Annotated in this window: 208 protein-coding genes, 2 tRNA genes, 1 other RNA gene and 1 pseudogene (1 of these 212 running past the window's edge); 78 read left to right on the forward strand and 134 right to left on the reverse strand. The window is 71.5% G+C overall.

Annotated elements, in window-relative coordinates; genetic code table 11:
- On the forward strand, window positions 1–33 hold the 3' portion of the coding sequence (locus ASE20_RS18510) for a thioesterase family protein (RefSeq protein WP_056896389.1). 735 nt of this gene lie to the left of the window's left edge; 33 of the gene's 768 nt are visible here — the last part of the coding sequence; its start codon lies beyond the left edge, outside the window; it ends in the stop codon at window positions 31–33.
- A gap of 9 nt (window positions 34–42) precedes the next feature.
- Complete coding sequence (locus ASE20_RS18515; protein WP_056896036.1) at window positions 43–702, forward strand: SDR family oxidoreductase; 660 nt, start codon at window positions 43–45, stop codon at window positions 700–702.
- Window positions 703–722: 20 nt separating this feature from the next.
- Here the strand turns inward: ASE20_RS18515 and ASE20_RS25195 are convergent, their stop codons facing one another.
- The 7 genes from ASE20_RS25195 to ASE20_RS18545 all read right to left on the reverse strand — a co-directional run bounded on the left by ASE20_RS25195 (window position 723) and on the right by ASE20_RS18545 (window position 6071).
- Window positions 723–887 carry a GPGG-motif small membrane protein gene (locus ASE20_RS25195; protein ID WP_164483681.1) on the reverse strand — a complete coding sequence of 55 codons (165 nt, stop codon included), beginning with the start codon at window positions 885–887 and terminating at the stop codon, window positions 723–725.
- 87 nt (window positions 888–974) lie between these two features.
- Entirely contained in the window at window positions 975–1952 is a 978-nt protein-coding gene (locus ASE20_RS18520) for a DUF808 domain-containing protein (RefSeq protein WP_056896037.1), read from the reverse strand.
- A 10-nt stretch (window positions 1953–1962) separates the two neighbouring features.
- Window positions 1963–3033: an acyltransferase family protein gene (locus ASE20_RS18525; protein ID WP_056896038.1), complete on the reverse strand. Its 1071-nt coding sequence runs from the start codon at window positions 3031–3033 to the stop codon at window positions 1963–1965.
- Between the two features lie 56 nt (window positions 3034–3089).
- A complete protein-coding gene (locus ASE20_RS18530) occupies window positions 3090–4115 on the reverse strand; it encodes an SIS domain-containing protein (protein ID WP_056896039.1) in 1026 nt (341 codons plus the stop codon).
- Window positions 4116–4140: 25 nt separating this feature from the next.
- Window positions 4141–4311, reverse strand: a complete 171-nt coding sequence (locus ASE20_RS18535; RefSeq protein WP_200952887.1) for a Trm112 family protein — start codon at window positions 4309–4311, stop codon at window positions 4141–4143.
- 8 nt (window positions 4312–4319) lie between these two features.
- Entirely contained in the window at window positions 4320–5699 is a 1380-nt protein-coding gene (locus ASE20_RS18540) for a phosphomannomutase/phosphoglucomutase (RefSeq protein ID WP_056896041.1), read from the reverse strand.
- A gap of 21 nt (window positions 5700–5720) precedes the next feature.
- The gene (locus ASE20_RS18545) at window positions 5721–6071 is read right to left on the reverse strand and encodes a DUF3499 domain-containing protein (protein ID WP_056896042.1); all 351 of its coding nucleotides are present in this window, start codon (window positions 6069–6071) and stop codon (window positions 5721–5723) included.
- A 78-nt stretch (window positions 6072–6149) separates the two neighbouring features.
- On the opposite strand from ASE20_RS18545, the gene ASE20_RS18550 reads away from it, so the two are divergent.
- Window positions 6150–6617 carry a metallopeptidase family protein gene (locus ASE20_RS18550; protein ID WP_225869241.1) on the forward strand — a complete coding sequence of 156 codons (468 nt, stop codon included), beginning with the start codon at window positions 6150–6152 and terminating at the stop codon, window positions 6615–6617.
- A 267-nt stretch (window positions 6618–6884) separates the two neighbouring features.
- On the opposite strand, the gene ASE20_RS18555 is transcribed toward ASE20_RS18550, so the two are convergent.
- From ASE20_RS18555 to ASE20_RS18565, 3 genes are all read right to left on the reverse strand, one after another.
- Window positions 6885–8336 carry a DUF5719 family protein gene (locus ASE20_RS18555; RefSeq protein WP_056896043.1) on the reverse strand — a complete coding sequence of 484 codons (1452 nt, stop codon included), beginning with the start codon at window positions 8334–8336 and terminating at the stop codon, window positions 6885–6887.
- Window positions 8329–11220, reverse strand: a complete 2892-nt coding sequence (locus tag ASE20_RS18560) for a glycosyltransferase (RefSeq protein ID WP_056896044.1) — start codon at window positions 11218–11220, stop codon at window positions 8329–8331. Before ASE20_RS18560 ends, ASE20_RS18555 begins: the two co-directional genes overlap by 8 nt.
- 63 nt (window positions 11221–11283) lie before the next feature.
- On the reverse strand, window positions 11284–11538 hold the full coding sequence (locus ASE20_RS18565) for a WhiB family transcriptional regulator (RefSeq protein WP_056896045.1): 255 nt from the start codon (window positions 11536–11538) through the stop codon (window positions 11284–11286).
- Between the two features lie 176 nt (window positions 11539–11714).
- Between ASE20_RS18565 and cofD the strand changes: the two genes are divergently transcribed.
- Genes cofD through ASE20_RS18580 form a run of 3 tightly spaced genes read left to right on the forward strand, consistent with a single transcriptional unit; the run spans window position 11715 to window position 14488 of the window.
- On the forward strand, window positions 11715–12728 hold the full coding sequence (cofD, locus tag ASE20_RS18570; RefSeq protein ID WP_082612665.1) for a 2-phospho-L-lactate transferase: 1014 nt from the start codon (window positions 11715–11717) through the stop codon (window positions 12726–12728).
- Window positions 12728–13681, forward strand: coding sequence for a coenzyme F420-0:L-glutamate ligase (locus ASE20_RS18575; protein ID WP_056896046.1), 954 nt, complete (start codon window positions 12728–12730; stop codon window positions 13679–13681). The genes cofD and ASE20_RS18575 overlap by 1 nt, the downstream gene beginning before the upstream one ends.
- Window positions 13682–13726: 45 nt before the next feature.
- Window positions 13727–14488: a DUF3105 domain-containing protein gene (locus ASE20_RS18580; protein ID WP_056896047.1), complete on the forward strand. Its 762-nt coding sequence runs from the start codon at window positions 13727–13729 to the stop codon at window positions 14486–14488.
- A 204-nt stretch (window positions 14489–14692) separates the two neighbouring features.
- Here the strand turns inward: ASE20_RS18580 and ASE20_RS18585 are convergent, their stop codons facing one another.
- The gene (locus tag ASE20_RS18585) at window positions 14693–15772 is read right to left on the reverse strand and encodes a mannose-1-phosphate guanylyltransferase (RefSeq protein ID WP_056896048.1); all 1080 of its coding nucleotides are present in this window, start codon (window positions 15770–15772) and stop codon (window positions 14693–14695) included.
- A gap of 23 nt (window positions 15773–15795) precedes the next feature.
- On the opposite strand from ASE20_RS18585, the gene ASE20_RS18590 reads away from it, so the two are divergent.
- Window positions 15796–16527, forward strand: coding sequence for a TIGR03089 family protein (locus ASE20_RS18590; protein ID WP_056896049.1), 732 nt, complete (start codon window positions 15796–15798; stop codon window positions 16525–16527).
- Between the two features lie 22 nt (window positions 16528–16549).
- On the opposite strand, the gene ASE20_RS18595 is transcribed toward ASE20_RS18590, so the two are convergent.
- The 5 genes from ASE20_RS18595 to glf all read right to left on the reverse strand — a co-directional run bounded on the left by ASE20_RS18595 (window position 16550) and on the right by glf (window position 24100).
- A complete protein-coding gene (locus ASE20_RS18595; protein WP_056896050.1) occupies window positions 16550–18703 on the reverse strand; it encodes an FG-GAP-like repeat-containing protein in 2154 nt (717 codons plus the stop codon).
- A 533-nt stretch (window positions 18704–19236) separates the two neighbouring features.
- Entirely contained in the window at window positions 19237–20010 is a 774-nt protein-coding gene (locus ASE20_RS18600; protein ID WP_056896051.1) for an ABC transporter ATP-binding protein, read from the reverse strand.
- A gap of 1 nt (window position 20011) precedes the next feature.
- Window positions 20012–20914, reverse strand: a complete 903-nt coding sequence (locus ASE20_RS18605; RefSeq protein ID WP_056896052.1) for an ABC transporter permease — start codon at window positions 20912–20914, stop codon at window positions 20012–20014.
- Window positions 20907–22901, reverse strand: coding sequence for a glycosyltransferase (locus tag ASE20_RS18610; RefSeq protein ID WP_056896053.1), 1995 nt, complete (start codon window positions 22899–22901; stop codon window positions 20907–20909). Before ASE20_RS18610 ends, ASE20_RS18605 begins: the two co-directional genes overlap by 8 nt.
- Complete coding sequence (gene glf, locus ASE20_RS18615) at window positions 22898–24100, reverse strand: UDP-galactopyranose mutase (protein WP_056896054.1); 1203 nt, start codon at window positions 24098–24100, stop codon at window positions 22898–22900. The genes ASE20_RS18610 and glf overlap by 4 nt, the downstream gene beginning before the upstream one ends.
- A 99-nt stretch (window positions 24101–24199) precedes the next feature.
- Here glf and ASE20_RS18620 point away from each other — a divergent pair, with 99 nt between their 5' ends.
- Window positions 24200–25342, forward strand: a complete 1143-nt coding sequence (locus ASE20_RS18620; protein ID WP_056896055.1) for a phosphatase PAP2 family protein — start codon at window positions 24200–24202, stop codon at window positions 25340–25342.
- Here ASE20_RS18620 and ASE20_RS24420 read toward each other — a convergent pair.
- Genes ASE20_RS24420 through ASE20_RS18635 form a run of 3 tightly spaced genes read right to left on the reverse strand, consistent with a single transcriptional unit; the run spans window position 25251 to window position 27473 of the window.
- Entirely contained in the window at window positions 25251–26144 is an 894-nt protein-coding gene (locus ASE20_RS24420) for a glycosyltransferase family 2 protein (RefSeq protein WP_082612567.1), read from the reverse strand. The genes ASE20_RS18620 and ASE20_RS24420 overlap by 92 nt on opposite strands.
- The gene (locus ASE20_RS18630; protein ID WP_225869243.1) at window positions 26141–27049 is read right to left on the reverse strand and encodes a glycosyltransferase family 2 protein; all 909 of its coding nucleotides are present in this window, start codon (window positions 27047–27049) and stop codon (window positions 26141–26143) included. The genes ASE20_RS24420 and ASE20_RS18630 overlap by 4 nt, the downstream gene beginning before the upstream one ends.
- Before the next feature lie 31 nt (window positions 27050–27080).
- On the reverse strand, window positions 27081–27473 hold the full coding sequence (locus ASE20_RS18635; protein WP_164483682.1) for a hypothetical protein: 393 nt from the start codon (window positions 27471–27473) through the stop codon (window positions 27081–27083).
- Window positions 27474–27527: 54 nt separating this feature from the next.
- Between ASE20_RS18635 and ASE20_RS18640 the strand changes: the two genes are divergently transcribed.
- On the forward strand, window positions 27528–28292 hold the full coding sequence (locus tag ASE20_RS18640; RefSeq protein WP_056896058.1) for an inositol monophosphatase family protein: 765 nt from the start codon (window positions 27528–27530) through the stop codon (window positions 28290–28292).
- Between the two features lie 22 nt (window positions 28293–28314).
- Here the strand turns inward: ASE20_RS18640 and ASE20_RS18645 are convergent, their stop codons facing one another.
- On the reverse strand, window positions 28315–29727 hold the full coding sequence (locus tag ASE20_RS18645) for an LCP family protein (RefSeq protein WP_056896059.1): 1413 nt from the start codon (window positions 29725–29727) through the stop codon (window positions 28315–28317).
- Between the two features lie 82 nt (window positions 29728–29809).
- On the reverse strand, window positions 29810–30814 hold the full coding sequence (locus tag ASE20_RS18650) for a threonine/serine dehydratase (RefSeq protein WP_056896060.1): 1005 nt from the start codon (window positions 30812–30814) through the stop codon (window positions 29810–29812).
- 87 nt (window positions 30815–30901) lie between these two features.
- On the opposite strand from ASE20_RS18650, the gene ASE20_RS18655 reads away from it, so the two are divergent.
- The gene (locus ASE20_RS18655) at window positions 30902–31774 is read left to right on the forward strand and encodes a LysR family transcriptional regulator (protein ID WP_056896061.1); all 873 of its coding nucleotides are present in this window, start codon (window positions 30902–30904) and stop codon (window positions 31772–31774) included.
- Window positions 31775–31807: 33 nt separating this feature from the next.
- Here the strand turns inward: ASE20_RS18655 and ASE20_RS18660 are convergent, their stop codons facing one another.
- Complete coding sequence (locus ASE20_RS18660; RefSeq protein WP_056896062.1) at window positions 31808–32311, reverse strand: acyl-CoA thioesterase; 504 nt, start codon at window positions 32309–32311, stop codon at window positions 31808–31810.
- Between the two features lie 23 nt (window positions 32312–32334).
- Here ASE20_RS18660 and ASE20_RS18665 point away from each other — a divergent pair, with 23 nt between their 5' ends.
- Window positions 32335–33504: an LCP family protein gene (locus tag ASE20_RS18665; RefSeq protein WP_056896063.1), complete on the forward strand. Its 1170-nt coding sequence runs from the start codon at window positions 32335–32337 to the stop codon at window positions 33502–33504.
- A 48-nt stretch (window positions 33505–33552) separates the two neighbouring features.
- Entirely contained in the window at window positions 33553–34416 is an 864-nt protein-coding gene (locus ASE20_RS18670; RefSeq protein WP_056896064.1) for a crotonase/enoyl-CoA hydratase family protein, read from the forward strand.
- 21 nt (window positions 34417–34437) lie between these two features.
- Here the strand turns inward: ASE20_RS18670 and ASE20_RS24425 are convergent, their stop codons facing one another.
- The 5 genes from ASE20_RS24425 to ASE20_RS18690 form a co-directional block, all read right to left on the reverse strand.
- Window positions 34438–34581 carry a DUF1059 domain-containing protein gene (locus ASE20_RS24425; protein WP_082612571.1) on the reverse strand — a complete coding sequence of 48 codons (144 nt, stop codon included), beginning with the start codon at window positions 34579–34581 and terminating at the stop codon, window positions 34438–34440.
- Window positions 34582–34786: 205 nt separating this feature from the next.
- Window positions 34787–35362, reverse strand: coding sequence for an LPXTG cell wall anchor domain-containing protein (locus ASE20_RS18675; protein WP_056896065.1), 576 nt, complete (start codon window positions 35360–35362; stop codon window positions 34787–34789).
- A gap of 85 nt (window positions 35363–35447) precedes the next feature.
- The gene (locus tag ASE20_RS18680; protein ID WP_056896066.1) at window positions 35448–36248 is read right to left on the reverse strand and encodes a class E sortase; all 801 of its coding nucleotides are present in this window, start codon (window positions 36246–36248) and stop codon (window positions 35448–35450) included.
- 68 nt (window positions 36249–36316) lie between these two features.
- A complete protein-coding gene (locus ASE20_RS18685) occupies window positions 36317–36904 on the reverse strand; it encodes an LPXTG cell wall anchor domain-containing protein (protein ID WP_162261050.1) in 588 nt (195 codons plus the stop codon).
- A gap of 165 nt (window positions 36905–37069) precedes the next feature.
- Complete coding sequence (locus ASE20_RS18690; protein ID WP_157538719.1) at window positions 37070–38224, reverse strand: acyl-CoA dehydrogenase family protein; 1155 nt, start codon at window positions 38222–38224, stop codon at window positions 37070–37072.
- 97 nt (window positions 38225–38321) lie between these two features.
- On the opposite strand from ASE20_RS18690, the gene ASE20_RS18695 reads away from it, so the two are divergent.
- Complete coding sequence (locus tag ASE20_RS18695; RefSeq protein ID WP_056896069.1) at window positions 38322–39011, forward strand: TetR/AcrR family transcriptional regulator; 690 nt, start codon at window positions 38322–38324, stop codon at window positions 39009–39011.
- Window positions 39008–39427 carry a CoA-binding protein gene (locus ASE20_RS18700; protein ID WP_056896070.1) on the forward strand — a complete coding sequence of 140 codons (420 nt, stop codon included), beginning with the start codon at window positions 39008–39010 and terminating at the stop codon, window positions 39425–39427. The genes ASE20_RS18695 and ASE20_RS18700 overlap by 4 nt, the downstream gene beginning before the upstream one ends.
- On the opposite strand, the gene ASE20_RS18705 is transcribed toward ASE20_RS18700, so the two are convergent.
- From ASE20_RS18705 to ASE20_RS18735, 7 genes are all read right to left on the reverse strand, one after another.
- Window positions 39415–40584, reverse strand: a complete 1170-nt coding sequence (locus ASE20_RS18705; protein WP_056896071.1) for a heparan-alpha-glucosaminide N-acetyltransferase domain-containing protein — start codon at window positions 40582–40584, stop codon at window positions 39415–39417. The genes ASE20_RS18700 and ASE20_RS18705 overlap by 13 nt on opposite strands.
- Complete coding sequence (gene purE / locus ASE20_RS18710) at window positions 40581–41069, reverse strand: 5-(carboxyamino)imidazole ribonucleotide mutase (RefSeq protein ID WP_056896072.1); 489 nt, start codon at window positions 41067–41069, stop codon at window positions 40581–40583. The genes ASE20_RS18705 and purE overlap by 4 nt, the downstream gene beginning before the upstream one ends.
- 144 nt (window positions 41070–41213) lie before the next feature.
- Window positions 41214–42386, reverse strand: a complete 1173-nt coding sequence (locus ASE20_RS18715) for a 5-(carboxyamino)imidazole ribonucleotide synthase (RefSeq protein WP_082612573.1) — start codon at window positions 42384–42386, stop codon at window positions 41214–41216.
- Window positions 42387–42570: 184 nt separating this feature from the next.
- Window positions 42571–42897 carry a winged helix-turn-helix domain-containing protein gene (locus tag ASE20_RS18720; RefSeq protein WP_056896073.1) on the reverse strand — a complete coding sequence of 109 codons (327 nt, stop codon included), beginning with the start codon at window positions 42895–42897 and terminating at the stop codon, window positions 42571–42573.
- 73 nt (window positions 42898–42970) lie between these two features.
- Window positions 42971–43930, reverse strand: coding sequence for an adenylate/guanylate cyclase domain-containing protein (locus ASE20_RS18725; RefSeq protein ID WP_056896394.1), 960 nt, complete (start codon window positions 43928–43930; stop codon window positions 42971–42973).
- Entirely contained in the window at window positions 43923–44450 is a 528-nt protein-coding gene (locus ASE20_RS18730) for a PH domain-containing protein (RefSeq protein ID WP_056896074.1), read from the reverse strand. The genes ASE20_RS18725 and ASE20_RS18730 overlap by 8 nt, the downstream gene beginning before the upstream one ends.
- Window positions 44451–44485: 35 nt before the next feature.
- On the reverse strand, window positions 44486–45319 hold the full coding sequence (locus ASE20_RS18735) for a biotin--[acetyl-CoA-carboxylase] ligase (RefSeq protein ID WP_056896075.1): 834 nt from the start codon (window positions 45317–45319) through the stop codon (window positions 44486–44488).
- A gap of 107 nt (window positions 45320–45426) precedes the next feature.
- On the opposite strand from ASE20_RS18735, the gene ASE20_RS18740 reads away from it, so the two are divergent.
- On the forward strand, window positions 45427–45780 hold the full coding sequence (locus tag ASE20_RS18740) for a DUF4345 family protein (protein ID WP_056896076.1): 354 nt from the start codon (window positions 45427–45429) through the stop codon (window positions 45778–45780).
- 35 nt (window positions 45781–45815) lie between these two features.
- On the opposite strand, the gene ASE20_RS18745 is transcribed toward ASE20_RS18740, so the two are convergent.
- On the reverse strand, window positions 45816–46928 hold the full coding sequence (locus ASE20_RS18745; protein WP_056896077.1) for an epoxide hydrolase family protein: 1113 nt from the start codon (window positions 46926–46928) through the stop codon (window positions 45816–45818).
- 54 nt (window positions 46929–46982) lie between these two features.
- Between ASE20_RS18745 and ASE20_RS18750 the strand changes: the two genes are divergently transcribed.
- Genes ASE20_RS18750 through ASE20_RS18770 form a run of 5 tightly spaced genes read left to right on the forward strand, consistent with a single transcriptional unit; the run spans window position 46983 to window position 52675 of the window.
- Window positions 46983–47960 carry a helix-turn-helix transcriptional regulator gene (locus tag ASE20_RS18750; protein ID WP_056896078.1) on the forward strand — a complete coding sequence of 326 codons (978 nt, stop codon included), beginning with the start codon at window positions 46983–46985 and terminating at the stop codon, window positions 47958–47960.
- A gap of 10 nt (window positions 47961–47970) precedes the next feature.
- Window positions 47971–49641 (forward strand): DUF885 domain-containing protein, encoded by a 1671-nt coding sequence (locus ASE20_RS18755; protein WP_056896079.1) that lies wholly within the window; start codon window positions 47971–47973, stop codon window positions 49639–49641.
- Window positions 49638–50756 carry a DNA glycosylase AlkZ-like family protein gene (locus ASE20_RS18760; protein ID WP_056896080.1) on the forward strand — a complete coding sequence of 373 codons (1119 nt, stop codon included), beginning with the start codon at window positions 49638–49640 and terminating at the stop codon, window positions 50754–50756. The genes ASE20_RS18755 and ASE20_RS18760 overlap by 4 nt, the downstream gene beginning before the upstream one ends.
- Before the next feature lie 9 nt (window positions 50757–50765).
- Complete coding sequence (locus tag ASE20_RS18765; RefSeq protein ID WP_056896081.1) at window positions 50766–51365, forward strand: Maf family protein; 600 nt, start codon at window positions 50766–50768, stop codon at window positions 51363–51365.
- The gene (locus ASE20_RS18770; protein ID WP_056896082.1) at window positions 51341–52675 is read left to right on the forward strand and encodes a hypothetical protein; all 1335 of its coding nucleotides are present in this window, start codon (window positions 51341–51343) and stop codon (window positions 52673–52675) included. The genes ASE20_RS18765 and ASE20_RS18770 overlap by 25 nt, the downstream gene beginning before the upstream one ends.
- Before the next feature lie 118 nt (window positions 52676–52793).
- Here the strand turns inward: ASE20_RS18770 and ASE20_RS18775 are convergent, their stop codons facing one another.
- From ASE20_RS18775 to ASE20_RS18790, 4 genes are all read right to left on the reverse strand, one after another.
- On the reverse strand, window positions 52794–54149 hold the full coding sequence (locus tag ASE20_RS18775; RefSeq protein WP_056896083.1) for a helix-turn-helix domain-containing protein: 1356 nt from the start codon (window positions 54147–54149) through the stop codon (window positions 52794–52796).
- A gap of 25 nt (window positions 54150–54174) precedes the next feature.
- Window positions 54175–55374: an acyl-CoA dehydrogenase family protein gene (locus ASE20_RS18780; protein WP_056896084.1), complete on the reverse strand. Its 1200-nt coding sequence runs from the start codon at window positions 55372–55374 to the stop codon at window positions 54175–54177.
- A 57-nt stretch (window positions 55375–55431) separates the two neighbouring features.
- Window positions 55432–56598 (reverse strand): GGDEF domain-containing protein, encoded by a 1167-nt coding sequence (locus ASE20_RS18785; RefSeq protein ID WP_056896085.1) that lies wholly within the window; start codon window positions 56596–56598, stop codon window positions 55432–55434.
- Window positions 56599–56745: 147 nt separating this feature from the next.
- Complete coding sequence (locus tag ASE20_RS18790) at window positions 56746–57000, reverse strand: helix-turn-helix domain-containing protein (RefSeq protein WP_056896086.1); 255 nt, start codon at window positions 56998–57000, stop codon at window positions 56746–56748.
- A gap of 110 nt (window positions 57001–57110) precedes the next feature.
- Between ASE20_RS18790 and ASE20_RS18795 the strand changes: the two genes are divergently transcribed.
- From ASE20_RS18795 to ASE20_RS18810, 4 genes are all read left to right on the forward strand, one after another.
- Complete coding sequence (locus tag ASE20_RS18795; RefSeq protein ID WP_056896087.1) at window positions 57111–57761, forward strand: OB-fold protein; 651 nt, start codon at window positions 57111–57113, stop codon at window positions 57759–57761.
- Between the two features lie 86 nt (window positions 57762–57847).
- Window positions 57848–58330 carry a PH domain-containing protein gene (locus ASE20_RS18800; protein ID WP_056896088.1) on the forward strand — a complete coding sequence of 161 codons (483 nt, stop codon included), beginning with the start codon at window positions 57848–57850 and terminating at the stop codon, window positions 58328–58330.
- Window positions 58327–59790: a PH domain-containing protein gene (locus ASE20_RS18805; protein WP_056896089.1), complete on the forward strand. Its 1464-nt coding sequence runs from the start codon at window positions 58327–58329 to the stop codon at window positions 59788–59790. Before ASE20_RS18800 ends, ASE20_RS18805 begins: the two co-directional genes overlap by 4 nt.
- Window positions 59787–60191, forward strand: coding sequence for a type II toxin-antitoxin system PemK/MazF family toxin (locus ASE20_RS18810; RefSeq protein ID WP_056896090.1), 405 nt, complete (start codon window positions 59787–59789; stop codon window positions 60189–60191). The genes ASE20_RS18805 and ASE20_RS18810 overlap by 4 nt, the downstream gene beginning before the upstream one ends.
- An 18-nt stretch (window positions 60192–60209) precedes the next feature.
- Here the strand turns inward: ASE20_RS18810 and ASE20_RS18815 are convergent, their stop codons facing one another.
- The gene (locus ASE20_RS18815; RefSeq protein WP_056896091.1) at window positions 60210–61115 is read right to left on the reverse strand and encodes an AurF N-oxygenase family protein; all 906 of its coding nucleotides are present in this window, start codon (window positions 61113–61115) and stop codon (window positions 60210–60212) included.
- 56 nt (window positions 61116–61171) lie between these two features.
- On the opposite strand from ASE20_RS18815, the gene ASE20_RS18820 reads away from it, so the two are divergent.
- The gene (locus ASE20_RS18820; protein ID WP_056896092.1) at window positions 61172–61882 is read left to right on the forward strand and encodes a TetR/AcrR family transcriptional regulator; all 711 of its coding nucleotides are present in this window, start codon (window positions 61172–61174) and stop codon (window positions 61880–61882) included.
- Window positions 61879–62163: a DUF4873 domain-containing protein gene (locus ASE20_RS18825; protein WP_200952868.1), complete on the forward strand. Its 285-nt coding sequence runs from the start codon at window positions 61879–61881 to the stop codon at window positions 62161–62163. Before ASE20_RS18820 ends, ASE20_RS18825 begins: the two co-directional genes overlap by 4 nt.
- Window positions 62164–62346: 183 nt before the next feature.
- Here ASE20_RS18825 and ASE20_RS18830 read toward each other — a convergent pair whose 3' ends face one another.
- Window positions 62347–62874, reverse strand: a complete 528-nt coding sequence (locus ASE20_RS18830) for a helix-turn-helix domain-containing protein (protein WP_056896093.1) — start codon at window positions 62872–62874, stop codon at window positions 62347–62349.
- 65 nt (window positions 62875–62939) lie between these two features.
- On the opposite strand from ASE20_RS18830, the gene ASE20_RS18835 reads away from it, so the two are divergent.
- Entirely contained in the window at window positions 62940–64136 is a 1197-nt protein-coding gene (locus ASE20_RS18835) for a benzoate/H(+) symporter BenE family transporter (protein ID WP_056896094.1), read from the forward strand.
- Here the strand turns inward: ASE20_RS18835 and ASE20_RS18840 are convergent.
- Complete coding sequence (locus ASE20_RS18840) at window positions 64075–65232, reverse strand: SpoIID/LytB domain-containing protein (RefSeq protein WP_056896095.1); 1158 nt, start codon at window positions 65230–65232, stop codon at window positions 64075–64077. The two genes, ASE20_RS18835 and ASE20_RS18840, sit on opposite strands and share 62 nt — an antisense overlap.
- Window positions 65233–65291: 59 nt before the next feature.
- On the opposite strand from ASE20_RS18840, the gene valS reads away from it, so the two are divergent.
- Both valS and ASE20_RS18850 read left to right on the forward strand, forming a co-directional pair.
- Entirely contained in the window at window positions 65292–67910 is a 2619-nt protein-coding gene (gene valS / locus ASE20_RS18845; protein WP_056896396.1) for a valine--tRNA ligase, read from the forward strand.
- Window positions 67910–68191, forward strand: coding sequence for a hypothetical protein (locus ASE20_RS18850; protein WP_056896096.1), 282 nt, complete (start codon window positions 67910–67912; stop codon window positions 68189–68191). The genes valS and ASE20_RS18850 overlap by 1 nt, the downstream gene beginning before the upstream one ends.
- Window positions 68192–68246: 55 nt before the next feature.
- Here ASE20_RS18850 and clpX read toward each other — a convergent pair whose 3' ends face one another.
- From clpX to ligA, 13 genes are all read right to left on the reverse strand, one after another.
- Window positions 68247–69527, reverse strand: coding sequence for an ATP-dependent Clp protease ATP-binding subunit ClpX (gene clpX / locus ASE20_RS18855; protein WP_056896097.1), 1281 nt, complete (start codon window positions 69525–69527; stop codon window positions 68247–68249).
- Between the two features lie 136 nt (window positions 69528–69663).
- Window positions 69664–70269, reverse strand: a complete 606-nt coding sequence (locus ASE20_RS18860) for an ATP-dependent Clp protease proteolytic subunit (RefSeq protein WP_056896098.1) — start codon at window positions 70267–70269, stop codon at window positions 69664–69666.
- A gap of 2 nt (window positions 70270–70271) precedes the next feature.
- Window positions 70272–70877 carry an ATP-dependent Clp protease proteolytic subunit gene (locus ASE20_RS18865; protein WP_056896099.1) on the reverse strand — a complete coding sequence of 202 codons (606 nt, stop codon included), beginning with the start codon at window positions 70875–70877 and terminating at the stop codon, window positions 70272–70274.
- A gap of 140 nt (window positions 70878–71017) precedes the next feature.
- A complete protein-coding gene (locus ASE20_RS18870) occupies window positions 71018–71491 on the reverse strand; it encodes an SRPBCC family protein (RefSeq protein WP_056896100.1) in 474 nt (157 codons plus the stop codon).
- Between the two features lie 38 nt (window positions 71492–71529).
- Window positions 71530–71874: a hypothetical protein gene (locus ASE20_RS18875; protein WP_056896101.1), complete on the reverse strand. Its 345-nt coding sequence runs from the start codon at window positions 71872–71874 to the stop codon at window positions 71530–71532.
- 47 nt (window positions 71875–71921) lie between these two features.
- Window positions 71922–73106 (reverse strand): esterase/lipase family protein, encoded by a 1185-nt coding sequence (locus ASE20_RS18880; RefSeq protein ID WP_056918002.1) that lies wholly within the window; start codon window positions 73104–73106, stop codon window positions 71922–71924.
- Window positions 73107–73168: 62 nt separating this feature from the next.
- Window positions 73169–74572, reverse strand: a complete 1404-nt coding sequence (gene tig / locus ASE20_RS18885; protein WP_056896103.1) for a trigger factor — start codon at window positions 74570–74572, stop codon at window positions 73169–73171.
- Window positions 74573–74642: 70 nt separating this feature from the next.
- Window positions 74643–74715 (reverse strand) — tRNA-Pro (locus ASE20_RS18890).
- Between the two features lie 37 nt (window positions 74716–74752).
- A tRNA-Gly gene (locus tag ASE20_RS18895) sits at window positions 74753–74823 on the reverse strand.
- A gap of 76 nt (window positions 74824–74899) precedes the next feature.
- On the reverse strand, window positions 74900–75940 hold the full coding sequence (locus ASE20_RS18900; protein ID WP_056896104.1) for a PP2C family protein-serine/threonine phosphatase: 1041 nt from the start codon (window positions 75938–75940) through the stop codon (window positions 74900–74902).
- Window positions 75940–76794 (reverse strand): Fpg/Nei family DNA glycosylase, encoded by an 855-nt coding sequence (locus ASE20_RS18905; protein ID WP_056896105.1) that lies wholly within the window; start codon window positions 76792–76794, stop codon window positions 75940–75942. The genes ASE20_RS18900 and ASE20_RS18905 overlap by 1 nt, the downstream gene beginning before the upstream one ends.
- Window positions 76794–77297, reverse strand: coding sequence for a ribose-5-phosphate isomerase (locus ASE20_RS18910; protein ID WP_056896397.1), 504 nt, complete (start codon window positions 77295–77297; stop codon window positions 76794–76796). The genes ASE20_RS18905 and ASE20_RS18910 overlap by 1 nt, the downstream gene beginning before the upstream one ends.
- Before the next feature lie 25 nt (window positions 77298–77322).
- Complete coding sequence (ligA, locus tag ASE20_RS18915; protein ID WP_056896106.1) at window positions 77323–79416, reverse strand: NAD-dependent DNA ligase LigA; 2094 nt, start codon at window positions 79414–79416, stop codon at window positions 77323–77325.
- 134 nt (window positions 79417–79550) lie between these two features.
- On the opposite strand from ligA, the gene ASE20_RS18920 reads away from it, so the two are divergent.
- Window positions 79551–80153 carry a TetR/AcrR family transcriptional regulator gene (locus tag ASE20_RS18920; protein WP_056896107.1) on the forward strand — a complete coding sequence of 201 codons (603 nt, stop codon included), beginning with the start codon at window positions 79551–79553 and terminating at the stop codon, window positions 80151–80153.
- A 35-nt stretch (window positions 80154–80188) separates the two neighbouring features.
- Window positions 80189–81841, forward strand: a complete 1653-nt coding sequence (locus tag ASE20_RS18925; RefSeq protein WP_056896108.1) for an MFS transporter — start codon at window positions 80189–80191, stop codon at window positions 81839–81841.
- Window positions 81842–81863: 22 nt separating this feature from the next.
- Here the strand turns inward: ASE20_RS18925 and ASE20_RS18930 are convergent, their stop codons facing one another.
- The 3 genes from ASE20_RS18930 to ASE20_RS18940 are packed head-to-tail and all read right to left on the reverse strand — an operon-like array spanning window position 81864 to window position 85174.
- On the reverse strand, window positions 81864–82868 hold the full coding sequence (locus ASE20_RS18930) for a methionine synthase (RefSeq protein ID WP_056896109.1): 1005 nt from the start codon (window positions 82866–82868) through the stop codon (window positions 81864–81866).
- The gene (mnmA, locus tag ASE20_RS18935) at window positions 82865–83980 is read right to left on the reverse strand and encodes a tRNA 2-thiouridine(34) synthase MnmA (protein ID WP_056896110.1); all 1116 of its coding nucleotides are present in this window, start codon (window positions 83978–83980) and stop codon (window positions 82865–82867) included. The genes ASE20_RS18930 and mnmA overlap by 4 nt, the downstream gene beginning before the upstream one ends.
- 18 nt (window positions 83981–83998) lie before the next feature.
- The gene (locus tag ASE20_RS18940) at window positions 83999–85174 is read right to left on the reverse strand and encodes a cysteine desulfurase family protein (RefSeq protein WP_056896111.1); all 1176 of its coding nucleotides are present in this window, start codon (window positions 85172–85174) and stop codon (window positions 83999–84001) included.
- A 98-nt stretch (window positions 85175–85272) separates the two neighbouring features.
- Here ASE20_RS18940 and ppk2 point away from each other — a divergent pair, with 98 nt between their 5' ends.
- A complete protein-coding gene (ppk2, locus tag ASE20_RS18945; protein ID WP_056896112.1) occupies window positions 85273–86163 on the forward strand; it encodes a polyphosphate kinase 2 in 891 nt (296 codons plus the stop codon).
- A 27-nt stretch (window positions 86164–86190) separates the two neighbouring features.
- Window positions 86191–87279 carry an FAD-dependent monooxygenase gene (locus ASE20_RS18950; RefSeq protein ID WP_056896113.1) on the forward strand — a complete coding sequence of 363 codons (1089 nt, stop codon included), beginning with the start codon at window positions 86191–86193 and terminating at the stop codon, window positions 87277–87279.
- Here the strand turns inward: ASE20_RS18950 and proB are convergent.
- From proB to ASE20_RS18985, 7 genes are all read right to left on the reverse strand, one after another.
- Complete coding sequence (gene proB / locus ASE20_RS18955) at window positions 87276–88391, reverse strand: glutamate 5-kinase (protein ID WP_056896114.1); 1116 nt, start codon at window positions 88389–88391, stop codon at window positions 87276–87278. The two genes, ASE20_RS18950 and proB, sit on opposite strands and share 4 nt — an antisense overlap.
- A complete protein-coding gene (gene obgE, locus ASE20_RS18960; RefSeq protein WP_056896115.1) occupies window positions 88384–89943 on the reverse strand; it encodes a GTPase ObgE in 1560 nt (519 codons plus the stop codon). The genes proB and obgE overlap by 8 nt, the downstream gene beginning before the upstream one ends.
- A gap of 118 nt (window positions 89944–90061) precedes the next feature.
- Entirely contained in the window at window positions 90062–90316 is a 255-nt protein-coding gene (gene rpmA / locus ASE20_RS18965) for a 50S ribosomal protein L27 (protein WP_056896116.1), read from the reverse strand.
- Between the two features lie 35 nt (window positions 90317–90351).
- On the reverse strand, window positions 90352–90654 hold the full coding sequence (gene rplU, locus ASE20_RS18970; RefSeq protein ID WP_082612674.1) for a 50S ribosomal protein L21: 303 nt from the start codon (window positions 90652–90654) through the stop codon (window positions 90352–90354).
- Window positions 90655–90858: 204 nt separating this feature from the next.
- Entirely contained in the window at window positions 90859–94134 is a 3276-nt protein-coding gene (locus tag ASE20_RS18975; protein ID WP_056896118.1) for an Rne/Rng family ribonuclease, read from the reverse strand.
- Between the two features lie 298 nt (window positions 94135–94432).
- Window positions 94433–95152 (reverse strand): TIGR03936 family radical SAM-associated protein, encoded by a 720-nt coding sequence (locus ASE20_RS18980; protein WP_056896119.1) that lies wholly within the window; start codon window positions 95150–95152, stop codon window positions 94433–94435.
- Window positions 95153–95168: 16 nt separating this feature from the next.
- Window positions 95169–96356, reverse strand: coding sequence for a winged helix DNA-binding domain-containing protein (locus ASE20_RS18985; protein ID WP_056896398.1), 1188 nt, complete (start codon window positions 96354–96356; stop codon window positions 95169–95171).
- Between the two features lie 31 nt (window positions 96357–96387).
- Between ASE20_RS18985 and ASE20_RS18990 the strand changes: the two genes are divergently transcribed.
- From ASE20_RS18990 to ASE20_RS19005, 3 genes are all read left to right on the forward strand, one after another.
- Window positions 96388–97107, forward strand: coding sequence for a DUF4190 domain-containing protein (locus ASE20_RS18990; RefSeq protein ID WP_056896120.1), 720 nt, complete (start codon window positions 96388–96390; stop codon window positions 97105–97107).
- A gap of 179 nt (window positions 97108–97286) precedes the next feature.
- On the forward strand, window positions 97287–97772 hold the full coding sequence (locus tag ASE20_RS19000) for a hypothetical protein (protein WP_157538701.1): 486 nt from the start codon (window positions 97287–97289) through the stop codon (window positions 97770–97772).
- Window positions 97769–98842 (forward strand): septum formation family protein, encoded by a 1074-nt coding sequence (locus ASE20_RS19005; RefSeq protein ID WP_056896123.1) that lies wholly within the window; start codon window positions 97769–97771, stop codon window positions 98840–98842. Before ASE20_RS19000 ends, ASE20_RS19005 begins: the two co-directional genes overlap by 4 nt.
- A 64-nt stretch (window positions 98843–98906) precedes the next feature.
- Here ASE20_RS19005 and ASE20_RS19010 read toward each other — a convergent pair whose 3' ends face one another.
- The 3 genes from ASE20_RS19010 to ASE20_RS19020 form a co-directional block, all read right to left on the reverse strand.
- Window positions 98907–100220 carry a glycoside hydrolase family 16 protein gene (locus ASE20_RS19010; RefSeq protein WP_056896124.1) on the reverse strand — a complete coding sequence of 438 codons (1314 nt, stop codon included), beginning with the start codon at window positions 100218–100220 and terminating at the stop codon, window positions 98907–98909.
- Window positions 100221–100296: 76 nt separating this feature from the next.
- Complete coding sequence (locus ASE20_RS19015; RefSeq protein ID WP_056896125.1) at window positions 100297–101232, reverse strand: methylenetetrahydrofolate reductase; 936 nt, start codon at window positions 101230–101232, stop codon at window positions 100297–100299.
- A 6-nt stretch (window positions 101233–101238) separates the two neighbouring features.
- Window positions 101239–103179 carry a TIGR03960 family B12-binding radical SAM protein gene (locus ASE20_RS19020; protein ID WP_056896399.1) on the reverse strand — a complete coding sequence of 647 codons (1941 nt, stop codon included), beginning with the start codon at window positions 103177–103179 and terminating at the stop codon, window positions 101239–101241.
- Between the two features lie 127 nt (window positions 103180–103306).
- On the opposite strand from ASE20_RS19020, the gene ASE20_RS19025 reads away from it, so the two are divergent.
- From ASE20_RS19025 to ASE20_RS19035, 3 genes are read left to right on the forward strand one after another with little or no spacing between them, the layout of a single operon-like run.
- Window positions 103307–104425: a calcium:proton antiporter gene (locus ASE20_RS19025; protein ID WP_056896126.1), complete on the forward strand. Its 1119-nt coding sequence runs from the start codon at window positions 103307–103309 to the stop codon at window positions 104423–104425.
- Window positions 104422–105282 carry a hypothetical protein gene (locus ASE20_RS19030; protein ID WP_056896127.1) on the forward strand — a complete coding sequence of 287 codons (861 nt, stop codon included), beginning with the start codon at window positions 104422–104424 and terminating at the stop codon, window positions 105280–105282. The genes ASE20_RS19025 and ASE20_RS19030 overlap by 4 nt, the downstream gene beginning before the upstream one ends.
- A gap of 10 nt (window positions 105283–105292) precedes the next feature.
- A complete protein-coding gene (locus tag ASE20_RS19035; protein ID WP_056896128.1) occupies window positions 105293–106168 on the forward strand; it encodes an LppX_LprAFG lipoprotein in 876 nt (291 codons plus the stop codon).
- 17 nt (window positions 106169–106185) lie between these two features.
- Here ASE20_RS19035 and ASE20_RS19040 read toward each other — a convergent pair whose 3' ends face one another.
- The 3 genes from ASE20_RS19040 to ASE20_RS19050 all read right to left on the reverse strand — a co-directional run bounded on the left by ASE20_RS19040 (window position 106186) and on the right by ASE20_RS19050 (window position 109215).
- Complete coding sequence (locus ASE20_RS19040) at window positions 106186–107835, reverse strand: copper resistance CopC/CopD family protein (RefSeq protein WP_056896129.1); 1650 nt, start codon at window positions 107833–107835, stop codon at window positions 106186–106188.
- Between the two features lie 7 nt (window positions 107836–107842).
- Window positions 107843–108598, reverse strand: a complete 756-nt coding sequence (locus ASE20_RS19045) for a YcnI family protein (protein ID WP_056896130.1) — start codon at window positions 108596–108598, stop codon at window positions 107843–107845.
- Window positions 108599–108663: 65 nt separating this feature from the next.
- Window positions 108664–109215, reverse strand: a complete 552-nt coding sequence (locus ASE20_RS19050; RefSeq protein WP_056896131.1) for a hypothetical protein — start codon at window positions 109213–109215, stop codon at window positions 108664–108666.
- Window positions 109216–109383: 168 nt separating this feature from the next.
- Between ASE20_RS19050 and ASE20_RS19055 the strand changes: the two genes are divergently transcribed.
- From ASE20_RS19055 to ASE20_RS19065, 3 genes are all read left to right on the forward strand, one after another.
- Complete coding sequence (locus tag ASE20_RS19055; protein WP_056896132.1) at window positions 109384–111465, forward strand: carboxypeptidase regulatory-like domain-containing protein; 2082 nt, start codon at window positions 109384–109386, stop codon at window positions 111463–111465.
- A gap of 98 nt (window positions 111466–111563) precedes the next feature.
- Window positions 111564–113378 (forward strand): TIGR03032 family protein, encoded by a 1815-nt coding sequence (locus ASE20_RS24435; RefSeq protein WP_082612583.1) that lies wholly within the window; start codon window positions 111564–111566, stop codon window positions 113376–113378.
- Window positions 113379–113398: 20 nt separating this feature from the next.
- Window positions 113399–113941 (forward strand): GrpB family protein, encoded by a 543-nt coding sequence (locus ASE20_RS19065; RefSeq protein WP_056896133.1) that lies wholly within the window; start codon window positions 113399–113401, stop codon window positions 113939–113941.
- Here ASE20_RS19065 and ASE20_RS19070 read toward each other — a convergent pair.
- The 10 genes from ASE20_RS19070 to ASE20_RS25330 all read right to left on the reverse strand — a co-directional run bounded on the left by ASE20_RS19070 (window position 113922) and on the right by ASE20_RS25330 (window position 123416).
- Entirely contained in the window at window positions 113922–114428 is a 507-nt protein-coding gene (locus tag ASE20_RS19070) for a hypothetical protein (RefSeq protein WP_056896134.1), read from the reverse strand. The genes ASE20_RS19065 and ASE20_RS19070 overlap by 20 nt on opposite strands.
- The gene (rodA, locus tag ASE20_RS19075) at window positions 114425–115657 is read right to left on the reverse strand and encodes a rod shape-determining protein RodA (RefSeq protein WP_056896135.1); all 1233 of its coding nucleotides are present in this window, start codon (window positions 115655–115657) and stop codon (window positions 114425–114427) included. The genes ASE20_RS19070 and rodA overlap by 4 nt, the downstream gene beginning before the upstream one ends.
- Window positions 115658–115666: 9 nt before the next feature.
- Window positions 115667–117781, reverse strand: a complete 2115-nt coding sequence (mrdA, locus tag ASE20_RS19080; protein WP_056896136.1) for a penicillin-binding protein 2 — start codon at window positions 117779–117781, stop codon at window positions 115667–115669.
- Window positions 117778–118362 carry a rod shape-determining protein MreD gene (gene mreD / locus ASE20_RS19085; RefSeq protein WP_056896137.1) on the reverse strand — a complete coding sequence of 195 codons (585 nt, stop codon included), beginning with the start codon at window positions 118360–118362 and terminating at the stop codon, window positions 117778–117780. The genes mrdA and mreD overlap by 4 nt, the downstream gene beginning before the upstream one ends.
- Window positions 118359–119315, reverse strand: a complete 957-nt coding sequence (gene mreC, locus ASE20_RS19090) for a rod shape-determining protein MreC (protein WP_082612585.1) — start codon at window positions 119313–119315, stop codon at window positions 118359–118361. The genes mreD and mreC overlap by 4 nt, the downstream gene beginning before the upstream one ends.
- Before the next feature lie 6 nt (window positions 119316–119321).
- Window positions 119322–120353: a rod shape-determining protein gene (locus tag ASE20_RS19095; RefSeq protein ID WP_318655583.1), complete on the reverse strand. Its 1032-nt coding sequence runs from the start codon at window positions 120351–120353 to the stop codon at window positions 119322–119324.
- 209 nt (window positions 120354–120562) lie between these two features.
- A complete protein-coding gene (locus ASE20_RS19100) occupies window positions 120563–121291 on the reverse strand; it encodes a septum formation family protein (RefSeq protein ID WP_056896138.1) in 729 nt (242 codons plus the stop codon).
- Window positions 121288–121881: a hypothetical protein gene (locus ASE20_RS19105; RefSeq protein WP_056896139.1), complete on the reverse strand. Its 594-nt coding sequence runs from the start codon at window positions 121879–121881 to the stop codon at window positions 121288–121290. The genes ASE20_RS19100 and ASE20_RS19105 overlap by 4 nt, the downstream gene beginning before the upstream one ends.
- A gap of 221 nt (window positions 121882–122102) precedes the next feature.
- The gene (gene ndk / locus ASE20_RS19110; RefSeq protein WP_056896140.1) at window positions 122103–122513 is read right to left on the reverse strand and encodes a nucleoside-diphosphate kinase; all 411 of its coding nucleotides are present in this window, start codon (window positions 122511–122513) and stop codon (window positions 122103–122105) included.
- Window positions 122514–122582: 69 nt separating this feature from the next.
- Window positions 122583–123416, reverse strand: a complete 834-nt coding sequence (locus tag ASE20_RS25330) for a MerR family transcriptional regulator (protein ID WP_056896141.1) — start codon at window positions 123414–123416, stop codon at window positions 122583–122585.
- 161 nt (window positions 123417–123577) lie between these two features.
- Between ASE20_RS25330 and ASE20_RS19120 the strand changes: the two genes are divergently transcribed.
- Genes ASE20_RS19120 through ASE20_RS19165 form a run of 10 tightly spaced genes read left to right on the forward strand, consistent with a single transcriptional unit; the run spans window position 123578 to window position 135133 of the window.
- Window positions 123578–124387, forward strand: coding sequence for an MlaE family ABC transporter permease (locus tag ASE20_RS19120; protein WP_082612587.1), 810 nt, complete (start codon window positions 123578–123580; stop codon window positions 124385–124387).
- Entirely contained in the window at window positions 124384–125214 is an 831-nt protein-coding gene (locus ASE20_RS19125; protein WP_056896142.1) for an MlaE family ABC transporter permease, read from the forward strand. The genes ASE20_RS19120 and ASE20_RS19125 overlap by 4 nt, the downstream gene beginning before the upstream one ends.
- Window positions 125215–125223: 9 nt before the next feature.
- Window positions 125224–126327 (forward strand): MCE family protein, encoded by a 1104-nt coding sequence (locus tag ASE20_RS19130; protein WP_056896143.1) that lies wholly within the window; start codon window positions 125224–125226, stop codon window positions 126325–126327.
- Window positions 126324–127379: an MCE family protein gene (locus tag ASE20_RS19135; protein ID WP_157538702.1), complete on the forward strand. Its 1056-nt coding sequence runs from the start codon at window positions 126324–126326 to the stop codon at window positions 127377–127379. The genes ASE20_RS19130 and ASE20_RS19135 overlap by 4 nt, the downstream gene beginning before the upstream one ends.
- On the forward strand, window positions 127379–128371 hold the full coding sequence (locus ASE20_RS19140; RefSeq protein WP_157538703.1) for an MCE family protein: 993 nt from the start codon (window positions 127379–127381) through the stop codon (window positions 128369–128371). Before ASE20_RS19135 ends, ASE20_RS19140 begins: the two co-directional genes overlap by 1 nt.
- A complete protein-coding gene (locus ASE20_RS19145) occupies window positions 128368–129501 on the forward strand; it encodes an MCE family protein (protein ID WP_056896146.1) in 1134 nt (377 codons plus the stop codon). The genes ASE20_RS19140 and ASE20_RS19145 overlap by 4 nt, the downstream gene beginning before the upstream one ends.
- On the forward strand, window positions 129498–130478 hold the full coding sequence (locus tag ASE20_RS19150; protein ID WP_056896147.1) for an MCE family protein: 981 nt from the start codon (window positions 129498–129500) through the stop codon (window positions 130476–130478). Before ASE20_RS19145 ends, ASE20_RS19150 begins: the two co-directional genes overlap by 4 nt.
- Window positions 130475–131611, forward strand: coding sequence for an MlaD family protein (locus ASE20_RS19155; RefSeq protein ID WP_056896148.1), 1137 nt, complete (start codon window positions 130475–130477; stop codon window positions 131609–131611). Before ASE20_RS19150 ends, ASE20_RS19155 begins: the two co-directional genes overlap by 4 nt.
- A gap of 37 nt (window positions 131612–131648) precedes the next feature.
- Window positions 131649–133532 (forward strand): AMP-dependent synthetase/ligase, encoded by a 1884-nt coding sequence (locus ASE20_RS19160; protein WP_056896149.1) that lies wholly within the window; start codon window positions 131649–131651, stop codon window positions 133530–133532.
- Window positions 133529–135133 (forward strand): succinic semialdehyde dehydrogenase, encoded by a 1605-nt coding sequence (locus ASE20_RS19165; protein ID WP_056896150.1) that lies wholly within the window; start codon window positions 133529–133531, stop codon window positions 135131–135133. The genes ASE20_RS19160 and ASE20_RS19165 overlap by 4 nt, the downstream gene beginning before the upstream one ends.
- Here the strand turns inward: ASE20_RS19165 and ASE20_RS19170 are convergent.
- The 20 genes and pseudogenes from ASE20_RS19170 to ftsE form a co-directional block, all read right to left on the reverse strand.
- Window positions 135102–136307: a winged helix-turn-helix domain-containing protein gene (locus ASE20_RS19170; protein WP_056896151.1), complete on the reverse strand. Its 1206-nt coding sequence runs from the start codon at window positions 136305–136307 to the stop codon at window positions 135102–135104. The two genes, ASE20_RS19165 and ASE20_RS19170, sit on opposite strands and share 32 nt — an antisense overlap.
- Window positions 136308–136339: 32 nt before the next feature.
- Window positions 136340–136999, reverse strand: coding sequence for a response regulator (locus ASE20_RS19175; protein WP_225869244.1), 660 nt, complete (start codon window positions 136997–136999; stop codon window positions 136340–136342).
- A gap of 141 nt (window positions 137000–137140) precedes the next feature.
- Window positions 137141–137770 carry a ribosome hibernation-promoting factor, HPF/YfiA family gene (gene hpf, locus ASE20_RS19180; RefSeq protein ID WP_056896153.1) on the reverse strand — a complete coding sequence of 210 codons (630 nt, stop codon included), beginning with the start codon at window positions 137768–137770 and terminating at the stop codon, window positions 137141–137143.
- A gap of 404 nt (window positions 137771–138174) precedes the next feature.
- Entirely contained in the window at window positions 138175–138897 is a 723-nt protein-coding gene (locus tag ASE20_RS19185; protein ID WP_056896154.1) for a ComF family protein, read from the reverse strand.
- A gap of 62 nt (window positions 138898–138959) precedes the next feature.
- Entirely contained in the window at window positions 138960–140699 is a 1740-nt protein-coding gene (locus ASE20_RS19190; RefSeq protein ID WP_056896155.1) for an LpqB family beta-propeller domain-containing protein, read from the reverse strand.
- Window positions 140696–142381 carry an MtrAB system histidine kinase MtrB gene (gene mtrB, locus ASE20_RS19195; RefSeq protein ID WP_056896156.1) on the reverse strand — a complete coding sequence of 562 codons (1686 nt, stop codon included), beginning with the start codon at window positions 142379–142381 and terminating at the stop codon, window positions 140696–140698. The genes ASE20_RS19190 and mtrB overlap by 4 nt, the downstream gene beginning before the upstream one ends.
- A gap of 13 nt (window positions 142382–142394) precedes the next feature.
- Window positions 142395–143102, reverse strand: coding sequence for an MtrAB system response regulator MtrA (gene mtrA / locus ASE20_RS19200; protein ID WP_056896157.1), 708 nt, complete (start codon window positions 143100–143102; stop codon window positions 142395–142397).
- Between the two features lie 42 nt (window positions 143103–143144).
- Complete coding sequence (locus tag ASE20_RS19205; RefSeq protein WP_056896158.1) at window positions 143145–143735, reverse strand: hypothetical protein; 591 nt, start codon at window positions 143733–143735, stop codon at window positions 143145–143147.
- An 18-nt stretch (window positions 143736–143753) separates the two neighbouring features.
- On the reverse strand, window positions 143754–145019 hold the full coding sequence (locus tag ASE20_RS19210; protein WP_056896159.1) for an SPFH domain-containing protein: 1266 nt from the start codon (window positions 145017–145019) through the stop codon (window positions 143754–143756).
- 138 nt (window positions 145020–145157) lie between these two features.
- Window positions 145158–146600, reverse strand: coding sequence for an adenosylhomocysteinase (gene ahcY / locus ASE20_RS19215; RefSeq protein ID WP_056896160.1), 1443 nt, complete (start codon window positions 146598–146600; stop codon window positions 145158–145160).
- Between the two features lie 289 nt (window positions 146601–146889).
- Window positions 146890–147135 carry a hypothetical protein gene (locus ASE20_RS19220; protein ID WP_056896161.1) on the reverse strand — a complete coding sequence of 82 codons (246 nt, stop codon included), beginning with the start codon at window positions 147133–147135 and terminating at the stop codon, window positions 146890–146892.
- Between the two features lie 16 nt (window positions 147136–147151).
- A complete protein-coding gene (locus tag ASE20_RS26070) occupies window positions 147152–147883 on the reverse strand; it encodes a DNA adenine methylase (RefSeq protein ID WP_200952869.1) in 732 nt (243 codons plus the stop codon).
- A gap of 29 nt (window positions 147884–147912) precedes the next feature.
- Window positions 147913–148188: pseudogene (locus tag ASE20_RS26075) on the reverse strand (DNA adenine methylase); the annotation flags it as partial.
- Between the two features lie 160 nt (window positions 148189–148348).
- Window positions 148349–148718: a transfer-messenger RNA gene (gene ssrA, locus ASE20_RS24445) on the reverse strand.
- 101 nt (window positions 148719–148819) lie between these two features.
- Window positions 148820–149662 carry a S1 family peptidase gene (locus ASE20_RS19230; RefSeq protein WP_056896162.1) on the reverse strand — a complete coding sequence of 281 codons (843 nt, stop codon included), beginning with the start codon at window positions 149660–149662 and terminating at the stop codon, window positions 148820–148822.
- A gap of 86 nt (window positions 149663–149748) precedes the next feature.
- Window positions 149749–150624 (reverse strand): amidohydrolase family protein, encoded by an 876-nt coding sequence (locus ASE20_RS19235; protein ID WP_056896163.1) that lies wholly within the window; start codon window positions 150622–150624, stop codon window positions 149749–149751.
- Complete coding sequence (gene smpB / locus ASE20_RS19240) at window positions 150617–151129, reverse strand: SsrA-binding protein SmpB (protein ID WP_056896164.1); 513 nt, start codon at window positions 151127–151129, stop codon at window positions 150617–150619. The genes ASE20_RS19235 and smpB overlap by 8 nt, the downstream gene beginning before the upstream one ends.
- A gap of 43 nt (window positions 151130–151172) precedes the next feature.
- On the reverse strand, window positions 151173–152471 hold the full coding sequence (locus ASE20_RS19245; protein WP_056896165.1) for a M23 family metallopeptidase: 1299 nt from the start codon (window positions 152469–152471) through the stop codon (window positions 151173–151175).
- Window positions 152472–152527: 56 nt separating this feature from the next.
- Window positions 152528–153469 (reverse strand): permease-like cell division protein FtsX, encoded by a 942-nt coding sequence (ftsX, locus tag ASE20_RS19250; protein WP_056896166.1) that lies wholly within the window; start codon window positions 153467–153469, stop codon window positions 152528–152530.
- 3 nt (window positions 153470–153472) lie between these two features.
- Window positions 153473–154192 (reverse strand): cell division ATP-binding protein FtsE, encoded by a 720-nt coding sequence (gene ftsE, locus ASE20_RS19255; RefSeq protein ID WP_056896167.1) that lies wholly within the window; start codon window positions 154190–154192, stop codon window positions 153473–153475.
- A gap of 91 nt (window positions 154193–154283) precedes the next feature.
- Here ftsE and ASE20_RS19260 point away from each other — a divergent pair, with 91 nt between their 5' ends.
- From ASE20_RS19260 to ASE20_RS24840, 3 genes are read left to right on the forward strand one after another with little or no spacing between them, the layout of a single operon-like run.
- Window positions 154284–154910 (forward strand): hypothetical protein, encoded by a 627-nt coding sequence (locus tag ASE20_RS19260; RefSeq protein ID WP_157538704.1) that lies wholly within the window; start codon window positions 154284–154286, stop codon window positions 154908–154910.
- Window positions 154911–154964: 54 nt separating this feature from the next.
- Window positions 154965–156674 carry a hypothetical protein gene (locus ASE20_RS19265; protein ID WP_056896169.1) on the forward strand — a complete coding sequence of 570 codons (1710 nt, stop codon included), beginning with the start codon at window positions 154965–154967 and terminating at the stop codon, window positions 156672–156674.
- A gap of 48 nt (window positions 156675–156722) precedes the next feature.
- The gene (locus ASE20_RS24840; protein WP_157538705.1) at window positions 156723–156893 is read left to right on the forward strand and encodes a hypothetical protein; all 171 of its coding nucleotides are present in this window, start codon (window positions 156723–156725) and stop codon (window positions 156891–156893) included.
- 10 nt (window positions 156894–156903) lie between these two features.
- On the opposite strand, the gene prfB is transcribed toward ASE20_RS24840, so the two are convergent.
- Complete coding sequence (prfB, locus tag ASE20_RS19270; protein ID WP_056896170.1) at window positions 156904–158022, reverse strand: peptide chain release factor 2; 1119 nt, start codon at window positions 158020–158022, stop codon at window positions 156904–156906.
- A gap of 279 nt (window positions 158023–158301) precedes the next feature.
- Here prfB and ASE20_RS19275 point away from each other — a divergent pair, with 279 nt between their 5' ends.
- The 3 genes from ASE20_RS19275 (at window position 158302) to ASE20_RS19285 (ending at window position 166905) form a co-directional block, all read left to right on the forward strand.
- Window positions 158302–162096: a beta strand repeat-containing protein gene (locus ASE20_RS19275; protein ID WP_056896171.1), complete on the forward strand. Its 3795-nt coding sequence runs from the start codon at window positions 158302–158304 to the stop codon at window positions 162094–162096.
- A gap of 26 nt (window positions 162097–162122) precedes the next feature.
- A complete protein-coding gene (locus tag ASE20_RS19280; protein WP_056896172.1) occupies window positions 162123–165488 on the forward strand; it encodes a beta strand repeat-containing protein in 3366 nt (1121 codons plus the stop codon).
- 124 nt (window positions 165489–165612) lie between these two features.
- Window positions 165613–166905, forward strand: coding sequence for an Ig-like domain-containing protein (locus tag ASE20_RS19285; protein ID WP_056896173.1), 1293 nt, complete (start codon window positions 165613–165615; stop codon window positions 166903–166905).
- Between the two features lie 2 nt (window positions 166906–166907).
- On the opposite strand, the gene ASE20_RS19290 is transcribed toward ASE20_RS19285, so the two are convergent.
- Genes ASE20_RS19290 through ASE20_RS19320 form a run of 7 tightly spaced genes read right to left on the reverse strand, consistent with a single transcriptional unit; the run spans window position 166908 to window position 171459 of the window.
- Window positions 166908–167342: a pilus assembly protein TadG-related protein gene (locus ASE20_RS19290; protein WP_056896174.1), complete on the reverse strand. Its 435-nt coding sequence runs from the start codon at window positions 167340–167342 to the stop codon at window positions 166908–166910.
- A complete protein-coding gene (locus ASE20_RS19295; RefSeq protein WP_056896175.1) occupies window positions 167339–167791 on the reverse strand; it encodes a hypothetical protein in 453 nt (150 codons plus the stop codon). Before ASE20_RS19295 ends, ASE20_RS19290 begins: the two co-directional genes overlap by 4 nt.
- Window positions 167788–168177 carry a TadE/TadG family type IV pilus assembly protein gene (locus ASE20_RS19300; protein ID WP_056896176.1) on the reverse strand — a complete coding sequence of 130 codons (390 nt, stop codon included), beginning with the start codon at window positions 168175–168177 and terminating at the stop codon, window positions 167788–167790. Before ASE20_RS19300 ends, ASE20_RS19295 begins: the two co-directional genes overlap by 4 nt.
- A gap of 8 nt (window positions 168178–168185) precedes the next feature.
- Window positions 168186–168371, reverse strand: coding sequence for a hypothetical protein (locus tag ASE20_RS19305; RefSeq protein WP_056896177.1), 186 nt, complete (start codon window positions 168369–168371; stop codon window positions 168186–168188).
- Window positions 168372–168398: 27 nt separating this feature from the next.
- Window positions 168399–169325 (reverse strand): type II secretion system F family protein, encoded by a 927-nt coding sequence (locus ASE20_RS19310; RefSeq protein ID WP_056896178.1) that lies wholly within the window; start codon window positions 169323–169325, stop codon window positions 168399–168401.
- Window positions 169322–170176: a type II secretion system F family protein gene (locus ASE20_RS19315; RefSeq protein WP_056896179.1), complete on the reverse strand. Its 855-nt coding sequence runs from the start codon at window positions 170174–170176 to the stop codon at window positions 169322–169324. The genes ASE20_RS19310 and ASE20_RS19315 overlap by 4 nt, the downstream gene beginning before the upstream one ends.
- Before the next feature lie 2 nt (window positions 170177–170178).
- Complete coding sequence (locus ASE20_RS19320; protein ID WP_082612597.1) at window positions 170179–171459, reverse strand: CpaF family protein; 1281 nt, start codon at window positions 171457–171459, stop codon at window positions 170179–170181.
- A 188-nt stretch (window positions 171460–171647) separates the two neighbouring features.
- Between ASE20_RS19320 and ASE20_RS19325 the strand changes: the two genes are divergently transcribed.
- The gene (locus ASE20_RS19325) at window positions 171648–172280 is read left to right on the forward strand and encodes a hypothetical protein (RefSeq protein ID WP_056896180.1); all 633 of its coding nucleotides are present in this window, start codon (window positions 171648–171650) and stop codon (window positions 172278–172280) included.
- 7 nt (window positions 172281–172287) lie between these two features.
- Here the strand turns inward: ASE20_RS19325 and ASE20_RS19330 are convergent, their stop codons facing one another.
- Entirely contained in the window at window positions 172288–173271 is a 984-nt protein-coding gene (locus ASE20_RS19330; protein WP_056896181.1) for an AraC family transcriptional regulator, read from the reverse strand.
- Window positions 173272–173356: 85 nt separating this feature from the next.
- Here ASE20_RS19330 and ASE20_RS19335 point away from each other — a divergent pair, with 85 nt between their 5' ends.
- From ASE20_RS19335 to ASE20_RS19360, 6 genes are all read left to right on the forward strand, one after another.
- Window positions 173357–173611 carry a DUF4242 domain-containing protein gene (locus ASE20_RS19335; protein WP_056896182.1) on the forward strand — a complete coding sequence of 85 codons (255 nt, stop codon included), beginning with the start codon at window positions 173357–173359 and terminating at the stop codon, window positions 173609–173611.
- A gap of 25 nt (window positions 173612–173636) precedes the next feature.
- Window positions 173637–173834 (forward strand): hypothetical protein, encoded by a 198-nt coding sequence (locus ASE20_RS19340; RefSeq protein ID WP_056896183.1) that lies wholly within the window; start codon window positions 173637–173639, stop codon window positions 173832–173834.
- A 28-nt stretch (window positions 173835–173862) separates the two neighbouring features.
- The gene (locus ASE20_RS19345; RefSeq protein ID WP_056896184.1) at window positions 173863–176691 is read left to right on the forward strand and encodes a BTAD domain-containing putative transcriptional regulator; all 2829 of its coding nucleotides are present in this window, start codon (window positions 173863–173865) and stop codon (window positions 176689–176691) included.
- Window positions 176692–176788: 97 nt separating this feature from the next.
- Entirely contained in the window at window positions 176789–177310 is a 522-nt protein-coding gene (locus ASE20_RS19350) for a GNAT family N-acetyltransferase (RefSeq protein WP_056896185.1), read from the forward strand.
- The gene (locus tag ASE20_RS19355) at window positions 177307–179091 is read left to right on the forward strand and encodes a hypothetical protein (protein ID WP_056896186.1); all 1785 of its coding nucleotides are present in this window, start codon (window positions 177307–177309) and stop codon (window positions 179089–179091) included. Before ASE20_RS19350 ends, ASE20_RS19355 begins: the two co-directional genes overlap by 4 nt.
- A 33-nt stretch (window positions 179092–179124) precedes the next feature.
- On the forward strand, window positions 179125–180450 hold the full coding sequence (locus tag ASE20_RS19360; protein ID WP_056896187.1) for a hypothetical protein: 1326 nt from the start codon (window positions 179125–179127) through the stop codon (window positions 180448–180450).
- 11 nt (window positions 180451–180461) lie between these two features.
- On the opposite strand, the gene ASE20_RS19365 is transcribed toward ASE20_RS19360, so the two are convergent.
- The 7 genes from ASE20_RS19365 to ASE20_RS19395 all read right to left on the reverse strand — a co-directional run bounded on the left by ASE20_RS19365 (window position 180462) and on the right by ASE20_RS19395 (window position 188882).
- The gene (locus tag ASE20_RS19365) at window positions 180462–181079 is read right to left on the reverse strand and encodes a MazG nucleotide pyrophosphohydrolase domain-containing protein (RefSeq protein ID WP_056896188.1); all 618 of its coding nucleotides are present in this window, start codon (window positions 181077–181079) and stop codon (window positions 180462–180464) included.
- Window positions 181079–181816, reverse strand: coding sequence for a hypothetical protein (locus ASE20_RS19370; RefSeq protein WP_056896189.1), 738 nt, complete (start codon window positions 181814–181816; stop codon window positions 181079–181081). Before ASE20_RS19370 ends, ASE20_RS19365 begins: the two co-directional genes overlap by 1 nt.
- A 5-nt stretch (window positions 181817–181821) precedes the next feature.
- Window positions 181822–185349 carry a transcription-repair coupling factor gene (gene mfd / locus ASE20_RS19375; RefSeq protein ID WP_056896190.1) on the reverse strand — a complete coding sequence of 1176 codons (3528 nt, stop codon included), beginning with the start codon at window positions 185347–185349 and terminating at the stop codon, window positions 181822–181824.
- 105 nt (window positions 185350–185454) lie between these two features.
- On the reverse strand, window positions 185455–186783 hold the full coding sequence (locus ASE20_RS19380) for a serpin family protein (RefSeq protein ID WP_056896191.1): 1329 nt from the start codon (window positions 186781–186783) through the stop codon (window positions 185455–185457).
- 46 nt (window positions 186784–186829) lie between these two features.
- Window positions 186830–187279 (reverse strand): DUF3817 domain-containing protein, encoded by a 450-nt coding sequence (locus ASE20_RS19385; protein ID WP_082612601.1) that lies wholly within the window; start codon window positions 187277–187279, stop codon window positions 186830–186832.
- Window positions 187276–188064, reverse strand: a complete 789-nt coding sequence (locus ASE20_RS19390; RefSeq protein WP_225869245.1) for a siderophore-interacting protein — start codon at window positions 188062–188064, stop codon at window positions 187276–187278. Before ASE20_RS19390 ends, ASE20_RS19385 begins: the two co-directional genes overlap by 4 nt.
- Before the next feature lie 44 nt (window positions 188065–188108).
- Window positions 188109–188882 carry an isoprenyl transferase gene (locus ASE20_RS19395; protein WP_082612603.1) on the reverse strand — a complete coding sequence of 258 codons (774 nt, stop codon included), beginning with the start codon at window positions 188880–188882 and terminating at the stop codon, window positions 188109–188111.
- A 110-nt stretch (window positions 188883–188992) separates the two neighbouring features.
- Here ASE20_RS19395 and ASE20_RS19400 point away from each other — a divergent pair, with 110 nt between their 5' ends.
- Window positions 188993–190027, forward strand: coding sequence for an AIM24 family protein (locus ASE20_RS19400; protein ID WP_056896194.1), 1035 nt, complete (start codon window positions 188993–188995; stop codon window positions 190025–190027).
- A gap of 100 nt (window positions 190028–190127) precedes the next feature.
- On the forward strand, window positions 190128–190868 hold the full coding sequence (gene trhA / locus ASE20_RS19405) for a PAQR family membrane homeostasis protein TrhA (protein ID WP_082612605.1): 741 nt from the start codon (window positions 190128–190130) through the stop codon (window positions 190866–190868).
- On the opposite strand, the gene ASE20_RS19410 is transcribed toward trhA, so the two are convergent.
- The gene (locus ASE20_RS19410; protein WP_056896406.1) at window positions 190853–192040 is read right to left on the reverse strand and encodes a methyltransferase domain-containing protein; all 1188 of its coding nucleotides are present in this window, start codon (window positions 192038–192040) and stop codon (window positions 190853–190855) included. The genes trhA and ASE20_RS19410 overlap by 16 nt on opposite strands.
- Before the next feature lie 24 nt (window positions 192041–192064).
- Between ASE20_RS19410 and ASE20_RS19415 the strand changes: the two genes are divergently transcribed.
- From ASE20_RS19415 to ASE20_RS19425, 3 genes are all read left to right on the forward strand, one after another.
- Window positions 192065–192619 (forward strand): hypothetical protein, encoded by a 555-nt coding sequence (locus ASE20_RS19415; RefSeq protein WP_056896195.1) that lies wholly within the window; start codon window positions 192065–192067, stop codon window positions 192617–192619.
- Between the two features lie 226 nt (window positions 192620–192845).
- The gene (locus ASE20_RS19420) at window positions 192846–196364 is read left to right on the forward strand and encodes a DUF4020 domain-containing protein (protein WP_056896196.1); all 3519 of its coding nucleotides are present in this window, start codon (window positions 192846–192848) and stop codon (window positions 196362–196364) included.
- 359 nt (window positions 196365–196723) lie between these two features.
- Complete coding sequence (locus ASE20_RS19425) at window positions 196724–198874, forward strand: nuclease-related domain-containing protein (protein WP_056896197.1); 2151 nt, start codon at window positions 196724–196726, stop codon at window positions 198872–198874.
- On the opposite strand, the gene ASE20_RS19430 is transcribed toward ASE20_RS19425, so the two are convergent.
- The 10 genes from ASE20_RS19430 to paaA are packed head-to-tail and all read right to left on the reverse strand — an operon-like array spanning window position 198871 to window position 206698.
- A complete protein-coding gene (locus tag ASE20_RS19430; protein WP_056896198.1) occupies window positions 198871–199650 on the reverse strand; it encodes an enoyl-CoA hydratase/isomerase family protein in 780 nt (259 codons plus the stop codon). The genes ASE20_RS19425 and ASE20_RS19430 overlap by 4 nt on opposite strands.
- The gene (gene paaI, locus ASE20_RS19435) at window positions 199647–200090 is read right to left on the reverse strand and encodes a hydroxyphenylacetyl-CoA thioesterase PaaI (protein WP_056896199.1); all 444 of its coding nucleotides are present in this window, start codon (window positions 200088–200090) and stop codon (window positions 199647–199649) included. The genes ASE20_RS19430 and paaI overlap by 4 nt, the downstream gene beginning before the upstream one ends.
- Window positions 200084–200929, reverse strand: coding sequence for a 3-hydroxyacyl-CoA dehydrogenase family protein (locus ASE20_RS19440; protein WP_056896200.1), 846 nt, complete (start codon window positions 200927–200929; stop codon window positions 200084–200086). Before ASE20_RS19440 ends, paaI begins: the two co-directional genes overlap by 7 nt.
- On the reverse strand, window positions 200926–201681 hold the full coding sequence (locus ASE20_RS19445; RefSeq protein ID WP_056896201.1) for an enoyl-CoA hydratase/isomerase family protein: 756 nt from the start codon (window positions 201679–201681) through the stop codon (window positions 200926–200928). The genes ASE20_RS19440 and ASE20_RS19445 overlap by 4 nt, the downstream gene beginning before the upstream one ends.
- Complete coding sequence (locus ASE20_RS19450; protein WP_056896202.1) at window positions 201678–202844, reverse strand: thiolase family protein; 1167 nt, start codon at window positions 202842–202844, stop codon at window positions 201678–201680. Before ASE20_RS19450 ends, ASE20_RS19445 begins: the two co-directional genes overlap by 4 nt.
- 23 nt (window positions 202845–202867) lie before the next feature.
- Complete coding sequence (gene paaE, locus ASE20_RS19455; protein ID WP_225869246.1) at window positions 202868–203965, reverse strand: 1,2-phenylacetyl-CoA epoxidase subunit PaaE; 1098 nt, start codon at window positions 203963–203965, stop codon at window positions 202868–202870.
- Between the two features lies 1 nt (window position 203966).
- The gene (paaD, locus tag ASE20_RS19460) at window positions 203967–204479 is read right to left on the reverse strand and encodes a 1,2-phenylacetyl-CoA epoxidase subunit PaaD (RefSeq protein WP_056896408.1); all 513 of its coding nucleotides are present in this window, start codon (window positions 204477–204479) and stop codon (window positions 203967–203969) included.
- 5 nt (window positions 204480–204484) lie between these two features.
- Window positions 204485–205420 (reverse strand): 1,2-phenylacetyl-CoA epoxidase subunit PaaC, encoded by a 936-nt coding sequence (gene paaC / locus ASE20_RS19465; RefSeq protein WP_056896203.1) that lies wholly within the window; start codon window positions 205418–205420, stop codon window positions 204485–204487.
- Window positions 205421–205436: 16 nt separating this feature from the next.
- Window positions 205437–205733 (reverse strand): 1,2-phenylacetyl-CoA epoxidase subunit PaaB, encoded by a 297-nt coding sequence (gene paaB / locus ASE20_RS19470; protein WP_056896204.1) that lies wholly within the window; start codon window positions 205731–205733, stop codon window positions 205437–205439.
- The gene (gene paaA, locus ASE20_RS19475) at window positions 205730–206698 is read right to left on the reverse strand and encodes a 1,2-phenylacetyl-CoA epoxidase subunit PaaA (protein WP_056896205.1); all 969 of its coding nucleotides are present in this window, start codon (window positions 206696–206698) and stop codon (window positions 205730–205732) included. Before paaA ends, paaB begins: the two co-directional genes overlap by 4 nt.
- Before the next feature lie 134 nt (window positions 206699–206832).
- Here paaA and paaZ point away from each other — a divergent pair, with 134 nt between their 5' ends.
- From paaZ to ASE20_RS19490, 3 genes are all read left to right on the forward strand, one after another.
- Complete coding sequence (gene paaZ / locus ASE20_RS19480; protein WP_056896206.1) at window positions 206833–208878, forward strand: phenylacetic acid degradation bifunctional protein PaaZ; 2046 nt, start codon at window positions 206833–206835, stop codon at window positions 208876–208878.
- 15 nt (window positions 208879–208893) lie between these two features.
- Window positions 208894–209193: an EthD family reductase gene (locus tag ASE20_RS19485; protein WP_056896207.1), complete on the forward strand. Its 300-nt coding sequence runs from the start codon at window positions 208894–208896 to the stop codon at window positions 209191–209193.
- A 90-nt stretch (window positions 209194–209283) separates the two neighbouring features.
- A complete protein-coding gene (locus ASE20_RS19490) occupies window positions 209284–209904 on the forward strand; it encodes a TetR/AcrR family transcriptional regulator (protein WP_056896208.1) in 621 nt (206 codons plus the stop codon).
- Window positions 209905–210122: 218 nt separating this feature from the next.
- Here ASE20_RS19490 and ASE20_RS19495 read toward each other — a convergent pair whose 3' ends face one another.
- Entirely contained in the window at window positions 210123–213146 is a 3024-nt protein-coding gene (locus tag ASE20_RS19495) for an AAA family ATPase (RefSeq protein WP_412778609.1), read from the reverse strand.
- A 317-nt stretch (window positions 213147–213463) separates the two neighbouring features.
- A complete protein-coding gene (gene paaK, locus ASE20_RS19500) occupies window positions 213464–214771 on the reverse strand; it encodes a phenylacetate--CoA ligase PaaK (protein WP_056896210.1) in 1308 nt (435 codons plus the stop codon).
- A 67-nt stretch (window positions 214772–214838) separates the two neighbouring features.
- Here paaK and ASE20_RS19505 point away from each other — a divergent pair, with 67 nt between their 5' ends.
- Complete coding sequence (locus ASE20_RS19505; RefSeq protein ID WP_162261051.1) at window positions 214839–215876, forward strand: helix-turn-helix domain-containing protein; 1038 nt, start codon at window positions 214839–214841, stop codon at window positions 215874–215876.
- Window positions 215877–215926: 50 nt separating this feature from the next.
- On the opposite strand, the gene styD is transcribed toward ASE20_RS19505, so the two are convergent.
- From styD to ASE20_RS19520, 3 genes are all read right to left on the reverse strand, one after another.
- Complete coding sequence (gene styD, locus ASE20_RS19510) at window positions 215927–217393, reverse strand: phenylacetaldehyde dehydrogenase StyD (RefSeq protein ID WP_056896212.1); 1467 nt, start codon at window positions 217391–217393, stop codon at window positions 215927–215929.
- Window positions 217394–217515: 122 nt separating this feature from the next.
- The gene (locus ASE20_RS19515) at window positions 217516–219030 is read right to left on the reverse strand and encodes an ATP-binding protein (protein WP_056896213.1); all 1515 of its coding nucleotides are present in this window, start codon (window positions 219028–219030) and stop codon (window positions 217516–217518) included.
- 48 nt (window positions 219031–219078) lie between these two features.
- Window positions 219079–219792 carry an ATP-binding protein gene (locus ASE20_RS19520; RefSeq protein WP_056896214.1) on the reverse strand — a complete coding sequence of 238 codons (714 nt, stop codon included), beginning with the start codon at window positions 219790–219792 and terminating at the stop codon, window positions 219079–219081.
- A 165-nt stretch (window positions 219793–219957) separates the two neighbouring features.
- On the opposite strand from ASE20_RS19520, the gene ASE20_RS19525 reads away from it, so the two are divergent.
- From ASE20_RS19525 to ASE20_RS24450, 4 genes are all read left to right on the forward strand, one after another.
- Window positions 219958–221220: a flavin-containing monooxygenase gene (locus ASE20_RS19525; RefSeq protein WP_200952870.1), complete on the forward strand. Its 1263-nt coding sequence runs from the start codon at window positions 219958–219960 to the stop codon at window positions 221218–221220.
- Window positions 221221–221257: 37 nt separating this feature from the next.
- Window positions 221258–222643: an alpha/beta hydrolase gene (locus tag ASE20_RS25335; RefSeq protein WP_200952871.1), complete on the forward strand. Its 1386-nt coding sequence runs from the start codon at window positions 221258–221260 to the stop codon at window positions 222641–222643.
- 67 nt (window positions 222644–222710) lie between these two features.
- Window positions 222711–222953: a hypothetical protein gene (locus tag ASE20_RS19530; RefSeq protein WP_056896215.1), complete on the forward strand. Its 243-nt coding sequence runs from the start codon at window positions 222711–222713 to the stop codon at window positions 222951–222953.
- 119 nt (window positions 222954–223072) lie between these two features.
- Window positions 223073–223309 carry an MGMT family protein gene (locus ASE20_RS24450; protein WP_082612608.1) on the forward strand — a complete coding sequence of 79 codons (237 nt, stop codon included), beginning with the start codon at window positions 223073–223075 and terminating at the stop codon, window positions 223307–223309.
- 262 nt (window positions 223310–223571) lie between these two features.
- Here the strand turns inward: ASE20_RS24450 and ASE20_RS19535 are convergent, their stop codons facing one another.
- Window positions 223572–223997 (reverse strand): PAS domain-containing protein, encoded by a 426-nt coding sequence (locus ASE20_RS19535; RefSeq protein ID WP_056896216.1) that lies wholly within the window; start codon window positions 223995–223997, stop codon window positions 223572–223574.
- Window positions 223998–224203: the final 206 nt, after the last annotated feature.

Genomic DNA, 224203 nt, shown 5'->3' on the forward strand with positions numbered 1-224203 from the left:
ACCATCGCGCAGACGCTCACCGTGCGCCCGTAGATTGGCAGCATGCTCGTCGCCATCGTCGGGGGCCACGGCCAGATCGCCCGGCTGCTGCACCCCCTCGTCGTCGCCCAGGGCCACACGCCCGTCGCCCTGGTACGCCGCGAGGACCAGCGCGCCGTCTTGGAGGAGCTCGGCGCCGAGGTGCGCCTGCTCGACATCGAGTCGGCCGGGGTCGAGGACTTCGAGGCGGCCTTCGACGGTTGCTCCGCGGTGGTGTTCGCCGCGGGCGGTGGACCCGACGGCAACCTCGAGCGCAAGCGCACCGTCGACCTCGAGGGCTCGCTGAAGTCGATCGAGGCCGCGTCCCGCAAGGGGATCCGCCGGTTCGTGCAGGTCTCAGCGATCGACGTCGACGAGCCGGTCGCTGCCGACGCGGGCGAGGTGTGGGCGGCCTACGTCGCCGCGAAGCGCGACTCCGACCGTGCTCTGCGCGAGAGCCGGCTGGCCTGGACCATCCTGCGCCCGGGCCGGCTGACCGACGACCCGGCCACCGGACGGGTGGCGCTCGGCCCGGACGTCCCGCGCGGCCCGGTCACCCGGGCCGACGTGGCGGCGGTGCTCGCCGCGGTGCTGGACCGGCCCGACACGGTCGGGCAGCAGTGGAACCTGGTGGGCGGCGACGTCCCGGTCGATGAGGCCGTGGACGCCGCCGCCCGAGCCTGAGGCTCGTCGGCTCCCCCGGGTCAGACGGTACGTCCGCCGCGCCCGTTGAAGATCGACACGCCTCCGGGCCCCACCAGGAGTCCGACGACGATCAGCACGATCCCCAGGATGATGCCGCCCTGGATCAGGGTGACGATTCCGGCGATGACCAGGACGACTGCTGCCAGCCACAAGAGCGTGCCCATCTGAACTCTCCTCTGCCTTGCCCACCGGGAGGTGGGGTGTGCTCGGGAGGTACCCCGCGGAGCCGGGTCCAGCCCCAGGAAAGTCCGTCAGACAGCGGGCTCGTCGGTGTCGTAGCGCTCGATCGGGTCCTTGTCGCCGGTGAACGGCAGCAGCTGCACGACCACGACCACCACCGCACCGACGACGAGGCCGACCACGGCGGAGATGCCGGTGTTGGCGAGCCACGCGAGGACGCTGCCCAGGACGCCGTGGACGGCGTGCTCGATGTCGTGCTCGATGTCGTGGACCCACTCGTAGGGGGCGTGCCACCAGCCGACCTCGTCGAGGTTGGCGAGCAGGATGTGGCCGCCGACCCAGAGCATGGCGACGGTCCCGACGACCGAGATGATCGACAGCAGGCGCGGCATGAAGGCGACCAGGCCGCGGCCGACCTTCTGCGCCACGGCCGACGGGCGCTGGGCGAGGTGGAGCCCGACGTCGTCCATCTTCACGATCAGCGCGACCACGCCGTAGACCGCGACGGTGATGACGAGCGCGACGACCACCAGGATCGCGAGCCGGGCCCAGAAGGACTCGTCCTCGACCGAGGCCAGGGCGATCACCATGATCTCGGCGGACAGGATCAGGTCGGTGCGGATGGCGCCGGCGATCATCGTCTTCTCGGCCTCGGGACCGACCTCGGCGACGGGGGTGTCGTGCTCCTCGTGGTGCGAGAGCAGGTGCCACACCTTGTGGGCACCCTCGTAGGCCAGGAAGGTGCCGCCGATCATCAGGATGACGGGCAGCAGGTCCGGCAGCAGCTCGCTGAGCAGGAGCGCCGCCGGGAGGATGATCAGCAGCTTGTTGCGGATCGAGCCGATCGCGATCTGCTTGACGATCGGGAGCTCGCGCGCGGCGGCCACGCCCTGCACGTACTGCGGCGTCACCGCCGTGTCGTCGACGACGACGCCGGCGGCCTTGGCGGTCGCCTTGCCGGCGGCAGCGCCGACGTCGTCGACAGATGCGGCGGCCATCTTCGCGATGGCGGCGACGTCGTCGAGGAGTCCGAACAGGCCTGCGCTCATGGCGCGAAGGCTACCGGGCGGCCGGCACCGGCTCCGCTTCGACGGCTTCCTCACCCTCGCGTACGACGGCCGCGAGCTCCACCGCTGCACCGACCCGCTGCTCGGCCGTGGCGAACGGGTCCACCACGTGCCGCAGGGTCCGCTGCACCGGAGGTGCCGCCAGGCCAAGGGCGACAGCGACGCCGAAGCCGGTCGCGGCGGCGAGCGCGAGGACGGGGTGCTCGGCGGCCCAGGCCGGGAAGCCGGCGTACTCCAGGCCCTTCACGGCGAAGCCGTGGAACAGGTAGACGGTCATCGTGGCCGCGCCCATCCGGGTGAACCAGCCGCCCCGGCGCGGGACGACCGCCAGCCACGCGAACGTGCCGACCAGGCCGACCCCCATCACCAGCAGGCGGGTGAGGATCGCGGTCGTGTCCGGGACGCCGAGGAGCTCGTAGGGCTTCTGGTAGAGGTAGGCCGTCCCGGCCCACCGGTCCAGGTCGATCGCGAGCACGGCGAGCACCGCGAAGGCCACGACGCCGAGCAGCGCCGGGAACCGGCCCCGCAGCCACTCCAGCGACTCGGGCGTGGTCTTGAGGCCGAGCACGAAGAACGGCAGGAAGCCGAGGATCCGCGGCAGGTCCAGCCACGCGGTCCACTCCCCCGTCAGGTAGCCGCTGCCGACCGCGAGCCCGACCGCGACGAGGAAGGCACCCGGCACCGGCCGGAACAGCGGGGTCAGCAGTCGCCACACCACGAGCGCGAGCAGGTACCACATCGGGAAGTGCGGATCGAGCCACAGGTCGCCGAGCTGCTCGCCACCGACGTGCAGCCGGAACCACGCCAGCGCGCCCTCGAAGAGCACGTACGGCACGAGCAGCCCGGTGACGAGGTTCCACAGTCGGGCGGGGCTGTAACCGAACCCGCGCGAGAGGTAGCCGGACAGGAACACGAACGCCGGCATGTGCCACAGGTAGACGAAGTCGTAGAGGTGTCCCGCAACGACGTCGTCGGGCAGCAGTGCCCAGGTGTGGCCGAGGACGACGAGGACGATCAGCCCTATCTTCGCGTTGTCGAGCCAGGGGTCACGGGTCGCGGGCATCACCCCGTGGTACCCGACGAACCTGGGAGAAGACCGTGAGGAATCCCTCAGCGAGCTCAGTCGGCGACGAGACCCAGGCGCAGGTACTCCGCGGCGTAGGTGCCGTGGAGCAGCAGCGAGGCGTAGCGCGCGACCTCACCGACCGCCTCGGAGGAGACGTGCTCGACGCGGACGTCGTGGCCGAGCGCGGCCTCCTCGAGCCGGATCCGCTGGTCGCGGACGACCGGGTCGTCGACGCCGTCGTCGAGGATCACCAGGGCGGGCCGGCGGTCCCCCGTCTCGTCGGCGAACGGGTCGGCGAAGACGTTGCGGGGGCGCGCGGCCTCGACGACCGGGAGCAGGTGCTCGGCGTCGCCGGCGAGCGCCGTGCGTCCGGACGTACGACGGATCGACTCGGCCACGCGGCGGGCAGCGCGCGCCGCGAGCACCGACCCGCCCCAGATCAGCGGGCTGGCGTCGGCGAGCGAGATGGCCAGCATCTTGGCGGGGTTGATCGAGATGTCGCGGTGCGGCGAGCAGGCGATGGCGACCGCGTCGAGCGCCTCCGCGACCGCGTCGGGCTCGGCCGACGGGCCGAGCTGCACCTGGTCGAGGAAGGACAGCATCGCGACCGCGGTGGCGAGCTGGTCACCGGTGCTGGTGGGCAGCAGCGTCGTCCAGCGGCCGGTGGCATGCTCCGCGACGAGCGAGTCGCGCGGCGTCGCGACGACCAGCTGGCACCCGCGGCGCGCCGCCTCGGCGACCGCGAGCGCGGTGCCGGGGTCGCCGCCCTCGGGAGCGAGCACGACGACCAGGTCGAGGCCTCCGGCCCAGCCGGGCAGGGCCGGTGAGGGCCACGCCACGAAGGGCACCGGGCAGAACGGCTCGAGGACGGCCCGCAGCAAGCGCGAGTCCGGACCGGCGGCGATCACCGCCCGCGGGCGGGTCTCGCTCGCCCGCGACACGGCCTCCGCGATCGCGTCGGCGGAGTCACCGACCTCGCGTCGTACCCGCGAGCCGGACTCGGCCAGCGTGCGCAGCCGGAGGTCCGCCGAGGCGAGCGCGCCCTCGTCGTCCAGCCGGGACTCGTCGAACCAGACCATGGCGCGTCCTCCGATGCCGTCAGTCTCAGGCGGGCTTGCGGGCCTCGTCGACGAGCAGCACCGGGATGCCGTCGCGCACCGGGTAGGCCAGGCCGCAGCCGCCGCAGACCAGCTCGGTCGCGTCGCCAGCGGGGGTCACGGCGAGCTCGCCGTGGCAGGCGGGGCACACGATGATCGCCAGCAGCTCGGGCGAGATCTCGGCGTTCATCGCTCGCCCCGGATGGTGGCGAGGACCTCGTCGCGGACTCGGGCCATGGTGGGCTCGTCCTTTCCTTCGGCGTTGAGCCGCAGCAGTGGCTCGGTGTTGGAGGCGCGGACGTTGAACGCCCAGTCCGCGTGCGTGACGCTGAGGCCGTCGAGCTTGTCGATGCTCACGCCCTCGCGCGCACCCCAGGTCGACTCGAGCTCGGCCAGCACGGCCGCCTGGTCGGCGACGGTGCTGTTGATCTCGCCGCTCAGCGGGTAGCGCTCGTAGGAGGCGAGCAGGTCCGACAGCGGGACGTCGGCCTCGGCCAGGGCCGCCATCGCGTGCAGGGCCGCGAGCATGCCGGAGTCGGCGCGCCAGAAGTCGCGGAAGTAGAAGTGACCGGAGTGCTCGCCGCCGAAGATCGCGTCGGTCTCGGCCATGGTGGCCTTGATGTAGGAGTGGCCGACGCGGGTGCGGACCGGCGTACCACCGAGCTCCTCGACGATCTCGGGCACCGCCCGCGAGGTGATCAGGTTGTGGATCACCGTGGCGCCGGGCTCCTTCGCGAGCTCGCGGGCCGCGATCAGCGCGGTCAGCGTCGACGGCGAGACCAGCTCGCCGCGCTCGTCGACCAGGAAGCAGCGGTCGGCGTCGCCGTCGAACGCCAGGCCGATGTCGGCCCGCTCGGAGATGACCCGCTTCTGCAGGTCGACCAGGTTGGCGGGCTCGATCGGGTTGGCCTCGTGGTTGGGGAAGGTGCCGTCGAGCTCGAAGTACATCGGCACCATCTCGACCTGGCCGGCGAGCCGGTCGAAGACGGCGGGCGCGGTGTGACCGGCCATGCCGTTGCCGGCGTCGACGACGACCTTCAGCGTGCGGCCCTTGACGGGCGCCAGCGCGAGCAGGTGCGCGGCGTAGGCCTGCAGCACGTCGTGCGAGCCGATCGAGCCGACCCGGCCGCCGCTGGCGACGGGGGTGCCGGCCGCGACCCGGTCACGGATCTCGGCCAGGCCGCTCTCCATGCCGACCGGCTGCGCGAAGGACCGGCACAGCTTGATGCCGTTGTAGGCCGCCGGGTTGTGGCTGGCGGTGAACATCGCGCCGGGCAGCTCGAGGTGGCCCGAGGCGAAGTAGAGCTGGTCGGTCGAGGCGAGCCCGATCATCGTGACGTCCGCACCGGCGTTGGTGGCGCCGTCGGCGAAGGCCCCCGCGAGGGACGGCGAGCTCGGCCGCATGTCGAAGCCGACGACGATCGCGTCGGCGCCGAGCACCTCGACGTAGGCCGCACCGGCCGCACGGGCGAGGTCCTCGTCGAGCTGTTCGCCGACGATGCCGCGCACGTCGTAGGCCTTGAAGACCTTGCTGAGGTTCTCGGGGGAGGTCGTGGCGTGGGCCATGCCCCGAACCCTAGTGGACGGTCAGTCGGTCGTGAGCATGCGGAGGTGCCCCTTGCGGGCGACCTCGCGACCGCTCTCGCGGGGCTGCTCGACCGTCCGCGGCGGCACCGGCCGCGCCGCCTCGCGGACGGCGTTGGCGAGGGCGAGCAGGTCGTCGCCGCTGGGACCGGGCTGCTGGGTGCCGAGCTGGAGCCGGACCACCTCCCAGCCGCGGGGAGCCGAGAGCCGCTCGCTGTGCTGGTCGCACAGGTCGTAGGCGTGGGGCTCGGCGAAGGTGGCGAGCGGGCCGAGGACGGCGGTCGAGTCGGCGTACACGTAGGTGAGGGTCGCGACCGCGCGGCGCGAGCAGGCCGTACGGGAGCAGGTCCGCATGCCCTGCTGTGCCGGAATCGCGCTCACGCGGCAGACGGTACCGCCCGCGGCCGCATCTGCTGGATAGGCTCGCTGATCGTGGAGCAGGACGACGTCAGCACGCGCGTGGGACGGCCGCGGCGCGACCGCCGGGGACGCGGGATGCGGGGACCTGCCGTGCTCCCCCTGACCTGGCCCTCGTCCGAGCACCGCCCGCCGAAGCCCTACAGCCGGCGCGAGCTCTTCGACCGGATCCTGCTCGACGTCGTCTCCGAGATCGACGCGCGCTGGTCGGACCACCTCGGGCTGCTGGAGTACGCCGTCGAGGAGACCCCGCAGCTGCCCGACGACTGGGACTCCGCCCGGGTCCCGCTGTCGTCGCTCGTGCGCGGGTCAGGCGCCACGCCGACCCGGCTGGTCGTCTTCCGGCGTCCGCTCGAGCACCGTGCCCACGACCGCGCCGACCTCGAGGCGATCATCCTGACCGTCGTGGTCGAGCAGGTCGCCGAGCTGCTCGGCATCGAGCCGGCCGACGTGGACCCGCGCTACCCGGGCGACGACGACTGAGTTGATTGGGCGCTCGCTTCGCTCGCGCATGTCGCGCCGCCTGCCCACGCCGTTTCTTCCTCCCCCGCTCGCTCCTTCCTCGCTCGCTCCTCCGTCCAGAAACGGCGGGCGGCGCGGGGGTGACCCCCTCGAGTGGGCACGAACCGCAGAGATCCGGCCGTTTTTTCTGCGGTCTGTGACCAAACGAGGGGTCACCAACACGCAACGGATCGACACGCGCCGCGCGGCCGCCCCAGGAGCCACCGACCCAAGAGCCAGTGACGAACGTCAGCCCGCCGGAATCACGACCGGGATCTGCGCCTCCAGCTCGGCCGGCCGCACCCGCAGGGTCGCCAGGCCGGCGTTGCGGCCCCCGGCCGGCAGCAGCACGACGGCGCCGATCGGCGTGGCGCGGGAGAGCACGGTCACCGAGGTGGCCTGTGCGGGCAGCGCGAGGGTCACGGCGCGGTCGGCGCCGATCTCGACCTGCTTCTTCGCGAGCTCGCGTCCCCGGGCGTCGTACGACGTCACGTGGACCACGGCCGTCTTGCGGGCCCCGCCCAGGACGAGTGTCTTCGCACCCGTCGGCACCACGACCGCCGCCGGCTCGCTGACCTCGGGCGCCGGTGCGAGCAGGACGAGGTCGTCGTCGACCAGGCCGAGGAAGGAGGACGCGACCGGGCCGGTCGACTCCAGTTCGAGGCCGACGACTCCCTTGGCCACGGCACCGCGCAGCAGCTTGGACAGGTCCACGGTCTCCATCGCGCCTGCCGCGACGGTGATGTCCGGGGCGTTGGTCGGCGTGAAGGTGGCCTGCTCGGTCACCATCCGCAGCGACACGCGGACCTCGTCGTCGCCGGGGTTGGCGACGTACAGCGTGGCCTGCGCGGGCTTGTCGGGGATGCCGAGGAGCAGGCTGCTGGTCGCCGGGTCGGCGTCGGACGGAAGGAAGTCGGTGGTCACACGGCCACGGCCGAGCGGGTCCCAGGTGGTGCGCGCGGTCGCGGTCACCCGGCCGCGGACGACGGTCAGGTGCGCGGCGGTGGCCTCCTCGCGGGGCGCGACGCGTGCCAGGTCGAGACGCTTCACGCCGTGGGCCGGGACCTCGATCCCGCGCAGCGCCGGTTCCTCGACCGGGCCGGTGGCCCCGTGGAGGGCGAGGTCGACGACGGCGTCGCCGTCGTCGGGGTTCACGAGCTCCACGACCGTTGAGTGACGGGCGGAGGCGCCGATGCCGACGAACCACTCGTCGTACGACGGGGCACGGCACTCCGGCACGGCGAGCCTGCCCTCGCGTCCGGCCACGATGCCGGGAGCGGCCCTGCCGCGGCCGTCGACGACGGTCGGGCCGTTGCTCACGGGCACCACGACGCTGCTCCCCTGGGCGACCGTGATCGCCTTGCCCTGGCGGGTGGTGACGCTGGCGGAGTTGCCCCGGACGCGGGGCGCGGTGGCGACGGCGAGCTTGCCGCCGGGAACGTCGGGGGTCCGCGTGACCCGGACCGTGCCGGCGTCGTCGAGTCCGCTGGGGCACACGACCGTCGCCGAGGTGAGGGCCGACGTGGTGGGCGCCTGGGGTCCGCCGACGGGGTTGTCCTCGCGGCCGATCAGGCCGACGCTGATCGCGACGACCGCGGGCGCGAGGATCGCGAGCGCGACGAGCAGGTCGATCCGGCGCTCGCGCCCGGTGGAGGCGCGACGTCCGGTGGCCTTCGGGGACTGCCCGGACTGGTCAGTCATCACGACTCCTTCGGAGCGGAGGCAGGGCGAGCACGACGAGGACGGGGATCGCAGCGGCCTGGACGACCAGCAGCAGGACGCGGATCCACGCGTGGTGGCTCGGCAGCGGGCCGGGGGCCGGGTCGACCTGCCAGGCGCGGGTGCCGCGGCTGGAGCTGGCCTGGTCGAGACCGGTGGTGGCGTCGAGGCTGGCGGCGACGGCTCCGTCGGCGGGCGCGGCCTGGACGACGTAGAGGATGCCGCGCTCCGACAGCTCCTGCACGGCGTCGGGGTCGGGGGCGGTGACGAGGCTGCGGATGATCGCGGTGACCTCGTCGTCCTCGGGCGTGAGTGCGGCGATCTCGTCCTCGCCGACGGTGCTGCCGTCGCCGCGGTGCACCTCGTAGGACAGGCCGTCGGCGATGCTGCCCCGCAGCACCAGCACGCCGAACTGGTCGGCGTCCTCGGCTCGCTGCGCCATGTAGACGGGTACGTCGGACGGCGGGTCGTCGGTCAGGTCCTCGCCACCCCAGCCGGCGAACCAGACCAGGCCCACCAGCGGGGCGACCAGGCCGACGAGGCCGGCCGCGGCCAGCCCGGCCTGGACCGGGCGGAGCTGGTCGCCGAGGTGGTGCAAAGAGAAACCGCCGAGCAGCGCGGCCGTGAGCCAGGCGCCCTGCAGCAGGAGGAGCACGATGCCGAGGCCCGGCTGCTGGCCGCCGCCACCGGCGATGTCGACCGACAGCAGGGCGAGCGGGAGGCCGACGAGGGCGGCGACCGCGGCCATCACCCAGCAGACCACGACGGGGATGCGGGTCGCGGCGGGGATGAGGGAGAGCAGGGCGAGCACCGGGAGCACGAGGCCGACCGCGGCGGGCGCCCCGAGGTCGCCGAACCGGCCGGTCAGCAGGTCCCAGCCGGACGAGGCCGCCGTCGGCCAGCGACCGACATCGAGCAGCAGCCCGCCGGCGCCACCCTCGAACACGGCCGGCAGCCACCACGGGACCAGCACGAGCAGCGGGACGACGAGTGCGGCGACGGGCGGTCCCCACACCGAGCGCTCGCGGACCTCGTTCGGGATCAGGCGCACGGCGGAAGCCAGCAGCACGCCGATGAGCACCGCGAACACCAGCCACGACGGCGGGGCCACCGCGGTCAGCAGTGCCAGCGCCAGGCCGGTGCGCCAACCCGCGCGCCAGCGGTGGGCGGCATCGGGGTCGGCGAAGCCGAGGGCGGCGTGCGCCAGCCACGGCAGCACCGCGGCCGCGACCACGACGCCCCAGCGGCCGCCGCCCCACGCACCGGAGGCGAGCGGGACCAGCGCCCAGGTGACCGAGCCCCAGAGCAGCAGCCACCGCGGGGCGCCGTACGGGGAGACGAGGCGACCCGCGACGCGCAGGAAGCGCCACGCCCCCCACAGCGCGATCGGTGCGGCGAGGGCCATCAGCAGGCTGATCAGCAGCGACGGCCCGACGGGGAGCGCGAGGACCGCCAGCGGCAGGACGTACGCCGGCGCGGGCAGGCCGGAGCCGAAGCCGATCGGGTGCCAGCCCTCGAGGTGCAGCCGCCACCAGTCGCCGGCGCCGGCCGGCGTCGGGGACAGCGCTCCCCCGCTGACACCGCCGACGACGTCGCGCACACCGATCAGCAGCGCCAGCACGACCACCGCGGTGGCCAGGGCGTAGGGATTGGTGAAGAAGCGGACGACCCAGCCGGTGTCCGCGAAGTCCTCGTCCTCGTCGCGGTGGCGCGCGGCGGGCGGCGCCGTCGCGGCATCCCGCTCGGCGGCCGCGGCCCGGCGCCGGTCGGCGACGTCGGCAGCCTGGTTGGTCGCGGCGGCGACGAGGTCGCCGAAGAAGTCGAGGCCGTGGCGGTAGGGCAGCCACCACGGGGCCAGCAGGCGTCGTACCCGCTCCCGGTCGGGGCCGTCGGCCCCCCGCAGTGCCTGCACCGCCTCGGCGCGGGTGCGGCGGGCGGCCATCACCTTGCCGGGATGGCGCAGCACGCTGACCAGCGCGGCGAGCTCGTCGAGCGCCTCGCCGACCGCGCGGACGCAGAGCAGGCCCAGCGCGCGCAGCGCGGTGCCGAGCACCAGCCGCAGCACCTGGAAGGGCAGTGCCACGGAGCGCACGTTGGCGAGCAGGGTGAACAGGGCGGCGCGCCGCTCCTGGAAGTGGGTGTGCCGACCGGTCAGCGGCGTGCGACGGATCCCGCGGTGCGCGGCCTCGGCGTGGAACACGACGGCCCTCGGTACGACGAGCGTCGTCCGCCCGGCCGCGGCGGCTCGCCAGCCGAGGTCCAGGTCGTTGCCGAAGATGGGCAGCGCCGCGTCGAAGCCCCCCAGCTCCTCGAGCACGCTGCGCCGGACCAGCATGCCGGCGGTGTTGACCGCGAAGACCTCGTGGACGTCGTCGTGCTGCCCCTGGTCGTACTCGCCACGCTCCAGGCCGGTCTCGCGCCGGCCGGTGCCGCTGATCGTGACGCCGAGCTCGAGCAGGCGGCGCAGCGAGGGCCACTCGCGCAGCTTGGGGCCGAGGATGTCGGCGTCGGGACGCTGCTCCGCGACGGCGAGCAGCTCGGCGAGGGCGGTCGGCGACGGGTTCGAGTCGTCGTGCAGCAGCCAGACCCACTCGGGATCGCGACGGGCCTCGGCCAGCGCCTGCAGCCCGTCGGCCACGGCGTCCGGGAACCCGGCGGTGGCCGGCAGCCGGCGGATCGCGAGCGGGACGTGCTTCTCGAGCGCGTCCTTCACCAGCTCGGCGCTGTCGTCCTTGCTGCCGGTGTCGATCGCGACGACCGAGTCGAGGGGGGCGCTCTGCGCACGGAGGCCGGCCAGGACGTTCGGCAGCCACGAGGCACCGTCGTGACTCACGAGGAGGACGGCGACCCGGGCTTCGTGTGACACGAGGTCAGACCCTACGTCGCACGGTCCGAAGGGGGCGAACCGTGGCGCGGGGCCTGACCGATGTCACACGGCGCGCTTCTTGAGCTTCCTCCGCTCGCGCTCCGAGAGCCCACCCCAGATGCCGAAACGCTCGTCGTTGCCGAGCGCCGCCTCCAGGCAGTCCATGCGTACCTCACAGGTCTGGCAGACCTTCTTGGCCTCGCGCGTCGATCCCCCCTTCTCGGGGAAGAACGCCTCGGGGTCGGTCTGCGCGCACAGCGCGCGCTCCTGCCACCCCAGCTCTTCGGTCTCTGCCTCGACCAGGAACAGTTCCCTCACGATTTCGCCCCTTACGACTCGACCCGTGCCCGAACGACACACGTGGAATTACATACGTGTCATACCCAAAGAGTCAAGGCCGAGTCTGCTATACACCGCCCCGCAGGACGATCGTCCCTGCCTTCAGGGCAGAGTTCTCCCCCGTGGACTCCAGCACGACGTCATCGGATGTGACACTGCGCAACATCACCGTCCTGTCGGGCGGCATGGGCGGTGCGAAGTTCCTGCAGGGACTCCTGCACGGGATCTCGGCGGGCCTGCTGCCCGGGGTCGCCCCGGACGCCAAGGTCACCGTCATCGCCAACACCTGCGACGACTGGTGGGTCCACGGGCTCAAGGTCTGTCCCGACCTCGACACCGTGATGTACACCCTCGGCGACGGCATCGACCTCGAGCGCGGGTGGGGCCGGCGCGAGGAGACGTGGAGCGCCAAGGACGAGCTGGCGGCGTACGGCGTCGAGCCGACCTGGTTCGGCCTCGGCGACCGCGACATCGCGACCCACCTGGTCCGCACCCAGATGCTCGACGCCGGCTACCCGCTCTCGGCCGTGACGGCAGCGCTGTGCAAGCGGTGGCTCGAGCCGGTGTACGGCGACCGGCTGGAGCTGCTGCCGATGACCGACGACCGCGCCGAGACCCACGTGGCCGTCGCCGACGCGGAGGCGGCCAGCGGCCGGCGCGTCGTGCACTTCCAGGAGTACTGGGTCCGGCTGCGCGCCGGGGTGCCCGCCGAGACGCTCGTCTTCGTCGGCCTCGACCAGGCCACGCCGGCACCCGGCGTCCTCGAGGCGATCGCCGGCGCCGACGTCGTCTTCCTGCCGCCGTCGAACCCCGTCGTGTCCGTCGGCACCATCCTCGGCGTGCCCGGGCTGCGCGACGCCATCCGCGCGACCGGGGCCCGGGTCGTCGGCCTGTCCCCCATCGTCGGCTCCTCGCACGTGCGGGGCATGGCCGAGCAGATGCTCACCTCGATCGGCGTGGAGGTCAGCGCCGCCGGCGTCGGCCTCAACTACGGCGCCCGGTCGGCCGGCGGCGTCCTCGACGGCTGGCTGGTCGACGAGCGCGACGCCGACCAGGTGGCCCGGCTGGAGGCGGCGGGGATCGCCGCGGCCGCCGTGCCGCTGATGATGACCGACCACGACGCGACCGCTGCGATGGCCGCGGCCGCGCTGGCGCTCGTGGCCGGCTGATGGGCGGCACGCTCAGCGTCCTCGCGCCCGACGGGGTCCCTGAGATCGGCGCGGGCGACGACCTCGCCGATCTCCTGGTCGCCGCGCTCGCGCCCGAGCAGGTCCTCGACGGCGACGTCCTCGTCGTCACCAGCAAGGTCGTCAGCAAGGCCGAGGGCCGGGTCGTCAGCGGCGAGCGCGAGGCGTGGATCACCCGCGAGACGCTGCGCCTGGTCGCCGTCCGCGGCGCGACCCGGATCGTGCGCAACCGGCTCGGGCTGACCATGGCCGCTGCCGGGATCGACGCCTCGAACGTGGCCGCCGGGTCCGTCGTCCTGCTGCCGGAGGACCCCGACGCCTCGGCCCGCGCGCTGCGCGCCGCCGTCCGCGAGCGCACCGGCGCCAACGTCGGCGTGATCGTGACCGACACCGCCGGGCGCGCGTGGCGGGAGGGCCAGACCGACATCGCGATCGGCGCCGCCGGCCTCGTCGTGCTCGAGTCGTTCGCCGGCCGCGTCGACGCCCACGGCAACGAGCTCGCGGTCACGGCCCCCGCCGTCGCCGACGAGATCGCTGCCGCCGTCGAGCTCGCCCAGGGCAAGCTCGGCGCCCGCCCCTGCGCACTGGTCCGCGGCCGTGCCGACCTGGTCCTGCCCGTGGGCGAGGACGGGCCCGGTGCCGCCGCCCTGATCCGCCCCGAGGGCACCGACCTGTTCGGGTACGGCGCCCGGGAGGCCGTGCTGCGCGCGATCGGCGGAGCCGCCGAGGACCGCGCCCCGTTCGGAGCCCCGGTCGGCCACGGAGAGCTGCTCGACGCCCTCGCGCGGGCCGGCATCGCCGCCCAGGCCGGGCCCGACGGCACGGTCCTGTGCCCGGCCGACCGCAGGGCCGCGGTCGACATCCTGGCCTTCGCGCACGGCTGGTCGGTGGCGGAGTTCGACACCGGCCTGCGGTTGCAGCCACTCAGTCCGTAGACTCACCGCGTTCCGCGCACCCACCAAGACGAGGTACCCCGCACCGTGGCCAAGTCCAGCAAGTCCGAGAAGTCGGACCGTCGCCAAGTCATCGAAGAGATCCGGCGCAAGCAGAAGAGCGCCGACAAGCGTCAGGGCAGGGCGATCATCGGTGTGTGCGTGCTCGTCGCACTGCTCATCGTCGGCGCCGCTGCGTGGAGCCCGGTCAAGACCGCCATCGAGAAGGCGCGCTACTCCGGCAAGGACCTCGCCGACATCGGCGCGCCCGCGTCCACGTGCGGCAAGGTGACCGAGGAGGAGGCCACCGGCAGCGGTGACCACGTCGACAAGTCGGAGCAGGTCAAGTACGACCACGCCCCGCCGGCGTACGGCAAGCACTGGAACGAGGCCGGCCTCGCCCCGGCGCCGATCACCGACCGCTACTACACCGAGGGCACCCGTCCCGAGCTCGAGTCGCTCGTGCACAACCTCGAGCACGGCTACACGATCCTCTGGTACGACGACACCGCCGCCGACGACTCCGGCGAGATCGCCGCGATCAAGGCGATGGCCGCGACCCTCGACGCCAACGACACCAACCAGCGGCTGAAGTTCAAGGCCGCCCCGTGGACCAAGGCGGACAGCAAGGAGACCGGCAAGGGCTTCCCGAAGGGCATGCACGTCGCCTTCACGCACTGGCGCAACGACGCGGCCGCCAACAAGTCCTACGGCGTGTGGCAGTACTGCTCCGAGGCCAGCGGCGCCGCCCTCAAGCAGTTCATGACGGACTACCCGTTCACCGACGCCCCGGAGCCCTTCGTCTACTGAGGCCGCCGCGCGTGAGCCTGCGAACGCGCGGATGAAGGCCGAAGGTCGAGGAGCGTCGGCTCAGACCCGAAGCGAAGCGAGGGACTGAGCGACGCGTCACGAGACCAGGTGAGCCGGTGCCGGGACTGTGGGACACAGTTCCAGCACCGGCTCACGGCGTCTCGTGACGGTTGCTGCGCAACCTCCTCGACGAACGAGGACGGCTTAGGTCAGCTCGCTCCTGCCCTGGTCCTTCAGCGCCGCGACGACGTTCTTGACCTCCTGCGCGCGGGCGCGGGTGGTGACGAGCAGCGCGTCGGGGGTGTCGACCACGACGATGTCGTCGAGCCCGATCACGGCGACGGTGCGGCCGGAGCCGGGGACGACGATGCCGCTGCTCCCGATCACCTGGGCGAGGGCGGGGTCGCCGAGCACGGTGAGGGCCTCCTGCTCGCCGAGCAGGGTGGCGAGGGAGTCGAAGTCGCCGATGTCGTCCCAGCCGAAGGCGCCGGGGACCGTGGCGACCTTGCCGGCGGCCGCGGCGGGCTCGGCGATCGCGTGGTCGATGGCGATCCGCGGCAGCTTCTCCCACAGCTCCCCGAGCCGCTCGGGCTCGGCGGCGATGGCGCGCAGGTTCGCGGCGAACGCGGCGTCCTGCTCGGCCAGCAGGTCGAGCAGCACGGTCGGGCGCACGACGAACATGCCGGCGTTCCAGCGGTAGCGACCGGTGGCGAGGTACTCCTCGGCGACCGAGACCGACGGCTTCTCGACGAACTCGACGACCCGGCGCACCGACGGGTGGCCCTCGAGCACGTCGCCCTGGTGGACGTAGCCGAAGGCGGAGGAGGCGAAGGTGGGCTCGATGCCGATCGTGACCAGCCAGCCGTCGCGGGCAGCGGCCGCCGCGTCGGCGACCGTCGCGTGGAAGCGGGCGTCGTCGACGATCACGTGGTCGGCCGCGAACGAGCCCATCACCTCCGCCCCGCGCCGCTCGAGGACGGCGGCGGCGAGGCCGATCGCGGCCATCGAGTCGCGGGCCGAGGGCTCGGCGATGACGTTGTCGTCGGGCAGCTGGTCCAGCTGGCGGCGTACGGCGTCACGGTGGGCGGCGCCGGTGACGACCATCAGACGGTCCCCCACCACCGGCGCGAGCCGGTCGTGGGTCTGCTCGAGCAGCGACCGACCGGAACCGGTGAGGTCGTGCAGGAACTTCGGGGAACCCGAGCGGGACAGCGGCCAGAGCCGGGTGCCGGCCCCGCCGGCGGGGACCACCGCCCAGAAGCCGGGGATCTCGTCAGCGACCATGCGCGGCACCCTATCTTTGACGGGTGACCACTGGGACGCCGACCACTTTCCACGACGTCCTCAGCCGACGGCTGCGCCAGGACCCGGGCCGCCCGCTGGTGACCTTCTACGACCACGAGACCGGCGAGCGCGTCGAGCTCTCGGTCACGACGTGGGCGAACTGGGTCGCCAAGGCCGGCTCGCTGCTGGTCGACGAGCTCGGTCTCGAGCGCGGCGACCGGATCGGGATCGACCTGCCGCCGCACTGGCTGGGCACGGTCTTCCTCGGTGCCGCGTGGAGCGCCGGGCTGGTCGTCGTACCGGAGCCGGAGGTGGGCAGCGACCTGGCCGCCGTCGTGTGCGGGCCCGACAGGGTCGAGGGCTGGGCCGGTGAGGCACCCGACACCGCCGTGCTCGCCTGCGCGCTGCTGCCGCTGGGCGTCCGGTTCAAGGACCCGCTCCCCGCGGGCGTCAACGACGTCGGCGTGGAGATCTGGTCGCAGCCGGACGCCTTCACCCCGTGGGACCCGCCGACCGGCGACGACCTCGCCATCGCACCCGGCACGTCCCAGGCCGAGCTCTGGAGGGAGGCAGCCGCCGGCACGTTGGTCGGCGGCGGCCGCCTCCTCTCGGTGGCGAACCCCGTCACGGAGCCCGCCTCCTTCTGCGAACCGCTCACCCAGGGCGGTTCGCTCGTCCTGGTCGCCCGGGCCGTGCAGCAGCTGCTCGAGGCGGCGTACACCGCCGAGCGCGCCACTGCCCGCTTCCCTGCCTGAGCGACCAGGACGGGCTTGCCCCCTACCCCATGAGGTCGTACGTCGTCGTCGTGGCCAGCGGGACGGGCGCGGCGAGGCTGGTGGCCGTGCCCTTGAGCAGGTAGTACTTGCCGGCAGTCGTGCGGGCGACGAGGTCGCTGTGCCAGTCGCCGTTGACGCTGGGCACGCCGACCAACCGGTCGTAGCCGTCGGCGGTCTGCGGCAGCAGCCGCGTCGAGGTCCATCCACCCGGGCCGTTGCCGAAGTAGACCGTCAGCTTCGAGCCGTTGCGCACGATGCTGTCGGGCGCCCCGTCCTCCTTGTTCCAACGACCGGCGGCGATGTGGGCGCTGCCCGTCACCGCGGAGTACGCCGGGTAGCTGTTGCCGAACCCTCGCAGGCCCCGTCCCGGGATGATGCGCATCGCCGCGCCGCTCTTCGCCTCGGCCATCAGGTCCGGCCAGCCGTCGCCCGTCATGTCCCCGACCGGCGCGATCAACCGCCACGCCGACGTACCGGTCCGGATCACGGTCGGTGCGGCCAGCTTGCCGTCGCCGAGACCGCGGAAGAGCACGAGTGCCCCGTCGCTGGTCCGCTGGCCCAGCACGTCGGCCTTGCCGTCGCGGTCCCAGTCCCCGGCCCGCCAGACCTGCTTGAGGCCCGCGAAGCTGCGCCCGGTGTCGACGACCGGCGCCAGCTTGTAGCGGCCGTCGACGTTGACGACCGGCGCGATCACGCCGCGCCCGTCGCCCTTGCGCCGCAGCACCAGGTCGGGCAGCGCGCTGCCGGTGAAGTTCGACTCGACGTCGCGTCCCCTCCACGACTTCTGCAGGGCCTGTGCCTTCGTGCGGATCGTCGGGATCATCGCGTAGAGGTACTTGCCGGGACAGGCCGTCTGGCCGGCGTCACGGTGGCCGTTGATCGCCTGGAAGGTCTTGGAGCCCACCCGCTGCGCGGTCGAACCGGCCGAGACGCCGTGCAGCGACAGCTTCCACGCGAACAGCTGGGCGTACGCGGTGACCATCGCGCTGCTCGGCCTCGCGACGTCGTAGTTGCCGATCGCCGACATGGCGAAGGAGTACTGGTTGTAGCCCTGGGTGTGGGCACCGACGACCGGGCGGTCGACGCCGCCGTACCGGCCCTCCCAGATGCGGCCGAACTTGTCGACGAGGAAGTTGTAGCCGATGTCGCTCCAGCCCCGCGTCCGCACGTGGTAGCTGTAGATGCCGCGGATGATGCCGGGCACCTGGTCGGCCGTGTAGTTGTTGGCGTTGACCGTGTGGTGGACGAAGCCCGCGTGCACCTCGTAGTAGCTCAGCGACGGCTTGTCGCGCAGGCTCTCGTCGGCACCCCACTGGGCGCGGGAGTAGATCTTCGGCTTCGGGGTGAACACGCCCGCCTGGAGGGAGAGGTCGTCGGTCGTGGTCGGCGGCTGCTCGACGGAGTCGTCGGTGCCCGGGTCGGTCGGGGTGACGGGGTCCGTGCCGTCCGTGCCGTCCGCGGCGGACGTCGCGAGCTTCGCGGTGTCGATCGCGGGCTGCTCCGTGGCGGTCCTGTCGGCCTTGCCGGGGTCGATGACGGCGAGCTTCATGTCGGCCGGAGCGCCGTCGTCGGTGGTCACCTTGACCTGGACCGCGTCGACCTCGCCGACCAGCAGCGCGTCGGTGCCGGGGCGGGCGTTGCGGCCCTCCGCCGTGCGCGGGTCCGGGCCGTGCTCGTCGTGGTACTCCGCGTCGGTCCAGCCCGACCAGGCGTTCCCCGTCCTCGTCCGGACCTTCACGTCGATGGCGTCGTCGGCGACGTGGGAGCCGGGCGCCCAGGTGACGCCGACGGTGCCGTACCCCTCGACCGGCACGACGTCGCTGTCGATCACCTCGCCGCCACCGGCCGTCGCCCGCTCGCTCCCCCGCACCGTCGTCCGGGCGTGCGAGGCACTCGCGCCCTTCGACGTGGTGAGCGCGTACTGGTCGACCTCCGCGTCGACCGGCGCCGTCGGCACCTCGACCGGCGCCGCCTGCAGCGCGACCTGGCTGGGAACGACGTCGACCGGCTGCGCCGGCCGGACGTCCATCGTCACCGTGCGCGCCGCCGGCGTCAGCACCGCGACCACGACGGCGAGCGCCAGCAGCTGCTGGCTGAGGGTGACGAATCGCAGCCGGCGCGACCGCTCGGGACGCTCGGTGAGGTACGACGACATGGGCCTGCTCCAGACGTTTGTGTGCCGGGGAAGTTGTCACACGAGTAGCAACTTTCACATGCGTCACACGCGTCAGGGAAGAGGTCGTGAGTAACTACAAACGTGTAATTTCCAGTCGACACGCCGACGACATGCAGAAAGTCAGATCGGACGTCGCAGCGGCGTGCTGAGGGGTCGACACAGGGCGGTGAGACACCTGAGGCTCGGGTTCGGGATCGTCCGTCGGGTGGTGGGTCGGGTCCGGCGGCCGGGTTGCGGCCGGCTTGGGGGTGGTGGCGCGTGGTGACCCCCTCGAGTGGGCACGAACCGCAGATTCCGGGCCGGTTTTTCTGCGGTCTGTGACCAAACGAGGGGTCACCAACGCCCAACAGGCCAGAACGGGCCGGGCGGCCGCGTCAGCGGCGCCCTTCGGGCGTCCTTGACGCCGGGGGTCGGTCGGCTACCGCGCGGCCGCCCGCAGGAGCCACCGAACGACCAGACGGCAGCACGAGCCCGTCCCAGCACCACGGCCAGAGGCCTCGGCACGGGATCCCTCAGATGTCGTTGCCCATCTGCTCGTCGGTGAGCTCCTCGCCGTCCTCGGGAGTGTCGTACTCGAGGTAGTGGATGGCGGCCTTCGGGTCTCCGTCGAACCCGAGCCTGCCCTGCTCCAGGACGATCACGCGGCTGCACATCCGCTCGACCGATGCCGGCGAGTGGCTGACGTAGACGAGCGTCCGGCCCGAGTCGCGGATCTGCATCATCTTCTTCATGCACTTGCTGCGGAAGGGCTTGTCACCGACCGCGAGGACCTCGTCGGCGAGGAAGATGTCGGAGTCGACGTGGACGGCGACGGCGAAGCCGAGGCGCGCCTTCTGGCCCGACGAGTAGTGGCCGACGGGGGCGTCGAGGAGGCGGCCGAGGCCGGCGAACTCGACGATGTCGTCGTACTTCCGCTTGAGCTCGCGCTCGGTCATCCCGAGGATCGCGGCGTTGAGGACGAGGTTCTCGGAGCCGCTGAGCTGGGGGTGGAAGCCGGCACCGGTGGCGATCAGGCCGGCGATCCGGCCGCGGGTCAGCAGGCTGCCCTGGTCGGGGCGCATGACACCGTTGATCATCTTGAGCAGCGTGCTCTTGCCGGAGCCGTTGAGGCCCATCAGGCCGATGGACTCGCCCTCCTCGACGGTGAAGGAGAGGTCGTCGATGGCGTTGAACCGGTCGCTGGTCTTGTGTCCGCGAGCCTTGGCGACCGTGACCTCCTTGAAGGTCCGGTGGTAGCGGAGCGTGAACTCCTTGGTCACGTTCTCCGCGACGATCGACGTGGCCATGTCAGAGACGCTCCGGGATCTTGTTCTCCAGACGGGTGAAGACCCACTGGGAGAAGGCCAGGATCACCAGGCAGCCGAGCAGGGCGAGCACGCCGTGGGTGATCAGGTGGTCGGGCATCATCGGCCCGCCGTAGTGCTGCTCGATGCGCACCCGGTCGGCGTCCGGCACGGTCCCGACCCAGAACGCCCGTTGGAACAGCACGACGGCGTCCGCGAGCGGGTTGAGCAGGTAGAGGTCGGCGAACCGGCCGAAGCGGTCGTGGACGATGACGTACGGGTACATCATCGGCACGCCGAAGCGGACGAAGTTCGTCAGCACGTTGACGATGTTGCCGAAGTCGCGGAAGAAGACGTTGGCAGCGCTGAACAGGAGCGCGCCGGACAGGCCGATCGCGGCGATGATCAGCAGCGCGAGGGCCAGGCAGAGCATCCCGACGGGGTCGGGGGTCCAGCCGCTCAGCACGCAGACGACGACCAGGATCACCATCTGCGGGCCGACGTGGTAGAGCGAGACCAGCATGGTCGCGACCGGGAACATCTCCCGGGGCATCGCCATCTTCACGACCAGCGCCTTGTTCCGCATGATCGAGCGGGTGCCGGCGACGAAGGTCTCGGTGAAGAAGTGGACGATGATCAGCGCCGCGAACAGGTGGATCGGGTAGTGCGGGACGTCCTTGTGCATCTGGAACAGGAACCCGATGACGAACCAGTAGATGAAGAACTGGGTCAGCGGGTTGATGTAGGACCAGAGCAGGCCCAGGAACGAGCCCTGGTAGCGGGCGCTGATCTCGCGCTGGACGAGCAGCCTGAGCAGGTAGCGCTGGCGCAGGACGGAGAGCAGGCCGCTCGCGGGCGCGGGCGACCGGAGCGGCTTCTCCGCCACCGGTACGGCGACGTCAGTCATCGGCGGCCCCCTCGGTCCACGGGGCGAAGGTCCGCTCCCACGCCTCCGGCGAGGTGATCTCGTCGAGGGCGTCGCGATACTGCTGCGCCAGCTGGGGCCACTGCCGGGTGAACCGGGCGTGCAGCTCGAGCGTGCGCTTGAGGAGCGCCTTGTAGGTCTCGGGGTCGCGGCGGTAGAGCGCGGCCGCCGTACCGTCGTTCATGGAGACGATCGCGGAGTCGAAGCCGGCGAGGCGGTACCACTTGGCGTCGACCGCGGGGATCGTCGCCTCGGGGTTGGTGCGCGAGAGCGCCCGCGGCGGCCGCAGCTGGCGCAGCGGCGCGAGGCCGGCACTGATCAGCTGGGACTTGCGGGTGGGGACCTCGGTGAGGTCCTTCTTGAGCGGCTTCTCCATGCGCGGCGGCGGCAGCGTGTCGACGTCGGCGACCAGCTGCGCGTCGCTGAACTCCTTGCGCGTGGCATTGACCTCGGCGAGGCGGGTCGGGAGCATCTCGTGGAGCGCCTGCGGGCCGCGCAGCACGTCCTCCATGGCCTGCAGCCGCAGCTCCGCGGTGGAGTACTGCATCGCGACCAGGTGGGCGAGCTGGTTGTTGAAGACCTCGCGGATCACCCGGCCACCGCGCGGGAAGGTCGAGTGCAGCAGCGCCGCGACCAGCCGGTTGCGCAGGTGGAAGTAGGACTGCCAGTCCAGCGCGTCGTTCTTGTCGGTCCACGGCACGTGCCACACGGCGGCACCCGGGAAGGTGACCGTCGGGAAGCCGTGGGCCCGGGCACGGATGCCGTACTCGGCGTCGTCCCACTTGATGAAGAGCGGCAGCGACAGGCCGATCCGGTCGATGACCTCGCGCGGGATCAGGCAGGAGAACCAGCCGTTGAAGTCGACGTCGACGCGCTTGTGCAGCCACCGCGCGGAGCGGATGTTGCGGGTGCCGAAGTCCCACTGCATGTAGCCGTCCTCGGGCGTCTTCCACCAGAAGCGCCACGGGTGCACGATCTCGCCGAAGCTGTGGAGGCGCGAGCGCGCGTAGAGGCTGAACATGTGCCCGCCCACGATCGTGGGACGGCGGGCGAGGTCGCCGAAGGTGACCTGGCGGATGATGCCCTCGGGCTCGCAGACGACGTCGTCGTCCATCATCAGGGCGTACGTCGCCGTGCCCTTGCGCAGCGACTCGAGCTGGCCGCGGGCGTAGCCGCCGGAGCCGCCGAGGTTGCCCTGCTTGACGATGCGCAGCTTGTCACCGAGCGCCTTCTCGACGTCGGGGAACAGCTCGGCGTCCTCGACCAGCTGGGTGCCCTGCTCCATCACGAAGACCGTGTCGAGGTAGGGAGCCAGGTCCTCGTCGGCGAACTGCAGCAGCAGCTCGGAGCAGAACTCCGGGCGGTTCATCGTGGTGATCGCGACGTCGACCGAGCCGTGGGCGGCGCGATCGGCCGGGACCTCGGCGGTCCACTCGGCGGAGACCACCACCGGCTGCTCGCCGGCGAGCACGTCGTACCAGTACCAGCCGCCGTCGATGAACGGCTTGAGGCTGAGGTCGAAGACGAAGGTCTGGGTGCCGGTCTCGGTGGACTCGGCGGACTCGACGCGCTGGCTGTTGCCGTTGGCGAGCGACTTGTTGACGATGATCGTCGCGCCGGCGCCCTCGACGGTCACGGTGAGCCGGACCTGGTCGACGATGGTCCAGCGCCGCCAGTAGCTGGCCGGGAAGGCGTTGAAGTACGACGCCAGGCTGATCGTCTGGCCGGCATCGACCCGCAGCCGGGTCCGGTCGAGGACCTGCTCGGGACGCAGCTTCTCCCCGCCGACGGTGGCCTGGCGGACCTTCGTGTTGTTGAGGTCCTTGGCCGCGCGGCTGCCGCCGACGACGTACTTGTCCTCGTCGAGGTCGGGCTCGGCGAGGTCGACGTAGAGCGGGAAGACCTCGCTGTCACGGTCGAGCGGGAGGATCTGGCGCTGCAGCAGGCGGGTGACGGTCTCGTCGCTCATGCGTCCACCCCGCCGCTCTTCAGCTCCGCACCGTCGGCGAAGTGCGGACGCAGGGTGTTGTCGTACATCGACAACGCCGAGGCGATCGCCATGTGCATGTCGAGGTACTTGTAGGTGCCCAGGCGGCCTCCGAAGAGCACCATCGGTTCGCGCTCGGCGAGGTCGCGGTACTTCAGCAGCTTCTCGCGGTCCTCGGCCGTGTTGACCGGGTAGTACGGCTCGTCGGTGTCCTCCGCGAAGCGGCTGTACTCCCGCACGATGACGGTCTTGCCCTCGGGGTAGGTGCGCTCCGGGTGGAAGTGCTTGAACTCGTGGATCCGGGTGAAGTCGACGTCCGGGTCGGGGTAGTTCATCACCGAGCAGCCCTGGAAGTCGTCGACGTCGAGGACCTCGGGCACCAGGTCGACGGTGCGCCAGGACAGGCGTCCCTCGCAGTTGGCGAAGTACTCGTCGACGGGGCCCGTGTAGACGATCGGGACCTTGCCCTTGTAGGCGTCGGCGACGCCGTCGGCGAGGAAGTCGGTCTCGAGGACGACCTCGATGTTCGGGTGGTCCGCCATCCTCGCCAGCCACGCGGCGTACCCGTCGGTGGGCAGGCCCTCGTACTTGTCGTTGAAGTAGCGGTTGTCGTAGTTGTAGCGGACCGGGAGGCGGCTGATGATGTCGGCCGACAGCTCCTCCGGGGAGGTCTGCCACTGCTTGGCGGTGTAGTGGGCGATGAACGCCTCGTAGAGCGGGCGGCCGATGAGCGAGACGCCCTTCTCGACGAAGTTCTCCGGCTCCTTGCCGCCCAGCTCGCTCGCCTGCTCCTTGATCAGCGCCCGCGCCTGGTCGGGGGTGTAGGCGGCGTCGAAGAACTGGTTGATCGTGCCGAGGTTGATCGGCAGCGGGTACACCTGCTGGTTGTGCGTGCTGTAGACGCGGTGCTGGTAGCCGGTGAAGCTCGTGAAGCGGTTGACGTACTCCCAGACCCGCTCGTTGCTGGTGTGGAACAGGTGGGCGCCGTACTTGTGCACCTCGATCCCGGTCTCCGGCTCGGGCTCGCTGTAGGCGTTGCCGCCCAGGTGCGAGCGCCGCTCGATGACGAGAACCTTGAGCCCGAGGTCGTTGGCACAGCGCTCGGCGATGGTCAGGCCGAAGAAGCCGGAGCCGACGACGACCAGGTCAGGGAGGCCGGGGCTCGACGAAGTGAGGGTCACGGAGGGTGAGTTTACGGACGAGGACCCCGCCGGACACATCTGGCGCGCGTCGCGCCCGCGGTGAACGTGATGAATCTCCTGTGTGAATATCCTGTCTTGGTGAGCAACCACCAGACCGGGCGGCGCGGCGCTCCCCCGTTCGCACTGGCATGGGTCGCCGGCCTGGGCCTGGCCGCACTGACCGTCCTCTTCTCCACGCTCGAGGACATCCCGATCCAGGACCCCGACAGCCTGATCCCCGGCTACATCCGTTTCCCGGCGATCGTGCTCGGGGCGATCGCCATCGACGTGGTCCCCCGGATCCTCGCCGCGGCCGGCCGGCCCGGCGGCGGCTGGGCGGGCCGGCTGCGGACCTCGGCGCGCACCGTGATGCGGGAGCGCTGGCCCCTGTCGCACTGGAGGTTCGCGCTCAACGGCGTGATCGCCTGGTACCTCTGCTACGCCGCCTTCCGCAACGTGAAGTCGATGGCGCCCTTCGTCCACGACAAGATCTACGACGCCCCGCTGGCCGACGTCGACCGGTTCCTGTTCGCCGGACACGACCCCGCCGCCACCCTGCACGCGTGGTTCGGCACCGGCCTGGCCGCCCACTTCTTCTCCGCCGTCTACATCGTGTGGATCGCGCTCGTGCCGGTCTCCATCGCGATCGCGCTGGTCTGGACCCGGCACGCCCGCGCCGGCGAGTGGTACGTCACCGCGGTCGCGGTCGACTGGGCCCTCGGCGCCGTGCTGTACGTCGTGCTGCCGACCGTCGGCCCGGTCTACTCCGACCCCGGCGCCTTCGCGACACTGCCCGACACCTACGTCAGCGACCTGCAGCGGAGCATGTGGTCCGACCGGCTCGCCACGCTCGCCGACCCGGCGCACGCCGGGCTGCAGACGATCGCCGCCTTCGCCTCGCTGCACGTCGGGATCATGGTGACGATCTGCCTGATCGTGCAGCTGGTCGGCCTGCACCGCTGGGTGCGCATCGCCTCGTGGGTCTTCCTCGGCCTGACCGCGCTCGCGACCGTCTACCTCGGGTGGCACTTCGTGGTCGACGTCGTGGCCGGGGCCGCGCTGGGCGCCTTCGCGGTGTGGATCGCGGGCCTCGCGACCGGCAACCGGATCGGGTGGCGGGCACGCCTGGTCGTCGACCGCGACGAGCAGGTCAGCCCTGCTGCAGGACCTTCATCCGCCGCGCATCCCGGAGCGCTCGCGTCACGTTCCGCGCCTCTGCCCGACCACCCCGCAACGGACTGAGCACGACGACCACCAGCGCGACCAGCCACGGCTTGAGGCGCACCAGCGCGTTCTCGCCGTAGCGGAAGTGGACGACGAACAGGTTGCGGTACATGAAGTACCCCTTCCAACCCGCCAGGTCGTGCTGCTGGTCGAAGTCGAGCTGTCGCACCAGCACGGCGTCGCGCACCGCGCGGATCGGGAAGCCGGCCCGACGCGCACGGATCGCGAAGTCCACGTCGTCGTAGAAGATGAAGTACGACGGGTCGGGCAGCCCGATCCGCTCCACGACCTCGCGCCGGACCAGGAAGCCCTCGAAGGCGACGTTCTCGACCTCGACGGTCGCCGGCATGTCCTCGCGCCCGGCGTACGTCGAGTCGATGCTCGCCGTCTTGGGCCGGATGGCCAGCGGGTTGCGCAGGTCGAAGCGGAGCGCGGCCTTCTCGACCAGAGCACCGGTGCGGTCCTCGCGGACGGCGATCAGGCAGGAGCCCTCGACCTCGAGCAGGCGGGTGAGGCAGTCGGGCGCCGGGATGACGTCGTCGTCCATCAGCCACATGGCGTCGTAGCCGCGGTCGTAGGCGGTCTTCAGCCCGAGGTGGAAGCCCCCGGCGCCGCCGAGGTTCTCGGTCGTGTGGATCGCGACCAGGCCGGGCAGCACGCTGCGCTCCAGCACCGCGCGGGTGTGGTCGGTGCTGGCATTGTCGACCACGAACACCGCGTCCGGCGCGCGGTCGAGCCCGGCCAGGCCCGCGAGCATCCGCTCCAGCAGGTCGGCGCGGTTGAACGTGACGACGACGACCGCGACCTTCTCGGCGCTCACCTCAAGAACCTCTCGTGGCCCGTGAAGTCACCGCGCAGGCCGGCCGCCGCGGCGCGGGCGCTCAGCGGGATCCGGGCCGGCTGCGGCTTGGTGAACAGGTAGAACCACACGGTCTTGAGCCAGAAGAGCAGCACGTGCACCCAGCCGCGGTAGGCACGCAGGTTGAGCGTGTTGTTGCGGGCCATGCAGTAGTGCTTGAGGTCGCTCGGCGTGTGGTTGTACGTCGTGCGCCCGAACATCATCGGCGTCCCGAGGTCGTCGGTGGCCGGGTGCAGGAAGTGGGCGTCGACGACCGTGGCGATCCGGGCGCCGGCGCGCTCGGCACGCCAGAGGTACTCCACGTCGTCGCCCCAGATGAAGAACTCCTCGCGGGGCAGGCCGATCCGCTCGACGAGGTCGCGCGTCACCAGCACGCCGTTGAAGGGGATCACCACGTCGTCGATCAGGCCGTCCTCGGCCGCCGCCTCGACGGCCGCCATCTCGTGCACCACACGAGTGCCGCCCGGCAGCCGGATCGGGAAGCACAACCGCGACGGGTCCTGCTCGGCCAGCACCGCCGGACCGCAGAACTCCAGCCCGTCGCGCTCGACCCGCTCCAGCAGGAGGGGCAGGCAGTCGGGCGCGGGCATGCCGTCGTCGTCCATCAGCCAGACCAGGTCGGCGCCCTCGCGCACGGCCCACGCCAGCCCGTGGTGGAAGCCCCCCGCGCCGCCGGTGTTGGTCGCCAGCGTCTCGTGCTGCAGCAGGGGCTCGTCGAGACCGGCGAGCCACTCCCCCGTGCCGTCGGTCGAGGCATTGTCGACGACCAGGACGCGCTCCAGACCGGGCGTCTCGAGCAGCCGCGGGACGAGTCGCTGCAGCATCGCTAACCGGTTGAAGGTCACGACGACTGCCTGCACTCGCACGGAGCAGACCCTACTGTCCGGGGCCGGACGTTCAGGATTCGTCGGTCAGCAGCGCGTCGGGGTCCAGCCGCGGCGGCACGTGGGCGAGCGCGACCTGCACCAGGGCGGTGCGCGCCTTGACCTCGACCGCGCGCCGCACCCGGCCCCGGTCCTCGCCGACCAGGCCGGAGACCACGTCGGCGACGACCTGGTCGTCGTACGACGGGCGGGTGCCGGGCTCGACGGGTGCGTCGGGCAGCGCGACGAGCACCGGCAGCACCTGCTCGCCGAGCGCGTCGAGCATCACGAACCGCTGGTAGCGGTCCATCTCGGCCCAGGCGGTCTCGACGTCGACGCCCTTGCGACGCTGCTTCCTGTCGGAGGCCAGCAGCGCCTTGGCGGTCCCGGTGAGGGCGGCCGTCAGCTCGTGCTCGGTGAAGCGCATGGGGCCAGTCTTCCGGATGCGGTCCCCGTCGGGGCCATGGCCTAGCGTTGAGGTGTGGACACCGCCGCCGTGCTGACCCTGCTCCAGGACGTCGCCGCGGAGGTGATCAACCCCCGGTTCCGCGCCCTCTCCGACGAGCAGGTCTCGGAGAAGAACCCGGGCGACCTGGTCACCGTGGCCGACCACGAGTCGGAGGCGCTGATCACCGCGGCCCTCACGGCGGCGTACCCGGACGCGGTCGTGCTGGGCGAGGAGGCAATGGCCGCCGACGCATCGTTGCTCGACCGGTTCGCGGCGGCCGACCACGCGTTCACCGTCGACCCGGTCGACGGCACCAAGAACTTCGTCAACGGCTCCCCCGACCACGCCGTGATGGTGGCCGAGGTCCTGGGCGGTGAGATCGTCCGCGGCTGGATCTGGCAGCCCCAGCACGAGCGGTCCTACGTCGCGGAGCGCGGCGCGGGCGCCTGGCTGAACGGCGAGCCGCTCACGGTCGCGACCGGGTCGGCGGCGCCGTACCGGACCGCGCGACGGCACTGGGTCGGTCGCGAGCTCGGCGACCTCGGCACCCTCGAGCTGACCTGGGCCTGCTGCGGGGTCGACTACCCGCACCTGATCGGGGGCGACGCGGCGGCGCTCGTCTACAGCCGCAGCATGCCGTGGGACCACCTGCCCGGCGCCCTGATCCTGACCGAGGCCGGTGGCACGATCGGCCGTCACGACGGCGGCCCGGTCGAGCCCCAGCGGCTCGAGGGCGGCCTGGTCGCGGCGCCCGACAAGGCGACGTACGACGCCGTGGTCGCCGCGCTGCCCGTCTGAGTCGCGACGCCGGACCGAGCGGTCAGCAGGCGGCCGCGACGTCGTCGGTCTCGTTGGCGACGTAGCCGTCGTTGCGCGAGCCGAGCGAGGCGCCGGTGACCTTGGCGCTGCGCTTCTTCCTGGTCGACTTCGGCTGCTCGCGCGACTCCGCGCGGTCGATCGCCGTCTCGACCATCGTGCGGATCTTGTCGAGGTCCGGGTGCGCGGTGTCGATCTGCGGCGGCACGAGGGACACCGTCGCGACCTTCTGGTCCCGCGCCAGCAGAGCCAGCTTGGCGAAGTCGGCGAGCGCGCCGCCGGGGATGTCGGTGGAGATCATGTCGGTCGACGCCTGGGCGATCTCGTTGAAGTTGGTGAGTGCCTTGCGCGGGCTGATCTGGGTCAGCAGCGCGGTCATCACGCACTTCTGGCGCGCCATGCGGGAGTAGTCGTCGCTGCCCTCGCGGGAACGGGCGAACCACAGCGCCTCGCGGCCGTTGAGCTTGCGCTTGCCGGGCTCGATGTAGCCGGTGACGTCGTCACCCAGGCCGCCGACCGGGATCCGGTCACGCACGTTGAGCGTGACGCCACCGAAGGCGTCGACCAGCCGGCGGAAGCCCTTCATGTTGACCATCGCCCAGTAGTTCATCTTCAGCCCGGTGATGCCCTCGATGGCCATCACGGTGGCCTCGATGCCCGGGTGGTCGGAGTCGAAGAGGTCGGTGTGGTCACCGGCCCAGGTGCTGACGCCGTTGAGGTAGCAGCCGTCGCAGTCGAAGCCCTGGGGGAACTGCTTGTCCATGACCGAGCCCTCGCGGAACTTGAAGTTCTGCATGTTGCGGGGCAGCCCGATCATCACGGTCTTGCCGGTCTTGGCGTCGATCGAGGCGACCGTCATCGAGTCGGGGCGCAGTCCCCACCGGTCGGCGCCGGAGTCGCCGCCGAGGAGCAGCACGTTGTACCGGCCGTCGTGGGACGCGCCCAGCTCGCCGTCGACGAACTGCAGCAGCAGGTGTCGCTGGGCGCCGGCGAGGTGGGCGCCGAAGAGCATGGTGCCGGCGATCGAGAAGCAGAGGATGCCGTTGACGCCGACGATCGCTCGGCGGTGCTGCAGGCGCAGGCTGAGCGGCTGGCCGATCCGCCAGGCGTCGACGAACAGACCGGCCCAGCCGATCGCGCCGGCGATCAGGTAGAGCCGCAGCACGAGCATGAAGGTGGGGCTGAGGGACAGGTCGACCGCGTAGTACGGGTCGATCGCCAGCCGGATGCCGAGGTAGGCCAGCACCCCGAGGGTCAGCAGCCAGATCCGGACCGCCACGCGGCCGACGTCGCGGTTGCCCGCGATGAGCTGGGCGGACCCGGGAACGACGAGGGTGAACCCCATCAGGGTCAGTGCCCGGCGGAACCGCACCCGTGCGGCCCGCTCGGCGACAGCGATCCGATCAGCCCCAGGCACCCGCCCAGTATCACCAGTCCCACAGGTCCCACGCGTGCCGACGCGCCGCACGGCGCCGGCCCGACGCCGGAAGCAGGAGGGATCAGGCCGCGGAGGACGTGGCGCCGAGCCGGGCGATCTCGTCGGCCGAGGCGTTCGCGCCCGTGCAGACCACCGCGACCGGGCCGTCGGCGGACCGTCCCGGCCGGCCGGGGCCCTGGGGGGTGAGCAGGCCGGCCAGGGCGGCGGCACCGGCCCCCTCGGCGAGGGTGTGCGCCCGGGTGGCGAGCAGCCGGGCGGCATCGTCGATGGCGTCGTCGGAGACCAGCACGAAGTCGTCGAGCCGGCCCTGCAGGATCCGCTGCGTCAGCGGGTAGCCCGTGGTGGTCGCCAGGCCGGAGGCGCGGGTCTGCGACGGGGCGGTCTCGATGGCGCCGTGGCGCCAGGACCGCCAGCCGGCGGGCGCGGCCTCGGACTGCACGCCGACCACGCGGGTGGCCGGCGACAGCTCGTCACGGACCAGGCAGGCGCCGGCCGCTCCGGTGCCGCTGCCGATCGGCACGTAGAGCGCGGCGAGCGTGACGCCCTGCTCGGCGGCCTGCCGGAACAGCTCGAGGTACGCCGTGGCGTGGCCCAGCACGATGCGGCGGTCCGTCGGGCAGATGAAGGAGCCGCCCGTCTCGGCGGCGAGGGCTCGGGCAGCCGCGGCGGACTCGCCGAGGGTCGCGCCCCGCACGACCACCTCGGCGCCGAGCGCGGCGACCGCGTCGCGCTTGACCGCCGGCGCGGAGGACGGCATCACGATCGTGGCGCGCACGCCGGCCAGGCGGGCGCCGTACGCGACGGACTGGGCGTGGTTGCCGGTCGAGCAGGTGACCAGGCCGTGCTGCTGCTCGGCCTCGGTGAGCGTGGCGGCGAGGTGGACCCCACCGCGGACCTTGAACGACCCGGTCGGCAGCACGTGCTCGTGCTTGACCAGCACGGCCGAGCCCGTCGCCGCGTCGAGCAGCGGGTGCGACTGGAGCGGCGTCGGCGCGAGGGACGCGGCGACCACCTCCGCGGCGCGCAGCACCTCGGCGAAGGTCGGGTCGGTCGTCGTGTCGGCCATGTGTCCATGGTCCCGGTCCGACCACTCATCGGTCCAATAGTTCTTGTCGCTCGAATCGATCGACGGCATCGATCTATCATCGGGTCCATGATCGACCTCCGCCGGCTCGAGGCCCTCGTCGCCGTGCACCGGACCGGCTCCGTGTCCGCCGCCGCCACCGAGCTGCACTACGGGCAACCGACCATCTCCCACCACCTGCGCCGCCTCGAGGCGGAGACAGGAGCGGTCCTGCTGCAGCGGGCCGGCCGCGGGGTCCGACTGACGGCCGAGGGCCTTCTGCTCGCCCGCCGGGGCGAGGAGATCCTCGGCCTGCTCGCCCGCGCCGAGGCCGAGCTGGCCGCTGCGACCAGCCTGCAGGCCGGCCGGGTCCGGCTGGCCTCGTTCCCGTCCGGTGCCGCCACCCTGGTGCCCGAGGCGCTGGCCCTGCTCGCGACCCGCCACCCCGGCATCGAGCTCGAGCTCACCGAGGCCGAGCCCCCGGAGGCCTTCGAGCTGCTCCGCGCCGGCGCGGTCGACCTGGCGCTGACCTTCGCGTACCCGGACCAGCCCGAGCCTGATCAGATCACCTCCGTCCCGGTGCTCGACGACCCGCTGCACCTGGTCGTCCCCACCGGCGAGGAGCCTGCGCCGGACCTCGGCGGGTACGCCGGCCGCGCGTGGGTCACCGGGTGCGAGCGCTGCCGCCGCGAGCTGCTCGCACTGTGCGCCGACGCCGGCTTCACGCCGGCGATCGCGTTCGCCAGCGACGACTACGTCGCGGTGCAGTCGCTGGTGGCCGCCGGGCTCGGCGTCACCGTGCTGCCCGGCCTGGCCCTGCGCGCCCACCAGCACCCGGGCGTGGTCCCTCGCCGGCTCGACGCCCACCGGCGGATCCAGCTGTCGACGTACGGCGCCCCGCCCCGGCCGGCCGCGGTCGACGCCGTGGCGGCGGCCCTGACCGAGGTCAGCGCCGCGCGGTAGCGAGCGCCATGCGCGAGCGGAGCGAGCGCCCAATCAACTCAGGCGGACCGCCTCGATCTCCTGGCGCTTCGCGAGCCGGTGGGCGCGGCGGATCTCCGCCTCCTGCATCCGGCGGCGGTCGTCCTCGCTCTCGGGATCGAGGGCCGGCACCGGCCGGGCGGCGCCCGCGGTGTCGATCGCCACGAACACGAAGTACGCCGACCCGACGTGCCGCAGCTCGGTCGTCGCGTCCCACGGCTGGGTCTCGATCCGGACGCCGATCTCCATCGACGAGCTGCCGACCCAGTTGATCTGGCCGAAGGTCCGCACGATGTCGCCGACGCGCACCGGCTCGAGGAAGGCCATCTCGTCGAGCGCCGCCGTGACGGCAGGCCCGCCGCTGTGCCGCTGGGCGACGACACCGGCCGTCGAGTCGGCCAGCTTGAGGACCTCGCCGCCGTGGATGTTGCCCAGCAGGTTGGCCTGCGCGCGCGACGTCACGGTGGCCAGCTCGATCCGGGAGTACGACGGCGTGCGTGCCGCAACGATCTCGCTCACGGCCAAACGGTAGCGTCCCTGTCATGGCTGGGCGTGGCGACGACGACGGGGACTTCGACTGGATGTACGGGTCGGGTCCGCAAGGGGGCTCGGGCGACCCCGAGCCGACCCGTCGGATCCCGGTCCAGCCGCGTCCGGGCGTGTCCCCGCCGCGCTCGCCCGACCGGCTGCCGCCGGCCCAGCAGTACGGCGCGCAGCCCGAGCCCAGCTCGTCGCCGCCCCCGCCCGCCTGGTCGGCGCGTCCGAGCCGCTGGCGCCGTCCGCGCACCTGGTTCCGCCTGGTCATCCTGCTGCTGGCGACCTGGCTCGCGTTCCTCGTCGCGGTGCCGCTGTTCACGTGGAGCAAGGTGGACAAGGTGGCCTACGAGCCGAGCGGTGACCGGCCGAGCGAGCAGCCCGGCACGACGTACCTCCTCGTGGGCAGCGACTCCCGCGCCGGCCTCACCAAGGAGGAGCGGCGCAAGCTGCACACCGGCAACGAGACCAGCGAGCTGACCGACACGATCATGCTGCTGCACACCGGTGACGGCCCGACGACGCTGATCTCGATCCCGCGCGACTCGCCCCTGGAGATCCCCGGCCACGGCGTCTCCAAGATCAACTCCGCCTTCAGCAAGGGCGGCACCCCGCTGCTCGTGCAGACCCTCGAGAAGGCCACCGGCGTCCGCATCGACGGGTACGTCGAGATCGGCTTCGGCGGCCTCGTCGGGGTCGTGGACGCCGTCGGCGGCATCGAGGTCTGCCCCAAGAAGCGGATCCGCGACAAGCCGTCCGGCCTGAACATCAAGAAGGGCTGCCAGAGTGTCGACGGCGCCACCGCGCTGGCCTACGCCCGCGCGCGCAAGTACAGCCCGATCTCCGACCTGGCCCGCGTCCAGCAGCAGCGCGAGGTCGTCGCGGCCGTCGGCAAGAAGGTGCTCTCGCCGTGGTCGGTCATCAACCCGGTGCGGTACTGGAAGCTCAACGGTGCGGTCCCCGACTTCTTCCGCTTCGGCGAGGGCATGGGGCCCTATGCCGCCTCGCAGTGGGCGCTCGCGATGACCGACGCCCCCAAGTCGTGCACCGTGCCACTCGCCAGCGCCGACGCCACCTGGGACCGCAAGCGGGCGGCGAAGCTCTTCGACACCATCGCCGAGGACCGCACCGACGACATCACCGCCCAGCTGTGCACGGCCACCGGCCTCGCCCAGTGAGCACCGCCGTGAGCACCACCCTCCACGCCCGCACCACGAAGGACTGACGTGTACGAGACCCTGACCTGGGACGTCGACGCCGACGGCGTCGCCACCTTGACCCTCAGCCGCCCCGACGCGCTCAACGCGTTCGACCTGACCATGGCCCGCGAGCTCGAGCAGGTCTTCCTCACCGACGCCCGCGACGACGCCGTCCGCGCCGTCGTGGTGACGGGGTCGGGCCGTGCGTTCTGCGCCGGGATGGACCTGAGCGCCGAGGGCAACGTGTTCGGCCTCGACGAGACGGTCCGGCCCACGCCGCAGGAGTTCCGGGCGTCGTACGACGAGGAGCCGTACGCCAGCGGCGTCCGCGACACCGGCGGCAAGGTCACCCTCGCGATCCACGCCCTGCCGAAGCCGGTGATCGCCGCCATCAACGGTCCCGCCGTCGGCATCGGCGCCACGATGACCCTCGCCATGGACATCCGGATGGCGTCCGAGAAGGCGCGCATCGGCTTCGTCTTCGGCCGCCTCGGCATCGTGCCCGAGGCCTGCTCCAGCTGGTTCCTGCCGCGCATCGTCGGCATCCAGCAGGCGCTCGAGTGGGTCTACTCCGCCGAGATCCTCACCGCCGAGCAGGCCCTCGCCGGCCGCCTCCTGCGCAGCGTGCACGCTCCCGACGACCTGCTCCCCGCCGCCCAGGAGCTGGCGCGCTCGTTCGTCAAGGACCGCTCCCCCGTGGCCCTCGGCCTCGCCAAGCAGATGCTCTACCGCAACGGCGCCGCCGAGCACCCGCTCGAGGCGCACCTCACCGACTCGCTCGCGATGTACTGGACGTCCATCGGGGACGGCAAGGAGGGCGTCGCTGCCTTCCTCGAGAAGCGCGCGCCCCAGTTCAGCGGCAAGGCGTCGGAGCTGCCGCCGATCGTCTGATCGTCGATGTGGGCCGGTGGCTCACATCGCCATGAACAGGATCTCCTCGCGCGAGTACTCGCGCCCGGGGTGCTCGGCCGCCAGGTGCTCCTGCACCTTCTCGACGAGCTCGTCGTCGTTCTCGCCACGGAGCGTGGTGGAGCAAGGGCAACGCAGGGTGGGCATGACTACCTCCGGCTGGGGTGACGAATCCCACCCACTCTAGTGGCACCACGAACCGTGGCTCGTGGCACCACGAACCCTGGCTCCTGGCACCACGAACCCTGGCTCCTGGCACCACGAACCCTGGCTCGTGGTGCCATCGCCCGGAGTTCGTGGAAAAACGGCTCCGGCCGCCCGAAGGCGGCCGGAGCTGTGGTTCAGGTGCCGATCAGGCAGGCACGGCCTGCGTGCGGCGACGGCCGTAGGTGACGCCACCGGCGCCGGCGGCCACCAGGGCACCGCCCAGGAGCAGCCACATCATGTCGGGACCACCGGTGTTCGGCAGGTTGTCGCCGTCGTCGTCCTTGCCACCGGTGTCGCCGCCGACCGCGATGCGGAAGGTGGTGGCGGTGTCGGAGGGCAGGAAGATCGCGTCGTCGGGGTCGAGAGCCGCCGTGGCGAGGTAGCGACCGCGGGGCAGGGTCGGGCCGGTGACCCGGACCGGCTCGTCGACGAAGTGCACCGTGGTGGTGAACAGCGGCGCGGCCGCCACGGCGCGGGCGCCACGGGCGGTGCCGGCGGCCGTGGAGATCGCCACGTCGATGTCGCCCTCCGGCGGGACCGGGTAGTTGGCGGTGGCGCTCACGTCGAGCAGGACCGGCTTGCCGGGAACGGCACGCACGATCTCGATGATCGTCCGGGTCGGGATCGACTCAGGTTCGGTCGGGTCAGCCTGGGCAGCGCCAGCAGGCACCGCCACCACAGCAACGGACAGCACCGCGAGCGCGGCCAGCTTCCTCAGCACAACATCCTCCTAGAGAGCCTTACCCCATGCAACGACCCGGCTCGTCATCGGTGACGGGAAGTGCGTTACGCGTGATCCTAGTGGGTCAGTCTTGATTCGTGCGAGCCGTCTCGACCAGGTGCCCGAACACGACCGAGCGGTTGTCGGTGTGGAAGATCTCCGAGCAGGTCAGCAGCGTGATGATGTGGTCGTTCGGCTGTCCGTCGATCTCGGCCGGCGGCTCGACCCCTCCCTCACGCGGGTTGTCGGGCTTCTCGTCCAGGACCCAGGTCTGGGTGAACGGGATGATCAGGTCCTCGCCCCCGCTGTCGAGCACGTAGGTGTACGTCGCCGCACGGGTCTCGACGAAGACCTTGTCGCCCGCCTCGAGGGACGGGAACTCCGCGAACGGCTCGCCGTGGGTGACCCGGTGGCCGGCGAGGACGTAGTTGCCGGCGGCGCCGGCCTCGGCGGTGTCCTCCATGTGGCCCACGCCGGCGGCCAGCACCTCGGGGGTCGAGCCCTCGAGGACCGGGATGGCGTAGCTCTTGCCGAACTTCGGGATGCGCAGGATCGCGCTGGCGTTGCCGAAGTCGGTGCGGACGACGTCCTGGCCGTCGGCCCAGCCGTCGGACAGCGCGTCGCGGACCTCGCCCTGCTTGCGCTCGGACTGCCAGTTGGTGCCCCAGAACTGCCACGCCACCCAGGCCAGGATGGCCAGGCCGGCGGCGATCAGCCCGACGCCGATCCAGAACGAGACCCGGCGCTTCTTCGACGGCGCCTCGGGAGCACCGCTGCCCTTGCCCGGTCGGCTCCGGCGCCGGCGTACGACGACGCCGCCGCCGTCCGCCTCGACGCTGTCGGTCCCCGACGGGTCGGGTGTCGGGGTCTGGTCGTTCTCAGCCACAGGTGTCCCTCCTCGGCCGACCCCTCAGTCAGCCAGCACACCCATCCAACGTCATGCCGGGCCAGGCGTCACGGGAGGGCTGTGCGGTGAGACCCGGTCACGTGGGCCGCGCCGCGGAACCGACGGCTGCCGCCGACCAGTCCGCTGCCGGCGACCAACAGGGCCAGCCCGACGAAGAGGGGCCACCGCTCGGGTCCACCGGTGTTCGGCAGGTTCGGGTTGTCGTCGTCCTCGCCACCGGTGTCGCCACCGGCGCCCACGCGGAACCGGGCCGCGTTGTGGCACGGGATGAAGGCCTCGTTGTCGGGCTCGAAGGCCATCGTCACGCGGTACTGGCCGCGCGGCAGCTTGGGCCCGACAACCACGACGGGGGTGCCCTCGTAGCGGATCGTCTTGGTCCACACCACGCCGCGGGCGGCCAGTCGCGCCGACTGGCGCGCCGAAGCCGTCGAGATGGCCAGCTCGACCGTCCCGACCTCGGGGATGTTGCTGTTGGAGGAGACCTCGATGCGCAGCCGCACCCGGTCGCCGACGGTCACGTTCGGCGCGCCGATGTGGCACGACGTCGGGATGGACTCGGGCTCGACGATGGGATCGGCCCCCGCGGGCGCGACCGGCATCACGAGCAGGCCGAGCAACCCGAGAAGGAAAACCACCGTGCAAAGTCGACGCATCTGGCCCTCATCTCCCGAAATGATGAAAAAGGCCGGGCTCCCGGTTGGGGGTCCGGACACCTAACACAACCACACAGGGGGCAGGTGGGTTACGTCACAGCGCCGAAGTTTCATATTCAGATCTGATATTCACCCCCGAAAGGGGGCTCAGAGCTCGCTCTGGACCCCCGCGAGGAGCTGGCGGGCCATGACGATCCGCTGCACCTGGTTGGTGCCCTCGTAGATCTGGGTGATCTTGGCGTCGCGCATCATCCGCTCGACCGGGTAGTCGCGGGTGTAGCCGTAGCCGCCGAGGACCTGCACCGCATTGGTGGTGACCTCCATCGCCACGTCGGAGGCGAAGCACTTGGCCGCGGCACCGAAGAACGTGAGGTCGGCGTCGCCGCGCTGGGAGCGGCCGGCGGCGGCGTAGGTGAGCTGGCGGGCCGCCTCGACCTTCATGCCCATCTCGGCGAGCAGGAACTGCAGGCCCTGGAAGTCGGCGATGGCCTTGCCGAACTGCTGGCGCTCCTTGGCGTAGCCGAGGGCGTAGTCGAGCGCGCCCTGGGCGACGCCGACGGCCTGGGCCGCGATCGTGATGCGGGTGTGGTCGAGGGTCTTCATGGCGTACTCGAAGCCCTTGCCCTCCTCGCCGATGATCCGGTCACCGGGGATCCGGACGTTGTCGAAGTAGACCTCGCGGGTCGGGGAGCCCTTGATGCCGAGCTTCTTCTCCGGGGCACCGAAGGACACGCCCTCGTCGGACTTCTCCACGACGAAAGCGGAGATGCCCTTGGTGCGGGCGTCGGGGTCGGTCGTGGCGAGGACGGTGTAGAACTCCGACTCCCCCGCGTTGGAGATCCAGCGCTTGGTGCCGTTGAGGATCCAGCCGTCGCCGTCGCGGACCGCGCGGGTCTTCTGGTTGGCGGCGTCGGAGCCGGCATCGGGCTCGGAGAGGCAGTACGAGAAGCCGCCCTCGCCGGCCGCGAGCTTGGTGAGGTACTTCTTCTTGATCTCCTCACCGCCGCCGATCATCACCGGCAGCGAGCCGAGCTTGTTGACCGCCGGGATCAGCGAGGCGGAGACGTCGGCCCGGGCGACCTCCTCGATCACGATCACGGTCGCGAGCGCGTCGGCACCGGCGCCGCCGTACTGCTCCGGGACGTGCGGGGCGTGGAAGTCGGCGGCCAGCAGGGCGTCGTGGGCCTCCTGCGGGTACCGCGCGTCCTCGTCGACCTCGGCCGCGAACGGCGCGACCTTCGCGTCGCACACGGCGCGGACGGCCTCACGGATGGCCTGCTGCTCCTCGGAGAGGGCGTACATCGGGTAGTCGCTCACGACGTGCTCCTGCGGGTCGATCGGTTTCGGTACTCAGTATCGTAACTGTGATACTCCGTCCCGTCGAGCTAGGCTGACGGACGTGTCGACCTCCGCTCGCGACCGCCTGGTCGCCGCCGCCTTCGAGCTCTTCGAGGGCCAGGGCTACGACGCCACCACCGTCGACGAGATCGCGACCCTGGCCGGCACCGGACGGAGCACCTTCTTCCGTCACTTCCGCGGCAAGGAGGAGGTGGTCCTCCCCGACCACGAGGCTCTCCTCGCCCGGCTCGCGGACCGGCTCACCGTCGCGTCCCCCGGCGGCAGCGAGACCGCGCTGCGCGAGGCCACCGCCATGGTGCTGACCCAGTACCTCGCCGAGGGCGAGACGGCCCGCGCGCGCTACCGCCTGGCGAGCAGCGTCCCGGCGATCCGGGACCGCGAGGTGGCCAGCGTGCAGCGCTACGTGCGGCTGTTCTCGCAGCACGTCCACGGGTGGCTGGACCAGGAGCCGGACGGTCCGCTGCGGGCCGAGCTGGTCGCCTCCTCGGTCGTGATCGCCCACAACCACGTGCTGCGACGCTGGCTGCGCGGCGAGACCGACGACCCGCACGCGGAGCTCGACGGGGCGCTGACCCTCGCCCTCGACCTGCTGCGCGGTCCGGTCGCCCCCGAGCAGCCGACGATCGTGATCACCGGCGGTGCCGAGGACGTCGACGAGGTGGTCCGTCGGGTGCGCGAGGCACTCGGGCCCGGGAAGAACCAGGGCCGTTCGGGCCTTGGACCTGCATGACCTCCGCGCCCGCGCACCTGTCCCCCACCGCGATCGACTTCATGCTCGACGAGGCCAAGACCTGGGCGGTCGTCGGTCTGTCGGGCAACCCCGGCCGTACGGCGTACCGGATCGCCGAGCTGCTGCAGCAGCACGGCAAGCGGATCGTGCCCATCCACCCCTCGGCGCCGACCGTGCTCGGCGAGCAGGGCTACGCCACCCTCGCCGACGTGCCCTTCCCGATCGACGTCGTCGACGTGTTCCGGCGCTCCGAGGAGGCGGGCCGGTTCGCGGACGAGGCCGTCGCCGTCGGCGCGAAGGGCGTGTGGTTCCAGCTGGGTGTGGTGGACGAGGCGGCGTTCGAGCGGACGACCGCGGCCGGCGTACCCATGGTGATGGACACCTGCCCGGCCATCGAGTGGCGTCAGCGGGGTTGAGCCTGCGGCGTAGGACGCCGTAGCGCCCGGCTCGGCCAGCCGACCACCGCCTCGAGCGGACCCCGCCGGCCCAGCAGGGCGAACACCGCCCCGACGCCGAGGACCACGGCCACGTGCCAGCCGAAGGTGTCCGGCTCCTCCGCGGGCCACACCTCGGGCGTGCGCATCACGAGGTGCAGCGTGTAGAGCGTGAGCGGGATCGCGCCCGCTCCGGCGAGGACCGCGAGGGCGACCCGGCCGGGCCGCGGCAGCACGTGGACCAGCGCCAGCGACAGCCCGATGACGACGAGCGCGCTGCCGATGGTCTGGGCGAGGTCGAAGGGCGTCGCGGAGTGCGGGGAGACCACCAGGAGCCACTGCCACGGTCCACCGGTGGGCGTCGTGCCGTGCTGGCTCCCGGCCAGCACCTGCAGCAGCTCGTCGTGGGTCGTGACCCGTAACGGCATCAGCGCGTCGCGGACCTCGAGGCTGCTGGTGCACAGCCGCGAGACCGCCGTGGCCACGACGGCCAGGCCCAGGCCGGACGCCGCCAGCCCGAGCGGCACGCGCCAGCCGCGCAGGTCCATGCGGCCCAGCGCCATCCCGGCGAGGAGGTAGGCCAGCCACGGCACGGCCGGGTAGTAGCCGGTGAGCAGCAGGTCGGCGAGCAGCGGGCCCGGGGCCGAGAGCCGGTCGAGGTCGGGGCTGCCGAGCTCGCGCACGGGGAGCTCGGGGCGCAGCAGGTGCGACGCGATCGGCGCCACCACGACCCAGACCGCCGCGAGCGCCGCGAGCGCCGGGGCCCGCAGGCCGAGGAACGGGAGTCCGAGCAGGAACAGCACGCCGTAGTAGGCGAGGATCACGGCCAGCCCGGTCTCGAGACCGCCGAGCGCGAGTCCGAGGAGGGCCACCAGGACGGCCCGCGCGGCGAGGCCCAGGGTCGTCCGGCCGAGCTCGCGACCGTGCTGCGGGTCGGCTCCCCCGCTCATCAACGCCATGCTCACGCCGGCGAGCACGGCGAACAGCGCCGAGGCCCGGCCGCCCGCCAGCCACTGGACGGTCGTGAGCTCGCCGGTCGCCGTACGCCCCTCGAGGACGTGGGTGGCGATCATGCCGAGGAGCGCCACCGTGCGGGCCACGTCGATGCCGACGAGGCGCCCGGGGCGCAGGACCGTCATCGGCCGCGGACCACGGCGCCCTTCGCCTCGGCGGCGAGCTTCAGCTCGGCCTGGAAGTCGGTCATCCTCTGCTGGAGCGCGGGGTCGGTCGCCGCCAGGATCCGTACGGCGAGCAGGCCGGCGTTGCGCGCACCGCCGATCGCGACCGTGGCCACCGGCACCCCGGCCGGCATCTGCACGATCGAGAGCAGCGAGTCCATGCCGTCGAGGTACTTCAGCGGCACCGGGACCCCGATGACGGGGAGCGGCGTGACCGCGGCGAGCATGCCGGGCAGGTGCGCGGCGCCACCGGCACCCGCGATGATCACCGACAGGCCGCGACCGGCGGCCTCCTTGCCGTAGGCGATCATCTCCTCCGGCATCCGGTGGGCGGAGACGACGTCGGCCTCGTGCTCGATGCCGAACTCCTGCAGGGCCTCCGCTGCCAGCTGCATCACCGGCCAGTCCGAGTCCGAACCCATCACGATGCCCACACGCGCGCTCATGGGCGGCAGCCTAGTGAGGCGCCGCGCCCGCATGTAACTCGGTGTTCGGATGCACTGCCACGGTGTCGTGACCGGTCACGAGTCCGTGATGGTGCACCCGAACACCGAGTTACAAGCTGAGGCGCGCGACAAGGAAAGGCGAAGTCACTCGCTCTCGTTGCCGAGGTCGCCCCGGAACCACGCCGCCGCGTGCCGCGCGCGCTCGAGGCAGTCCTCGAGGTCGTCGCCGAAGGTGTTGACGTGGCCCACCTTGCGGCCGGGGCGCAGGTCCTTGCCGTAGAGGTGCACCCGCAGCCGCGGGTCGCGGGCCAGTGCGTGCGGGTAGCCGTCGTAGAGCCGGCCGACCGCCGGGTCGTCGCCGCCGAGGATGTTGACCATCACGGTCCAGCGGGCGCGCGGCTCCGGGGAGCCCAGCGGCAGGTCGAGGGCGGCACGGAGGTGGTTCTCGAACTGGCTGGTGACGGCGCCGTCCTGGGTCCAGTGCCCGGTGTTGTGGGGGCGCATGGCCAGCTCGTTGATGGCGATGCCGGGCTTGCCCGCGGCGTCCACCGTCTCGAACAGCTCCACGGCGAGGATGCCGGTGACGCCGAGCTCGCCGGCGATCCGCAGGGCCAGCTCCTGGGCGGAGGTGGCGAGGGCGGGATCGAGGTCGGGCGCCGGGGCGACGACCTCGCTGCAGATGCCGTCGACCTGCAGCGTCGCCACGACCGGGTACGCCGCCGCCTGGCCGCTCGGCGAGCGGGCGACGAGCGCGGAGAGCTCGCGCCGGAACTCCACGAGCTCCTCGGCCAGCAGCCGCACGCCGGTCCGCTCGGCGACATCGAGGGCCTCGGTCACGTCGTCGGTGGTGCGGGCGAACCAGACGCCCTTGCCGTCGTACCCGCCCCGGGAGGTCTTGAGGACGCACGGCAGCCCGAACTCCTCGACCTCGGCGACCGACGTGACGACGGCCCAGCGCGGCTGCGGCGCGCCCAGGCGGGTCATCGCCTCGCGCATGACGACCTTGTCCTGCGCGTGCACCAGCGCCTCGGGACCGGGGTGCGCGACGACACCGTCGGCGGCCAGCGCGCGCAGGTGCTCGGTCGGGACGTGCTCGTGGTCGAAGGTGACGACCGAGCAGCCCGCGGTGACCTCGCGCAGCGTCGCGAGGTCGCGGTAGTCGCCGACCTGCTGGTCCGGGATGACCTGGGCGGCCGAGACGCCCTCGGCCTCGGCGAGCAGGCGAAGCGGTACGCCGAGCGCGATCGCGGGCTGGGCCATCATCCGGGCGAGCTGGCCGCCACCGATCACGGCGATGCGGGGAGAGCGTTCGGTCACGGGCCGAACTTTAGGCGGGTCAGAGGTCGCGCTGGCAGGGGGCTGTCGAGTCGAGCGTCGCTCCAGTGCGTGCAGGTGTGCCGCCGACGAGGGAGCCGTGCCGGAGGCACGGCGACCGAGGAGAAGGTGCACCGGCGCGTGCTGGGGCGGCGCTCGGCCGGCATGCCCCTGCCAGCGCGACCTCTCAGGCGGTGTCGGTCAGATCGGCCGGCTCGCCGGACTCGAAGCGCAGGCCCTGGCCACGGATCGTGGTGATCAGGCGCGGCTGGCGCGTGTCGTCGCCGAGCTTGCGCCGTACCCAGCCCAGGTGGACGTCGATCGTCTTCGACGACGTCCAGAAGGTCACACCCCACACGTCGCGCATGAGCTCCTCGCGGCTGACCACCGTGCCGGCCCTGGCGATCAGGGCATGCACGAGATCGAACTCCTTGCGCGAAAGCAGGATCTCGCGGTCCCCCCGCCATGCACGCCGGGTCGAGGGATCGACCCGTACGTCCTGCACCTCGATCACAGAGGTCAAGGTAAGGACGCGAACGGGTTGCCGGAGGGGAAACGGCGAGAATTTTGCCCAGCGATTCCGCGGGTCAGGCGCGGCGCACGGCGACCGGCTCGACCACGCCGAAGCCCCGGACCGGCCGCGGGGGCAGTGGCCGGGACTCGATCTGGTCGGCCGGGAGGAGGTCCGCGGTGGCGTGGTCGACGATGATCCGGTTGCGGCGGGCGACCTGCGTGAGGCGGGCGGCGAGGTTGACCGGAGGGCCGAAGACGTCGCCCAGGCGCAGCACGACGCCGCCGCTGGCGAGGCCCACCCGGACGTCGGGCATCCGCGGGTCGCGGCCGATCACGTTGATGATCCCCTCGGCCGTGGTGAACGCCGCCATGGGGTCGTCGTTCACGAAGAGCACCGCGTCGCCCATGCTCTTGATCAGGCGGCCACGCTCGCGGGTGATCACGTCACCGCACCGGGCCTCGAAGATCTCGACCAGCTCACCGATCCGCTCGCGGCTGACCTCGTTGGACAGCGCAGTGAAGCCGACGATGTCGGCGAAGCCGACGCTGAGGTCGGTGGTGTGCGGGTCCGCGTCGATGGCACGCACGGACTGCATCCGCGACACCGCGGCGGTCAGGTGGCGGCGCCAGGCGTAGATCAGCAGGTCCTCGAAGCGGGAGCCGAAGCGCTCGACCACCCAGGCCGACGCGTCGCCGTCGCCTCCGTGCTGCTCGACGTACGCCTCGTCGACGTGGTGGACGAGCTCGCCGACCTCCCAGTCGGCGAGGCGGGCCATGCTCAGGCCCACCCCGCGGGCGACGTTGAGGGCGACGTCGAAGTCGATGATGCCCTCGCCGAGCAGGTCGACCATGAGCTGGAGGGCGTGCACGTCGGCGTCGGTGTAGGCGCGCGCGTCGCCGCGCTCCGGGAAGCCGAGGGTGCGCCAGAGCCGGCGCGCCCGCTCGAGCGGGATGCCCGCGCGTTCGGCGACGTCGGCGGCCGTGAGCTGGGGCTCATCCCCGAGGAAGGTCAGCTCGGGGTCGTTCTCAGACACCTTCGTCGCGGCCGTCACGGCGGCCGCCGCCCTGGTGGAGCTCGTGGAGCAGCTCGTTGAGCTGGCGCTGCGCGGCCTCCACGTGCGGGATGTCGTTGAGGCGGGCCGGCTGGTTGGCCGACGCGTCGGCGATCAGCAGGCTGCCGCAGCCGAAGGGCCGGTCGATCAGGTTGATCTCGATCGAGATGTCGCTGACCCGGGCCAGCGGGATGTCGTGGCCGCGGCGGGTGACGATGCCCCAGCGCGTGATCAGGCGGCGGTCGGTGAAGGCGTGCACCGTGGTCGCCCACACCAGGAACGGGCGCACCGAGAACCACGCGATGCCGAGGATCACCAGCACCCACACGATGTAGCCGAGCACCTGCTGGAAGCCGTCGTCGTCGAGGTTGGCCTCGGCGGCGACCCCGATCGCGAGCAGCACGACCAGCGCCAGGATCGGCACGAACAGCGCCTTCGGGTGCTGGCGCGTGCTGAGGATCAGGCGCTCGCCCGGGTTGAGCAGCTTCTTCGAGATGGCCACGGGGAGATCATTCCACCTTCGCGGTCGGCGCGCGCTCAGTCCGTGGCACGCACGTGCACGACGTCGCCGGCACCCACCCGCTCGGGACCGCCGGCCGTCTCGACCACGAGGCGGCCGTCGTCGTCGACGTCGACCGCGCGGCCGGTCAGCTCGCCCCCTCCGGGGAGGTCGACGCGGACGTCGCGACCGAGGGTCGCGCACTGGGCCCGGTACGACGACGCGAGCCGCGCGGTGCCGAGCTCGCCGCCGGCCTGCCAGACGTCGTACCCCTCGCGGATGGCGGCGACGGCGTCGATCAGCACCTGCGTGCGGTCGGGCACGTCGGCCCCGTCGGGCGAGGCGATCGACAGGCTGGTCGCGGTCTCGACCGGGAGCTCGTCGGCGTCCATCGCGACGTTGATGCCGACGCCGACGATCGCGGCCGGCCCGTCGGGGGTCTCGACGCGCTCGACCAGGATCCCGGCGACCTTGCGGTCACCGTCGAGGAGCACGTCGTTGGGCCACTTCACGCGGGCGTCGTAGCCGTGAGCGGTGAGCGCCTTCGCCACGTTGTGGCCGACCAGGAGCGGGAGCCAGGGCCAGGAGGCCGGCGGGACGCTCGGACGCAGCACCAGCGAGAAGGTGACCGCCGTACCGGCGGGCGTCTCCCAGGTGCGGTCGAGCCGGCCGCGGCCGGCGACCTGGTGGTCGGCGGCGACGACGAGTCCCTCGGTCGCGCCGGCCCGGGCCCGCTCGCCCGCGAGCTGGTTGGTCGAGGGGGCCTCGGGCAGCAGCTCCACGCCGGCGCCCGGGGTCAGGGCGAAGGCGGCAGCGAGACGGTCGCCGTCGAGCGGGGCGCGGTCCGGGTTCGGGGAGGAGCCGAGAGTCACGGTGCCTACCCTGTCGCAGCCGGCGCGTTGAGGAAACCCCGGGGTCCGGGCCGACGTGACCTGCCAGGTCATGGCCGCGCGCACCCCGGGTCGGTCACGATGGCGTGATGAACCCGCTCATCGCGACCGGCGCCGCGGCGTACGCCGGACTCGGCCTCGTGTCCTTCCTCAAGCCCGGTGTCGTCCCGGCGATCATCGGGAGCACCGCCCCGAACGCCGACTCCCGCACCGAGATCCGGGCCGTGTACGGCGGCCTGCCGCTCGCCTTCGCCGCGACCCTCGCCGCCAGCCCCGCCTCCGGGACGGCCATCGGGGTGGCCACGGCCGGCATGGCGGCGGGCCGGGCAGGCTCGGCCCTCTTCGAGGGACGGCCGAGCGCGAAGATGGCCGGCTTCGTGCTGCTGGAGGCAGCGGTCGCGGGCGCACTGCTGCTCGGAGCCCGGCAGGCCCGCAGCGCCTGACCGTCGTCGGCCGGGCGCTGCGGGACGGAGGGGACTCAGCCGAAGAACGTCCGCAGGTCGCCGACCACGTCCATCGGGACCTCCATCGCCGCGAAGTGACCACCCCGCGGGAACTCCGACCAGTGCGCGATGTTCGCGTTGTCGCGCTCGGCGAGCGAGCGGATCGTCTGGAAGTCGTCCTTGAAGACCGCGACCCCGATCCGGCCGGTGCTGACGACCGGCTCCGCGCCGGCGTGCTGCTCCTCGTAGTGGTACCGCGCGGCCGAGCCGTAGGTGTTCGTCAGCCAGTAGAGCGTCGCCTGCGCGAGCACCTGCTCGGGCGCGACCAGGCTGGTGCCGTTGCCGAAGCTCTCGAAGAGCTCGCTGTAGGCGAGCACCGCCACGGGCGAGTCGGCCAGGCCGGCGGCGACCGTCTGCGGGCGGGTGCCGTTCATCTGGTTGTAGCCGCCGACCGACTGGAACCACTGCATGTGCTCGAGCGCGGCGTACTCCTTCGGGCCGAAGTCCGCGAACTCGGCCGGGTCGCCGCTCGGGAACGAGAACAGGTGCAGCACGTGCGCTCCGAGGAAGCCGTCCGGGTTCGCGACGGCGAGCTCACGGCCGACCATCGCCCCGCCGTCGCTGCCGTGGACGCCGTAGGCGTCGTAGCCGAGCCGGCGCATCAGCACGTCGTACGCCGCCGCGACCCGCCTCATCGTCCAGCCGGTGTCGACGACCGGCGTCGACCAGCCGAAGCCCGGCATCGAGGGGATCACCAGGTGGAAGGCGTCCTCGGCGCGGCCGCCGTGGGCCTCGGGGTCGACCAGCGGGTCGATCATGTCGAGGAAGTCGAGCACCGATCCCGGGTAGGTGTGGGCCAGGAGCAGCGGGGTCGCGCCGGCGTGCTGCGAGCGGACGTGCAGGAAGTGGATCCGCTGGCCGTCGACCTCGGTGACGAAGTTGTCGTAGGAGTTCAGGCGCTCGTCGACCGCACGCCAGTCGAACGCCTTCCACTGCTCGACCATGGAGCGCAGGTACGACGACGGGGTGCCGTACTCCCAGGAGTCGCCGGGGACGGCGGGGGCGAAGCGGGTGTGCTCGAGGCGGGCGCGGAGGTCGTCGAGGTCGGTCTGGGCGATGTCGATGACGAAGGGGGTGATCTGGTTCATGACACGCACGCTACGAGCCATACCGGAACGGTTGTTTCCTGTTAGAACGGTCGGGTGAAAGGAACTTCCGGACGCCTGCTGGAGCTGCTCGGCCTGCTCCAGGCACGGGTCGAGTGGACCGCCCCCGAGCTCGCCGCGCGGCTCGGCGTCACCGACCGCACCGTCCGCAACGACGTCACCCGGCTGCGCGAGCTGGGCTACCCCGTCGACGGCGTGCGCGGTCGGGCCGGCCACTACCGGCTGGGCGCCGGCGCCAAGCTGCCCCCGCTGCTGCTGGACGACGAGGAGGCCGTCGCGGTCGCCGTCGGGCTGCGCACGCTGACCGGCGTCTCCGGCTTCGAGGAGAGCGGGAGCCGGGCGCTGACCAAGCTCGAGCACGTGCTGCCCGACCGCCTGCGCCGCCGGGTCACCGCACTGCGCGACGCCACCGAGGCCGGGCCGGTCAACACCGACTCGAACGTCGAGGATCCCGAGGTCGACGCCGGCGTGCTGGCGGAGATCGCCGACGCGATCCGCGACCACCGCGGGCTACGGGCGTTCTTCGGCGACGGCGCGGACGACGAGCGCGAGCGGATCGAGATCGAGCCCTACCGGCTGGTCGCCTGGCAGCGGCGGTGGTTCGTGGTCGGCCGCTCCCCCGCCACGGGCGAGTGGGCGCCGTACCGGGTGGACTGGCTGACCCTGCGCCTGCCGGGCGGGCGCGGCTTCACCCCCGCGCCGCTGCCGGGCGACCTGACCGAGCTCGTCGTCCGCGAGGTGGCGCGCACCGGCTGGTCGGTGCACGCCCGGCTGGTCATCGACGCCCCGGCCGAGGAGGTGCTGTCGCGGATCAACCCGGCCGTCGGTGTCGTCGAGTCCCGACCCGACGGGCGCAGCGTGCTGGTCACGGGCGGCGACAGCCTCGAGATCGTCGCGGTGTGGATCGGCATGCTCGGCCTGGACTTCACCGTCGAGTCACCGGCGGCGCTCGTCGACCGTCTCCGGGTGCTGGCGCAGCGTTATGCCGGTGCGGTTGTCGGGAGCGCTGGCTAGGGTCGGCGCCATGACGCGACTCGTGGACGCCCGCACCGAGCAGCTCGTCGAGGACCTGGCCGCGCTGGACCCGTTGACCGCGACCTTCGCGGGCATCGCGGGTCACGACGGCGAGCTCCCCGACCTCTCCCCCGACGGCTTCGCCGCGCGCGAGGAGCTGCACCGCCGCGCCCTGGCCGACGTGGCCGCCCTCGACGTCACCGACGAGCGCGAGCAGGTCGCCAAGGATGCCTTCCTCGAGCGGGTCGGGCTCACCGTCGAGCGGGCCGACGCGGGCGTCGAGCGCAGCGAGTTCTCCGTGATCAGCAGCGCGATCCACGCCGTGCGCGAGGTCTTCGACCTGATGCCGACCGAGACCCCCGAGCACTGGGAGGCGATCGGCTCCCGCCTCGCCGCCGTCCCGCAGGCCCTCGACGGCTACCGCACGACCCTGCTCGAGGAGGCCGCCGCCGGCCGGGTCTCGGCCCGCCGGCAGTACGCCGAGGTGGCCGGCCAGGTGCGCGGCTGGACCGGGCAGGAGGGCGCCGCGGGCGACTACTTCCAGCGCGCCGTGAGCTCCGCCCCCGCGGAGGTCCGGGACCAGCTGAGCAGGGCGGCCCAGCAGGCCTCGGCGGCGTACGCCGAGTTCGGGCGGTTCATCGAGACCGACCTGCAGCCGCGCGGCCGCGAGGTCGACGGCGTCGGCCGCGAGGCCTACGCCCTCAACTCCCGCTACTTCCTCGGAGCGGCCGTGGACCTCGAGGAGACCTACGCGTGGGGCTGGGAGGAGCTCAAGCGCATCGAGGACGACATGGCCGCGACCGCGCAGCGCATCGTGCGCGGCGGCTCGGTGGCCGACGCCGTGGCTGCCCTCGACGCCGACCCGGCCCGCGACTGCGGCAGCCGCGAGGCCTTCCAGGAGTGGATGCAGGCCACGTCCGACGAGATCCTGCGGACCTTCGACGGCGTCCACTTCGACATCGCCGAGCCGATCCGCACCCTGCAGTGCAAGGTCGCGCCCGTCAACGACGGCGGTGCCTGGTACTCCCCACCCTCCGAGGACTTCTCGCGTCCCGGCACGATGTGGTTCTCGTTCACCGACGACCACGAGCGCTACTCCACCTGGCGCGAGACGACGACCGTCTTCCACGAGGGCGTGCCCGGCCACCACCTCCAGTGCGCCCAGGTCGTCCACCAGGCCGAGCTGCTCAACCGCTGGCAGCGGCTGCTGTGCTGGGTCAGCGGCCACGGCGAGGGCTGGGCGCTGTACGCCGAGCGGCTGATGGACGAGCTCGGCTACTTCGAGGACCCGGGCGACCGGCTCGGCTTCCTCGACATGCAGGGCTTCCGGGCCGCGCGGGTGATCGTCGACATCGGCGTCCACCTCGGCCTCGAGGTGCCCGAGGACAACCCCTTCGGCTGGCGCCCGGGCGAGGTCTGGGACGCCGACCGGGTCCTCGAGTTCATGCGGGCGCACTCGCGGATGGACGACGGCTCGCTGAGGTTCGAGGTCAACCGCTACCTCGGCTGGCCGGGCCAGGCGCCGTCGTACAAGGTCGGGGAGCGGATCTGGCTCGACGCCCGCGCCGACGCGCAGGCCCGCCACGGCAGTGCCTTCGACCTCAAGGCCTTCCACACCGCGGCCCTCGACCTCGGCTCGATCGGGCTCGACCCGCTCAAGGCGGCGCTCGCGCGGCTGTGACCGTCCTCGACGTCGAGCAGGCGCGCCGGATCGCGGTCCGGGCGCAGCTGCTCGACGCCCCGGCGACCCGCGCGGGTCGGTCGGTCGCGGAGGTCGTCGACGAGCTCACGTTGCTGCAGGTCGACCCGACCGCAGCGGTCGCGCCGAACGTGGACCTGGTCCTGTGGTCGCGCCTCGGCGGCGACTACGAGCACTCGGACCTGACCTTCGCGCTGGAGACGGAGCGCTCGCTGGTGGAGCACTCGTCGTACGTCCGCCCGGTCGACGACATCGGGCTGGTCCTCGCCACGATGCGCCACGAGCTGCACCCGCGGGTGCTCGAGTGGGTCGAGGCCAACGCGCGGTTCCGTACCGACGTGCTCGCGCAGCTGGCCGCGGAGGGCCCGCGGACGGCGGCGGAGGTGCCCGACACCTGCCAGGTGCCGTGGGAGTCGAGCGGCTGGAACCACGACAAGAACGTCAACCGGCTGCTGGAGATGCTCACCCTCCTCGGCGACGTCGCGATCAGCAGCCGCCACGGCAAGCTCCGGGTCTACGACCTCGCCGAGCGGGTCTACCCGGCGGACCTCACCGTCCCGTCGTACGACGACGCCAAGGCCGCCCTCGACCGACGCCGCCTCGCCTCCCTCGGCATCGCCCGCGGCTCCGCCAGGGGCAACGGCGGCGAGCAGATCGGTGCCGGCAGCGGAGGCGTCCCCGTGACCGTGGCCGGCGTCGCCGGCGAGTGGCGCGCCGACCCCGACGCGCTGGCCGCGGCCGACGACGACTTCGAGGGCCGCTGCGCCTTCCTCTCCCCCTTCGACCGCCTCGTCTACGACCGCGACCGCGCCCTCGACCTGTTCGACTTCGAGTACGTCCTGGAGATGTACAAGCCCGCCGCGAAGCGGCGCTGGGGCTACTTCGCCCTCCCCGTCCTGCACGACGACCGGCTGGTCGGCAAGCTCGACGCGAAGGCCGACCGCAGGGCGGGGGTGCTGCGGGTGCACGCCGTCCACGAGGACGTCCCGTGGTCGCCGGCGACGGGCGATGCGGTCGACGCCGAGATCGACGCGCTGGCGTCGTGGCTGGGCCTGGCCGTCGTGCGCGACGAGGGGATCCGAGCGCGACCTCGTTAGGGTGGCCGGGTGCCGCAGCTCGTCCTCGCCTCCGCGTCCCCCGCCCGGCTCGCGACCCTTCGCAGCGCGGGCTTCGACCCGCAGGTCGTGGTGTCCGGCGTCGACGAGTCGCAGGTGACCGGCGTACCTCCTGCCGAGCTGGCGCTGCGCCTCGCGGAGCTGAAGTGCGCGGCCGTCGCCGACGGCGGCGAGGTCCCGGCCGACGCCCTGGTGCTCGGGTGCGACTCGGTCCTCGAGCTCGACGGCGAGGCCCTCGGCAAGCCGGACGACGCCGACGAGGCGGTCCGTCGCTGGGAGGCGATGCGGGGCCGGTCCGGCGTCCTGCACTCGGGCCACTGCCTGCGCGACGTCGCCGCGGGCCGGCAGGCGGCAGCGACCGCCTCGACCCGGGTGCACTTCGCGGACGTGACCGACGAGGAGATCGCGGCCTACGTCGCGACCGGGGAGCCGCTCCACGTCGCGGGCGCCTTCACGGTCGACGGCCTCGGCGGCGGCTTCGTCACCGGCATCGAGGGCGACCACCACAACGTCGTCGGCGTGAGCCTGCCCCTGCTCCGCGGCCTGGTCAGGGAGCTCGGCCACTCGTGGACCGACCTCTGGGCACGCTAGGGACGTCGGCCGTCGTCGCGGTCCTCCTGCTGGGCGGGCCTCCTGCGACGGCAGCCCCGGACGACGACCCCGGCCCCGCCCTGGCCGGTACGCCGGTCGCCGGCGCCTCCGGGTCGGCCACGCCGCCGGCGCTGACCGTCGGCCGCTACCTCGACCACCTGCCCGCGCGCGGGTCACTCGGCTACCGGCTGCCCCGCACCGCCGCGGGCAGCACCTTCCACGTCGCCGCGCTGTTCGTGGGTGCGGGCGACTCGGTCGGCGAGGGCGTCCGCATCGAGGTCGGTACGACGCCCGGCGACGAGGGCTGCGGCAGTGGCGGCGTGTTCCGGCCGACGCTCGGTGAGCAGGCGCCCGTGCTCTTCACGACCGTCACCACCTGGACCGACGTCGACGACCACGAGTGCGCGGTCGCCGACGACCTCTTCCTCACCCTCCACGCCCCCGACGACCCGGCCGACGCAGGCCGCGAGGTGGAGCTGCTCGTCTTCGAGGAGCCGCCGCTGTCGGACTACGGCATGGGCCTGCTGCCCGACCCGGCGCCGCCGGCGTGGACTCCGCTGGCACCCGCCGCCTCCCCGCGGGAGGTGCCGCCCGGGACCACGCCGACCAGCGCACCGGTCGTGCGCGACGGCAGCTACCGCCTCACCCTGCGGCCGGGCCGCACCCAGGTCCTGGCGGTCCCGCTCGACTGGGACCAGACCGTGCAGGCCCAGCTCGACGCCCGGCTCCCCGTGGGCGCCCCTGGCCCCGGCGAGATCGCGATCGACGTGGTCGGACCGATGCTCGGCACCAGCGAGGTCTCCTTCACGATGACCCGGCCCGACGACTGGACCGTCCCGACGACCGCGCCCGGACGGCTCCGGATCGGCGCCCAGTCGCAGGTCGTCTCGTACGCCCACCGCGACTCCTACGACGCCGCCGTCAGCACCGAGGCCCTCGCCGGGATCCACTACGTCGTCGTCCGCTGGCCCGGCACCGACCAGGCCGGACCGGCCGCCGCCGCGCTGGAGGTGCCGGCGACCGTGACCCTGCGGACGACCGGCGAGGCGACGGACGGGGTGCCGTCGTACACGCCGGTCGAGGGGCTGCTCGGGCCCCAGGCGGGATCACGCCTGGTCGACGGCACGCTGCAGGCGCCCCCGGTCGACGCGCCCGCGGCAGCACCGGTCGACGAGCCCGAGGACGGGCCACAGCCGTGGCTGGTCGCCGTGGCGGGACTCGCGGGGATCGGCGTGGTCGGGGGCCTGGTGCGAGCCCGGCGGCGGGCCGTCGTGAGCCGGGAAGGCACGTACCCCCGCCACCGCGACTGACCGCGGGAGCGGGGGTACGACCGATGCGGTGCCCCACGCACCGCAACCGGCCCTGCCATGTCCCGGGGGCCAGCCTGCCTCGTCAGGCAGATTCAGGCAAGTCCTTGTCCGGCGGTGCTCAGGCGCGCAGGTGGGCGGTCGGGGACTCCCCCACCCGCAGACCGGTCGACGCGCCAGCGTTGCGAAAGGCCTGCAGCGCGCCGTCCGTGTCGCCCACGTCGGTCAGCAACGTGCCCAGGTCGAACCAGAGCTGGGCAGCCTCGCGGTCGGCGCCCGCGGCGGTCAGCGCGTGGATCGCGCGGCCGTAGTGCTCGCGCGCGTCGGACGGACGCGCGTCCAGCGCCGCGGCCTGGCCGAGGACGACGTGGGCCCAGGCATCGAGGAGCGAGGCCTTGGCCGGCGACTCCGCGAGCGCACGCTCGGCCGAGGCGACCGCCTCGTCGAGCCGGCCGAGCAGCACGAGCGCCCGCCCCCGGTTGACGTGGACCAGCGCCTGGTCCCACGCCGAACCGCCGACCGCGAGCTCGCGCTCGGCGACGGCCATGATGTCGAGCGCGGCCTGCGGCTCGGGCGGCGTCGTCGACAGGTGCAGCCGCGCGACCAGGCCCCGCAGCTTGGCGAGGTTGCGGTTGTCGTCGCCGAGCTCGAAGAGCGCGAGCGCCTTGCGGGCCAGGTCGAGCGACTGCGGGGTGGCGCCGTGGGTGGCGGCGTCGATGAGGCTGGCGTTCCAGTACGCCGACGCCTTGCCGATCGGTGAGTCGTACTTCTCGGCCTCGGCGAGCGCGCGCTTGCACACCCGCATCGCCTCCCCGAGGTCACCGCGCACGTGGTACGCCGCCGCGACGGTCACGCTGAGCTGGATCGCCTCGGTCAGCCCCTCCAGGCCGAGCTCGACGATCAGCGCCCGAGCCCGGTCGCCTACCTCGATCGCCCGCGCCGGCTCGCCGCCGTCGCGGTAGCAGCGCGAGAGCGAGATCAGGTCCTTGAGCCAGACCGCGTCGGCGATCGGCTCGCCGACCAGGTCCTCGAACGCCATGATCGCGCCGTCGAGGTCGCCGGTCATCTCGAGGGCGCTCGCGCGGATGCGTCGCGCCCGTCGTACCAGCTCGGTGTCGGCGGTCCGCTCCAGCCGGGCGAGCAGCTGCTCGGCCCGGGTCAGCGCCTGCGGCGCGTCGCCGCCCGCCAGGGCCAGCTCGGCGTGGTCGAGCCCGAGCTGCAGCTCGGCCCGCTCGTCGTGGCTCACCCCGATGAGGAGCTCCTCGAGCGTGGTGCCCATCCGGACGGCGAGGCGGCCCAGGAGCAGCGCCTCGGGCCGGCGCTGGCCGTCCTCGATCCGGGAGAGGTACGCCGCCGTGATGTCCTCGCCGGCCACCTGGACCTGGGTCATCCCGGCGGCGACGCGCGCCACGCGGATCCGTCGACCGAGCTCGGCGGGGTCGATCGTCCTGCTCAGCTCGGCAAGCCTGGTGTCCACCGGACCATTCTGCCCGTCCGAGCCACTATTCGACGGGAAGTCCGAGCCCTCGTGCGATCAGCATCCGCTGCACCTCCGACGTACCCTCGCCGATCTCGAGGATCTTGGCGTCGCGGTAGAACCGGGCGACCGGGTACTCCTCCATGAATCCGTAGCCGCCGAAGACCTGCGTGGCGATCCTGGTCGCGGTGACCGCGGACTCGCTGGCGTAGAGCTTGGCGACCGAGGCGGCCTGCTTGAACTCCTTCATCGACGGCCCACGGCCGTCGACCATGGCGTCCTTCATCGCGGCTGCGCGGTAGGTCAGCATCCGCGAGGCGTGCAGCATCACCTCGAGGTCGGCGATCTGGAAGGCCACGCCCTGCTTGCGTCCGATCGGGCCGCCCATCGTCTGGCGGTCGAGGGAGTACTCCACGCACAGGTCGACGCAAGCCTGGATCAGGCCGACGGCGAGCGCGGCGATGGCGACCCGCCCGTCGTCGAGGATCGCGAGGAACTGCGCGTAGCCGCGACCACGCTCGCCGAGCAGGTGGGCCTCCGGCACGCGGCAGTCGGTGAACGTCAGCGGGTGGGTGTCGGAGATGTGCCAGCCGAGCTTGTCGTAGGCCGGCTCGGCGACGAAGCCGGGCGTGCCCGCCGGGACGAGGATCGCGGAGATCTCCGGCTTGCCCTCGGCCGAGATGCCGGTGCGCGCGGTGACCGTCACCAGCGAGGTGATCGACGAGCCCGAGTTGGTGATGAACTGCTTGCCGCCGTTGACGACCCACTCGCCGTTGTCGAGCTCGGCGCGGGTCTTCGTCGCGCCCGCGTCGGAGCCGGCGCCCGGCTCGGTCAGGCCGAAGCCGGCGAGGCGGCGGCCGGCGACGAGGTCGGGCAGCCACTGCGCCTTCTGCTCGTCGGAGCCGAAGGTCTGGATCGGGTTGATGCCGAGGCCGACGCCGGCCTCCAGGGTCACGCCCATCGACTGGTCGACCCGGCCGAGCTCCTCGATCGCCAGGCACAGCGAGGTGAACGGGCCATCGGCGGCCTCGAGGCCCGCGCCGCCGTACTCCTCCGGGGCGGTGAGCCCGAACAGCCCGAGGTCGCCCATCTTCTGCACGACGTCCACGGGGAAGTAGTGGGACTTGTCCCACTCCGCCACGTGGGGGCGGATGGTGGACTCAGCGAAGTCCCGGACGGTGCGCCGGAACTCCTCGTGCTCGCGGGACAGGTCGAACTGGGTCATGCCGGCATCCTACGTCCCGAGGTTAACGTTTGTTAACCCCCCGGAAGAGGGATGGCGTCACGCGGTACGACGACCGGGCCGCTCCGCCTCGCCGTCACGCCAGTGCACCGCACGGTCCCGGCCGTCGGCCTTCGCCCGGTAGAGCGCGGCGTCGGCGTGCTCGAGGGCGTCGGTGATCGCGTCGTGCGGCGGCGCGGGCGCGATGCCGATGCTGACCGTGGTGCCGACGCCGGCGTACCCGCGGCACACAGCGGTGGCGACCCGCTCGGCGTCCTCCTCCGGGACGAGCATCACGAACTCGTCCCCGCCCAGCCGGCCGGCGATGCCGTGGGCGCCGAGGACCGTCTCGCACACCTCGGCGAAGCGGCGCAGCGCCGCGTCTCCGGCGGCGTGCCCGCCGCGGTCGTTGAGCGTCTTGAAGTCGTCGAGGTCGGCGAGCAGCACCGACATCGGGGCCGGCGACCAGCCCCGGTCCACCTCGCGCTGCGCCGCGCGCAGGAACTCCGAGCGGTTGAGCAGCCCGGTCAGGCCATCACGCGTGGCCCGCACCCGCAGCTCGGTGGTCTGCTGCGCGTGGCCGAGCGTGGCCATGCTGAAGGTCACCACGACGAGCAGCAGCAACGTCATCAGGGTCGTCGCCGCCGGTCCGAAGCCGACCACGAACACCGGGTTCTCCGCACCGACCACGACGAACACGACCGCGCGCAGCAGGTAGAAGGCCGCGATGACCCCGGACGCGACGGCCATCGCCCGCACCGCGAACACGACCGGCGCCTGCCCCGGCTCCTCGTCGCGCTCACGCAGGACACACCGCAGCTCCCACGACGAACGGCCGACCTGGCCCGCCATCCCGAGCAGGTACGCCGCCCCACCGGTCCACACGTCGTGCGCCGGGTCGTCGAGCAGCGCGACCGCCAGCACCAGCACCGGCGGGACGACCAGCTGGGCCACCGGCACCGCCCGCCCCCGCAGCGAGCGCGCAGCCGCCCACACGCCCCCGGCACCGAGTACGCCGGCCGTGTTGCCCATCGGGTTGGCCACGACCTGCAACGGCGTCCCGTTGCACAGGTAGAGCAGCGCGCCCGTCACGAAGCAGGCCAGCGAGACGCACCACCAGCCGCTGTACGCCGAGCGGGTCGGCCGGTAGGTCGCGGCGTAGAAGAGCACGAGCACGCACGCCGCGATCAGCCCGAAGGCGACGCGGAGGGTGAACGTGTCGAGCACGCCCTCAGGCTAGGGACGCCTCGCCGCCGTCGCGGCCGTTCGCGAAGGCACGGGCCGGACGTGGTGCCGGACCTGCTCCGGACGGGCCATCGGGGTGGCCGATCCGGGCCAGCACGGGGGGACGAAGGTCCCCGGCGACCCGAGGGCTCACTCCTCGGCAGCGTCCGCCAAGGTGATCTCGACACCGAAGAACAGATCCGCCGGACTCATCCCGATGGCCACCGCCACCCGCAGGTACTTCGAGATGCCCGAGTCGGTCTCCCCGCGCTCCATGCGGGCGATCTGCGTGGTCGCCAGGCCCGCGCGCCGCGCGACCCCCTCCTGGGTGAGGTCGCGGCGCGATCGCTCGGCGCGGATGTTGCGCCCGATCTGGACCAGAGTCGCGGCCTCGAGGTGTTCCATCGCGACCAAGCCTTTCGGTCACGAGTTCGTCCATCCAGCGCCAATTGGTGCATCTTCTGCACAGATATGCGCTTCAATCACCCAGAACAGTTCGATTGAAGGAGAATCTCGTGACCCAGATCCCCCCGCCGCCGCCGGGACCGCAGCAGCCGGGCAGCTACGGCGACGCCAAGGCCCAGGCCAAGGCCGCCAAGGCGTACGCCAAGGCTCAGCGCCCCTGGTACAAGAAGAAGCGGTGGATCGGCCTGATCGTCCTCGTCGTGATCATCGCCATCTCCGCCGCATCCGGCGGCGGGTCGGACGACAAGGGTGACAAGGACGCCGAGGACAAGACGCCCACGTCCTCGGAATCCCCCACCGAGACCGCGAAGCCGGACGACAAGAAGTCGGACGAGCCGAAGGCCGGGGAGACGAAGGCCGAGGAGCCCGAGCCCGAGACCAAGAAGTTCGACGTGAAGACCCAGGCCGTCGCGATGGTCTCGGAGTTCTCGGAGAACGAGCTCGCGGCCGACGCGAAGTACAAGGACAAGGTCATCAAGGTGACCGGCATCATCAGCAAGATCGACACCGAGATCTTCGACGACAAGGACTACGTCCTCAAGCTCAAGGGCGACGCCTACGACCTCCTCACGGTCGACTGCTTCGACATCTCCAACGACGAGCTGTCGAAGCTGGCGCCGGGCCAGAAGGTGTCGATGATCGGCGACTTCAAGGACGGCGGGGACCTCGGCGTGGAGCTGAACCACTGCAGCCTCGCCTGATCCGCGCGTGATCGCCTCGACCCCGGGCCGCTGCGGCCCGGGGTCGACGTGCGTCCGGCCGGGGATCCGGCCCGTAGGCTCGCCGCGTGAACCAGCTGCGCGACCCCGCCCACCGCGTGAGCCCGCGGGCCCGCACGATGTGGCAGCTCGAGGCCGCGGTCGAGGCCGCGGTCGCGGTGCTCGCCGGCGGGATCGCCAGCGTGGTGTGGGTCCCCGGGCCATGGCGGTGGCTGCTCCTCGGGGTGCTGGTGGTCGTCAGCGTCGCGTCGGCGCTCGTCGTACCGCGGTGGCGGTACCAGGTGCACCGCTGGGAGGTGTCGCCCACCGCGGTCTACACCCAGCGTGGCTGGTGGGCCCGCGAGCGGCGGATCGCGCCGATGTCGCGGGTGCAGACCGTCGACTTCGCGCAGGGACCGCTGGCGCGGCTGTTCGGCCTGGCGACGGTCACGGTGACCACCGCGTCGGCCGCGGGACCACTCCAGATCGAGGGCCTCGACCGCGACGTCGCGCTCGGGCTGGTCGACGAGCTGACCCGCAAGGCCGACCTCGTCGAGGGCGACGCGACGTGACCGCGGGGCCGGTGCCCGAGGCGCCGTGGCAGCGCCTCGACCCACGGATGCTGCTGGTCCACCCGATCACCGAGCTGGTGAAGTTCCTGCCCGTCCTGATCGGCCTGGTCGTCGCGGGTGGTGCGTCCGGCACGGGGCCGTGGGCGCTGCTCGGCGTGGGCGTTCCGGTGGGCCTCGGCGTGGTCCGCTACGTCACGACGACCTACCGCGTGACGACCGCGCGGGTCGAGCTGCGCCGCGGCCTGCTGCAGCGGCACAACCTCTCCACGCCCCTCGACCGCGTCCGCACCGTCGACCTCACCGCGTCGCCGATCCACCGCGTCCTCGGCCTCGCGACCCTCGTCATCGGCACGGGCAGCGTCGTCACCGACGACGACGACCGGCTGCTGCTCGACGCCCTTCCGCGCGAGCAGGCGGCAGCCCTGCGCACGCACCTGCTGAGCGTCCTGCACCCGGTCGGCGAGGCCGGCTCCGACGCCCCGGCGGTGCTGGCGCCGGAGCACGTCGTGGCCCGCTTCTCGCCGCAGTGGCTCTGGTACGCCCCCTTCAGCGGGGCCGTCCTGGTGGCGGCCGGTGCTGTGCTCGGTGCAGGAGCGCCGCTGCTGGAGTCGGTCGACCTCCGGGTCAGTGAGGACGACCTCGCGATCTTCTCCCCCGCCGTGATCCTGGGCCTCGGGCTGGCCGTGCTGCTGGTGACCGTCGCCCTGTTCGTGGTCGGCTACCTCGTCGTCAACGGCGGCTTCGTGCTCGCGCGACAGGGCGCGGCGTGGCACGTACGACGCGGGCTGCTCACCCACCGAGAGACGAGCATCGACGTCGCCCGCCTGGCCGGGGCGACGATCAGCGAGCCGGCCGCACTGCGTCTCGCACGAGGACGGCGCGTGAACGCGATCGTCACCGGCCTGCGCGGCAGCCAGGAGAGCTCGACCGTGCTGCTGCCCCCCGCACCGCAGGCCACCGCGATCGCCACCACGACGGCGGTCCTCGGCTCCGCGGAGCCGGTCACCGGACCGCTGCGCAGCCACGGCCGGAAGGCCGCCACCCGCCGCTGGACCCGCGCGCTGCTCGGCTGCTCGCCGGTCGTCGTCGCCGTGGTCGTGGCCGTTGCCGCCGGTGCGCCGCCCGCGCTCCTCGGGCTCGCGGTCGCCGCCGTCGCCGTGGCGCTCGCCCTCGCGGCCGACCGGGTCCGCGCCCTCGGCCACGGCCACCTCGCCGGGCACGTCGTCGCGCGCTCGGGCTCGGTCCTGCGCCGCCGCGAGGCCCTCGCCGACGCCCACGTGATCGGCTGGAACCTGCGCGCGACCTGGTTCCAGCGCCGGGCCGGCCTGGCGACGCTCGCCGCCACGACAGCCGGGGGCGACGGGCAGGTGGCGGTGCTCGACGTACCGGAACCGGAGGCGGTCGCGCTCGCACTGGCCGCGACGCCGGGACTGCTCGACGACTTCCTGGAGCCACGATGAGCGACGCGCCCGACGGCAGCTACGCACCCGTCCCCGATGGCCACCCCGACCCGGGCGAGGTGGTCTGGGCGTGGGTGCCCTACGAGGACGACCCGAGCCAGGGCAAGGACCGGCCGGTGCTCGTCATCGGCACCGCCGTCGGCGCGGCCGGTGAGCCGCTGCTGCACTGCCTGGTCATGACCAGCAAGGACCACGACCGGGACGCCGAGCAGGAGGCGGCCGCCGGCCGGTACTGGACCGACGTCGGCACCGGCGCCTGGGACCCCCGCGGGCGGCCCAGCGAGGTGCGCCTGAACCGGCTGCTCGTCATCCCCGCCGACTCGGTACGACGCGAGGGCGCCGCCCTCCCGCCGCAGACCTACGCCGCGGTGATCGCCGAGCGCCAGCGCTTCCTGCGCTGACCTCTTGGCGGGACCGGGTCAGCGCACCAGCAACGACGCGCGCCACACCTTGCGGTCGCGCTCGCTGACCATGCCGTTCTCCTCCAGCACCGGCATCACCTTCTCGCCCATCCAGGCGACCGTCTCGCGGTAGTGCTCGTTCCCGAGCGCCTCACGGCGGGCCTCCTGCGGGTCGAGGCCCACGGCGGCGTACACGTCGGGGTGGACCAGCGAGCGCATGGTGACGTAGGCGACCTGGGCAGTCAGCGCCTGGTGCCAGCGCAGCTTCGTGCGACCCAGGCCGCGCACGGACTTCGCCAGCTCGTCGCGGGCGAAGGTCACGTGGCGGGCCTCCTCGGTCACGTGGATCCGCGCGACCATGCGGGTCAACGGCTGGACCCGCTCGTCGCGCATCATCTCCCGCTGCCAGCGGTCGACGGGCTCCTCGCCGATCAGGATGCCGGCGTACGCGCTGGCGCCGTGGAGGGCGAGCGGACCCAGCCTGGCCAGCTTGAGAGGGGTCGGTCGTGGTCCGTAGGCCGGCAGCCCCATCGCGGCGATCGCCCGGCCGAACATCACCGTGTGCCGGGTCTCGTCGCCCACCTCGGTGAGCGCGAACTGCGTGCGGGCCGAGCGCGGGTCGGCCTTGTAGGCGTCGCGCAGCAGGATCTGCATGAGCACGATCTCGAACCAGATGCCGACGCTGGCGATGCTCGCGACCTCGTGCGCGGAGAGCGTGATCCGCTGCTCCTCGCTCAGCCGGTCCCACGTCCGCGTGCCGTAGAGCGACATCCGCTCCGGCTGCATCCACCACAGGCCCGGCACCGGCGGTGCGTCCCAGTCGATGTCGACGTCGTGGTCGTACGACTGACGGGCGGTGGAGCGCAGCAGTCGCTCGGAGAGTGCCTCCGGGGCGACCCCGGCGGCCGGGTCGAGCAGCGTCATCGAAATCTCCGAACTAGATGTGACCATCGGTAACGTCTAACTGTACTCTTGTGCCCATGGCCCCCAACGTCAAGAGCGACGGACGCACGACCCGCTGGGAGAACCACCGCGCCACCCGGCGCGCGGAGTTCGTCCAGGCCGCCGTCCGCGCCATCGACACCCTCGGACCCGACGCCTCCGTCGCCGACATCGCCGCCGAGGCGGGCGTCAGCAAGCCGGTGCTCTACCGCTACTTCGCGGACAAGTCCGAGCTGCACGCCGCGGTCGGCGCGTGGGGCACCGACCTCGTGCTCGAGCGGGTCATCGCCGCCGTCCTGGTGCCGGCATCGGCGCGCGACCGGGTCACGGCAGGCGTCGAGGCGTACCTCACCACGATCGCCGAGCACCCCCAGGCCTTCCTCCTGCTCACCCGCCAGCACGCCGGCGGCGACCCGCTCGCTGCAGGCAAGGACCTGATCGCCACCAAGCTCTCGCGGATGCTCGGCGACGCGCTCCGCCTGCTGGGCGGCGACACCGGCGCCGCCGAGCCGTGGGCGCACGCGGTCGTCGGCCTCGGCAGCTCCGTGGGCCAGTGGTGGCTCGAGCGCCGCACCATGTCCCGCGCGGCCGCCGCCGGCTACCTCGGCGAGTTCATCTGGCACGCGCTCTCGGGCGCCGCCGCCGAGCACGGCGTCGACCTCTCCGCCCTCGACCCGGAGGTCGGCAACGTCCGCCCGCTGCGCACGGAGCGCACCGAGCGCGCGGGCAGCAAGGATGCCGAGCAGTGACGCTCACCCATGAGCCCCAGGAGGCCTACGACGGCCCGGCCATGGTCCTCGTCGACGGCACCGCGCACCCGGTCACCGTGCACCTCCGCGGCGCCTTCCAGCCCCTCGACGGCCACTTCCACTGGTACGGCCGCGTCGCCGTCGGCACCCCCGTCGACGCCGTCCGCAGCGGCTCCGACGTCACCCTCCGCACCGAGGCCGGCGAGGCCGCCGCCAAGCTCTCCGACAAGGACCCCTGGGGCCGGTTCCGCATCACCGGCACCGGCACTCCCCCCTTCTGACCCACGAACCGTGGGCAATGGCACCACGAACCGTCTCTCGTGGCACCACGAACCGTGACGAATGGTCGTTCGAGGCGTGGACAGGGGCAACCAACATCCACGGCTCGAGGTGCCATTGCCCACGGTTCGTGGTGCCATTGCCCACGGTTCGTGGTGCCCTTGCCCACGGTTCGTCGGGGGGGGTCAAGTGGGGGTGACGATGACGTTGACGGCCTCGAAGCCCTCCGGGCCGCCGCGGTAGGCGTGGGGGCGGTCGGCGGCGAAGCGCACGTGGTCCCCGGGGCCGAAGGCGTCGACGCCGCCGCCGTGCTCGACCTCGCCGGTGCCGGACAGCACGACCAGCTGCTCCTCGACGCCGGCCACGTGCGCGCCCGAGCGGCGTTCCGCGCCGGGAGCGAGCCGGAGGAGGTAGGCCTCGGTCGTCCGCCCCGGCTCGCGCACCACGCGCACCCGCGTCGCCAGGATGCCGTCACCGGCGATCACGGCACCGTCGCGGTCGTCCATCAACGCCGCCATCGGTACGCCGAGCGGGGTGGCGACGGCGTACAGCGTGTCGAGCGTCGGGTTGCGTTGACCGGTCTCGAGCTCCGAGAGCGTGCCCTTGCCGATGCCGGCCTGCGAGGCCAAGCCCGAGAGGGAGAGGCCGCGCGCCTCGCGCAGCGCGCGGATCCGCGCGCCGACGTCGGCGCCGGCTCCGGTCGCTCGCGCCATCGGCCCTCCTGACCTAGAGTGTTCCGTATACAGAACGCCGGACCGGCACAGGAGCAGGAGGCGGCGTGTCCGAGGAGAGTACCCACGGCCCGGTGCTGGCCGGTGTCGTCACCGCCGTCGTCGGGTTCAGCAGCTCGTTCGTCGTCGTGCTGGCCGGCCTCACCGCGGTCGGCGCGACGCCCACCCAGGCCGCGTCCGGCCTGCTGACCCTGCTCGTCACCCAGGCCCTCGGGATGCTCTGGCTCTCGGTGCGCCACCGCACGCCGATCATCCTCGCGTGGTCGACGCCGGGCGCGGCCCTGCTCGCTGCCAGCACCGGCGTCACCGGCGGCTGGCCGGCGGCCGTCGGCGCCTTCGTCGCGACCGGCGTCCTCATCCTGCTCACCGCGCTGGTCCCGCGCCTCGGCGACCTGGTCGCCGCGATCCCCCAGAGCCTGGCCCGGGCGATGCTCGCCGGCGTGCTGCTGCCGCTGTGCATCGCCCCGGTGACCGCCGTGGTCGACGCCCCCGCGGCGGTCGCGCCGGTCATCGTCACCTGGCTGGTGCTGCTCCGCCTCGCCCCGCGCTGGGCCGTCCCGGCGGCCCTCGGCGTCGCACTGGTGACCGTCCTGGTCACCGCCGACGTGGACGCCGGCGCGCTCGCGCCGAGCCTGACCTGGACCACGCCGCACTGGACGGCGTCGGCCCTGGTCGGCATCGCCCTCCCGCTCTACGTCGTCACGATGGCCTCGCAGAACGTGCCCGGCGTCGCGGTGACCAGCAGCTTCGGCTACCGCGTCCCGTGGCGCGAGTCGCTCGCCGTCACCGGCCTCGGGACGGTCGCCGGCGCCCCGACCGGCGGGCACGCGATCAACCTCGCGGCCATCAGCGCGGCCCTGGCGGCCGGTCCGGCAGCCGGTCCCGACCGGAGCCGGCGCTGGATCGCCGCCGTCAGCGCCTCGGCGACCTACCTCGTGCTGGCCGCCGCCAGCAGCGCGCTCGCCGCCATGGTGGCCGCGGCCGAGGACGGCCTCATGCAGGCGGCCGCCGGGCTCGCGCTGCTCGGCACCCTCGGCGCCTCGCTGGCCGGGGCGCTCGCGGACCCGAAGGAGCGCGAGGCCGCGGCAGCGACCCTCGTCGTGGCCGCGTCCGGCGTCACCGTGCTCGGGATCGGCGCCGCGTTCTGGGCGCTGGTCGTCGGGCTCGGCTGCCGGGCCGTGCTCACTGGATCCAGAAGTACGTCGACAACAGCCCGATCGCCGAGCGCAGGTCCGAGCCGGTGATCGTCCGGGTCCCGCCGGTCCCGGTGACCTTGAGCAGGGTCACTCGGCCGCCACCGGCGCCGTTCCCGTCACGCTCGGTGACCGTGACCGCACTGACCGTCCCGATCCCGGGCAACGCCTTGTTGAGCTCGGCCTGGGTCAGCGTCCAGTGCCAGGTCCGGATCGGGTCGTAGGGGTCGGCCTGTGCCTTCAGGTAGGGCAGGTCCGCGTTGGACGACGCCACCGTCCAGCCGCCGTTGCTCGACGAGAACTGCGTGAAGGCGGGCTTGCCGGCGTAGAGACGGACCTCGCCGGCCGTGTCGGACACCGCAGCGGTCGACCGTGCGTCCTCGGCGCTCAGGCCGCCGTAGACCTGTGACCGGGTGGTGTCGTAGACGTCGAAGTACGACGACGTCCGCGAGGCTCGCTCGAACGCGGCGTAGGTCCGCGCGGCCACGGCCTGGGAGCGCACCGCCTGGCGGTGCCAGGACGCCGGCATCTCCAGCGGTACGACGCCACGGACGTAGTACTCCAGCGGCAGGATGTTGACGACGTCACGCTGGCCGTTGACGATCACCGAGCGCAGCCGGCCGCGCAGCACCTTCGACCCGGTCGGAAGGTAGAGCCGCAGCGACGGCGCGATGAACTCGGCCCCGCCCCGGATCTGCCGCACCAGGACCCATCGGCCCGAGACGAGCACGTAGACCCGGCTGGTCGCGTTGTCGGCCGACGGCAGGATCCGCCAGCGGGTCGCACCCGCCCGCTTCAACGCGTACGACGTCCCCGTGGTCGTCGAGCGCACGGTCAGCCCGGTGCGGTTCGCCACCGTGAGCGTGTTCCGCTTCTCCGCGGTCACCAGGACCCGGATGCTGCCCTTCGCGGTGCCGACCGTGGTGCCCGGGTAGTAGAAGCCGAGGATCCGCCGGTAGCCCAGGCCCTTGTTGGCCGCGCCGAGCGCGCCGTACTGCGACATCCCGATGCCGTGGCCCCAGCCGCGCCCCTGGAGCTCCCACGAGGTGGCCGCTGCGGCGGGTGAGGGGGTCGAGACACCGGGGACGACGGTGAGGCCGGCCACGGTGGCCAGGGCGGTCAGGAGGGTCCGAGACAGGAGACGCATCGTCCGACGGTAACCCGCGGTTCAAGTCCTGACCGGCGATCGAACTAGGATTCATGACCATGAGCGAGCTCGAGAGCCAGCAGATCCCGGACCCGACCAGCGCCGGGACCGGCGCGGTCGTCGTACCGGACAAGCCGGCTCTGGAGGGCCTCGAGGCCAAGTGGGCCGAGCGGTGGAAGGCCGAGGACACCTACGGCTTCGACCGTACCCAGCCGCGGGAGAACGTCTACGCCATCGACACCCCGCCTCCGACGGTCAGCGGCAGCCTCCACGTCGGGCACGTCTTCTCCTACACCCACACCGACCTGATCGCCCGTTTCCAGCGGATGCAGGGCAAGTCGGTCTTCTACCCGATGGGCTGGGACGACAACGGCCTCCCGACCGAGCGCCGCGTCCAGAACTACTTCGGCGTGCGCTGCGACCCGTCGCTGCCCTACGACGCCGACTTCACCCCGCCGGAGAAGCCGGACCCGAAGCGGCAGGTCCCGATCAGCCGGCCCAACTTCATCGCGCTGTGCGAGCAGCTCGTCGAGGAGGACGAGAAGGTCTTCGAGGCGCTCTGGCGCACCCTCGGCCTGAGCGTCGACTGGAAGATCACCTACACGACGATCGGCCACCACGCGCAGACCGTCAGCCAGCGCGCGTTCCTGCGCAACCTCGGTCGCGGCGAGGCCTACCTGCAGGAGGCGCCGACCCTCTGGGACGTCACCTTCCAGACCGCCGTCGCGCAGGCCGAGCTGGAGGCCCGCGACTACGCCGGCGCCTACCACCGCGTCGCCTTCCACAAGCCCGACGGCTCGCCGGTCCACATCGAGACGACCCGTCCCGAGCTGATCCCGTCGGTCGTCGCGCTGATCGCGCACCCCGACGACGAGCGGTACGCCGACCTGTTCGGCACGACCGTCACCTCGCCCGTCTTCGGTGTCGAGATCCCCGTCCTGGCCCACGCCGCCGCCGAGAAGGACAAGGGCGCCGGCATCGCGATGTGCTGCACCTTCGGCGACCTCACCGACGTCCAGTGGTGGCGCGAGCTGCAGCTGCCGGTCCGCACCGTCATCGGCCGCGACGGCCGGTTCACCCGCGAGACGCCGGAGTGGCTCGCCTCCGAGCAGGCCTCGGCGGCCTACGAGGACCTCAAGGGCAAGACCGTCCACTCCGCGCGCGAGGCGGTCGTCGCCAAGCTCAAGGAGACCGGCGACCTCGACGGCGACCCGAAGCCCACGCAGCGGATGGCGAACTTCTACGAGAAGGGCGACAAGCCGCTCGAGATCGTGTCGACCCGCCAGTGGTACATCCGCAACGGCGGGCGTGACGCCGGCGTCCGCGACCAGATGCTCGCGCGCGGCGCCGAGATCCAGTGGCTGCCGCCGCACATGAAGCACCGCTTCGACAACTGGGTCGGCGGCCTGAACGGCGACTGGCTGATCTCGCGCCAGCGCTTCTTCGGCATCCCGTTCCCGGTCTGGTACCCCCTCGACGCCGAGGGCGAGCCCGACTACACCCGCCTGCTGCTCCCGACCGAGGCCGAGCTGCCCGTCGACCCGTCGACGCAGGCGCCGGCCGGCTTCACCGAGGACCAGCGCGGCAAGCCGGGTGGCTTCGTCGGCGACCCCGACGTCATGGACACCTGGGCGACCTCCTCGCTCACCCCGCAGATCGCGGGCGGCTGGGAGTCCGACCCCGACCTGTGGTCGCGCGTCTTCCCGATGGACCTGGCCACCCAGGCCCACGACATCATCCGGACCTGGCTGTTCTCGCGCGTGGTCCGCGCGCACTTCGAGAACGGCGCCGCGCCGTGGTCGCACGCCATGATCTCCGGCTTCATCGTCGACCCCGACCGCAAGAAGATGTCGAAGTCGAAGGGCAATGTCGTCGTCCCCGACGAGATCCTCGACAAGTACGGCGCCGACGCGGTCCGCTGGCGTGCGGCCATCGCCCGCCCGGGCCTCGACTCGCCGTTCGACGAGACGCAGATGAAGGTCGGCCGACGCCTGGCGATGAAGGTCCTCAACGCGTCGAAGTTCGTCCTCGGCAGCGTCGGCGCGACCGAGTTCAGCCCGTCGCGGGTCAGCCAGCCGGTCGACACCGCCCTGCTCGGCCGCCTCGGGGGCGTCATCCGCAAGGCCACCGAGGCGTTCGAGGCCTACGACTACACCACCGCGCTCGAGGTCACCGAGAAGTTCTTCTGGGAGTTCTGCGACGACTACCTCGAGCTGGTCAAGGAGCGCGCCTACTCCCAGGACGGCGAGGCCGCCGACTCGGCCCGGGCCACCCTCGCGGGCGCGCTGCAGGCGCAGCTGCGCCTGCTCGCCCCCTTCCTCCCGTACGTCACCGAGGAGGTCTGGTCCTGGTGGCAGGAGGGCTCGGTGCACACCGCCGCCTGGCCGACCGTCACCGAGCTCGGCTCCCCCGCCGCGTCCGACGGTACGGCGATCGACGCCGTCGCCGCCGCCCTCGCCGGCATCCGCGGCGCCAAGTCGCAGGCCAAGGTCAACATGAAGACCCCGCTCGCCCGGGTCGAGGTCACCGGCCCCCAGAAGGCCGTCCACGACGCCGAGCTGGCCTCCAGCGACCTCGTCGCCGCCGGCAAGATCGTGGGCGACCTCGTCTTCACCGTCGACGCCGACGCGTCGGAGCTGAAGGTGAGCGCCGAGATCGCCGAGCAGCCCGCGGAGTGATGCGGGTCCGGATGACGGCGGCCGCGGCCGCCGTCCTGGTGCTGGCAGCGGGGTGCCGCGACACGCAGTGGCCGTCGAACGCGGACCAGGAGGCCTTCTGCGACACGGTCGCGAGCGCGCAGCTCACCGAGGGCGGGGTCGACCAGGACCTCCGCCAGCTCGGCACGCCGGCGAACCTGCCCTTCGAGGCCCGCCGCTACCTGCTCGACCTCGCCGACGGCCATGACCCGGTGCCGGCGGAGAAGCAGGTCTTCGACACCTACCTCGCCGACCACTGCTGAGCCCGAGGACTCCCCGACCACAGGCCGGCGACCTCGTTCCTCGCGCAGTCGCTGCTCAGGCGGACTTCTTCTTCGGCTTCGCCTCGCGGAGGACCAGGGTCGGTGCCTGCTCGTCGTCGACGACCTCGCGCGTCACGACGACCTTCTCCACGTCGCCACGGCTCGGCACGTCGTACATGACGTAGAGGAGGACCTCCTCGATGATCGCGCGCAGGCCACGGGCACCCGTGCCCCGCTCGAGCGCCTTGTCGGCGATCGCGGCGATGGCGTCGTCGGTGAACTCGAGCTCGACACCGTCGAGGTCGAAGAGCTTCTTGTACTGCTTGGTCAGCGCGTTGCGCGGCTCGGTGAGGATCTGGACGAGAGCGGCCTGGTCCAGCGGCGTGACGCTCGCGATGAGCGGCAGGCGACCGATGAACTCGGGGATCAGGCCGAACTTCGTGAGGTCCTCGGGACGGACCTGGGAGAGCAGGTCGTCGGCGGCGCGCTCGGCCTCGCCGCGCGGCTCGGCGGTGAAGCCCAGGGACTTCTTGCCGACGCGCTGCTCGATGATGTGCTCGAGGCCGGCGAAGGCACCGCCCACCACGAACAGGATGTTCGTGGTGTCGATCTGGATGAACTCCTGGTGGGGGTGCTTGCGGCCGCCCTGCGGGGGCACGGACGCGGTGGTGCCCTCGATGATCTTCAGCAGGGCCTGCTGGACGCCCTCACCGGACACGTCGCGCGTGATCGACGGGTTCTCGGCCTTGCGGGCCACCTTGTCGATCTCGTCGATGTAGATGATGCCGGTCTCGGCCTTCTTGACGTCGTAGTCGGCGGCCTGGATCAGCTTGAGGAGGATGTTCTCGACGTCCTCACCGACGTAGCCGGCCTCGGTCAGCGCCGTGGCGTCCGCGATCGCGAACGGCACGTTGAGCATCCGGGCCAGGGTCTGGGCGAGGTAGGTCTTGCCGCAGCCGGTCGGGCCGATGACGAGGATGTTGGACTTGGCGACCTCGACGACCTCGTCCTTGCTGTGCTTGCCCGACACGGGCTGCACGCCGGCCTGGACCCGCTTGTAGTGGTTGTAGACCGCGACCGCGAGGGACTTCTTCGCCTGCTCCTGGCCGATGACGTAGGAGTTGAGGAACTCGAAGATCTCCTTGGGCTTCGGCAGCTCCGCGAGGTCGACGTCGGAGCCCTCGGCGAGCTCCTCCTCGATGATCTCGTTGCAGAGGTCGATGCACTCGTCGCAGATGTAGACACCCGGACCAGCGATGAGCTTCTTGACCTGCTTCTGGCTCTTTCCGCAGAAAGAGCACTTCAACAGGTCGCCACCGTCACCGATGCGTGCCACGGGTCCTCCTCAAGTCCGAACTCCCCGACGGTACTCCCTGCCACGCCCCAAGGGGAGCGTGACACGAGGAGGACCGCGTCGGGATCGAGGAGCTCATTTCGTCGTACGTCGTACTGTTCGGCAGCCCTGGTCCGGATCAGACCAGTGCGGGGGTCTTCAGCGACTCGAGCACCGAGTCGATCAGGCCGTACTCGATGGCGCCCTGGGCCGTGAGGATCTTGTCGCGCTCGATGTCGCGGCTGACCTCGTCGATGGACCGGCCCGAGTGGTCGCTGATCATCTTCTCGAGCAGCTCGCGCATCCGGAGGATCTCGTTGGCCTGGATCTCGATGTCCGAGGTCTGGCCGAACGTGCCCTCGGTGTAGGGCTGGTGGATCAGGATCCGGCTGTTGGGCAGCGCCAGACGCTTGCCCTTGGCACCCGCGGCGAGCAGGATCGCTGCGGCCGAGGCGGCCTGGCCGATGCACACCGTCTGCACGTCCGGCTTGATGAACTGGATCGTGTCGTAGATCGCGGTCAGCGCCGTGAACGAGCCGCCGGGCGAGTTGATGTAGATGCTGATGTCCTGGTCGGGGTTCATCGACTGCAGGCACAGCAGCTGGGCGATGACCGCGTTGGCCACCTCGTCCGAGATCGGCGTGCCGAGGTAGATGATGCGGTCCTCGAACAGCTTGGTGTAGGGATCGATCCGACGGATGCCGTAGGACGTCCGCTCTTCCCACTGCGGGATGTAGTAGTTCATGCTCAGTCCTTCTTGTGGGCCGGACGACCCTCGTCGACGGCTTCCTTGGCGCTCTTGACGACCTTGTCGACCAGGCCGTACTCCAGCGCCTCCTGGGCGGTGAACCAGCGGTCGCGGTCGGCGTCCTCGGTCACCTGCTCGACCGTCTGGCCGGTGTGCTCGGCGATCAGGTCCAGCAGGACCTTCTTGATGTGCAGCGACTGCTGGGCCTGGATCTTGATGTCGGAGGCCGATCCGCCCATGCCGGACGACGGCTGGTGCATCATGATCCGCGCGTGGGGCAGGGCGTAGCGCTTGCCCTTCGCGCCGGCGCACAGCAGGAACTGGCCCATCGACGCGGCCAGGCCCATGCCCACGGTGGCGACGTCGTTGGGGATGTAGTTCATCGTGTCGTAGATCGCCATGCCGGCGTCCACGGAGCCACCGGGGCTGTTGATGTGGAGGAAGATGTCGGCCTCGGGGTCCTCCGCCGACAGCAGCAGCAGCTGGGCGCAGATCGCGTTGGCGTTCTGGTCGCGCACCTCGGAGCCGAGGAACACGATCCGCTCACGGAGCAGCCGGCTGTAGATGTTGTCGTCGAGGAAGCTGATCCCCGCGCCGCCGTTCATCTCATGGCCACCCGCGTGGCCACCGGGAAGAGTCTGAGTCACGTCAGTGACACTAGCCGTCTCCCGCGGCAGATCCACGCGTTGCACGCCGCTGTTCGCCGACAGCGGAAGAGCTCAGGTTCGACCCCGCCGCCCGCGGCTCAGCCCTCGGCCGCGGCCTTGAGCCCGGCCACGGTCGTGGCCATGCCCTGCTCGAGCTCGTCGGCGTGCTCCTCGTTGCCGCCGAGGGCGAGCGGGGCGACGATCCGGCTGCCGAGGCTGAGCCGGCCCGGCACCGGGCGGCGGTGGACGACGCGAGAGCGAGCAGCGTCGACGGGCTCGATCTCCCAGACCCACCGGGCTCCACTGGAGGGCGTGTCCCAGACCAGGCGGCGGGCGGGGACGACCTCGGCGACGACCGAGCGGGTCGGCCACACGAAGCCCTTGCGGCGGTTGATGCCGAGGTACCACTGACCGACACGGAGGCCGCCGCGCTTGAGCGGCACCATGGTGACCGTCTCGGGGCTCCAGCCGGCCATCTGGGAGAGGTCGGTCAGCAGGGCCCAGACGTGGTCGGCGGGCGCCGCGACCTCGGTCTCGGCGCGGAGCTCGCGGGCTGCGTTCGGGGTCGCCATGGGCTCATCTTGGCAACATCCGCGCCCGGCGTCACCCGTCAGAAGCCCGGGAGCGAGAACGGTGCGACGACCAGCACCGGAAGGGCGACGACGACAGCCGCCAGGATGGCGAGGACCAGGCCCGCGGTGCGATCGGCGAGGAGCCAGCCGAGGCCGCCCAGGAGCAGGCCCACGACGCCGGGCGCGGCGACCACGATCGCGAGGACGTAGCCCACCGCGACCAGCGGGTCGTCGGACGGGTCGATGTCGGTGAGGTACCAGCAGTAGGCGCCGAAGCCGGCCTCCGCCAGCCCCAGGACGATCGCGACGATGCTGGTGACGACCGCGGCCTTGCGGGTGGAGGCGGGCGTGGACGAGGAGGCGGGGACGCGGAGGTCGGTCATGTCCCCAGCGTCGTACGACGGGCGCCGGGCCGGATGAGTAGGGCGACTCAGTCTGCCGTGGTCTCGACGAGCCAGCGGACCAGTGCCGCGTGCACGTCGGGGTGGTTGAGCAGCCCGAAGTGGTCGGTCCGCCCCAGGTGCAGCACCTCGGCGCCCGGGAACAGCTCGGTGCCGCGCCGGTCGCGCCCGACGGCGGAGCGCGGCGTGACGAGGAGGTCGCCGACAGCACTGGCCACCGGGTGGCGCGGCGAGCGGGTGAGCGTCGCCGAGACCAGCCGGTAGCGCGCGTGCGGCAGGGGCGGCACGTCGTGGGCGAGCCCCTCGATGAGGTCGTGGATGCCCGGTGCCTGGCGGTCGATGACCTTGCCGAAGGCGGCGACCTCCGGCAGGCGAGCGAGCGTCCGGCTCGCGTGGTCGGCGCTGACGGCGAACCACGAGCCGAGGTGCGGCGTGCCGAGGGTGACCACGTCGCTCACCAGGTCCGTCCACGCAGCGGGAGCGTCGCCCTCGGCCACCACTGCCGAGGAGGCGCGGATGATGAGGCCGCCCAGGGAGTGCCCGACGAGGGCGATCCGGGTGACCTCGGCCGGCCAGGCATCGACCAGGCGCTGGATCAGCGAGGCGAGGATGACGCCGTTCTCGCGCAGCGGGAGGCCGGTGTTGGCGCGCAGGTAGACGGGCGTCCAGCCGCGTCGGGCCATCGTCTCGCCGTACGTCGAGCCGAGCCGGTCGCGGTGGCGGCGCCAGTAGTCCTCGGTCTCGCACAGGCCGTGCAGGAAGACGACCAGCTGACCGGTCGCCTCGGGGAACGCCGCCGCGACACCCTCGGGGGTCAGCACCACGTCCCGTCCCTGGTGGCGCACGCCCATCTCGATCGCGAGCCGGGGACGCTCGCGACGCAGCTCCTCGCCGATCAGGCCGTTGACCGCGGAGCTGACGAAACGGCCCCGCGGGCCGTCCTCGAGCCCAGGCCCCACCCCGGCCTCGGCAAGGCGGGTGAGCCCGGCCGTGGCGCCGCGCAGCGAGAGACCGAGGGCACCGTAGACGACGGACGCGATGCCGCGGTGCACGACCTCGGCCGGGGCCGCGACCGGACCGGCGCCGACGCGGGCGAGCCCGTGCGCACGGCGCGAGATGGCGTCGTGGGTCTCGCGGGCGGTGGCGACGACGAGGTCGTCCAGCACGGAGGTGGCCAGGGCCGCCGCCTCGACGAGAGTTGCTTCCTGCCTCATGAAAACGAGGCTACCCCGTTGAGTGCACAGTCGTACACTCAACGGGGTAGTGAGTTTCAGGCTCAGGCCTCGGTGGTCTCCTCGGCCGCGGGGGCCTCGGTCTCCTCAGCAGCCTCGGCCGCCTCGTCCTGCGGCTCGCCGATGCTGCCGTCACCGAGCAGGTTCTTCAGCTCGACGACATTGCCGGACGCGTCCTTGACCTCGGCGCCCTCGACGAGGAGCTGGAGGGCCTTGCCGCGGCGGATCTCCTGGACCATCTCGGGCACGTGGTTGTGCTCGAACATGTGGTTCACGAACTCCTGCGGGTCCTGACCGGACTGCTGCGCGCGGCGGATCATGTGCTGCGTCAGCTCGGCCTGGTCGATGCCCATCTCCTCCTTGTCGGCGATCTCGTCGAGGATGAACTGGGCGGCGACGGCGTCCCGGACCCGGCGCTCGAGGTCGGCCTCGAACTCGTCCTGGGTCTGGTTCTCGTCCTCGAGGTACTTCTCGAGGGTCATGCCGGCGTACTGCAGCTGCTGCTCGAGGTTCGCGCGACGGGCGTTGAGCTCCTCGGTGACCATGCTCTCGGGGAGCGGGATCTCGACCTGCTCCAGCAGGGCCTCGAGGACGGCGTCACGGGCGGCCGCGGCCTGCTCGAGACGCTTGCCGCGGATGAGCCGCTCGCGCACGTCCGCGCGGAGCTCGTCGAGGGTGTCGAACTCCGACGCCTCCTGTGCGAAGTCGTCGTCGAGCTCGGGGAGCTCCTGCTCCTGGACCTGGGTGACCTTGACCTTGACCTCGACGTCCTGGCCGACGAGGTCGCCGCTGACGAGCTGGGTCGTGAAGGTCTTCTCCTCGTCGATCGCCATGCCGGTGAGCGCCTCGTCGAGGCCGTCGATCATGCCGCCGTTGCCGACCTTGTAGGAGAAGCCCGCGATCTCGGCACCGTCGACGACCTCGCCGTCGTTGGTGGCGACCAGGTCGATGACGACGAAGTCGCCGTCCTGCGCGGCGCGCTCGACGTCGATCAGGGTGCCGAAGCGCTCACGCAGCGCGTCGACCTGCTCGGCGACGTCCTCGTCGGTGACCTCGAGGTCCTCGACCGAGGCGGACAGGCCGTCGTAGGCCGGGAGGGTGATCTCGGGCTTGACGTCGACCTCGGCGGTGAACTCCAGGCCGTCGTTGTCCTCGAACTTGGTGACCTCGATGTCCGGCTGCGCCAGCGGGGTCAGGTTGTTCTCCTGGAGAGCCTCGACGTAGGCCTTCGGCAGCACGTCGTTGACGGCCTCGTCGAGGACGACGCCGCGGCCGACCTGGCGGTCGATGACCTGCGGCGGGACCTTGCCGCGGCGGAAGCCGGGGACGTTGATCTGCTTCGCGATCTTCTGGTACGCCGCGTCGAGGCTCGGCTTGAGCTCCTCGAAGGGCACCTCGACGGTCAGCTTGGCCCGGGTCGGGCTCAAGGTCTCGACGGCGCTCTTCACAGGTGTTCTCCTACTGTTCTGATGATGGGGCGCGGACCGTGAGGTCCACTGGTTCGATCGGGCTGATCTGTCGGGGCGACAGGACTCGAACCTGCGGTCTCCTGCTCCCAAAGCAGGCGCGCTAGCCACTACGCTACGCCCCGTCGAGCGGTCCACCGACCTGCGGCCGACCGCACTTCGAGGGGATGACGGGAATCGAACCCGCGTAATCAGTTTGGAAGACTGAGGCTCTACCATTGAGCTACATCCCCGGATGTCTCACGGCACGCTCGCGCGGGCCGCAAAGGCACGGGCAATCGTGCCACACGGCACCTCCCCCGCCCCAACTCAGGGGCGTCGGTGGACGAGCAGCAGTGCCCGGTCGTCGTCCGGCGATCCGACGACGCCGACGAGGCGCTGGGCCAGGCCGTCCCACGAGCCACGCAACAGGGACTCCGCCGCGCCCATCATGTGGTCGATGCCGAGCTCGATGTCGCGGCGCGGCTCCTCGACCATGCCGTCGGTGTAGAGCAGCAGGCTGTCGCCCGGGTCGAGCCGGCCGCGGTAGGCGTCGTACGCGACGTCGTCGACGATGCCGAGCACCGGCCCCTCGGCCTGGAGCACCTCCCACCGGCCCGAGCCGGCGTGGCGCTGGACGGCCGGCGGGTGGCCGGCACTGCGCAGCTCGAAGACGCCCGTCCCGAGGTCGACCGAGACGTGGACCGCAGTCGCGAAGCCCTCCTCCCAGGCCCGCTGGAGGAGGTACTCGTTGGCGGCGGGGAGGAAGCGGTCGGGCGTGAGCGCGCCGACCAGGCCACCCATCGCGCCGGAGAGCTGGAGGGCCCGCGTGCCGGCCGCCTCGCCCTTGCCGGACACGTCGACGACGACCAGCTCGATGCGCCGGCCGTGCTCGCTCGGCGTCGCGACGAAGAAGTCACCGGCGAAGCCCGATCCCCCGGCCGACGACAGCGCCGACTCGACGAGCCAGGGCTCCGGAAGGGTCGGGATCTCGCCCTGGGCGAGGATCCGGTCGCGGAGGTCGACCAGCATGGACTCGCCCCGCATGCGGGCCACGTTGAGCCCGCCGGTGCGGCGGCGGGTGACGACCAGCACCGCGAGCGTGAGCAGGTACATCACCGTCACCGACACCACGGTCCGGGGCATCCACGAGTCCTGCAGCAGCACGGCGACGGTCAGGACGCCGAGCATGTAGGTCGCGAACCACGGCAACGCCCGGTTGCCCAGCATCAGGATCGCGACGACGAGCGGCAGGAAGGCCCCGTTGATCGGGATGTCGTCGGGACGCACTGCGATCCCCACGAGGACCAGCGCCGACACGAGCCCCAGGACCAGGGTCGTCGCCCGGTCACCGTGGAGCCAGCGCCGCATCACCGGGCCGCCCGGGTGCGGAAGACCGGCTGGCAACGGGCGCACCAGAACGAGTTGCGCGCACCGAGGACCTCGGTGCGCACGGGCCGCTCGCAGACGTGGCACGGCTGGCCGGTCCGCCGGTAGACGTAGACCTCGCCGCCGTGGTCGTCGACGCGCGGCGCACGCCCCATGGCCTCGGGCAGGTGCTCGGGCCGGACGGTGTCGATCCGCCCGGTCCGCACGCCGTCGGCCATCAGCACCACCAGATCGTCCCAGATCGCGCGGAACTGTGAGACCCGAAGCGTGCGACCCGGCCGCAAGGGATGGATCCCGTGCCGGAAGAGGACCTCGGCGCGGTAGACGTTGCCGACGCCCGCGAGGACCGTCTGGTCCATCAGCAGGGTGCCGATCGGCGCCGTGCTGCGGCTGATCCGCTGCCACGCCAGGTCGGGATCGGCGTCCTCGCGCAACGGGTCCGGTCCGAGCCGGGCGACGACGGCCGCCCTCTCCTCCGCGGTGACGAGCTCACACCGCGTGGCGCCGCGCAGGTCGGCGTACGCCGCCGGCCGGCTCGCGCCGGCGGGACGGACCAGGCGCAGCCGCACCTGGCCGACCGGCTGCGGCACCGCGTCGACGTCGTCGTACAGGTCGAAGGTGCCGTAGAGGCCGAGGTGCACGTGCACGAAGCGCTCGCCCTCGAACCGGACGAAGAGCTGCTTCCCCCACGCGTCGGCGTCGAGCAGGCGGGTGCCGTCGACCTGCGCGGCACCGTCGGCGAACCGCCCCTGCGGGCTGCCTGCCCGGACGACGTGGCCGCCGAAGAGGCCCGTCAGCTCCCGGGCGAGGCGGTGGAGGGTGTGGCCCTCGGGCATCAGGCTCCGTGGCCCTGGGCGGACTCGGGAAGCGGCGGGAGCTCCCCCGTCACCTCGTAGGACGCCATCTGGCCGATGCGGCGCACGTGCCGCTCGTCGCCGGGGAACGGCGTGGACAGGAAGACCTCGACCAGGCGGGTCATCTCCTCGAGGGAGTGCATCCGGCCGCCGACAGCGACCACCCACGCGTCGTTGTGCTCGCGAGCCAGGCTGGCGGTCTCCTCGGACCAGGCGAGCGCGGCCCGGACGCCCTTCACCTTGTTGGCGGCGATCTGCTCCCCGTTGCCCGAGCCGCCGATCACGACGCCGAGGCTGTCGAGGCCGGCCTCGCGGTCCGCGCGCACGCCCTCGGCCGCCCGCAGGCAGAAGACCGGGTAGTCGTCGAGGGCGTCGTAGACGAACGGACCGTGGTCGACCGGCTCGTAGCCGTGCTCCGTGAGCCAGCCGGTGAGGTGGGACTTCAGCTCCAGGCCGGCGTGGTCGCAGCCGAGGTGAACGCGCATGACCCCCATTCTCTCAGGACCTGCGTCACGCGACGCCCGCGGGGCCGCCCTCGAGCAGCCGCTTGAACCCGTCCTCGTCGAGCACCGGCACACCGAGCTGCTCGGCCTTCTCCGCCTTGGAGCCGGCGTTGTCGCCGACCACGACGTAGTCGGTCTTCTTCGACACCGACCCCGCGGCCTTGCCACCGCGGGAGAGGATCGCCTCCTTGGCGGAGTCGCGGGAGAAGTCGACCAGCGAGCCGGTGACCACGACGGTCAGGCCCTCGAGGGTGCGGGCGACGGACTCGTCGCGCGCGTCCTCCATCGAGACCCCGGCGGCGGCCCACTTGTCGACGATGGCGACGTGCCACGGGACCTCGAACCACTCGATGACCGCGCGGGCGATGGTCGGGCCGACGCCCTCGGCTGCGGCGAGCTGCTCCTCGGTGGCGGCGCGGATGGCGGCCATCGAGCCGAACTCCTGCGCGAGCGCACGCGACGCGCTCGGGCCGGTGTGGCGGATGGAGAGGGCGACGATGACGCGCCAGAGCGGCACGTCCTTGCGGGCGTCGAGGTTGGCGAGCAGCTTGGCGCCGTTGGCGGTGAGCTGGGGGCCGTCCTCGTCCTTCCTGGGCGCGCGGGTGAACAGCTCGGTGGCGCGGAGCTTGTCGGTGTCGAGGTCGAACACGTCGCCCTCGTTGGTGATCGCGCCCGACTCCAGCAGCGCGACAGCGGCTTCGTAGCCCAGGCCCTCGATGTCGAAGGCGCTGCGGCCGGCGACGAAGAAGACGCGCTCGCGCACCTGGCCCGGGCACTTCTCGTGATTGGGGCAGCGGCGGTCCTTGTCGCCCTCCTTCTGCTCGACCAGCTCGGTCGAACAGGCCGGACAGGTCGTCGGCGGCACCCACGGCGCCAGACCCTCGGGACGCAGCGGCAGCACCGGGCCGACGATCTCGGGGATCACGTCGCCCGCCTTGCGCAGGACGACGGTGTCGCCGGGGCGCACGTCCTTGCGCTCGACCTCGTGGAAGTTGTGCAGGGTGGCGTTCTCGACCGTGGAGCCCGCGACCTTGGTGGGCTCCATGACGCCGTAGGGCGTCACACGACCGGTGCGGCCGACGTTGACCGCGATGTCGAGGAGCACCGTGTTGACCTCCTCGGGCGGGTACTTGTAGGCGATCGCCCACCGCGGCGCGCGGCTCGTGGACCCGAGCCGGCGCTGCAGGGTGACGTCGTCGACCTTCACCACGACACCGTCGATCTCGTAGGGCACGATCGTGTGCCGGTGCTCGCCGGCGTTCTCGATGTAGCCCTGGACGTCGGCCAGGCTCGGCAGGACGCGGACCTGCTCGGAGATCGGGAGGCCCCACGCGGCCAGCGCCTCGTAGGCCTGGGACTGGGCCTGCGGGTCGAAGCCCTCGCGGGCGCCGACGCCGTGGCAGACCATGCCGAGCGCTCGGGACGCGGTGACCCGCGGGTCCTTCTGGCGCAGCGATCCGGCAGCGGCGTTGCGGGGGTTGGCGAAGGCGGGCCGGCCAGCCTCGGTCATCGCGACGTTGAGGGCCTCGAAGGCCGCGACCGGCAGGAACACCTCGCCACGCACCTCGACGAGCGCCGGGACCGGGAACTCGTCGGTGCCGCTGAGCCGGTGCGGGACGGCGGCGATGGTCTTCACGTTGGGCGTGACGTCCTCGCCCGTGCGGCCGTCACCGCGGGTGAGCGCCCGGACCAGGCGGCCGTTCTCGTAGAGCAGGTTGATCGCCAGGCCGTCGACCTTGAGCTCGCACAGCAGCGCGGGCTCACCGACGTCCTCGCGGGCCAGCCGTGCGTACCAGGCGCCGAGCTCGTCGAAGGAGAAGGCGTTGTCGAGGCTCTCCATCCGCTGCAGGTGGTCGACGGCGGTGAAGTCGGTCGAGACCGCCCCTCCGACCTTCTGGGTCGGCGAGTCGGGGGTGCGCAGCTCGGGGAACTCGTCCTCGAGCGCCTCGAGCCGGCGCAGCCGCTGGTCGAAGTCCGCGTCGGAGAGCGTCGGCTCGTCGAGGACGTAGTAGCGGTAGCGCGCGTCCTCGACCTCCTCGCTGATCGTCGCGTGCTCGTCACGCGCCTCGGGCGGGACGACGGGAAGGGCGGCGTCGCTCATGGGGACATCCTGCCGGGTCCTTCCGACAGGGCCGGGAATGGCCTCGGCGGAAACAGGGTTGACAGAACGAAACCGTTCCGTACTATCTACTTGGAACGAAACCGTTCCGTTCCATCGAACCACCCGGAGTCACCATGGTCCCCCGCATCAGCCGCCGTGAGGCGCCGAGCCGACCCCGCGTCGAGGGCGACCGCGAGCAGGAGATCCTCGACGCCGCGATCGCGGTCCTCGTCGACGTCGGCTACGACCGGCTCACCATGGACGCGGTCGCGACGAAGGCCAAGGCGTCCAAGGCCACGCTCTACCGCAAGTGGGAGGGCAAGGCCGCTCTGGTCATCGACGCACTCATGTCGGAGAAGGCACCCCTCGAGGCGCCCGCGGACACCGGCAGCCTGCGCGGCGACCTGCTCGCCATGTTCTGCGGCCACGGCGGCCTGACCGACCAGCACCAGACCGCGCTGCTCGGCAGCGTCGTGACGGCCATCGGTCGCGACCCCGAGTTCGCCAAGGCGTTCCGGGAGCGGTTCATCGCCCCGAAGGTCGCCGTCGGACGCGAGGTCTACGAGCGGGCCCGCCAGCGCGGCGAGCTCCGCGACGACATCGACCTCGACATCCTCACCGCGGCGCTGCCCGGCATCGTGCTGCACCGCGGCTTCCTGCTCGGAGATCCCCCGACCCAGGACCTGATCGCCCGCGTGGTCGACCAGGTCATCCTCCCGGCCGCGACCCGCGGCTGACCTCCTCTCACCCATCTCCTCACGAAGGAACGTTCATGACCGACGTCGAATCACTCGACCCCGCGGGGACGACCTCCTCTGCGGAAGCCGAGGTCAAGCCCGCGAAGCACGCCGGCCTGGCTCTCGTGCTGATCCTCACCGCCCAGCTGATGGTGGTGCTCGACTCCACCATCGCCAACATCGCGCTGCCCTACATCGGCCGCGACCTCGACATCTCCCAGGCCAACCTGACCTGGATCGTGACGGGCTACGCGCTCGCCTTCGGCGGCCTGCTGCTGCTGGGCGGTCGCCTCGGTGACCTCTACGGCCGCCGGCGCCTGTTCATGATCGGCCTGTCGACCTTCTCGGTCGCCTCACTGCTCGGTGGCCTCGCTGCCAACGAGGGCCTGCTGCTCGCGTCCCGGGCGCTCCAGGGCGTCGGTGCGGCCATGGCCGCTCCGGCCGCGCTCGCGCTGATCACCACCACCTTCGCCGCGGGCCCGGCCCGCAACCGCGCCATGGCTGCCTACGCGACCATGTCCGGCGTCGGTGCCGCGATCGGCCTGATCCTCGGTGGCTGGCTCACCGGCCTCGACTCGTTCGTCGGCCTCGACGTCGAGGGCTGGCGGATGACCTTCCTGATCAACGTCCCGATCGGCCTGGTCGCTGCCTTCGCCGTACCGCGCGTGCTCGCCGAGTCCGAGCAGCACCCCGGCGAGATGGACATCCCTGGCGCCATCACCGGCACCCTGGGCCTGCTCGGCATCGTCTTCGGCCTGTCCCGTGCGGGCGAGGAGGCCTACGGCTGGGACCACGCCCAGACCATCACCTCGCTCGTCGCCGGCGTCGTCCTCCTCGTGGCCTTCGCCGTCATCGAGTCGCGCGTCGCCCACCCGCTGCTGCCGGTCCGCATCTTCGCCAGCCGCACCCGGGCCACGAGCTTCGTCGCGATGATGATCGCTCCGGCCGCGATGTTCGCGATGTTCTACTTCCTCAGCCTGTTCATCCAGCAGATCATGGGCTTCAGCCCGCTGGAGGCCGGCTTCGCGTTCCTGCCGTTCTCGTTCGGCATCGTGATCGGCGCGGGCCTCGCGTCGAACCTGGTCGCCCGGATCGACGCCCGCTTCCTCGCCGGCACCGGCACCCTGCTCGCCGCCACCGCGCTGTTCATGTTCTCGCGGATCCCGGTCGACGAGTCGCCGACGGCGGTCCTGAAGGCCATGACCGACGGCGGCGCAGACATCAACTACTGGACCCACGTCTTCCCGTTCATCATCCTGATGGCGATCGGCATGGGCCTGGTCTTCGTGCCGATGACGCTCACCGCGGTGCACCACGTGCGCGCCGAGGACTCGGGCATCGGCTCCGGCGTGCTGAACACCATGCAGCAGGTCGGTGGCGCGCTGGGCCTGGCCACGCTGAGCACGGTCGCCCTGCACTTCACGAACGGTCAGGCCAGCGACGTCGCCAAGCCGATGGCCGACGCGATCGTCGCCGGCGGCGGCGACCCGGCTGCCGTCGTACCGGGCTCCGACCTGACGTTCCTCGAGGCGGCCATCTTCAACTCGAGCTTCCCCGAGGGTGCGGTCCACGCGTTCCTCGTGGCCTCGATCCTGATGCTGACGGCCTCCGCGGTGATCTGGGCGTTCCTCAACGTCAAGCACACCGAGCTGGCCACCGACGCACCCGAGGGCGTCCACGTCGGCTGATCCCGACGACTCCCTCGTCCGGTCAGCCGGACAACGAACGGGCCACCGAGCGCACCAGCTCGGTGGCCCTTCGTGCGTCTGCCGGCGTCGCGCCAGCGAGCCCGCAGGTCGGCGTGACGAGCAGCTGGGCGCCCACGGTCCCGGGGTCGAGGCCGAGCATGTCGAGCCAGCGCAGCACCCGCTCGACGACGGCCTTGTCGGTGGGCAGCTCCCCCGAGGTCGGTACGACGCCGAGGGCGACCGTCGCGCCGGCCTCCAGCGCCTCGGCGGCCGCGTCGTGGCCGTCGGCGCCGAGCAGCCCGAGGTCGAGCAGCACGCCCTGCGCACCGGCGCCGCGGAGCAGGCCGACCGGGACGTCGGGCGCGCAGCAGTGCACCCACGGGACCGCGCCCGCGCCGACGGCGGCCGACAGCACCCCTTCGAGGGCGGCGCTGGCCTCGGGCGGGTGCACCGTGCGGTGCCTCCCGAAGCCCGAGGCGGTGGGGACGGCCGCGGCGAGGACGGCCGGGAGCGCCGGCTCGTCGAGCTGGAGCACCAGCTCGGTGGCGCCCGGCACCCGACGGCGGACGTCGCAGACGTGGTCGGCGACGGCGACCGCCAGTGCCTGCGCGAGCTCGCGGCGGGCGCCGTGGTCGGCGAGCAGCTTGTCGCCGCGGGGCCGCTCGACGGTGGCGGCGAGGGTCCACGGGCCGGTGACCTGCACCTTGAACGGACCGGTGTAGTCGGCCGCGCGCTCCTCGAGCGCGTCGAGGTCCTGGGCGAGCAGGCTGCGGGCCCGGCGCTGGTCGAGCGACGGGGCGCCGGAGGTGCCGGTGAGACGCCAGCCTGCCGGCTGGAGGTCGGCGTCGAGCTCCGCGACCAGGCCGAGGGTGCGGCCGGTCATCGCGGCGATCGCTCCCCTGCCGGGGACCTCGGGGACGTACGGGAGCCCGCCGTCGACGGCGACCTCGCCGAGCACGAGGGCCAGCGCGTCGTCGTAGGCGTGCTGGGAGTCGCCGGGGAACGAGCCGATCCCGGTGGCCCTCACGTCGGCACCCGCTGGGCGACGGTGATGGTGGCCGACCCGACGACCCGGGTGCCGTCGTACACCACGACGGCCTGGCCGGGTGCGATGCCGGACGCGTGGTCGATCAGCTCGACCTCCAGGCGATCGGTGCCCACCCGGACGACGGCGCGGTGCTCCGCTCCGTGGGCGCGCAGCTGGACGGTGACGTCCGGGCCGTCGAGGACCGTGCCCGGGGCGAGCGGCGTCCCGCACCAGCGCAGCCGGTCGCCCGCGAGCCGCTCGACGGCGAGCCGCTCGCGCGGGCCGACGGTGACCGTGCCGCTGACCGGCTCGATGTCGAGGACGTAGCGGGGACGGCCGTCGGGCGCGGGGTGGCCCAGGCGCAGGCCCTTGCGCTGTCCGATGGTGAAGCCGTAGGTGCCGGTGTGCTGGCCGAGGACGGTGCCGGTGGCCTCGTCGACGATCTCGCCACCCTGGTTGGGGGCGCGGTCGCCGAGCTTCTCGCGCAGCCAACCGGTGTTGTCGCCGTCGGCGACGAAGCAGATGTCGTGGCTGTCGGGCTTGTCGGCGACGAGCAGGCCGCGTGCGGCCGCCTCCTCGCGGACCTGCGGCTTGGGGGTGTCACCGAGCGGGAACAGCGAGTGGCGCAGCTGCTGCTCGTCGAGCACGCCCAGCACGTAGGACTGGTCCTTGGCGCCGTCGACCGCACGGTGCAGCTCGACGTCGCCGGTGGGCGAGGTGACCACGGTGGCGTAGTGGCCGGTCGCGACCGCGTCGAAGCCCAGCGCCAGCGCCCTGTCGAGGACCGCGGCGAACTTGATCTTCTCGTTGCACCGCAGGCACGGGTTCGGCGTCTGCCCGGCGGCGTAGGTGTCCATGAAGTCCTCGACCACGTCGGTGTGGAAGCGGTCGGAGAGGTCCCAGACGTAGAACGGGATGCCGATGACGTCGGCGGCCCGGCGGGCGTCGTTGGCGTCCTCGATGGTGCAGCAGCCTCGCGCCCCGGTGCGGTACGACTTCGGGTTGCGTGACAGCGCGAGGTGGATGCCGGTGACGTCGTGGCCGGCCTCCTTGGCGCGCGCGGCAGCGACGGCGGAGTCCACTCCCCCGGACATGGCGGCGACGACCTTCATCCGTTGCTCCCCGGCAGCTCAGGCGCGGGCCGCGCGGGCCCGCTCCACGCAGGGGGCGATCGCCGCGACGACGGCGTCGACGTCGGCCGCGGTGCTCGTGTGGCCGAGGCTGAACCGCAGCGAGCTGCGCGCGGCAGCGGCGTCGCGGCCCATGGCCAGCAGCACGTGCGAGGGCTGGGGTACGCCGGCCGAGCACGCCGACCCGGTGGAGCACTCGATGCCGCGGGCGTCCAGCAGCATCAGCAGGGAGTCGCCCTCGCAGCCCGGGAAGGAGAGGTGGACGTTGCCGGGCAGCCGGTCGACCGGGTCGCCGTTGAGCACCACGTCGGGGACCGCGCTCCGCACGCCCTCGATGAGGCGGTCGCGCAGCACCACGAGCCGCGCGGCGAGCTCGGCCTGCTGCTTCACCGCGACCTCCACGGCCGCGGCGAAGCCGGCGATCGCGGGGACGTCGAGCGTCCCGCTGCGCACGTCGCGCTCCTGGCCACCGCCGTGCAGCAGCGCGGTCAGGTCGACCTCCCGTCGTACGACGAGAGCCCCGACGCCCTGCGGCCCGCCGACCTTGTGGCCCGATATCGACAGCGCGTCGACATCGCTCGCGGCGAAGTCGACCGGCACCGAGCCGACAGCCTGGACCGCGTCGGTGTGGACCGGGATGCCGTGCGCGGACGCGAGCCGGACCACCTCGTCGATCGGCTGCAGCGTGCCGACCTCGTTGTTGGCCCACATCACGGTGATCATCGCGACCGAGGCCGGGTCGCGCTCGATCGCAGCCTGCAGCGACTCGACCCGCAGCCGGCCCGCGGCGTCGACGGGGAGCAGCTCGACCGTGGCCGCCTCGTGCTCCTCGAGCCACTCCAGCGGGTCGAGGACGGCATGGTGCTCGACCGCGGTGCCCAGCACGCGGGTGCGCGCGGCATCGACCTCGCGGCGCGACCAGAACAGGCCCTTGACCGCGAGGTTGTCGGCCTCGGTGCCGCCGGAGGTGAACACGACCTCGCCCGGACGGCAGCCCAGCGCCTGTGCGACCGTCTCGCGGGACTCCTCGACGATCCGCCGTGCGCGGCGGCCGGAGGCGTGCAGGGAGCTCGCGTTGCCGACCTCGCGCAGCCGTGCCGTCATGGCGTCGACGGCGACGTCGGTGATCGGCGTCGTCGCGGCGTGGTCGAGGTAGACCGTCGGCACAGCTTCCATGGCACCCCAAGGTTACGGCGCCGCCGTACCAGCGACCCAACCCGGCAGGGAACCTGACGTACACCTCCGGTTCACGGGCCTCTCCTAGCGTCCGCCGCATGCTCGAAGACGTCCGCCAGTACATCGACCGCCTCGGGATCGACGGCCACCGCATCGGCGACGACCACGACGACGACCCGGTCCTGATCGACCCGTTCGGCAAGGCGGTCGACACGTGGCGGGAGAACTACCCGTACGACGAGCGGATGCCCCGCGAGGAGTACGACGAGCAGAAGTACCTGCTGCAGGTCGAGCTGCTGAAGTTCCAGGCCTGGTCCAAGGCCACCGGCTCCAAGCACGTCATCGTCTTCGAGGGCCGCGACGCCGCCGGCAAGGGCGGCACGATCAAGCGGTTCATGGAGCACCTCAACCCCCGCTACGCCCGCGTCGTCGCCCTCACCAAGCCGAGCGACCGCGAGTCCGGCCAGTGGTACTTCCAGCGCTACGTCCAGCACCTGCCGACCGCCGGCGAGATCTCGCTGTTCGACCGCAGCTGGTACAACCGCGCCGTCGTCGAGCGGGTGATGGGCTTCGTCGGTGACGAGGACTACGAGACGTTCATGCGGCACGTGCCGTACTTCGAGGAGATGCTCGTCGAGTCCGGCATCACGCTCACCAAGTTCTGGTTCTCGGTCACCCAGGCCGAGCAGCGCACCCGCTTCATCATCCGGCAGGTCGACCCGGTCCGGCAGTGGAAGCTCTCCCCCATGGACCTGGAGTCCCTCGACAAGTGGCAGGCCTACACCGAGGCCAAGGAGGCGATGATCCGCCGTACCGACACCGAGGTGGTGCCGTGGACGACGGTGAAGTCCAACGACAAGAAGCGCGCGCGGATCAACGCGATGCGGGCCTTCCTCGCCAACTTCGAGTACGACGGCAAGGACGCCTCCGTCGTCGGTGCGCCGGACCCGCTGATCGTGCAGCGCGGGATCGACGCGGTCGGCGACTGAGGGCCCACCGACGGCTACGGTGACGCCGTGGCCGACGAGCAGCTGGTGATCGCAGGCGCCGGCATCGCCGGGCTCGCGCTCGCAGCCGGGCTGCGGAACGCCGGCTCGTCGTGGTCGTGCGTGCTGCTCGACGAGCGGCCGGCGCTGGGCAGCACGGGCGGCGCGATCACCCTGTGGCCCGCGGCGCTGGCGGCCCTCGACAGGATCGGCGTCGGCGCGGACCTGCGGGCCGCTGGGCACGCGGTCGGGCCGGGCTCGATCCGGGCGCGGGACGGGCGGGTGCTGCGCAGGCTCGACGTGCCGCTGCTCGCCGTACGACGGGGCGAGCTGGTCGAGATCCTCCACGGTCGGGTCGCACCGGGAACGGTGAGCTTCGGGACCGCGGTCACCGGCCACGAACGGACCTCCGGCGGGGTGCGGGTGCTGACCGCGGCGGGGCCGCTCGACGCCGCCGCGCTGGTCGGCGCCGACGGCTACCGGTCGCAGGTCGCGCGCACGCTGCAGCCCGGGCTCGGCGAGCGGTACGCCGGCTACCCGGCCTGGCGCGGCCTGACCCGGGCCGACGGGCTCGAGCCGTTCCAGGTCTGGGGCGAGGGCCGCGAGTTCGGCGTGGTGCCCCTCGACCGCGGCGAGAGCTACTGGTTCGCGACCCTTCCCGAGCCGGCCGGCGGTACGGCGCCCGACGAGCTCGCGCACCTGCGGACCGCCTTCGCGGACTGGCCCGAGCCCGTGCGGCGGGCCCTCGCCGCGGCCGAGCCCGGGACGGTCAGCCGCAACGACGTGATGGACCGCGACCGGTTGCGACGGTGGACCGACGGGCCGGTCGTGGTGATCGGCGACGCGGCCCATCCGATGCGACCGAACCTCGGCCAGGGTGGCTGCCAGGCGCTGGTCGACGCGGCGCTGCTGGCGTCGCTGCTGGCCGCGACCGGAGCGTCACCGGCGGTGGCGTTCGCGGCGTTCGAGGCGCGCCGCCGGCGTACCGTCGGGCGGGTGGCGCGCGCCTCGCGGGCCGCCGGACGCGCGGTCGAGGCGCCGGAGGTGCTGCACCGGCTCTCGGCGCTGGTGCCGGACCCGGTGTTCCGGCGGGTGCTGATGCGGGTCGTGGGGAGCTAGAGGACGACGAGGTCGTCGCGGTGGATGACCTCGCGCTCGTAGCCCGCGCCGAGCTCGCGCTTGAGCTCCTTCGACGACCGACCCAGCAGGTTCGGGATCTCGGTCGCGTCGAAGTTCACGAGGCCACGACCGACGACGACGCCGTCGGGGTCGACCAGGTCGACGGGGTCGCCGGCCGAGAACTCGCCCTGGACCCCGGTGATGCCGGCGGCGAGCAGCGAGGCCCGGCGCTCGACGACGGCGCGCACGGCACCCGGGTCGAGCACCAGCGCGCCCTTGCCCTCGGTGGCGTGGCGCAGCCAGAGCAGGCGGGTGGGGCGGCGCTTGCCGGTCGCGTGGAAGAGCGTGCCGACCTCGTCACCGGCGACCGCGGCGGCGGCGTTGTCGGCGGAGGTGAGCACGACCGGGATCCCGGCGCCGGTGGCGATCGAGGCCGCCTCCACCTTGGTGACCATGCCGCCGGTGCCCACGCCCGCGGCGCCGGCCGACCCGATGGTCACCTCGGCGAGGTCCCCCGCATCCCGGACGTCGGCGATGAGGCGGGTCCCGGGACGCGACGGCGGGCCGTCGTACAACCCGTCGACGTCGGAGAGCAGCACCAGCAGGTCGGCGTGGACCAGGTGCGCGACCAGGGCCGCGAGGCGGTCGTTGTCGCCGAACCGGATCTCGGTGGTCGCGACCGTGTCGTTCTCGTTGACGATCGGGATGACGCCCAGCTCGAGCAGCTTGGTGAAGGTCTGCGACGCGTTGCGGTAGTGCGAGCGCCGGGTGACGTCGTCGAGGGTGAGCAGCACCTGCCCGGCGGTGAGGCCGTGGCGGGCGAGCTCCTCGGTGTAGCGGTGCACGAGCAGGCCCTGGCCCACCGAGGCCGCGGCCTGCTGGGCGGCGAGCCCGCGCGGACGCTTCCTCAGCCCGAGCGGCGCCAGCCCCGCGGCGATGGCCCCGGACGACACCAGCACCACCTCGGCCCCGCGCGCACGCGCGGCCGCGAGGACGTCGACGAGCGTGCTGATCCGGTCGGGGTCGATGCCGCCCTCGGCGGTCGTCAGGGAGGACGAGCCGACCTTGACGACGATCCGCCGGGCGCCGGTGACGACCGCCCGCTCACTCACCGGGGTCGTCCTCGGCCCAATCCGTCTCGTCGGTGGCCGCGACGACGTCCGGGTCCTCCTCCGAGCCGATCTCGTAGGCCAACGGGCCGTACTCGTCGGGACGGTCGAGACGGCGGGCGACGTCGGCGCGGGTCTCGGTCTCGCCGCGGTCGTCCATGTTCTCCTGGATCTCGCGACGGCGGGAGGCAGCGGGACGCTGCTCGTGGAAGCGGTCGTCCTCGCCGCGCCGGGAGAGGTTCTCCGCGCCCGCGTCGATGCCGGGCTTGAAGTCGAACACGACCGAGTTGTCGGTGGGACCGATGAGGACGGCGTCGCCCTCCTCCGCACCGAGCTGGAGCAGCTTGGCCTCGACGCCGAGCCGGTTGAGCCGGTCGGCGAGGTAGCCGACGGCCTCGTCGTTGCTGAAGTCGGTCTGGCGCACCCAGCGCTCGGGCTTGGTGCCGACCACGCGCCAGCCGGCGCCGGTGCGCTTGACCGTGAAGCCGTCGTCGTCGACGGCCTTGGGCCGGACCACGATGCGGGCCGGGATGTCGGCGGCGCGGGCACGGCGTGCCTCGGTGACCAGCTCGGCCATCGCGTAGATGAGCTCGCGGGTGCCCTCACCGGACACGGCGGAGATCTCGAAGACGCGCAGGCCGCGCTCGCGCAGCTCGTCGGTGACCAGCTCCGCGATGCCCCGGCCGTCGGGGACGTCGACCTTGTTGAGGGCCACCAGGCGCGGGCGGTCCTCGAGGCCGCCGTACCGGCTGAGCTCGTCCTCGATGACGTCGAGGTCGTCGGCGGGGTTGCGGCCCGGCTCGAGGGTGGCCGTGTCGAGGACGTGGACCAGTGCGGCGCAGCGCTCGATGTGGCGCAGGAAGTCGTGGCCGAGGCCGCGGCCCTCGGCCGCACCCTCGATCAGGCCGGGGACGTCGGCGACGGTGAAGGTCGTCTCGCCCGCGGTCACCACGCCGAGGTTCGGGACCAGGGTGGTGAAGGGGTAGTCGGCGATCTTGGGCCGGGCCCGCGAGATCGCCGCGATCAGGCTGGACTTGCCCGCGCTCGGGAAGCCGACCAGGCCGATGTCGGCGACGACCTTGAGCTCGAGCACGACGTCGAGCTCGTCGCCGGGCTCGCCGAGCAGCGCGAAGCCGGGGGCCTTGCGCGACTTGGACGCCAGCGCGGCGTTGCCGAGGCCACCACGGCCGCCCTGGGCGACGACGATCTCGGTGCCGGGGATCACCAGGTCGGCGATCACCTCGCCGTTGCGCTGCTTGACGACCGTGCCGGCGGGGACGGCGAGGACCAGGTCGGCGCCGTGGGCGCCGTTGCGCCGGTCGCCGGCGCCGTGGCCGCCGTGCTCGGCCTTGCGGCGCGGGCTGTGGTGGTAGTCGAGCAGCGTGGTCACGTCGGGGTCGACGCGCAGGATGATCGAGCCGCCGGGGCCGCCGTTGCCGCCGTCGGGGCCGCCGAGCGGCTTGAACTTCTCGCGGTGGACCGACGCGACGCCGTTGCCGCCTCGACCGGCTGACACGGAGAGGGTCACGCGGTCGACGAAGGTGGGCACGGCCATGAGTTCATCTTTTCAAAATCGGTGGTTGAGGTGCGAGCTCGCGAGCCTCGAAACCAAATGGACGAAGGGCGCCCCACACGGGGACGCCCTTCGATGCCGGAGCAGGGTGAGCGTCAGCTCACTCGCCCGGGAGGATGTTGACGACCCGACGGCCGCGCTTCTTGCCGAAGTCGACCGAGCCGGGGATCAGCGCGAACAGCGTGTCGTCCTTGCCACGACCGACACCCGAACCGGGGTGGAAGTGGGTGCCGCGCTGGCGAACGATGATCTCGCCGGCGTTGACCAGCTGGCCGCCGAAGCGCTTGACGCCGAGGCGCTGGGCATTGGAGTCGCGACCGTTCTTGGTGGACGCTGCGCCCTTCTTGTGTGCCATGTTTCAGTCCTTCGGAGTGTGCCGAGCTGGAGGGCTCAGAGCGAGATGTCGGTGACCTTGACCTGGGTGTACTTCTGGCGGTGACCCTGGCGCTTCTTGTAGCCGGTCTTGTTCTTGTACTTCTGGATGATGATCTTCGGGCCCTTCGTGGCACCGAGGACCTCGACCGTGACGGTCGCCTTGTCCAGGCCGGTGGCGGTGACGGTCTCGCCGTCCACCGCGAGCACGACCGGCAGGGTCAGGGTGTCGCCGACCGGCGTGGAGACCTTGTCGATCTCGATGACGTCGCCGACAGCGACCTTCTCCTGCTTCGCGCCTGCGCGCACGATCGCGTACACCACCGCGGGCTCCTTAATCATCAACGTCTGTCCGAAAGTCTCGGGCCTGCGGCACACACAGCAATCCGGTTGGGGTGCCGGGTGCCAGCAGAAACGGCGCGCCTCGGCGGCGCACCGACGACCAATAGTACGGGTGGCGCCGGGATTCCGCCAAAACAGCGGGGCCCGGCGCCGCCCAGGGTCGCACTGGGGGTCGAGCTGGGCTCAGCGCTTGCGCGCTCCGCCCTTCTTCTTGATGGGCACGTGCTCGACGTGCGGCTCGTCGGTCGCGGCCGGCTCGTCCGCGTCGGCCGACCCGTCGGACGTCTCGGCGGGCGTCTCGGCCGGCGTCTCCTCGGCAGCCTCCACCGCGGGCGGGGGTCCGGCCGGTCGGGAGGCGGCACTGCGGCGGGTGCGGGTCCGGGTGACGACCGTGGTGGTCGCGACCGGCTCCGGCGTCGGCTCGACCTCCGGCTCGGGTACGACGGCCTCGGGCTCCTCGAGCGGGGCGGCCGCCTCGACGACCTCCTCCGCGGGAGCGTCCTCGACCGGAGCGTCCTCGACCGCAGCGTCCTCGACCGGAGCGTCCTCGACCGGGGCCTCCTCGACCGGAGCGTCCTCGACGACGACCTCCACCTCCGCGGCCGCCTCGACGACCTCGGGCACGGGGACCGCGGCCACCTCACCCTCGGCAGGAGCCTCGTCGTCGTGGTGCTTGGCCATCGCGGCGACGTCCTTCGGGGTCGGCACCGGCTTCGGGGCGGCGTCGCTGCCCTCGGACGTGCTGTCCGCGGCGTTCTCGCCGCCCTGGCCCCGGCCCTTGCGGCGGCGGTTGTTGCGGCGCGGCTCGTCGCCGTCACCACCGCTGTTGCCAGCGTTGCCAGCGTTGCCGCCGTTGCCACCGCCGTTGCCACCGGCACTGCGCTTGGGCTCGACCGGGAGGTCGTGGACCACGATGCCGCGGCCCTGGCAGTGCGAGCAGTTCTCGCTGAAGGCCTCGAGCAGGCCGGTGCCGATCCGCTTGCGCGTCATCTGCACCAGGCCGAGCGAGGTCACCTCGGCGACCTGGTGGCGGGTCCGGTCACGGCCGAGGCACTCGACCATCCGGCGCAGCACGAGGTCGCGGTTGGACTCGAGCACCATGTCGATGAAGTCGACGACGATGATGCCGCCGATGTCGCGCAGCCGGAGCTGGCGGACGATCTCCTCCGCGGCCTCGAGGTTGTTCTTGGTGACCGTCTCCTCGAGGTTGCCCCCGGAGCCGGTGAACTTGCCGGTGTTGACGTCGACGACGGTCATCGCCTCGGTGCGGTCGATGACCAGCGAGCCGCCGGAGGGCAGCCACACCTTGCGGTCGAGGCCCTTGGCGATCTGCTCGTCGATCCGGTACTGCGAGAACAGGTCGGGCGCGCCGCCGGACGGGTCGTGGCGCTCCAGTCGTTCAGCGAGGTCGGGCGCGACCTGGTCGACGTAGTCGCTCACCGTCTTCCACGCCTCGTCACCCTGGACGACGAGCTTGGCGAAGTCCTCGGTGAACAGGTCGCGGACCACCTTGAGCGTGAGGTCCGGCTCTCCGTAGAGCAGCTGCGGGGCGTTGCCCTTGGCGACCTTGGCCTCGATGTCCTCCCAGCGCGCCTTGAGGCGCTCGACGTCGCGGGTCAGCTCGTCCTCGGACGCGCCCTCCGCGGCCGTGCGGACGATGACGCCCGCGGTGTCGGGGACGATCTCCTTGAGGAGGTTCTTCAGCCGCGAGCGCTCGGTGTCGGGCAGCTTGCGGGAGATGCCGGAGGTGGTGCCGTCGGGCACGTAGACCAGGAACCGGCCGGCGAGGCTGACCTGGCTGGTGAGCCGGGCGCCCTTGTGGCCGACCGGGTCCTTGGAGACCTGCACCAGGACGGTCTGGCCGGACTGCAGGACCGACTCGATCTTGCGCGGCGCGCCTTCCTTGTGGCCGAGCGCGGCCCAGTTGACCTCGCCGGCGTACAGGACGGCGTTGCGGCCCTTGCCGATGTCGATGAAGGCGGCCTCCATCGAGGGCAGGACGTTCTGGACCCGGCCGAGGTAGACGTTGCCGATCAGCGAGGTCTGCGACTCGCGGGCGACGTAGTGCTCGACGAGGACCTTGTCCTCGAGGACCGCGATCTGGGTGAGGTCCTTGCGCTGGCGGACCGCCATCACGCGCTCGACGGACTCGCGGCGCGCGAGGAACTCGGCCTCGCTGACGATCGGTACGCGCCGGCGGCCGGCCTCGCGACCCTCGCGACGGCGCTGCTTCTTCGCCTCGAGGCGGGTCGAGCCGGCGATCGAGGTGATCTCGTCGTCGGCCGAGCGCGGCTTGCGGACCCGGGTGACGGTGTTCTCCGGATCGTCGCCGGAGTCGTCTCCCCCGCCGCCCTCACCGGCGCGACGACGGCGGCGCCGGCGGCGCGACGAGCTGCTGCCCTGGCCACCCTGGCCGCCCTCGTTGTCCTCGGCGTCGTCGCCGGACTCGGCGGACTCGCCCTCGCCGTCGGACTTGGCGGCGGCCTTGTCACCGGCCTTGTCACCGGGCTTGTCACCGGCGGCGTTGCCGGACTTGGGGCCGTTCCGGTTGCCGTTCCGGTTGCTGTTCGCGTTGCCCGACCGGTTGCCCGACCTGTTGCCGGCCTGGCCCTCGGCGGGTGCGTCGGCGGCGGCCTCAGTGGACTCGTCGTCCTCGTCCTCGTCGCCCTCGGCGTCGTCGCCGTCCTGGCCACCCTGGCCGGCACCGGCCGGCTTGCGGCGGCGACGGCCGCCACGGCGGCGACGGCGGCGCGCAGGACCGTTGGGGCCGTCGGCGCCCTCGGTCTCGTCGTCCTCGTCGTCGTCCTCGTCGGACTCCTCGCCGTCGGCGTCCGCCTCCGGGGTCTCGAGGGTCTCGGGGGTCTCGGGGGTCTCGGCGTCGGCGACCTCAGGCGTCTCGACGGCCTCGACAGCCTCGGCGGCCTCGTCGTCGACGGGGTCCTCGGCCGGCTCCTCCGTGGGCTCCTCGACCTTGGGCTTCGGCTTGGCCTGGGAGCGCTTGCGGGTGGTCACCTTCGGCGGCGCCTGGAACAGCACGGCGGCCGACGGCGCCTCGGTGGCCCCGGACGTCTCAGCGGCGGCCGCGGCCTCGGCGGGCGCCTCCACCTCGGGGGTGAGCACGAGCTGCTCGGAGTCGGCGGGCTTGGCCTTCGCCGTCGCCTTCGCGGTGGTCTTCTTCGCGGCGGCCTTCTTGGCCGGGGCCTTCCTGGCCGGCTTGGCCGGGGCCTCGCCGTCGGCGCCCTCGGCGGGGGCGGCCTTCGCGGTGGTCTTCTTCGCCGCCGCCTTCTTGGCCGGGGCCTTCTTCGCCGGTGCCTTCTTCGCAGCAGCCTTCTTGGCCGGCTTCGCGGGCGCCTCGGCGGCGGGCGCCTCGGCTGCAGGGGCGGGGGTCTCGGTGGCGGTCGCGGACGCGGGAACGGACTCGGGAGTCTCGTTCAGGGCGTCGGTGGGCGCGTCGGTCATTGCGCTACTCCTCCACCCGGCTGCTCGGCAGCCGGGGTGTCATCGGCACTCGCGCGACGCGCGGTGTCGTAAGCCTTCGTGGGACGACACCCTCCGCGGAGCGTCACTGGATCTCGGGCCCTCGCCTGCCGCGGTCGCCGTGTGCGTCGCGTCTGGCGGGTGTCCGATCTCCACCGTGCCGTCTGGTCAGTTGCCTGCCGGGCGGCGAGAACGTCGTCAGATCGTCGGGCGCTGTCCGGTGGGACGCGCGCGGGGTGATCTGTGGCGAGTATCGCACACGGCTCTCAGGGCGCGGACATCACCGCAGGGCCAGCGGGTCGCCGATCGACTCGTCGGTGCGGTCGAGCACGCCCTGCGCGAGACGGGTCAGCAGCGCGGTCAGGGGTACGTCGAGACCGCCCACCTCGCGGAGCCCGGTGAGCACGTCGTCGGGCCGGACCGCGGGCACCGTGTGCTCCAGGAGCAGGTCGAGGGCGCCGTCCGCGGTGACGGCGAGGCGGACCACGGCCGCGCGGCAGTCGAAGCTGCGCAGGCCCTTCTTCGTCATCCGCTCCACCGTGACCGACTCGGTCCCGAGGAAGGCGGCGACGGCCGCGGCCACCTGCTCCGTCGGCGTGTCGCCGAGGTCGATGAGCCAGTGGCTGGCGGTCAGCAGGTCGGACAGCGAGCCGGCCGTGGATGCGGCCGCGTCGACCGTCGCGACGACGTCGAGCCCGTCGGGCAGCACGGCGTCCAGCGCGGCGCCGATCTCGGCGGGGTCGCGCACCTCGGCGAGCCCGAGCTCGACGTACTCCGCCTCGCTGGCGGCGCCCGTCGGCGAGGCGCCGGCGTACGAGATGCGCGGGTGCGGGTGGAAGCCGGACGAGTAGGCCATCGGGATCGCGGCGCGGACCACGCCGCGCTCGATGGCGCGGCTGACGTCGCGGTGGCTGGTGAAGCGGAGCCGGCCGCGCTTGGCGTACCGGATCCGGAGCTTCTGGACCGGCGGTGCCTGCTGCTCGGGCTGCTGACGACTCACGGGAGCGAATCGTAGGTCAGGGCAGCCGGGCACCGCGCATCTGCGGCGAGGCGTACACGTTGGTGATCCGCGTGCCGTCGAGCCAGGCGGTGAGGCGAGCGGCCTGCTCCTCGAGCAAGGAGCGGCCGGCGGCGGGGACGTCGTCGCTGAGCACGAGGTGCACCCGGGCGTCGTCGTCCTGGACCCAGCAGCCGACGATCCGGCCGTCGTACCAAGCGGTGTTGCCGGCGTTGCCGTTGCTGTCGAAGAGGTACGGCGTGTCGGCGGCGTCGAGGTAGAAGGACCTCTCCTTCCAGCCCATCACCGTCGGGTCCAGCGTGGGCAGCAGCGCGGCCCACGGCTCGACCGCGGCCTCCGCCGGCGAGAGCGGCGTGGTGTCGTCGGGCAGCACCCAGCCGGAGCCGTCCGCCAGCTCGACCTCGACCGCTCCGACGTCCGCGAGCGCCCGGCGCACCGCGGTCTTGGTCGCGCCCAGCCACCAGACGACGTCGGCCTCGGTGCCGGGGCCGAAGGTGGCGAGCCAGCGGCGGACCAGCTCGGCGTACCCGGCGGCCTCGTCGAGGGGCTCGGGCACCTCGCCCAACCACTGCTCCGTGGTGGTCCAGGCCGGCTTGTTGAGGCGCCAGTGCCCGGCGTTCGCGGCGCGCACGATGCGTCCCTCGGCCCCGAGGAGGGTCATCACCCGCGGCGCGAGGGGCACCTCGGCGGCCCACCTCGACCCGGGGGTCCCGCGCTGGACCGTCCCGGCGAGCGACGCCACCTGCTGGCGGACCTCCGCCGTCGTCCGCGGCGTCCCGTCGCCGAGCAGCCCGAGCACGTCGGCCTCCGCGGTCGCGAGCCACGCCTCCGGGTCCGCGACCCCGCCGGCCACGAGGTCCTTGACCATCAGCGCCCGCTGCTGGACCGCGACCCGGCGGGCCGCGCTCCCCCACGCCGCGGGCAGCAGGTCGCGCGGCAGCACGAAGAGGGTCCGGCGCACCGCGAGCTGCTTGACCAGGCTGCGCTCGTCGTACAACGCCCGGTCGACGTCGGCCACCGTCACGCCCTCGACCCGCGCCCGGAGCGCCAGGTGGACGGTGGCGGCCTCGGTCGCGTGCAGCACCGTCATCGCCCGCGTCGCGGCCTCCACGCCGTCGTGCGGGCGGGCGAGGCCGTGGCGCACGGCAAGCCGGCGCCGTCGTACGTCGTCGGAGAACTCCACCACGTCCACGATCCTCTCCCACTAGGGTTGCGGCGTGAGCGATCCCTACGGCAGCAACTCGGGCAGCAACCCGTACGGCCCCCCGTCCGGCCAGACCCCGCCTCCCCCGCCCCCGGCGGGTGGCTACGGCGGCGGTGCAGGTGGCGGCTACGGCGGCGGGTTCGGCCCGCCTCCGGGCGGCTTCCCGGGCGGCGGCGACAGCATGCCCCCGAAGACCGACGGCCTGTCGATCGCGGCGCTGGTCCTCAGCTTCCTGTGCTGCCTGGCGCCGATCGGCGTGATCCTCGGCATCGTCGGCATCCGGCGCACCAAGGGCGGCCAGCGCAAGGGCCGCGGCCTCGCGATCGCGGCGATCATCATCGGCGTCATCATGAGCATCGCGACCGCGAGCCTGATCGCCGTCGGCGTCTTCTTCGCCGACAAGGTCGTCACCCCGGGCAACGCCGAGGTCGGCCAGTGCGTCGACGTCGACGAGAACGACGACACGATCTTCCTCTACAAGAAGGAATGCACCGAGAAGCACGACGCCGAGATCGTCGGCATCGCGAAGGTCGACAGCAGCAACATCGAGGAGATCAAGTCGAGCATGGCCGGCTACTGCGCCACGGCCATCGCCGCCGAGGACCTCGCCAAGCTGTCCGCCCACCTCCAGGACGTCAAGGCCGTCATCGAGGACCCGAAGAAGGTCGAGAAGGGTGACCACCTGGTCTGCTATGTCGAGCCCTCCGACCAGCTGACGGAGCCTCTGCTCTGAGCCAGTGGGAGCCGCCCGGCGGCCCGCCGCCCCCGAACCCGTACGGCGGCTACCACGTCTACGGGTCCGGGGCCGGCAAGCCCGGCGGCGGCACTGACGGCATCTCGATCGCGGCCTTCGTCTGCTCGCTGACCTGCTGCGCCGCACCGATCGGCGTCGGGCTCGGCATCGCCGGGATCGTGCGCACGAAGGGCGGCCGGCGCAGCGGGCGCTGGGCGGCGGTGGCGGGCCTGGTCATCGGCACCGTGGTGACGCTCGCGATGATCGCCTTCGCCGTGCTCGCCGTCGTGATGGGCAGCCGCACGCTCTGGGAGGACGAGGCGAAGGTCGGCGACTGCCTGAACCTCGACTTCCTCGACGACCAGCTCGAGGCCAGCTGCTCGGAGCCGCACGACGGCGAGGTGATCTGGGTCGGGACGTTCGACTCCGACCTCGCCGAGCTCTACGACCTGGTCAGCGACGAGGAGTTCTGCGGCGGGCTGCCCGGCCTCGCGCCGGCGTACCGCAGCGCGATCGAGAGCGGCGACTACAGCGCCGACCTGTCGATCGACGCCTTCGACGAGGACGACCCGGAGAGCGGCGACCGCTTCTACTGCTACCTCGAGCCCAACAGCGGACAGCTGGACGGCCCGATCGACGACGCCGGCGAGCGCGACACCGCGTGACCGGCCACCCGGCTCCCCCACCGCCGGCGTACACGCCGCCACCGCCCCCGCCGCCCGGCAACGACACCGCGCTCGGGTGGACGGGCCTCGGCCTCAGCGTGCTGCTCTGCATCCCGCTGGCGCCGCTCGCGGGGGCCGTGGTCGCCGTCGTGGCGTTGGTACGGCGCAGGTTCCGCCCGCGCTGGGTCGCCGTCGTGAGCGCCGCGGTCGGTGTCCTCCTCACCGCGCTCCAGGGCCTCGCCGTCCCGAGCATCGTCGCCGGCGTCCGTGACGGCATCGAGGACGCGCAGGAGAAGGCCTCGCGCGACCTGGTCGACCACGACGAGCTCGACAAGGGCGACTGCGTCGACGACCCCGACCTCCGCACGCTCGACGGTGACGGCGAGATGCTGACGGCCGAGATCGAGCGCGTCCCCTGCGGCGAGCCGCACGACGCCGAGATCTTCGCGGTCCTCCGCGTCCCGGGCGAGGAGTTCCCGGGCAAGGCGGCCATCGACCGGCGTACCCGCGAGTGCGTGCTGCTGTTCGCGGACTTCGCCGGCGTGCGGTACTCCGCGTCGCCGTACGACGTCTTCTTCTACTACCCGACGAGGACGACCTGGCAGTTCGGGGGCGACCGGGAGATCCAGTGCGCCGTCGGCGACCCCGAGGGCCGCGTCACCGGGACGCTGGCCGGGTCGGGACGCGCCCACGCCCCGGAGCCGGGCAAGGTGATCTCCATCGACCGCCTGCTCGTCGGCGACTGCTACGACGCGCGCCGCAAGGAGGACCTGCCCGGCGTCATCCTGCGCCGGTGCGCCGGACCGCACACGGGCGAGGTCTTCGCCGTCGTCGACGTGAACGCCCGCCGTTTCCCGGGCAACGACACGCTCTGGGAGCGCGCCCAGCCCAAGTGCGAGCGCGCCTTCCGGCGCTACGTCGGCACGGCGTACGACGACTCGCGGTACACCTACGAGGGCTGGACGCCGACCCGCGAGTCCTGGCCGCTCGGTGACCGCGTGACGGTCTGCGCGCTCAACGAGGAGGACGGCCGGGCGATGAAGGGGTCGGCGAAGGGGACACGCCGCTAGCGAGGTGCAGCGCCGGTGGGGCCGAGCCGTTCGAGCCCCACCGACGCTGTTCCTGCGCGCCGGGCTACTGCCAGACGCGGACGTAGTCGATCTCGGTGGTGCCGACGTCCGGGAAGTCACCCGGTGCCAGCGTGTACTCGTTGAGGGTGTCGGCGTTGCCGAAAGCCTGCATGAGGATCAGGTAGAAGCCCTTGTTGAAGGGACCTCCCGAGATCGCCAGGTCGCTGCAGGGCGTCGGGTTGTCGTTGACCCACGTCGTGAGCCGGGTCGACGTCCACTGGAACTTGTAGGTGTTGAAGCCGCCGACGCTGCCTCCGGTGGTCGGGTCGATGTTGCACCCCGGGCTCTTCCAGCCCCCGCCCGTCGTTCCCGAGAGCTGGTGCATCGCGGGAGCGTTCAGGTTTCCGGCCGCGCTGTAGAACTCGGCGAAGTCCATCTCGCCCGAGAGCGGCCAGAACCCGTAGCGGTCGGTCGTCGGCCACAGGTAGAAGGTCTCCTGCAGGCCCTTGGCGGTGTCGGTCGGGTAGTTCGGCGTCGCCGGCGGGAGCACCGCACGGCCCTCGGTGCCGCCGTGCAGCGACGGCAGCTTGGCGCGCACCTCGTAGTAGCCGTAGGTCTGCTGCAGGGTCGGCCTCGTGCCGTCCGGCGTGTTGTGCCACACCGTCGCACCGAACTTGCGCGAGGACTTCGTCGGGCGCGCCGGGCAGGCGGTCGCGGCCGCCTTGACGCTGGCGGTCAGGTGCAGGCTGCCGTTCTCGACCTTCACGTTGCCCGTGCTCTGGTCACCGAAGCAAGCCTTCTCCGTCTTCGGCTGGGTCATCAGGCCCTGGGTCGCGACGTGCCAGTACGTCGTGTCGAGCGCGGTCCCGGAGAACTCGTCGCTGAACGTGCACTGCCAGGCTCCACCACCCGGCCGCACGATGGACGCAGCGGGCGAGACACCGGCGCACGGGTAGGAGCCCGGCACGGCGACCGGCGTACCGAGCGTCTGGACCTCGAGCGTGGTGACGGCGGAGGTGCCGGCCGTGTGGTTGGCGTTGGCGGCGACCTTCACGCGGTACTGGTAGTTGCCGACGAGGGACTGCTGCACGGCGAACTGCGCGGTCGCGTCACCGTCGAGCGTGGTCGAGTCGACCAGGCTCCACAGCAGGCCGAGCGCCTTCTGCTCGAGCTGGACCGTCTCGCCCGTGAGACCGGGGTCGACGGTGACGGTGAGGGTGGCGGTGTCGTTCTGGCCGACCGGGTTGGGGGCCGCCACGACGGTGATCGTGGGGGCCGGAGGTGTCGCCTCGGCGACCAGGGGTGCGACGACGGCCGCGGCGCCGAGGACCAGCGTGAGCGCGGCAAGGCTGAACAGCCTTCGGGGGTGGGGGGTCATGAGCAGCCAATGTGCAGCGTTCCGGTCCCGCCCGCCATGACCCGTTGGCACTATGGTGCCAAGGGATCACCAAATGCTATGGGGTCGCGGCGTCGGCCCTGAGGTGGCCGATCAGCTGCGACGCCAGCTCCACCGACGCCTCGATCTCCTCACGCCGGATCGAGACGCTCTCCACGTTGACCCCGAAGGGCACGCCGAGCCGGCGGCAGAAGTCGACGAGCTCGACAGCTGTCGCGACCGCCTGGTCGAGCGAGGCCGCCAGCGGGTTCTTCGCGTGGCGCAGGTCGTTCTCGATCCACCGCGGCACGTCGACGCCGAGCCAGCGCAGGAACTCCAGGGTCTTCATCGAGCCGCAGACCGAGAAGGTGAACACGATCGGCACGGGCTCCAGTCCGCGCTCCTCGCACGCGTAGCGGTAGTCCGACACGAGGTTCTTGGCGGCGTTCAGGTCGTAGACGACCTGGGTGACGAAGAAGCGACAACCCGCCTCCTGCTTGGCGATCAGCCGCAGGTGCTCGTTGTCGCGGCGGCTGTGCCGCTCGGGGATCGCGACACCGCCGAGCAGCAGGTCCGGGTTGAGGTCGGCGCGCATCGCCTGGGCCTCGGAGAGCGTCACCGGCGCCGAGGTGCCGCTGGACGCGGCGCCCACCATCACCGTCAGCGTGCGGTCGGCGTCCTGCTCGCGGATCCAGTCCTGCAGGCCCTCGCGCGGGTACTTGCCGACCGCGCGGTAGACGACCACCGGCGTCGGCCACGCCGGCAGGTGAGCCGCCCGGTAGTCCGACGGGTCGACCGTCGGGCTGAACGGGAACGGCCGCTCGACCGGGTTGCGCGAGCTCTCGTCGTCGATGTCGTAGAGGATCAGCCCGTCGAGGTCGAGGTGCTGGAGCCGCTCGATCGTGGCCCGGGCGATCTCCGGCAGCCGCTCGGCCGGCGTCGACCGACGCGGCGGCGTGATCGCGAAGAGGACGACGTCGCCCTGCCCCGAACGGAGCCTCGTGGTGATGTCCACGCGGGCTCAGACGACGCTGAGCGGGAGCAGCTTGTGCCCCGTCGGCCCGATCTGGATCTCCGTGCCCATCTCCGGGCACACGCCGCAGTCGTAGCAGGGCGTCCAGCGGCAGTCCTCGACCTCGACGTCGGAGGACCCGTCGCCGACGGCGAGGGCGTCCTCCCAGTCGGACCAGAGCCAGTCCTTGTCGAGGCCCGAGTCGAGGTGGTCCCAGGGGAGCACCTCGTCGTAGCCGCGCTCGCGGGTGGTGAACCAGTCGAGGTCGACGCCGGTGCCCTCGAGGGCGGCCTCGGCGGAGGAGACCCAGCGCTCGTAGGAGAAGTGCTCGCTCCAGCCGTCGAAACGGCCGCCGTCGCGCCAGACCTGCTCGATGACCCGGCCGACGCGGCGGTCGCCGCGGGACAGCAGTCCCTCGATGATGCCGGGCTGGCCGTCGTGGTAGCGGAAGCCGATCGCGCGGCCGTACTTCTTGTCGGCGCGGACGTTGTCGCGCAGCTTGCGCAGCCGCTCGTCGGTCGTCTCGACGTCGAGCTGGGAGGCCCACTGGAAGGGGGTGTGCGGCTTGGGGACGAAGCCGCCGATGGAGACGGTGCAGCGGATGTCGTTGCGGCCGGAGACCTCGCGGCCGGTCGCGATCACCCGCTTGGCGAGCTCGGCGATCTGGAGGACGTCCTCGTCGGTCTCGGTCGGCAGGCCGCACATGAAGTAGAGCTTCACCTGCCGCCAGCCGTGGGAGTAGGCCGTGGCGACCGTACGGATCAGGTCGTCCTCGGTGACCATCTTGTTGATCACCTTGCGCATCCGCTCGCTGCCGCCCTCGGGCGCGAAGGTCAGGCCGGAGCGCCGACCGTTGCGGGAGAACTCGTTGGCGAGGGTGATGTTGAAGGCGTCGACGCGCGTGGAGGGCAGCGAGAGCGAGATGTTCGAGCCCTCGTAGCGGTCGGCGAGGCCGGTGGCGACGTCACCGATCTCGGTGTGGTCGGCGGAGGACAGCGAGAGGAGTCCGACCTCCTCGAAGCCGGTCTTGCGGATGCCGTTCTCGACCATGTCGCCGATGGTCTCGATCGAGCGCTCGCGCACCGGTCGCGTGATCATGCCGGCCTGGCAGAAGCGGCAGCCGCGGGTGCAGCCGCGGAAGATCTCGACGGAGAAGCGCTCGTGGACGGTCTCGGCGAGCGGCACCAGCGGGTTGCGCGGGTAGGGCCACTGGTCGAGGTCCATCAGCGTGTGCTTGCGCACGCGGTCGGGGGCCTCGGGGTGGTTGGGGACGACGGCCGCGATCTCGCCGGTCGGGGCGTAGCTCACGTCGTAGAACCGGGGCACGTAGACCGTGCCGGACACGGCGAGGCGCCGCAGCAGCTCGGTACGACCGCCGGGACGGCCCTCGCCCTTCCACTCCCGCACCAGCTCGGAGATCTTGAGGACGACCTCCTCGCCGTCACCGAGCACGGCGGCGTCGACGAAGTCGGAGATGGGCTCGGGGTTGAACGCCGCGTGGCCGCCGGCGATCACCACGGGGTGCGTCTCGTCGCGGTCGACGGCGTGCAGCGGGATGCCCGCCAGGTCGAGGGCGTTGAGCAGGTTGGTGTAGCCGAGCTCGGTCGAGAAGCTCACGCCGAACAGGTCGAACGCACCGACGGGTCGGTGGTTGTCGACGGTGAACTGCGGGATCTGCTGCTCGCGCAGCAGCTTCTCCATGTCCGGCCACACGGCGTAGGTGCGCTCGGCCAGGATCCACTCACGCTCGTTGAGCACCTCGTAGAGGATCTGGACGCCCTGGTTGGGCAGGCCGACCTCGTAGGCGTCGGGGTACATCAGCACCCAGCGGACCTCGGCGGCGTCCCAGTCCTTCGTGACCATGTTGAGCTCGCCGCCGACGTACTGGATCGGCTTGGAGACCGACAGCAGGTGCGGCTCCAGCCGGGGGAAGACGGACTCGACGGACATGGCCACGATTCTACGAGGGTGATCGGGTACGCCGAGCATCGTCGCTGGTCCGCACCCTCATGGCGTGTCACCCACCTCGCGACTACTGCGCGCCGCGAGTTGGGCGACACACCATAGGATCCGCACCATGAGTGCCTCCACCTCGGGACGTCTGGGGTGGACGGTCTACACACCGCCCGTCGCCGCCGTCGTGCTCGGCGTCAGCTGGGGAACCCATCCCGGCCCCCTCGCTGCCAGCCTCATCGGCGTCGCCCTGATCGGGGCCGTGCTCGCCGCGGTCCACCACGCCGAGGTCGTCGCGCACAAGGTCGGCGAGCCGTTCGGCTCCCTCCTGCTGGCGGTCGCGGTGACGGTCATCGAGGTCGGCCTGATCGTGATGCTCATGGTCTCCGGCAACGGGGAGACGTCCACCCTGGCGCGCGACACCGTGTTCGCGGCGGTGATGATCACGGTCAACGGCATCGTCGGCATCGCCCTGGTCGTCGGGGCGCTGCGCCACCACCTCGCGGTGTTCAACCCCGAGGGCACCGGCTCGGCGCTGGCCACGGTGATCACCCTCGCCGGCCTGACCCTCGTGGTGCCGACCTTCACCACGAGCGAGGAGGGCCCGGTGCTCACCGGCGACCAGCTCACCTTCGCGGCGCTCGCCTCGCTCGTGCTCTACGGCTCGTTCGTCTTCACCCAGACCGTGCGCCACCGCGACTTCTTCCTGCCCGGTACGACGTCCACGCCCGGCGGGTGGACCACCGAGAACGACCTGGACGGCGACGACCACGCCGACCCGCCGACCACCCGTGAGACGCAGCGCAGCCTCGCCCTGCTGGTCCTCTCGCTCGTGACCGTGGTCGGCCTGGCGAAGGTCGAGTCGTACTCGATCGAGGACGCCGTCGACTGGTTCGGATTCCCGCACGCGGTGGTCGGCGTCGTGATCGCCATGCTCGTGCTGCTCCCCGAGACGATCGCCGCCGTCCGCGCCGCGTCCCGGGAGCGGGTCCAGATCAGCCTGAACCTGGCCTACGGGTCGGCGATGGCGTCGATCGGCCTCACCATCCCGGCCATCGCGGTCGCCTCCATCTGGCTCGAGGGCGACCTCGCGCTCGGGCTCGAGCCGATGCAGCTGGTGCTGCTCGCCCTGTCCGCGACCGTCGGCATCCTGACGGTCGTCCCCGGACGGGCCAAGCCCCTCAACGGCATCGTGCACCTGGTGCTGCTCGCGGCCTTCCTCCTGCTGACGGTCTCGCCATGACCCGCCGTACGACGGCCGCGCTGGCCTGCCTGGCCCTGGCCGCCGGCCTCACCGCCTGCTCCAGCGACGAGCCCTCCGGCCCCGAGCGGATCAGCATCACGCCGGTCAAGGACGGCGCCACCTCCGGCCTCAACCCGCTCGGCGACGGCACCCGCGCCACGGTCGCCGGCTACACGATGGACGCGGTCCGGCTGCCGGGCGCGACCGCGACCGGCGAGGTCTCCTTCCGGATCCTCGACAGGTCCGGCACGCCGCTGACCGACTACACGCCCGAGCAGACCAAGCTGCTCCACCTCTACGTCGTGCGCGACGACCTGGCCCAGTTCCGCCACGTCCACCCCGAGCTCGGGTCCGACGGCACCTGGCGTGGCCGGGTCGACCTCGGCGTACCCGGCCGGTGGCGCGTGGTCGCGGAGTTCATCCCGGAGGGCGCCGAGCGCCCCGTCGTGCTCGGTACGACGCTGCGGGTCGCGGGAGCCTGGAAGCCGGAGCCGGTGCCGGAGGGCGACGCCGCGGGCACGTCCGACGACGGCGTGGTGCAGGTCGGGCTGCTCGGCGCGGGTGAGGTCGGCACGAACGGCCGGCTGCGCGTCGCGATCACGTCGACCGACGGCGAGCCGCTGGCGCTCGGCAGCTACCTCGGCGCGACCGCGCACCTGACCGGCTTCGCCGTCGGCACCCGCGGCTTCGTCCACGTCCACCCGCTCGGCGCGCCCGAGGTGACCGACGACGGGACCGTCCTGACCTTCCACACCACGTTCGAGCAGCCCGGCCCCTACCGGATGTTTGTGCAGGTACGGGTGGACGGCATGCTGCACCAGGTCGCTGTCACCGCGACCGTCAACTCCCACGCGTGAGGACCCATCGATGAAGCGCTCCACCGCCCGTATCTCCGTCGCCGCCTTCCTGGCCGCCGCGACCCTGCTCACCGGTTGCAACAGCGACGACTCCGGCTCCGGCGGCTCCGCCGGCAAGCAGACGTCCGACGCGACGTCCGCCGGCACCGACGCTGGTACGACGGACGCCACCGGGAGCAGCGACGACACCGGCAGCACCGGCGAGGAGCTCGACAAGGCCAGCTTCTACAAGGCCGTCATCGACGCCCAGGTCGAGGCCGGCTCCTACCGCTCGCGCTCCAGCTCGACCACCGCGGGCATGTCCGCGGTGATGGAGGGCGAGGCGACCTACCGCGACGGCAAGCTGTTCGGCCACGTGAAGAGCAGCGCCGACAGCCCGCAGCAGATCGAGGGCGTCGTGGCCGCCGGTGTGCTCTACCTCAAGGGCACCTCGCTCGGCCTCCCGTCCGGCAAGTGGCTCAAGCTCGACCCCAACGACCCCGACAACGCCGACAGCCCGCTGGCCGCACTCGCCGCGGTCGCCGACCCGGAGGCCGCACTGCGCGCGATGGGCGACCTGACCGCGCTGTCGAAGGTCGGCGAGGAGAGCATCGAGGGCGTCGCGACCACCCACTACAAGGCGACGATGAGCACGAAGAACTACGCCGACGTGCTCGGTCTGCCGGCCGAGGCGGCCAAGCTGATGCCCGCCACCATGCCCTTCGACATGTGGATCGACGAGGAGAACCGGCCGGTCAAGATGACCCTCGAGTTCGACATCGCGGGCCAGAAGTCCTCGACCGAGCAGACCTACTTCGACTACGGCGCCGACATCGACGTCACGGTCCCGGAGGACGCCGACACCGTCACCCCGAAGCAGGCCGGACTCGGCGGCCTCGGCGGCTGATCATCGGCAGCTGGTCGTCAGCGGCTGACGTCCAGGTCGAGCGTGGTCACCGGACTGGTGAACGCGTCGACCCGGACGCTCACCTGCAGCTGCCACCGGCCGGCGGTCGGGAACACCACGTCGGCGACGAAGGTGCCCGCGCCGCTGGGCACCACGGTGACGGCACCGAGGTCGACCGTGTCGTTGCGCAGCGCGACCGCGGGGGCGTCGTAGAGGTCGAGGGGGTCGCCGGCCAGGTCCTGCACCTGCACGATCAGCCGGCGCTGCAGGCCGGTGCCGCTGTCGAGGACCGCGAGCACCTTGAGGTCGTCGGAGGCGATGCCGGAGACGACCCCGGTGTCGGCGGTGGCGGGCTGGGCCGGCGCCTCTCCGCCCGGCGGCTTCTGGGTGAGGAAGCCGGTGACGCCGAGGACGGCGACCAGCAGCGCCGCCTCGGCCACGACGGTACGACGCACCAGTCCGCTCGCCCGCCGGCGGTCGTCGTGCCCGACCCCGTCGGTGACGCGCGGCACCAGCCGGAAGCGGTTCCACGCGGCGATCGCGACGACCACCAGGACCAGGGCGACCTTCACCAGCAGCAGTCGGCCGTAGGTCTCCTCGACCAAGCGCGACCACGAGCCGATGATGCGCCACCCCAGCAGGACGCCGGTCAGGGCGAGCGCGGCAAGCAGCCCCCCGGCGAGCGTCGAGAACCGGCTGAGCAGCAGCGCCGCGTCGCGGGCGCGGCCGGAGATCGCGGGCAGGGTGAGCGCGAGCCCGACCAGGCCCCCTAGCCAGACCGCGCCGGCGGTGAGGTGGAGCGCGTCGGTGACGACGAGCAGCGTGGTGGGCTCGTAGGCACGGGTGTGGCCGACCAGTGCGGGTGACCAGACCGCGAGCGCGGTGACGAGGTCGACGACCAGCGACGAGCGCGCGAGGCCGGCGGCCCACACCGCGACGCCGAGCCCGGCCACCTGGAGTGCGAGCACCTGCAGGTCGTCCTGCACCAGCGCCGGGTCCAGGGCGTCCAGGGTGAGGATCCCGCCGGCGCCGGTGCCCAGCTGGTAGGCCCCCGCCAGCGGTACGGCGGCCGCCGCGGCGAGCACGGCCACCAGCGCGCTCGCGCGGAGCGTGCGGAGCAGCCGGCGTCGTACCGGGTCGGGGAGACGGACGCCGCGGGCCGTCCACGCGAGGAAGACCGCGAGCCCGCCGGCGAGGAGCAGCGCGGCGTAGTCCAGGCCGTGCACGACGGCCTGGATGGTGGGCACGGCACCGGGATCGGTGGGGCCGAGCTTCGGTGCCTCGACCTTCGGGCTGGGTGCGCCGATGTGGAAGGTCAGCGAGCCCGCGATGGGGTGGCCGTCGGAGGAGACGACGCGCCAGGTGACGACGTAGGTGCCGTCGTCGAGGTCGCCGGGCAGCTCGGCGACCACCTCGGTGTCCTTGGCCGAGGCGTCCACGTCGACCTGGTCGCCGGCAGCGTCGAAGGCCAGCACGCCCTTCGGGACCAGCTGGACCGGCTCGTCGAAGGTGAAGGTGACCTGGTCCGGGGCGCTCGCCAGGACCGCGCCCTCCGCCGGGTCCGTCGAGACCAGCGTGGCGTGCGCCGACGCCGGCGCCGCCAGCCCGAGCACCGCGACCGCGGCGAGCAGGAGGGCGGCGACGAGCGCCGGCGCACGCTTCAGCATCGCCGGATCAGGCCTTCTTGCCCGAGCGGGCCAGGGCGAGGCCGCCCAGCGCGAGACCGCCGACACCGGCGACCAGGCCGCCGATCGCCAGGCCCTTGCCGTCCGAGCCGTCAGAGTCGTCGCCGGCGTCGCTCGCCTCGGCGTGCCCGTCCGCCTCGTCCGCCTCGTCCGCCTCGTCGTCCGACGCCGCCCCGTGGTGGCCCTCACCCGTCGCCGCGGTGATGGTGAACGCCGGCGCGGGGTGCTCCAGCGTCTCCGGGTCCTGGCCGTCGGCCGCGGTCTCGTTCCATGCCGTCTGGCCCTTCACGCAGGTCTGGATCACCGGGAAGGAAAGGCTCTTGCCCTCCTCGTCGGGCAGCTGGAGCGAGAGCTCCATCGTGTCGCGGTAGCCGTCCTCGAGCGGGGTCTTGGCGGTGTAGACGACCTGGCTGGTCCGCTCGGTGATCTCGTTGCCGTCGTCGTCCTTGATCGGGTCGGCGAGCTGCTCGGTGACCTTCTTGATCGTCCAGCCCGGGTTCACCGTCGGCGTGACCGAGACGATGTCGTCGGGCAGCGCGATCGCGACCTCCTTGGTCGGGGATCCCTCGCAGCCGTGCGGGACGCTGAAGGTCAGCACGGCGTACCCGCCCGCAGCGGTCGTGTTCGGGGAGACCGACACGTGCGCGCTGGCAGCGCCGGCGCTGAGGGCGACGATGCCCAGCGCGGCGGTGCCGGCACCGAGGACGCGGACGGGGGTGGGCAGGGTGAAGCGTCGGTTCTGCATGGTTCTTCTCTCTGTCTGAGGCGGTGTGGGCAGGCAGCAGCGACCCGCCCGGCACCCGACAGAGGTCAGGCCCGGGCGGTCGCCGGCACGACCACCGGCGGTCCGCGCGTCGGCGTCGCCGCGACGAGCCACGCCGAGCGGGGTACGACGAGCCGGGTCCGCGCGGGCAGGCGCGGGGCCGAGGGAACCGGCAGCACGCCGGTCCGGGCCCAGCCGAGCAGCACCTCGGTCGCCCGGCGGCGCAGCGACCACATCACTCCGGTGACCACCGCCGCGACGCCGTGGGCGGCGAGCATCGACGGGCTCAGGCCGAGCAGCATCGCGCCGTCGTGGCCGTGACCGGCGTGCGTGGCCGGGCTGAGCGCGACCAGCCAGGCGTGGCCCAGCACCTGCACCACGACGAGGGCCGGCAGCACCACGCGGATGCCGGCCCGGCGGCGCAGCACGGGGCCGCTGGCGGCGTACACGAGGGCGCCGAAGGCGGCGAGCCACAGCGGCTGGGGAACCTCTCCCCCGGCCGCCACGTGGGCGAGCACGAGGGCGGCCACGCTCTCGAGGCTGCCGAGCACCGCCGGGACCGCGACACGCTGGCGCGGGGTACGGCGGACGGTCAGCACGGCCCCATCATGCCGGAGCGGTCCAGACCACGGCGCGCGGATCCCGGGGCACCGTCCTCGGTTCCGCTGTGCACGGTGAAAAGTTCCGCGTTCTCACCCGGCTGCCGGCCCCCGTCCCTAGCCTCGTCCCGCCCCCACGCCCCATCCGTACGACCCCAAAGGACTCCGATGGACAACAAGTTCACCCTCCTGTCACGGCAGCGGTGCCGGTGGGCGGCAGGGACCACCCTCGCCGTCGTGGCCGCCGGCAGCCCGCTGATGGTCGCCAACGCGGCCTACGCCGCCGGTACCGGCATCGTCAACGTCCACGTCACGGCGGGCACGGGCGCGCCCCTGTCCGGGCAGAGCGTCACGCTGTACAGCACGGCGACCGGCAGCCCGGTCCAGACGGCGCACACCACGGACGGCTCCGGCGACACCAGCTTCACCGGGCTCGACGCAGGCGGCTACACCGCCAAGGTCGCGGCCAGCGCGAGCTTCCGCGAGGAGTACACCCCGGTCGTCGTGATCGACGGCGACGGCGACGTCGAGTACGCATCGGCCAGCCTGCTCGCCGTCGGGATCACCCAGGGACGGCTCACCGGCACCGTGGCCAAGCCCGGGAACCGGCTCGACGCGGAGGTCCGCATCTTCCCGTCCACGGCCACCAACGCCAGCATCGCCAGCGGGGAGGTCGGCCCGGTGGCGTACGCCGGGGCGTACGACTACGACTACGACTACAACGACGTGGCCGAGGACGACTGGTCCACCAAGCTCCCCGCGGGCAGCTACAAGGTCCTGGTCGGCGACGACCGCTCCGGCGACACGGTCTGCCACGGCGACTTCTACGACGGCTACTGCGACGGCTGGGAGGAGCACACCCAGCAGGTCTGGGTCGGCTCCGGCGCCTCCAACGACGCCGACCACGCCGGTGTCGTGACCGTGACCGCCGGCCAGTCGACCGGCACGGCGAAGGTCACCTTCCCCGGGACGGTGACCCCGACGGCGCCCACCCGCGTCGGCGGCACCGTGACCGGTGCGGGCGGCGCCACGCTGGCCGACGTCCGGGTGCGCCTCTTCCAGCAGCAGGAGGACCTGAGCTGGAACCAGATCACCAGCGACTGGACCGGCTCGGACGGCACGTTCTCCTTCAGCACGATCTACGACTACGCCACCGAGACCGAGACCCCGCTCCCCGCCGGCGTCTACACGGTCTCCTTCGACGACAGCCGCGACGAGTACGGCGACGAGTTCTACGACGACAAGGCCACCGACTACCCGTACTCGCCTCCCGAGGGCGTCACGACGCTCACCCTGGGAGCGACCGGTTCGCAGACCGCCAACGCCGCGCTCGCCCAGGTCGCGCTGGACAAGTCGAGCGGCCTGAACGGCAAGGTCACCGACGACATCGGCGTCGGGCACGCCGGTGAGATCTCGGTCTACGACACCTACGGCAACCGCGTCCTCGACTGGTCGACCCGTCGCGACGGCACCTGGTCGATCCCGGCCACCCAGCTCGCGCCCGGCAGCTACAAGGTCCGGGCGTACGACGACGTCGACATCAGCAGCTGGCTCGGCAGCACGGCGTACAGCCTGGCGACGACGTTCAAGGTCCCGGTGAAGGGGACGGCCACCACCGGCAACAGCAACCTGAAGCGCTGGGGCTCGATCGGCGGCACCCTGTCCTTCGCCGCCACGGCCGGCACCGACACGAGCGAGTCGTGGATCACGCTGTACGACGCGGACGGCGAGCGGGTCGACAGCACCGAGGCCACCAGCAACGGCAGCTACACCTTCGGCCACCAGCGCCCGGGCACCTACTACGTCGGCGCGACCGGTTGGCGCTACAGCTCCTTCGACGAGAGCGACCTCCAGGTCAGCCGGGTGGAGTACATCAAGCAGTTCTGGAAGGCGAAGTTCACCCTCGCGACGGCCACGCCGATCGCTGTCGGCTCGGGCGGCAAGGTCACGGGCGTCAACATCGCGCTCGGACGCACGCTCAAGGCGATCGCGCTGCCCAGCATCGTCAAGCCCAGCTCGGTCGTGGTGGGCACGATCCTGAAGTCGAAGGTCGGCACGTGGAACGTGCGGACGGGCGTCACCTACAAGTACGAGTGGCGGCGCGGCACGGTCGTCGTCGGTCGCGCGTCGAGCTACAAGACGGTCAAGGCCGACAAGGGCAAGACGCTGACCCTGCGGGTCATCGCGTCGGACTCGAGCGGCCGGTTCCTGACCGGGAACGCCACCAGCGCGGGCGTCAAGGTCTCCTGACCGCCTCCGCCGCCCGCTGATCGAGGGACCTCCCGCCGGACCGGCGGGAGGTCCCTCTCCCCTTCCTGCCCTTCACCGACTGCTGGGAGAGTCGTCCCGTGACCACACCGCCCCGCCTGCGCCACCCGGTCTTCGTGGTCGCCGCGCCGCACTCCGGCGCCGAGACGCTGGTCGCCGCCCTCAGCGGGTACGACGGCACGTCCGCCCTGGCGCTCGCGGAGCCGCTGGCCGCCGTACCGCGGCTGTTGCCGGCGGAGCGGGGGTGGGACACGGCGCGGCTCGGCATCCAGGACGCCCGCCCCGCGGTCGTGGCCCAGCTCGAGGAGGCCTGGCAGGTCGCCCCGGACACGCGGCTGGTGGCCTCCTGGCCGGACGCTGCCCTGCAGGTGCGCTTCCTGCGCGCGGCCTGGCCCGACGCCCGCTTCGTCTTCGTGCAGCGCGACCCGCTCGAGGCCCTCGCCGGGTCGCTCGCCGCCTGGGAGTCCGGTACGACGGGCGCGACTCCCCTGCCCGGCTGGACCGGCCCGGCATGGACCGGCCCGCTCACCCCCGAGTGGCGCGGCCTCGCCGGCGCCGACGCCGCCACGGTCGTGGCGGACCAGTGGCGGCGCGTGGTCGACCTGGCCCTCGACGACCTCGAGCGCCTGCCGCCGGGCGCGTGGACAGCGATCTCGCACCACGACCTGCGCGCCGAGCCCGAGCGGGTGCTCGCCGGCCTGGCCGAGTTCCTGCGCCTGCCCGCGCCGGAGGCGCCCCCCACCCTGCCACCCGACACGCCGGTGGCAGCCGTCGACGACCGGCTCCGGCCGGTGCTGCCCGCGGTCGCCGCAGCGGCACAGCGCGCCCGGGAGGCCCTCGACCGGCGCCCCGTCGGACGCCACCGGGAAGCACCCGACGCGGCGTACGCCAGCACCTCCACGCCCAACTTCGCCGAGCTGCTCCGGCTCACCGGGAGCAGCCTGGTCGTGAGCACCTACCAGACCGGCCGGGTGGTGGTGATGCGCGAGCAGGACGGCGGGCTCAACACCCACTTCAAGCACTTCGAGAAGCCGATGGGCATCGCCCACCACGGCCCCGTCCTCGCCCTCGGGACCCGCAGCGAGGTGATCACCTTCCGCAACGTGCCCGGCCTCGCCGACCGGGTCGGTGCGCAGCACGACGCGGTGTTCGTGCCACGCACCCGGCTGCACACCGGCGACATCCGGGTCCACGACCTCGCCTGGGCAGGCAACGAGCTGTGGGCCGTCAACACCCGGTTCTCCTGCCTGGTCACCCTCGACGGTGTGCACAGCTTCGTACCCCGCTGGCGCCCGCCGTTCATCTCGGCCCTGGCGCCCGAGGACCGTTGCCACCTCAACGGACTGGCGGTCGTCGACGAGCGCCCCCGCTACGTGACGGCCCTCGGGACCACCGACGCCGCCGGCGGCTGGCGCCCGGGGAAGGCCGACGGCGGCGTGGTGATGGACGTGACCACCGACGAGATCGTGTCGTCCGGGCTGTCGATGCCGCACTCCCCGCGCTGGTACCGCGACCGGCTCTGGGTCCTCGAGTCCGGGCAGGGCAGCCTGGTGACCGTCGACGTGACGACCGGCGAGCGGACCACGGTCGCCCAGCTCCCCGGCTTCACCCGCGGCCTGGCGTTCGCCGGGCGCTACGCGTTCATCGGCCTCTCGCAGGTCCGCGAGGCCGTCACCTTCGGCGGCATTCCCCTCACCGCCCGGCTCGAGGACCGGCAGAGCGGCGTGTGGATCGTCGACATCGAGACCGGCGAGACGATGGGCTTCGTCCGCTTCGAGGACCGGGTCGAGGAGGTCTTCGACGTCGCGCTGCTGCCGGGCATGCGCTACCCCGAGCTCCTCGGCACCGACGACGAGCGGCTGGTCGACAGCTTCATGGTGCCGCCCGGCCACTGAGGGTCGGACACAATGGTCCGGTGCGCGTGACCGTCCTGCCCCACGACCCGGCCTGGCGCGCTGCGTTCGAGACCGTCCGGGCCGACCTCGCCGGCGCGCTGGCCGGCGTACCGGTGGCGGCGATCGAGCACGTCGGCAGCACGTCCGTGCCCGGGCTGGCGGCGAAGCCGATCCTCGACATCGACGTGGTGGTCGAGCGCGCGCACCTGGCCGCCGCGATCGCCGCCCTCGAGGCGGCCGGCTACACCCACGAGGGCGACAAGGGGGTGCCGGACCGGCACTTCCTGCGGGCGCACGAGGGTCCGGACCGGCACGTGTACGTGTGCGTGGCCGGCGCCCTGTCGCTGCGCAACCACCTCGCCGTGCGCGACACGCTGCGCGCGGACGACGAGCTGCGGGACGCCTACGGCGCGGTGAAGCTCGCGCTCGCCGCGCAGGAGCTCGACGGCATCGAGGACTACATCGACGGCAAGAACGACATCGTCCAGCGGATCCTCACCGCTGCCGGGATCACGACCGACGACCGCGGCGCGATCCTCGCGGTCAACCGGAAGCCGTCGTAGCGGCCAGCTCCGCGTCGATCGCGGCGACCAGCTCGGCGCGCAGCTCGTCGTGCTGCGGCCCCAGCCCGTGCCGGGCGACGTCGACCCGCTGCTCCCAGTGGTGCAGGGCGGCGGGCCAGCGCACGAGGTCCTCGGGCTCCCACTGGTAGCGCGGGGTGACGTGGGCGTGCAGGAAGGCGTCGGTGTTGCCCTGGATCTCGAGGTTGATCCGCCGGAACGCCGGGTCGCGCCGCGCGCAGACGGCGGCGACCGCCCGGCCGAGCAGCGCCATGTCGGCGAGGAAGGCCAGCTGGTCCTCGACCGCGAGGTCGGTGAGCTGGTCGGCCTCGGGGTCGTCGGTGATCAGCACGCAGTAGCCGGGCAGGTGCTGCACGTCGCCGATCACCGCGAAGCCCGCGGTGAGCCGGCGCAGCACGGTCGGGTTCGTCCCGGCGAGCGCCGAGCCGACCCGGTCGACGCGGAAGTCCGTCATGCCCTGGTCGGTCATGCCCGGACCAGCACCCGCTTCTGCGGTGCGAGCCGCGAGGCGGGCGCGGTGAGCGTGCGCAGGTGGATGTTCTGCAGCAGGCCGACGGCCAGCATGCCGGCGAACATCGACGAGCCGCCGTAGGAGACGAACGGGAGGGGGACGCCGGTCACGGGCATGATCCCGAGGCACATGCCGATGTTCTGGAAGGCCTGGAAGCCGAACCAGCAGGCGATGCCCGCGGCGGCGATCCGGCCGAAGACGTCGTCGGTGCGGGTCGCGATCCGCAGCGACCGCCACAGCACGATGCCCAGCAGCGCCACGATCACGGCGGCGCCGACCAGGCCGAGCTCCTCGCCGGCGACCGTGAACACGAAGTCGGTGTGCTGCTCGGGCACGAAGCCCGACTGGGTCTGCGAGCCGTCGAAGAGGCCCTGCCCGAACAGGCCGCCGTTGCCGACCGCGATCCGTGCCTGCTCGACGTTGTAGCCGGCACCCTTCGGGTCGAGGTCGGGGTTGGTGAAGGCCAGGAAGCGGTCGACCTGGTACTGCTTCAGGAAGCCGCTGACGACCGCGAACACCGCGATGCCGATGCCACCGGCGCCCAGCAGCCCGAGCCAGCGCCGGTCCGCGCCGGACGCCGCGATGACGCCGAAGACCGTGGCCGTCAGCACGAGCATCGTGCCGAGGTCGGGCTGGGCGAGGATCAGGACGGCGGGGACGCCGGCCACGACGAGCATGAGGAGCACGTCCGTCGTACCGACCCGGTCGCGCCAGCGGCCCTCGCTGCGCTCGGCGACGACGAGCGCCATGCCCACGACGACCGCGAGCTTGGCCAGCTCGGAGGGCTGGAAGGACATCCCGCCGATGATCAGCCAGGAGCGTGAGCCGTTGATGGTCGAGCCCATCGCGAGCACGAGCACCAGGCCGGCGATCGCGACGAGGTAGGCGATCGGCGCGAGGATGCGGACCCACCGGTGGTCGGTCATCACGACCGTCGCCATCAGGCCGAGGCCGATCACCACGTTGATGAGCTGCTTGACCAGGAAGGCGCGCGAGTCGCCGCCGGTGAGGTCGTCGCGCTCGAGGGTGGCCGACCAGATGAGCACGCAGCCGATCAGGGACAGCGCCAGCACGGCGGCGAGAAGGATGCGGTCGACGTCGCCCCACATCGGGAAGGCGACCCGGCGCGACGCGGTCGTGCGGCGCGTGCGCGCCGTCGCGCGCGAGGACTGGATGCGGTTGCTCATTAGGCCGTGTCAGTCCTTCCGGGCGGGCGGCAGGATCGAGCCGTCGTCGCCGAACAGCGGCAGCGCGGCGGGCGCCGTGACCCCGGGGATCGCGGCCTTGTTCTCGTTGACGTCCTCGCCGTCGACGCCGTAGAGCGCCTCCCAGATCGCCCGGACGCCCTCACCGGTCGAGCCGGAGCCGGTGCCGGCCTGGCTGATCATCATCACGACGACGTAGTCCTTGGTGTACGACGCCACCCAGCCGGTCGACTGCTTGCCGTAGACCTCGGCGGAGCCGGTCTTGGCGCGGATCGTCACCTTGTCGAGCGGGAAGCCGCCGAGCTTCCACGCCATCGTGCCGCGCGAGGCGACGCCCTGGAGGGCCTCGTCGAGGTAGCGCAGCACGCTCCTGGGGATCTTGAGCTTGCGCTCCTTCTTCGGCTTGATCTCGCGGATCACCTTGCCGTCGGGCGAGACGACCGCCTTGCCGACGCGCGGCTCCCACAGCGTGCCGCCGTTGGAGATCGCGGCGTACCCGCGGGCGAGCTGGAGCGGCGTCACGATGGTGTCGCCCTGGCCGATCGCGAAGTTCGCGGCGTCGGTGATCTTGTACTTCCAGCCCTCGATGCAGAACTCGCGCGAGAACTTGTAGACGAAGTCGGAGGTCTTCGCGTCCTGCGGCTTGTCGGCGATGCCGCAGTAGTAGTCCTTCATCGAGTCGTAGTAGGCCTTCTTCCACTTCCGGTCGGCGACCCGGCCCGACGCCTCGCCCGGCAGGTCGACGCCGGTGCGCGAGCCGAAGCCGAACTTCTCGGCCTGGCTGACGAGCGGGTCCCGGGCCGAGATGTCGTCGGGGTCGGAGCCGAGCTTCTGCCAGAAGTGCATGCCGACCTGGAAGAAGAAGGTGTTGCAGGAGACCTCGAGCGCGCGGGCGAAGGAGATCGCGCCGTAGGCGGCGGACTCGTGGTTGTGGAAGGCACGGTTGCCGATCTGCACCGCCGAGGAGCAGTTGAGCGTCGTGTCGGGCGTGTAGCCGTGGGTCAGCGCGCCGACCGTCATGAACGGCTTCCACGTCGAGCCCGGCGCGAACTGGCCCTGGAAGGCACGGGAGAGCAGCGGCGTGCCCGCGGCCTCGGAGTAGAGCCGGCTGAGCTGCTTGTCGGTGATGCCGCCGACCCACACCGAGGGGTCGTACGTCGGCTGGCTGGCCAGCGCGACGATGCGGCCGGTCTTCGCCTCCATCACCACGGCGGCGCCGGAGTCGGCCTCGAAGTTGCGCTTCGTGACCGGATCGAGGGTGGCCCGCTGGGTCTGGATCATCTTGTGGAGCTGGGCCTCGACGACCGACTGCACCTTGGCGTCGATCGAGGTGACGAGGGTGTCGCCCGGCTGGGCGGCGAGGTCGGAGACGTCCTGGCGGACCCGGCCCTTGGAGTCGACGGCGACCTGCTGGTAGCCGGGCTGGCCGCGCAGGAACTCGTCGTACTCCTTCTCGACGCCGGCACGCCCGACGACCGAGGCGCCGTTGACGGAGCTGTCGCCGTCGTCCTCGGCCTCCTCGAGCTCCTCCTTGGTGATCGGGCTGAGGTAGCCGAGCACGTGGGCGGCGTTGATGCCGTAGGGGGCGGGGTACTGGCGCACGCTCTGCCGGTCGACCACGACGCCCGGGAAGTCCTCGGGCTGCTCGAGGATCCGCAGCGCGGCGGTCTCCTTGACGTCCTGCGCCACCGGGACGGCCTGGTAGGGCGAGCCGTTCCAGCACTCCCCCGCGACCGAGCCGGGGTCGCCGCACAGCAGCAGCTTGCCCTCGATCCGGCGGACCTTCATGCCGATGGCCTGGGCGGTGCGGCGCAGCAGCTCGGCGCGGTCGGCGTCCGACATCTTGCCGATCAGGGTGCGGTCGAGCGAGACGACCCAGGTCAGCCGGTTGGTGACCAGCGGGCGGCCCATCGCGTCGACGACCAGGCCACGCTGCGGCTGCACGACGATCTCGCGGACCGACTGCGAGGCGGCCTGGCCCTGGTACTCCTCACCGGAGATGACCTGCAGGTAGTACAGCCGCGCGCCGAGGGTGGCGAGCAGCGAGAAGACCAGCGTCTGGATGACGATCAGGCGCAGGCGGCTGCGGTGGGAGGCGGCGCTCACGCCCACATCCCCTGCAGGGCGCGCTCGCGGCCCAGCCTGCGGAAGAGCCAGTACGTCGCCGGCACGACCAGCAGCGCGAAGACGACGTCGAGCACGAGCGCCACCAGCGCGACCTGCAGCAGGTCGGCGACCGACGCGGCCGAGTCACCGAGGAACAGCCCGCTCAGCGCGAAGACGGAGGTGCCGACGAAGGAGCCGCCCGCGGCGGCCGCGAGCACCAGGGTCAGCGGCGGGCGCCGGGCGCCGTCGGCCTCGAGCCGGCCCACGTCGGAGGTGTTGTCGTGGGCGAGGCGGCCCACGACGTACCCGACCGCCATGAGGGCGAGCGCCCACCGGCCGGCGACGTGGTCGGCGGGCGGTGCGAGGTCGAGCACGAGGCCGGCGAAGAAGCCCGTGAGCATGCCGTAGCGGGTGTCGGTGGCGAGCGCGGTGGCGACCACGACGAGCAGCACCACGTCGGGGACGACGCCGAGGCCGCCGACCTCCCAGGCGAAGTGCGGGAGCACGGTGACCTGCACGAGCAGGGCCGCCAGGACCGCGAGCAGCACGGTCACGAGCCGGCCGGTCGAGCTGGTCCTCATCGCATGCTCCCGTCGGCCTCGATGACGTGCCCGGACGTGCCGGACGGGACGACCACGCCGACCAGGTCGAGCGCGGTGAAGTCGACGCCCGGCGTGATGACGGCGCGGTAGGACGTCTCGCGCAGCGACTCGTAGACCTTCACGACCTTGCCGATCGGCACGCCCGCGACGTAGGGCGCACCGTTCCTGCTGCCCCAGGTCACGATCTCCTGACCGACCTTGGGCACGACGTTGCGGTCGACGAGCTCCATCTCGAGGCGGTCGTCGGTGCCGAGCGCGCCGGTGCCCCGCACGAAGCCGAGCTCGAGGTTGGTGCCGATCCGCCCGCCCACGTTGGACGTGTCGTCGATGATCAGCAGCACGGTGGCGGTGTGGCTGGTCACCGAGGTGATCCGGCCGACCAGGCCCGCGGCCGCGACGACCGTCATGTCGGGGTGCAGCCCGGAGTCGGAGCCGGCGTCGATGGTGACGGTGCTGGAGAAGTTCTGCGCGGCACCGATCGCGATCACCCGGGCCGGGACCAGGGCGTAGCCGACGTCGCCCGCGAGCTGCCGGAGCCCGTCGAGCTGACGCAGCCGCGCGTCGTCGTACCCGGACTTGGCGAGCTGCTGGGCCTGCGCGGCGTTGTCGGCCTCGAGCTCGCGGACCTGCTGGCGCAGCGCGTCGTTGGTGCGGAAGGTGTCGGGCAGGTCGCTGACCGGGCGCACGACGGTCGCGACACCGGCCTGGATCGGGCCGACCACCTCGCCGACGCCCTGGCGGACGGTCTCGACCGGGGACCCGTCGCCGCCGGCCTTGTCGACGACCATCAGGGTGGCGCAGGCCAGCAGCAGGGCCACGACGAGCGAGCGCGACGGGCGGCCGCGGTCGTCGTCGGGGTCGCGCTGCGGCGCCGGACGCCGGGCCGGGCCGTCGCTCGCGCTGGAGCGGATCGGGCGGGTGTCGATGGCCATGGGTGCTCAGAACCGCCTGGGGTTGGTGACCAGGACCTGCTGCAGCGCCTCGAACTCCTCGACGCAACGCCCGGCGCCCATCGCGACGGACACCAGCGGGTCCTCGGCGACGTGCACGGGCATGCCGGTCTCGTGGCGGATCCGCTCGTCGAGGCCGCGCAGCAGCGCTCCCCCGCCGGTCAGCACGATGCCGCGGTCCATGATGTCGCCGGCCAGCTCCGGCGGGGTCTGGTCGAGGGTGACCCGGACGGCGTCGACGATCGCGTGCAGCGGCTCCTCGAGCGCGTGCCGGATGTCGGCGCTGGTCACGGTGACGGTGCGCGGCAGGCCGGTGACCATGTCGCGCCCGCGGACCTCGCCCTCCGGCTCGCCGGGGCGCGGGAACGCCGAGCCGAGGGTGATCTTGACGTCCTCGGCGGTGCGCTCGCCGAGCATCACGCCGTGCTCCTTCTTCATCCACGCGATGATCGCGCCGTCGAGGTCGTCGCCCGCCGTACGGATGGAGAGGGAGGTGACGATGCCGCCGAGCGAGATGACGGCGACCTCCGTCGTCCCCCCGCCGACGTCGACGATCATGTTGCCCGTCGCCTCGTGGACCGGCAGCCCGGCGCCGATCGCGGCGGCCATGGGCTCCTCGACCACGTAGACGCGGCGGGCGCCGGCCTGGTAGCCGGCCTCCTTCACCGCCCGCTGCTCGACCGGCGTGATCGAGCTCGGGACGCAGATGACCATGCGGGGCTTGGCGAAGTAGCGACGGCGGTGCACGCGGGCGATGAAGTGCCGCAGCATCTGCTCGGTCGCCTCGAAGTCGGCGATCACGCCGTCGCGGAGCGGGCGCAGCGCCGTGATGTTGTCGGGGGTACGGCCCAGCATCTGCTTGGCCTGGTGGCCGACCGCGATGACCTCGCCGGTGGCGTCGTTGAGCGCCACGACGCTCGGCTCGTCCAGCAGCACCCCACGGCGGCGGACGTAGACCAGCGTGTTGGCGGTGCCGAGATCGACGGCCATGTCCCGGCCGATGATGGAGTTCGCCCTCACGCTTCCTCGCAAGACGTCGCCGGGCAGGGTCAACTCGACCCAACCCTCGTGCGCCTTCGGGGAAGCCGACCCGCTCCCCCGCGGTGCGAGGAGTGTGTCGGGGTGGAGGCCGGGCGCACGGACCGACCGCCTCCACCAGCGAGGGTAGGTAAGCAAGAGGGGTCAGCCCGGGAGCCACGCCGCACCGGCGTGGCGCGGGCTCAGCCTGCTCAGCGGCGCGACCCGTAGAACGACTCGTCGACCGGCCCGGCGGGATCACGGGCGAAGCAGAAGATGATCCGCTCGCCGTCCTCCCAGTCGTCCTCGTCGGGCGCGACCCAGGTGACCTCGAGCTCGGAGTCCTTCAGCGGGATTCCCACCCACTCCCTGAACTCGTGCCCGCGGCACTGCCTCGCTCCCCGGCGCTCCAGGGCCGCGTCCCCGGGGAAGGTCTCGTCGTCGAGGACCACGATGCCGATCGACTCGAGGTCATGGCTGTCCTCGCAGTTGACGCGGTGGTCGGCATCCTCCTCGCCGCGCAGCGCGGGAAGGACGATGCAGTCGTTGGCCTCGATGTCCGCGATGCTCGCGATCACGTCGGGGTCGCCGTTGACGTGCGGCAGGGCGTCGTAGACCCCGATCGCAGGGGAGGCACCGCGGCTCGGCTCCGGTACGACCAGCCAGACGTAAGCCACCAGCACGGCGCTGCCCACCGCGACAGCGTTCACCGCGAGCGCGGCGATCGCCAGCCCGCTGCCCTGGTCCTCCCCGGTCGCCCGGCGGTGCGCAAGGACCCGCAGCGCCAGGACGGTCGACACGATCGTGCCGATGTAGCAGCAGCCGACCAGCGCCCACCCCAGCGACCACCCCGCGGTGGCCGAGGTGACGGTCGCCGGCGCGTGCCCGCCCACGGTGGGGCGGTGGCTCGACCCGGGACGCGACCAGTCCGCCGCGCTCATGTCGCGAGCCCGATCGGGGCGCTCATCTGCTCGCCGCCGACGAAGCCCGCGAGGCAGAGGAACTCGTCCTCCTCGGCGGGCTCCCACGGCTTGCCGACCAGGATGACGGTCAGCACGTAGCGACGGGTGGACAGCTCGGTCCGGTAGCGCTCCGAGATCAGCGGCCGGCAGAGACGGTCCGCAGGGACGTCGAGGAAGTCGCCCACCTGGAAGACGTCCAGCTCCCCACGGTGCAGGACCTCGGCATCGTGCGAGTCCGTGCACGAGGTGCCGATGACCGTCGCCGCGAAGGTCTCGTCGTCGACCCGGACGTTCACGCAGTCTCCGGTCGCGACGCCGTCCAGCCGGTCGGACGCCCGCTCCTCGGTCCCCCGCAGCAGCAGGGCACCGACGCCCAGCACGAGCGGGACGAGGAGTCCGCCCACCACGGCGAGGACGGCGCACCAACGGCCCCGGCGCTCGCCGCCGCGGGTCGCCCGGATGCCGAGGACACCCAGCCCGACCGACACCGGGGCGGCGATCACGGTGCCGAGCAGCAGCAGCGCGGCGACCGAGCGCTCGTCGTACGGCGGGCGGGGCGGCGGGGGCACGAATCCGTGGCCGGCCGGGTACGGATCACCCGGGTACGGGCCGCCGGGGGAAGGGTCGAAGGGGGAAGGGCCGAAGGAAGGGCCGCCTGGATGGGTCACCGCTCTCCCCGTCACTCCGTCGCTCGCCGAGTCGAGCGCGGGCGGGGTACGCCCGGCGCTCCTGCACGGACCCTAGGTCCGGGCCGGAGCCCTGTCAGGCGATTCGGGCAGCTGCCCGGAGGTCAGGCGAGGCCGGGGAACCAGAGCGCGATCTCGCGCGCGGCCGACTCGGGCGAGTCCGAGCCGTGCACCAGGTTCTCGCGGTTCGACAGCGACAGGTCGCCACGGATCGTGCCCGGAGCAGCCTTGCGGCCGTCGGTCGCGCCGTTGAGGGCGCGGACCACCTCGATCGCCTCGTCGCCCTCGAGCACCAGCGCCACCAGCGGCCCGCTGGTCACGAAGGTGCGCAGCGGCGGGTAGAAGTCGCGCTCGACGTGCTCGGCGTAGTGCGCGTCGGCCTGCGCCGCGTCGATGTGGCGGTGCTCCATGGCGACGATGCTCAGGCCCTTGGCCTCGAACCGTGCCAGCACGTTGCCGACCAGGCCGCGGCGTACCGTGTCGGGCTTGAGGAGGACGAGAGTGCGTTGGGTCACGTGCGTGACCCTAGCGGGCGCGGGTTGCGGGCAGGCCAGGCACGTCACCTCACCCGGTCTCGTGACGCGTCACAGGCCCGCTTGCTTCGCGGCGCGGGCCTGTCGACGCTCCTCGACCTTCGGGCGTGATCCGCGGCCTCGTCCCTCGGCCGCGGCGCCCTCCAGCGACTGCGTGATCAGCTTGTTGGCCGAGCGCTGGAAGCCGCGCACGATCGCCTCGAGGGTGAGCCGGCGCAGCGTGCCGATGGTGGCCTCGAGCTGCTCGGCGTCCTCGCGGGAGTGGCTGCGCTCGTGGCGCCACGGCTCGACGACCTCGTCGTGCAGGACGCGGGTCAGCTCCGCGGCGAGGGCGGACATGTGGCGCTCGATGGCCTCGCCGGCGGCGCGCATGCCGGCGACGGGGATGTCGACCTGGAGCAGCTCGACGGCGACGTCGAAGCCGTGGACCGGGGTGAAGTGGTCCTCACCGACGCGGCGCAACAGGCCGAAGTCCTCGATCAGGGCGACCTCCTCGTCGGTCAACTTGCGCCCGGCGTGCTGGTCGAGCTGGCGGCGGGTGAGCTCCTGGGGCTCGCCCACGGTCCAGGACGTGAGCATCGCGCGCTGGACGGCGAGGTCCTCCACGCCGGCGTCGGCGGGCAGCGAGGCGAGGTACTTCTCGATCGCCTGGAGGGTGAAGCCGTGCTCCTGGAGGGCGCGGATCATCTCGAGCCGGGCGAGGTGGGTGTCGTCGTACCAGGCCATGCGGCCGCGGCGCGCAGGCGGCGGGAGCAGGCCGAGGCTGGCGTAGTAGCGGGTCGTGCGGACGGTCAGTCCCGCCGCGGCGGCGAGCTCGTCGACCGTGCGCAGCGCGCTCTCACCATCGGACTCCCGAGTCGGTTCGACCCCCGCGACTGCGCTCATGACTGTCACAGTACGACTGTCATTTGCCGAGCGCAACGCGAGGGATGGAGAAAGGGTTGACGTACGTCACAGAGACGTGGACAGTACGGGTGTGACAGTTCTACTGTCATTCTCGGCTGCACCGCCCCCTCCCAGCCGTACGACGCCACGACAGGAGCCCCATGTCGGCCACCAGCCCGCCGCGCGCCCTCGTGGCGCTCGGCAAGCCGTTGGCCGAGGTCCTCGCGCTGCTCCGGTTCACCCGCCGGGTGTTCGCCGCGGTGCTCACCTCGGTCACCTCGCGGCGCTTCCCGCTGGCGGAGACGGTGCTGCAGACCTGGTACGCGATCCGTGTCTGCACGCTGCCGGCGCTGGCGGTCTCGGTGCCCTTCGGCATCATCCTCGCGCTGCAGGTCGGCGTGCTGGCCCAGGAGGTCGGCGCGGTCGCCTTCACCGGGGCGGGCAACACCCTGGCCGTGGTCCGGCAGGCCTCTCCCCTGATCACCGCGCTGATGCTGAGCGGCGTCGCCGGCTCGGCGATCTGCGCGGACCTCGGCTCGCGCCGGATCCGCGAGGAGATCGACGCCATGGAGGTCATGGGCCTGTCGGTGATGGAGCGGCTCGTCGTCCCGCGCATGTTCGCGATCGTCGCCGTCGCGGTGCTCCTCAACGGCGTGGTCATGTTCTTCACGATCCTCACCACGCTCTCGATCAGCGTCGTGATCCAGGACCTGCCGCCGGGCAGCTACCTCGCGTCGGTCACCACCCTCGCCCAGCTCTCCGACCTCTGGCTCTCGCTGGCGAAGGCCGCGATCTTCGCGGTGATCTGCGCGATCGTCGCGTCGTACAAGGGCCTGGGCGCGAGCCGCGGCCCGACCGGCGTCGGCGAGGCGGTCACCAGCGCGGTGGTCACCAACTTCGTGCTGCTCTTCGCCGCGAACTTCGTGATCTCGCAGGTCTACAGCACCTTCGGCGGAGGGCCGATCGGATGACGGCCGTGGAGGAGACCGTCGACAAGGCGGTGATCGGCCCGCTCGCCGGCATCGGCCTCCAGCTCGTGCTGGCCTGGCGCGCGGTCGCCGCACTGCCGGTCGCGCTCACCCGCTACCGCGGCGAGATCGCCCGCGTCCTCGCCGAGGTGACCCTCGGCTCCGGCATCTTCCTCGTCGGCGGCGGCGTGGTCGGCGTCGTCCTGCTGCTCTCGACGCTGACCGGCACCGAGGTCGGGCTCGAGGGCTACCAGGGCCTGGACGTGATCGGCCTGGCGCCGCTGACCGGCTTCATCTCCGGCTATGCCAACACCCGCGAACTGGCGCCGATGGTCGCCGCGCTCGGGTTCGCCGCCCGCATCGGCTGCGGGTTCACCTCGCGCATCGGTGCGATGCGGATCAGCGAGGAGATCGACGCGCTCGAGGCGATGGCGATCCGGCCGATCCCCTACCTGATCAGCACCCGGCTGGTCGCCGCCTGGGTCATCGTGCTGCCGCTGTACCTGATCGGCCTCGTCGGCACCTACGTCGCCACGGACTTCATGGTGACCACGTTCTACGGGCAGTCGGCCGGCACCTACGACCACTACTTCCGGACCTTCGTCGCGCCGATCGACGTCTTCTACTCGGCGATCAAGGTCGTCGTCCTGACCACCGTGGTCACCCTGATCCACTGCTACCACGGGTTCACCGCGAGCGGCGGCCCCGAGGGCGTGGGCCGCGCGACCGGCCGCGCGATCCGCGCCAGCATCATCTCCCTGACCGTCGTCGACATCCTGCTGACGCTGCTCCTGTGGGGCGCGGACCAGCAGGTGCAGATCTCGGGGTAGCGGCGGACGATGAGCGAGTTCCTCTTCCCGCACGTGCGGTCCGGCCAGCGCACCCTGCGGCTCCGGCTGGCGGCCGTCGGCCTCGGCGGCTTCCTCGCGCTCGGCCTGCTGGCCGGCGTGCTCGCGTTGCAGACGCTCGGCACGCTCAGCAGCGACGTACGCGTGACGGTGCAGCTCCCGACCGTCGGTGACACGCTCGGCATCAACTCGGACGTGAAGTACAACGGCCTGCGGGTCGGCCGCGTGATCGAGGTCGACCCGGTCGCACACGCGGCAGAGACCGGATGGGACGGCCCGACGGCCGTCGTCCTGGTGGAGCCCCAGCACGCCGACCTGATCCCGGCGAGCGTCACCGCGCGGGTGCTGCCCGGCACGCTCTTCGGCAACGAGTACGTCGACCTGGTCACCGCGTCCGCGACGACGACCGCCACCGCCGCCCACCTCGACGAGGGCGACGTGGTCAGGGCGGACACGTCGAAGGCCACGCTGCGGTTGATGGACACGTTCTCCGCGACGCAGCGGCTGCTCGCCGCGGTCGACCCCGCGCAGTGGGACACCGCGCTCTCCCAGCTCGCCGACTCGCTCGACGGGCGCGGCGCCGAGCTGGCCGCGCTGGTCCGCGACGGCGAGGCCTTCCTGGGTCGCTGGGAGGACGTCCAGCCCCAGGTACGACGCGATCTCGACCTGCTCGCCGACGACTCGGACCTCATGGCCGACATCGAGCCGCAGCTGGTCTCCGCGCTGCGCGACTCCCGCCCGGTAGCCCGCACGCTCGTGGAGGAGCAGCAGGGCACGACCACGCTCCTGCAGGGCCTGACCCGCGTGCTCGACGGCGAGGACGGGGTGACCACCTTCCTGCGCGCCCACGGCGGCGAGACCGCCCGCCTGCTGAACGCGACGGCGGCCAACCTCGAGGTGTTCGCCCAGCGCCACCCCGCGTTCGCCGCGCTGCTGCGCAAGGTCCCGGTCCTGCTGCGCAACGGCGCCGCCGCGGTGAAGAACGGCCGGATCCAGATGGAGGGCGTGCTCGCTCCCCAGCTGCTCGACCCGTACGACGCGAGCGACCCCGCCGACTGCCCGACGTACCGCGGCCTGAGGGGGCAGTGCCGATGAACCGTCAGCTGAGCGAGCTGCGCCGCCACCCCGTCGCCACGGCCGGCGTCGCGGTGTTCGCCCTCGTCGCCGTGCTGCTGACCTCGATGGTCGCCGGCACCCTGTCCCGCTCGCAGCGGGGCGACGCGATCACCGTGACCGCGGTCTTCCGTGACGCGACCGGCCTGCGCGCCGGCGACGACGTCCGCGTGGCCGGGGTACGGGTCGGCCGCGTGACCGGCACCCGCGTCGGCACCGGCGAGGACCGCGGCCTCGCCGTCGTGACGCTGAGCGTGGCGGCCGACCCGGTCCTGCACGACGACATCACCGCGTCGGTCGACTACCTCAACCTGATGGGCCAGCGGTACGTCGCCCTGACCCGCCCCGACGCGCAGGCCGACGCCGCGCGGCTGGCCGACGGCGACGAGATCCCGCTCGCCCGGACCCGGCCGGCGCTCGACCTGACGGCGATGTTCAACGCGTTCAAGCCGGTCTTCGACCTGCTGCAGCCGGGCGACATCAACCAGCTCGCGACGAACATCGTGCAGGTGCTGCAGGGCCAGGGCCCGACCATCCAGCACCTGCTGGAGCAGACGGCGAAGCTGACGTCGGGCCTGACCGACCGGGAGGACACCCTGGCCCGGGTCGTCGACAACGTGACCCTGGTGCTGGAGACGACCGACGCGCACAAGGCCGAGATCACCGCCCTCGTGCACGGCCTCGACTCGCTCACGGCCGGCCTGGCGAAGGACCGCGACCGGATCTCCACCAGCCTCGACGGCATCGCCCGGCTCTCCGCGACCGCGGCCGGCGTCGTCGAGGACGCCCGCGGGCCGGTCGTGGACTCCGTCGACCTGGCCCGCCCGTGGTTCGGCTACCTCGCCGACCGCAAGGACCTGCTCGCCGAGACCGGCGCGGCGGTCCCGAAGCAGCTCGAGGTCTACCTCCGCACGCTCGGGTACGGCAGCTACCTCAACGTCTACGTCTGCACCCTCGCCGCCGGGCTCCAGGGCGTGCCCACCACCCTCGACCTCGGGATCACCGGCGACCGCCACTCGAAGAGGTGCCGGTGATGACGACCGCACAGGGTGTCTGGAAGCGGCTCGGCTGGCCGCTGCGCATCGTGACGGTGGCCGTGGTGCTCGGCCTGGTCCTGCTCGGCGTGCGCAGCCTGGGCGGCGCGCCGTCGTACCACGTGCGGCTGCGGCACGCCGCCGGCATCGAGCCCGGCGACGACGTCCGCGTGGCCGGGCTGAAGGTCGGCAAGGTGCGCGCGGTCGAGGCCGACCGTGACCAGGTCGACGTGGCGTTCTCGCTCGACCAGGCGCCCGCCGACCTCGGCATCACCGATGACAGCACGGTCGAGGTCAAGCTGCTGTCGATCCTGGGCCAGCGCTACCTCTCGCTGACGCCCGGCTCCGGCGAGGCGCTGGCGGACGGCGGCACGATCGCCCTCGAGCACGCGGTCGACAGCTACACGATCGAGCGGTTCTGGCTGGAGACCACCCCGCAGGTCGAGGCCCTCGACCTCGACCGGATCCAGAAGGCGGTCGACGTGCTGGCCACCGACCTGAAGGTCACGCCGACCGCGCTGCGCGACGCCGTCGACGGCATCGCCGGCGTCTCCGCGATCGTCAACGACCGCGAGCAGGAGATCACCGAGCTGCTCACCTCCACCCGCAAGGTCACCGACCTGGTGCTGGAGCAGACCGACGAGCTCGACCGCGTGATGAGCAACGGCACCGCGGTGATGCTGATGGTCCAGCAGCGCAAGGAGGTGCTGCGGGCCCTGCTCCGCGACGCGAACCGGTTCGTCACGGGGCTGACCGCCGTCGTACGGACCACGTCGCCGCAGCTGGCCCCCGCGCTCCGCGACCTGCGCACCGTGCTCGGCGTCCTGCGCAAGCACAGCAGGCAGCTCGACCGGACCATGCAGCTGGCCGGCCCCACGATGCGCGTCTTCACCAACGCCACCGGCGACGGTCCGTGGCTCGGGGTCAACGCCCCCTGGGCGATCGTCCCCGACGACCTCGTCTGCTCGATCACGCCGGAGGACTGCCAGTGATCACCCGCCGCAACGTGTTCCTGGGCCTCGGCGCCGCGCTCGTGCTCGCGGTCGCGCTGTCCGGCGTGCGCCTCGTCGGCTGGCTCGGCGGCGACGACCCCGAGGCACTGGTCGTGACGGCCGACTTCGCCGACACGACGGGCGTCTACGTCGGCAACGAGGTGACCTACCTCGGGGTGCACGTCGGCGAGATCGTCGACGTCGAGCCACACGGCACCACGATGCGGGTGGTCATGCACCTCGACCCCGACACCCGGGTGCCCGCGGACGCCGGCGCCGAGATCCTGCAGGGCTCGCTGGTCACCGACCGGTTCATCGAGATCGGCCCGGCCTGGGACGGCGGTCCGACGCTCGCCGACGGCGCGCACATCGACACCGACCACACCCGCTCCCCCGCGACCGTCGACGAGATCGCGAAGGCCATCGACGACCTCGTCGTCGCGCTCGACTCCGGCAAGGGCAGGGACGGCGCCGCCGGCCTCGGCGACATGCTCTCCACGACCGCCGCGGCGCTGGAGGGCAACGGCGCCCACCTGCGCCGCGCGCTCTCCGAGAGCCGCGACGCGCTCGAGGTCGTCAACGCCAAGGACGCCGACCTGACCGCGGTCTCGAAGAACCTGGTCTCCCTCGTCACCACGCTCTCCCGGCGCGACCGGCGCCTGCGCGACTTCACGAGGGCCGCCGCCGACACGACCGGCGTGCTGGCCGACCAGCGCCAGGAGCTCGTCGCCACGCTCGACGGCCTCGACCAGCTCACCCGCCTGACCAACCGCTTCCTCAAGGACAACGCCGGCGTGCTGGGCGAGGACCTCGCCGGACTCGCCGACGTGGTCGACATCGTCCGCAACCGGCAGGACTCGCTCGAGGAGGCCTTCGACACGATGCCGACGATGGCCGAGAACTTCGCCCGCGCCTACGACTGGGAGCTCGGCCGGCTGCGCGTGCAGTTCGCGTTCAGCGCCGGCCCGTTCTCCGCCGCCTTCCGCAGCCACACCTGCAGGGTCTTCGTCGCCCAGCTCGGCCCGACGGGCTCCGGTGTCTGCAACCTGCTCTTCACCACCGCCGGCACGGGTCTGCTGGACCCGCTCCTCGACGGCATCTACGACGGCATCCCGGGAGGCATTCCGTGACCGGCATCCGCAGTGCGCTGGCCGCGCTGGTCCTCGCCGCCGGCGCGACCGCGGCCGGCTGCGGGCTCAGCCTCGAGGACGTCCCGCTGCCGAGCCTGGTCGACGGGCCGACGTACCCGCTGACGGTGGAGTTCGAGGACGCCCTCAACCTGCCGGTCGACGCCCCGGTCAAGCTCGACGGCGCGACCGTGGGGCAGGTGACCTCGGTCGACGCGGGTGAGTACGTCGCCGAGGTCGAGCTCGCACTGTCGACGACCGTCGAGCTGCGCGACACCTCGCGCGCCGAGATCCGGCTGACGTCGCCGATGGGGACCGCCTTCGTGCAGCTCTTCCCCGGCACGTCCGGCGAGGTGCTGGCGGCAGGCGACACGCTGCCCACCGCCGCGACCGGGTCCGCCCCCGACGTCACCGACCTGCTGTCCTCGCTGTCCACCGTGGTGACCGGCGGCAGCTTCTCCGACATCTCCACGATCATCACCCAGCTGAACACCGCACTGACCGGCAACGCGGGCGACGTACGACGCCTGCTCGCCCGGCTGGACACGGCCGTGACCGACCTCAATGCCGACTTCCCGCGGGTCGACCGGCTGACGGCGGCGCTCGACCAGCTGACCACCCGGCTGGCCGGCGACCTGCCCGAGGTGACCAGGTCGCTGACCGACCTCACCGACCTGGTGACGTCCTTCGACCGCCAGCGCGCGGACTTCGTCAACGCGATGGTCTCGCTCCAGCGCTTCGACGCCGTCGCGACGCCGATCACGCGCGCGGTGCGCGACGACATGATCGCCCAGCTCCGCGACATGGAGCCGGTGCTGCGCACCCTGCTCGACGGGCGCAAGGACATCGACGGCGTGATGCGCGGACTGATCGCCTTCGCCGGCGGCAGCGACAGCGCGGCGCCCGGCGACTTCGCGAACTTCGACCTGACCTTCCTCCTGGACCCGAAGGCCCTGGGCGACACGGGGGACGGCCGATGACGCGCACACCGCACGAGCAGCTCGAGAGCACCGCCCGCATGTGGCAGCGGCGGATCCACACCGCCCAGGTGCTGATCCTGGTGATTCTCGTCGGCGGCGTCCTGTACGTCGCCGACACGGTCGTGGGCGGCTCGCTCTTCCGCAACCCCTACCACCTCACCGTCGAGCTCCCGCAGGCCGCGGGCCTGCACGAGGGGTCCGTCGTCACCTACCGCGGCCAGCGGATCGGCGAGGTCACCGAGGTCCGGCTCAGCGACGACGAGGGGGTCGGCGCCGTGGCGGTGCTCGAGATCGACTCCGACATCGACATCCCCACCGACAGCGCGATGGAGGTGCGCAACCTCTCGGCCGTCGGCGAGCAGTACCTCGACGTCCGTCCGCGCACCGCCGACGGGCCCTTCCTCGCCGACGGCGCCACGGTCCCGGTGTCGGAGGCCACCGTGCCGGTCAGCGTGCCCGACGTGCTGGCGCACGCGCAGGGCCTGATGTCCCACCTCGACGTCACCGACATCCGCACCATCTCCGACGAGACGGCCGCGATCTTCGACGGCGGCGAGGACGACGTCGACCTGCGCGCGCTCGCCATCGAGATGGAGACCGCCTTCGCGATGCTGCGCCGGCTCGAGCCGGACCTGACCACGTTGGCCAGGCGCGCGGAGAAGCCGCTCGCGTCGGTCGACGACCTGTCCCCCGAGATCCGCCGCATGGCCGCGGACCTCGAGGAGATCGCGCAGTCGCTCGCCGCGGCCGCGCCCGACATCCGCCGTACCGTCGTGACGTCGCTGGACCTGCTGCCCCGTCTCGAGCGCTGGTGGCAGCAGGCGTCCCCCGAGCTGCGGCGGATGCTGCGCTCCGGCGTACCGCTCACGGAGATGGCGGCCCGGCACCTGCGCGGCCTGCAGCACTGGCTCGACTGGGCGCCCGCGCAGGCCGACGTGATGGCCGGCAGCACCCGCGGCGGCAGCGGCCGTGTCGTCCTCGTGCCGCGCATCCTCAAGAACTGCGTCTACGACCGCAGCATCCAGCGCGACGCGCAGGACATCAGCCGTCGTGAGCCGCGCACCGACGCCCGCTGCACGGACCCGCCCGACGGGACCCAGGGCCGTGGCTCCGCCAACGTCCCGCAGCAGTGACCACTCGAGCAACCCCCATCCCCCGAGAGGAACAACGATGAGCACCGACACCCCGGCCGACACCTTGACCGTGAGGGCCGAGATCGAGGCGCAGATCGCCGGTCTCACGCTGCCGGTGGCGTTCGCGCGGACCGCGGCCGCCGAGGGCGACGCCCCGGCTTACTCCGACAAGGTCGGCATCGACCTGTCCGGCGGCTACGCCCCGGGCTGGCGGACCGTGTCGTGGAGCGAGCTGCGCGAGCGCGCGCTCGACGTGGCCGGCGCGCTGATGGCCAGCGGCGTCGCCCGCGGCGACCGGGTCGCGTTCATGGCGAGCAACCGGATCGAGCACGTCGTCGCCGACCTCGGCGCCGTCCACGCGGCTGCCGTGTCGATGTCGGTCTACAACACGCTCTCCCCCGAGCAGGTCGCCTACGTCGCCGCCCACGCCGAGCCGGCGGTCGTCGTCCTGGAGACGGCCGACCACCTGGCCCGCTGGGAGAAGGCGCTGAGCGAGGGCTCGTCGGTCCGCCGCGTCGTCCTCATCGACGTCGAGGCGCCGGCCGGCGACGACCGCTTCACCACCTGGGACGCGTTCGTGGCCGAGGGCGCCGCCTGGCGCGCCGCGCACGCCGCCGAGCTGGACGCGCGCACCGCCGAGGTGAGCCCCGAGGACCCGCTGACGATCCTCTACACGTCGGGCACCACCGGGAACCCGAAGGGCGTCGTGCTGACGCACCACGCGGTGCTCTACGAGTGCGCCTGCTCCCTGCAGGTCTCCGCCCCGACGCTGCACAACGACTTCATCTCCTACCTGCCGTTCGCCCACATCGCCGAGCGCACCCTCGGCATGTACATCCCGCAGGTCAACGGCGCGCACATCCACCTGATCGCCGACCCGGCGCTGCTGCTCGGCGCGCTCGGCGAGGTGCACCCGACGCGCTTCTTCGGCGTCCCGCGGGTCTGGGAGAAGATCAAGACCGGCATCTCCGCCAAGCTCGCCGCCGAGACCGATCCGGACAAGAGGGCCCAGGTGGAGGGCGCGCTCGCCGTCGGCCTGGAGTACGTCGAGGCGCTGCAGCAGGGCGGCGAGGTCTCCCCCGAGCTCGAGGCGCGCTACCACGCCGCCGACGCCGGGCTGCTCTCCTTCCTGCGCGCACTGCTCGGCCTCGACCGCTGCGAGTGGGCGGCCTCCGCGGCCGCCCCGATGCCGCTGGAGGTCGCGAAGTTCTTCGCAGGCCTCGGCATGCGCATCTACGACGTCTACGGCATGACCGAGACCTGCGCGGCCGTCACCGCGTGCGGCCCGGAGCAGTTCCGCCTCGGCACGGTGGGCCGCGCACTGCCCGGCATCGAGATCACCCTGGCCGAGGACGGCGAGATCCTCGCCCGCGGCCCGGTCGCGTCGCAGGGCTACTACAAGCAGGACGACGCCACGGCCGAGCTGATCGACGCCGACGGCTGGGTCCACACCGGCGACATCGGCGAGATCGACGAGGACGGCTTCCTCAAGGTCGTCGACCGGAAGAAGGAGATGATCATCACCTCCTCCGGCAAGAACATCGCGCCCTCCAACATCGAGAACCACCTCAAGGAGAGCCCGATCGTCGGCCACGCACTGGTGTTCGGCGAGGGCCGGCCCTACGTCGTCGCGGTCCTCACCCTCGACGCCGAGATCGCGCCGCTGGTCGCGGCCCAGCTGGGCATCCCGGCCGGCACCTCGCTCGCCGAGCTGGCCCAGCACCCGGCGATGCTCGCCGTCGCGCAGCAGGCGGTCGACGCCGCCAACGAGCGCCTCTCGCGGCCCGAGCAGGTCAAGGCGTGGGAGCTGCTCCCCGTCGAGTGGACCGCGGAGTCCGAGGAGCTCACCCCGACGCTCAAGCTCAAGCGCCGCGTCGTCCACGCCAAGTACGCCGACGTCCTGGAGAGGCTCTACTCGTGACCGCTCTTGCTGGTTCCACCGTCTCCGTCCGGCCCGCGTGGGTGACCGACGCCCGCCTCGCGGAGTGGACCCGCTGGGTCTTCCGCGACCCGGCCGGCACCGCCACCAGCACGGCCACGGCGCCGTACGACGGGCTGCCGATCGCGTCCGTCCCGGTGAGCAGCGCCGCGGACGTCGCCGACGCGATCGCCGGTGCCCGCGCCGCCCAGCGCCCGTGGGCCCAGCTGCCGTGGGCGAACCGTGCTGCCGTCGTCCTGCGGTTCCACGACCTGCTCGTCGAACGCCAGGACGAGGTCATCGACCTGATCCAGTGGGAGATGGGCAAGGCGCGCTTCAGCGCGTGGCAGGAGATCCTGCAGGTCGCGAACATCGCGCGCCACTACGGCTGCCACGGCAAGCACTACGTCGGCACCACCAAGGTCCGTGGCGCGATGCCCGGCCTGACCAAGGTGCGCGAGGTGCGGGTGCCGAAGGGCGTGATCGGCATGATCTCGCCGTGGAACTACCCGCTCTACCTCGCGGTCGGCGACGTGATCCCCGCGCTGCTGGCCGGCAACGGCGTGGTCAGCAAGGCGGACTCGCAGACCCCGCTGACCCTGCTGTGGACCCGCGCCCTGATGGCCGAGGCCGGCCTGCCGACGGACCTGTGGCACGTCGTCGTGGGCCCCGGCGCGGTGATCGGTGACGCGCTGATCGGCTCCCCCGACGGCGCCCCGGGCGTCGACCACATCTGCTTCACCGGCTCGACCGCGACCGGCCGCTCCGTCGGGCGCCGCGCCGGCGAGATGCTCATCGCGGCCTCGCTCGAGCTCGGCGGCAAGAACCCGCTCGTCGTCCTGGCGGACGCGGACGTGGAGAAGGCAGCCGCGGGCTGCGTCGCCGCGGCCTTCGCCAACACCGGCCAGATGTGCATCCACATCGAGCGGGTGATCGTGCACGAGGCCGTGTACGACGCCTTCCGGACCTCGCTCGTGGCCGCCACCGAGGCACTCACGATCGGGCAGACCTTCGACTACTCCGTCGACGTCGGCTCGCTCGCCTCCCCCGCCCAGCTCGAGGCGGTCACCTCGCACGTCGCGTCCGCCGTCGCGGCGGGTGCTGTGGTCCTGGCGGGCGGTCGGGCCCGTCCCGACCTGGGCCCGCTCGTGCACGAGCCGACCGTCCTCGAGGGCGTCACCGCCGAGATGCCGGTCTGCCTGGAGGAGACCTTCGGCCCGGTGATCTCGCTGTACCGCGTCTCCTCCGACCAGGAGGCGGTCCTCAAGGCGAACGAGGGCAGCTACGGCCTCTCCGCCAGCATCTGGTCGCGCGACACCGGCGCGGCCGAGGCCCTGGCCACCCGGATCCGCTCCGGCTCGGTCAACGTCAACGACGGCGCCGCCGCCGCCGCCGGCTCGATCGAGGCCGGCATGGGCGGCATGGGCGACAGCGGCCTGGGTCGGCGCCACGGCGCCGAGGGCATGCGGAAGTACACCGAGTCCCAGACGGTCGCCACCCAGCGGCTGGTGCCGCTGGGCCCGCCCTCGGGCATGGCGCTCGACAGGTTCGTCGGGCTCGGCAACGCGCAGCTCAAGCTGCTCCGCAGGCTGCGAGTGCGCTGACGAGGGAGGGAGCGAGGTCGCCCTTCGGGGCGACCTCGATCGCGTCCAGGCCCAACCACCCCGCGAGCCGCCACAGCTCGACGGCCAGCTCGCTCGCGGTCTCCGGGGGTGCGTGGCCCTCGGCCCAGGCCGACTGCACCAGCAACCGGCCCGTCGCCCGGTCGGCCTTGAGGTCGACCCGGCCGACGATCCGGTCGCCGAGGAGGAAGGGCAGCACGTAGTAGCCGTGCACCCGCTGGTCGGCGGGGACGTAGATCTCGATGCGGTAGAAGAAGTCGAACAGCGCCTCGGCCCGGTCGCGCTCCCACACCACGGGGTCGAACGGGCTCAGCAGGGCCCGTGCGCCGACCTTGCGGGGCAGCCGCGCGTCGGTGTGCAGGTACGCCGGCCGGGACCATCCCTCGACGCGGACCGGCTCCAGCTCGCCGGCCTCCACCAGGGCCGCGATCGCGGGGCGGGCCTCGCCGACCCTGATGCGGTAGTAGTCGGCCAGGCACTGCGCGCTCGCCACGCCGTGGGAACGCGCGGCCCGACGGACCAGCTCGACGTGGGCGTCGGTGGCGGACAGGGCCGGCGCGTCGACGTACCGGGCGGGGAGGACGCGCTCGGGCAGGTCGTAGCGGATCTCGAACTGGCTGTTGCGGCCCTCGATGGCGAGGTCGCCGACGGTGAAGAGGTAGTCGAGCATCCGGCGGGTGCGCGACCAGTTCCAGCCCCAGTGGTCCTTGGTGCGCGGCAGGCCGTCGTCGAGCTCGCGGGCCGTGCTGGGGCCGCGGTCGGCGATCTCGGCGAGCAGCGCCGCCTCGAGCTGGTCGTCCTCGGCGACCGTGAACCACTTGCCGCGCCGGTCGCGGTACTGGTCCATCCGGTGCCTCATCGCCGGCCACAGCTCGACCGGCATGAACGCCTGGACGTGGGCCCAGTACTCCACCATCCGCCGCTGGCGGCCCGACGAGGCGCGGCGGAGCAGGTCGACGTCGTAGGGGCCCATCCGCGAGTAGAGCGGCATGAAGTGGGCGCGCTGCAGGACGTTGACGCTGTCGACCTGCAGCACGCCCGTGCGCGCGACCGTGCGGTCGAAGGTGCGCAGGGTCGCGACGGCGTGCGGCGGGTCCAGGAAGCCCTGGGCCGCGAGGGCGACCCGGCGCGCCTGGGCGCGCGACAGCGACTGCATGGCGGCGAGCCTACGGAGGCCCGCCGACACCGTCAGTCCAGATCGACCAGCTTGGCGCGCACGGCGTACATGACCGCTTCCATCCGGGAGTGGAGCTGGAGCTTCTCCAGGATGTTGCGGACGTGGTTCTTGACCGTGTTCTCGCTGATCGCCAGCTGCCCGGCGACGTCGCGGTTGCTCAGCCCGCGCGCGACCAGGCGCAGCACCTCGAGCTCGCGCTCGGTGAGCTTGAGCGCGGGGCCGGCCGTGCGCTCCGGCTTCGACATCGTCTTGAACTCGTCGATCAGCTTGGCCGCCATCGACGGGCTGATCAGCGACTGGCCGTCCGCGACGACGCGGATGCCCTGGGCCACCTCCTCGATGGAGGAGTCCTTGAGGAGGTAGCCCGAGGCACCGCTCTTGACCGCTTCGTAGAGATCGGCCTCGTCGTCGGACATCGTCAGCATGATGATCTTGGTCGTCGGCACGGCTTCCTTGATCGCGACGCACGCCTCGATCCCGGACTGCTTCGGCATGCGGACGTCGAGCAGCACGACATCGGGGACGGTGCCGACGACCAGCGTCACGCCCTCGGCGCCACTGCTCGCCTCACCCACCACCTCGATGCCCTGCTCGAGACCCAGGAGCATGGTCAGGCCACGCCTGAACAGCTCCTGGTCGTCGACAACGACCACGCGTACCGGTTCGCTCACAGGGTGTCCAGGTCCTGCGGCTGCCGGCGAAGTCCCACTCGCCACACGGGCATCATGGCAGAACCGGACCACGGATTGCCGCGGCGTACCAGAACCGCGTGGCGTGGCAGCCGCCCGATCGGCTGGGGGATCATCTCCTGGTCACCCTCCCTGGACGTCGACCTCGAGCGAGATCACACCGTAGTCGTACCCACGACGGCGGTAGACAACGGCCGGGCGCTCGCTCTCCTTGTCGACGTACAGGTAGAAGTCGTGACCGACCAGCTCCATCTCGTAGAGCGCCTGGTCGAGGGTCATCGGGGTCGCCGGGTGGGTCTTCTCGCGGACCACCAGGGGCCCGTCACCGGTCACGGTGATCGGCCCGACCTGGCGCTCGATCGACTCCTCGGCCTCGACCTCCACCTCGAGGCCCTCGACCGGGACGTCGGACAGGGCGCGGCCCACCGAGACGGGCGTACGACGGCCGCGGTGCACCCGGCGGCGGTCGGCGGCCTTGCGCATCTGCGAGGCCATCTTGTCGAGGGCGAGGTCGAGCGCACCCATCTTGTCGTCGGCGGCGGCCTCGGCGCGGATCACCGGCCCCTTGGAGTAGGCCGTGAGCTCCACGTGGACGCTGTGGTCGTGCTGGCGGGGATTGGGTTCGCAATCCACCTCCACGTGCACCCGGATGATCCGGTGATCGTGCTTCTCCAGCTTGGTGAGCTTCTCCGCGGCGTGCTCTCGGAACCGGTCCGAGATCTCGCAGTGCCGTCCGGTGACCACAACATCCATCAGTTACCTCCAAGGGGATTCGGTGATGGGTTCTCCCGCCATTGCTGAGCGGGACGTGAGAGAGGCGTGCCCACCGAGATGGACACGCCAGACAGGCATGGAGTCCGCCCGGCCGACCTGGTCTTCGCCCCCACACCCGCCTGCTGAGGCATCCGCAGCTTCTTGCCACTCACGGCCTTCTCCCGGAGACGGACGCATCTGACGTCCGGTCCGAGGCAGGACTTACGACTAAGCCGCACCGTGATCGTCGACCCGAGGGCCGACTTACGTGGACCGTTTCGCCTGCGACTGGCATCGGCTTGCCGCACCGGGCAGGGCTTCTGCCCTGCCTGTGCGGCGCAACCACGGACCCGGGCGGACTCCATGACAAGACGTTAGTCCGTCGCCGGTGACGACGAAAGGCTTCACCCGAAGTTGGGCCCTCGTCCCTTGCGGGCCGTGGCCGCCACCGTGGCCGCGGCGAGCACCGGGAGTCCCGCCGACTCGAGCGCGCGCTGCGCCTCGCGGAGGGTCGCGCCGGTCGTCAGCACGTCGTCGCACACGACCAGCCGGGCCCGCGGGAGCCGCCGGGCGAGTCGTCGTACGGCGGTGCCCGAGAGGGCCATCGAGCCGCCGAGGTTCCTCGCGCGAGCCGCCGCGTCGAGGCCCGCCTGGTCGACGACGCCCGGGCGCACGCGCAGCAGCCGGGCGACCGCCACCTCCCGCTCCCCCGGCACGCGTACGGCGGCCGCACGCACCATCGCCAGGGTCGGGTCGTGGCCGCGCTGGCGAACCGCGCCCGGGCGCGAGGGCACCGGGACGAGCACCACCGCTCCCGCCACCGGTACGTCGGCCAGCGCCGCGGTCAGCGAGCGGGCGAGCAGCGCGCCGAGCGGCCGGGCGAGGGCCAGGACCCGCCGCTCCTTGTGGGCCAGGACGAGGGCGCGGAGCACCCCGTCGTAGGCCCCCAGGGAGTACGGCGGCACCAGGCCCGCCGGCGGCGGGCTCGGCCAGTGCACGGCGCCCTCGGCAGGCAGGCCGGCGAGGCAGCCCCCACAGAGCGCGCGACCGGGCCGCTCGCAGCCCACGCAGGCCGAGCCGAGCACGAGGTCGCCGAAGCCCTCGGCGAGGTCCTGCAGCAGCGGCATCGCCCCACTCCACCAACCCGTTGGCCCCGGGGCAAACGCGGCCGGGTGGCCTGTGGAGAGGCTCAGCCGGCGTAGTCGAGCTGGGTCAGCGGGAGCACCTCGGCGGAGTACTCGGACTGGTCGACCATGTCGACGTACCGCTCGCCGTAGACCGCGAACATCGGGGTGCCGTCGGACGGCGCGCCGGCGAGGCCGAGGAGCCGCCCGGAGACGATCGTCGAGAGCACGTCGACGCCGACCGAGGCGCCGTCGGCAGCGACCACGTCGACCTCGTAGAGCGACCCGGGCGCGGTGGCCGTGAGCAGGCCGACACGGATCGGGCTGGTCCACGTGATGTCGTCGATGCGGGTGCCCTCGGCGCTGCGCACCAGGAACGGGGAGCGGGTGCGCGCGACCCGGCCGCGACCGTTGATGAGCACCCGGGCACCGACGACCTCGTCGCCGGCGGAGGTCGCGACGACGGCGACCAGGCGGGTGCCGTCGCGGGAGACGACCAGCGCGCGGGCGTCCCGGCCGGTGATGCCCTCGACGGCGACCTCGCGGGCCCGGCCGTCCTCGACGACCAGCACCCGCGCACCGCCCCGCCGACGGTCGAGCACCCAGAGCCGTCCGGCGAAGTCCCAGGAAGGCCGCGCGTAGGTGCCGCCGCTGAGGACGGTGTCGGCGAGCGCCGTACCGGTGGCGTCACGGACGGACGCCGTGCGGACCCGGTGCCCGTCCTGGTCGACGGCGGCAGCAACCGCGGCGTCGGGGCGTGCGGCGACGGAGTCGAGGTCGGAGTCGAGGTCGCCGAAGGGGCCGGTCGCGGGCACCAGGTTGCCCGAGCTGCCCCACACCAGGCGGCCGCGGCTGAGGCCGAACAGCAGCGTGGTCGCCTTGCTGCCGGCCGGGTCGAAGGCGTCGCCGCCGTCGATCGGGAACTGCGAGGCGCCGCCCGGGATCGGCAGCTCCTCGCCGCCCACGGTGACGTGCAGCGCGGAGATGTCCGGGTCCTGGCGCAGGGTCCACGCGAGCTGGGCCAGCATCAGCTCGGACTCCTCCGCGGTCATCCGCGGCGCGTCGCCCACCAGGTTGATGTCGGCGACGCCGCGGTCGTCGACCGGCACGGACAGCCCGACCGAGAGCCCGGTCGGCACGAACGTGCGGACCAGGCCGCGGGCCTGCGGCGGCGGGCCCCCGAGCAGTCCCGCCACGAGGCTGGTGGCGAGCTGGTCGCCCTGCGGGACGAACACCGGCTCCGGCACCAGGATCTGCGCGATCGGGTCGAAGAAGTACAACGAGACCTGCCGGTAGCGCTGCTGGAACCAGCTCGCGGGGACGACGAGAGCGTCGGCCGGGTCGGCGATCCGGAACTCGCCGTCCTCCACCGTGACCCGGAACTCGAGCGAGAGGTCGCCGCCGCCCAGCGCGCCCCGCCACGCGCCCGCGCCGTCGAGCGCGTCGGCCGCGCCGAGCTGGACGTCGACCGTGTTCCCGGTCTCCCGCGGCGACAGCGGGGCGTCGCTGTAGACGACGGTCTCCCGCTCCGGGTTCCAGCCCGCGGCCGCCTGCTCGGTGAGGTACTTCTTGGCCACGTTGATCTGTACCGGCCAGGCCGTCATCGCGTCGAGGAACCCGCTGACGACGTCGGACCGCGAGGCGCCCGCGACGGGCGGCCGGGCATCGATGTCGCTGGCCTGCCGCGGCGAGTCGACGTCGATGACGTCGCTGTCGACGATCGGCCCGTCGGTGGGCAGCGAGACGCAGCCGCCGAGCAGGAGCGTTCCCGCGGCGAGGAGGGCAGCGATCGCGGATCGTCTCATCGCTCCACCTCCCGGGTCGGTACGACGGTGTCCGGCGCCGCCACGACCGCGGCCTCCGAGGACACGGCGTCGCCCGGGATGAGGGGCAGCGGGCTGTGCCGCAGCGTGATGCCCTCGTGGCGCGGCAGGGTCAGCCGGAACTGCGCGCCCTGGCCGGTTCTCCCCCACGCCTGCAGCCACCCACCGTGCAGGTGCGCGTCCTCCTGGGCGATCGCGAGGCCGAGGCCGGTGCCGCCGCTGGTGCGTGCGCGGGCCGGGTCGGAGCGCCAGAACCGGTTGAACACCATCGCCGCCTCGCCGGGCGCCAGGCCGATGCCGTGGTCGCGGACGGTGATCGCCGCCGCCTCGTCGTCGGAGGCGAGCCGGACCACGACCACCTCGGTCGGGTCGTCGGCGAGCGCGTGGTCGATGGCGTTGGTGACGAGGTTGCGCAGGATCCGCTCGACGCGACGGCTGTCGACCTGCGCGCGGACCGGGTCGTCGGGGTGCTCGACGACCACCCGCACGCCCCGCTGGTCGGCCAGCGGCTGCGCCGCGGTCACGACCCGGTTGACGACGTCGTCGAGGTTGACGTCCTCGGGCACCAGGACCGCGGCGCCAGCGTCGAACCGGCTGATCTCGAGCAGGTCGACGAGCAGGCTCTCGAAGCGGTCGAGCTCGGCCTGGAGCAGCTCCGCCGCCCGGGCGGTCGCGGGGTCGAAGTCGGTGCGGGCGTCGTGGATCAGGTCCGAGGCCATCCGGACCGTGGTGAGCGGAGTGCGCAGCTCGTGGGAGACGTCGGAGACGAAGCGCCGCTGCACCCAGCTCAGCTCCTCGAGCTGCCGGATCTGGCGCTGGAGGCTGGTGGCCATCTGGTTGAAGGAGTACGCCAGGCGCGCGATGTCGTCCTCGCCGGTGACCTGCAGCCGCTCCTGCAGCCGGCCCGCCGCCAGCCGCTCCGCCACCTGGCGCGCCATCCGGATCGGCGTGACCACCTGCCGGGTCACCAGCCAGGTCAGCCCGGCGACCAGGGCGAGCAGCAGGCCGGCCGCGGTGAGCAGGGCGCGGGTCACCAGGCCGAGCGTCTCCTGCTCCTCGGTGAGCGGGAACAGGTAGTAGAGCGTGTAGGTCTTGCCGTCGGACGGCAGCTGGACCTGCGAGCCGACGATGATGCCCGGCACGGACTCCACGTCGGCGTCGTCGTCGCCACCCGGGTGGCTCACGATGTCGGTGTAGGTCCAGGCCGTCGTGCGGCTGACACCGTCGAAGTGGGCCTCCAGGTCCTCCGGCACGCTGACCAGGTCGAGGCCGCTGGTGTACTCGCCACCGCCCTCGCGCAGGGGGATGTCCTCGCCCTCGGGGCCGGCCAGGACCACGCTGTAGCCGCGGCTCGTGCCGCGGTCGATGATCGGGTCGACCAGGTCGCGCTGCTGCCGGCCGACGTTGACCTCACGCCCCGACGCGGCCTCGAGCCGGTCGCGCGCGTCACCCATCTCGGCGTCGACCTCGCCCAGCACGACGTCGACGCGGTGCTCGAGGAGCCCCTGCCGGGTCTGCTGCAGCAGGATCCAGCCGACGCCACTGACGATCACCGCGGACAGGACGACCGTGCTCGCCACCACCCGCGCCTGGATCGAGCGACGCCAGAAGGTCAGCGCTCGTCGTACCGCGGGGGCGATGCGGGTCCACAGGTCGCGCAGCATCGCCCAGACCCGGCTACGCAGAGCCGGCCTTGTAGCCCACGCCGCGCACCGTCAGCACGATCTCGGGGTGCTCCGGGTCGTGCTCGACCTTCGACCGCAGCCGCTGGACGTGCACGTTGACCAGGCGCGTGTCGGCGGCGTGGTGGTAGCCCCACACCTCCTCCAGCAGCACCTGCCGGGTCAGCACCTGGCCGGGCCGGCGCGCGAGGCAGAGCAGCAGGTCGAACTCCAGTGGCGTCAACGGGATCTCCGCGCCGCCGCGGGTCACCGAGTGGCCGGCCACGTCGATCTGGAGGTCGCGGATGGCGAGTGTCTCGGGCGGCACCGCCTCCGTGCGTCGTACCCGGGCCCGGATGCGGGCGACCAGCTCCTTGGGCTTGAACGGCTTCACGACGTAGTCGTCGGCCCCCGACTCCAGGCCCACCACCACGTCGACGGTGTCACCCTTGGCGGTCAGCATGACGATGGGTACGCCGGACTCCGCACGGATCTCCTTGCACACGTCGATGCCGTCCTTGCCCGGCAGCATCAGGTCGAGCAGCACGAGGTCGGGCCGGTAGTCGCGGAACTCCGCCAGCGCGATGTCGCCCCGCGGGCACACCTTGCTCTCGAAGCCCTCCTGCCCCAGCACGATGCCGAGCATCTCCGCGAGCGGGGCGTCGTCGTCGACGACGAGGACGCGGCCCTTCGTGGAGTACGGCGCGCCGGCGGAGGGGGTCATGTCACCCATCCTAGGAGCCGGGCCCGCCGGGTACGGGCAAGGTCAGCGCAGCGTCGACTCCGTGCCGCAGAAGCCGCACCGGACGACGGTGCCACTCAGCCCCGACAGCGGCGCGCTGCAGCCCGGGCAAGCCATGGCGGTCGGCGCGGCTGGCACCTGGCCGAGCGTCGGACGCTTCGCACGCTGGGCGCGGTCACGGACCGCACCCATGAGGGATTCGGCCGCGGCCTTGGCGCCCGGCAACACACCACTCGAGGAAGTCGCCTCGGGCGGCAGCTCGTCGCCAGTGACCGCACGGTTGATCGCGCGCATCCACTCGTTGATCTCGCGCTTGCCGCCCGTCTGGAAACCGAAGGCCTTCTGGTCATGCTGGAAGAAGAGCTCGAGCTGGTCCATCCCGTTGCGGCTCTTGGTCAGCAGCGCCTGCGCCCGCCCGTCGATCACCTTGAGGAGGGCGAGCGGGAAGTACTCGATGTTCTTGACGTTGCCGATCATGCCCTTGCGCAGCCAGATGAGGTGCAGGTTGGTGAGGACGATCTCGTCCGTGAAGGCGCTCATCAACCCGTCACCGCCGCGGACGCCGGTGGCAGTGAGGATCGGAGCCTCGTTGGGCTGGAGGACGTACTTCGCCATTGCTGGGGTCTCCTGGTTCTAGATGACGTCGCCGTCGTCGAAGACGTCGCCACACTCGGGACAGAACTTCGAGGGCCTGGTCGGGTCGGGCGGCACCCAGCCGCACTTGTCGCACTGGTACTGCGGCGCCCCCACGGGCTTCGGGGTGCCACAGTCCGCGCAGAACTTGCCGGTGTTGGTCGCGCCGCAGGTGCAGGCCCAGCCGACGGCCTGCGCGGGCGCAGCCGGCGGAGGTGGAGGCGGAGGGGGCACCTGACCGGGCGACGCGGCCTGCTGGCCGAGTGCGTACAGCTGGCCCGGGTTGATGCCGGCCCCACCACCCTGCGCCAGGCCCAGTCCGGCGAACCCCACCACGGCTCCGGCGTCATTGCCCGCGGCCACCTGCATGGCCGCAGCCTGCGCGTCCACGATGGTGGCAGCCGCCATCGTCGGATCGCGTAGCACCGCCTTGCGCTGCAGCTCCTTGATCATCTGCTCGTCCTCGGTGCTCGCCGTCACCGAGGCGACGCCGAACGAGACGATCTCGATCCCACGCAGCTGCCGCCACTTCGGCGACAGGATGTCGTTGAGCGCTGCGGCCATCTCGGTCGTGTGCCCCGGGAGCGCGGAGTAGCGGATGCCGAGCGCCGAGATCCGTGCCACCGCCGGCTGGAGCGCGTCGAGGAGCTCGGTCTTGAGCTGGCCCTCGATCTGCGCTCGCGGGAACACCGCGGGGAAGTTCCCGGCGACGTTGGCATAGAAGAGAAGGGGGTCGACGATCCGGTAGGAGTACTGCCCGAAGAACCTGATGGCGATGTCGACGTCGAGTCCGATGTTGGCGTCGACGACTCGGAACGGAACCCGGTTGGGTGTGCCGTACTGGTTGCCGTACAGCTCCTTGGTGTTGAAGAAGTAGACCCGCGCGTCCTTGCCGGGCTGACCGCCGAACTTGAAACGCTCCCAGGTGTTCCTGAGCGCAGCCGTGAGGTTGTCAGAGAGGTCGCCGCCGCCCAGCAGGGAGGGCTCGGAGCCCAGGTCGAAGACGTACTCCCCCGGCTCGGCGCAGTAGTCGAGGATGCGCCCCTGCTCGACGATCAGCATGAACTGCCCGTCAGCGACGGCGATCTTCGAGCCGTTGGAGATGACGTTGTCGCTCCCGGAGACCACCTTGCCCCGCGAGTTGAGCCACTTGCGGCCCCTCACGGCCAAGAGGTTCTCAGGCAACGCCTCGCAGTTGAAGTACTCGAGCCATTGGTCGGCGATGACACCACTGACGGCGGCCTGTGCCGCCGAGATCAGACCCATGAGATGTCCCGTCTTCCTGTCCCGATCCGTCGCGAGTGACCATACCAAGATGGTCATACACAACGTCCCCGAACAGCGGAAAGCCCCCGCACCCGGTAGGGGGTGCGGGGGCTGCCGTGGGTCAGACCCGGGTGGTGCTCAGTAGCGGTAGTGCTCCGGCTTGTACGGACCCGCGACGTCGACACCGATGTAGGCGGCCTGCTCCTTGGTCAGCTCGGTGAGCTCGACACCGAGGGCGTCGAGGTGCAGGCGGGCGACCTCCTCGTCGAGGTGCTTGGGCAGGACGTAGACGCCGACCTCGTACTCGTCGGTCTTGGTGAAGATCTCGATCTGCGCCAGCACCTGGTTGGTGAACGAGTTCGACATGACGAACGACGGGTGGCCGGTCGCGTTGCCGAGGTTCAGCAGGCGGCCCTCGGAGAGGACGATGACCTTCTTGCCGTCGGGGAAGATCCACTGGTGGACCTGGGGCTTGATCTCGTCCTTGACGATGCCCGGGATCTTCGCCAGGCCGGCCATGTCGATCTCGTTGTCGAAGTGGCCGATGTTGCCGACGATGGCCTGGTTCTTCATCTTCTGGAAGTGCTCGACGTTGATGATGTCGAAGTTGCCCGTGGTGGTGACGAAGATGTCGGCGTACTCGACGACGGAGTCGAGGCGCTTGACCTCGTAGCCGTCCATGGCGGCCTGCAGCGCGCAGATCGGGTCGATCTCGGTGACGATGACGCGGGCGCCCTGGCCGCGCAGCGACTCGGCGGAGCCCTTGCCCACGTCGCCGTACCCGCAGACGACCGCGACCTTGCCGCCGATCATGACGTCGGTGGCGCGGTTGATGCCGTCGATCAGCGAGTGGCGGCAGCCGTACTTGTTGTCGAACTTCGACTTGGTGACCGAGTCGTTGACGTTGATCGCCGGGAAGAGGAGCGAGCCCTCCTTGAAGCGCTCGTAGAGGCGGTGGACGCCCGTGGTGGTCTCCTCGGTGACGCCCTTGATGCCCGCGGCGATGGTGGTCCAGCGGGTGGGGTCGTTGGCGACGGAGCGCGCGAGGACCCGGAGGACCTCCTTGAACTCCTCGTTGTCGGTCGAGTCCTGGCCCGGCACGACGCCGGCCTTCTCGTACTCGAGGCCGAGGTGGACGAGCATGGTGATGTCGCCACCGTCGTCGAGGAGCATGTTGGGGCCGATGCGGTTGCCGTCGGCGTCGGTGAAGTCGAAGACCTTCTCGGCCTCGTCCCAGTACTCCGCGAGGGTCTCGCCCTTCCAGGCGAAGACGGGGGTGCCGGCGGGGGCGTCGACGGTGCCGTCCTTGCCGACGACGACGGCCGCGGCGGCGTGGTCCTGCGTCGAGAAGATGTTGCAGGTCGCCCAGCGGACGTCGGCGCCGAGCGCGACGAGCGTCTCGATGAGCACGGCGGTCTGGATGGTCATGTGCAGCGAGCCGGCGATCCGGGCGCCCTTGAGCGGCTGGTCCGCGCCGTAGCGGGCGCGCATCGCCATCAGGCCGGGCATCTCGTGCTCGGCGAGCTCGATCTCCTTGCGGCCGAAGTCGGCCAGGCTCAGGTCAGCAACCTTGTAGTCCATGAAAAAGATCCTCGAGTTTCGAGTGTCGACGTCCTGCGGCGCATCTGCGCATCGTCGGGATCTCCCGCGCATGACACAGGACACCTTACAAGCGGGATTCGAGCGGCGGGCAATCATCAGGAACAGCCGTCCGGCGTCCCCAACTCGCCGGGCGGGAGTTTCACCGGCCGGCCGGTGAAACTCACGCTTGGACGACGAAGTTTCCTCGTCCAGGCGTGAGTTTCGTCGTCCAGGTGCGGGAGAAACACCGGCCGGCCGGTGAAACTCCCACGACAGCGGGACGGGCTGCTCAGGCCAGCGGCTCGACCGTGCCGACCCGCAGCACCTTCACCTCGAGCTCGTCGATCACCAGCTTGCGCACCTGCCCCTCGCCCAGCATCAGCTTGCCGATGGCCACCGCGCCCACCGCGACGGCGCCGAGCGCCAACGCGCCGAGGGCGGCGGCGCCGATCGTCGCGGCGCCGTACGCCGACGCGCCCATCGCGAGGCTGCCGCGCAGCCGAGGGGTGAGGTCCATGAGGGGCTCGTTCGCCATGGCCCCATCGTGGCACCTACGAGGACGCCCCGTGCAGGACCTGCTCCGCCATCGCGCCGATCCGGTCCGCGTCACCGGACAGCAGGACGTACTCCGTGTTGCGCGTGTGCGACACGTTGCCGACCTTGTCGCCGGAGGGACTGTAGATCCCGATCAGCGCGCCGACGTACCTCTTGGAGTCGAAGGCCAGCACCTCGACGGGGTTGCCCCGCGCGTGGCACATCTCGATGAGGTCCGCCAGCGGCACGTAGCCCTCGTTGGAGAAGCTCACGACGACCACGTCGGCGTTGACCGACTTGATCGTCTGCGCGAGCGCGGCCGGCATCTCCCGCTTGGCGTTGAACACGCTCTTCGTGGCCGGGTCGCGGCTGTCGACCCGCTTGCACGCGACGCCGTAGTGCTCGGGCCGGTCCCAGCGCACGAGGGTCTCCCAGACGTGGTAGTTCGTGAAGTACCGGTGCTGGTTGTACGGCGGGTCGAGGTAGGCCAGGTCGACGGCCGGCAGTTCGTGCACCAGCTCCGTCGCGTCCCCGCGCACCGCCCGCCCGGTGCCCGGCGTGAACGCGGGCACCCGCAGCCGCAGGTCGTTGAGCGCCCGCGGCGCCCACTTCTTCAGGTACGCCATCTGCACGCCCACCGTGGAGTCCACGGCGTCGGCCGCGGCCAGCAGGCTGGCCAGCAGGACGGGGCGGAGCGGGCTGTCGCCGTAGTGCTCGTCGATGCCCTCGCGGATCGCGTCGATCCGCACGCCGTTCCTCGGGTGGAAGTAGCGGCTCNCCGCACCGGCGCCAGCGAGGCGAGGTGGTCGAGCGCGTCGGCGACCTCGTCCCGGTCGACCGTCGCGGCGTCGACCTCGACGTAGCACTGCGCCAGCACCTCGGAGTACGTCGACAGGTCCACCGCCGTCGTGTGCGCGCCCCGCCGGCAGAACTCCTGCGCCACCCGCGTCGTCCCCGTGAAGAGGTCGAGGGCGGTGGTCGCGCCGCTCGCGGCGAACAGCTCACCCAGCACGGGCACGAGCACACGCTTCGAGCCCAGGTACTTGAGTGTCATGTCGCCTCCGTTGCGGTGGCCCCATCATCCCCGCCGGAGGAGCACGCCCGCGGCGGACACGCTGGCCCGGCGACACAGCAGCAGACCCTCCCCGGCGAGGCCGGGGAGGGTCTGCTTCAAGAGGGCTGGAGCCGGTGTCGCCACCGGCCCGGCTGGTTGTGCGTGGAGCTGCGGGGAATCGAACCCCGGTCCTCGAGCGTCGAGCCAGGTCTTCTCCGGGTGCAGTCCGTGCTGGCGTTTTCTCGGCCCCGGCGCTCGCACAGACACGTCGCCGACAGGCCCAGTCAGGTTTGAGTCCCGATCAACCGCCCTGACAGCAGCGGATCAGCAAGTCTCCTGGATGACGTCTGGGTCCGGGACGGAGACGGATGCCCGGTCAGACGCTTCGATCACCGCTCAGGCGGCGAGAGCGAAGGAACTGCGCTTAGCGTTGGCAGTTATTGGTTTCCAGCGATCGTTTACGAGATGACGCTGGCTTCTCGACCCGCTTCCCCTGGAACAAACGTCCCAAGTCGAAACCGATCAGCCCCTCTTGAGTTGTGTGTCCAGTCTACCGGGCGGGGACCACACCGGCCCACCGGATAACCGATGGGCCGGTGCGCAGCTGCTCCTGGACGGTTCAGTCGGCCAGTCAGTCGGTCAGGAAGCCGGCCAGCCAGTCCGCCACGACGGGGATGTCGATGCGCTGGAAGCCCGCGATGTAGCGGCAGTTCTGCGTCAGGCCGTACGACGTGACGCCCACGACCTTGCCGTCGAGCCACAGCGAGCCGCCCGAGTCGCCGAAGCAGGTGCCGCCGGTGCCGAACGGGTCGTTCTCGTTGCCGTTGACCTGGATGACCTGGGGGGTGATCTTCTGGCCGGGGACGTCGACGTAGCGACGGATCAGCGGGTAGCTCATCGGCGTCGGCTTCTGCGGGCCGGAGTCGGCCTGGCGCACCTCGGTCCCGTAGCCGACCGCGCGGAAGATGGTCTTGCGCGGCTGCTTGATGGCGTCCGCTGCGTGCACGCCGGCGAGCGGCGCCGTGGCGATGCCGGCGACCGGCTCGTCGAGCACGATCACGCCCACGTCGTTCCAGTTGTCCAGGTCGGTGAAGTCGCTGTACTGCGGGTGCGTGTACGCCGTGCCGGAGAGGTAGCCCGCGGCAGCGAGCTCGTCGGCGGTGTAGCCGGCGGTGACGTCCTGGGCGACGGGCAGCGGGGACGGCGGCGCCTCGGCGATCACGCTGTCGAAGGTGACCAGTGTCCGGCCGAGCGTGCCGTCGGTGCAGTGGGCGGCCGTGACCAGCACGGTGGGGCTGATCAGCGTCGCCGAGCAGCGGAAGCGCCCGTCGGCGTCGTAGAAGGCGATCATGGCGACATTCGGGTGGGCGTCGCCGTCCGCTGTTCCGCCGGTGCTGGCGGTCGCGGGCGCAGGAGCGATGAGACCGAGACCGGCAAGGATGGCGCCGGCCAGGATCGGGAGACGAGCACGCATGGTTCTCCTCAGGAGTGGGACAGGACCGACCACTCCAGCACGCACACCCGGCGAGGGGAACCCCTCGCATCCAAGAGCTTGCCTTTTCAATCCCTTGCCAGAAGTCGTACGGCGTTGTGCCAGCACACGTCCCGGAGCCAGTCGTCCCCGAGGTCCAGTCGGGCCAGGCCCTCCAGCTGACGCTGGTAGGGGTACGGGATCGTCGGGAAGTCCGACCCGAGCAGCACCTTGGGCTGCAGGTCCTTCAAGCGCGGCACCAGCGCGGCGGGATAGGCCGCGTCCTGGTCGAAGAAGTCGGTGAACACCATCGTGGTGTCGAGGTGGACGTTGTCGTACCGCTCGGCGAGGACGAGGAAGTCCTCGTACTCCGGCGCCCCCATGTGGGCGACGAGCAGGCACAGCCGGGGGTGGCGGCGCAGCAGCCGCGCGACGGAGTCCGGGCCGGTGAAGGCGTTGCCCACGGGCCCCGATCCGGCGTGCACGGTCACCGGCGTCCCGGCGTCCTCGAGGACGCCCCAGACCGGGTCGAGCACCGGGTCGTCGGCGACGAACTCGCCCACCTGCAGGTGGATCTTGAAGATCTGCACCCCGTCGCCGATCAGCTCGGGGACGTAGCCGGCTGCCTCCGGCTCGGGGTAGAAGGTGGCGGAGCGCACGACCTCGGGCACGGTCTCGGCGAACGTCCGCGACCACTCGTTGAGGTACGACGCCACACCCGGCTTGTGCGCGTACGGATGCGTCGGGAAGCGACGCACGCCGAAGTCCCGCAGCTGGGCGACCCGCTCCTCGATGGTGTCGCGGTAGCGGATCGGCCACGGCCGGCCGATCTTCGGACCGGCGGAGTCGAACACCGCCCACACGGCGCGCTCGATCGGCGGCGGCAGGAAGTGGACGTGGAGGTCGATCAGCCCGGACAGGCCGAGCTGCTGCCAGAAGGCCCGGACCTCCTGGCCTTCAGTCACGCATGCCCTTGAGCCGGCGGCCGATGGCCTCTTCCTTCTCGCGGTCGGCGGTGCGCTCGGCGATGGCCTGTCGCTTGTCCCAGGACTTCTTGCCCTTGGCGAGGCCGATCTCGATCTTGGCGCGGCCCTTGACGAAGTAGAGCGCGAGCGGGACGACCGTGTGGCCCTTCTCGCTGACCTTGCGCTCGATCTTGTCGATCTCCTCGCGGTGGAGCAGCAGCTTGCGCTTGCGCCGGGCGGCGTGGTTGGTCCATGTGCCCTGGGCGTACTCGGGGATGTGCACGGCGTGCAGCCAGGCCTCGCCGCGGTCGATGTCGACGAAGCCGTCGACCAGGCTGGCGCGCCCCAGGCGCAGCGACTTCACCTCGGTGCCCTGGAGCACCAGGCCGGCCTCGAAGGTGTCCTCGATGTGGTAGTCGTGGCGCGCCTTCTTGTTGGACGCGACGAGCTTGCGCCCGCCCTCGTCCCCCTTGCTGCCGGACGCTCCCGACTTCCCCTTGGCCATGCGTCCATTCTCCCAGAGCGGCGCAACGGGGTTTGCGGCCGGGCTACAGGTACGGCGCCGGGTCGACCGCCTCGCCGTTGCGCATCACGATGAAGTGCAGGTGGCAGCCGGTGGACCAGCCGGTGGAACCGGAGTACCCGACGGTCTGGCCACGGCGCACGTGCGCGCCCTCGCCGACGGCGTAGCTGGTCATGTGGTTGTAGACCAGCACGATCGACGCACCGTTGACCCGGCCGATGGCGAGGTAGAGGCGGTTGCCGTAGATCTCGTCGTAGTAGGTGTCGATCACCTTGCCGGACTCGCCGGCGACCAGGCGTGCGCCGCAGCCGGTGCCGAAGTCGATGCCGTTGTGCAGGCCCCAGTAGCCGTAGATCGGGTGGATCCGCCAGCCGTACGGCGACGTGACCGGCCCGGGCCCGGGCTTGGCGAGCAGGCCGCCGGTGTCGCCGTTGTAGCTGCCGCCCTGGCTCTGCGACAGGGCGAGGATCTTGCGCTTGATCCGGGCCTCGCGGGCCTCGAGCCGGCGCAGTGCGGCGCGGTCGGCGGCGCGGGCACGGACCACGGCGGCGCGGGCGCTCGCGGTGCTCCGGACCAGCGTGGCGACCTTCGACTCGGCTGCCGCGGCCCGCTGCACGAGCGTGGTGACGGTGGCGACGTGGGCGTCGGCCTCCTGCTTGGCCGAGGCGACCTCGTCGCGGGCGTTCTTCACCTCGTCCTTGCGCTGCTGCATCCGCTCCTCGGCGGCGATCAGCGCGACGAGCGTGTTGTGCTGCCGGCCGACGACCAGGTCGTGGGCGGTACGGCTGACCATCACGTCCTCGAGGTCGCGCCCGTCGGTGTACGCCGCGAGCAGCGACAGCTGCGGGTCCGAACCGGTGGCGATCTCGATCAGCGTGTCCCGGCTGACGTCGTGCTGCTCCTGCGCGGCGCGCACCGCCTCGGCCAGCTCGGCCTTGGCGACGGTCAGCCGCTGCTCGGCCGTGGCGAGCTTCGCCGCGAGCTGGGTGGCCACCTTGCGGGCGTCGGCGAGCTGGCTGCGGACGCCGGCGAGCCGGGTCCGCGCCGTGGTCAGCCGGCCCTGCGCCGTGCGCAGCTGCCCCGAGATCTTCGCGACCTTGGCGCTGGCCTCGTGGATCTCGCCCTTGACGTTCGAGATCTGACCCTTGACCTGGTCCTGCTTGTGCTTCAGGTCGTCACGGTCGTCGGCGTGGGCCAGCGGGACGGCGAGGCCGCCGATCGCCACGACGACGGCCACGGCCGTCACCAGCCACTGGGGATGGGCCCATGCCGGCAGCCGGTCGAGGGTACGGCGGAGCCAGGGGGCGCTGGGGAAGGAGCGCACGGTAGTACCAATCAGTGTTCGGGGAAGTGAACGTCTTCGACGGTAACGGCCGCGGATCAGACTTTGACGTATTTCCGGGTCAGCAGGAGTGTCGGGATCAGCGTGAGCGCCGGACCGAGGATCACGATGCCCGGCGGGAAGAGCGAGACGAGCGACTCGCCGTACTCCTTCCAGCCGACCCAGCGCAGGAAGCTGATGTGCTCGGCGAGGCCGTTCTCGACACCCCAGTACTGGAAGGCGGCGAGCGCCCCGGCGGCGAGGCCGACACCCACGATCGCGGTGACCAGCGCCTCGAGCAGGAAGGGCAGCGCGATGTAGAGGGTCGAGGCGCCGACGAGGCGCATGATGCCGATCTCACGGCGGCGCGCCAGCGCGGCCAGGCGGATCGTGTTGCCGACCTGCAGCAGCGCGGAGAAGAGCAGGAAGCCGGCGCCGATCCACGAGCCGTACTTCAGGACCTTCATGATCCCGAAGATCTGGCTCAGCGTCTGGCGCTGGTCGACGATGCCGGAGACGCCGTCGAGGCCCGACAGGGCGCTGATGATGCCGTCGGCCTCGTCGGGGGTCTTCAGGGTCACCCAGTACGCCGCCGGCCACTTGTCCAGCGTCAGGACGGGGTTCTCGCCCTCGAAGGCCACGTCCGGGATGGTCGGGTCCTCCTTGGCCTTGGCGAAGCCCTCCTCCTTCGTCTCGAAGCGGAAGGAGTCGACCTCGTCGCTGGCGTCGATCTCGGACTCGATGCGCTCGCGCTGCGGGTCGGTGACCTCGCCGCCGGCGCAGTTGGGGCTGGCGGACGGGTCGTCGACGGTGCAGAGGTTGACCCGGATCTGCAGCTGGGTGCCCAGCTGGTCGGTCGCGATGTCGGCCTCGCGCTGGAGCAGGATGCCGACGCCGGCCAGGCTCAGCGACACGAAGAGCGTGACGATGACGGCCAGGTGCATGGACAGGTTGCGCCGCAGGCCGGTGCGGAGCTCGGTGAAGACGTAGCGCAGCTGCATCGCTCAGCCCTCCTGCTCGTCGGGCTGGCTGTCGAGGTGCTGGAAGCCGTAGCTGCCGGCGGCCTCGTCACGCACGACCTTGCCGTGCACGAGCTCGATGACCCGCTTGGTGAACTGGTCGACGATGCCGTGGTCGTGGGTGGCCATGACGACCGTCGTACCGCTGCTGTTGATGTCGCCGAGCAGGTTCATGATGCCGACCGAGGTCTGCGGGTCGAGGTTGCCCGTGGGCTCGTCGGCGATGAGGATCATCGGCCGGTTGACGTAGGCGCGCGCCACGGCGACCCGCTGCTGCTCGCCACCCGACAGCTCGTCGGGCATGCGGTCGGCCTTGTCCTTGAGGCCGACCAGCTCGAGGGTCTCGGGGACGACCTTGCTGATCTCGCGCTGGGACTTGCCGATCACCTGCTGGGCGAAGGCGACGTTCTCCGCGACGGTCTTGTTGGGGAGCAGGCGGAAGTCCTGGAAGACGGTGCCGATCTGGCGGCGCAGGCGGGGCACCTTCCACCCGGCCATCCGGTTGATCTCCTTGCCGGCGACGTAGACCCGGCCACCGGTCGGACGCAGCTCACGGAGGACCAGCCGTAGGGCGGTCGACTTCCCGGAGCCGGACTGTCCGACGAGGTAGACGAACTCCCCCTTGTCGATGTCCAGGGTGACCTGGTCGAGCGCTGGACGGCCCGGACCGGCATAGCGTTTGGTGACCTTCTCGAATCGAATCACTGGCAAGACGGTACGCGACGGACCTGTGCCGCCAGCGGACCCCTGTGGGCGTGTGCGTCACATTCGGCGGCGTCCTCTAGTGTGGATCGACGTGTCGACCGTCGTCCGCGCGCTGGGTCTCGCAGCGCTCCTCACGATCGTGCCGGTGGGCATCGGCGTGACGGTGGCCGGAGACCGCACACCCGACCGCGAGAAGGCCAGCTACGACGCCCTCGACCTCGCCGACTTCGACACGACGACGGCCGTGGTGCAGCGCGCCCCCTTCTGCGACCTGGTGCCCGACGAGGCCGTCAAGGCGGCGCTCGGCACCGAGGCGAAGGTCACCGCCTACGGCAACGGCGAGAAGTCCGGAGCGCTGCCCGGGGGCGACGTGGCGCACGAGTACGGCTGCATCTACGCCGGCGAGGACACCGAGGCACGCGCCTGGGTGTTCGCCCCGCCGGTGGCGGCGGCGCGGGCGAGCGCCCTCGTCGAGGCCGCCACCGCGGGCAAGGGGTGCACCGCCCCGGCCGGCGCTCCCGCCTACGGCACCCCCTCGACCGCCCTGGTCTGCATCACCGGCGACCAGCGCACGATCTCCTACCGCGGGCTGTTCGGCGACGCCTGGCTGGCGTGCACGCTGACCGTCGGCGTGGCGGCTGACCAGGCCGACCAGGTCAGCCGTGCGGGGCGCTGGTGCGTCGCGGTCGCCGAGGCGGCCTCCGTCCAGCCCTCCTGATTCGGGACCCCGTCCCGGCTCAACCCCGCCACCCGGCACGCCGATGGGACTCCCATGCTGCGTCCCGGACTGCGCACGGCCGTGCTCGCCACCGTCAGCCTCGTCGTGTCCGTCGGCGGCCTGGCCGTCCCGGCCTCCGCCGACGACCTCGCGCCCGGCACCTCGGGCACCAGCGAGGACACGGTCCGGTTCGTCGCCGACGACTGGCCCGCTCCCCCGCCCACGCCGGTCACGCTCAGCCGCGCCACGACGACGGCGCTCGCGACGTACGCCCCGAGCGAGGCGTTCACCCTGCACAGCCGCCCCGGCGCGCAACGCACCATCTACCTCGACTTCGACGGCGGCTCGCTGCTGTCCACCAACTTCTGGCTGGCCAACGGCCTGAGCACGCTGCTCTTCCCGGGCTGGTCGACCGACGGCTCCGCCGCCTTCTCCGACGCGGAGCGCTCGGTGGTCATCGAGGTCTGGGCCCGGATGGCGGAGGACTTCGCCCCCTTCGACGTGGACGTCACCACCGACGAGCCGGCCGCGGGCGGCCTGTTCCGCTCGAGCTCCGGCGACACGTCGTACGGCACGCGGGTCGCCTTCACCTCGGGCGCGGCGGTGCAGTCGTCCCTGTGCGGCGGCTGCGGCGGCCTCGCCTGGGTCGGCACGTTCGACTCGGTCACCAACGGCGAGGTCCGCAGCCCGGCCTGGGTGTTCCCGAGCTCGCTCGGCAACAAGGCCAAGAACCTCGCCGAGGCCGGAAGCCACGAGGCCGGCCACACCCTGGGCCTCTCCCACGACGGCAGCACGTCGAGCGGCTACTACAGCGGCACCTCGCTGTGGGGACCACTGATGGGCAGTCCGTACTCCTCCAGCATCACCCAGTGGTCGAAGGGCGAGTACCCCAACGCCAGCAACCACGAGGACGACCTCGCGGTCGTCCGGGCCAACGGCCTGGCACTGCGGCCCGACGAGGCCGGGGACTCCGTCGCCACGGCGCTCCCCTTCTCCCAGCTGAGGTCGAGCGCCGGCGGACGTGCCGTGATCACCAGCCCCGACGACGAGGACTGGTACAGCCTGACCGACTGCTCGGGCACCGTCACCGTCGGTGCCGTGCCGACCGACATCGGCCCGAACCTCGACATCGGGCTCGAGGTCCGCGGCCCGACCGGGGCCCTGCTCGAGTCGTCGACGCCCACCACCGTGCGCACCTACAGCGGCGTCACCGGCCTCGGCGCGAACATCTCACTGCCCCTGAGCGGCGGCCCGTTCCACGTCACCGTGTCGGGCATCGGCTCCGGCACCTCCTGGAGTGGCAGCGGGTACGGCGACTACGGCAGCCTCGGGACCTACCGGCTCTCCGTCACCGGCTGCACCGGCGCGGACGACCCGCCGCCGACGGACCAGCCGCCGGTCGTCCCGCCGGTCGTGGTGCCGCCGAGCGGCACGTCGGTCACCCGACCGGGTGCGCCGGGCGCACCCCGGGTCGTCGCCGGTGCGCGGGGCGGGCGTCGTACCGTCGTCGTCCGGTGGGCCGCGCCGGCCCGCACCGGCGGGACGCCGGTGACCGGCTACCGCGTGCTGGCCTACCGCGTCGGCCCCAGCGGTCGGTACGTCGGAGGAACCCTGGCCCCGCGGGCCACGCGCGTCCTGGCGCGCAGCACGCACCGGATCGCACTGGCCCTCCCCCGCGGTCGGTGGGTCCTCAAGGTGCGGGCCCGCAACCGGCTCGGCTGGAGCGCGGCGAGCCGGGCGTCGCGCCCGGTCGTGCCGCGCTGAACACACCGGAGGCTTTGCCGATCTAAGTCGATCGAGTTAAATGCCTTTGTGGCAAGCCAGGACGAGGCCTTCCGTGTCCCCCGCTGGGCATGGCGCAGCCTGGGCGTCACGACCACAGCCGTGCTGCTGCTTGCCGGCGAGGTGCTGGGTGCGCTGGGCGCCGCGGTCTCGTTCGCCAGCGCCGAGGTGATCTTCGACGCCGCCGAGCTCGAGCGATGACCGCCGGGGATCAGTTGTCGGCGGCGCTGTCGGCGCCCCGGCGCCAGCGGATGCCGGCCTCGAGGAAGCCGTCGATCTCGCCGTCGAACACCGCCTGCGGGTTGCCGGTCTCGTAGCCGGTGCGCAGGTCCTTGACGATCTGGTAGGGGTTCAGCACGTAGTTGCGCATCTGGTCGCCCCAGCTCGCGGCGACGTCGCCCTTGAGGTCCTTCTTGAGCGCGGCCTCCTCGGCCTTCTTCTTCGCGAGCAGCTTGGCCTTGAGGACGATCATCGCGGCCGCCTTGTTCTGCAGCTGCGACTTCTCGTTCTGGCAGGTCACCACGATGCCGGTCGGGATGTGCGTGAGCCGGACGGCGGAGTCGGTGGTGTTGACCGACTGGCCGCCGGGTCCGCCGGAGCGGTAGACGTCGACCTTCACATCGTTCTCGTCGACCTCGATGTCGTCGGTCTCCTCGAGCTGGGGCACGACCTCGACCGCGGCGAACGAGGTCTGGCGCCGGCCCTGGTTGTCGAACGGGCTGATCCGCACCAGGCGGTGGGTGCCGGCGTCGACGGAGAGGGTGCCGTACGCGTACGGCGCGTGGATCGCGAACTCGGCCGACTTGATGCCGGCCTCCTCGGCGTAGGAGACGTCGTAGACCTCGACGGGGTACTTGTTGCGCTCGGCCCAGCGGGTGTACATCCGCATCAGCATCTCGGCGAAGTCGGCGGCGTCCACGCCCCCGGCGCCGGAGCGGATGGTGACGATGGCCTCGCGCTCGTCGTAGTCGCCGGAGAGCAGCGTGCGCACCTCGAGACCCTCGACGGCCTTCTTGATCCGCGCCAGCTCCCCGTCGGCCTCGGCCAGGACGTCGGCGTCGGCCTCCTCCGCGGCGAGCTCGGCGAGGACCGCGAGGTCGTCGATGCGCTGCTGGAGCCCCCGGAACCGGTCGACCTGGCCCTGGAGACCGGACAGGCGCCCGGTGACGCGGGTGGCGTTGGCCTGGTCGTCCCACAGGTCCGGCGCCGCGACCTGCTCGCCGAGGTCGGCGATCTCGCGCTCCATCCTCGGCAGGTCGAGGACCTGCTCGATGGTGTGCATCGTCGCAGTCAGCTGCTTGATCTCGGCGTCGTAATCGGGTCCAGCCACAAGGAGCAAGGTTACGCACCCCGGGGCGACGGTGCCCAACCGCTGTCGTTCCAGCGACCCCTTCGCAAAGAAAAGTGAACTTCTTTCAGAAAACGGTGTGCGCCCCGTCACAAACCTGCTTGAATCCCCGAACTCCCTCCGCCACGCAGGCTCCCGCGCCTGTCCCTCTCGGGTGGCACCCCCCACCTCACGGGACGGTGACGCATGCTCCCAGCGCCGATCGACAGCCCTACCCCGCCCGGAAACCGCCATCGCGCGGCGACCGCCTTCAAGCGCCGCATGGCCTGGCTGAGTGTCCTCGCGACCGTGGTCGCCACGCTCGTCGCGTCCGGGGGCTCCCCCGCACGCGCCGTGCAGGCGACCGGCGACGAGGTGCCCGCCTGGACCACCGGGTGGTCGTGGACCTACGCGACGGTGTTCAACTACACCGCCGACGGCACGAACGTGACGATCAACGAGAACGTCACCTACACCGTCGCCGGGGTCGAGGACTACCAGGGCCAGCCGGCGTACAAGCTGAACCTGACCGGCACGATCACCGGCGGCAACGGTACGGCGGCCGTCGACGGCGTCGGCAACGCCACGTTGTCGAACTTCTCCGGCACCGTGACCGGCACCCGCTTCATGCGGCGCTCGGACCTCGCGCTGCTGAAGGAGACCCAGGCCCAGGCGCTCGCCGCGAAGGCCCAGGTCTCGATCATCTCGGCGAACATCACCGCCAACATCAACCTCTCGATGGACCCGCGCCGCGGGTGGCGGCTGATCCAGTTCCCCACCGAGGCCGGCAACTCATGGATCAACGACACCACCGTCGACTACACCGGTGGGTTCAGCTACGACGCCGGCTCGCTCGGCGGCACCGGCTCCGACTCCTTCGACGGCAACTTCTCCTTCGCCGGCCCCACGACCGTGGCCAACGAGAGCATCGCCGTCCCGGCGGGCACCGTGAACACGCGCCGCTCGCGTGAGCAGAGCGCGGACGGCAGCACCCGGGCGACGATGTGGTACTCGCCGATCCACCGCAACGCAGGGCGCCTGCTGCTCGAGATCCCGCTCGACGGCGGCTCGCTCACCCTCGACCAGAAGCTCGCCTCGGCCAGCACCCCGGCCCCGTCGACCACGCTGACCAGCGGCATCACGCCGTCGCTCACCTGCGCCGGCGGCGACATCACCATCGCCGGCAAGCTCAGCTCGGGTGCCGCGGGCGTCCCGGTCGCCATCGCGCTCGACAAGTCGCCGGTCACCGCCGGCGCCTCGGCGACGACGTCCACGACCACCACCGCGGGCGGCAACTACACCGCCACCCTGCAGGCACCCTCCGAGTCCGACGGCTACGGCCGTGACGGCGTCCGCGGCAGCTGGGGCGTCGTCGTCACCGCCGGTGGCGCGGCCAGCACCGCCACCGTGCTGGTGACCCCGAAGAACTGCTCGGCACTGACCTACACCGGCGACGTCAGCGCCGCCCAGGGCACCAACGCCACCGTGTCGGCGACGCTCGTCGACAAGGCGGGCGGCAGCGTGGTCGGCAAGACGATCACCTTCGCCCTCTCCGGAGGAGCCACCACGACCGGTACGACGGACGCCAGCGGCGTCGCGTCGGCGTCCATCGCCGTCGCGGGCCCGCCGCGCAGCGCCACCATCACGGCGTCGTACGCCGGCAGCGCGAGCCTCGAGGCCGCCTCCGCCCAGTCCGCGTTCACCGTCGGCGCCATCACGACGTCGACCACGGTCAGCGCCGACCCGTCCGTCGTCACCATCGGCGACCCGGTCCGCTTCCACGCCCACGTCACCCCGTCGCACGGCGGGAACCCGGGCGGCACCGTGCAGTTCCGCGTCAACGGCTCCGACTTCGGTGCGGCCGTCGCGCTGACCGACGGCGAGGCGACCAGCGCCGCGCTCTCCACGCTCGGCCTCGGCGACCACACCGTCGTCGCGGTCTACAACGGCACCAGCGACCACGTCGGCAGCACCTCGGCCGCCGTCACCTTCCGGGTCCGCGAGCCGCTGCGGCCGACCACGACCGCCTCCACCGTCGACCCGTCCAGTGCGGTCTTCGGCCAGCCGGTCACCCTCGGCGCCACGGTCTCCACGGCCACCGGCACCCCGACCGGCGACGTGGTCTTCACGGTCGACGGCAACGAGGTCGGTCGGGCGGCGGTCGCGGCCAACGGTGCCGCGAGCACGACCGTCACCGACCTGCCGGTCGGCAGCAACCCGGTCGTCGCGACCTACGCCGGCGACGACGTGTTCGGGCCCAGCTCGGCCTCGCCGAGGACGGTGACCGTCAGCAAGGCCGCGGTCGAGGTCACCCTCACCGCGTCCGACGACACGACCGTGACCGGCGAGGCCGTCGGCCTCACCGCCACCGTCGCGGTCCTCTCCCCCGGTGGCGGTACGCCGGACGGCACCGTCCAGCTGCTCGTCGACGGCAACGCCACCGGTGCTCCTGTCGCGCTGACCAACGGCTCGGCGAGCTTCGCGCCGCTGACCTCGCTCACCGCGGGATCGCATACCCTGGCGGCGGCGTACTCGGGCAGCGCCCGGTACCTCACCGACTCCGACCAGGTCCAGCAGCAGGTCACGCAGGCCGACACCGCGGTCGCGCTCGTCGCGAACCCGTCGCCGTCGCTGCAGGACCAGGAGGTCCGGTTCACCGCGACCGTCGCGGCGACCAGCCCCGGCTCGGGCTCCCCGACCGGCACAGTGACCTTCTTCGCCGGCAGCGACTCGATCGGCTCGGCGCCGCTGTCCGGTGGCTCCGCGGTGCTCGAGGTCTCCGACCTGGCGCCCGGCTCCTACCAGGTCACCGCCCGCTACGCCGGTGACGACGACTACCGGTCGAGCGAGTCCAGCCCGATCAGCCACACGGTCATCGAGGGCTCCGCGGTCGTCGAGACCACGACCACGCTGACCTCGAGCGCCAACCCGTCGACGTACGGCGAGCTGATCACCTTCCGCGCCCAGGTCGCGGCCGGTGACGGGACCCCCGTGGGCACCGTCCAGTTCTCGGTCGACGGCCAGGACTTCGGCGACCCGGTCGCCGTCGGCTCCGACGGCGTCGCCGAGAGCGCGACGCTCGCCTCGCCGGACCCCGGCGACCACACGGTGATCGCGGCGTTCACCCCGCAGCCGGGCTTCTCCGGCAGCGGCGACATCCTCACCCAGACCGTCCGGGCAGCCGGGGTGGACGTCGACCTGACGTCGACCGACGCCGACGCCCAGGTCGGTGACGAGGTGCGGTTCCACGCCGCGGTCTCCTCGCAGGTGACCGGGACGGGCGTCCCCACCGGGTTCGTCCAGTTCTCGGTCGACGGCCAGCCGGTCGGCGACGCGGTCGAGCTCGTGGACGGCGAGGCGAGCAGCCCCGCGGTCGACGACCTCACGCCGGGCGCCCACACGGTCACGGCGCTGTACTCCGGCGACGTGCACTTCGCCCCGGCGCTCGCCGAGATCGGCCAGTCGGTGTCGAAGGTCGCCACCACGACCAACCTGACGCTCTCGTCGGGTGTCACCACCTACGGCGACAACCTGCGGCTGACCGCCCGGGTCCAGCCGGCCACCGGTGACCTCGGTGTCCCGACCGGCACGGTGACCTTCTACGCCGACGGCCAGGCGATCGGGTCCGTCCCGGTCGCACCGGTCGCCGGTGGCAGCGCCGAGGCCTCGCTCGACACGGCCGCCCTGACCGCTGGTGCCCACCAGCTGAAGGCTGTCTACAACGGCAGCCCGACCCACAGCGGCAGCACCTCCACGGTCCGCAGCGTGACCGTCGCCAAGCGCGCGACGGCCGTGAAGGCCGAGGCGGCGGTGGTCTCCCTGACCCCGCTGGGCCTGCCCCTGGGGCAGCTCCGGGTCACGGTCACCGCCGGTGGCAGCCCGCTCGCCGGCGTACCGGTCGAGTTCAAGGTCGGCGCCAACGTCGTGTGCGTCGCTCCGACCAACGCGGTGGGCGTCGCGACCTGCAACGCCGCCTCGCAGCTGGTGGCCCTGGTCCTGAACGCGGGCTACACCGCGAGCTTCCTCGGGGACGCCAACCACCTCTCGTCCACGGCGCGCGGCGCCATCCTCAAGTGAGTCCGGCCATGGTGAAAGGAAATCCCGTGCGCAGACTGATCTCCCTCGTCGCTGCGTCGACGCTGGCCCTCGGCACCCCGGTACTGCTGGCCTCGTCGGCAGCAGCCGACATCACAGCACCCGCGGCGAACGCGGTGCTCCGTGGCAACGCCACCATCTCGGCGGGTGGCGCCTCCGACGGCACCGGCTGCCTCAGCGGCAGCAGCCCGCAGACCACGCTGCAGCTGATCAACAGCGGCAACACGGTCGTCTTCGAGAGCGTGCAGGGCGGGACCGGCGCCAAGTCGGCCACCTTCGACACGCACGCCTACGCCAACGGCGCCTACACGGCGCGGGCGATCGAGCGGAAGCGCTCCGGCTTCCTCTACTGCACCAACAGCACCAACACGACCAACCGGTCGGTGACGATCGACAACATCACCCAGCTCGCCTACACCGGCGCGACCGAGGGCCCGCAGAACACCTCGGTCACGGCGAAGGCGACGCTCACCGACCCCAACCTGGCGTCCTCCGTGGTGCCCGGCCAGACGGTGACCTTCTCGCTGTCGGGCGGTACGTCCGTCAACGCCACGACCGACGCCAACGGCGTCGCCACGGCGTCGCTGCCGATCTCCGGTCCGCCGCGCTCGGCGAGCGTCACCGCGTCCTTCGCGCAGACGTCGTTCTACAAGCCGTCGTCGGCCTCGACGCCCTTCACGGTGCAGAAGAACCCGTCGACGACCACGGTCGTGCAGCCGACCCCGGTCGTGCACGGCCAGGCAGCGTCCTTCACCGCGCAGGTGGTCCGGGTCAACGGGACCAGTGATCCGACCGGCACCGTCCAGTTCACCATCGACGGCGACGACTTCGGCACCCCCGTCGCGGTGAGCGGCGGTACGGCGACGTCGGGCTCCATCGCGACGCTCAGCACCGGCAACCACGCCATCGGCGCCCGGTTCAACGGCGACGGCAACCTGCTCGCCAGCACTGCGACCGACAAGACGTTGGTCGTCGGCAAGGCGCCCACCTCGACGGTGCTGACCAGCACCGGATCGCCGACCGTCACCGGCCAGGCCGTCACCTTCAGCGCCGAGGTCGACGTCGTCGCCCCCGGCGCCGGCGACCCCGCCGGCGGTGTCCAGTTCACCATCGACGGCGACCCCTACGGCACCGCGATCCCGCTCGACGGCGACACCGCCGAGCTGACCGTGAGCAACCTGACGCCCGGCAACCACGACGTGCAGGCGACGTACAACGGCAACGCGGACTTCGCCTCCAGCAGCTCGGCGACGCTCACCCATGGCGTCAACCGCGCGGACACGAGCCTCGCGCTCAGCAGCTCGAACGACGACGCCGTCGCGGGCGAGCCGCTCACCTTCACCGCCGAGGTCGACGTGGTCGGTCCCGGCACGGGTCAGCCGACCGGCACCGTCCAGTTCTTCGCCGACGGTGACCCGATCGGTGCCCCGGTGCCGCTCAACAACGGCACCGCGGTCTCCCCGGCCACCGGCCTCGACGCCGGCGAGCACGTCATCACCGCCAACTACGAGGGTGACGACAAGTTCGCGGGCGCCGCGGACAGCCTCGACCAGGAGGTCGCGGCGGCACACACCACCACCGCCGTCACCACCTCGCCGAACCCCTCGGTCGTCGGCCAGGAGATCACCGTCTCCGCGACCGTCAGCCCGGTCAGCCCTGCCACGGGCACCCCGGAGGGGGCGGTCCAGTTCGAGATCGACGGCCAGCCCGGTCCGTTCGCGACGCTGGTCGACGGTGCCGCCGAGATCCAGCTCAGCACGCTGGCCCGCGGTGCGCACACGGTGAGGGCGACGTACCTCAGCGCCGACCCGAACTTCGTCACCAGCACCTCGCCGGTGGCCAACCACACCGTCAACAAGGCGTCGACCAAGACGGTCGTCTCCAGCTCGGCGCCGGTGTCGGCCTTCGGCCAGCCGGTGACCTTCACCGCGGCGGTCTCGGTCCTCGCCCCCGGCGCGGGCTCGCCCTCCGGGACGATCACCTTCACCGACGGCAGCACCGTCCTCGGCACGGCCGACGTCGACTCCAGCACCGGCGGCGTCGGCTCGATCACCGTGGACGACCTCGGTGTCGGGCAGCACGCGATCGTGGCGACGTACGACGGCGACAACAGCTTCAACGGCAGCAACGGCTCGGTCGCGCAGAAGGTCCAGCGGGCCCAGACCTCGACCGTCGTGACGTCGTCGGCGAACCCCTCGCAGTCGGGCCAGGGCGTGCGCTTCACCGCGCAGGTCAGCCCGGTCGCCCCGGGCGCCGGCAACCCGACCGGCACCGTCCAGTTCACGGTCAACGGCGCCAACCTCGGTGGTCCGGTGGCCGTGGCGAACGGCTCGGCCCAGAGCAACGCGTTCAGCTCGCTGTCGCCCGGCACCTACCGGATCTCCGCGGTCTACAGCGGTGACTCCCGGTTCGTCGCCAGCACGGGCGTGCTCGACCAGGGCAACGGCCAGAACGTCGCCAAGGGTTCGACGAGCACGGCGCTGGAGTCCGACGACGCGACCTCCGACCACGGCCAGACGGTGACCTTCACCGCCACGGTCACGGCACTCGCCCCGGCCACGGGCAAGCCCACCGGCACGGTCCAGTTCTGGCGCGGCGGCACCCTGCTCGGCGCGACCGGCCTGACGCCGGCCTCGGCGGCGGGGACCAGCACGGCGTCGTTCGCGACGGCGGCGCTGGCGCCCGGACAGCACGAGGTCCGTGCGGTCTACGTCGGCAACTTCAACTTCGAGGGCAGCACCGCCACGACCACGCAGACGGTCGGCTCCGTCGGCACGGTCACCGGCATCGCCTCGGACGCGAACCCGATCGTGTACGGCGACACGGTGACCCTCACCGCCACCGTCGCGAACGGTGCCCCCGGTGCGAGCACCCCGACCGGCTCGGTCGTGTTCCGCTCCGACGGCAACGTCCTCGGCTCGGCCGACCTGTCCACCTCCGGCGGCGCGACCACGGCGTCCCTCGAGGTCGAGGGCCTGACCGGCGGCAACCACGAGGTCACCGCGACGTACAGCGGCGACGGCTCGCACGCCACCAGCACGTCCCCGGTGCTGCTGCAGGTGGTGGACCGCGCGACCCCGACGCTGGTGGCGCACGACGTGGCGGACATGCCGCAGGACAACTGGTCGCGCGTGGAGGCGAACCTGTACGGCCTGGGCGGCGTGCCGCTCGCCGGTCAGGCGATCACCTTCACCACGGCCCCGTTCCAGGCCGGTCAGTGCGACCGGGTGACGGACGCGAACGGCTACGCCATGTGTGACGCGCCGATGCGGATCGGTGCGCTCATCCTGCAGGGCTTCGAGGTGTGGTTCGCCGGCAACCAGAACTACGCCCCGGCCCACGCGTCGATGGTCTGGGAGGACCCGAACGACTGAGCCATCCCCCTCCCCCACGAGAGCTGCCCGTGGCGACTTCGGTCGCCTCGGGCAGCTCTTCTTTTACTTGCCTGTTCCTGCCAATTCGCCTTCGCCGGGGCGGTTCGGCTGTTTCAATCGACGGATGCTCCTGGTACGTCGCCTGCTCGTCGCCCTGCTCCTGACGGCGCCGCTCGTCGCCACCGGCCCGGTGCCGCTGCCGGCCGCGCGGGCCGACGACGGGCGGGAGCCGGCCTATCTCGTGCTCTCCCCGCACGAGATCTGGTCGTTCTACGGCGATCCCGTCGACGTGACGGTCTACGGCCTCTCGGAGGCGGGCCCGGTCCTCAGTCCGGTCACCGTGTTCGCGAGCGGTCGCGCGGTCGGAACTGCTGCGCTCGAGCCCACCGGCAACGCCTGGAGCGAGGCGCACTTCACCTTCCCCGGGCATCTCGAACCCGGCTCCTACACGCTCTACGCCACGTTCGCTGGAGACGACCGGTTCGCCCCGGCATCGACGCACGAGTACCCCTACGACGTGGTGCCTGCCGAGACCTCCGTCAGCGTGACCGCGAGTCCGGCCACACCGTGGGCACAGCAGCGCGTCACGGTGACCGCCACGGTCACTCCGTCGACCGACGCCGCGGAGCTGACGGGGACCGTCACCTTCCGTGACCGCGACGACGTCGTTGCCGTCCGTCCCGTCGGGGAGGACGGCACAGCGAGCGTCACGACCGAGGTGCCGGCGGGTTCGACCAGGATCGTCGCCAGGTACTCGGGGGACGCCCACTTCGAGTACTCCGAAGGACAGGTCGACCTCTACGGACGCCTCGTCCCGACCACCACCTCCGTCACCCACCAGGGCGGCTCGTTGACCTACGGCGACCCTGTACACCTCGACGGCCTGGTGACCTCCACCGTCGCGGACATGGGCGCCCCGACCGGCGGCGCAGTCACCTTCACCGTCGACGGGCACGCGGTCGGCACCGTTGCTCCCGTTCCCGGCGCCGGCGTGACCTCCCTCGCCGGTCTCGACCTCGACACCCTCGGCGCCGGGCCGCACCGGGTCGGGGCGTCGTACGGATCCAGTCCGGGGTTCGAACCCAGCACCGCGACGTCCTTCGACCTCGTGGTCGCGAAGCGCGCGACCACGATGAGCGCCGCGCCCGTGTTCCTCGGCCTGAACCCCTTCGCGATGCCGAACGGCGTGCTCCGCGCGACGGTGCGAGGCGGGGGCACGGTGACAGCCGGGCTGCCGGTGACGTTCACGGCCGGCAGGACCGCGCTCTGCACGGCGACCACGGACGCCTCCGGCGTCGCGATCTGCGACGCCCGCACCCAGAAACTGGCGCTGACGCTCAACGGCGGGTACGTCGCGACCTTCGCCGGCGACGCCAACAACCTCGGCTCGTCCGCACGCGGCAACCTGGTCGGCTGACCTCACTCCTCCGGATCGACGACCGCGGAGCCGACCGAACGGACCGACGGCCGCTCCGGGCCGCCCGGGAGCGAGAGCGGCAGGTCGACCGGCGCGACCAGCTCGACGACCACCCGGTCGCCGTCGACGTGCACGACCGCCCGGAGGCCCGGGTGGTCCTGCTCGGCCCCGGAGTCGCGGAGGTAGGCCCGCACGGCCCGCTCGGCCTCGCGGTCGCTGATCGCGAGGTCGTCGCGGGCGAGTCCGCCGTCGTACGCGTCCCTGCCCTGCGCACCGAGGTCGGCCCCCTGCAGCGCGGCGCCGTCGGCCAGCTCGTCGAGTCGCTGGCGGGCGAGGAAGGCGGCGCTCGCGTCGACCACGACGGCGACCAGCAGCAGGATCACCGCCATGAACGCGATGATCAGCGGCGTCGAGCTGCCGCGCTCGTCACGAATCATCGGCGGTCGATCTCCTGGTAGCGGCCGATCGGGACGGTGTGCTCGGCGCTGAGCCGGAAGGTCGGCGCCCCGCTGCCGAGCACGTCGGGCAGCAGCGGCAACCGCACGGCCGACGTGATGCGGACGGTGATCACGGAGGTGCCGCTGTGGCACTGGTGCGGGTACGGCGAGCAGGTCACCGTGACGCTGAGCGGCACGTCGTGCAGGCCCTGGTCGGCGAGCGTCTGGCGTGCGACCACCAGCGCCCGCCGCTCCCCCACGGCGTCGTCGGGCGCGAGGGCGTAGGCGCGCGCCGCGGCCCGTGCCGCACCGCTCACGCCGAACGAACCGCGCTGCACCTCGAACACCGACAGCACGATCCACAGCAGCGGGAGCAGGAGCAGCACGCCCATCCAGATCACCTCGACCAGGCCGCTGCCACGCTCGTCCGCGCGTCGCCGACGGCTCACCGCGGGTCCTCCACGACCGCCCGCCCAAAGACCGTGAACTCGACGGCCGGGCCGCCGAGGCCGAGCGCCGGGACCTTCGCGTGCACGCTGATCTCCACCGCCGGGGCACCGGCGACCGTGACCCGGCGTACGTCGACGTCCTCGGCGTACCGGCCGCCCACCGACTCCGCGATCTGCTCACGCGTCCGCGCCACCCCGTCGCCGGGACTGCTGCCCGACGTCGCTGCCAGCCGGGCGCCCTCGGACGCCGCGGCCGCGAGGGTGGTGCGCACGTGCAGCACCAGCGCGACCTGCAGGATCCCGAGCACGACCGGCAGCAGGACCACCGTGACGAGGGTGAAGTCGACGAGGGCCGAGCCGCGCTGGTCGTGGCGGCGCCTGCCCATCCCCTCCCTCACCTCACCGAGTTGAGCGCCGACTGAAGGATCGCGAGCAGCTGCGGCCGGGCGAGGCCGAAGATCGCCACGCCGAGGCCGATGGTCATCACGGTCACCAGGACCCAGCCCGGTACGTCGCCGCGCTGGTCGTGCTGGCCCGGGGCCCGCCATCGTCGGCGGAGCAGGTCGATCGGAGTGCGCACGGTGTTTCCTTCCCGAGAGGTGCGAGGTCAGTAGCTGAGCGAGAGGCCGATGAATCCGGGCCAGAAGGCGAACATGACGGTGACGGGTAGGACGAGGAAGACGACGGGGACCAGCATCAGGATCTCCTTGCGCGAGGCCTGCTCGATCAGCGCGCGACGACCCGCCTCGCGGACGTCGGCGGCCTGCGCGTGCAGCACGTCGGCCAGCGGGGTGCCCCGTTCGACCGCCACCGCGATCCCGTGCGCGAAGCGCGCCACGATCGGCACCCCCGTCGTCGCCGCCAGGTGGTCGAAGGCGTCGGCGACCGGGTCGCCCGTGCGGATCCGGGCGAGCACCTCGGAGAGGTCGCGCGACAGCTCGCCGCCGCTGCGGCGCACGACCCTCCCGAGCGCCGCCACCGGGGCCTCCCCCGCGGCGACACTGAGCGCGAGGAGCTCGGCGATCGTCGGGAACTCCGCCACGATCGCGGCCTCCCGCGCGCGGACCTGCGCACTCAGCCGGTTGTCGCGCAGCAGCACGCCGAAGACGAAGGCGACGCCGCACACCACCAGCAGCGGCAGCGGGTTGCCGGGGCGGCTCCACGTGCGCAGCAGGCCGTAGGCGGCGGCGATCCCGAAGCCCGCGAGCCCCCAGAGGACCTGCTGCACGCGGAACTCGTGGACCGTCAGGTCGAGCCCGGCCCGCCCGAGGCGGCGGCGCACCGACGGGGTCCCACCGAGCACCCGCTCCACCGCGTCGGCCGCCCGGCGCAGCGCGGGGCCGAACACCGCCGCGACGACATTGCCCGGCACGACCGCCGCCGGGGCTCGCCGGGCGGGGGTCAGGTCGCGGACGTAGGGCAGCACGCGCGCCTCGAGTCGGGGGCGCCGGATCGCCGCGACCCGTGCGACGACGAGGGCCACGCCGGCCGTCGTACCGAGTCCGATGAGCCCGCCCCACATGGCCGGGCTCACCGGAGTACTCGGTGCTCGACGGGCAGTCGGCCGAGCCGGGTCATCAGCCGGTAGGCCACGACGCAGACGACGGCGCCGAGCGTGAGCACCACCGCGCCGGCCGGCGACTGGTAGCGCTCGATCACGGTGCGCTGGGTGGACATGACGAGCAGCACGACCCACGGTGCGGCCACGCCGACGCGCGCGCCGTTGACCGCCCAGGACTGGCGGGCCTCGAGCTCGGAGCGGGTGCGGAGGTCGTCGCGCAGGTAGCTCGACAGGTTCCTGAGCAACCTCCCGAGCTGACCACCGCCGACCTCGCGCGCGATCCGCAGGCCCTCGACGACGCGGTCGCCCACGGGGTCGGCCAGCCGGTCCTTGAGCCGGTCGAGGCAGTCGCCGAACCGCCCCGAGACCTGGTAGTCGAGCGCGAACGCGTCGAACGCCGGCCGCAACGGCTCCGGGCCGCGCACCGCCAGCGCCGCGACGGCGTCGGGCAACGACATCCCGGCCCGTACGGCGGAGGCGAGGTCGTCGACGGCCTCGGGCCACACCTCCGCGAGCTCCCGCTGCCGCCGGCGCGCACGACCCTTCACGACGGCGTACGGCAGGTAGCCCGCGAGGACGCCGAACACCAGCGCGACCGGCACGGCCCGCGTGGTGCCCAGGACCAGCACCGCCGCGGTGAGTCCGGCGCCGAGGCAGAGGGCGACGAGCGACCTCGGCGAGACATCGCGGAGGCCGGCCTCGGCGAGCAGCTCGCCGGTGCGACCCCTGCGTGGACGGGCCGGTCGCTCCTCGCGCGGCTGCTGGAAGGCCGACCAGACCAGCAGCAACCCGACCCCGACGCCGAGCCCGACGAGCGCCCCCATGCTCAGCCGGCCCCGTTGAGCAGGCGGACGACGTCGGTGCCGGTGCGGTGGAAGTGCTCGAGCCGCGGCGGCAGCCCGATCCCCCGCTCCAGCCGTCCGTCGCGCCACTCGAACACGGGCTCGGTCTCGATGACGTCGCCCTCCATCCGCCCCGGCACGGCCACGATCTCGACCACCCGCCGCGCCCCCGAGGGGTCGAGCGCGAGGTGGACGACGAGGTCGACCGACGCCGCCACGGTCGGGACGACGAAGCGGGCCGAGATGTTCTCCCCGGCCAGCAGCGGCAGCGTGCAGGCCTTGGTGAGCGCCTCGCGGGCGCTGTTGGCGTGCAAGGTGCACATCCCCGGGAGCCCGGCGTTGAGGGCCAGCAGGAGGTCGAGGCACTCCTCGGACCGGACCTCACCGACGATGATCCGGCTCGGCCGCATGCGCAGCGACTCCTTCACGAGGTCGCGGAGCCGGATCTCACCGGTGCCCTCGAGGCCTTCCTGCCGCGTCTGGAGGGCGACCCAGTCCGGGTGCGCGAACCGGATCTCGAAGACCTCCTCGGCCGAGATCACCCGCTCCCCACCGGGGATCGCGGCCGCCAGGCAGTTGAGCATGGTCGTCTTGCCGGCCTGGGTCCCTCCGGTCACGAGGATGTTCAACCCGGCCCGCACGGACGCCTCGAGGAAGTGCGCGGCGGGGGCCGTCAGCGTGCCGAGCTCGACCAGCTCCGAGAGCCGCGTGGCACGGACGACGAACTTGCGGATGTTGACCGCCGAGAACCCGCGCGAGATGCCCTGGAGCACGACGTGCAACCGGTGACCCGCCGGCAGCATGGCGTCGACGAACGGCCGGCTGAGGTCGATCCGCCGCCCGGTGCTCTTCAGCATCCGCTCGACGAGCTCGGTCACCTGGGCCTCGGTCAGCACCAGGTTGGTCAGCTCGTGGCGCCCCTGCCGTGCGATGAACACCCGGTCCGGGCTGTTGATCCACAGCTCCTCGACGGTCGGGTCGTCGAGGTACGGCTGCAGCGGTCCGAAGCCCGCGACCCGCGCGACCAGCTCCGCCACCAGTGCGTCGGCGTCGGCGACGGGGGCGACCACGCCGGTGAGGCTGCGCTCGTCGTGGGCGCGGACCAGGCCGGTGGCGAGGCGTCGTACGGCCGGGACCTCGTGCTGCGGGTCGATGCCGTCACGTCGTACGGCGGCGCGGAGGTCCTCGTCGAGGCGCGCGACCACGTCGTCGGACGCCGGCGCGGACCCGACGCCGGGCGGCAGGGTCGGCTGCAACAGGGCCATGGCGACTCCCCCGAGATAGGACTGCTGTGGCTGCGTGAACCGTAAGCCACACCGCGCGATTGCGGTAGGGGTGGCGCCGGCGCCCTGTGGAGGACCGCCCCCTACGCGAGAACTCTCTGCTGGACGCCCGCCCGGGGTAGGTTCACAGGACCCGAAGCCCCACCCCCCCAGCAGCGAGCGAGACCACCATGCAGCCGACCGACACCCTGGACGGCATGCTCGCGTTCAACGCCAACTGGACCGGGCGCGACCGCGAGACCCTGAGCCGCGTGGCGAGCGCCGCCTCGATCACGGACTGGCGCTACTTCAAGAACGGCAACCGTCCGGGCTACTGGGGCAGCAACGCCGCGGGCGAGCGCCTGGTGTGGGTGATGGCCGGCCGGGTGCGGGTGCACGCCGACCACGCGTCGACGACCGTGCCGCTGCTGGCCGAGTCGGGCCTGGACCCCCAGCCGACCGCCACCGAGCCGTGGGCGAGCCACGAGGTCCTCCTCAGCAACGCCGGCGGGACGGGCCGGGCCCGGGGCGCCACCACGTCCAACGCCGATGCCGCCATCGCCGCGGTGCCCGTGCTGCGCGCGGCCGCACTGGCCAACCAGACCCTGACCTACGCCGAGTTCGCCGAGGCGGTCGGCACCGTCCCGCGCAACGCCGGCGCCGTCCTGAAGATCTTCATGATCAGTGGCGAGGACGCGCGTCGGGCGGCGTTCGTCGTCGACCCCGCCACGGGTGAGCCGAGCCACGGCCACACCAGTACGGCGCCCGCCGAGGCGCGGGCTGCGGCGCACCGCCTGGCCCGGCTGCTGCACGGCGACGACTGAGGGCTGCTCAAACGGCGGGAGCCGGACCGGCACCTCGCCGCCAGTGGCTGGGCGCGACCTCGTGCTTGCGCTTGAAGGCCCGGCTGAAGGCCTCCTCCGACTCGTAGCCGACGCGCCGCGCGATCGCGGCGACGCCGAGGTCGGACGTGGCCAGCAGGTCCTGGGCGACGTGCATCCGCCAGGCGGTGAGGTAGCGGATGGGCGGGACGCCCAGCACCGCACGGAAGTGCTCGTCGAGGACCGTCTCGGAGGAGCAGGCCAGCGCGGCCAGCTCAGCGACCGTCCACTTGTGCCCGGGGTCGCGGTGGATGCGGGCCAGGGCAGGCGCCAGGACCGGGTCGCGGAGCGCGCGCAGGAAGCCGACGGTCGAGGCGGGCGCCTCGGCGAGGTGCAGCTTGAGCACCTCGGTGAGCAGCTGCTGGACGAGGTGCGGCGGAGTCGCGCCGTGGTCGGGGGCGTCGAGCGCGGTCTGCGACAGGGCGTAGTCGAGGCTGGCCCGGACCCAGTGCGCGGCCGGGCCGCGGGGACTCACGACCAGCACCTTGGGCAGCGCGCGCAGCTCGGGGTCGAAGAGGACCGAGTCCGGGACGAGGTAGCCGCACACGACGTGGGTGAGCGCGCCGCCGCGACCGTGCTCGATGAAGGGCATCGAGGTCCAGGGCGGCGGCGGGACGAGCGCGAGGGCCTCGACCACCTCGGCGTCCTCGGTGCCGCCCATGACGTGCGGGTCGCCGTACGGCAGCACGATCACGTCGCCCTCGTCGGCCCAGTGGCGGTCGCCGTCGACCTCGATCCAGCACCGCCCTGCGGCGACGACGTGGAACGGGACGATCCGCCGGGCGTGCGGGGCGAGCACGCGGCCCAGGTCGGCGTTGGGCGCGGAGCGGTAGGCCCAGCCCTCGGTGTACTGCGCGTGCAGGAAGATCGCGCCCTGCAGCCGGAGCTGCGCGAGGGCGTCGTCCAGCCCCGCGGCGGGGTCACGATCATCCATCGCGGCCCCTCGGTCATGGTCGGTGTGCGACGGGGGCACGAGGCTGAGTGTGACAGCAAGAGCCACCACCCGACAGGAGAAGACGATGCCCCTCTTCATGGACGTCCACGAGACGATGCCCGACGGCGCCACCGCCGCCGACGTGGCCGGCGCCCACGCCGAGGACCTGAAGGTCCAGGCGCAGTACGGCGTCGAGTACAAGAGCTACTGGGTCGACGAGACCAACGGCAAGATCTTCTGCCTGGTCGAGGCCCCGGACGCCGAGACCGCGGCCCGCGTGCACCGCGAGGCGCACGGCCTCGAGGCCGACCACATCTACCCGGTGGTCGTCGGCTCCTGAGCCTCCGGGCTGCGATCATGACGGCATGAGTCCCGCCCGTGACGCCCTCGACCGCTGGATCGCGTCCGGCGGCCAGTGGGACGTCGTGGCGGAGCAGGGCGACCGGGTGACGGTCGCCCTGTGCACGTGCGGGGGCGGCGAGGAGATGGACCGCGTCGTGCTGGACCGCGCCGAGCTGCCGATCCTCGACCAAAGGCCTGCACCGCCCGGGCGTCCCCTCTAGCCTTGGCCGGGTGTCCGGAGGCGATCAGGTGAGCGAGGTTCCCTTCCGGGTCCTCGGACCGATCGAGGTCCTCGACGCGACGGGCGCGCCGATCGACGTGGGGTCACCGCGGCACCGCGAGACGCTGGCGGCACTTGCGGTCGACGCCGGACGCGTCGTCTCGACCGACATGCTGCTCGACCGGGTGTGGGGCGAGACCGGCCGCGGCGGCACGCTGGCCAACCTGCAGGCGGTGATCTCCCGGCTGCGGGCGCGGTTGCGCGACGCCGGCGTGCCGGCGGAGATCGTGACGGCACCGCCCGGCTACCGGCTCGAGATCCCCGACGGGGCGCTCGACGCCGACCGGCTGACGGCCGGCGTGGAGCGGGCGCGGGAGGCGCTGGGGGCGGGCGACGAACCGACGGCACGGACGGCACTCGAGCGCGCGCTCGCGTGGTGGCGCGGGGAGCCCTTCGCCGACGTACCGCAGCCGTTCGCACGGGCCGAGGCGCTGCGCCTGGAGGGTGTGCGGCTCACCGGGGAGGAGCTCGCGGCCGAGCTCGACCTGCGGGCCGGGCACGCGGCCGGTGCGGTGGCCCGGCTGCAGGAGCTCGCGGCGCAGCACCCGTTGCGGGAGTCGGTGCGCGGCCAGCTGATGAGAGCGCTCTACCTCGCGGGCCGGCAGGCCGACGCCCTCGAGGAGTACGGCGCCCTGCGCACCCGCCTCGTCGAGGACCTCGGCGTGGACCCGGGCCCCGCGGTGCAACGGCTGTACCAGCAGATCCTCGAGCAGGACCCCGCCCTGCGCCCCGCCGCGGCCGCGCCGATGGCAACGCTCACCTCGAAGCCGAAGCCGCCGAGCGGCATCCCGTCCACCCTGCTGCTCGGAGACCTCGTCGGACGCGACCGCGACGTCGACTACCTCGTCGGCCTGCTCCGCGCACCGACGTCGCGGCTGGTGACGGTCACCGGCGTCGGTGGCTGCGGGAAGACGCGCGTCGCGCTGGCGGTGGCGAGCGCGGCAGAGGAGCACTTCGCTGACGGCGCCGTGCTCGTGCCGTTGGCACCGCTTCGCGACCAGACCGCCGTGATCCCGGCGATCGCGCACGCGGTCGGCGTCGCGGAGGGCGGCGACCCGTTCGCGGCCCTGCTGGACCTGTTGCGGGACCGTGAGCAGCTGCTGCTGCTCGACAACGCCGAGCACCTGGTCGACGCGTGGCCGGAGGTGGCAACCCTGGCCGCCGCCTGCCCGGGCCTGCGCATCCTCGTCACGAGCCGGACGCCGCTGCGGGTGCGCGGCGAAGTGCTCTACCCGCTGACCCCGCTCGACCAGCACGCCGCGGCCGAGCTTTTCGTGACCCGCGCCGCCGCGGTCGCCACGGGCCGGGCCTTCGTGCCCGACGACCCGGACGTCGTCCAGCTCGTCCACCGCCTCGCCGGCATCCCGCTGGCGATCGAGCTCGCCGCGGCACGCGTCCGCCTGCTCGCGCCGGCCGCGATGCTCGCGCGGCTCGACGAGGTGATGGCCGCCGAGGGCGCCCGCGACCTGCCTCCGCGCCAGCGCACCATGCGGGCGGCGATCGACTGGAGCTTCGAGCTCCTGTCCCCCGCCGAGCAGGCAGCGTTCCCCCGGCTCGCCGTGTTCGTCGGCGGGTTCGGGCTCGATGCTGCGGCCGCCGTGCTGGCCGACCTCGACGGCGGTGGCAACCTGCTCGCCCTCCTGGACGCGCTGGTGGAGCAGTCACTGCTCATCGTGGACCCGCACGGCGCACTCGGACCGCGTTTCCGCCTGCTCGAGCCGGTCGCGCAGTACGCCCTGACCCGGCTCTCCGCCGACGACGAGCGGGTCGCCAGGGACGCGCACCTGCGCCACTTCACGGGTCTGGCCGCCCACTACGAGCCGTCGCTCCGCGGCCCCGGCACGGTGGAGACCCTCGCCGGCATCGAGCTGGAGCACGCCAACATGGTGGCCGCGATCGAGTGGTCGCTGGTGTCCGGACAGCCCGACCTCGGCGGCTGGCTCGGCTGGCACCTCTGGCTGTTCTGGTGGGTCCGCGGCGCGCTGCGCGAGGGCCGCCGCCTCATGGAGGCCGTGCACGAGGTCGCGACCGACGACCTGATCCGGGTGCGGGCGGGCGCGGTCGCTGCCGCGCTGGCCTTCGCGCAGGGAGACCTGGCGTTCGCGCGCGAGCAGTGGACGACGAGCTCCGACCTCGCGCGCCGGATCGGCGACGTCGACGGCCTGCCCTACGCGTACGGCGGCATCGGCCTGGTCGCGCTTGCCGAGGACGACCTCGACTCCGCGGTCGCCGTCTTCGACGAGACCATCGCGCTGACCGAGTCCGCCGGGCTCGAGGGCGAGTGGTTGTGGACCCTGTCCCACGTGTGGCTCGGCACCGTCGAACTGCTGCGCGGGGAGGCCGACCGTGCGGCCTCGCTGGTCGACGACGCCGTGGCCGCCGGGCGCCGCCGCCACGACCCCCTCGCCGTCTACATCGCGCTGTTCACCGCCGTCCAGGTCTCCGTGGTCCGCGGCGACTTCCGTCGTGCCCGCGACCAGATCGCCGAAGGCGTGCGGCTCAGCCAGGAGACGCGCGACCACGCCAACCTCGCCTACCTGCTGGAGGCGCTGGCCGTGGTCGAGTCCCTCGACCGCGACGGCGACCTCGCGCGGGTCGGGGTGCTGCGCGGTGCGGCAGCCGAGCTGCGCGCCGGAGCGGGCGGCAACGTCTACGGCTACTACCGCCCGGACGAGGCGCTGATCGAGCAGGCGTCCGCGACCGCGCGGGCGAGCCGTGGTCCGTCGTACGACGAGGACATGGCCGCCGGTCGTGCCCTCGACGTGGCGGCCATGGAGGCCCTCGCGCTGCGGGACTGACCCCCGGGCCGGCGCGTCCGCCGCGCGACCTCGTCCCGACCACCGGTCGCAAGCCGACCGCAAGCGCGCTCCAAGCGCCCCCGGACAGGCTCGGCCCATGAGCACCGAACCCGACCCCTGGCTGCCCGCCGGCTGGGTCCACCCGACCCGTGTCGCGTTGACCGACGGCCACCACCTACGGCCGATGGGGCCCGCCGACGTCGAGCTGGACCTGCCTGCCGTGCGCAGCTCCCGCGAGCGCCTCTGGACGATCTACGGCCAGGCCTGGGGCTGGCCACCTGCCCACCTGAGCCGCGACGCGGACATCGACGACCTGGCCCACCACGCGGCCGAGACCGAGGCGCACGAGTCGTTCCTCTACGGCCTCTTCGACACCGGGGAGACCGCCCTCCTCGGCTGCGTCTACGTCGACCCGCCGAGCAAGGTGGGCGCCGACGCCGAGATCTCGTGGTGGGTGGTCGACGCCCTGCTCGGTTCGGACCTCGAGGCCTCGCTGGATGCCTTCGTCCCGCAGTGGATCGCCGCCGCCTGGCCCCTCACCCGCCCTCGGTACGTCGGCCGCGACCTCACCTGGGCCGACTGGCTCGCCCTGCCCGACCTCGTCGAGGAGACGGCGTGAGGCCGCGCGCCCTGGCCCGGCTGGTGGGCGGCCTCACCGCTGCCGGCCTCGGCCTGTTCCCCCTGACGTTCGCCGCGCCGGCCCACGCCGGCCAGGTCAACGTCACGATCGGCATCCAGGGCTCGGGATTCGTCCGGGTCGTCGAGGGATCCCTCGAGGACGGCGGCGCCGACACCTGCGACCAGAGCCAGAACCTCGACCACCGTGTGGTGCTGACCTGTGCACGGATCCGCAACGAGGAGCCCTTCGAGGCATGGGTGTGGCTTCGCCCCTCCGTGCTCTACTCGCCGCCGTACTGGGAGTTCACGGAGTGGCAGGGCTGCGACCAGCTCCGTGAGCGCAGCGGTGTCCAGGAGTGCGGCGTCGGCTCCTCCGCGTTCGGCACCAACGGCAAGTTCCCGGTCGCGGTCTTCCGCGACACGAAGGCGCCCGTCGTCAGCAACGTGCAGGCGATCCAGACCCCGCTCACCCAGGGTGGCTTCCGCTTCAGCTGGAGCCACGAGGGCGCGACGCGCAACGAGTGCCGGATCGACGGCGCCCCCTGGGCGACCTGTGCCACGCCGACCGACGTGCTCCTCGCCGAGGGCGCCCGCAGCTTCGAGGTCCGCGCCGAGGACGCGTCCGGCAACCTCAGTGAGGTCCGGCGGATCGAGGTGCGGTCGGTCGACACCGACCTGTACGGCAGGCCCGGCGAGCTGGTGAACAGCAGGACCGCTCAGTTCTGGTTCGCCACGCAGGCCGGCAACGCCTACGACTGCGCGCTCGACGGCGTGGAGGTCCCCTGCACCAACGAGGGTCAGGTCCGCTTCGACAACCTCGGTGACGGCGTGCACGCCTTCTCGGTCGGCGCGCGCTACGGCAGCTGGTACGACCCGACCCCGGCGCGCTGGACGTGGACCATCGACACCGCCGCTCCGGAGACCACCATCGACGGCGGACCCGCCGAAGGCAGCCATGTCGCCAGCCGCGGAGCGGACTTCTTCCTCACCACGCCGGGCTCCGCGGTCCGGATCGGCTGCACCCTCGACGCGGCGCCGATCCCCTGCAACCACGCGGCCTTCGTGCTGCGCGACCTCGCGCCCGGTGAGCACGTGCTGACCGCGGCGGGGACCGACGCGGCCGGCAACACCGACCCGACACCGGCCGTCCGGCGCTGGATCGTCGACGTCGCCGCACCGGACACCACGCTGACGGGCGGCCCTGCCGACGGGGCGATCGTGACCTCCACCACGGCGTCCGTCACGCTCGGTGCGAGCGAGGCCGGCGCCCGGGTGGCGTGCACCCTCGACGGGAAGGCACGCGCCTGCGCGCACGGCCTGCTCACGCTCTCCGGCCTGACCCCGGGCACGCACACCCTGTCCGCCACCGCGACCGACCTGGCCGGCAACACCGACCCGACCGCGGCGACACGCACCTGGACGGTCCCCGTCCCGGCCCGCTCGTTGGTCCGCACGACGGGGTGGTCGCTCACCAGCTCGTCCGCGGCCTATGGCGGCAAGGTGCTGTCGACCACCCGGCGCAACGCCGTGGCGTCGTACTCGGTGAAGGCGGCGCGGAGACTCGCGCTCGTCGTCGGTGGCGGTCCGACGCACGGCACCGTCCGCGTCTACGCCGGCAGCCGGGTCCTGAAGACCTTCTCGCTCCGCACCGGCCGCGCCCTCACCCGGCGCGTCGTCCCGATCGCCGGCTTTGCCAGCGCCTGGAGCGGCAAGGTCCGCGTCGTCGTCGTGACGTCAGGTCGCCCCGTCCGGCTCGAGGGCATCGCCGCCCCGACCCGCTGAACCCCGCAGATCCCCCACCTCGAAAGGAAAGTCATGCGTATCCGCAGGCTCGCCGCACTCTCCGCGGCACTGCTCACCACCGGTCTCCTCGGAGTCGCCCCGACCTTCGCCGGGTCCGCGTCCGCCGCCGAGAGCGAGTGGCAGGACGGCACGTCGTCGTCCGACACGATCATCAACTGCCCCACCCAGACTCCGGGCATCGGCTTCAGCGCGAACACGGGCTGGCGCTCGCCGACCGGCGAGGTCCCGAAGATCGGCGAGGAGTTCTGGATCCGCGGCTACATCGGCCTGATCAGCCTGCCCTGCAACGCTGAAGGGGCCGGCATCACCATCCCGGAGATCATCCTGCCGGCCGGCGTGCAGTTCGTCGACGAGCCGGTGCGGTGGGCGCTCTACACCGCCGGGACACCGGCGAACCTCTCGACCGGAGGCCTCGAGTACTGGGACGGGGTCAACGGCGGCGCGACGATCACCCAGACCGGTGACAAGCCGTTCACGGTCAAGCGTGGCCAGATCCTCGAGTTCCAGCTCCGGATCCGCTCCACCCGCGAGCTCAAGGGCCCCGCGACGCAGGCGCCCACCTGCATCGAGCGCCGGGAGGGCACCGCGCCGTGCCCGCGTTCGCAGTCCGGCGACCACCTGCAGTTCGCCTTCAACGTCGGTGGCCACGGCGGTGACAAGTACTACGTGACGCCGTACGTCCCGCTGTTCGCCGCCCAGGCGGGCACCGGCGGCGGGGGCGACACCACCGCACCCGTCACCAGCCTCGGCGCAGGCCCTGCCAACGGCGCGATCGTGCCGTCGACCTCGGCGTCCTTCACACTCGGCTCGTCGGAGGCTGGCTCCCGGTTCGCGTGCACACTCGACGGCAGGGCGCGCACCTGCGCCGGCGGTGCACAGACCGTGACCGGTCTCGCCCCGGGCACGCACACCTTCACCGCGAAGGCGACCGACCAGGCCGGCAACGCCGACGCCTCGCCCGCCGCCCGCACCTGGACGGTCCCCGTGCCGGCCCGTTCACTGACCCGGTCGGCCGGCTGGGCCCTGGCCACCTCGTCCAGGTCGTACGGCGGCAAGGTCGCCGCGACCACGCGTCGCAGCGCGTCGCTGTCGTACTCCGTCCGCAACGCCCGGCGCCTCGCCCTCGTCGCCAGCGGCGGCACGACGCACGGCACCGTCCGGGTCTACGCCGGCAGTCGCCTGGTCAAGACGGTCGCGCTCAGGACCAGCCGCACGACGACCAAGCGCGTGATCCCCGTCGCGAGCTTCGCCGGCGCGTGGTCCGGCAAGATCAGGATCGTCGTGGTCACCAGCGGCAAGCCGGTGCGGATCGAGGGACTCGCCGTCCCCACGCGCTGATCAGTGGCTGGTCACAGTCGGGCGCGGACCGCGTCCCGCAGTGCCTGCTCGGGATCGATCCCGGCGACCCGGGCCTCGGCGACCAGGGCGAGCAACCGCTCCCCCAGGTCGCCGGGGTCCGCCGTCGGGGTCGACGGGCGTCCGGCGCGCTCGAGCCGGTCGAGGACCTTGTCGGCGTACAGCAGGGCGGGCAGGGCCGACGGGACGCCGTCGTCGACCGGGCGGTCGGCCTTCTCGGCGGCCTTCACCTGCTGCCAGAGGTCGTTGACGGCCTCGGCGTCCAGGCCGTCGGCGGGGACGTCGCCGAAGACGTGCGGGTTGCGGCGCCGCATCTTGGCGGTGACGCCGCGGGCCACGTCGTCGAGGTCGAAGTCGCCGCGTTCCTCGGCGACGACCGCGTGGAAGACCACCTGCAGCAGCAGGTCACCGAGCTCCTCGGCGAGGTGCGTCCAGTCGCCGGAGTCCTCGCCCGCGTCGATCGCGTCGACGGTCTCGTAGGTCTCCTCGAGCAGGTAGCGCACCAGCGAGCGGTGGGTCTGCTCTCGCTTCCACGGGCACTCCGCGCGCAGCCGTCGCATGACGGCGACGAACTCCTCGACGGCGTACCCGTCCCCCGAGGACGCGGGCATCAGGCGCCCGGCTGGCCCTGGACGGCCGGGCCGCAGCGCTGCTCGGCGGGCAGCGCGGCGATCCGCGCGTCGGAGGCCTGCTGCTCCTCCATCGACGTGGGGCGGACCGCGATCTGCTCGTCGGTGCGGGCCTGGCCGCTGACGGCGACGGAGAGGCTGTCACCGAGGAAGTCGCTCGTCTCGGGGCGGTGGGTGCCGAAGACCGGGTTGAGCTCGACGCCCTCCTTGTCGAGCCACTCGTTGACGGCCTTCAGGCCGGCGGCCTGGGCCGCCTCGGCCGACTCGGCCTTGCCGGTGGTGTCGATCAGCAGCTGGCTGCCGATCTCGGCGAGCGGCTGCTCGAGGCGCAGCTGGACCCAGGTCAGGAACTCCAGCGAGTCGTAGTTGTCGTCGGTGACGACGTCCTCGCCCCACGCCCGCTCGACGAAGTCGCGCTCGACGCCGGCCGGCAGGTCCACGCTGTAGGCCGGCGCGATCTCCCCGACCGCGACCGCCTGCGCCCAGTTCCACGCGATCTGGGCGCGGATCGCGGCCTTGGCGTACGTCGGCGCCCCCTCTTGCGAGGCGGCGTAGGAGCAGTAGTCCTCGAGCGCGGAATCGACCTTGCTCAGCGCGATCGACTGGCCGTCGACCTCGGCGGCGACACCGGGCTGGGCGGCGTCGTCGGTGATGCCGCAGCCGGCTGCCAGGAGGGCGGTCGCGGCGACGGCGGTGACGAGCGAGGTACGACGGCGCACAGCTGTTACTCCTTGGGGTCGATGACCGAGTCGAGGACGAGTCGGGCCCATTCAAGCAGGGCGACCCCCTCGATGGGCGTTCCCGTCCTCCCCGGGATGCCCGGTCGCGGGACGAGGACCGACTCGAGCTGGTGCTTGACGATGGACTTCGGGTAGAGCCGGTTGAGCCGGATGGTGCGCGACTCGGGCAGCACGACCGGGTGGAACCGGACGTTCTTGCCCACCGTGGTGACCTCCCGGACACCCGCCTGCCGCACCCGCGCACGGAAGCGCGCGACGAGGAGCAGCGCGGCGACCTGCTCCGGCGGCTCGCCGTAGCGGTCCTGGAGCTCGGCGAGCACCTCGTCGACGTCGGCGTCGGTGCGGACCTCGGCCAGGCGCTTGTAGATCTCGAGCCGGAGCCGCTCGCTGGGGATGTAGTCGTGCGGCAGGTGCGCCTCGACGGGCAGCTCGATGCGGACCTCCTCCAGCTGCTCGGGCACCTCGCCGTCGCTGCGGAAGTCGCGGACCGCCTCGCCGACCAGGCGGACGTAGAGGTCGAAGCCGACGTCGGCGATGTGGCCGGACTGCTCGCCGCCGAGCAGGTTGCCGGCGCCGCGGATCTCGAGGTCCTTCATCGCGATCGCCATGCCGCCGCCGAGGTCGGAGTGCTGGGCGAGCGTCGCCAGCCGCTCGTGGGCGGTCTCGGTGAGCGGCTTCTCGGTCGGGTAGAGGAAGTAGGCGTACGCCCGCTCGCGGGAGCGGCCGACGCGACCACGCAGCTGGTGGAGCTGCGAGAGGCCGAGGGTGTCGGAGCGCTCGATGATCATCGTGTTCGCGTTGGACACGTCGATGCCGGACTCGACGATCGTGGTGCAGACCAGGACGTCGAAGCGCTTCTCCCAGAAGTCGAGCATCACCTGCTCGAGCTGGTGCTCGCCCATCTGGCCGTGGGCCGTGGCGACCCGCGCCTCGGGCACCAGCTCGCGGATCCGCGCCGCGGCCTTCTCGATCGAGCTGACCCGGTTGTGGATGTAGAACACCTGGCCGTCGCGGAGCAGCTCGCGTCGTACGGCGGCGACGACCTGGCGGTCCTCGTAGCCGCCGACGTAGGTCAGCACCGGGTGCCGCTCCTCCGGCGGCGTGGTGATCGTCGACATCTCGCGGATGCCGGTGATCGCCATCTCGAGCGTGCGCGGGATCGGCGTGGCCGACATGGAGAGGACGTCGACCGAGGTGCGCAGCCGCTTCATCGCCTCCTTGTGCTCGACGCCGAAGCGCTGCTCCTCGTCGACGATGATCAGGCCGAGGTCCTTGAACTTCGTGTCCGCGTTGAAGAGCCGGTGGGTGCCGACCACGACGTCGACGGTGCCGTCGGCCAGGCCGGCCATCGTCTCGGCGGCCTCCTTGTCGGTCTGGAACCGGCTCAGTGGCTTGAGGATCACGGGGAAGCCGCTCATCCGCTCACTGAAGGTGTCGAGGTGCTGGTTGACCAGCAGCGTCGTCGGCACCAGGACGGCGACCTGCTTGCCGTCCTGGACCGCCTTGAAGGCAGCACGGACCGCGATCTCGGTCTTGCCGTAGCCGACGTCGCCGCAGACCAGGCGGTCCATCGGGACGGTGCGCTCCATGTCGCCCTTGACCTCGTCGACCGTCGTCAGCTGGTCGGGGGTCTCGTGGAAGGGGAAGGCGTCCTCGAGCTCGCGCTGCCACGGGGTGTCGGGGCCGAAGGCGTGGCCCTGCGTGGCCTGGCGGGCGGCGTACAGCTTGATCAGCTCGGCCGCGATCTCGCGGACCGCCTTGCGCGCCCGGTTCTTGCGCTTGGTCCAGTCGCCGCCACCGAGCCGGTCGAGGCTGGGCTGCTCGCCACCCACGTAGCGGGTGACCTGGTCGAGGGTGTCGGCCGGCACGAACAGCCGGTCCGGCGGGCCACCGCGCTTGGAGGGGCCGTACTCGAGGACGAGGTACTCGCGGACCGCGCCCTGCACCTCGCGCTGCTTCATCTCCACGAAGCGGCCGACGCCGTGCTGCTCGTGGACGACGAAGTCGCCGGCCTTGAGCTCGAGCGGGTCGATCTGGCGCTTGCGGCGCACCGGCATCGCGCCCTTGTCGCGGGTCGACGCCTTGGCACCCACGACGTCCTCCCCGGTGAGGACGACGAGCTTGCGCGTCTCGTCGACGAGGCCGTGCGCGAGCGCGCCGCAGGTGATCGTGACGACGGCGGGGTCGAGGGTGGCACCCGACGGGATGCTCTCGACGAGGCGCGCCGGGACGTCCTTCTCCCCCAGCGCCTCGACCATGCGCTGCGCGGGGCCGTGGCCGGCGTGCACGACCGCGACCTGGTGGCCCGCGCCGTGCCAGCGGGCGATGTCGGTGAAGGCCTTCTCCACGTCCCCGCGGTACGACGGCGCCGGCTGCGCCGCCGAGTGGCCAGGGTTGGCATCGTCGTCGTCCAGGCCGAAGGGGCTGAACGTCCACCAGCTCTGGCCGCGCTCGCGCGCGTGGCTGCGCACGTCGCCCAGCTGGTGGTACGACGCCGCCTGCAGGTCGACCGGCGCCTGGCCGCCGCTCGCCGCGGTCGCCCACGAGGCGGCGAGGAACTCCTCGCTCGTCGCGACCAGGTCGTGCGCCCGGGCGCGGGCCCGCTCGGGGTCGAGCACCAGCACCTGCGTGTCCTCGGGGAGCAGGTCGACGAGCAGCTCGAGCTCGTCGACGAGCGCCGGGATCAGCGCCTCCATGCCCTCGACGGCGATGCCCTGCGCGAGCTTGTCGGTGATCTCGAGCAGCTGCGGGTGGGTCCGGCCGAGCTCGGCGGCCCTCGCCCGGACGTCGTCGGTCAGCAGCAGCTCGCGGCACGGTGGCGCCCACAGCCGGTCGACCTTGGCGATGGTGCGCTGGTCGGCGACCGCGAACGAGCGGATCTCGTCGACCTCGTCGCCGAACAGCTCGACGCGCAGCGGGTGCTCCTCGGTCGGCGGGAAGACGTCGACGATGCCGCCGCGGACGGCGAACTCGCCGCGCCTCTCGACCAGGTCGACCCGGGAGTAGGCGGCACCCACGAGCCCCGCGACGAGGTCGTCGAGGTCCGCCGTGTCGCCCACCGACAGCTCGACCGGCGTGAGGTCGCCGAGGCCCTTGACCTGCGGCTGCAGGACCGAGCGCACCGGGGCGACGAGCACCTGGACGGGCGCGGCCGTCGTACCGGGGGCGCCGGGGTGGCAGAGCCGGCGAAGGACGGCCAGGCGGCGGCCGACCGTGTCGCTGCGCGGGCTGAGCCGCTCGTGCGGGAGGGTCTCCCAGCTCGGGTAGTAGGCGACGCCGCCGGCGTCGACGAGGTCGCCCAGCTCGGCGACCAGCTGCTCGGCCTCACGGGTGGTCGCGGTGACCACCAGCACCGGCCGCCCCGAGCGCGCGAGCCCCGCGACGAGGAAGGGCCGCAGCGCCTCCGGACCGGTCAGCTCGCCGGTCGGCTGCTGGGCCCGGGACGCCTGCTCCAGCGAGGCAGCGAGGGCGGGGTCGGCCAGGACGGCGTCGGCGATGCCGGCGAGGTGCACGGGAGGCTCATTTCGGTGGAGAACAGCACGAGCGCCCCCGGTCGGAAAGGGACCGGGGGTGCAGGCTCCAGCGTACCGGCGCCCTCCGACAGCGGCCGTGGTCGACTACGCCGTCGGGTCGACCACCCGGCCGACGAAGAGCGGCGTGGCGTGCTCCACGTCGTGGATGACGTAGAGGAAGGGCCGGTCGACGGTCAGCACCACCGGGACCGGCGCGGAGGTCTCGGCCATCACCACGGCGGTGGCGGCGGCCGCCTCGGTGCCCTCCTCGTCGACGGCGATGAACGCCTGGTGGAAGACGTCGTCGACGACCAGGTCGAGGTCCTCGTCGGTCATCGGGGTGAAGTCCGCCTCGCCGAACGCGGCACGCATCCCCAGGCCCTCGAGCGGCTTCTTCAGCGACGCCGCGGTCCGGTGGCTCCAGCGCGGGAGGGTGAGGTCGACGACGGCCGCCTCGCTGCCGGTGAAGCCGGCGAAGCCCTCGGCGACGGCCTGCGCCTCGACCGCGGTGAAGGCGTCCGCGTCGGGGAGGACGATCGTCATGGCCAGGGTCCGGCCGGCGTACGGGACGGTGGCGGACTGCCAGCCGGTGCCACGCGCGACCGTGGCGCCCACGTCGGGGCGGCGCATCAGGTCGGTGTCGACACTCTTGCCGCCGGCGAGGTGGAAGGCGCCCCTCGCGGTCAGCGTCTTCTCGAAGGGCTGCTCCCACGGCGCCTTCAGGTAGATCGCGTCGACCAGCACCATCCGGGTGCTCGGGTCGAGCGAGCCCTCCGGCAGCAGGTCCTTGATCCGGTCCTCGGTGCGCTCCTCGACCCAGCCGTTGACCAGGCCGCGCGCCTCCTCGGTGGCACCGACGAAGTCGACCGCGCGCAGCGCGGCGCCGTACTCCTTGGCGAGCAGGTCGAGGAAGTCGGCGGACCAGCCGACGTCGCGCTGGCCGAACACCTGGTTGGCGGTGGCGAGGGCGAGGTCGGCCTTCGAGCCGTCGCCCCGCTCCTGCGGCCCGGCCAGCCCGTCGACGTGCGCCGTCAGCGCGTTGGCGCCCTTGTGCCACCGGTCGCCCAGGTCACCGACGCCGAGGACCTCGCGCATCTCCTTCGCGGTGGCGCCCGCCGCACCGGTGAGGGTCATGCCGAGCGCCACCAGCACGGAGTACGGCGACAGGACCACGTTGCCCGGCCCGGTCGCCAGGCTGCCGTACAGCCCACCGGCCAGGCCCTGCAGGCCCGCCACCACGTCCGGCAGCAGGCCGGGGTCGCCGGCGGCGCGCCTCACGTCCGAGGAGAGCAGCTGGATGCCGCCCTCGTCCGCCGGCAGCAGGACGTCCGGATCCGGGTTGTCGGAGGAGCCGCACGCGGTCAGCGCGCCGGCACCACCGAGGGCCGCGAGGGCGAGCAAGCCGTAGCGGAAGGTGTCGCGTCGATCGATCATGGTCCTTCGACGGTAGCGACGCAGGACCGGTTCCGCCGGGGAACGATCAGGAGGTCGGCGGACCCACGACCAGCGCGAGGCCGGTCAGCGCCGCGACGGCCACCAGGCCCACGGCGAGCCCGCGCAGCGGGTTGCGGAGCAGCCAGGCCACCACACGGTCGGGCAGCGAGGTGGTCGCGCCCGCGGGCAGCCGCCATGCGTCGCCCAGCCAGCCCTTGCGCACGGCCCACCACTCGAGCGGCAGGGTCGCCAGCGGCGGGATCGCCGCGAACAGCGCGAGCAGGCCGCGGCCGGCCGACCAGCGACGGTCCACCCAGACGACGACGGTCGTGACGACGTAGGCGACGAACACGACGCCGTGCGCCATGCCGAAGATCCGGACACCGGTCTCGTTCTCGGCCGGGCCGTACTTGAGGAACATGCCGAACAGCAGGCCGGTCCAGGTCACCGCCTCCGCGATCGCGACGGTGCGGAACAGGCGGGTCGGGGTGGTCACTTGGTCTCCTCTGCGGCCAGCTCGGCCTTCCACTCGCGGAACGCCTCCTCGGTGCGGCCCTGCTTCCAGTACGCCGACACGGACACGTCGTCGCGAGGGACGCCGCGCTCCCCGACCAGGTAGGGACGGATCTCCTTCATCACCGCCTGGCCCTCGCCGTGCACGAACGCGTGCACGCGGCCCTCGCGCCACGGCAGCGCGCGGACGGCGTCGGGCAGCGACGGGTGCGCGGCGTCGGAGCGGTGCAGCCAGGTCAACGTGACGCCGGCGGGTGTCGCGACCTCCTGCTCGTGCGCCGGCCCCTCGACCTGCAGCACGGCGTACCCCTCGGCGTCGGCGGGCAGTGCGGCGAGCGACTGGCGGATCGCGGGGATCGCGGCCTCGTCGCCGGCGAACAGGTGCCAGTCGGCGGCAGGGTCGGGCGCGTAGGCGCCGCCGGGACCGCGCACGGGGATCGTGTCGCCCGGCAGGGCGGTCGACGCCCAGGGGCCGGCGATGCCCTCGGCGCCGTGGACGACGAAGTCGATGGCGAGCGTGCCGGCGGCGGCGTCGGGCGCGACCACGGTGTAGGTCCGCAGCGTCGGCCGGCCGCCGCGCTCGAGCTCGGCGGGATCGCCGAAGACGAGCTTCACGTAGCGGTCGGTGAAGGCGCTGCCCTCGAAGGCCGCGAGGTCACCGGTGAAGTGGATCCGGACCATGCCCGGGCTCAGCTGCTCCTTGCGCGCGACGGTCAGCAAGGTGATCGGCTTCGCCGGCTTGGCCGGCCGCTCGGGGGTGGTGCTCACGAGCCCTGACAGTACCCGTGTGACCCAGCGCACCCGCGCCGTGATCAGGAGCCGAAGCGGCGCTCACGCTGGGCGTAGGCCCGGATCGCGCGGAGGAAGTCGACGCGGCGGAAGTCGGGCCAGTAGGCCTCGCAGAAGTAGAACTCCGACTTCGCGCTCTGCCAGAGCAGGAAGCCACCGAGGCGCTGCTCCCCCGACGTACGGATCACGAGGTCCGGGTCGGGCTGGCCCTTGGTGTAGAGGTGCTCCTCGATGTGCTCGATGTCGATCTGCTGGGCGAGCAGCTCGAGCGGCGTGCCGAGGGCGGCGTGCTCGGAGAGGAGCGAGCGGACGGCGTCGGCGATCTCGCGACGACCGCCGTAGGCGACCGCGACGTTGACGATCATCCCGTCGACGTCGGCGGTGGCCTCGGCCGCGGCCTTGAGCCGCTTGGCCACCGCGTCGGGCAGCAGGTCGAGGGCACCCACCGGGTGGAGCCGCCAGCGGCGCTGGTCGGCGAGCGAGTCGACTGCCTCGACGATGATCTCGAGCAGCGGCTCGAGCTCGCGGGCCGGGCGGTTGAGGTTGTCGGTGGAGAGCAGCCACAGGGTGACCACCTCGATGCCGACCTCGTCGCACCACGTGAGCAGCGGCTCGATGTTGGCGGCGCCGGCGCGGTGGCCGTGCGCGGTGTCGCGGCCGACCGCCTTGGCCCAGCGGCGGTTGCCGTCGAGCATCACCCCGACGTGCTTCGGGAGGCTGTCGGGCATCCGGCGAAGCATGCGCGCCTCGTAAGCGGGGTAGAGCACCCGCCGAACACCCCGCTTCCAGTCCGCCACGCTCAGATCGTAGGCCCCTTCCGGGGCAACCGGCAGGCTGACACGATGAGACCAGCGGGGAGGGCGGGAAATCGCGCCTCCCCATCCACGACGAGAGAGGTACCACGACGATGACCGCAGCTGCCTGGCATCCGGACCCGACCGGACGCCACGAGCTCCGCTACTGGGACGGCAACCAGTGGACCGACCACGTGTCCGACCAGGGGGTGCAGTCGACCTCCCCCCTGAACGCCGAGGCCGCCGCGTCCGAGGCCACGTCCGCGGAGAGCACCGACACCTCGTCGTACGACGGGGGGACGAGCGCGCTCGACGCCACCACCTCCGTCGCCCAGCCGGCCGCCACCGAGCAGGCCTGGTCGCCGCAGCCGACCCAGCAGCCGGCCCAGCAGTCGCAGCCCCCGGCCCAGCCGCCGGCGTACGCCCCCCAGGCGCAGCAGGGCTACGGCCAGCAGCAGGTCCCCGCCGACGCCTTCGCCGGCATCTCGGGCGAGCTGATCGACGGCCGGTTCACCGAGGTCGACGGCTCCGGCGCGATCCTGCAGAACAAGAAGCTGCTGCGGGTCCGGATCACCGAGCCGTTCATGGCCAAGCAGGGCGCGATGGTGGCCTACCAGGGCAACGTCAACTTCAACTACCAGGGCGGTGGCGCGGCCAAGTTCCTCAAGAAGGCGTTCACCGGCGAGGGCCTCTCGCTGATGCGGGTCGAGGGCCAGGGCGACGTCTTCCTCGCCGACTCGTCGCACGACGTGCACATCCTGCAGCTCAACAACAGCGGCCTGTCGGTCAACGGCAAGAACGTCCTCGCCTTCTCCGCCGCCCTCGACTGGAACATCGAGCGGGTCAAGGGCGGCAGCATCGCTGCGGGCGGCCTGTTCAACACCACCCTGCGCGGCACCGGCTGGGTGGCCATCACCACGGACGGTCCTCCGGTCGTGCTCAACCCGGGCGAGGCGGCGACCTTCGCCGACGCCCAGGCGCTCGTCGCCTGGTCGGTGCACCTGCAGACGTCGATCCGCTCGACCTTCACCGCCGGGTCGCTGATCGGCCGCGGCTCGGGCGAGGCCTTCCAGGTCGCCTTCCAGGGTCAGGGCTTCGTCATCGTGCAGCCCTCCGAGGGTGCCGAGGTGCCGCCGCACACCCACTGACCGACAACCACCGATCGGCCAGTTCGCGACGGCCGGATGAGCGTGACATCACGCCGTCCGGCCGTCGCTTGCGTTCTGCTCGCACGGGTACCCTCGAGCCATGAACCAGGCCATCCACCACGCGAACGATCGCGTCCGCGCGCGACTGGACGACCTCGGCGAGCAGATCAGCGAGAAGGTCGCCGACATCAAGCCGAAGCTGCGCGGATGGATCCACCTCATCTCGACCCCGCTGGTGCTCGCTGCAGGCATCGTGCTGATCTGCCTGTCCCCGACCGCGACCACCAGGATCGGCTCGGCGCTCTACGCCGGCTCGGCGCTCCTGCTGTTCGGCACCTCCGCGCTCTACCACCGCGGCACCTGGTCACCCAAGGTCTGGCAGGTCCTGAACCGGTTCGACCACTCGAACATCTTCCTGTTCATCGCCGGCTCCTACACGCCGTTCGCGCTGATCCTGCTCGAGGGCCCCTCCCGCGTGATCATGCTGTCGGTCGCGTGGACCGGCGCCCTGCTCGGCATCGCCTTCAAGCTGTTCTGGCCGACCGCCCCGCGCTGGATGTCGGCGCCGATCTACATCGCGCTCGGCTGGGCGGCGATCTTCTTCATCCCGGCGTTCTTCGAGGGCGCGACCGCGCTCGGCCTCGGCATCGGGATCGCGATCTTCGTGCTGATCGCCGTCGGCGGCGCGCTCTACACGGTCGGCGGGCTGGTCTACGGCTTCCAGTGGCCGAACCCGTCGCCGCGCGTCTTCGGCTTCCACGAGATCTTCCACGGCTTCACGATCGCCGCGTTCGTCGCGCACTACGTCGGCGTCTCGCTGGCGACCTACTCGCTGCGCTGAGCGCCGGCCCGGCGCTCGAGGAGCACCAACACCTCCGCGTGCGGGGTCTGCGGGAACATGTCGAGCACCCGCCCCCGCACCGGCCGGTACGACGCCAGCCCGGCCAGGTCGCGGGCCAGGGTCTCCGGGTTGCAGCTGGAGTAGAGCAGGTGCGCGGCGCCCGACTCCTCGAGCCGTTGCACCAGCTCGGCCCCCAGACCCCGCCGCGGCGGGTTGACCACCACGAGGTCGGCGTACCTGATGAGGGCCTGGTGCTCGGCCGCGGTGGCGTCGCCGACGGTGAACGCGATCTCGCCGGGCAGCCCGGCCTCGTCGCGTGAGCGCTCGGCGCTCCCGATCGCGTCCGCGCTGATCTCGATGCCGGTCACCGTCCGCCCCGGCGCGGCCAGGTGGAGGGCGAAGCCGCCGACGCCGCAGTACAGGTCGACCACCCGCTCCGCGCCGAGGTCGGCGGTCCAGGCGACGGCCTCGCGGTAGAGCGCCGCCGCGACCTCGGTGTTGGTCTGGAAGAAGCTGCGCGGGCGCAGGTGCAGGACGATCCCCGACTCCCCGCCGAGCCGCATCGGCAGGCTGTCGTGCTCGGTCAGCACCAGCTCGCGCTCCCCCTCGAGCACCGCCCGGTGGTCGGGCTGGACGTTGATCGTCAGGACCCGCACCGCCGGCAGCTCGGCCTGCAGCCACGGGAGGTGTTTGCGCACCCGCGCCTCGGCGGCAGTCGAGCGCAGCACGAGCCGGACCATCAGCTCCCCGTCCGGCGACTCGGTCACCAGGACGTGCTTGAGCTCGCCACGCTGGGCGACCGGGGCCGTCCCCGCCACGTCGTACGGCGTCAGCCCGGCCCGGCGCACGAAGTCCGCCAGCACCGGCAGTGCCGCCACGATCCCCGGCGTGTGCAGGGCACAGTCCCGCAGGTCCACGCCCTTCCCGCTCGGGTCGAGGATGCCGAGCGTCGGCTCCTGCGCCGTGCCACCGACGACCATCTTGGCCTTGTTGCGAAAGCCCTCCGGCGCACTGGTGACCGGCGGCTCCCAGACCATCCCGGAGGCGTCGACGAGCGCCCGGGTCGCGGCCTGCTTGGCGGCCAGCTGGTCGTCGTACCGGCGGCCGAGCCAGGTGCACGACCGGCACTCGCCCGCCGTGAAGTGGGCGCAGTCGAGCACGGCGAGGGACATGGCCTTCATCGTAGGCTGCCGCCCGTGGCGTACTCGTTCGAGAAGGTGCAGGCCGACCCGGTCCTGACCACGGTGCGGCGACTCGAGCAGCGGATCGCCGCTCGGTTCCCCGACCGCGGCCTGCGCCAGGTGGCCGCTGAGCTGGCTCGCCTGGTGGAGCGGGTGCAGACGCGCACGGACAGCGTGCGTGGCCGTCGTGCCGGCCTGCGGACACTGTCGCGCGGAGCGATGATCGCCGTCGTCCTGGCCACGATCGTGCTGGTGGTGCTCGCTGTCCGGGCCGCTGCGACCGACGCACCCGACGACCTCGAGTGGGTGCCGCTGGTCGAGAGCGCGGTCAACGACCTGGTGTTCGCGGCGCTGGCGCTGTGGTTCCTCTGGTCGGTGCCGGAGCGGCTGCAGCGCGACGCACTGCTGAAGCTGCTCCACCGCCTGAGGTCCATGGCCCACATCGTCGACATGCACCAGCTGACCAAGGACCCGGAGCGGTTGCGAGCCTCCTTCGACCCGACCGAGGCCAGCGTCGACATGGACCTGACGCCGAACGAGCTGGAGCACTACCTCGACAAGTGTGCCTAAAAGGCCTCTGACCTGCGGCTTTACGTAGAAAAGAGTAGGCGAGGCCACCACACGGCCACAAGGGCCGTCGACAACGGACAAGCAGCAACGGACGTTCAGTAGGTAAAAACTCGTCTGCCGCGGCCATCGGCGGTGACATGTCGAGGTCTCGGCGCTCATCAGCGGAACTCTTGGCCTGTTCCTGGGCCCGGCGCCGTCTGCCGAACGCTCGCAGTACGGTCGCGACATGCGGTTCCAAAGGGTTGAGATCCCCGACGACCTAGTCACCGCCGCCCGTGACGGGCGGATGGTGATCTTTGTCGGTGCCGGAGCGTCTCTCGACCCACCGTCTCGACTCCCTGACTTCAGCCAGCTGGTCATCGACATCGGTACGCAGGTGGGGTCGGCGCCCACGACGCTCCAACTGGCACGGCCTGATGTCTTCCTAGGCGACCTCACCGACCTCGAGGTCGAGGTCCACTCCCTTGTTGCCAAAGCGATCGATCTACCCGGAAGCGAGCCGAACCGGCTTCACCACGCCATCATGCGACTGGCCGCCGTACACCAGCCGGTGCGTGTAGTGACAACCAACTACGACCGACATCTCGAGACCGCCGCCCGAATCGGGTCCCTCGAGGTTGAGATCTTCCGTAGCCCTGCGCTGCCGCTTGGAGACGACTTTGCCGGCATCGTTCATTTGCACGGGGCACTAGAACAAAACCCGCAGCACCTGATCCTGACGGACGGGGACTTCGGCCGCGCCTACCTTCGCGAGGCGTGGGCCGCGCGTTTTCTGGAGCGCATGTTCTCCGCCTTCAGCGTTCTCTTCATCGGATACAGCCACGGCGATGTCGTCATGCAGTACCTAGCCCGGTCCCTCGGACGCGAAGGACGCCGGTACGTGCTGACGAGTGACTCGAACAAAGCCGACTGGGCTCGCCTAGGACTCACGGCAATCAGCTATCCAGTCGCTGACAAATCCCATGTCGCGCTCGTAGAGGCGCTCGAGCGGTGGGCAGAGTTGTCAGCTTGGGGCCGACTCGATCATCGAAGGCGGATCACAGAACTCGTCGGACTTGAGCCGTCAAGTCTCCCCGAGGAGACTTCCTACCTCAAACAGGTGCTGGCTGACCCGGAACGCGTGCGCTTCTTCACGGAAGCCGCATCGTCACCATCTTGGCTGCAATGGACGGCAACACGTCCCGAGTTCGAACACCTTTTCACTGCGCCACCCAAAACGGACAGTGCCGGGCAAGCGATCGCCCGCAGCCTAACGCGGTGGTTCATCGACAACTTCGCGTGCGTCGAGGAGCACTCGCCAGCTGCGCTACGGCTGGTCAGGGACCGTCCTTGGACACTTGAACTGTGGGAAACGTTGGTGCATCGGCTCTTCGCCCAACCGACACCGATCGCTGACTGGCAGGTGCCATGGTTGCTCTCTGCTCTTCACCGCTCCCCTCAGGGCAGGCACGATCTTCTCGACATGATGCTGGCCGAGAAGGAATGGCAGAGCCGGCCGCTCTTGGCGCTCACGCTACTCGAGCATCGCACCGAAGCAATCATGCGATCTGGACTCGACTTCGGCGCGAATGACGACGCCCCTCGCTTCGAGGTAACCCTCACCGGCGATGAGCACTGGCTCAGCGAAGCGTGGAAAAAGGTGTTCACACCGATGCTGGCTGACCACGCGCGAGAGCTTTTCGATCTAGTAGTCCGGCAGATCCGCGCGAGTTATCGTCTAAACGACTTGCTGCAATCCGGCTTCGACCCGATGGGGTTCGGGCGCTCCGCCATCGAGGCGCACCCTCAGGATGACTTCCGAGAGCCACACGACATGTTGATCGATGCCGCTCGCGACTGTCTCGAACGCATCCTTGACATCTGTCCTGGCCAGGCTTCGCGAGACCTTGATCTGCTGATTGGCGCCCCCGAAACGATTCTCCGCCGACTTGCCGTGCACGGCTGGCGGGTGAAGTCCGATACCAGTGCCGATGCCAAAGTTGGATGGGTCCTTAGCCAAGGGCTGCTGTACGACGTCAGCCTTCAACACGAGGTCTACCTGCTATTAAAGGACGTACTGCCCGATACCAGTTCCGACGTGCGCGTCAAACTGCTCGCCGCTGCCGACGCTGGCCCTACGCCTACGGCGGGCGATTCGTCGTCATACCCGCGCTACAACCTGATCGTCTGGTTGCACAAGACCTTGCCGGACGATCCCCTCATCACGTCAGCGTTCGAGTCCGTTCAGGAAGAGCATCCGGACTACGCCCCTCGGGAGCATCCCGATCTCAACATGGTCATGACTTCAGGATTCGTCGAGGACGCTGAACCATTCTCCCAAGAGGAACTACATGCTCTGATTGCCGACGAACCCGGCACCGCGCTGGCACGACTCCGCGAGTTCTCCGAAGCCGACGAGTTCAAGCTGACCGGTCCCACATGGACGGGCGCCCTAGCCGCCCTGCGAAGCTGCGTCACGCAGTACCCGCTCGACGGCATGCTGCTCGCCCCACATCTCCAGCCCAACGATGACGACATCCGCGGGGCCCTGATTCGAGGCTGGAGTGCCGCAGACCTATCAGCTCACGCTGACGGCACTCTCCCTGATCAGGTCATCTCGGTCATTGGCTCGTGGGAACTCGCCCCGGTCAGAAGCCCGGCGGCCAACCTTCTAGCGAGCGGCGGTCGAGCGGACCACCCAACCCGATGGCACGACTTCGCCAGTGCCCGCGACCTGGCTCGGCGGCTTTGGCCCGAAGACGATCTTGCGGGGAACGTGACCGGAGGAGGCACGTACCTAGAAGCCATCAATCACCCGGCTGGCGATCTCGCGGAGTTCTGGAGCAAGGTCACAGCGGCTCAGTGGGCCAGCCAAGGTGATATGTGGGCCGGTCTACCGCCGCTGATCACTGCCGAACTGGATCGCATGATCAGTCAGACCGGGCGTAACGGTCTCTTGGCACGCTGCGTGTTAATAACCAAACTTCGCCTGTATTTCGGCGCTGCTCCGGAGTGGGCAGCGGCTGAACTGCTGCCACTACTGGCGTGGGAGGCCGAAGACACGGGCCAGGTCGCGACCATGTGGCGCACTTTCCTCGATCACGGTCAGTACGACGCCGCACTTCTTCGAGCCGGTCTCCTCGAGTCGATGCTCGCGACCTTGGACCATGACGCTGACGTTGACGACGAGCGCTCTATGAAGTCGTTGGGGCGACAACTAGCTACAGTTGCCGTCCGTTTCGACGATCCGCCCACTCCATGGTTGTCCCAGCTGGCCACCAAAGCGTCATCGAAGGTCCGACTGGCTTGGACACGATCGGTGGGTCGACACCTACGCGACATGAACGCCGAGGAAGCCCATGCTCAGTGGGCCAGGTGGATCGGCGCCTATTGGCATGACCGCGTGGCATCCGTCCCGCGACCGTTCGGCTACGACGAGGCCTCCGCTATTGCGGGGTGGGTACTGCATCTGCCTTTGGTTCGAGATGAAGCCGTCGGCCTAGTAGAGGCTGTTCCATCAGGCTTGGAGCGCGATGACCGAATCCTCGCCGTGATGACAGAGCTCGATCTCACCGCAGAAGCCCCGCTCTGGGCCCGCTATCTAACGCATCTGCTGCACGGGACTCCCGTCGACGAGCCTTGGGCGATCTGTCACTACTTGGCCGAGATCGTTCCGGCGCTGCGAAACGGCAGCTCCGACCTCTTGGTTGCGCCCGTGATTGACCAGGCTCTCCGCTTTGGATGCTCATCGGCCCACAACTGGTAGGAGGCCTTGATGTCGGGGAAGGTCTGCGTCAGAAACGAACGCTCTACTCTAGGACTTGGATACCTCAGGAGGGTGCCGTGGCCTGGTCTCTAATGCCGCTCGATCGCGCCCGAGGATAGCCTTACCGCCCCCGCGACAGTCGGCTTTCGTCGTTCGAGAAAGATTGAGACGGCTCCGTTGTGGTCGTGCGTCTATTCAGTTGAAGACGCTCGCAGCCCGTCAGAAACAGGATGAGGGCCGGCATAGCAAGCGACTCGCTCGCGACTTCACCGGCGTGTGTGCGGGAGTCTGGGCAGAAGCGAGCAGGTCGAGCTCGAGAACGTCATGCTTCTGTCGGAGCCCCGGATCACAATCCACCCATGTCCCCGCCCCGACGTGCCCGTCCCGGTCAACGGCGCCTCCGGCCCGACAATCCGCCGTCGTACCTCGACAACAGGTGGCAGTACGAGCTCGAGCGGTACGTCGCCGGAGAGTTCTCGCCCCGCTCGTGGTTCGAGTGGCTGACCTCGTTCCGGCGAGCGGCCGAGGAGGCCGCCGCTGATCTCCCGCATGCGTGTGCAGAACTGCGTTCTCTGCTGGACTCCGTCGACCCGATTGCCATGTACGGAGCGATGGACGTCTATGACGCCATGCGACGGTCGCACATGCCAGGACCGGCGAACTTCGGCAGTGACGCGATGGTCGAGCTGATGGCTGGATTCGTCGTGAGTTCCGACGAGATCTCGATGCTCCCCCGGATCGATGAGCGATTCGATCCCTGGCTGGTCCAGGAGTGCGACGCGCTGCTCCAGCGGATTGCGAACCTGCGTTACCTGGCTAGCACGGCGAAGTACGTCGAGTCCGATCCGAAGGGCGGCGCGGGTCTCCGCCGGATGATCGAGCTGGAACACAACTTCGACCGCATGGCGGGCTTCGATCCTCATGTCAGGCGCGTCGCGGTTGAAGTCCTCGGTCGAGTGGATGACCGCGCCAAGGTCGAACTGGGGTTTAAGTTGACGGAGTCGCTCCGCTTCGCGCACCTCTACAACCAGGTGCGTATCCGGCACGCACGTCGTACGGACGCCTATCTGGCGGAGGCATATCCCTCCCCGGCCGCCGACGAACCGCCTGCCGTCCAGGAGTCGTGGATGGTGGGTCACTTCGTCCTCTGGGCGCTGAACGCGAACGCACCCCTGGAAGGTGGCGTTGTGGATGAAGCACTGGCAGAGAACCTCGGACTCGACCCCGACGCTTTCCAATCGGTGATCGCATCGCTCAGCACCCGGGTCGGGACGGTGGAGCCGGATCAGATCCACACCGACAACCCGGTTCGGGTCCGACCGATCGTAAAGCTGAGTAGTGGCGAGTGGATGTGGCCTCGCCCGGTCGACTTCGTGCACGTTGCACTTGAATGGGCTCACGGTGCCGTCACGCCGCATCCTCGGCTCGTCTCAGCACTCGACAAGGCGCGTCAGCGAACCGCTGAGGACCTGACCGAGGAACTGCTTCGCGAGGTCTTCGGGGAACGCGTGTACCGATCGGTCACCTACCCGGTCGAGCAGTCCGACGCCGAGGTCGACGTTCTGGTTCGACTCCCTGGAGCACTCCTGGTTGTCGAGTGCAAGGGCGGTCGAATCAGCCGGGAAGGGCGCCGCGGCGCACCGCACCGTGTCGACCGCCACATCAAGGACATCGTGGAGCGGGCCAACGATCAGAACGGCCGAACGATCAGGGCAATCCGCGACGGCGCTCCATTCGTCGACGCCCGCGGGCGGTCGCTCGACCTCGACGCGAATAGCGTGATCCTGCCGATCACCGTCACTCTCGATCGTGTCGATCCCTTTGGCGCCTACCTCGGCTTTGCGGATGCCGAATCCGGTGTCGAGCGATCGTGGATCATCAGCCTGGCCGACCTGATCATGCTCGCCGAGTTGCTCCCGTCCCCGAGCGACTTCGTCGCCTACGTCGCGAAACGCCGCCAGATGCTGCGCGACGAAGTGTTGGTGTACGTCGAAGCGGATGCGCTCGGCGCGTGGTTCGAAGACAGGTTGTCCTCCATCGCAGCAGTCAGTGATCCCCACAACGATCGAGTGACCCGCTTGTTGAGGGAGACCTCCGAATGGATGAACGACTACTACGCCATCGAGGCACTGAGGCGTTCGGATGCGCCACAGGACGAGGTCGACGACTATCTACGCGACCACCCGATGGGCGGACAGAAGCCAGCCACTCGGCTTCCATCCGCCGTAATCCGGTCCCTCGATGGGCTTCTTCAACAAGAAGACCCCACGTGGCTTGCGGCCACCTGTGCAGCACTCGAGGTCCGGCCAAGCGCGTGGAAGCCGGTACGGCGACTGCTTGACGCAGTCGATGGCGGACCACCGACCGGGCGCCGGAAGTCGCGTCAGATGCGGCGCGCCGCGAGCGGCTATGAAGTCGACGGCCGGGTCACCCTGACGATCGATGTCGCAAGCACAGGCGAACTGTCATTGCAGGTGGCGCCGACACGTCAGGGTCTCAACGTCCGTTAGCGGCCGGTGAAGGTCGGCTTCTCGCGGCCTAGGAAGGCCGAGACCGCTCCCCCGTGATCAGCCGTTTCCCCGCAGCGCGTCTGCGCGCCAGCCTCGGCCTCGAGCGCGGCATCGAGCCCGAGGCCGGAGCCCTCGACGATCAGTCGCTTGCTCTCCGCGAAGGCGACCGTGGGACCTTGGGCGAGTTGGCGGGCCAGTGCGACGGCGCGCTCGAGCACCTGGTCGGTGTCGACGGTCTCGCCTGTGATGCCCCAGGCGATGCCGTCCTCGGCGGTGAACATCTGGCCGAACAGCATGAGCTCCTTGGCTCGGGCGTCACCGACGGCTCGGGGAAGGGTGAAGGACAGGCCGGAGTCGAAGGTGAGACCGATGCCGGTGAAGGCCGTGCCGAGCTTGGCGCCGGCAGCGAATACGCGGTAGTCACAGGCCAGTGCAAAGCCGAGACCCGCGCCCACACAGGCACCCCCGACGGCGGCGATGACGGGCTTCGGCATCGTCAGGAGTGAACGGACGATCGGCGAGTAGTGCTCGCGGACGGTCGCGAAGGCCGCCTCGGCTCCGTCGGCGAGACCGGCGCTGTGCTCGGCGAGGTCCTGGCCGACACAGAAGGCCTTGCCCCCTCCGGTCAGTACGACGGCGCGGATCGCCGGGTCCTTGGCGACGTCCTCGAGAGCGTCGCGCAGCGCGACCTTGGAGTCGAGGGAGAGCGCGGGGGCGCTCATTGTGATGGTCGCGACCGCAGCGGTGCGGTCGACGAGGACGGACTGCGTTGTCATCGTGCCTCCTCAAGGATGGGCCGCCCGAGCGACCGGCTGCGACCGCGGAACTCCGCGATCCTGGTGTCACCGCACCGGACGGTGACGTCGTAGATGCCCGACCGACCGCGCAGCGCGACTTCGCGGGCCTCCGCGACGAGGACGTCGCCGAGCTCGGCCGGCTCCAGGAACGTGATGTCGAAGCCGGAGGCCACGGTGACCGTGCCGTGGCTGTTGCAGGCGAAGGCGAACGCGCTGTCGGCCAACGTCGAGATGAAGCCACCGTGGCACGTGCCGTGACCGTTGACCATCTCCCGGCAGACCGTCATCGAGACGCGTGCGGTGCCCGGGGCGACGGCGTCGAGCTTCATGCCCAGCACCTGGCTGGCGTGGTCGTCGGCCCACATACGCTCGGCACAGGCCTGGGCCAGTCGCTCGGCTTCCGCGGCCGCTCTCACCATGAGTAGAAGCCCTGGCCCGTCTTGCGGCCCAGCTCACCTGCGGCGACCTTGTCCCGCAGCACCTGCGGCGGCGCGAAGCGGGGGCCGAGCTCCCGCTCGAGGTGCTCGGCGATGTTGAGCCGGACGTCGAGCCCGACGATGTCGGTGGTCTTCAGCGGGCCGACCGGATGGCGGTAACCAAGGGTCATCGCGGTGTCGATGTCCGCCGCGGTGGCTACGCCCTCGGCCAGCATCCGCATGGCCTCGAGGGCGATCGCCACCCCGAGACGGCTGCTGGCGAATCCCGGGGAGTCCTTGACCGTGATGGCGGTCTTGCCCAGACCCGACACCCAGCTCTGCGCGTCCTTGACGAGGACGGGATCCGTCCGGTTGCCGACGACGACCTCGACCAAGTCGCTGATGGGCACCGGGTTGAAGAAGTGCAGGCCGATCAGGAGAGCCGGATCGGGAAGCTCGGTCGCCAGCTCATCGATCGACAGCGAGCTGGTGTTGCTGCCAATGACCGCGTCCGGCGCAGCTTCTGCGATCCGGGCCAGGACCGCGCGCTTCAGGTCAATCAGCTCCGGCACCGCCTCGACCACGAGAGGGCAGGCGGCGAGTGCACCGGCGTCGGTGACCACCTCCACCGATCCAGTGATGTCAGCGCCCTTCTCCACGGCCTTGGCGATGCTCGCCTTGATCCGGCCGCGAGCAGCGGACGCGGACTCGTCGTCGCTCTCGATGACGATGACCTCCGCGCCGACTGCAGCGAAGGCGTGCGCGATCCCGCCTCCCATGCGGCCGCCGCCGTACACGCCGACGGTTGCGGGGACCCAGCCCCGGGCGTTCTCGGAGGTCATCGCTTCTCCTTGGACTTGTCGCTTCGGCGGTCGAGGAAGTTGGTCATCCGGTCGTACTTGTCCTGCGTCTCGAAGAGGACCGCCTGGGCGATGTCGTCGATCAGCGGGTGGGCTTCACGAGGGCTGTGGAACACCGACTTCGTCAGCCGTACGGCGAGTGGAGCCTGCGCTGCGATCTTGTCGGCGAGCCGGTGACCGGCCGCCTCGAGCTCGTCCGGCTCGACGACATCGTTGAGCAAGCGGACGTGGTGGGCCTCGTCAGCGGAGAGGACCTTGCCGGCGAGGAGAACCTCCTTGGCGAGCGGCTCACCGACCAGCTCGCGCAGGCGCCAGGACCCTCCCGCGGCGGCGAGGATGCCGAGGCCGGGCTCGGGATTGCCGATCCTGGTGCTGGGCGTACCGATCCGGAAGTCGCATGCGTAGGCGAGTTCCGCGCCTCCGCCGAGCGCGAAGCCGTCGATCAGGGCGATGACGGGCATCGGCAGCTTGTGGATGCGGTCGAAGATGCCGGAGTTGATGCCGGCCAGTGCGTCGGCACGTCGGCGTTCCCGGAGCTGGGCGATGTCGGCACCAGCAGCAAAGATGCCGCCCGAGCCGACGATCATCGCGATGCGCGGCTTGCTCTCCAGGCCGCTGCAGGCCTCGTGCAACGCATCGACGGTGGCCAGATCGATCGCGTTCCTGACCTCCGGACGGTTGAGCCGGAGGACGACACGGTCGCCGTACTCCTCGATCTGCAGCGGGGAGGTCATGGCCGCTCCAGCAGCAGCGCGGAGCCCTGGCCGACACCGACACACATCGTGGCGAGACCGCGGCGACCGCCGGTCCGCTCGAGTCGGTTGAGCAGGGTGAGCGTGATCCGGGTTCCCGAGCAGCCCAGCGGATGCCCCAGTGCGATGGCGCCACCTTCGGCGTTGACGATCTCCTCGTCCAGGGCAAGCTCTCGCATGCAGGCCAGCGCCTGGGCGGCGAACGCCTCGTTCAGCTCGACAGCATCGAGCACGCCGGACGCCCACCCTGCACGCTCCAGGACGCGGCGAGTTGCGGGCACTGGACCAATGCCCATGATGTCTGGTGCGACGCCGGCGTTCGCACCGGCGACGACCCGGGCGCGCGGCTGCAGGCCCTTGGCTGCGGCGTACCGGTCGCTCACCAGCACGACGGCGGCGGCACCGTCGTTGAGCGAGCTCGAGTTGCCCGCGGTGATGACTCCGCCCGGCCCGTGGATCGGACGCAGCCCCGCCAGCTTCTCCGCGGTGGTGTCCGCACGGGGACCTTCGTCGCGCGTCATCTCACCGACGGCGACGATCTCGGCGTCGAAGCGACCGTTCTTCTGCGCATCGAGGGCGCGCTCGTGCGAGCGCAGTGCGAAGGCGTCGAGCTCCTCACGCTTGAGTCCCCACTGCTCGGCCACGCGCTCCGCCGTCTGGGGCATGGAGAGCGTGGTGTCGGTGTCGAACGCCGGGTTGGTGAATCTCCAACCGATCGAGGTGTCCCAGCTCTGGCCGGGCTTCGCCCACGGACGGCTGGGCTTCTCGCTCACCCACGGCGCGCGGGTCATCGACTCGACGCCTCCGGCCAGGACCACGTCGGCGTCGCCGGCGGCGATCATCTGCCGTGCTGTCGCGATCGCCGTCAGGCCCGAAGCGCACAGGCGGTTGACCGTGAACCCCGGAATCGTGTCGGGAAGGCCGGCCAGCAAGGTCGCCATGCGAGCGACGTTGCGGTTGTCCTCGCCGGCCTGGTTCGCGGCTCCGAACACGACCTCGTCGATGTCGGCGGGATCGATGCCGCTGCGCTCGACCGCGGTGCGGACAACGAGGGCGGCGAGGTCGTCGGGGCGCGTCTGGGCGAGCGCGCCGCCGTACCGGCCGATCGGCGTGCGAACGCCGTCGAGGATGAAGGCTTCAGGCATGGGATCTCCTTGGTCCGGCGCCGTCAGGCGTCGAAGTCGACGGTGACGTCGTCGCTCACAGGGAACGTCTGGCAGGTCAGGATGAAGTTCTGCGCTACCTCGTTGGGCTCGAGCGCGTAGTTGCGCACCATGTCGACCTCGCCGTCGCAGACCTTGGCGCGACATGTGCCGCAGACCCCGCCCTTGCAGGCGAAGGGAAGGTCGCTGCGCGTTTCCTGGGCCGAGTCGAGGATCGTCTTGTCGCGCGGCATGGCGGTCGTGGTCGATCGACCGTCCAGGACGACCGTCACCTCGGAGGTGACGCCGTCGATGACGCGGTCCGCGTGGCGCAGCTCCGGCGGCGGCTCGTCGACGTAGAACAGCTCGAAGTGCACCCGTTCGGCGGGCACGCCGAGCTCAGCGAGGACCTCGCGAGCCTCGTTGAGCATGCCGAACGGACCGCAGAGCCAGACGTGGTCCATGTCCGTGGCCGGCACCAGCAGGGACAGCAGCTCACTGAGCCGGTCACGATCGAGGCGTCCGGTGAACAGCTCGACGTCGCGGGGCTCCCGCGAGAGCACGTGGACGAGGTCGAGCTGGTGGTGGTGGGCGTCCTTGAGGTCCGCGAGCTCCTCGGCGAACATCACCGAGTTCGTCGTGCGGTTGCCGTACAGGAGGGTCACATGTGCGTCGGGGTGGCTGAGCACCGTCGAAGCGATCGAGAGCATCGGCGTGATGCCCGAGCCCGCGGCGATGCAGAGGTGCCGGCCGCCCTCGGCCGCGTCGGCACGAAAGCTGCCCGTGGGTGGCTGCACCTCGATCCGGTCTCCCGGACGGACGTCGCGGACGAGCCAGCTCGAGAAGAGGCCCTCCGGGATCTCGCGAACGCCGATGCGCGGCGCACCGCCGGCGCGCGAGCAGATCGAGTACGAGCGCCGGTGCTCGACACCGTCCACCACACGTCGCAGCGTCAGCGACTGCCCCGCGGCGAAGTCGAAGAGATCTGCGACCTCCGTCGGCACGTCGAAGGTGACAGCGACGGCGTCATCGGTCAGCTGCTCGATGTGGGTGACGGTGAGCGTGTGGAAGGCCGTCCGGGCGGCGGGGTCCTCGGTGAGGGTGCCCGTCATCGTCTGGGTCACGTCAGATCTCCTTCACGTGGTCGAACGGCTCGAGGCAGTCCAGGCAGCGGTAGAGCGCCTTGCAGGCGGTCGAGCCGAACTCCGAGGTCACCTCGACAGCAGCCGAGGCGCACTGGGGGCAGCAGATGTCGCGCCGCATCGGCGTGAGCGTCAGCGCGACCGGACCCGTACGGCGCGGCGCCGCACCCGGTGGGGAGATTCCGGCAGCCGCGAGGGCATCCCGGCCGGTGGCCGTGATCCAGTCGGTCGTCCAGGCTGGGTCGAGCTCGACCCGGACGCGGGCGTCGTCGAAGCCTGCCTCCTGGAGCGTGCGCTGCAGGTCGTCGCGCATCGTCGCCATGGCCGGACACCCGGAGTAGGTCGGGGTGATCGCAGCGACGACCGCGCCGTCCTCGGCGATCTCCACCCCGCGGAGCACACCGAGGTCGAGCAGGGTCAGCATCGGCAGCTCAGGGTCGACGACCGACTCCGCAGCCGCGCGAGCCCTGGCGAGGACGTCCTCGCGCCTCAGCATCGCGATCACCACCGGCCCCGGGGGTGGGCGCGAGCGACGACCTGCATCTCGGCGAGGATCTTGCTCATCGCCTCGGTGTGGTGCCCGTCGCGGCCCTTCTTGCCCTGGATTCCGGCCAGCGCTCCCCGGTCGGGCCGGTCCACGCCACTGGCTGCGAAGACCTGCTCGAGCACCACGTCGACCTCGGCCGCCACCTGCGCGGGGTCGACCCCGACGCCGGCTGCTGCGGCCTCACGCTCGGCGGAGTGCGTCTCGAACAGCTCGGGCCACAGCGGCCACAGCTGCTCGAGTCCGGCAACGAGTCGGCGGCGGGACTCCTCCGTACCGCGGGCAAGCGTGAGGAACCAACGGGCAGAGAAGTCTCGGTGGTAGGCCATTTCCTTGACGCCCTTGGCCGCGACGGCGGCGAGGACCGCGTCGCGGCTGCTCGAGAGCTGCTCGAAGACCGCGAGGCGCCAGCTGGAGAACAGCAGCACCCGGACGACGGTCTCGGCGAAGTCGCCGTTGGCGACCTCGGCGAGCCGGACGTTGCGGAACTGGAGGTCGTCGCGGAAGAAGGCGAGGCGGTCCTCGTCGGGCACCGGCGAGTCCTCGGGCAGGGCCGGGACGATCGAGGGGTCGGCCGCCGCCGCCCGGGCGAGCAGCAGGCGCGACTGACCGAGGAGGTCGAGCGCGATGTTGGCGAGCGCGATGTCCTCCTCCAGGTCAGGCGCGCGGCTGCACCACTCGGACAGGCGCTGCGACAGGACCAGGGCATCGTCGCCGAGCATCAGGCAGTACGTCGCGAGCGTGCTCGCGTCGACGCCGTCCGGCACCGTGGTGTCGACGCCCGCGAGCGGGTCCTCGAAGTCGGTCCCGAACGCCCAGTGGGCGTCGTTGACGAGGAGGCCCGCGTAGGCGCTCTCGTGGTCGTCCGGATCGTGAGTGTGCACTTCGGCCATCGCTGTTCTCCTCCCCTCACATGTGGGGAACGTTGTCGGGGATGTCGTAGAAGGTCGGGTGGCGGTAGACCTTGTCGCCGCTCGGCGCGAACAGCGGGTCCTTCTCGTCCGGGCTCGACGCGGAGATGTCGGTGGACCGGACCACCCAGATGCTCACGCCCTCGTTGCGACGCGTGTAGACGTCGCGGGCGTGGCGCAGCGCCAAGTGGTCGTCGGAGGCGTGCAGTGAACCGACGTGGACGTGGTTCAGACCGCGCTTGCCGCGCACGAAGACCTCGTAGAGGGGCCACTCGGCCCGGATCGTGTCGCTCATGCCGACTTCTCCTCTCCGGCAGCGGTCGCGAACGCGGTCGCTGCCTCTCGGACCCAGGCACCTTCGTCCCAGGCCTGCTTGCGGTGGGCGATGCGCTGCGCGTTGCACGGGCCGTTGCCCTTCACGACTGCCCAGAACTCGTCCCAGTCCGGCTGCCCGAAGTCGTGCTGACCACGCTCCTCGTTCCAGACAAGGTCCGGGTCGGGCAGGGTCACGCCCAGCGCCTTGGCCTGCGGGACGGACATGTCGACGAAGCGCTGGCGCAGCTCATCGTTCGTGTGGGTCTTGATGCCCCACGCCATCGACTGCTCGGTGTTGGAGGAGTCCTCGTCGGGCGGGCCGAACATCATCAGCGCAGGCCACCAGAACCGGTTGACCGACTCCTGCACCATGGCGCGCTGCTCGTCGGTCCCGCGCATCATCGTCATCAGCAGCTCGTAGCCCTGCCGCTGGTGGAAGGACTCCTCCTTGCAGATCCGGATCATCGCCCGGCCGTACGGCCCGAACGAGGTCCGGCACAGCGGGACCTGGTTGCAGATCGCGGCCCCGTCGACCAGCCACCCGATGGTCCCGACGTCCGTGTACGACAACGTCGGGTAGTTGAAGATCGAGGAGTACTTCTGCTTGCCGGAGATGAGCATCTCGGTGAGCTCGTCACGGCTGACACCGAGCGTCTCGGTGGCGGAGTAGAGGTACAGGCCGTGACCGGCCTCGTCCTGCACCTTGGCGAGCAGGATCGCCTTGCGACGCAGCGACGGCGCCCGACCGATCCAGTTGCCCTCGGGCTGCATGCCGATGATCTCGGAGTGAGCGTGCTGGGCGATCTGGCGCACGAGCGTCTTGCGGTAGCCGTCGGGCATCCAGTCGCGGGGCTCGATCCGGTCGGCGTGCTCGATGGTGGCCGTGAAGTGGCCCTCCAGTTCGGGCAGGCCGGGGACCTCGGGTTCAGCAACTGCCGATGACATGGCGCCTCCAGAGTCGGGGTCGACAAACCGAATATTCGGTCGGTACTGTACACCTCATCATCCGAATGACCAACCGAATGTTCGGTCGCTATCGACGAAAGGTCGGTGACCGGGCGAGTCGAAGGGAGACTCACGTGAGCGCACTGCTCGAGAGCTACGTGGCGGGCAGTTGGTACGCCGCGCCCGACGAGGGCGAGGCCGTCCTCGATGCCATCACCGGCGAGGAGGTTGCGCGCGTCTCGGCCCGGGGCCTCGACTACGCCGCGATGGTGGCCCACGGCCGGGACGTCGGCGGCCCGGCGCTACGCGCGCTCACCTTCCACGAGCGGGCCGGTCTGATCAAGGCCCTGGCCAAGCACCTCGGCCAGTTCAAGGACGAGTTCTACGCGCTGTCCGCCCGCACGGGCGCGACCCAGCGCGACTCGATGGTGGACATCGACGGCGGCATCGGGACCTTGTTCTCCTACGCGAGCAAGGGCTCCCGCGAGCTGCCGAACGACACCGTCGTCCTCGACGGTTCCCTCGAGCGGCTGAGCAAGGGCGGCACCTTCGTCGGGCAGCACATCTACACCTCACGCACGGGCGTCGCGGTGCAGATCAACGCGTTCAACTTCCCCGTGTGGGGCATGCTCGAGAAGCTCGCTCCGGCGTTCCTCGCCGGCGCTCCGAGCATCGTGAAGCCGGCCAGCCAGACGGCCTACCTCACGGAGGCCGTGGTCCGCCGGATCGTGGAGTCCGGCATCCTCCCCGAGGGATCGATCCAGCTGATCAGCGGCAGCGCCGGCACGCTCCTCGATGAGCTCAGCGAGCAGGACTCCGTCGCGTTCACCGGCTCCGCCCACACTGCCGAGATCCTGCGCAACCACCCGTCGGTACTGCGCCGCGGCGTGCACCTGGGCGTCGAGGCAGACTCCCTGAACTGCTCGATCCTCGGTCTCGACGTCACGACGGACGCGCCGGAGTTCGACCTCTTCGTCAAGGGCGTCGTCGCAGAGATGACCGTCAAGGCCGGCCAGAAGTGCACGGCGATCCGCCGGGCGATCGTCCCCGAGAGCCTCGCCGACGCCGTCATCGAGGCCATCAGCGCGCGGCTGTCCAAGGTCGTCGTCGGCAACCCGGCCGAGGAGACAGTCCGCATGGGCGCCCTGGCGAGCCTGGGCCAGCGCGACGAGGTCCGCAAGGCGATCGAGGCACTGCGCTCCAGCGCCGACATCGTCTTCGGCGACCCCGACAAGGTCGAGGTGGTCGGTGCAGACGCCGAGTCCGGCGCCTTCCTCTCCCCCGTGCTGCTGCGCGCCCGTCCCGACGCGACCGAGCCCCACGACGTCGAGCCGTTCGGCCCGGTGAGCACAGTCCTCACCTACAGCACGACCGCCGAGGCCGTCGAGCTCGCCGCACGCGGCAAGGGCAGCCTGGCCGCGTCGCTCGTCACCCACGACCCGGAGATCGCTCGTGCGGTGACCCTCGGCCTCGCCCCGTGGCACGGTCGTGTGCTGGTCCTCGACCGCGACGACGCCGCGGAGTCGACCGGTCACGGCAGCCCGCTCCCCGTGCTGGTTCACGGCGGTCCGGGCCGCGCCGGTGGCGGCGAGGAGCTCGGCGGCATCCGCGGCGTCCTGCACCACATGCAGCGCACGGCCATCCAGGCCTCGCCGGACATGCTCACGGCGATCACCGGCCGATGGACTGCGGGCGCTCAGCGGATCGACGACGCGGTGCACCCGTTCCGCAAGAGCCTCGCGGAGCTGCGGATCGGCGACAGCGTCGTGTCCGATCGCCGTACGGTGAGCCTCGCTGACATCGACCACTTTGCGGAGTTCACGGGCGACACGTTCTACGCCCACACCGACCCCGAGGCCGCGGCCGCGAGCCCGCTGTTCGGCGGCATCGTCGCCCACGGCTACCTCGTCGTGTCGCTCGCCGCGGGCCTGTTCGTCGAGCCGAACCCGGGCCCGGTCCTGGCCAACTTCGGTGTCGACAACCTGCGCTTCCTCACCCCGGTGAAGGCGGAGGACTCCATCCAGGTGACGCTCACCGTCAAGCAGGTCACCCCGCGCACCTCGGCCGACTACGGCGAGGTCCGCTGGGACGCCGTCGTGACCAACCAGGACGACGCGCCGGTCGCGACCTACGACGTGCTCACCCTGGTCGCCAAGACCTGGCCTGCCACCACCAACTGAAGGGAACCACCACCGATGTACCGACTGACGGTCCAGTACGAGACCCCCGCCGACCCTGCTGCCTTCGACGAGCAGTACTTCGGCCAGCACGTGCCGCTGTGCGCCGGCATCCCGGGCCTGCAGGCGACGACGTTCTCCAAGCCGAAGGTCGCTGGTCCCGGCACGGCGCCGTACCTGGTCGCTGAGCTCGACTTCGAGGACGAGGCTGCCTTCAAGGCGGCGATGGGCTCCCCCGAGATGGGCGCCGTCGCCAAGGACGCCGACACCCTGCCCGCGGGACGTGTCATGTTCATCGGCGAGCTCAGCGACAGTTGACACCGACTCCCCGGCCGGGCGCCGACCTGCCACGGCGCCCGGCCGGGGCTCCAACCCGCTCCCCCGCAGCAGACGTGGGACGATGAAGGAATGAGTGAGCGCGTGGCGAAGAGCGGGCGGACCCTGCCCTCCGGCGAGGCACGACCGATCTACAACCTCGACCTGCTCCTCGACGTGGCCGTCCGCGTCTTCACCGAGCGCGGCTACGACGGCACCAGCTTCGCGCACCTCTCCGAGGCCTCAGGCCTGTCGAAGTCGTCGATCTTCCACCACATCGACAGCAAGGAGCAGTTGCTCCGCCTCGGCCTGGACCGCGCCCTGGACCCGCTCATGGCCAGCACCGAGGACGACGCGGCGCTGACCGGTCCCGCGATCGACCGGCTCACCTACCTGGTCCGCCGCAACCTCGAGATCATGGCCGAGCGCCTGCCGTACGTGAAGCTCCTGCTCAACGTCCACGGCAACACCGACACCGAGCGTTGGGCGCTCGAACAGCGACGCGCGTACGACAAGTTCGTCGCCGGCGTCGTCGAGGACGCCATCGCTGAGGGCACCGTGCGTGCGGACATCGATGCCCGCACCACCGCGCGCCTGCTGTTCGGCATGAGCAACTCGGTCCGCGAGTGGTACCGCCCCGAACGGCACACCAAGCCGGCCGAACTGGCCGACCAGGTCTGCTCGATCGTGCTCGACGGCATCCGGGTGCGCTGACCCGTTTCACGGCAAGGGACCGGCCGAGCGGCCAATCCGCTGGTCCACTCAAGCGTGTCGTAGAGACGCCAGCCGCACGACAACTCATGGTCAACCGGACAACGAACGTCATTAGGGTCGCTTTCGCAACCGGCTTTCAGGGCAACTGTTCGTTCGGGACACGCGTTCAACCGGAGTTGCGGCATTGTGCCCCGATGCGTGAGGCGCGACCAACCCGACTAGTCCTGGACGAGATCTGGCATGAGGATGCGCTCGTAGCCCAGCAGGTTCGAGATCCCGGACTCAGGCTCCGAAACACCGACGCTGATCGGAACGGCCCCGGTCGGCAGATCGAACCATCTACGGAAAGCGTCGGCATCCATCCACGAGATTGCGGCGTCTTGACTGCTCTTGGCCGAGTCCGATTCTAGGGAGACACGCACAACCCCAGCGCCGCCACTCTCAGCGGCAAGGCGCAGTTCGTACATGGTCCACTCAACGCCAATCGGCCGGTCCCGCTCACGCTCGAATCGCAAGTAGACGTCTTGTCCGAGGGCTCGTCCCGGAATGGTCGGGAGCAGGCCAGACGCGATGAACGCAGTCGCGTCGTCATAGGCCCTCTGGTGGGATTCATTCAACTGCGTCGCCAAGTCCTCGAAGTTCGCAGGAGCCACGTATTGGCAGCGCCAGGTCTGGGCGCGGTTGAACGCTGTGAACCGCCGCTTGGTGAGCATCAGGATGTCCAGCACCGGATTCTTCGGCGCCGAGGTTCGGGCGTTGATTGCTGTCAGCCTCTCGCCTGTGGCGAGATCGATTGCTCGCAGCAACTCTCGCCGGTGCGGCAAATCAGCGATGGCCCCCGTCCAATCGACCTCTACAACGCTTGGCTCACGTCCTCGCACCTCGCCGACGATCACCCAACCATCAGCAGCGGCGAAGGCGTAGCCCCATGCCTCGTCGACATCGAGCGCGTCCCGCTCAAGCGGAGAAGCAAGTTCGCGGACCACGCTCCATGCCGACAGGCTCAGTTGTAGTTCTTCCGTGTAGTTCGCGACAGGGGCCAACAGAGACTGGGCAGCTCCAGAAACTCCGGTATGGAAGCTGGTTCCAAGAACGAGTTCAGCCGCATTACTGAATCGCTTCGACGGCAAGGGCGCCCTGGCGGGCCAATCATCCACTCGTCCGACGCTGAGCCGCTCGCCAAACGCGAATGTGTCAGCGGCCATCCCCGCTAAGGCACCACGAGCGAGGTCCCGCTGCTCGGGAGTGGCGAAGTTGACGGCAAGGTAAAGGCCGATGTCGTCAATCCGAGGTCGCAGAAGGAGGCCCGGTCGTTCTCGGTGGAGGCCAGCGAGCACGCGCCCCTCGTCATCCATCTCCCGATCGAACTCGAACTCTTTGAGGACCGTGGAGAGGTTTGTGATGGTGGGTCGGCCGACTCCGTAGTGCGCCGACTCGAACGGGCCTGCCGTAGAGAGAAGGTGGCCCTTGATGACAGCCGATGCGATTGACCTAACCGGAACGCGCTCGAGCCGAGCAGAGATGCGACCAATGACCGCGGCATGCGCTGCCGGCGATGGCCACCAGGGGACAATGATCGTCGCGTCCTTGTTCGATTCCGACACCGCGAATCCTCGTTCCTCGAGCTCTTCAACAGAGTCGTTGGAAACCGATTCAGCCAGCGGAAACCGAGTTCGCGCATAGCCCACTGCGTAGGACGCATCCAGTGCGCCTTGATTGTCGCCGTCAGTCAGCTCAATGAGCGCACCTAAGACGGCGAGCGCACCGTCCGACAACGTGAGCGAGTCAGCCAAACCCGCGTGTAGGAGGAGTTGGTCTCCCGCCAGGGGCGCCACCGTGACCAGATCCATTCCGTTCTGGACCGATAGCGCTCCGTTCCTGGCGACGTTGGAAACGATCGCTTCAACTGCGATCCCCGCCGCGCGTTGACGTTGCGACTCGGACAAGGTGGCCGCCCAGATCGCCCTCCGGCCAAGTTCATGAAACCAAGGTCTGCCGCGAACGGAGACAACAAAGACTCTGGCCTCCGCCAACCGACGTTCGAGCAGCGACCACTCCAAGTCAGTCGCCCCGGTAATAGCAAGTATGGTCTCGATGTCAGGGGGGTCGGCGAAAGGACTGAGCAACATCACAGCCCGTTGCTCTTCCGCAGTTAGAACCGCATACGTCTGCTGGGTGCGAGCGACGAAGGCATCCTCCCGGCCCAGCGTCTCCAGATGCCGACCTTCAAGCAGGGCTTTGATCGCCTGGTCGACGTGGAGCGGATATGCGCCTGTCGTTTGAAGGACCAACCCAAGGACGCGGTGTCTCACCTCGATCGCAACGCCTGCCTCCGCGATCCACTCCATCACCTGGTCGCGAGTCAGAGGATCAAGTGTGATTGCTCGAGCAACAGCAATCGGGGCTCGCGCGCCTTCATCGCGGCGGACTGTCTGGACCTGTGAAAGTTCTCGAACCCGAGCGAGCTGGGGGGCATTGCTGGTGGTGTGAGAGGAGATGAGGTGAATGTTCTCCGGCAACTGCTCGATGAGATCCATCAACATCCGGAAGTCGCCATCCGACAGTCTCTCGGCCCCATCGATCACCACCACGATCGGCCGCCGGGTCACTCGGACAGCTTCGTCAGCGAGAATCACGAAAGCAGTCAGAGCGTCAGGGTCAGCCGCTGCGGCGATCCGAGCGGACAGTTGCGCCTCTGCCGACAAACGCATCTGTTGGCCCGTTTCGACCAATAGATCTGCAGCGGCGTCACCGAACCGAGCACGAACAACATCGATCACGAAGGCGTGGGCAGCGCCCAGCATGTCGCGCACCTGAGCCTGATTTGCCCGATCGATCGCGCCCCGGACAACAGTTGCCCACTGCATGGCTGGCGCCTGCGAAGGATCTGCCGCGATGGCGGACCCCAAGGAGGCAAACAGCGCCTCCTGCAGGGCGCCGGGACGGCGTGATAGAGCCACGGGCGGTGACACAAGGACGCGGCCGGCCTCTTGGAGCGCCCTCGAGGTGACCTTGAGGACCTCTGACTTGCCGATGCCAGCATCGCCAGCTACGACGGCGAACCGGTACTGCAACGCCGCCAACTCGTCCAGCGCATCCTGGCGTCCGACGAAGAAGGGAGCCGGTCGGTCCCGAGAGACCGGAGCGGCAGCCGACGCCGAAGCTTCAACGTCAGTCGATGACGCAGCCAGCTCCCGACTCAACTTGCGCCGACGCCACGATCGGACCCACGAAGCCACCACAACCTCTTCCGACGAAACCAACCAGACCTCAGCCTTCAGTTTGTCCCACGCAACCGACAGAACCGACGAGGCTCCCCACGACCGAGGCGGCGACTTTGTGAGGCGTCAGCACACTCCTCCGTCGACTTCTCGTCGGCCCGAGCCTGGCGCAACCGGGCCACGGCCGCAGCCTGCGCTCATGAGGCCGCAGAGAATGGCGCCCCTCGGTGACGTGCCCCGTGACCTCGGCGAGGACGAGACGCTAGATGACGGCAATGTTGCTTCGCCCTCGTCACGAGGATGACGCCACGTGCGTCGCCTACTTGCTGAGCAACTCGTCATCGTTTTGGTCGGTTGTCGACGATACGGCGCATCTTCCCCACCGACCGCTCGATGGTCTCCGGCGCGACGACGTCGACCGCGACCGTGACGCCCACCTTGTTCTTGACCAGCCTCTTGAGCTCGTTGCCGGCGATCGCGGCGGAAGGGCCCGCGACGCCGTCACGGTGCTCGACCAGGACCGTAAGGTCGTCGAGGTTGCCGGACCGCGACAGGACGCACTGGAAGTGCGGCGAGAGAGCCGGGGTCTGCAGGATCAGCTCTTCGATCTGCGTCGGGAACACGTTCACACCGCGCAGGATCATCATGTCGTCGGTGCGGCCGGTGATCTTCTCGATCCGCCTCATCGTGCGTGCCGTGCCCGGCAGCAGCCGGGTCAGGTCGCGGGTGCGGTAGCGGATGATGGGCATCGCCTGCTTGGTCAGGGACGTGAAGACGAGCTCCCCTTCCTCGCCGTCGGACACCGGCTCCATCGTGATCGGGTCGACCACCTCCGGGAAGAAGTGGTCCTCCCAGACCGTCAACCCGTCCTTGGTCTCGACGCACTCGCTCGCGACACCCGGTCCGATCACCTCGGACAGGCCATAGATGTCGACGGCGTGCATGTCGAGCCGCAGCTCCATCTCGCGACGCATGTCGTTGGTCCACGGCTCGGCTCCGAAGATGCCGACCTTCAGCGAGGTGGAACGTGGGTCGATGCCCTGCCGCTCCATCTCGTCGATGATCGACAGCATGTACGAAGGCGTGACCATGATGATGTCGGGCTGGAAGTCCTGGATCAGCTGGACCTGACGCTCGGTCATCCCGCCCGAGACCGGGACGACCGTGCACCCCAGCTTCTCGGCTCCCGCGTGGGCGCCGAGGCCGCCTGTGAAGAGCCCGTAGCCGTAAGCGTTGTGGAGCACGTGCCCGGACCGCCCTCCAGCCGCACGAACGCTGCGCGCCACCACGGTGGCCCAGGTCTCGAGGTCCTCGCGCGTGTAGCCCACGACCGTCGGGCGCCCCGTCGTACCTGATGATGCGTGGACCCGCGCGACCTGCTCCCTCGGAACGGCGAACATCCCGAAGGGGTAGTTCTCCCTCAGGTCGGCCTTCGTCGTGAACGGGAGCTTCGCGATGTCCCCGAGCGACTTCACATCGTCCGGGTGAACGCCGGCAGCGTCGAAGGACGCGCGGTAGTGCTCGACGTTGTCGTACGCATGCCGCACGGACCACCGCAGCCTGTCGAGCTGCAGCTCGCGGATCTCGTCGACCGACGCCGTCTCGATCGGCTCCAGTTCATCCTTGCGCGGGCTCAGGTCCTGCATGTGGCCACTCACTCCTCGAGGTAGGTTCGCTGGCCCAGCCAGCGTGACCGCGGACGAGGACCGAAAGTTGACCACCGCCGCACGGAACTTGACCGACCGAACATTCGGTAGGTACGGTGCGACGCGAGTCACCGGAGGAGGGACGATGGCGACGACAGCGCTGCAGGACGGCCGCGACGAGCGCGGCTTCGAGGCCTGGGAAGACCAGATCTGCCACACCTTCGTGCCGCTGCGGGCCCGGTGCGCCGACGATGCCGACGGGTTCAGCGGCGAGGTCGACTCGACCATGCTCGGCTCGGTGATGCTGGCCGAGGTCTCCGCCTCCCATGCGCTGGTCGAGCGAACCCCCCGCTTGATCCGCTCCGACGACCCCGAGCTCTACAAGTTCGGCCTCCAGGTCAGCGGGACGTCGGTGATCGAGCAGGACGATCGACAGGCACACCTTGGGCCCGGCGACCTCGCCATCTACGACACTTCCCGGCCGTACCGGATCACGTTCAGCGACGATTTCCGCATGACGGTCGCGATGTTCCCGCGCTCCCTCGTCCGCCTGCCGGCCCAGCGCATGGCCGCCATGACCGCGGTGCGCCTCGCGGGCGACAGCGGCCTCGGTGCCCTGATCGCACCGTTGATGAAGGGAATCGGCGCAGAGCTGAACGCCAGTCGTCCTGTGATCGCGACCCACCTCGGCGACGCGGTCGTGGACCTGGTCACCGCGGCCTTCGCCCAGCAGCTGGGCCGCGCGCTCGAGCCTGACTCACCGTCGTCGTACTGCGCGCTGATCGCCAAGGTCCGGAAGTTCGTCGATGATCGGCTCCACGAGCCGTCGCTGACGTCCAAGGCGGTGGCTGACGCGCACTTCGTCTCGGTGCGCTACCTGCAGAAGGTCTTCGCGACCGAAGGCATCTCCGTCTCGACACTGATCCGCACGCGCCGACTCGAACAGTGCCGTCGGGACCTCGTCGATCCGACCTGCGAGCACCTGTCGATTGCACAGATCGGGTGCCGCTGGGGCTTCCCTGACGCCGCGCACTTCTCGCGCCTCTTTCGGGCGACGTACGGTCTGTCGCCCCGCGAGTTCCGCAAGGCATCGCTCTCGGGCTGATGCACAGCCCAGGGGGCGGACCGTGTCGACCCGCCCCCTGAACCACTGCCTCACAGCACGATGGTGACGACCTTCTCCTCGGTGTTCGCCACGATGCCGGCCCAACCGAGCTCACGGCCGATGCCGCTGGCCTTCATGCCGCCCCAGGGCAGGGCCGGATCGATGGCCGCCCACCCGTTGACCCAGACCGCACCCGCGCGCACCTTGCTCGCGAGAGTGTGTGCGAGGGACACGTTCTGCGTCCAGATCGTCGCCGCCAGGCCGTAGTCGGTGTCATTGGCGATGGCGATGGCCTCCTCGACGGTGTCGAAGGGGATCACAGCTCCCACCGGCCCGAAGATCTCCTCCTGAGCGATCGTCGAACCGTTGTCGACGTCGGCGAAGATCGTCGGGCGGACGAAGAAGCCCGGCTCGTCCGGACTGCCGCCGCCGGCCACCAGACGCGCCCCCTCGGCCTTGCCCTTCTCGATGTAGGCAAGAACGCGGCACTGCTGCTCGGCGTTGATCAGCGCGCCCATCGTGGTCGTCTCGGCGAACGGGTCACCGAGCACCTGGGCGTCGGCGGCCTGGGCGAGCGCGTTCACCACGGTGTCGTAGTGCGAACGGTGCACCAGGATGCGAGTGCCCGCGGCGCACACCTCGCCCTGGTTGAAGAAGAGGCCCATCGCGATGCCCTGGATCGCCTGCTCCACGTTGGCGTCCTCGCACACGATCTGCGGCGTCTTGCCACCGAGCTCCAGGGTGACGCGCTTGAACGTGTCAGCCGCGGCCTTCTGGATCAGGCGACCGACCTCAGGCGATCCGGTGAAGCTGACCTTGTCCACCCCCGGATGGGCCACCAGAGCTGCCCCTGCCGTCTCCCCCAGGCCGGGCACGATGTTGACGACACCGGCCGGGAAGCCGGCTTCCGCGATGAGCGTGCCCAGGTGCAGGATCGAGAGCGGGGCGTCCTCCGGCGGCTTCACTACGACGGTGTTGCCAGCAGCGAGGGCCGGACCGAGCTTCCAGGCCGCGATCATGAGCGGCGTGTTCCACGGCACGATCGCGCCAATGACACCCACGGGTTCGCGCACTGTGTAGGAGTGCGTCGGCGCCATGCCGAGGTAGCCGGCCGTGGGGATGGTGGCGCCCTGGATCTTGTCGGCCCACCCGGCGAAGTGCCGGAAGGTCGCCACCGCGTTGGGGATGTCGAGCATCCCCGGCTGCCCGACGGGCTTGCCCACGTCGAGCGCCTCGAGCCGCGCCAGCTCTGCCGCGTCGCGCTCGACGAGGTCCGCCAGGCGATGCAGCAGCGCACCTCGCGCCACGCCCGGGGTCGCGCCCCAGGCGCCCTCGAGGGCAGCGCGCGCCGCGACGACCGCGCGGTCGATGTCGGCAGCGCTGCCGCTGGACACCTCCGCCAACAACTCTCCCGTCGCGGGGTTGAGGTCTGCAAAGGTGTCCTGAGCGTGGCTCCACGCACCGTCGATGAACAGACCCGTCGTCAGCCCGCTCTCGGGGCCGGCGGTGATCGTCATGGTTCCTCCTGATGGATTCGGAACGACCACCGTGGCAAGCAGCCAAGCCCTCTAGTTGCCGGTCCCCGCACGACGTTTGTCGATGTGCGCCGGATCTGCAGGCCGAGCCAATCGGACGTGGATCAATCCATGGATCGGGACAGAGCCCAGGTGGCGATCTGCGTCCGGGAGCCCACCTCCAGCTTGGCGAGGACGCGTTCGACATGGCCGTCGATCGTGCGGACCGAGAGCACCAGCTTCTCTGCGATCACTCGATTGCTCAGGCCCTCAGCGATCAGCTGAACCACTTCGTGCTCACGGGGCGTCAACCGCACGACATCGTCGTCCGGAGGCGGTTCGGGACGGCGGCCGTCGAGCGCGAGGTCGACGGCGTCGTACCTCGTGATGTCGTGGATCGTGAGTTCACCAGACCTGTCGCTACCAAGTTCTCCCACGAGACGAGCGGCCATCGCGGAGCTCTCCGCGGTGATGTGCGGTCCGAAGGCCTCGATCGTCGTTCCGAGCTGGCGCCAGACGGCGGCAGCCGCGCCGTTCAGGATCGCCGCCTCATCGAAGACACCGGCATCGATGTCGAGCCACGCGAGGAGTTCCACGGTCAGGGCAATGCAGATGCCATCACCGAACGCCCGTTGGTATCCGAGGGCGGCCCGCGCAGCGGCACGGCCCTCCTCGGCCTCGCCCAGGTGCCAATGACACAGCCCCGACACCCAGAGAGCGTAGGCCCGGCTCCACTGATCGCCGCGTCGTTCGCTGAGCGACAGCACCCGACGACACGTGCCGAGTGCTCCCTGCGGATCGTCGAGGTAGGTCTGGGCCATCGCGAGCTGGAAGAGCGCCGTCGTCAACGCCGCATCGTCGCCGTTCTCCTCGAGGACCGCGATCGATTCCCGGAAGGCGGCGATCGAGTCGTCGAGACGGCCACTGAACAACAACAGCAGACCAGTCCATTGCCCCGCATGGGCCGCGAGGTGACCGTCTCCCAGAGCCGCGGCGACCTCGCGACACGACCCGAGGCACGTCGCCGCCCAATCCCGGTCGCCCTGGATCAGAGCCACCCATGCCGCCACCCACAACGCGGAGCCTCGCTCAGGCGTCGGTGTGTCATCGAGCTGGAGGATGCGGTCGAACCACCGCCGACCCTCGCTCAGGTAGCCCCCGGCTATCCAGTGATAGCGCAGCAAGGACGCAAGGCTCGCCGCCGCACGCTCCTCCCCCGGCGTGTTGACCGACCACTCGAGCGCGGCCAGCAGATTGGCATGGTCCGCCCGCATCGACGCCAGCATCTCCGGCTGCTCGCGCCCACACCACACCTCGACCATGCGACCGGCCTGGCCCAGGTAGTGGTCCCGGTGCCGGCGCTTGACGACCACCCACTCGTCACGTTCGCGGAGGCGCTGGGCGGCGTAGTCCCGGATGGTGACGAGCGTGCGATAGCGCATGGCGGCGCCACTCGGCTCGGCGATGACGATCGACTTGGCGACGAGCCGGTCGAGCAGGTCGAGGATGATCTCGGCAGGGAGCCCTTCGAACCCACAGACCGCCTCGACGGCGTCAAGGTCGAACGATCCGGGGAAGACTGCGAGTCGGGACCAGAGCAACCGCTCGTCGGGGGTACAGAGATCGTGGCTCCAGTTCACGAGGTTCCACAGGGTGCGGTGACGGCTCGTCCCCCGTCCTTCCGCTGGTCAGCAAGTGCGAACCCGCTGGTCAAGACGAGCGAGCACCTGCTCAGCTGACAACGAACGCAAGCGCGCAGCCGCGAGCTCGATCGCGAGAGGCATGCCGTCGAACCGTTCGCACAGGCGTGCGACGGCACCTCGGTTCCCGTCCGTGATGGTGAAGGTGGGCGCGAACCCGCGAGCTCTGTCGACAAGTAGGCGCACGGCCTCTGCCTCCTCCACCGTGCCGCGGTCAGTGCTCCCCGGCCGTGGCAGAGCCATGGGGCGAAGTATGTAGCTGTGCTCACCGGGCACGCCTAGGGGCTCCCTGCTGGTCGCGACCACACTGAGGCCCGAGACCTTGGACAGCAGTTCGGCGATCGTCGCAGCAGCCGAATCGAGCAGGTGCTCGCAGTTGTCGACCACGAGAAGAGTGCGAGCGCCATCGAGGTGTCGGGCGACCTGACGGAGTGGCGGCGTGTTCGACTGGTCAGGCACTGACAGAGCAGCCGCAACGGCCGTCGCCACGTCGGCGCGCGCGTCGAGAGCAGCAAGCTCGACCACATGCGCACCCGGGAAGGCGCGATCCACCCGCGCCGCGAGCTCGTAGGCTAAGCGCGTCTTGCCGATGCCTCCAGGCCCGGTGACCGTGACCAGGCGGGCCTCGCCGATGAGGTCTCGCGCTTCGCGCAGCGCCCGCTCCCGGCCGATGAACGCCGTCAGCGGCCTCCCCTGCGTCATGGTCGCGAACCTACGCCTCGCACCGCGTCCGCGGGAGAGGTGACCGGCGCCACAGCAGTCGGCGCGGTGGATTGGGGTGACAGAGGGGGTAGTTCTACCCGAGCCCGGTCGTTGTGACGGGCATCACGGTGGACGCATCCGATCACCGACCCAAGGAGCACAGCCATGACCTCCCACCACACGCCGGACCACGATGTCATCGTCGTGGGCGCGGGCTTCGCCGGCATCTACGCCATCCACAAGTTCCGCGACCTCATGGGACTGTCGGTCCATGGTTTCGACGCAGCCGACGACATGGGCGGCACCTGGTACTGGAACCGCTACCCCGGCGCTCGGGTCGACATCGAGAGCGTCCACTATTCCTACTCGTTCTCCGAAGAGCTGCAGCAGGAGTGGCACTGGACCGAGCGCTACCCGGCGCAGCCCGAGATCCTGCGCTACCTCCAGCACGTGGCCGACCGCTTCGACATCCGCAAGGACATCACCTTCGGAACGCGCGTCACCGCCGTGACGTGGGACGACCGGGCTGATCTGTGGCGAGTCAGCACGGACGACGGGACGGTCACGACCTGCCGCTACTTCGTCTCGGGCGGCGGCACCCTCTCCGTCCCCAAGATCCCGGACTTCCCTGGCGTGGAGACCTTCGCCGGCAGCACCCTCCTGACCGGCAACTGGCGCGAGGACGGGGACCTCACCGGCCAGCGCCTCGGCATCATTGGAACCGGCTCGTCCGGCATCCAGGCCATCAGTGAGATCGCCAAGCAGGCGGCGTCACTGGTCGTTCTCCAACGGACCCCCAAAAACGCCACTCCGATCGGCAACTACCCCACCGACCCGACCGAGGAGATGACAGAGAAGGCGCGGTACGGCGACCTGCGCGCCGCAGCACGCAACCACTTCCTCGGCGTTCCCTACGACGAGATCCAGCCGTCCGCCATCGACGCCACCCCCGAACAGCGTCGGGTCGTGTTCGACGACCGTTGGGAGAAGGGCGGCTTCCGACTCTTCACCGACAGCTTCGGCGACATCCTCACCGTGCAGGAGGCCAACGATCACGCTGCGAACTACATCCGGGACCGCATCCGCGAACGCGTCAGCGACGCCGCCACCGCCGAGCTGCTCTGCCCGACGACCTACCTCTACGGCACCAAGCGGCCACCCCTGGAGACCGACTACTACGAGGCCTTCAACCGCTCGACCGTCTCCCTGGTCGACGTCGACACCAATCCGATCGCGAGCGTCGTCCCCGAGGGCGTGCGACTGACCGACGGCACCCTCCATGAGCTCGACATCCTGGTTCTCGCCACGGGCTTCGACGCCTGCACCGGCCCGCTGCTCGCCATGAACATCACCGGACGGGACGGCGTGAAGATCGCCGACGAGTGGGCCGACGGCCCGCAGACCTACCTCGGCCTGACCGCGGCCTGACCGCGGCCTGACCGCGGCCAGCTTCCCGAACCTCTTCATGGTCACTGGGCCTCAGAGCCCGTCGGTCCTGTACAACATGGCCCTCGCCGTCGAGGACCACATCGACCTCATCGGCGACACCCTGGGATACATGGCACAGCGTGGACACACCGTCATCGAGCCCAGCCGGCAGGCACAGGAGCAGTGGGTCGCGGAGACCAACGCCCTCGCCGAGATGACGCTGCTGCCCACCTCTGCGACGTCCTCGTACATAGGCGCCAACATCCCCGGCAAGCCACGACGGGTACTCGTCTATCTCGGTGCCCCCCGGTACCGCGCCGTCTGCGACAACATGCAGCAGAACGACTACCGCGGATTCCACTTCGCGGCCAGCACGTCCTCGCTCCTCGCCCACACGCCGTCGCCGGCGCTGGACCCGTCTCTGATGTCCGTGGCCCAAAGCCTCGTCGAGCAGGGCTTTCCCGGTTTCCGCGCGGCCGGCGTGGAGACCGCCCGCACCGTGGTCGAGTCGTTCGTCGAGATGCAGGCTCCCGCTCCGGCGATGGCCCACAGCTCGGACCACCGCTACGGGGCGCACGCCGAGCAGCGACTGCGGGTGCACCGCCCGACCGACGACACTGGGCTGCCCGTCATCGTCTACCTCCACGGCGGCGGTTTCGTCGCCGGCAGCCTCGAGGTGGTCGACGAGGTCGCCAAGGACCTGGCCGCCCGTACGGGAGCGGTGGTCGTGGCAGCGACGTACCGGCGCGCGCCGGAGCACCGCTTCCCCGCTGCCCATGACGACGCTCTCGCTGCGTTGCGATGGGTGCACCACCACATCGCAGAGCTCGGCGGAGACCCGGACCAGATCGGATTGGCCGGCGACTCCGCAGGCGGGAACCTCGCCGCAGCGACGGGGCTCGCCGCCAGCACGGCCGCCATCCCGCTGGCCGGACTCGCGCTCGTCTATCCGCTCGTCGACGCCGTACTCGGGACTCCCTCTCGCCAGGAGTTCGACCGCGGCTACATCATCGAGCTCGACGACCTCGCGTGGTTCGGCGAGCAGTACGTTGCCAGCCCGGCCGACATCTCGGACAACCGACTTGCACTCAACTCGGTCCCGCTCGACGATCTCGCCCAGTTGCCGCCCACTCTCATCGTCACCAACGAGCTCGACACCCTGCGAGACGAGGCCGAGCACTTCGCCGCGCGGCTTCGTGAGGCCGGCACGAACGTCACACTCGCCCGCAGTCCCGGCTTGGCCCACGGCGTGTTCTGGATGTCCCTCGCTGTCTCCCGGTGCGCCGAGCAGCAATCCACGGTCGCCTCCTTCCTCAACGACCGGCTCTCGGCGAAGGAGCTCGTGAGCAGCTGCCACCGGCAGGATTCAACGCGGCTCGCGGAGAAGTCCGCGGGCCGCGTTTTCTTGTTGCTGAACTATTGACTGCTAAGTTATTTAGGCTGACACTAAAAGTGATCCCCTTCACATCGTCAGCCCGGAGGCAGACATCATGGACATCTCGACCACCACGACCATGCTGGCCCAGCTCTGCCGGCAGCTGCACGCACTCGCGAAGGCCGAGGAGGACACCGCCGCCGAGGAGGCGGCTCGCGTCCCCTACTGGTCGTCGTGCCCGAGCAGCGTCCAGGCCCACCGCGAGGCCGCCCGATCGCTGCGCGCCACGGCTCACAGCGTGGAGGCGCGGATCGGGATCTACGTGCCGTCGGCCTACCCCGCCCAGCTCGCCGGCTGAGGTCACACTGAAGGCCGTCCTGGGCAGCTGACCGAATTCGCGTCAGGGCCACTCTTGGCTCCGGACGAACTCACCGTCATCGCCGGCGAACCGTCGGCCCTTCCTGCAAGGATCGACACATGAACACCCGTCCTGACCACAAGGCCGTCTACGACGCAGTCCGCGCGATCCCTGTCGGCACCGTGATCAGCTACAGCGATCTCGCAGAGAAGGTCGGCCGGTCTCGCAGCAGCGCGCGAGTCGTGGCGACGATCCTGGGACATCGCCCGGACGCCGAGGACCCGAATACGGACATCCCATGGTGGCGAGTGGTGCGAGCCGACGGCGCGCGCTGTTGCCCTTCGACGCCGAGATGACCCACCGGGTGGAATGGGTCGCATGGGCCAAGGGACGCCTTGCTGACGAAGGGGTCACCTTCACCAACGACGGTCGGGTCGCCGCCATCGCGGGACGGGCCAAGGCGAGCAGCAGCAGCAGCGGCCGCTCAAGCAGGACCGCACGGACGACGGAGCCGTCGCCGTGCTGGAAGCACGTCAAGGTCCAGTACTCCTGTCGGGACTGTGCGCCGAGCCGCTGATCAATCGCGGCCAGGGTTCGCCACGCGGGCGGTGGCAGACTTCATCTGACGGCGCGACGAAGCTCCTTCAGCTCCTCGAAAGTTCCGGTGACATCGCGGAGGACGGCTACTGTCCCGATGAGCGTCCCGTCGGCAGAGGTCACGAGCGCCAAGGTGAACTCGACCGAGATCCGACGTCCATCAGCGGTCAGAGCCGGCACGCTCAGCATCTTGTCGGCGCCGTAGCGGCTCTCCCCCGTCTGCATGACTTCCCGGTAGCCGCGCCAGTGAGCGTCGCGAAGCTTCTCCGGGATGATGATGTCAAGCGACTTGCCAAGAGCCGCGTCCGGGCTGAATCCGAAGATCCGCTCGGCACCGGGATTCCACCACCTGATGTCGCCGGCAACGTCCGTCCCGATGATCGCGTCGGAGCCAGAGCTCATCAGGGCGATCGCGATCCGCTCGTAGTTGTCGTTCGCAGCAGTCATGATTTCGATCCTCTCGTCACGCGAGCCGGCCTCAGTCGTCGGTGGTGGTGGCCTGGCCGGCCGAGATCAGGTCCATGATGGAGGCGTCGGCCAGGGTCTGGGTGTCGCCGACGGTGCGGCCCTCGGCGACGTCGCGCAGGAGGCGGCGCATGATCTTGCCGGAGCGGGTCTTGGGGAGCTCGGGGACGATCATGATCTGGCGGGGC

The organism is Nocardioides sp. Root240 (assembly GCF_001428825.1).
In the GTDB taxonomy this organism is placed as follows: domain Bacteria; phylum Actinomycetota; class Actinomycetes; order Propionibacteriales; family Nocardioidaceae; genus Nocardioides.

What these genes read in the sequence shown, in the direction of transcription:
- ASE20_RS18515 (WP_056896036.1), top strand. Translation starts at nt 43, where the DNA reads ATGCTCGTCGCCATCGTCGGGGGCCACGGCCAGATCGCCCGGCTGCTG.
- ASE20_RS25195 (WP_164483681.1), bottom strand. Translation starts at nt 887, where the DNA reads ATGGGCACGCTCTTGTGGCTGGCAGCAGTCGTCCTGGTCATCGCCGGA.
- ASE20_RS18520 (WP_056896037.1), bottom strand. Translation starts at nt 1,952, where the DNA reads ATGAGCGCAGGCCTGTTCGGACTCCTCGACGACGTCGCCGCCATCGCG.
- ASE20_RS18525 (WP_056896038.1), bottom strand. Translation starts at nt 3,033, where the DNA reads ATGCCCGCGACCCGTGACCCCTGGCTCGACAACGCGAAGATAGGGCTG.
- ASE20_RS18530 (WP_056896039.1), bottom strand. Translation starts at nt 4,115, where the DNA reads ATGGTCTGGTTCGACGAGTCCCGGCTGGACGACGAGGGCGCGCTCGCC.
- ASE20_RS18540 (WP_056896041.1), bottom strand. Translation starts at nt 5,699, where the DNA reads ATGGCCCACGCCACGACCTCCCCCGAGAACCTCAGCAAGGTCTTCAAG.
- ASE20_RS18545 (WP_056896042.1), bottom strand. Translation starts at nt 6,071, where the DNA reads ATGCGGACCTGCTCCCGTACGGCCTGCTCGCGCCGCGCGGTCGCGACC.
- ASE20_RS18555 (WP_056896043.1), bottom strand. Translation starts at nt 8,336, where the DNA reads ATGACTGACCAGTCCGGGCAGTCCCCGAAGGCCACCGGACGTCGCGCC.
- ASE20_RS18575 (WP_056896046.1), top strand. Translation starts at nt 12,728, where the DNA reads ATGGGCGGCACGCTCAGCGTCCTCGCGCCCGACGGGGTCCCTGAGATC.
- ASE20_RS18585 (WP_056896048.1), bottom strand. Translation starts at nt 15,772, where the DNA reads ATGGTCGCTGACGAGATCCCCGGCTTCTGGGCGGTGGTCCCCGCCGGC.
- ASE20_RS18595 (WP_056896050.1), bottom strand. Translation starts at nt 18,703, where the DNA reads ATGTCGTCGTACCTCACCGAGCGTCCCGAGCGGTCGCGCCGGCTGCGA.
- ASE20_RS18600 (WP_056896051.1), bottom strand. Translation starts at nt 20,010, where the DNA reads ATGGCCACGTCGATCGTCGCGGAGAACGTGACCAAGGAGTTCACGCTC.
- ASE20_RS18605 (WP_056896052.1), bottom strand. Translation starts at nt 20,914, where the DNA reads ATGACTGACGTCGCCGTACCGGTGGCGGAGAAGCCGCTCCGGTCGCCC.
- ASE20_RS18610 (WP_056896053.1), bottom strand. Translation starts at nt 22,901, where the DNA reads ATGAGCGACGAGACCGTCACCCGCCTGCTGCAGCGCCAGATCCTCCCG.
- ASE20_RS18635 (WP_164483682.1), bottom strand. Translation starts at nt 27,473, where the DNA reads ATGCGCTTCACCGAGCACGAGCTGACGGCCGCCCTCACCGGGACCGCC.
- ASE20_RS18650 (WP_056896060.1), bottom strand. Translation starts at nt 30,814, where the DNA reads ATGGCCGACACGACGACCGACCCGACCTTCGCCGAGGTGCTGCGCGCC.
- ASE20_RS18655 (WP_056896061.1), top strand. Translation starts at nt 30,902, where the DNA reads ATGATCGACCTCCGCCGGCTCGAGGCCCTCGTCGCCGTGCACCGGACC.
- ASE20_RS18665 (WP_056896063.1), top strand. Translation starts at nt 32,335, where the DNA reads ATGGCTGGGCGTGGCGACGACGACGGGGACTTCGACTGGATGTACGGG.
- ASE20_RS24425 (WP_082612571.1), bottom strand. Translation starts at nt 34,581, where the DNA reads ATGCCCACCCTGCGTTGCCCTTGCTCCACCACGCTCCGTGGCGAGAAC.
- ASE20_RS18690 (WP_157538719.1), bottom strand. Translation starts at nt 38,224, where the DNA reads ATGTACGCCCTCTCCGAGGAGCAGCAGGCCATCCGTGAGGCCGTCCGC.
- ASE20_RS18700 (WP_056896070.1), top strand. Translation starts at nt 39,008, where the DNA reads ATGACCTCCGCGCCCGCGCACCTGTCCCCCACCGCGATCGACTTCATG.
- ASE20_RS18705 (WP_056896071.1), bottom strand. Translation starts at nt 40,584, where the DNA reads ATGACGGTCCTGCGCCCCGGGCGCCTCGTCGGCATCGACGTGGCCCGC.
- purE (WP_056896072.1), bottom strand. Translation starts at nt 41,069, where the DNA reads ATGAGCGCGCGTGTGGGCATCGTGATGGGTTCGGACTCGGACTGGCCG.
- ASE20_RS18740 (WP_056896076.1), top strand. Translation starts at nt 45,427, where the DNA reads ATGAACCCGCTCATCGCGACCGGCGCCGCGGCGTACGCCGGACTCGGC.
- ASE20_RS18745 (WP_056896077.1), bottom strand. Translation starts at nt 46,928, where the DNA reads ATGAACCAGATCACCCCCTTCGTCATCGACATCGCCCAGACCGACCTC.
- ASE20_RS18755 (WP_056896079.1), top strand. Translation starts at nt 47,971, where the DNA reads ATGACGCGACTCGTGGACGCCCGCACCGAGCAGCTCGTCGAGGACCTG.
- ASE20_RS18780 (WP_056896084.1), bottom strand. Translation starts at nt 55,374, where the DNA reads ATGACCCAGTTCGACCTGTCCCGCGAGCACGAGGAGTTCCGGCGCACC.
- ASE20_RS18790 (WP_056896086.1), bottom strand. Translation starts at nt 57,000, where the DNA reads ATGGAACACCTCGAGGCCGCGACTCTGGTCCAGATCGGGCGCAACATC.
- ASE20_RS18810 (WP_056896090.1), top strand. Translation starts at nt 59,787, where the DNA reads ATGAGCGACGCGCCCGACGGCAGCTACGCACCCGTCCCCGATGGCCAC.
- ASE20_RS18815 (WP_056896091.1), bottom strand. Translation starts at nt 61,115, where the DNA reads ATGACGCTGCTCGACCCGGCCGCCGGGGTCGCCCCGGAGGCACTCTCC.
- ASE20_RS18820 (WP_056896092.1), top strand. Translation starts at nt 61,172, where the DNA reads ATGGCCCCCAACGTCAAGAGCGACGGACGCACGACCCGCTGGGAGAAC.
- ASE20_RS18830 (WP_056896093.1), bottom strand. Translation starts at nt 62,874, where the DNA reads ATGGCGCGAGCGACCGGAGCCGGCGCCGACGTCGGCGCGCGGATCCGC.
- ASE20_RS18840 (WP_056896095.1), bottom strand. Translation starts at nt 65,232, where the DNA reads ATGCGTCTCCTGTCTCGGACCCTCCTGACCGCCCTGGCCACCGTGGCC.
- valS (WP_056896396.1), top strand. Translation starts at nt 65,292, where the DNA reads ATGAGCGAGCTCGAGAGCCAGCAGATCCCGGACCCGACCAGCGCCGGG.
- ASE20_RS18850 (WP_056896096.1), top strand. Translation starts at nt 67,910, where the DNA reads ATGCGGGTCCGGATGACGGCGGCCGCGGCCGCCGTCCTGGTGCTGGCA.
- ASE20_RS18860 (WP_056896098.1), bottom strand. Translation starts at nt 70,269, where the DNA reads ATGAACTACTACATCCCGCAGTGGGAAGAGCGGACGTCCTACGGCATC.
- ASE20_RS18865 (WP_056896099.1), bottom strand. Translation starts at nt 70,877, where the DNA reads ATGAACGGCGGCGCGGGGATCAGCTTCCTCGACGACAACATCTACAGC.
- ASE20_RS18870 (WP_056896100.1), bottom strand. Translation starts at nt 71,491, where the DNA reads ATGGCGACCCCGAACGCAGCCCGCGAGCTCCGCGCCGAGACCGAGGTC.
- ASE20_RS18875 (WP_056896101.1), bottom strand. Translation starts at nt 71,874, where the DNA reads ATGACCGACCTCCGCGTCCCCGCCTCCTCGTCCACGCCCGCCTCCACC.
- ASE20_RS18880 (WP_056918002.1), bottom strand. Translation starts at nt 73,106, where the DNA reads ATGAGGCAGGAAGCAACTCTCGTCGAGGCGGCGGCCCTGGCCACCTCC.
- ASE20_RS18900 (WP_056896104.1), bottom strand. Translation starts at nt 75,940, where the DNA reads ATGCGGCGCTGGCTCCACGGTGACCGGGCGACGACCCTGGTCCTGGGG.
- ASE20_RS18905 (WP_056896105.1), bottom strand. Translation starts at nt 76,794, where the DNA reads ATGCCCGAGGGCCACACCCTCCACCGCCTCGCCCGGGAGCTGACGGGC.
- ASE20_RS18910 (WP_056896397.1), bottom strand. Translation starts at nt 77,297, where the DNA reads ATGCGCGTTCACCTCGGCTGCGACCACGCCGGCCTGGAGCTGAAGTCC.
- ligA (WP_056896106.1), bottom strand. Translation starts at nt 79,416, where the DNA reads ATGAGCGACGCCGCCCTTCCCGTCGTCCCGCCCGAGGCGCGTGACGAG.
- ASE20_RS18920 (WP_056896107.1), top strand. Translation starts at nt 79,551, where the DNA reads ATGGTCCCCCGCATCAGCCGCCGTGAGGCGCCGAGCCGACCCCGCGTC.
- ASE20_RS18925 (WP_056896108.1), top strand. Translation starts at nt 80,189, where the DNA reads ATGACCGACGTCGAATCACTCGACCCCGCGGGGACGACCTCCTCTGCG.
- mnmA (WP_056896110.1), bottom strand. Translation starts at nt 83,980, where the DNA reads ATGAAGGTCGTCGCCGCCATGTCCGGGGGAGTGGACTCCGCCGTCGCT.
- ASE20_RS18940 (WP_056896111.1), bottom strand. Translation starts at nt 85,174, where the DNA reads ATGGAAGCTGTGCCGACGGTCTACCTCGACCACGCCGCGACGACGCCG.
- ppk2 (WP_056896112.1), top strand. Translation starts at nt 85,273, where the DNA reads ATGCTCGAAGACGTCCGCCAGTACATCGACCGCCTCGGGATCGACGGC.
- obgE (WP_056896115.1), bottom strand. Translation starts at nt 89,943, where the DNA reads ATGGCCGTGCCCACCTTCGTCGACCGCGTGACCCTCTCCGTGTCAGCC.
- rpmA (WP_056896116.1), bottom strand. Translation starts at nt 90,316, where the DNA reads ATGGCACACAAGAAGGGCGCAGCGTCCACCAAGAACGGTCGCGACTCC.
- ASE20_RS18975 (WP_056896118.1), bottom strand. Translation starts at nt 94,134, where the DNA reads ATGACCGACGCGCCCACCGACGCCCTGAACGAGACTCCCGAGTCCGTT.
- ASE20_RS19010 (WP_056896124.1), bottom strand. Translation starts at nt 100,220, where the DNA reads ATGACCCCCCACCCCCGAAGGCTGTTCAGCCTTGCCGCGCTCACGCTG.
- ASE20_RS19020 (WP_056896399.1), bottom strand. Translation starts at nt 103,179, where the DNA reads ATGTCCGTCGAGTCCGTCTTCCCCCGGCTGGAGCCGCACCTGCTGTCG.
- ASE20_RS19025 (WP_056896126.1), top strand. Translation starts at nt 103,307, where the DNA reads ATGAGTGCCTCCACCTCGGGACGTCTGGGGTGGACGGTCTACACACCG.
- ASE20_RS19030 (WP_056896127.1), top strand. Translation starts at nt 104,422, where the DNA reads ATGACCCGCCGTACGACGGCCGCGCTGGCCTGCCTGGCCCTGGCCGCC.
- ASE20_RS19035 (WP_056896128.1), top strand. Translation starts at nt 105,293, where the DNA reads ATGAAGCGCTCCACCGCCCGTATCTCCGTCGCCGCCTTCCTGGCCGCC.
- ASE20_RS19040 (WP_056896129.1), bottom strand. Translation starts at nt 107,835, where the DNA reads ATGCTGAAGCGTGCGCCGGCGCTCGTCGCCGCCCTCCTGCTCGCCGCG.
- ASE20_RS19045 (WP_056896130.1), bottom strand. Translation starts at nt 108,598, where the DNA reads ATGCAGAACCGACGCTTCACCCTGCCCACCCCCGTCCGCGTCCTCGGT.
- ASE20_RS19055 (WP_056896132.1), top strand. Translation starts at nt 109,384, where the DNA reads ATGGACAACAAGTTCACCCTCCTGTCACGGCAGCGGTGCCGGTGGGCG.
- ASE20_RS19070 (WP_056896134.1), bottom strand. Translation starts at nt 114,428, where the DNA reads ATGACCGACCAGGGCATGACGGACTTCCGCGTCGACCGGGTCGGCTCG.
- rodA (WP_056896135.1), bottom strand. Translation starts at nt 115,657, where the DNA reads ATGAGCAACCGCATCCAGTCCTCGCGCGCGACGGCGCGCACGCGCCGC.
- mreD (WP_056896137.1), bottom strand. Translation starts at nt 118,362, where the DNA reads ATGAGGACCAGCTCGACCGGCCGGCTCGTGACCGTGCTGCTCGCGGTC.
- mreC (WP_082612585.1), bottom strand. Translation starts at nt 119,315, where the DNA reads ATGGCCATCGACACCCGCCCGATCCGCTCCAGCGCGAGCGACGGCCCG.
- ASE20_RS19100 (WP_056896138.1), bottom strand. Translation starts at nt 121,291, where the DNA reads ATGAGCGCGGCGGACTGGTCGCGTCCCGGGTCGAGCCACCGCCCCACC.
- ASE20_RS25330 (WP_056896141.1), bottom strand. Translation starts at nt 123,416, where the DNA reads ATGAGCGCAGTCGCGGGGGTCGAACCGACTCGGGAGTCCGATGGTGAG.
- ASE20_RS19120 (WP_082612587.1), top strand. Translation starts at nt 123,578, where the DNA reads ATGTCGGCCACCAGCCCGCCGCGCGCCCTCGTGGCGCTCGGCAAGCCG.
- ASE20_RS19125 (WP_056896142.1), top strand. Translation starts at nt 124,384, where the DNA reads ATGACGGCCGTGGAGGAGACCGTCGACAAGGCGGTGATCGGCCCGCTC.
- ASE20_RS19130 (WP_056896143.1), top strand. Translation starts at nt 125,224, where the DNA reads ATGAGCGAGTTCCTCTTCCCGCACGTGCGGTCCGGCCAGCGCACCCTG.
- ASE20_RS19135 (WP_157538702.1), top strand. Translation starts at nt 126,324, where the DNA reads ATGAACCGTCAGCTGAGCGAGCTGCGCCGCCACCCCGTCGCCACGGCC.
- ASE20_RS19140 (WP_157538703.1), top strand. Translation starts at nt 127,379, where the DNA reads ATGACGACCGCACAGGGTGTCTGGAAGCGGCTCGGCTGGCCGCTGCGC.
- ASE20_RS19155 (WP_056896148.1), top strand. Translation starts at nt 130,475, where the DNA reads ATGACGCGCACACCGCACGAGCAGCTCGAGAGCACCGCCCGCATGTGG.
- ASE20_RS19160 (WP_056896149.1), top strand. Translation starts at nt 131,649, where the DNA reads ATGAGCACCGACACCCCGGCCGACACCTTGACCGTGAGGGCCGAGATC.
- ASE20_RS19170 (WP_056896151.1), bottom strand. Translation starts at nt 136,307, where the DNA reads ATGCAGTCGCTGTCGCGCGCCCAGGCGCGCCGGGTCGCCCTCGCGGCC.
- hpf (WP_056896153.1), bottom strand. Translation starts at nt 137,770, where the DNA reads ATGGATGTTGTGGTCACCGGACGGCACTGCGAGATCTCGGACCGGTTC.
- ASE20_RS19185 (WP_056896154.1), bottom strand. Translation starts at nt 138,897, where the DNA reads ATGCCGCTGCTGCAGGACCTCGCCGAGGGCTTCGGCGACCTCGTGCTC.
- ASE20_RS19190 (WP_056896155.1), bottom strand. Translation starts at nt 140,699, where the DNA reads ATGAGACGATCCGCGATCGCTGCCCTCCTCGCCGCGGGAACGCTCCTG.
- mtrB (WP_056896156.1), bottom strand. Translation starts at nt 142,381, where the DNA reads ATGCTGCGCGACCTGTGGACCCGCATCGCCCCCGCGGTACGACGAGCG.
- mtrA (WP_056896157.1), bottom strand. Translation starts at nt 143,102, where the DNA reads ATGACCCCCTCCGCCGGCGCGCCGTACTCCACGAAGGGCCGCGTCCTC.
- ASE20_RS19205 (WP_056896158.1), bottom strand. Translation starts at nt 143,735, where the DNA reads ATGGCGAAGTACGTCCTCCAGCCCAACGAGGCTCCGATCCTCACTGCC.
- ASE20_RS19210 (WP_056896159.1), bottom strand. Translation starts at nt 145,019, where the DNA reads ATGGGTCTGATCTCGGCGGCACAGGCCGCCGTCAGTGGTGTCATCGCC.
- ahcY (WP_056896160.1), bottom strand. Translation starts at nt 146,600, where the DNA reads ATGGACTACAAGGTTGCTGACCTGAGCCTGGCCGACTTCGGCCGCAAG.
- ASE20_RS19220 (WP_056896161.1), bottom strand. Translation starts at nt 147,135, where the DNA reads ATGGCGAACGAGCCCCTCATGGACCTCACCCCTCGGCTGCGCGGCAGC.
- ASE20_RS19230 (WP_056896162.1), bottom strand. Translation starts at nt 149,662, where the DNA reads ATGCGTGCTCGTCTCCCGATCCTGGCCGGCGCCATCCTTGCCGGTCTC.
- smpB (WP_056896164.1), bottom strand. Translation starts at nt 151,129, where the DNA reads ATGGCCAAGGGGAAGTCGGGAGCGTCCGGCAGCAAGGGGGACGAGGGC.
- ftsX (WP_056896166.1), bottom strand. Translation starts at nt 153,469, where the DNA reads ATGCAGCTGCGCTACGTCTTCACCGAGCTCCGCACCGGCCTGCGGCGC.
- ASE20_RS19265 (WP_056896169.1), top strand. Translation starts at nt 154,965, where the DNA reads ATGCTGCGTCCCGGACTGCGCACGGCCGTGCTCGCCACCGTCAGCCTC.
- ASE20_RS19275 (WP_056896171.1), top strand. Translation starts at nt 158,302, where the DNA reads ATGGCCTGGCTGAGTGTCCTCGCGACCGTGGTCGCCACGCTCGTCGCG.
- ASE20_RS19285 (WP_056896173.1), top strand. Translation starts at nt 165,613, where the DNA reads ATGCTCCTGGTACGTCGCCTGCTCGTCGCCCTGCTCCTGACGGCGCCG.
- ASE20_RS19290 (WP_056896174.1), bottom strand. Translation starts at nt 167,342, where the DNA reads ATGATTCGTGACGAGCGCGGCAGCTCGACGCCGCTGATCATCGCGTTC.
- ASE20_RS19300 (WP_056896176.1), bottom strand. Translation starts at nt 168,177, where the DNA reads ATGGGCAGGCGCCGCCACGACCAGCGCGGCTCGGCCCTCGTCGACTTC.
- ASE20_RS19315 (WP_056896179.1), bottom strand. Translation starts at nt 170,176, where the DNA reads ATGGGGGCGCTCGTCGGGCTCGGCGTCGGGGTCGGGTTGCTGCTGGTC.
- ASE20_RS19320 (WP_082612597.1), bottom strand. Translation starts at nt 171,459, where the DNA reads ATGGCCCTGTTGCAGCCGACCCTGCCGCCCGGCGTCGGGTCCGCGCCG.
- ASE20_RS19325 (WP_056896180.1), top strand. Translation starts at nt 171,648, where the DNA reads ATGCAGCCGACCGACACCCTGGACGGCATGCTCGCGTTCAACGCCAAC.
- ASE20_RS19330 (WP_056896181.1), bottom strand. Translation starts at nt 173,271, where the DNA reads ATGGATGATCGTGACCCCGCCGCGGGGCTGGACGACGCCCTCGCGCAG.
- ASE20_RS19335 (WP_056896182.1), top strand. Translation starts at nt 173,357, where the DNA reads ATGCCCCTCTTCATGGACGTCCACGAGACGATGCCCGACGGCGCCACC.
- ASE20_RS19340 (WP_056896183.1), top strand. Translation starts at nt 173,637, where the DNA reads ATGAGTCCCGCCCGTGACGCCCTCGACCGCTGGATCGCGTCCGGCGGC.
- ASE20_RS19350 (WP_056896185.1), top strand. Translation starts at nt 176,789, where the DNA reads ATGAGCACCGAACCCGACCCCTGGCTGCCCGCCGGCTGGGTCCACCCG.
- ASE20_RS19360 (WP_056896187.1), top strand. Translation starts at nt 179,125, where the DNA reads ATGCGTATCCGCAGGCTCGCCGCACTCTCCGCGGCACTGCTCACCACC.
- ASE20_RS19365 (WP_056896188.1), bottom strand. Translation starts at nt 181,079, where the DNA reads ATGCCCGCGTCCTCGGGGGACGGGTACGCCGTCGAGGAGTTCGTCGCC.
- ASE20_RS19380 (WP_056896191.1), bottom strand. Translation starts at nt 186,783, where the DNA reads ATGATCGATCGACGCGACACCTTCCGCTACGGCTTGCTCGCCCTCGCG.
- ASE20_RS19400 (WP_056896194.1), top strand. Translation starts at nt 188,993, where the DNA reads ATGACCGCAGCTGCCTGGCATCCGGACCCGACCGGACGCCACGAGCTC.
- trhA (WP_082612605.1), top strand. Translation starts at nt 190,128, where the DNA reads ATGAACCAGGCCATCCACCACGCGAACGATCGCGTCCGCGCGCGACTG.
- ASE20_RS19410 (WP_056896406.1), bottom strand. Translation starts at nt 192,040, where the DNA reads ATGTCCCTCGCCGTGCTCGACTGCGCCCACTTCACGGCGGGCGAGTGC.
- ASE20_RS19420 (WP_056896196.1), top strand. Translation starts at nt 192,846, where the DNA reads ATGCGGTTCCAAAGGGTTGAGATCCCCGACGACCTAGTCACCGCCGCC.
- ASE20_RS19425 (WP_056896197.1), top strand. Translation starts at nt 196,724, where the DNA reads ATGTCCCCGCCCCGACGTGCCCGTCCCGGTCAACGGCGCCTCCGGCCC.
- ASE20_RS19430 (WP_056896198.1), bottom strand. Translation starts at nt 199,650, where the DNA reads ATGACAACGCAGTCCGTCCTCGTCGACCGCACCGCTGCGGTCGCGACC.
- paaI (WP_056896199.1), bottom strand. Translation starts at nt 200,090, where the DNA reads ATGGTGAGAGCGGCCGCGGAAGCCGAGCGACTGGCCCAGGCCTGTGCC.
- ASE20_RS19440 (WP_056896200.1), bottom strand. Translation starts at nt 200,929, where the DNA reads ATGACCTCCGAGAACGCCCGGGGCTGGGTCCCCGCAACCGTCGGCGTG.
- ASE20_RS19445 (WP_056896201.1), bottom strand. Translation starts at nt 201,681, where the DNA reads ATGACCTCCCCGCTGCAGATCGAGGAGTACGGCGACCGTGTCGTCCTC.
- ASE20_RS19450 (WP_056896202.1), bottom strand. Translation starts at nt 202,844, where the DNA reads ATGCCTGAAGCCTTCATCCTCGACGGCGTTCGCACGCCGATCGGCCGG.
- paaD (WP_056896408.1), bottom strand. Translation starts at nt 204,479, where the DNA reads ATGCTGAGGCGCGAGGACGTCCTCGCCAGGGCTCGCGCGGCTGCGGAG.
- paaC (WP_056896203.1), bottom strand. Translation starts at nt 205,420, where the DNA reads ATGGCCGAAGTGCACACTCACGATCCGGACGACCACGAGAGCGCCTAC.
- paaB (WP_056896204.1), bottom strand. Translation starts at nt 205,733, where the DNA reads ATGAGCGACACGATCCGGGCCGAGTGGCCCCTCTACGAGGTCTTCGTG.
- paaA (WP_056896205.1), bottom strand. Translation starts at nt 206,698, where the DNA reads ATGTCATCGGCAGTTGCTGAACCCGAGGTCCCCGGCCTGCCCGAACTG.
- ASE20_RS19485 (WP_056896207.1), top strand. Translation starts at nt 208,894, where the DNA reads ATGTACCGACTGACGGTCCAGTACGAGACCCCCGCCGACCCTGCTGCC.
- ASE20_RS19490 (WP_056896208.1), top strand. Translation starts at nt 209,284, where the DNA reads ATGAGTGAGCGCGTGGCGAAGAGCGGGCGGACCCTGCCCTCCGGCGAG.
- paaK (WP_056896210.1), bottom strand. Translation starts at nt 214,771, where the DNA reads ATGCAGGACCTGAGCCCGCGCAAGGATGAACTGGAGCCGATCGAGACG.
- styD (WP_056896212.1), bottom strand. Translation starts at nt 217,393, where the DNA reads ATGACGATCACCGCCGGCCCCGAGAGCGGGCTGACGACGGGTCTGTTC.
- ASE20_RS19520 (WP_056896214.1), bottom strand. Translation starts at nt 219,792, where the DNA reads ATGACGCAGGGGAGGCCGCTGACGGCGTTCATCGGCCGGGAGCGGGCG.
- ASE20_RS19525 (WP_200952870.1), top strand. Translation starts at nt 219,958, where the DNA reads ATGACCTCCCACCACACGCCGGACCACGATGTCATCGTCGTGGGCGCG.
- ASE20_RS25335 (WP_200952871.1), top strand. Translation starts at nt 221,258, where the DNA reads ATGGTCACTGGGCCTCAGAGCCCGTCGGTCCTGTACAACATGGCCCTC.
- ASE20_RS19530 (WP_056896215.1), top strand. Translation starts at nt 222,711, where the DNA reads ATGGACATCTCGACCACCACGACCATGCTGGCCCAGCTCTGCCGGCAG.
- ASE20_RS24450 (WP_082612608.1), top strand. Translation starts at nt 223,073, where the DNA reads ATGAACACCCGTCCTGACCACAAGGCCGTCTACGACGCAGTCCGCGCG.
- ASE20_RS19535 (WP_056896216.1), bottom strand. Translation starts at nt 223,997, where the DNA reads ATGACTGCTGCGAACGACAACTACGAGCGGATCGCGATCGCCCTGATG.